The sequence below is a fragment of the Aeribacillus sp. FSL k6-2211 genome (assembly GCF_037966125.1).
GTDB lineage: Bacteria > Bacillota > Bacilli > Bacillales > Aeribacillaceae > Aeribacillus > Aeribacillus composti.
In genome coordinates, this window is the sequence record NZ_CP150190.1 from 1656779 (window position 1) to 1887464 (window position 230686).

Below are 230686 nucleotides of genomic sequence, written 5' to 3' on the forward strand. Positions count from 1 at the left end.
TGAAAAGAAAACTGCTTTACTATGGACTTATCACGCTAATTATTCTTTTATTGGCGGCTTGCGGCGGTAATAAGGAGCAAACCAGCAGCACAGGGGGAGATTCAAGCAGTAAAACGGAGCAGAAGAAGGAAGCTGAATCAAGTGAAACGAGAACGATCAATTATCTCGGCAAAGAATATACGGTTCCTAAAAACGTAGAAAAAATTGTAATCACCGGCAGTATGGAAACGATGGAGGATGCGCTCGTATTGGGCGTTGAGCCTGCTGGAGGCATCACGGTTGGGGGAAAGTTCCTAGAAATGTTCAAGGATATTACAGCTTCAACCGTTTCGATTGGAGAGAAGGCACAGCCAAACATTGAATCGATCCTGAAGCTGAAACCGGATGTCATTTTCGCTACCACAAAGTTTAAACCAGACGTTATTGAAAAATTAGAGAAAATTGCTGTCACGATCCCGGTTTCCCATATATCAACAAATTGGGAAGATAACCTGCGATTATTGGCTGAACTTACGGGGAAACAGGATCTAGCAGAAAAAGTTTTAAAGGAATATCAAGATGACCTCGAAAAGGCGAAAGCACAAATAGGCGAGAAGTTCAAAGATAAAAAAGTAGCTATCGTTCGTATTAGAAGCGGTAATATTATGATCTATTCGAAAGATATATTTTTCAACCCTTCATTATACGAAGATTTAGGATTTACCGTACCGGAAGAAATCCAAAATGCCAAAGCGCAGGAAGTGATTTCGTTAGAAAAATTTAGCGAAATGAATCCAGATTATCTCTTTGTCCAATTTTCAGAGGATGAGAACCAAGAGAATCCAAAAGCACTAGAGGAATTGCAAAAGAATCCGATCTGGAAAAGCATTAATGCGGTTAAAAACGACAAAGTATTCGTAAACGTTGTGGATCCGTTGGCACAAGGCGGTACAGCATGGAGTAAAATTCAATTCTTAAAAGCAGCGACTGAAAAATTGGCAAATGAATGATGCAGGGCGGGAATCATATTATGCGCTTAAAGATTCCTATATCCATTCTCATTTTATGTTCTTCACCTATTGCGTTTGTGCTCATAGTTCTATTATCTATACTTTATGGAGCGAAAGATATAAATTTCGAAACGGTTTGGGAGGCGTTCTTTCATTTTGATCCGGAAAATGTAAATCACCAAATTGTAATACATTCCCGTTTGCCAAGAGCGATTGGAGCACTTTTAATCGGAATTTTCTTGGCCATATCTGGATCGATCATGCAGGGAATGACGAGGAACTATCTTGCCTCCCCTTCGATTTTGGGAGTTTCTGACGGATCGGTTTTCGCTATTACACTCTGCATGATTTTCATGCCGGATGCATCATCTTTGAGCATGATAATATTTTCACTACTCGGTTCAGCCATTGCTGTTGGCTTCGTCTTCGGCGTGGCGTCGCTTATGCCAAACGGAATGTCACCCGTTCGAATGGCGATCATCGGAACTATTATTGGAACGTTTCTCAGCAGTATTTCCGCTGCCTCGTCAACGTATTTTCAAGTATCGCAAAACATCAGTTTTTGGTATAATGCCCGGCTGCATCAGATGGATCCCTTTCTAATAAAACTTGCGATTCCTTTTGCAATTGTCGGGATCATAATGGCTCTTTATATTTCCAAATCGCTCACAATTCTTTCTTTAGGTGAAGAAGTTTCTGTGAGTTTAGGACAGAAAACGGTGTTGGTCAAAGCGTTAGCAATGACCAGCACCGTCATTTTGACTGGTATTTCTGTTGCCTTGGCAGGAAATATTGGATTTGTTGGTTTAATCATTCCGCACATAACCCGATTTTTAATTGGAATCGATTATAGGTGGGTTATTCCTTGCGCCGGAGTACTTGGAGGTATTTTTTTAGCACTGTCCGATATTTTAAGCAGATTTTTGAATTACCCGTTTGAGACTCCTATTGGAGTTGTCACTTCCCTAATCGGAGTTCCTTTCTTCCTCTATTTAATTTACAAGAGAGGAGGAGGAACATATGCATAAACAAATGGCGAGACGATTTTGGACAGTGATGCTGATCAGTATAGTCTTTATTTTTGCTGCAATATATGTCAGCTTAACAAACGGTGAATTTGATATTAAAGTTATCGATATAGTAAAGACTTTGCTGCGGGTTGATCCTAATTCTGAGCATGATTTGGTCATATTTGAATTTCGCTTGCCCCGTATTTTAATAGCTTCATTGATTGGATTTGGTTTTGCAGTGGCGGGTGCAACCTTACAGGGGATTAGCAGAAATGGACTTGCAGACCCTGGCGTTTTAGGAATCAATTCAGGGGCAGGAGCCGCTATCGTTATTTTTATGCTCTTTTTTGAAGGGCAAATAACGGGAAGCGGATGGCTGTCAACTTTGGCAATGCCGCTGTTTGGTTGGATAGGCGGACTGGCTTCAGCACTATTGATTTATTTATTCTCATGGCGAAATGGAAAACTAGATTCCGAACGTGCGATTTTGGTTGGAATTGCAATAGGATTTGGGTTTGGGGCCTTGTCTATGTTTTTATCCTTGAAAATGAACCCTCAGGATTTTGAAATGGCGACAGTTTGGTTGAATGGAAGTATATGGAATGCTAATTGGAAATACATTGTCTCTATTTTGCCTTGGCTCGTCATATTAGTTCCTATTATTATAAAAAAATCGTATATACTCGACTTGCTTCAATTAGGAGAAGATAGAGCAATAGGACTGGGAATTCGTACGGAAAAAGAAAAAAATGTGTTCCTTTTATGCAGTATCGGAATTGTGAGCGCTTGTGTCTCTGTGGCTGGAAACATTGTATTTGTCGGTTTGATAGCACCGCACATCGCCAAGCGTTTGGTCGGAATCCATCATTTTTGGCTAATTCCCGTCAGCGGAACGGTCGGCATGCTTATGGTCATTGTCTCCGATTATATTGCCAGAACTGTTTTTTCTCCAGCTGAATTGCCAGTCGGGATTGTCATTTCCATCATCGGTGTTCCTTATTTCATTTATTTATTATTTAAAGATAGTAAAAAATGAAACGTGGAATTGTGTAAATGATTCATAAGTTCAAAGGTCATCCCGCATCATCTGACCTAATTATTTTCATATAGATGAGAATCATCGTTCGGCACCATTTTGGCATTACTAAGCGATGTCTTAAATACTAGGTAAAGTCTTATGAACCATAGAAGGTGATCCATTCAAAATATCGGCTACCCATCAGGTTGTTTTAATGAAGGAAGAGCCCGTTTTGCCCGTCAGAAAATAGAGTACCAGTTGCGAATACATATGTTTGTCGGCTTTGGAAAGGAGATTGAAATGTTCATTTGGAGGGTTGTAATTTTTGCCCCGATGATATCAATCAATGATATGGAGGCGTTTAACCATGCATAGGAAAAAAGATAAACAAGCTGATGTGATGGACAAAGATACTGCTGGCCGAGAAGTTAGCATTCCGAGTACTGAACAATTTTTAATACGTTCAAAAGAAAATCGGCAATACAAAATTTTGCTTGGTATACCTGATGTGCCTCCTCCTCCTTCAGGCTTTCCAGTTATTTATTTCTTGGATGCTAATGCTATATTCGGAACAATGTTTGAGGCAGTCCGTATCCAATCAAGGCGGCCCGAAAGGACAGGAATCGTTCCAGCACTAGTAGTCGGCATCGGTTACCATATCGAAAAACCGTTTTCTCCTGAACGCTATTATGATTTTACACTGACTCCGCCAGCTTCGGAATTGTATTCGAGACGAGAGGGGACAGACAGACCAGAATATGGCGGAGCGGAACAGTTTTTGCAATTTATTGATGGGGAGCTTAAACCGCTGATCGAAAGCAGGTTCAAAATTGATAAAGACAGACAAGCGATTTTTGGTCATTCACTCGGCGGCCTCTTCGTATTACAAACATTGTTTACAAAGCCGTACGCCTTCAATACGTATATCGCAGGCAGCCCGTCCATTCATTGGAATAAATCGCTTCTACTTGATGCAGAGCAAAAATTTATCTCTAGTCTAGAAAATGATAAGCATCATATACGATTATTAATCACTGTAGGAGAATTGGAAAAATTCCATAAAAGCGGCATGAATGCGAACGCTAAAGAGCTTGCAGAACGACTATTACGACTTGATCAAAACAATTTTCACGTGGAATTTAAAGAATTTGAGGATGAAGGCCATGTGTCCGTGCTGCCGGCGTTGATTAACCGTGCTGTGAGGTTTGCACTAAGCGAAAAGCAGGGCACATAATCTGTCAAGGCTCTTATCATGCTTAATAAAGAGAGCGAACTTTTTTCAAAAATTTGAACTGAACCCAAAAAGTTAGACACGGAAATTTAGGCAACTGTTTGGGCATGAATTCGGTATTACACCGGACTCATGCCTTTTAATTTTGCCTTATATGTGATTCAGCATGGAATTTTTGGAAGAAACTCATCAATTTTTTGAAGTGGGAATGTCGAGAAATAAATGGACATTTCAAAAATATGTGATTTTGAATTATTTTTGTTCGAAATAATATTTACAAAAATAGCGAATATATGTATGATAGGAAAATAAAAATATTAATCATTACGATTTAGGAAGGTGAGAAAATGTTTCGATATTTTAAAAGCATATTAATACTTTTAACAACAATTTTTTTGCTTGTCGGATGCTCACAGTCTTCCTCAAAAGAAAAGGAGAAGAGCAGCAAAGAATTAACATTGCTTTTTAACTTTCCAACCAACACACTCGATCCGCATTTAGACACGAACTATACGATAGTTCGTGCGGGAGTAGGAGAGACGCTTGTCAAAATTAGTGAACAGCAAAAAATTGAACCTTGGCTTGCAGAAGAATGGAAAAGTAAAGATGGGAAAAACTGGACGTTTAAAATTAGAGAAGGTGTTACATTCCATAATGGGAAAAAAGTTGATGCTCAAGCGGTGAAGGCCTCGTTAGAAAGAGCAATCAACGATAGTCCATCTGTTCAAGCGGCATTAAAAATCAGCAAAATGAAAGCCGATGGTCAATTGTTAACGATTCAAACGGAAGAAGTATTCCCGCAATTTCCTTCAGAACTCGTACATCCAAATACAGCGATCGTCGATGTTGATGAAAAAGATATTGATAAAAGGCCAATCGGTACGGGGCCATTTAAAATTTCTTCTTTTGAGCCTGGGGTAGAGCTGAAGGTCGAACGATTTGAAAAGTATTGGGATGGCAAAGCAAAGCTTGAAAAAGCAACATTTGCTTTCAATGAGGATGCCAATGCACGGAAAATGGCGCTTCAATCAGGAGATGCGGACATTATTTTTAGACCGCCGGTAGAAAATCTTGAAAAATTAAAAGAAGAAAATGTAAAAATAGAATCAGTTCCAAGTTTGCGTACACATCAGCTGTTTTATAATATGAAGAGCTCCTATATGAAAGATGAAAATGTGCGCAAGGCGATGGATGCTTTAATAGATCGGAAGGAAATTGTTGAACATATTTTAAATGGACATGCCGTTGAAGCGAAAGGTCCTTTTTTGGCTGGTTCTCCGTTTGCGCCATCCTATGAAGAAAAGGAAAGCGGAATAGAGGCGGCGAAACAGTATTTTAGTAACGCAGGCTTTCAAGTAGAAGACGGAAAAGTTACGAAAGACGGAAAGGCCGTTCGGCTTAAAGTGCTAACATACGCATCGCGTCCTGAACTTCCTTTAATTGTACAAATTCTCCAATCAAAGGCGAAGGAACTTGGCATAGAGATGTCGATTCAGCAAGTGGAAAATATTGATGAGTATTTAGCGGCCAATGATGATTGGGATTTTGCTACATACAGCAGTGTGACGGCTCCGCGAGGAGATGCGGCATACTTTTTGAATGCGACATACATGCCGAACGGAGCGCTGAACTACGCGAGTATTAACCATCCAGAATTAACAGCTAGCATTCAACAATTGAACCAAACGGTAGACGTGAACGAACGGAACAATTTGGCGAAGAAAGCATTAAAAATCATTGATCAGAAGACTCTCCATTCCTTTATCGTACATCCAAATATTATTGTTGCCTATCGTGACGGAGTAAAAAATTGGGTAACTAGTAAAAGCGAGTATTATATGTTAACAAAAGATTTGGATGTGGAAGGGTAAATGATTCAAGTAGCGAAACGATTCATAGAGTTCATCATATTTTTACTTCTGCTGTCTTTCATTAGTTTTATATTTATAAAACTAGCACCTGGCGATCCTGTCAAACAGATGCTTCAAGTAGATGAAGTGTCCGTTACGAAAGAACAAATTGAAGCGCTAAGAGAAGAACTGAAGTTACATGAACCTATATACGTTCAATATTGGTATTGGTTGAAACGATTTTTCGAGTTTGATTTAGGCCATTCCTATATAACAAAGCAGCCGGTAGTTTCTGAGTTGTTATCAAGGTTTCCTGCGACCATTACGCTCACATGCACTTCTTTAATCGTAATGATTCTGATTTCTATTCCTTTAGGCACTCTATCTGCACTCTATAAAAATAAATGGGTGGACCATATATGCCGTTTGTTTGCACTAGTCGGTTCATCCATCCCCAGCTTTTGGCTGGGGCTCCTTTTCATTGAATTATTTGCCGTTCAATTAGGGATATTGCCAAGCATGGGAAAGGGAACGATTCAACACGTCATCCTGCCATCCCTTACGTTAGGAATCGCGATGTCAGCTGTTTATGTCAGATTGCTGCGTTCCAGTTTACTAGAAAGCTTGAATGAGGACTATGTGAAAGCGGCAAGGGCAAGAGGGATTAGCGAAAAACGGATATTTTTATTCCACGTTTTCCGCCGTTCTTTAATTCCTGTCATAACGATTTTTGGTATGAGTCTTGGGAGTTTAATAAGCGGCACAGTTGTCATTGAAGTACTGTTTGCATACCCGGGAATTGGAAAAATGGTGGTAGATGCGATTATTCGCCGGGATTACCCGGTCATTCAAGGGTATGTATTGTTTATTACGATTTTGATTGTCTTGATTAATATATTCGTTGATATTTGCTGCCGTTATTTAAACCCTGAGATACGTTTAAAAGGAGTAGAGAGACGTTGAAAATGTTTAGACAAATGTATTGGACGCACTCGCGAACGCTTCTTTTTATACTATTTGCCTTTTTTCTTGTCATCTTGACAGCTCCGCTGCTTGCTCCATATGATCCGTTGCAAATCAATATGAATGAACGTCTGCTGAAACCAAGTGCGGAGCATTTTTTCGGAACGGATTATTTGGGGCGAGACTTATTTTCTCGCATCCTAGCGGGAGGGCAAGTAACGGTCGGAACGAGTATTCTCGTATTGGGCATTGTTTTGTTGATCGGCGTTCCGTTAGGCATGTTTTCAGGATTTGTCGGAGGCCGTTTCGATCGTTATTTGATGAGAATCATAGACGCTTTTCTAGCTTTCCCTGATTTTATTGTCGCAATTGTACTGAGCGGTATTTTAGGCCCCGGTATGTTAAATTTAATTTTTGCAATCGTTGTAGCGAAATGGGGAAGCTATGTGCGGCTTGTCCGCAGCACGGTGTTATCTGAGAAAGAAAAAGATTACATTTTAATGGCGGTTGTCAATGGCTTAAGCACATTTCAAATTATTCGTAAACATTTGCTGCCCCATGTCGTGGGAAATGTGTTCGTTTTAGCGACGTTGGATCTCGGAAAAATTATTTTGTTGATCGCTTCCTTATCTTACATCGGCTTAGGAGCGCAGCCGCCAACTCCTGAATGGGGGGCGATGCTGAACGAAAGTACACCATATTTTCACACCTCGCCATATTTAATGTTTATTCCTGGAATTGCCATTATGTTTACTGTTCTAGTTTCTAATTTAGCTGGTGATGTATTGCGAGACCGTTTTGATGTAAAAGGATAAAGGGGAGATGGTATGTCATTATTAACTATTGATCAAATGCAAATTAATTTTCGAAATAAGCCGATTGTTGAAAATGTGAATATAACTGCCAGAAAAGGAGAATGGTTTACATTAATTGGCGAAAGCGGCAGCGGCAAAAGCATCACAGCTTCTGCGATTGGAGGGCTTCTGCCGAAAGAAATGTGGATAGCCTCCGGGCATATTCAGTTTGACAACAAGGATATGACTCATTTATCGAATAAAGAATTTCAGAATTTACGGGGAAAAGAAATATCTTATGTTTTCCAAGACTATCAAAGCTCGTTTACTCCTTTTATAAAAATCGGTAAGCAAATGGATGAAATGATCCAAGCTCATTGTTCTTTAACTAAAAACGAAAGAAAAGAAATCGCTTTTCAAGCATTGGAAGACGTACAACTCCCTGCAAAACGCGTCTACAATAGTTACCCTTTTCAATTAAGTGGCGGACAGCTGCAGCGTGCATCCATTGCTATGGCCATTATGCTGAATCCGAAATTGCTTATTGCTGATGAGCCTACCACTGCGCTTGACAGTATGACAGCAGCACATGTGTTAGAGGTCATCGCGAATATCAAAGAGAAAATCAATTGTGCAATATTATTTATTACACATGATTTGAGGCTTGCTAGGAAATATTCCGATACTGTTGCAGTAATGAAGAAAGGGGAGATTGTCGAAACAGGGACGAAAACAAATGTTATTCACCATCCTCGTCATCCTTATACCAAGCAATTATTGAGTGCCGCTCCAACCTTGCCGAATAAAATGCATGAAGTGATCACGTGAAGGCCGAGCGGTCATTCAGCGTTGTATCAGCGATTAGGCGTATTGTCTCGCCTGTTAAACTGGATTTTGCAATGGAAAGGAATATGTCATAATGGCAGATCTATTATTGGCCAAAAATATCAAAAAAATTTATGCTTCAGGTCATCAAGCAGTCAACGGGGTGTCGATATCGATACAAAAAGGCGAATGCGTCGGGCTTGTCGGTGAAAGCGGCAGCGGGAAAAGTACATTGGCGCGCTGCTTGCTTATGTTAGAAAAAATAAGCGAAGGCGAAATTTTTTTACATGACCAACCATTGCATAAAATGACTAAAAGAGAAATTCGAAAAATTCGCCATTGTATGCAAGCGGTGTTTCAAAATCCGGCAGCGGCTTTAAATCCAAAACGAAAGATCATCGATTCTGTCATGGAGGCATTAGATACACATCGTAATATCTACCCCATTTATTTGCAAGATGTAAGAGAGCACCGTGAATTATGCGCAAAGCGGCTGCTAGAGATGGTTGGGATGGCGGACCGCTATCTTTATCGCTATCCCCACGAGTTAAGCGGAGGGCAAAAACAACGTGTTGCCATTGCTCGTGCGATTAGCATCCAGCCGTCTTTGATCATTTTAGATGAACCGACAGCAAGCTTAGATGTCTATACACAAGGGCAAATATTAACTCTTTTAAAGGAGCTGCAAAAACAATTGGAATTATCCTATCTATTTATTTCCCATGATCTCCCGTCGGTTCATTTTTTAAGCGAGCGCATTTTGGTAATGAAAGATGGGGCTTTTATTGACTGCTTTCAAAAGAATGATATATTCTCTCAAGCCCGCCACCCATATACAAAAATGCTCATTCACTTGTTTGAAGGTTAAGGGGGATAATAATGACTCACCGAACTTATCTATCTTTGGCGATTCCGCTTATCATTTCAACGATCACCACCCCGTTATTAGGAGCTGTCGATACGGCAGTAGTGGGACAGCTTCCTGATCCAGCGTATATTGGCGGCGTAGCTGTAGGGACGATGATTTTTAATACGATGTATTGGTTGTTTGGCTTTTTGCGGGTCAGTACGTCCGGCTTTGCCGCACAAGCTTATGGTGCGCAAGATGCCAAGCAATGTTTTTTATATTTCGTAAGACCGTTCCTCATTGCGTTAGCCGTCGGCATTCTATTTATCCTCGTTCAATGGCCGATGAAGCATATCGCATTAACGCTTATTCATCCGGATGAGAAAGTCATGACTTTCACGGACGAATATTTTTCGATCCGCATTTGGGGAGCCCCGTTTACGCTGGCGAATTACGTCATTCTAGGATGGCTCATGGGAATGTCTCGTGTTAAAATTTCGCTATTTTTACAAGTATTTATGAATCTATTAAATGTTGTACTTGATTTGTTGTTTGTGAACGTTTTTCATCAAGATGTGAATGGTGTAGCCGCCGCTACATTGATTTCAGAAGTGGCTGCATTTCTCATTGGAATGTATATCGTGTTAAAGTCTTCCGATCTTCGCCTTTTCTCCATTCCTAGCAGCGAGCTGTGGAATGCAGGAGAATTTAAGAAGATGATGGCGGTCAATCGGGATTTGCTTATTCGCACGATTTGTTTGTTAACCGTGTTTAATCTTTTTACAGCGAGAGGTGCCTCTTTTGGTACCGAAATACTGGCAGCCAATGCCGTTCTCATTCAAATTCATTACATCATGGCGTACTTTTTAGACGGATTTGCCAATGCCAGCAGTATTCTCGTCGGAAAAGCTGTCGGTGCAAAGGATGAAGCTTTGTATAAACGCACTTTATCGTTGACAGGGCAATGGGCGATAATTTCCCCCTTGTTTATGATGCTTATTTATATACTGTTTAAAGATTCGATCATTCCTGTTTTTACGAAAAATCAGAATGTGATCGAACTGGCCAGCTCCTACAGTATTTGGGTCACGATATTTCCACTTGCGGCAAGCTTCGGTTTAATTCTCTACGGTGTTTTTACAGGAGCGACCATGACCAATCCGATTCGCAATTCCATGCTGATTTCTCTTGCAGTATATATTGTTTGTCTTTTCATTTTGATTCCGATGTATTATAACCACGGTTTGTGGCTTGCTTTTATTGTTTTCAGCCTCGGTCGGTCTGTGTTTTTAGCTATGTATGTTCCAGCATTAAACAGAACTTTATTCAAAAAATGAGGTGCCGGTGATCTTAAGTGCTGAGTCTATCAAACGATTGGACACATAAAGATATGCCTTAACTTACAGATCACGATCACTGTATATGCGGAATTTTTCATTTAGCAAAGAAACATAGCAATTATTTTTGATCATCTCGTGCATCATGATACTAGCGGAAAATGAAGGATGTTATAATACTTCAGTCATTATCAATTTTTGAAAAGGGAGCATGAATGAGTTGGAAATAAATCATCGTTGTTGAAACAGTAGAATCCAACCAAAAAGTTACCGTGTAAAAATGTTGGAAAAGAATCATCATTGTTGGAACGGCAAGCAATGTCGGGAAATTGGCATCATGTGGGCGAGTTAAAAATGTGCGACAAAAAAGCAAGCAAGAGACCGACTTTCCTGTGGAATGTACGTGATGATTCGTCAAAGATCTGCTGCCAAAAATTTGCCTGAATTGATCGGCGTGATCAATGAAAAAAATAGCCACCGTGTTTTTTTTCGAAGATAAAGGATTTACATGCAGTCCTGATTTATTAGCCCGCCTTTTCATACGGCGGTGCTTCATACTCGGAATTTGCGAAACAATTGTGAATGGTTGTGAGAGGAGAAAAACAGATGAATAAAGCATTGCCCATCATGATTCAAGGTACGCATTCCGATGCGGGAAAAAGCGTGATTGCGACAGGTTTTTGCCGAATTTTTGCGCAGGACGGGTATCGGACGGCGCCGTTTAAATCACAAAATATGTCACTCAATTCGTATATTACCGTTGACGGCAAGGAAATCGGCCGCGCCCAAGGAGTGCAGGCGGAGGCGGCAAGAACGGTCGCAACGGCGGATATGAACCCGATTTTGATCAAGCCTGTGAGCGATCACACTTCACAAATTGTTGTGAACGGTAAGCCGTATCAAAATTATAAGGCAACAGCGTATCGGCAGGAATTTTTTGAACTTGGTTTGCAGGTGATTAAAGAAGCGTATCATCATTTGGCAAGTACATATGAGCGAATCGTTATAGAAGGAGCAGGGAGCCCTGCGGAAATTAACTTAAATGATCGCGAGCTTGCCAATATGCGCATTGCCCGGTTAACAAACGCTCCTGTCATTCTTGTCGGCGACATTGACAGAGGCGGTGTATTTGCGAGTTTAGTAGGAACATTGCAGCTGCTTGAGCCTGAAGATCGCGATCGCGTAATTGGGGTAGTGATTAACAAGTTTCGCGGGGATATTTCCTTGCTGGAGCCGGGACTTCGCTGGTTTGAAGAGTATACAGGCAAACCGGTTTTAGGGGTCGTACCATATATTTCTAATTTAAACATTGAGGCGGAAGACGCCGTCATATTAGATGCGTTTCCACGTACAAATGAGAAAACTAGCGAGATTGATATTGCTGTTATTCATGTTCCTCACATTTCGAACTTTACCGATGTTGACCCGTTTCTATATGAAAAGGATTGCCATGTTCGCTATGTAAAGGAGGCAAATGAACTCAGAGAACCGGATGTTGTCATTTTGCCGGGAACGAAAAATACAATTGAGGACTTATTGCTTTTGCGAAAATCCGGCTTTGCGGATGCGATAGAAAAGCTTTATCGTGCGAAAAAATCAGTCATTGTCGGCATATGCGGCGGTTATCAAATGCTCGGAAGGGAGATTTCAGACCCACATCACGTAGAAACAACGATAGGGAGCGCAAACGGATTCGGATTTTTCCCGATTCGCACCGCTATGATGAAAGAGAAAAGGACGACTCTTACAACAGGGATGGCCCACTTGGCTGATTGTAATGTGCCGGTGGAAGGCTATGAAATTCATATGGGAACAACTTCTTATGAAGGGGACGTATCGCCATTTATTACGACCGAAGAAGGAGTTGACGGCTGCATAAGCCAAGACAGCCTCCTAATTGGAACGTATTTTCATGGCATATTTCATAACGATGAGTTTCGAACGGCATTTTTGAATTTGATAAGGAAAAGAAAAGGTCTTCCGGCGATTTATGAGCGGCCATCAATGAAAAACATTCGTGAAGAAGCCTTTGACCGGCTTGCCGATTGTCTCCGGAAGCATGTGGACATCGAGTGTATTTATCGGGAAATGGAACGGTTTCAAAGCAAATCTTTTTTCTAAGAAAATAAACGGAAATCTGATATGTTTGTTCGCCTCTTTATATTCATATGGCAATCTTTTTTGCACTGTGATTTTAGCTGTCTGTTTTTTTATAAAAATCCGGGAGGAAACGGTCATGCGGTTAACAGATGAAGAAGTGCAATCTCTTTTACAAGAGATGGAAGATTGGAAGCTTCTTGAAGAGCGATGGATTGCAAGAAAGTACCTCTTTCAAGACGATTTGCAAGAAATCGAATTCGTGCGGCAAATTTCGGACATTTCTGAAGAAGTAAACCATCATCCCTTCATTTCTATTGACTATAAGTTCATCACGGTAAAAATTTCGTCTCAGAGAGCGAAAGGACTCACAAAGCTTGATTTCGAACTGGCGAAAAAATATGATGAAGCTTATGAAAAAATAAAAGCAGGGTAAGAACGGAAAAAAGTGGATTATATGTGAAGCGGATGACGTGAAGAAAGCCGCATTTTCCGCCGCACCATAAGTTACGATATAAGGGACTTCTTTCCTCTTGAGAAGGAGAGCGGTTTTCAAAAAAATGATGCGATTTAAAAGGCATCCTGTTTTTCTCGAATAGATGGGCAGCTGAAATGATGCGGAGCTGCAAGAAGCGTGTATATGGTCTTTTTGGGGAAAATCTGCATTTATGGATAAAAAAAATGACGAAATTTTGCACACACAAAGCAGGCAACAAGGATGTTAGTTGATGTTGTTGAAGGAAAACTTTTAAGTGATCGGATCATGTCATAGCACCATTCAAGATATCATTGACAATGTTGAAGGAAAACAACCTGCCGAATTTAATCGTATGACCATGACCGAAGCGCTGCAAAAATCCTTTTGATTTACCGCGAAGCTTCGAAAGAATTATTTATACACCGCAGCACACTTGAATATCGCATTGAACGTGTTGAAGAAATACTCAATGTTGATTTAAATCATGCAGATATGCGCTTTGAGCTCATGATGGCATACAAGCTGTATAATTTGTTTGATTTTGACCGAAGCGAGCTGGCAAAAAGGTGAATTCTATTGATCGAGCAAAGGATTTTGGAACGGGATAAAGTCCGGCGGAAAAAACGGTTAAGCTATCGGGCAAGCGTGTAAAAAACATCTCCTGCGAATTTATGAATGAATCATTTCTGACACGTATTGGAAAGCTTTAGCAAGCTTAAAGAATTTAAACTCTAAGCGAAAAAAGGCAAATGAAACTCCGGCAGATGAGCCAATCTCCCTTGCCGGAGTTTTCTTTTTTTATGTGTTTTGCAGCCCATACAATCATTTTTTACACGATATTTAAACGCCGTGCTCGGCTGCAACTTCTATGTGCTGAAACGTTGTGACGTCAAATAATCCTAAATCTGTAATTTTGAGCTCTGGAATGACAGGCAAACTTAAAAAAGAGAGCGTGAGGAAGAGATTGAAATGCCGATGTTTGCTCACTTTGTGCAAGCTGCTGTTCAATTCATCGAGTTGATGGGCGACGATTGGATATGCTTGATCTGACATCAATCCGCCGATCACAAGCGGCAAAGAGGCGAGCGTTTTTCCATCATTCACAACTACTAGCCCACCGCCGATTCTCTTTATCTCTTGAATGGAGCAGATCATATCCTCATCGTTTGTGCCGGCAACGATCACATTATGGGAATCGTGGGCGACGGTTGTGGCGACTGCACCGCCGATTAAGCCTAATCCTTTTACAATGGCAAGGCCAATGTTTCCAGTATTTTTATGGCGTTCGAGTACAGCCAGTTTTGCCAAATCTTTTTCAATGGAAGGGATGAAGCAAACACCGTCGCTCGGAACTTCCATCATTCTTTTAACCGTTTCAATTTGATTCGGAATAATTTCTATTACATGCGCTTTTTGGTTATTTTTCACGTGTATGGCCAACCGTTCTTTTGTAACCTCGTTTATGTTTAGATTGACAGAATTTCTTGATAAAACGGAAGGTTTTGGTTGATCTATAGATCCTATATATTGACCGTTTTCCGCTATCACTTTTCCGGCTTTCAAAACTTTTTCAATCGTAAAAGCTTTGAAGTTATCTACTATGACAAGATCTGCTCTATATCCAGGTGCGATCGCTCCTTTTTGCGATAGTCCGAAACATTGGGCGGCATTAATCGTCGCCATTTGAATCGCTATGAGAGGATCAAGTCCATGCTCGACGGCAAGACGAATATTGTAGTCAATGCTTCCCTCGGCAATTAAGTCGTCTAAATGCTTGTCATCCGTACAAAATAGACAGCGGTGGCTATTTTTTTCATTGACCACGCCGATTAGTTCTGGCAAATTTTTTGCAGCAGATCCTTGACGGATCATGACGTACATTCCGCGAGCAAGGCGGTCTTTTGCTTGCTCTTTTGTCACACATTCATGATCTGTTTGAATGCCGGCAGCTCTGTAAACATTGACTCCTTCAATGCCAAGACCTGCGCCGTGTCCGTCGATCTTATATGCTGATGCCGTTAAAAGCTTGTCAATGATGCGGTCATCTAAATTTTGAACACCTGGGAAATCCATCACTTCCGCAAGCCCGAGCACCCGAGGATGCTTGTAAAAAGGTGCAAGTTCATCATCATTTAACACAGCGCCGGCATTTTCAAACGAAGTCGCCGGAACGCAGGAAGGCAGCATGCAATACACATCTAAATCTAAGCCTTCTGAATCCTCCAGCATAAAAGATATACCTTTCGTCCCGGCGACATTCGCAATTTCATGCGGATCTATAATAACGGTTGTCACACCGTGGGGCAGAACTGCTTTGGAGAACTCCTTCGGTGTCACCATCGAAGATTCAATATGGACATGAGAGTCGATGAAACCTGGTACGATGAATTTATTCTCGGCATCAATGATGTTTACCCCATCATATTCTCCGATTCCAGCAATCACTCCGTCCGCAATGGCGATGTCTCCATGCAAAATTTCTAAATTGAAAACATCGGCAATTTTTCCGTTTTTAATCACAATGTCTGCCGGAATTTGTTTGCTAGCCACTTGGATTCTTTTCTTTAAAATGTTTTTGTCCATTCTCACTTTTCCCTTCTGTAGTAAACTCGCGCGTTGAGTTTGACAGGGAGAGTTGTGTATCGTCTCTCGTAGTCAAACTATTTACGGTAGTTTGGTAGAAACGTTTGGACCGTATTTCCAAACTTATACGAGAAAATCATTCGTATTTTTAAAAAGAGATTATACGACTCTAATTGAAACAAAGCAAGATAGTTGGCGCATTTCTTGACAGAAAAATTTTCTCAGGTATTGCGAAAAGCTGAGAATCACAGTTTCTCTGGTGCTCCAAACAGACCGGTTTTAAAAATTGGGCAGAACAACTCCTCCATAAACAAAGGAAATCATAATGAGAATGGCAGGGTGAACCTTCCATTTTTCTAAGGCAAAGAACGATACAGCAGCAATGATGAGCGATTGGATAATTCCGAGCGAATGGACAGAGTCTTCTATCATTTCCCAAGTTAAAAGCAGCATCATGACAGCAATAACAGGCTGTACAAGCAAGGTCATTCCTTTCACAACTAAAGATTCCCGGTGGCGTTGAATCAGTTTTAACAACAGAATCAAAGCGAAAGCTGACGGAAATACAGTCGCAAACAAGGCGATGAAGGCCCCCCACCATCCGTACACATCATAACCGACATAGGCGGCGATCTTCGTCGCAATAGGGCCCGGCAAAGAATTTCCCAGTGCGAGCATATTGGAAAATTCTGCATTTGTCAGCCATTTGTAATGATTGACAATCTCCTCATACATAAGCGGAATGGAAGCGGGTCCTCCTCCATAACCGAGTATGTTGGCCAAAAAGAAACCGATGAATAAGCTGATCCAGATTTTCATGCAGACATCTCCTTACTTCTGCTCTTCCGTTTTAAATGGAAAGCTCCATATGTTAAAAACATTAGAATTACAATAGCTGGATGAATCGAAATCACTTGCAGCAGGCAAAACGAAACAATCATCAGCAGGACGCCAAGCCATTTTCCCAATCCTTTCACGGCCTTTGCGGAAAATTCGTAAGCCAACTGCCCAAGCATGGCGGCGATCACCGGCATAACAGCAGAAATCATACCGTGGATAACAGGTGAATCGCTTAAAGCTGTGACCATTTTGAATAATAGAATCATGGCCAAACATGTAGGCAAAATATGAGCTGCTACGCAAATAAAAGCGCCTAATGCCCCTTTTTGTTTATATCCTAAGTAAGCGGCCATTTTTGTCGCGATCGGACCGGGCAGGGTATTGGCAATCGCCAATATTTCTGCAAATTCTTCATCTTTTACCCAACGGTATCTGGAAACTGCTTCATAACGGAACAGCGGTATGACGGAAGGACCGCCTCCGAATCCAAAAATTCCGGTTCTCAGCATAGCCATGATAAGACTTTTATAAGAAGTTTGCATATTTCTCCCCCTCATCCTTTATAATTTCATGCCCATGCGGCTCTTGTATCGTTTAATGAGAATTTGACAGTCAACGCTGACGACACCGCGCATCGGATACAATTTTTTTGTTAAAAAATTTTCCATTTCTTGATTATTTTTAAAGATTCCATGCATATGGAGCTTGCTTGGTCCAGTCATATGGTACAAGCTTGTAACGGCATGCTCCTCCGCCAATTGTTCTGCCACTTCCTCTAAATATTGCGGTTCCACTTCAACGTTGAAAAAGGCGGAAACATGAATGCCGATTTTCGTCGGATTGATAACCGTCGTAAATTTCTCGATAATTCCTTTTTCAATTAAGTTGTTTATTCTCGCCTGAACGGCAACTCGAGACAAACCGATTTCTTTTCCGAGATCGGTATACGATATCCGGCTGTTTTCATGCAGCTTCTCTAAAATTTGTTTATCAATATGGTCTATGTCTAAATTCGGAATGTTGTATTCGAATGCCATTCATACCACCCTTTATTTCGTTATGTAGTTAATTTTCTAATTATAATTTCCTTTAGTATACAAAATATGTTTTATGATTTCTATAAAAAAATGAAAATATTTATTTGTTTACGGAACGAAAAAAATCGTTAGAAAATGTGACAATATTAAAGCACCTTTTTATATGGATTTTTATAATGAAATCGAGTCAAAACGTACATCCTGGCTATCATGATTTTATGTGATGGAGGAAATTGAAGTCGGTGGCATTTCTATTGATTAACAGGAGGTTTAAATCTACCGTTTTTTATCACATAATGACTGATCAGTTTGGAAGAATTGTTATCCGTTTTTTGCTTTGTTTTGCCGATGTCCACTCAGGGGAACATAATATGGTTTGCAATAAGAAATTTTTTTCGGTTGGCATCAATAGTGGAAATACTTTTTCCATTTCATTTTGTTTTATAGAAGCAAGCTGTTTGGGCTCAAACTGTGCTGTTTCGCTTGTGCTCGATCCAGATATACAAAAAAAGATGTTCCGTAAAATTAAAATGGATAAATCGTTAAAGGTCTGATTACAAGAAACAATCTTTTTGTCTTCATATTCTGTAAGGTAGAAGGATCGACACAGGAAAATATCTTTTTGCGGCAGAGGCTGTTTTCTTCGGTTATGTTTCAAATAAATGAAAAAGCTGCTTATTATTTTTTAGCGTTAGCCAATTTGTCAAAATTATTCTTTGCTGCTAGCAGGATTAGTTTTTTACGGACTGCTAGGAAAATTGGCGCTCGATCCCGTATTAATATCTTATATGGCTGAAATTACGCCGTCATCCATGTACTCCAAAGTGTATGGTTTTTTCAATTTCAGCGGAATGCTTTCTTCAATTTTTGCACCTTATATTACGGGCTATTTTGCCGATATCACCGGCAAGCTTGAAATCGGCTTTTATTTGTCAGGTGTTTTGCTAATCATCGGCGCTGTTTTATTTCTATTTACGGAAGGTTCAAATCGCATGACCCATTTCGTTCAATACTACAAACCGGGGGAGGAACAAGTAAAATGAGCCAATCAATGATCGGAACGAAAAATATGGTTGTCAGTCCGCATTATTTAGCATCGGCAGCCGGTTGCCGCATACTGCAAAAAGGGGGCAACGCCTTCGATGCAGCGGTAGCGGTCAGCGCCTGCTTAGCGGTCGTTTATCCGCACATGACAGGGATCGGAGGAGACTCTTTTTGGCTGTTTTACAGTAAAAAGGATCAAGCAGTTCGTGCGTATAACGGCAGCGGCCGGTCAGGCTATAACGCCACGCCTGAAAAATACGAAGGTTTACCCGCCATTCCGTATCGAGGCATTCAAAGTGTTATCACCGTGCCGGGAATGGTTGACAGTTGGGATGCCATCATAAAAGAATACGGAAGACTTTCATTGGCGGAGGTTTTAGAGCCTGCTATCGAATATGCGGAAAATGGATTCCCTTTTTCAAAGGATCAATATGTCAACACGCAAAAAAATGTTCAAATTCTGCGAGAATTTCCGGAAACATCATCGATTTTCCTGCCTCATCATCGAATTCCGAGCATAAATGAAAAATTTATTCAGAAGCAATTGGCGGATACATTGAAAGAGTTAGCGAACAAAGGAAGAGATCATTTTTACAAAGGCAGTTTAACAAAACGCATTGTATCAAGCCTTCGAGAAAAAGGCGGGATTTTAATAGAGGATGATTTTGCGGATCATCACGGAGATTGGGTCGAACCGCTGAGCGGAACTTACCGCGGTTATACCATGTATCAGGTTCCGCCCAATTCACAAGGCTTTGCCGGGCTAATGGCGCTAAATATTTTAGAAAACTTTGATTTTAAAACGATTCCGCACGGTTCTTTTCAGTATTATCACCTTTTGACAGAATCATTGAAAAAAAGCTTTCAAGACCGAAACAAAGTATTGACAGATCCCGAATTCTACCAGATTCCGCTTGATAAATTGTTAAGCAAAACATATGCGAAAAAGCTGGCCGAATCGATCAGTCTGACAAAAGCAAGCGAAGTGAAGACTCAGCCTGTCGGAAACGACACTGCCCATGCGGCTGTCGTGGATGAAGAGGGGAATGCGGTTTCCTTTATACAAAGTCTTTATTTTGAATTCGGTTCATGTGTTGTTGCTGGTGACACAGGGATTTTAATGCAAAACAGAGGATCGTTCTTTTCTCTTGATCGTTCGCATGTCAATTGCTTGGCGCCGAGAAAAAGAACGTTCCACACGCTGATGCCTGCAATGGCTTTTAAAGATGGAAAGCCGTATATTTTATACGGAACACAAGGAGGAGAAGGACAGCCGCAAACACAAACAGCTATCATTACAAGAATGATTGATTATCGAATGAGCCCTGCAGAAGCAATATATGAGCCAAGGTTTGTGTGGGGAAGAACGTGGGGAGAAGAGACGGAAGAATTGAAGATGGAAGGCCGCATCTCAAAAGAAGTGATCGAATCGATGATCAAAGCTGGCCATCTTGTGAAAGTTGTTGAACCTATTGATAAAATAATGGGGCATGCCAACGCCATATTAATTGATGACCAAAGCTTTTTACATGGCGGGGTTGATCCAAGAGGAGACGGTGCGGCAATCGGTTGGTAACGGCGAATTCATAAAAAGCGGGGATTTATGCTATCCGTTGTTTCATATTTAAATATATAGGAGAAGGGTTTACGGAAAGTATCCAGCTAGGGCAAAGCCTGCAGAATTCATTATTGGAATTCTACAGGCTTTTATCATTTGAAGAGGTTCTCACATCGGTATATTCAACCCTGGAAATAAATTAGGAGAAGTTACAGCCAAAAAGAAAGGTTTTAGTAGAAATATATAGGGAAGCGAAAACACCAACGATTGCAACAAGCTGTTTCGCGGACTAAATCTTTCATCAAACCTCCTTAACAAAACTTACATTGATTTCCAGCTGCTGCTTTTCGTCAAAAACAAACAGCAAAATGAAATTTTATATTCCGCAATACTGGTCCATATAATTGCTACCAAATAGCCAAAAATGCCATGATGACCATTTTAATCTCCTTCACCATCTACACAGGCAATCATATTAGAACATTTTTTATGTATTTTTACTTATCAAATTTGTATTTGATTATTTACAAGTAATAATAAGGGGTATAACTAATATATAAAAAGAAAATTTTTAACAGCGCTCATTACGTTTGTTATTTCTACTTTTATCATAGCGATTTTATTTCGCCAGTAGCATTTCTTTTTGACCAACAAACAGGATCTTCTTTTCACGATCTTCTCATGATATCTTCATACGTAAGCGTTGGGCTGTTCTTTTATGGACTACCCACGATAGCAATTGCTTTCATTACCAAAAGGTTTTTCGCATTTGCTCTACATATAATCTTCGGAATATTGCCTGCTATCATATTATGGTTTTTTGCAGTTTTTTCTTTAGCTCAAGTTTGACACCATTTCACTACATGTGGATAACTAAAGGTGATTATACCAATAGTTATCCACTTTTTTTATCGAAAATATAATCATTATGTAGTGTTATGTGGATAACTTTTGTATATCCAATAATATGTAATATATGTTATACTATTAGTGCTATGTATATTCGAATTAATAAGCAAAAAAATAAAAATGGTTCTGTTCGTCAATATCTACAAATATGTCGTACATTTCGTGTAGACAATAAAGTTCGGCAACAAACGCTTTGTAATCTAGGGAGGTTAGAACATTTATTAGAGAATGGCTCTGTCGATAACATAATCGAGGGATTAGCCAAATTTTCAGAGCGTTACTTTGACCGAATTCACGGGCAAGGCTCTTCCTCTTCTGTCTCCGTGCTTTGGACAAAAGAGTTTGGGCCGGTTTATCTGTTCCGAAAGGTATGGGAAAAGTTAGGACTTGGTCGGCTATTACGTAAAATCATGGATGATTCCGAGGCTGCTTCTCAGTATGACGAAGCCATTTTTGCCATGGTGTTAAACCGTCTCATGGATCCCAATAGTAAGCATTATATCTTCAAACAATGGATCGACACGATTTATGCAGAAGGTCTTTCAGACATTCAACTCCATCACTACTATCGTGCATTAGACTTCTTAAGTGAACAAAAAGAAAAAATTGAGGAACAACTTTATGGACATTTAACCGATTTAACCTCATTAGAAGTAGATATCGTGTTTTACGACACGACAAGCACCTATTTCGAAGGAGAGGAAGCAGACGAACTGCTGGCTCACTATGGTTACTCCAAAGATCATCGTGGAGATCGAAAACAAGTCGTGATTGGCTTATTAATGACCAAAACAGGGATTCCGATTGGACATCAAGTCTTCCCTGGAAACATGCATGATACGAAGACATTTGGCATGGTGGTTGAAGACTTGAAGAAGCGCTATCCTATTCAGAAAGTCATTCTAGTGGGAGACCGCGGAATGGTTAGTGAAGCCAACTTAGATCAAATTCGTGAACTGGGCATGGAATATATTGTGGGTGTTAAATTACGAAAGTCGAAGAAAGCACAAGAGCTATTATCCATCCGTGGGCCATATAAGAAGGTTCTCCCGAATCTAAAAGTGAAGTCAAAGAAAATCGATGGCGAAACGTATGTACTCTGTTACAATCCGGACGCTGAAGAACGTGATCGAGCGAGTCGTCAAGTCGTGTTAGAAAACCTTCAATCGAAGCTTGATGAACTCGGTCCATCTGGACTCGTCAAAAACCGTGCGTATTCCAAGTTTTTAACGATAGAAAAAGCATCGGCCAAAATTGATGAAGAGAAGGTATCCAATGACGAAAAGTTTGACGGAAAGTACGCCATTCGGACCAACTCGTCATTAACGGATGAAGAGGCAGCACTTGCCTATAAAGAGTTGTGGAGAGTGGAACAAGCCTTTCGTAACCTGAAGTCGAATCTAGAACTTCGCCCGATGTACCATCGAGTGGAATCTCGTATTCGAGGCCATATCATGGTTTGTTTCCTTGCGCTTGTCATGGAATCCTTTTTGGCCTATAAGCTAAAAGAAATAGGATGCCAAACAAGTGTAAAGGATATTTTGCATGATGTAAGCCAGATGAAGGCCTCGAAAATACGCGTGAATGGTGAAGAGCAAATCGTTCGTACAGAATTACAAGGTCAAGCAAATCTAGCATTTGAAGCACTTGTCACACAAGCGCCTCCTAGAGTATTAGAAAAAAACACGTGCCACTAACAAGTGTAGTGGTACGTGTTGTGGGTAAAGTCCAAAACACCAGTATTTTCGGGCTTTTCTTTAGTGTACTCTGTCAAACTTGAGTTTAGCTATTTCCGTTATTTTTTTCTTCGTTGACGAAGTCATTAAATATGGAATAAATAGGGGCTTAATGGTTGAATCCTCATGAAACAGAATGAAACACCGGGAAAGTTATTCTTCGGTTTAGGACTGTAGCCAATTGAGCAACATACATCTGCAAGAGAGTGCTGAAAATGTTTCAAAATAACAAAAAAACCGGAGAGCTTTGGAGTGCATGATAAATACCTTGGCTGTAGGTTGGAAAACTTTGATTGGACGAGCAAACTGGACAGAGATCAAGAAGGAAATAACGTCCCCAGAGGATTATGCGGAGAAGGTCATAAGATAATCAGATAATCCGCACGAGATAACGCCCAAATACGAAAATTAAAATAAATAGGCAAGACAACAATCCACTGAAAGTCGCTGCGTTAAATGCTAGATACGAGCTAAATCGGTTGAGAATGTACGTTCTTCTATAGTATGATAAAATAGTTATCTCGTTTATTTTTAAAAGGGTGTTTGGATATGGACACAGAAACTGCATCTGTGAGAACGTTTAAATATGGAAACAATCTCGAAGTAAAAATTGAACTAAATGATTGCGTATCCTTTTTAAAGTCTTTAAAAGATGAAAGCATCGACTTGATTGTAACAGACCCTGCTTATTCTGGAATGAATAACAAGCTGAAGCTCGGGAAGGGCAGAATCGTTGGTGAATATAAGCAAAAGGGAACGGAAAATGGGAAATGGTTTGCGGAATTTGAAGACAGTGAAGAAAACTATCATCTCTTTTTACAAGAGTGCAAGAGGGTGCTGAAAAAAGATACAGGGCACATTTACATCATGTTTGATTCTTTTTCTTTATTAAGCTTAGGGCATTTAATGAGAGAGTACTTTGACGTAAAAAACATCATCACTTGGGATAAAATCAATATGGGAATGGGGCATTATTTTAGAAGAAGGCACGAATATATTATTTTTGCTACGAACGGAAACAACCGCAAAATTAGAAACCGGTCTTTTCCGGATGTATGGAGGTTTAAACGAATTCACCATTCGAAATATCCGACGCAAAAACCGGTTGAGCTGTTCCAAGCGATGATTTATGCAAGTGCCGAAGAGGGATTTACGGTTTGCGACCCGTTTTTAGGGAGCGGATCGTCAGCTATTGCAGCCATAAAAAACAACTGCCGCTTTTTAGGATGCGATATCGCAAGCAATGCTTTTACAGCCAATGAAGAAAGAATTCATCACTATCTTAAAACAAAAGAAGACATCTATCAGCCCAAGCCTTGCCATATCGAAGGCGAACCGGTATTTTGGGAATAAAGACCGATCATAACTACGCAGCTTGCAAATGTTATTCATCTTCACCAAACCATAAAAAAATCGGCGTTTAGCCGATTTTTTTATTTTGATCATTGTCTGATCCAAGACCATATTTCTTTTGGCGTGGCATTTTTTCCGTACATTAAGATGCCGACTTTAAATATTTTTCCAGCTAGTTTCATAAATATCCAAACACTTATTATTAAGATTGCAAGTGATATGACAATTTCCGCCCATGGCCATTCCTCTAATATCGACAAACGAAGAACGTAGGTAGAAGGACTGCAAAAAAATTGCAACTTCTGGAGCTCAGGATGTAAATAAAAAAATTCGAAGCAGCTGATGAAAAAAATGTACGGAGAAACACGCAGCAAAATGGAACTGTAAAAAAGGTCAACAGCAGATGAAAAATTTCTATGTATTTTGCGACAGTCTTTTTTTAAATACTTTTTCCAGCGCATATTTGCTGAATCTATGGACAGAAGTGAAAAACTCGGGAATATTCATCCTCTTGTTTAGGAAGTATAAGAAAAAACAAGAGGAGATGTTGTGATGAGAAAATTTGTCATTTTGCTCTGCCTTTCGCTCGCTCTTTCTGGATGCGGAAATGGAAATGATAAAAAGCAGGGCGCTTCTTATGATCAACAGCAAGGAACGACAACTCAGAATGAAGGAGATAGCTCGCTCATTAGGATGCAGCATAGCCAATCTCCAGCAAAACGAATCCAAAAGGTAAACCTTGATCAGACGGCCCGCGACAAAAGACCTATAAACTCAATTGGATTTCTTGAGCCGATCACTCCGCAGCAATCCGTTTCTGACTTAAAAGGTGTCAGCCAGCATTTATCATATGTAGCTTTTTTCAGTTACCGAGTGAACGCCGATGGAAGTCTTGTTCCAATTGAAGACAGTGAAGCACTCGCAGCTGCTAAAAAATCCGGTGCGATTCCGATGATGGTCATCACCAATTTTACAGAAGGAAATTTTTCACCGGATATTGCTCATCGGATCTTTACAGATAAAACAGCCTCTAAAAGTTTGATCAATGGCGTTATTCAGACGATGAAAGCAAAAGGATATAAAGCTTTAAATATCGACTTTGAACATATTCGGGAAAAGGATCGTGAGCTGTATAACGGCTTTCTCGAAACGATTTTGCCGCAGGTTCGCAAAGCCGGCTTTACGGTTTCAACTGCATTGGCCCCAAAAACGAGTGATGAACAAAGAGGACCATGGCACGGAGCCCATGATTATAAGAGACATGGAGAGTTAGCAGATTTTGTTATTTTGATGACGTATGAATGGGGATGGTCCGGCGGTCCGCCAATGGCGGTTTCACCGATTCCGCAAGTTCGCAAAGTACTGGATTATGCCGTTTCCGTCATTCCGCGAAACAAAATTATGATGGGCGCCCCTTTGTATGGGTACGATTGGACTTTACCATACAAAAAAGGCGGTAAATTTGCCAAACGAATCGCTCCGGCAGAAGCAGCAGACCTAGCGGCGAAAGAAGGAGTTGAAATTCAGTATGACAACGAGGCGCAGGCACCTTGGTTTCGCTACACCGATGATCAAAACAAAACACATGAGGTCTGGTTTGAAAATGAACAAAGCATGCAGGCAAAGTTTAATCTCGTAAAAGAATACGGACTGAATGGAGTGGCGTATTGGGTGCTTGGCGAGCCATTCCCTCAAAATTGGACTTTGCTTGAAGAGGAGTTTATCATTCAAAGACACTAAGCGGAGAAAAATGGCATTAGCCCGCAACATTCTGAAAGAAGAAGGCGTCAACTGTTTGCAGATCAAAATCGAAGGTATACTAGCATGGAATCGGCTGTTCTTCACTTCAATACTAGCTTATTATAGCTGGTAAAGTGTTAGGACAGCTTTTTATTTTAATACACCTCATCAAAATTTGTTTAGCTGAAAATTGTGCTGAATTGTGCAATATAAAAATAGATTTACCAACTTTTTTAAGTGAGGAAAGAGGAAAAACCCTTGTTACATCTATGTTAGATAGATGAACAGTTTACATTAAAACTACAGTGGTAAGAAATCATGCACAACATGTCAAAATCATGTAATAGTCAGACAGTTCAAATCTATAACCTCTTAGAGTTAAGTGAAAATGAAACAATGTCAGTTAAGGTAAGTTAAGGTTATTTAAATTTATTTAAATTATTATTATACCACTTAATTTTATTATAAGCAATAATTTTAACTTTACTTTTCTTAAAAATCTGCTATATTTATGTTTGAATTATATTGAATGGGGTATTAAAATTGAAAAATAAATATTATTTCGGTGCTGCTTTAAACGCCGCTGACTTAGAACTTTTTAATCACTGGCATAATTGGTTAATTAGAGAATCTTTATTCGTGAACTGAGTAAAGCAGAAACTATGAGAAGAAGTATAAGAAAATCAGCGAAAATTCCTGATATACTTAACCAAATTGATAACCATATACAACGTGTTGAATCAATTTATAGTAATTTAACTTATTTTACCAAGGAAATTAAACAAGTATTAGACGGTCTAGTAAGATTAAAAGAAGCTATTGCAAACAAAGAAAAAGAAATAAATATCATAAACCAAGATATATGACAGTATGCCAACAGCAACGCAAGGAAGCGGCTTCCGGTGCTATCACAAGTAACTGTCACAATACCACACACAGCAACAGCAGGGAAAGACAACGGACAGCAGGCAGGGCGACAGGCACAGAACAAGGAAGGACAGGGACAACGACAGCAGGGACAGCGAACCCATAGCAACAGACAGCAACGAATGATCCAATAAACGAACCAAAAATGACAGCGAATGATAACCGGCGATGATGTGCCAACTACAGCTTGCCACTAGCACCCAGCCGCATGTTATTTTACAGACAGGCAGGAAGGGTATATAGGGAGAGGCTGGGTGTGTATGGATTCGATCTCACCTGAATAGTTCATACACACCAGTCCAGAAACTTCGAAGGGATCAAAATTTATTTAAACAGGTTGAGAAAAAATGAGTTTGTCCAAGCTAAATTGTTAGACTGTGCTTCGTGATTTAAGTCTATTCTTAGGCTTTCCAATTTATATTCATATTCCTTAATCGAAATAGCTTGACCCATGAGTAGTTCTGTTTGGTGCTTAATATAGTCAATTATTTCTATATCTTTACTATTTAGCATATAAGTTTTGTCTTTTTTAGACTCTTTAAGTTCGTCACAACGTTCCAACACTTTTTCAGGTGATACACCATACTTACACATATTGAGGGCATGAGAGATTAGAGTGCTTATAGTAAGAATGGCGTCATCACGTGCTGACAGCTTTAACCTTACATAAGCAAAAATTAGTAGTTGGTGAAGGGCGAATATGATTGTTACTTTGTCCAAAAAGTCGAATGTCCCTACATCTTTAAACCAAGCAAATGCAGATCCTTTTTCAAGTTTTGAATAAATACTCAATATAACTGAAATAACACTTAATACTTCGAGTAGATAAATTATTAACTGTACACGTTTTTGGTGTTTATAGTGTTTATCTCTATCTTTTATTACTGTCAATGTAAGTTTCCTCCCTTTTGTTCTTTTATTTTATGGTATGTCAACACTAAACTAGACAATTTTTTTGAGGTGTTTCTCTTTGTACTCCACCGGGCTTAAATACCCAAGTGTTCCATGGATTCTAATATGATTAAACCAATGAACATAATCATCTAATTCCAGTTTCAATCGGTCTAAATTTTCGAAATATTTACCTTTAACAAATTCTGTTTTGATAATTTTAAAGGTTGCTTCAGCTACTGCGTTGTCATAGGGGCAGCCCTTCATGCTTAACGACCGATTAATCTGAAAAGTATCTAGAGCTTCATCAATTGTCTTGTTCTTGAATTCATTGCCTCTGTCTGTGTGGAATAATTGAATTTGCCGTAAATCTGCTTTCACGGTCGATAAAGCTTGGTAGACTAGCTGGGCATTTTTGTTTGGGTCTGCACTATGACCAATAATTTCTCGATTATAAAGATCGACAAATAAACAGATGTAATGCCAGCTTTTTTCTACTCTAACGTATGTTAGGTCACTAACCACAACTGTTCATTCTTTTTGTTGATCAAATTCTTGTTTTAACACATTTTCAACTTTTGATTCATTGCATTTATCTACATGAGGTTTAAACTGGGCAACCGTATAATTTGATACTAGCCCGTTTTCTTTCATGATTCTGCCAATTCTTCGTCTTGAGGCAATCATACCAAGCTTCTCTAATTCATGTTTGATTTTACGTGTACCATAGTTTTTGCGGCTTTTCTGGAAAATTTCCCGAATGGCAGCTGTCAGTTCATCTTCTGCATTACTTTTTTCTTTTGCTTCGTAATAATAGGTGCTTCTTGGAAGTTGTAGGACATCGCACATTGCTGATATCGAGTATTTGTGTCTGTTATTCTTGATCACATTTACTTTTGTCCTAGTATCAGCGCGGCTTGCTTTAAAATATCATTCTCCATCATTAAACGCTTGTTTTCTTTTCGAAGCTGGATCAATTCATTTTCTTCTGGAGAACGATTGTCTTTTTCCTTAAATGAACCGGATGTTTTGCTTTGTTTGATCCATTTGTCCAAGGCTGAAGGCGTTAAATCATATTCACGAATAATATCTTTTCTTGTTTCCCATTTTCATAAAGCTTGACCATTTGAGCCTTGAATTCTACAGTGAATGTTCGTCTGTTTCTCATTTTTAAACTCTCCTTAACTGTGGTAGTGTTGAAGTAGACCACCAAAACAGTGGGTTTGCGACGAAACTTGACATGGAGCCTCTGCGGGCATGCTTACCCAGCCAGGAAGTCAGATGATGTGTTCGTCTGTCTCGCCTACAAGGCTAGCATACCCGCCACTCCACGTAAAGTTTCTAGTACGGATCCTTTATGTTTAATAAGCACTATACCCAAATTTGGTGTTTAGTCTACTTGACCTTAATTTTATTGTCCAGTTAAGTGTAGCCGATTCAACCTTCCAAATAAAGGTGGTATTGTCTAATGAATATTTCGTTCGGTTATATTTGGGTTTCCTCTAAAGAGCAAAATTTAGACCGACAATATGATGCGTTAAAAAAGTATGTCACCGATGAAAAGTATATTTATAGTGACATGGCTAGTTATATGTAGTTAAATTACGGACTGCTAAGAGATTAGGTGCTTTTTATTGGATCACAATCTCAATTCCCAACACATAAACCATATCTACCAATTACTTAAATAAATAGAAAAAATTATATATAATTAACTCAACTTTCGCAGCTCAATTTTGGTAAATAAGCCTTGATATAATTAGGCAAAACTACAATCCATTTACGTAATTGACTTTCGATGAATTTTTTAATCTTTTGATTTACATTTTGAAGTGCATCTTCAAGAATTTCAATGAGTAGTTGAAGTGCAAAGGCCCAATCTAGTTCATCGATTTCATCACAAAGTTCATAAAAAATGCCGCCTAATGTTCGATAATCTGTACTTACTCGGTTTTGCCAAGACAAAACAATGTACCTTGTAAACACAATAGTGGTATGGCTGATCATGGAATCATAAGATCTTCCTTGGAACTCTTTTTGGAGTTTCAATAAGGATTTGACTGTTTTGAAGAATACTTCAATATCCCAACGTATCCCATAAATACGAATGATTTCTTGATCCGATAAAGTACAGTCTGTACTCAAAATAGCTAGCCACTGTCTCTTTTTATTACGATTACGGACAAATACCACTTTAACAGGTACGCCATTTGCCATCGTTGTGTGAATAGAGCGCAAAATACCCTTTTGATGTTGTGATGGTTTAGCTGTTTGGTATAGTTTTTTTAGGCTCACCCATTCACCGTTCACTTGATATCTTTGTTTTGTATCCTTCACCATTCCAATAACATCCAACCCTTGATCCACAATGGACTTGATCAAAGGCTGTTGGGTAAACCATGTATCCATTAAAACGTATGAGGCATCGATTCCTTGAGAAAGTGCCCGTTTAATCATATTGGGAATAACTTCCGGCGCTTTTTGTAAAGCTTCGACACGCCGCTTATAACCGGATGTACGCTTATCGATTCGGTTATCAATCCCATTGATTTGGGAATTCGTAGAGCTTAATAAAGCAAAATCAATAGGCAAAAATGTAGCACCATCTGACCAGCCGAGTGTAAGCATACGAAATCCTTTGTAATAACGCATTTTTTGAGAAGAATGATCGAAACAGCGAGCAAGCAGTTCAACCTTTTTACTGCGATTTCGTTCATAAGATGAGTCGTCCACGATCAGCACTTTCGGACGGTCGTGTCTCGTTAAACTACTTACCTTCATAATGGTGAAAGTACTCAAAACAAGTAAAAACCTGCGCCAATTGTATTGAGGGTTATTTAAGAAGCGATAAATAGCGTTTTTTTCCGGCAAATCTTTAGCTTTTTTACTTTGAAGAAGTCGAAACAAATTTTTGCCTTCAAAAACTAAACTAAAAACTAGCTGGAATAAATAGGCGCAGGAATAACCGAAACCCTTGTTAATTCCCACTTTCCTTAAATATTTTAAGATTTCAAGTTCATCAAATATAGCTTTTACTTCTTTTGGTAGTTGATTGTTCAGTCTGTTATTCGTTATCATAATAAGAGACACCTCACCTGCTTTTGGTAATGTTTTTTCTGGACAATTAAACTATACCAAAAGTTGAGGTGTTTTTTTTGCAAATTTTTATGTCAAGAAGTATTCGAAACAACCAACAAACCCATTAACCGTAAGGCTTAGAAATCCAATTTACTGTGAGAAAGTTGAGTAATTAAATAAAATATTAATCGGGAGCTGATTCAGATGAGAGCATCACAGGAATTTATAAAGAAAATTAGAAGAATTGTATCAAAACTATGAAAATGAAGTAAAAGAAAAAGCGAAAGAAGGTCTGTTAGCTGATAACACGGTAAGAACATACCTGCTCCATTCAGGAAACTTTGTGAAATGGTACCGAAATGAATTTGTCCCAGGTGGAAGAAACGAAAAGAAATAGTTTCAGCTTTAATTGTGGGAGGGGTAAAAGATGCCTGTAAGTTTAATATCCAAAAACCTACTATATCAGTTTCAAGAACTTTTAGAGAAAACGGAGAATGAATTAAATATTATTTCGCCCTTTATAGGAACGCAAACTGCAAACTTATTAGCTGATTGGCTAACTAAGAATCCTTCAGTAGTTTGTAATATCATTACACGATTTTATCGGGAAGACTTTGTTGAACGTGTCAGCAGTATATACGGACTAGAGCGCCTTTTACATACAAATGCAAATATATATGCATTTAGTTGATTTACACTCAAAACTCTATCTGTTTGATTCACATTCAACAATCATTGGTTCAGCCAATTTTACAAAAGGTGGTTTTGTATCTAATCATGAAATTTGCGTACTGATGGATGATGAACCAGAAATAGCAGAAAAAGCTCAAGAGTATTTCTATGACTTGTTAGAGCAAATTCAAGCAGCTGGGGACAAAGGAGTTGTTACACAAGAATGGGTTGACGAAGAAAAGAAGCATGTTCCTCAGCTAGCAGCAAATCAAAAGGATAAAACTGTTACATATTTCAAATGATAAGAAGAAAGGTGCAGAGTTAAAGAAAATTGTTCATCCTGATTTATTCGAGTCAATCCTAGAAAATACATATGAAGAAGACGAGGAAAGTACTGGTTATTGGTTAAAGTTTGAAGGAACCGGAGAGAACAGAATTCCTAATGATTTGAATTACCAACAAATGAAGGGTATACGTAATCGAGATTTGAAGACTACTTACTTTCCAAGCAGACAAAGCGGAATTTCCAAGGATGATACTTTATTTTTAACAATTGTTAGTTACGATGAACAAGGTCAACCTACCCCTATGATTGTGGGATATGCTAAGACAGAAGGATTCAATAAGGATAACATCGTTGACGATGCTGATATTAAAGATGCACCTTGGAAGCATCGTTTTCCATACTATGTTGAATTGACAAGTGGAAAAGTAATTAATGCGCCTATTAAGAATGGTATTCGTTTGGTAGATTTATATAATAGTATTGGGAAAGCAGCCTTCCCGTCTTTAAGAAAAAGGAATAAGGTAAGCCAGAAAACCCTACAAAGCATTGCACTTCAGAAGATCACACATTCGTATTACTCAAGAAGCGTATAACTTTCTAATGGATGAATTAAATAAGCGTTTTAGTAAATACGGTGAAATAAATTTATAGAGAACTAAAAAAATGTACCTATAATTTTAGAGACTGACTATTCATAGGTCTGCTGTAAATAACAGGTACCTCGGTTAAAGTGGGTATAATTCTGTCGTTTATGTCGGTAAAATTCTGTCACTCTACAACTACAAAAACTACAAAAAGGGAAGGTTTCTGTCTCTATGTATAATAAGTTTGCGTGAAATTCTAATTTAACGAAGATTGTAGAAGAAGATATTAAATGTTTGGTATAATTTACCTGCGATATATATTTTTTCCTATAAATTTAATATGTCAAAAGTTGTTGATTATTTATATAGTTTTGTTTAGGAAAGGTTGATATTAGTGTCAAGAATTTGTGCTTTTTGTAAATCTAGTTCTGTTAAGTTAACTGGTGAACACTTTTATCCATATGGATTAATATCAAAATTCCCTGAATTTGACCATGCTTATTTTGGAGAAAGCAAAGCGGTTCCATTATCACCAGAAAAACAGGTAATTAGAGATGTTTGCGAACAATGTAATAATGTTACGTTTTCAAAATTAGATGAATACGGTAATAAGTTTATCCTAGAGTATTTTGCAGAGGAGATTTCACCTCAATAACAATTATCATCGAATATGATTACAATATTTTACATAAGTAGGTTATGAAAATCATTTATAACAGTTTAAGAAAGAGTGAATATTGTGACTGGGTGAAAAGAAATTCTAAATATATGGTCAATAAGGAACAAAATACTACAAGTAAATTTAGTTTATTTCTAGGATCTTATGTTTATATGGCACTTATGGAGAATATGTTTCCTAACATCCCCTTTCAAGCAGTGGCGAATCCAAGAATTCTAACATCTTCAATCAATAAAGAAGCTGAATATTCTAATGAAAACATTGAAATTATATATGTTTTAAGACTCTGTAACGCAATATTTGTTTTGGTTTGCTGGAAGGAAGAATGCTTCAGTCCTTCGCTAGAAGCTTAACTTGCTGAGATACTCCCTCACACATTATTAACTGAGAGTGGTAGTTCCGCTGTAATAAACAGAGTAACAGATTGCTTTAACAGGTCATCTTTATTTAGTAAGTTCAAAGCAAGTTCAAAAACAACATGATTCATATGCACAATTCTTAAAAATAAAAAAGATGTTCTCATTGTAGATTGACATAATTATGTATGGATAAAATCGTTTAAAATATTGGATTTTCTAAGTTATCCATACAAAACCGTGTTAAATTAGGTGACCAAAAGAAGAGGTTTTATATTGGATTGATCGAATCATGACCTTGATTAAATACTTGTCTTGTATAATTGGAAAATAAAATTACAGAATGGTGGGAATTAGGTATGCTTATTCTTTCGGGGCTAAAGGATTTGTATAAGAGTATGAGAAAGAACAATATTGAAAGATATAAGTTTAGTTTTACATTTCGTGGAGTGAATTTTGACGTAATGTATTTCATTGATGATAACCCACATATACTTGCAATCGGTATTGTTGCAGAGAACTATTATTTTGAAGTAGAAGTTAAAAATGGATTCAAAATTATACCTTACATAGACAATATAAATAGATTTTGTAGAATACTTAACTTTGAATATAATCCCACGTCCCCTTTTAAACCAGCGATATTTTTTAAGGAATTAAACTCAAAAATTCCTAAAAACGCTAATAAACAAAATATTCCAAAACCACATGAAATAGGGCAATATAGAAGGAATGTTGAGGAAGCAGATAAGATTTATTTTTGTGGTTGGCGCGATAATAACGCTCGGGGACATCGAGTTAGTAAGGAAAACTTAGAAAAAACGCGGAAGTTATTATCATATAAAGCTTACGAAATGTGCAAAAAGAAAAATATTAGTAGTCTTTGGACTGACGATCCGAATAAAGCCAAGAACTTTTCTCTTCCATCATAAACCTGTTTATGGATTGAATTTTATTATAATAAATGCTTTTCCCATTACATTACGCAAGGAGGATTATATATGTTTAACAAACTTTTTACCCTGATAGATCGGTGTATAACTGAAAATTAGATAACAGATAATTTATATTTGGTACATCTTCCTGAAACGACCATTATTAAATATCTTGGTTCTGATGTTAGTCTAAAAATTGGACACGGAGAACAGGGAGATTATAATAAACTTAATTACAATAGGTTCGAGGTGTCCAATCATGAAAAAGAGAACATTTGATCAAGAATACAAGATTCAAGCTGTTGAGTTATGCTTGGAGGGGGACAAGTCCATCGCCCAAGTGGCAAAAGAGTTAGGTTTGGCTTACAACACTCTTCATCGTTGGGTCAAAGAATACAAAGAAAGCAACGGAAAGAGTTTTGTGGGTTCAGGCAACATCAAGCCACAAAATCAAGAAATCATCGAGTTACGCCGTCGCAATCAAGAGTTGGAGGAGGAATTAGCGATCCTAAAAAAGGCGTTAGGCATCTTCACCAGAAACCAGAAGTAATTTGCATTCATTTTTCAACACCGTAATGAATTTCGCATGGTGAAGATGTGCCAAGTTTTCGGTGTTTCAAGAAGTGGGTATTATCACTGGCTCAAGCGTGCGAAAAGTAAACAGAAAGAACGAAAAGAACAACTCACTCAACAAATTCGAAATGAGTATCTAAAGTCCCGTAAGATTTACGGCAGTCCGAAAATTACGCAAGAACTACGCAAACAAGGGATTCGTGTGTCTCAAAAGACGGTCGCTCGCATCATGAGCGAAGAAGGCTTGAGATCCATTACCGTCCGTAAATTCAAAGCCACTACGAACAGTAACCATCCTTACAACGTATATGCCAATCTATTGAAACAGAACTTCCAAGCAACGGCTCGGAATGAAATATGGATGGCAGATATTACGTACATTCCTACCGACGAAGGCTGGTTGTATTTAGCGAGTATCATGGATTTATATACTCGTAAGATTGTAGGATGGTATATTGATACACGAATGACGAAAGAGTTAGTCATCAAAGCGTTACAACGGGCTCTAAACAGCGAAAAACCAACGGGACGAGTGATTCATCATTCGGATCGTGGGAGCCAATATGCTTCGAATGACTATCAGCAACTTTTACAGGAACATCATTTTCAAGTGAGCATGTCGAGACGTGGGAACTGTTACGACAATGCTTGTATGGAGTCGTTTCATAGCCTCATCAAGAAAGAGTGTATTTATCTGAATCGATTCCGCACGCGAAAAGAAGCGAAACAAGCCGTTTTTGAGTACATCGAATGCTTTTACAATCGTAAAAGAAGTCATTCAGCCCTTGGCTATGTATCGCCATGTGAATTTGAAGCTGCATATTACGCTAACCAGAGAAAAGTAGCTGCCTAAATTCAGCTATTTCTCTCTGTTTAACGTGTCCGTTTTCTTCCATAACACCATAATGAACTGCCCCCTGTCAAGTAGACAGTAGAAATAATAAAAATATACCTAAGCGGCTTTAGCTCTATATTCCATGGGGCTAAAGCCGTTTAATCTTTTTTGATACCTTTCATAATTATAAAAGCGGTTGTACTCATCCATCGCAAGAGCTAATTCTTTAAATGTCTGATACTTATGTAAATAATACTTCTCGCATTTAAAGCGTTCCCCAAAAAGATTCCATTGGCCCATTATCAATACATCTGCCTACTCTTGACATATTTTGTGTCATCCCTGCTTGGTCTATCCTACGTTTAAAATCATGAGAGGTATATTGGAACCCACGGTCACTATGAATAAGTGGATGCTCTCCATTTAAAAGTGCGGTGGCTTGATCCAACGTTTTGAATACAAGATGATGATGATTGAAATGTCCTAAAACATAGCTCGCAATTGATCCATCATATAGATCAAGAATAGCACTTAAATAGGCTTTCTTTGATGAACCATATTTTAATTCAGTGACATCAGCTACCCATTTTTCATTTGGCTTTTCCGCTGTGAATTCACGATTCAATATATTTTCTGCAACATGCTGAGGGGTAGATTGCTTATAAGATTTCTTCTTTTTTCGAATAACAGATTGTATACCGGCAACTTTCATCAATCTATAAATTCGTTTGTGATTGAAGTTCTGACCAAGCTTTCGATTTATATTCAACGTCATTCGACGGTAACCTATAAGTGGTTAAAACGTTCGCCTTCCTCCCGAGAACTTCAGAATGAAGAAATCGTAAAAGAGATGAAAGTTCGTGAAATACCGAATCCAATAAAAGGAACTATATATATTAAAGCAGGTTATATGCAACAGGAGATCGAATAGTTAATAACTGTATCCTATTTTATTAAGCAGATCGCAGACTTCCATTTCAAAAATGACATGATCCTTTAAGCGAATTTTTTTACTTGAATTTAGGGCAAGGCTATTATGAAAATAAAAATTCATGAGAAAAGAAGGTGTCGTATGTCAACGAACAATAAACCTAACCGATTAATCACTGAAAAGTCTCCGTACTTGCTTCAGCATGCTTATAATCCTGTTGACTGGTATCCATGGGGATCAGAAGCTTTTGAAAAAGCAAAAAAAGAAAACAAACCTTTGCTTGTCAGCATCGGCTATTCAACTTGTCACTGGTGCCATGTCATGGCTCATGAAAGCTTTGAAGATGAAGAAGTTGCAAAGATATTAAATGAACGGTTTGTCGCTATAAAAGTAGATCGTGAGGAGCGACCAGATATTGATTCCATATATATGAGGGTATGCCAGATTCTCACGGGGCAAGGCGGATGGCCGCTCAATGTATTTATCACACCGGATCAAAAACCTTTTTATGCAGGCACTTATTTTCCTAAGCAAAGCCGTTTTGGCCGTCCGGGATTTATCGATGTGTTGCAGCAGCTTTCGGAAATTTATCAAAAAGAGCATGAAAAAATTGAAAAGACAGCAGCACGCATAACGGAAGTTTTAAATAAAAATGCCAGTCGAAATAAGAAAGGTGAGCTGAAGCAAAGCGTTCTTCATGAAACGTTTCATCAGCTTTCAAGCAATTTTGACACAATTTATGGAGGGTTTGGTCAGGCACCGAAGTTCCCCATTCCTCACATGCTCATGTTTTTAATGAAATATCACGAATGGACTAAACATGAAAATGCTCTTTATTTTGTGAATAAAACGCTTGTGCAAATGGCAAAGGGAGGGATTTGGGATCATATCGGCTTCGGATTTGCCAGATATTCGACAGATGCCATGTGGCTCGTTCCGCATTTTGAAAAAATGCTGTACGATAATGCCCTTTTGCTTTATACATTCTCCGAGGCCTATCAAGTGACCCAAAACCCTCAATTTAAAACAATTGCAGAACAAATTATTGAATTTGTCCGACGGGACATGCGGAATGAATCAGGGTCTTTTTATTCTGCCATTGATGCAGATTCTGAGGGGGAGGAAGGGAAATTTTACGTATGGACAAAACAGGAAGTGGTAGAGATTCTCGGGCAGGAACTAGGCGAACAGTTTTGTCATATTTACGATATAACTGAAGAAGGGAACTTTGAAGGAAAAAATATCCCGAATCTCATTCATACGAATGAAGAAAAAGCGGCAATTACCTATCAAATGGGGCTGGAAGAGCTGAAAGAGCAATTGGAGCAGGCGAGACAAAAGCTTTTTGAAAAACGAATTGAAAGACCGTTTCCCCATGTTGATGATAAAGTGCTGACCGCGTGGAATGCTCTCATGATTGCTGCACTAGCAAAAGCAGGAGCTGTTTTTGATCAGGAAGCATATATCGAAATGGCAAAAAAGGCGCTGGATTTTATTGAAAATCATTTAATTGTAGACGGAAGAGTTATGGTGCGCTATCGCGATGGCGAAGTAAAACAACAGGCGTTCATTGATGATTATGCATACCTTCTTTGGGCCTATATCGAAATGTATGAAGCAACATTTAATTTAACTTATTTGCATAAAGGTAAACAGCTTGCTGATAAAATGATTGATCTTTTTTGGGATCAAGAAAATGGCGGATTTTTCTTCACAGGTCATGACAGTGAAGCAATGCTTGTCAAGGAGAAGGAAATTTATGATGGTGCGCTCCCTTCAGGAAACAGCGTTGCGGCCTTCGCGCTTTTGAAATTGAGCAGGCTGACCGGCAATTTGGATTTACACGAAAGCGTTCAGCAAATGTATTCTATTTTTAAAGAGGAAGTGGAGAAATACCCAAGCGGTCATACGTTTTTCTTGCAAAGCCTTTTGATGGAACAGCTGCCGCAAAAAGAGGTTGTCATTATTGGTCCGAAAGATTGCAGCAAAAGGAAAAGATTATTGAATCGTATTCAACAGGCGTATACAATGGAACTTTCAGTGTTAGTTGCTGAAGATCCAAATCAATTTGCACAAATTGCGGAATTTGCGAAAAATTATCGCATGATCAATAATGAAACAACTATTTATATATGTGAAAACTTTGCCTGCCAACAGCCGACAACAGATGTAGAGGAAGTTATAAATACATTGAACTTATAATGAAAATGTACGATACTATTATCCCCGACAGGCAGACAGTAAAAAACGATGCATTTAATACGATGTTCTGAAAGTCTGCCTCGGACTGGGGTTTTTATGTGAAAGGACAATCCTGAAAACGGGGAGTCGTTCGTTTGCAGTTTAAAGAGCACTTTCTGATCGGTGACTTGATCCGATTGCTGACGATTCGGCTTCTGACAGCGCAGAAGAAACGCTGATCTTATCGGCGGTGCCGCAAACATATTGGAATAAAGAGCAATGCCCAGATAGCACAAGGGATTCAGAAAGTTCACATTGCTAGGTCATTGAAAGATCAGCGGGAAATGTGATTACAACATTTCAGTACATTAGACAGGGATATGTATGAGCATTATATGATAAAAAACGCCTGGAGACTATTCACCGGAAGCAATCGAAGCCAAGATATGTATGAATATTATTTGAGAAGACTGTCTCACGCTCAAATCGCCAGCTTGTTGCCATTTTGACGCAATGCTGGTGTTTGGCAATGAGGCAGTCTTTTTTGTGTATTTTCAACAACAATTGTTTAGTTTTCAATGATTTTTAAACAAACGCTGTCATTGTCTGAAAATTCAAATCAATTATATGATAGAACCGTAGAGGAAATACCAGTTCATTATATTTTCATTTAGGAAGGTGATAAAAGATGATGAATGGTAAGGAATATTTAGAAAGTTTAAGAGATAACAGGGTTGTTTATTTAAATGGAGAAAAGATTGATGATGTTACAACACATTCTGCCTACGAAAACTCTGCTCGCTCCATAGCAAGAATGTATGATGCTCTTCATGATGAACAGATGGGAAAAATTTTAACGACGACTACTGAAGAAGGCTATCAAACTCACAAATTTTTTAAAGAACCAAAAAATGCTCAAGATCTTTTAGAAGCAAGAGATGCGATTGCACAATGGGCCAAGCTGAGCTATGGCTTTATGGGGCGCACCCCTGATTATAAAGCTTCTTTCACAGCACATTTGAAAGCGTTTGCGGATTATTACGAAGGTTTTGAGGACAATGCGCGACATTGGTACAAAAAAACAACAAAAGAAGTTCCGTTTATTAACCATACGATTATTAATCCGCAGGTCGACCGTTCAAAACCTCTTCATGAAAATAAAGATGTTTATGTTCGCGCTGTAAAAGAGCGGGATGACGGTATTATTGTAAACGGTGCCAAAATGGTGGGAACGGCAGCTGCACTAACTCATTATAACTTCGTCTCAAACTATGGAGCTCAAGATTTAGGAGATGGTGATCAAAGCCATGCACTCGTCTTCTTTGTACCGATGAATGCGCCTGGCGTAAAAATGATCAGCCGTCAATCGTATGAACAAATCGCAAAAACATTAGGTTCTCCGTTTGATTATCCGCTTTCCAGCCGTTTTGATGAAAACGATGCAGTCATTGTATTAGATAATGTATTTATTCCTTGGGAGAACGTACTTGCCTACAAAAATGTAAACGTAGTAAACGGGTTTTTTGTTGAAACGGGATTTGTAAACCGCTTTACATTCCAAGGTTGTACGCGTTTTGCCGTCAAGCTTGACTTTATGGTCGGCTTATTAATGAAAGCGACAGAGGCGGCAGGTACGAAGCAGTTTCGTGGGGTTCAGGCAAATATCGGTGAGGTTATTGCCCTTCGCAATATGTTTTGGGCTCTTTCTACCGCAATGGCAGCCAATTGTGAAACGAAAAATGGCGTTGCACTTCCGAACCTTCAGTACGGCGCTGCTTACCGTGTGCTCGCTCCAATGGTATGGCCGCGCGTCAAACAAATTTTTGAACAAATCGTTGCGGGGGGCCTCATTCAATTGCCTTCCAGTGCCAGCGACTTTTTAAATCCGGAGCTGCGACCGTATCTCGATCGTTATTATCGCGGTTCAGGCATTGATGCAAAAGAGCGGGTGAAATTGATGAAAATGATTTGGGATGCGATCGGAACGGAATTTGGCGGACGTCATGAGCTTTATGAAATCAACTATGCGGGCAACCATGAGAACATTCGTCTAGAGACGTTAAAAATTGCTGATGCAACTGGAGATTCCGACCGATTTAAAGAGTTTGTCGATTCCGCTTTGGATGATTACGATCTAAACGGTTGGCTCAATGATACTTGGGTATCTCCACAAAAAGAACTTGTGCAGAAATAAAAGGAAAGGAGGTGTTGGATATGGACGATCGCTTGTTTCGCAATGCGATGGGGAAATTTGCTACAGGGGTGACGGTCATTTCAACGGAGCATAACGGAGATATTCATGGAATGACAGCAAATGCCTTTATGTCCATTTCCTTAAATCCGAAGCTTGTGTTAATTTCCATTGGAGAAAAAGCGAAAATGCTGGAAAAAATTCAACAATCAAAAAAATATGCCGTTAACATCTTGTCGCACGATCAACAAGTGCTTTCGATGAATTTTGCCGGGCAGTTGGAAAAACCAGTCGATGTACAATTTGAACAGCTGGGGGGGCTGCCGGTCATTAAAGATGCTCTTGCGCAAATTTCCTGCCAAGTTGTTAATGAGGTTCAAGCAGGTGATCATGTCCTTTTCATCGGGGAAGTGACGGATATAAACATGACAGAGCAAGATCCGCTTCTGTTTTTCAGCGGAAAATACCATCAGCTTGCTCAAAGCGAACAAGCGACGGCGTCGAGCTAAAAAAAGGGGGCATTTCATTGAAAACAATCATCATTGATCATCAAAATGATCTAGATCTTATTGCCTCTTGCCCTGTCGTTGCTGCACTAGGGTTTTTTGACGGCGTTCATCTCGGACATCAAAAAGTCATTCAGACCGCTAAAAACTTGGCGGAAAAAATGGGGGTAAAAACAGCGGTTATCAGCTTTTTTCCGCACCCTAAAGAAATAATCGGCAAAACGGGAAAACGTGTCCAATATTTGCTCCCGCCTGCCGAAAAAGCAAAAAAGTTTTCCCATTTAGACATTGATTACTTTTATTTAATACGATTTACATCGGAATTTGCAAGACTTGAGCCGAAGGAATTTGTCCAGAAATATTTAGTTCCGCTGCAAATCAAGCATGTAGCAGCTGGATATGACTTCACGTACGGCCGAAAAGGAAAAGGAAGTTTAGATACGATGGAGGAAGACAGCGGATACTCAATCACTGTCACGAAAGTAGAAAATGTCAAACGAAACGATGAAAAAATTAGTTCTACGTTGATTCGAAATAAGATTCAATCAGGATTGATGGAAGAACTTCCTGATTACTTGGGAGAATTTTACGAAACAAAAGGAAAAATGATCCATACTGATGCAAAAGATGAATTGATTTTGGATCGGTACTATATGCTTCCTCCAAAAGGATGCTACGACGTGGCAATTGATATAGGAAAAGGGTGGTTTGAGGGACGCGTGCTTGTTACTAAGCAGAAAAAAATCTATTGGCTTGGTCCATCCATATCTTCTGTGTGGAGTATTTCTCGAGTCAAAGTAAAATGGATTGCCAGAAGTTTCGATTTCACATTAGAGATCGAAGAAAAGGAAGAGAAAAATCTAGTATTTACAAAAGGATAGCGGTGTTGACTTTAGGAAAGGGGGAAGAAATGTTGGCGTTTTTACAGCAAAAAAGCATCAGCAGTGACTTGGCGAAAAAAATGATTGACAAAGCGGTACAAAAGGCTGAAGAACTTGGAGTGAAAGTGAACATTGCTATTGTGGATCAAGGCGGAAATTTGAAATCGTTTTTCCGGATGGACGAGGCGCCTCTTTTAAGCATACAAATTGCTCAAAATAAAGCCTATACAGCAGCGGCATTCGGGATTCCGACCCATCAATGGTATGACATGATCAAAGATGAGCCGAGTTTGCGCCTTGGGATTGTCCATACAGAAAAGCTTGTCGTTTTCGGAGGAGGGTACCCGATTTATGACGGAAACGATTTAGCTGGAGGAATCGGGGTCAGCGGCGGCTCAGAAGAAGAAGACAGATTGTGCTGCGAGGCTGCGTTATCTTTATTGGAAACGGTTTAATGGAAAGAGCTGATGATCAAATTCATTAAAATAAGATTTTTCAATGAAAGGGAGGATTCAAATGAGCGAAATTTTAAGATTAGGGCGATTGGAGCTTCGGGTGTTGGATTTAGAAGAATCTGTAAAATATTACACAAATGTCATTGGGCTTGAAGTGACGGGACGCGAGGAAAATCGAGTATATTTAAAAGCTTGGGACGAATATGACCATCACAGCATCATTTTGCAAAAATCCGATACAGCTGGAATGGATCATATGGCATTTAAGGTAAAAGATATTTACGAGCTGGAAAAATTAGAATATAAAATTGAGCAATTTGGCTGCAAACTTTCCCGAATTTCCAAAGGTACTAGATTAGCAGAAGGAGAAGCGGTTCGTTTTCAGCTTCTAACAGGCCATCATATGGAGCTGTATACGGAAATAGAACAAGTAGGGACAAAAACTGGGAATCTAAACCCAGATCCATGGCCGGATGGACTAAAAGGAATTGCTCCGCATCGATTGGATCACGCTCTTTTAACAGGCGATGATTTAAAAACAGCAACCCGCTTCTTTACAGAAGTGCTCGGTTTTAGACAAACCGAGAAAATCGTTACGGTAGATGGAGAAGATTTAGTCGGAAGCTTTATGTCAGTGACGAACAAAGGTCACGATCTTGCATTCGTGAAAGGACCGGATGCGAAATTTCATCATGCAGGATTTTATGTCGATAACTGGTATGAAGTATTAAAGGCAGCAGATATTTTAACCAAAAATAATGTTCAAGCAGAAGTGACGCCAACAAGACACGGCATTACACGAGGCCTTACCGTTTACTTTTTTGATCCATCCGGCAATAGAAATGAAGCATACACAAGCGGTTATATGAGCTATGCAGACTTTCCGACCATTACTTGGACGGAAGATAAAATTGGAACAGGTATTTTCTATCATCGAAGAGAACTCATTGAATCATTCTCTAGAGCACTAACATAAAAATACAAAGATCAAGAATATTCTTGTTAAAGGGGTTCGATCATCTCTTCTGATTCGGGAAACACGTAAGGAGATGTTTGCAGCCCCTTCGCTATTTATTTTGCATTCTTAAAAAAGAAATGCTTCAGATGGCTGACCGAAAATCGCTTGAAGTCGATGTTTGGGGTCAGCTTCTTTATATACGGACATGCGAATTCATAATTTACGGATTGTTCTTTTGATGCGGTTTCCATGCCCAATTTTAATTTCTTTAACAGTACGTTTCGCTTTGTTGCGATTTCATGCCCATTTTTTTCTGGAAATTTCTTTAACAGCACGTTCCACTTTGTTAGGTCTATTCAAGGATCTGTTTTAATGTATGAAAAAATTTGTTATTTTTTCCTTTTGTTTCTTATTATGAAACAATGGAGTTGTATAAACAATAATTACCGTTTACGATTGGGATAATTAGTATTTTCTAAAAATTGCGTCAATTAATTTCGTGTCAGGAGTACGTGTTGGAAAATGATTCGATAATAGAGTCGAGAGGGGAGGAATTGGTTTGCAAGAAGCGACAAGTGTCCGTGTCAAAACCGGAGACTATGAAACTTATTTTTACCGCACCGGCATCGGAAATAATGAAGCGATTCTTTTTATCCATGGGTCCGGTCCTGGAGCAACTGCTTGGTCTAATTGGCAATATGCGCTCCCTTTTTTCAAGGAAAAGGGATTTGATTGTATCGCGCCAGACTTAATCGGTTTTGGAATGTCGGAACATCCGTCTTCACCTCCGAAAGGCATCCGGTCATGGATGAGGTTATGGGTGGATCAGCTTAAAGACCTTTTGGATGAATTGGAAGTGAAAAACGTTCATTTAGTGGGAAATTCTTTAGGCGGGGCTGTTGCTCTTCATTTATTGGCCGAGGCGCCTGATCGAATTGATCGCGTTGTGTTGATGGGCTCGGCGGGTGCTCCGTTTCGATTGACTCCAGAACTTGACCGCGTTTGGGGGTTTTATGAGGATCCATCCGCAGAGGCAATGACGCAGATCATTCGCTGGTTTGCATATGATGAAAGCTTTATTAAAGACAATCTTGACAGCATTAGTAAAATGCGCTTTGAGGCGGCAATGAATCCTGCCGTGCGCCGTTCCTATGAAGCAATGTTTCCTCCGCTTCGCCAGCGGATAGTAGATGATCTTGTTTTGCCAAGCGCCACTTTGTGCCGCATACAACAACAAGTTTTACTCGTTCACGGGCTGAATGATCCGATCGTTCCTGTTGAGACAAGTTATTATTTTGCCAAACATCTTCCGTGGGTAAAAATGATGATTTACGGACAATGCAGCCATTGGACGCAAGTGGAATATCGAGACAGCTTTCATTCTTTGCTTTTGCATTTTTTTCACAATGAAATATAAGAATATTTTTATGTTTTTATCAAAAACAAGGTTATGATTCGCTTTTTTCAAAGCCAGACAGCATTGCGAATATGCCTAGTACAACACAACAGTTACGGTTGTTGTACATTTCAATCATTGACGCTTTATCTAGAAAGACAGCCTGCACTAAAAGCGATTTGAAATTTTTTGCAGCCGGCATCGCATTTTCTCACTTTAGCGGCTGTCTTCCCGCATCATGTTAAAAGAACGATTTACGAAAAATGTTGGATCATATGTATGCTTCATCTTTATAGTTTTTTAAAGGAATGGTGCCATTATTTCGACGGTTGCGGTGCTAGTGTGTCAGGGGCCATTATTTGAACAATAACAAACTTTCTCGTGACCAGGAATCAGTGCAATGGTAGAAATCGTTCTAAGCGGGAGTTAGCCGATGCAATAGCAAAACGTTTTCTCCATAAGCCTGAACTTCTTTCGTTCGGTTGAAGCCTTTTTATCTTTGGAAAGGAGAGTCAAAACGTATGCCTTTCATTCAAGTTCACTTGTTAGAAGGTCGTTCTCCGGAAAAAAAGGAGACACTTATCTATGAATTAACGGAGACGGTGTGCAAAGTATTGGATGCGCCGAAAGAAAATGTCCGCATCATGATTCAAGAAATGCCTCTAGAACATTGGGGAATTGCTGGAGAATCTGTGAAAAAACGAAGAGAGCATGAAAAAGAGGGATGAAATCGGTAGATACAAAAGTAGAAAGTTAATTGTTTATGAATGGGGAACATGTTGCGTGATTAAGAACTCCGTTCGACGCTTTCAAGAACTGCGGCATTGGTCGTGAAGAAGAAAACATACCTTAAGCAAAAATATTTATTATGCTTATAGGTGTCGGATAGCCATGATGATATGTTCATCAACGATGCGATCAATGCTATGCATTTTTGTTTCTTTTCGCCAGCGCTAGTAAAAGCAGGTGCAAAATGGCGCATAACGTTATGCTGTAGAGCATGCTTGAATAATAGAAAAAATTATCATGTTGGGAGGGAGATAATAATGGTATATCAAATTCATATAGGCGGAGAAATTTTTTCTTGCGGAGAGAGCGTTGATTTATTAAAAGCTGCGAGATCTCATCAAGTAAAAATTCCTTATGGATGTGCAAATGGAGGTTGCGGAATGTGCAAAGTCAAAATCCAAAAGGGAGAATACAAAATTGGATTGTGTTCGAAAGGAGCTCTTTCGGATGAGGAGCGGCAACAAGGTTATGTATTGGCTTGCAAAACGTATCCGCTCAGCCACTTGATTGGTGATCTTGTTGAATAAAGCTAAGGTGGTAACATATGAACAAAAAAAGATCGGCATTAGATCAGCTGGAATTAAATTTTGATAACGGTTACATTTATATGGGGAAGTCCCGCTCGATGATTGTGGCGACAAATGCGCTCGGATTATTGCGCAGAGATTTAATTCGCGACATGGGATTTGAACGGATGAAAGGTTTTTTGTTTCGGTATGGATGGAATCTAGGTAGACAAGACGCGAAAGAATTGATGAATCATGCAAACTGTACAGTAGAGGAGTACATTCAAGATGGCCCAAAGCTGCATACGATGAAAGGTCATGTGAAAGCGAGATGTACTTTTTTAGAAGTCAGAAGGGAAAATGGAAAATATCAAGTCAGAATGGAAGGATATTGGTGTCATTCCTATGAAGCAGAAGAACATGTGCGCCATTTTGAGACATCATCCATCCCAGTTTGCTTTACCCTTTCTGGTTATGCCAGCGGCTTCGTTTCAGAAATTGTCGGAGAAAAGACGATTTTCAAAGAAATTGCTTGTCAAGGTATGGGAAAAGAAGAATGCCATTGGATCGGCCAAACGGTGGATCGATAGGGAGAAGAAGCGGAACAAGAGCTGTGCTATCTTGAAGAGTCCCCAATCGTAGAAGAGCTGGCGGCAACATACGAAAAACTTTTAGAAGAACGGAATAATTTAAAATTTGTGACGGATGTTCATAAGAAGCTCACTGAGGAAATCATTAAAGGAAACAATTTAGACTCCGTAGTTCGTCAAGTGTTTCAATCGACGAATATCCCAGTTTTAATTGAGAACCTGCACCTTCATCCGATGGCCTATGCTGGGATTACTTCCAATGAATTAGAACAATATAAAAACGAACTTATTGACTATGTAGGAAAAAATCCTTTTTGCCAGCCTCAAGCCATCGTCACATCAACACAACTTCTTCATTTGCGCCATCATGATCGCCTGATGACACCAATATTTTTGCAAAACAAAATTGTAGGATATTGTTCGTTTGTTTATCGCGATTTGCATCAATATAACGCCTCAATTTCTCCTATGATTTTAGAGCGGCTGGCCTCTGTCAGCTCGGTATGCTTGCTCAATGAAAAAGCAAAGCTAGAATCGTATGAACGGATTAAAGGATTTTTTTTAGAGGAAATCATTAATGCGGGACAACAAAGCAATGATCACGACTTAATCATGAAAGCTAGTTTAATAGGAGTGGATTTATCCAAGCCTTTTTATATTTGTGTGCTGGATTGCCGGTTTCAAGAAGATGATTTATCGAAAGAGCTGGAAATGCAAAAAGAAGTTTTAAGTTTTCTTTCCGCTTACGACAAAGATCAAAAACAAAACATGTTGATTGGCCAGCGTGCAAAACATCTTATTTTGCTGGTAACAGAAGATCAAGTTGCCAAAACAGGTATACAAACATGGCTGTCAAAAATCGTTGATTTACTATCTTCACAATTCTCTACTATTAAATTTTACGGGGGAATCAGCTCCAAAGTAAACAATGTGTCAAATGCCGGGGAAGCATATAAAGAAGCACTTACAGCGGTCAGGGTATCATCGAAGCACCAACAAATCATTTCGTTTGAATCGTTAGGGGTTGTTGGTGTGCTGATTAATGAAAAGAATGAACAAGAGGTAAAAAAAAATGGCCAAAGCTTGCCTTGGAAACTTAAAACTGGATGATCCAAAAAATATCGAGTTCTTGCGAACATTGTACATCTTTCTAGTCAATGGAGGCAATTTGGAACAGACAGCGGCAGATTTGGCGTTATCCATCAGCGGATTGCGTTACAGGGTGAGCAAAATCGAAAGCATTATTCAGCAGGAACTGCGAAATCCTATGATTCATCATCAACTTCTTTTATCGATCCAGTCATTAATGATGATTGGAGAGATCGATATCGGCATTAAATAATGAAGGCACTAAAGGTACGGACATTTTCCTGCATGGGAATGGCACCGGTTGTGCTTTTGTATTCATAATAAAAGTTTCATATGGAAATTCTAAAATTTGCAGGAATCAAGTGCAAATTTTGAGTTAAATTCCATTTGGTATCCCCTACTAAGGTAGACAAAAAAAACAGATGCATTTCATATGATGTGTAAAGAGTCTGCCTGGGATGGGGGTTTTTAATGGCAAAGAAAAAACAAAACCTCAAATCAGGAACCTTTCATTTGAAGGAAAAGATTAAAGACACTTATATGAAGCACACCCCGAAACGATCGAACAGGTTCTCATTTTTTTAGCCTTAGCCGCTTTAAAAAATGCCTGTCCTGCGATCGAATCATTGTCCCGGCATAGTATTCCCTATTTTCATTGTTTTACTTGACAGAATATATGCACGACTAGATCTTTGTTAAATGAAAAATAAATAAAGAAAACTGGCGATTTGCCAGTTTAAAGTTCCGGATCCATCTCTGAAAGACAAGGCGCATATAAGATGTTTTTACAATTTAATCAATTCGGCAGTAGGAAACGGGGCAATTTTCACAATTGATTTCATCTTTTAAATATTGAAGATCATGAATGGTGATTTTTTTATTTTGAAAAGAAATTACGCCTTTTTTCCGCAAATTGCTCAACATTCGATTGATGCTTTCTCTAGTCGCTCCGCAAAAATTCGCAAGCTCCTGATTGGTCATGTCGATATTGATGAGAATGCCATTTTCAGTTTCTACTCCATAGGTGTTCGCCATTCGTATGAGTGTGGAGTATAAGGCACCTTTCTTCCCGTTTAAAATCAAATCGCGGAATTTTGTTTGAGTAATTTGATATTGCTCGCTCATCCATTTTAGGAACGAAAGGCTAAGATGCGGATTTTCAAACAGTTTGCATTCTAATCGTTCTTTTTTTATGAAATAAATAGAACTGTTTTCCAAAACTTTTGCGTTAAATATGTGCTTCGGGTCATTTGAAAAAATAGAAAATTCACCAATAAGGTCGCCTTTTTTGCAGATCTTTAGCGCCAATTCTCTTCCATCTGAAGTTGTTTTGCTTATTTGCACCAAGCCGGATTGGATGCAATATAATTCATGAACCTCCATGCCTTCTTGAAAAAGATATGTCCCTTCCCTCACGTTTATGATTCCGTCGAAATATTCATGCAAAGCACTCAATGGATCGGTTAAGAATGGATCCGCCACTTGTTTGACCATTATAAAACCTCCTTTCAAGAAGGAAACCATCTATATACCAATATTTTACCAGAACCTAGGAATCTTGATTGTGAAAAAATGGTGAATTGTGATGTAAAGCACATTTTTTTATGAATAAAAATTAGGTGATTACAAAAAAATAAAATGAATTTAAATGATAAGGAGGGAAAAAGAGTGCCGCAACGCATTCAATCGTATGTAAATCAAGCGCAGCAAGCATTGCAGCAGATTCAACAAATTGCCAAAGTACTGAAACAGCAAGAACAGCAAAACGCTAATCAAGCATTTAGCTCAAATCAATTTACAGCACAACAGACACAAGCATTTGGACAAAAGGAACAAAATGCGGTGCAAAATTTGCAGCAAATTGAAAATTTGGCTCAGTCGCTTCATAGTCAAGCACAGCAGCTGCAAAATTATCAACCGAAAAACCAGTATCAAGCAGTATACCAAGCTCAACAACCGCAAAATCAATATCAAAGTCAATCATCAGGCTTCAGCATCAATCCGTTAAGCGGACAAGCGAACCAAACAAACGTTAATGAAGTGCGTCAGCAAAATCAGCAATCAGCGCAGCAAATACCGAACCAGTATCAATCGCAGCAATCATCCGGCTTCAGCTTCAATCCGTTAAGCGGACAAGCGAGCCAAACAAACGTCAATGAAGTGCGTCAGCAAAATCAGCAATCAGCACAGCAAACCCAAGCTCCGTTTTAAAAAAACGCGGCAAGCAGGAGCAAATTAGAGCTAAACAACATGCGGACAAAATGATAACCAAAGAGTTAATAACCTGTAAAAGGGGCTGTCTAATAAGTCGATTTTCCGGCTTATAGACGCCCCTTTAATATTTTTGAAACGTTGATATATCAATGATTATGATGTTTCATTTTCAGTGGATTTTGACTTTCTGGACAGCCCATTTTCATCATGTTAAGGGAAGTTTTTCAAAATATTTGTAAGAAATTCAAAAAATGTGAAACTTCATTCTTATCAATCTCGTAAAATAAATTGAAAATAATCATTATAATGGAGGAGATGACTTTAATGAGTGAGCAACTGAACATTCAGCATTCAAATGAAAAAGTGGATAAACCGTCGTTGTTAGGGATTGTGACAAGTCCGATTGAGACGCTTGAGCGGATCAAACAACAGCCAAAAGTATTGCTTCCATTAATTATTGTCATTATTATTTCATCTTTGGCAGCTTACCTTTCAGTGTTATCAGTCGACTATAGCATCGTGGAAGAGGAATTAGGTGCAGAAGGAGCAGCTTACGTCGGCGCATTTACAACAGTCGGTGCACTTGTGTCTGGTATCATTGGCGGACTTATTACACTATTGATTTCGGCACTCATTCTTTTTGCCATTGTAAAAATTGCCGGAAAACAAATTCGTTTTAAACAAATGTTTTCAATGACCGTTTTTATTTCTCTTGTTACTTCAATAGGAACACTGTTAAATGCGATTATTTTATATTTTGTCGGTGGAGGAGACATCACTAATCAAGTATTTACTAGTTTAAACAGTATTGTAGGAGCTGAAGGGGCGCTTGGATCATTTTTGTCATCTATCGAAATTTTTGGAATTTGGGGAACAATATTGACCGCTTTTGGGCTTCATCATGTAGGTCAACTGTCAAAAGGTGCATCTTGGACTATTTCAATCGTTTTATTCATTCTTGGCAGTCTGCTATTGACATTATCTGGAGCAACACAATCATTAGTGGGGGCATAGTTATAGTATGAGAAAGAAAGTTTTGATCGGTGTAGGAGTAGCAGTTATCATCGCTTTATTTGTTGGGATCAGTATTTTTCGTGCTGCATCGAAGGAAAATCCGACTGTAGAAACAGTCAAATTGGAGCAAAAAGAAATTACCGGGAATGTTATGATTCCCGGTACTCTTCAATTAATGAATGAACAAAAAATTTATTATGATGCTGAAAGAGGAAAGATCAAAAAAATCCTTGTCAAAGAAGGGGACAAAATAAAAAAAGGAGCACCTCTCGTCATTTATGAAAACGAACAATTAGAGCTTGAAAAGGAACAGGCCAAGCTTTCGATTGAACAAAGCTATATCAAACTAGATCAAATCAATGAGCAGTTGGATGATCTGAAGAAAAAAGAAGAAGAATTGAAGAAACAAGTCGGTAAAGAAGAAGCAGAAAAGCAAATAGAAAATGAAAAAAATCAACTGCAAATGGATAAGAAAATGACGAATCTTGAGCTTAAACAACAGAAGATTCAACTGGAAACAGTGGAAAAGAAGATTTTAGAACTTGAAGTGAAAAGCGAAGTTGATGGAATTGTGATTACCGTAGATGAAGACGCAGCTGTAGCAATGGGCGAAAATGTGAAGCCGCTCATACATATTGGCAGTTTGAACAAAATGAAAGTGGAAGGGGTCATTTCTGAATACGATTCTTTAAAAATTAAAGAAGGTCAGCCTGTAGTTTTAAAATCTGATGTGGTGCCTGATGCAAAATGGAAAGGAAAAGTATTGAAAATTGGCATTTTGCCTCAACAAGGCAGTGAGATGGCGGCGGAAACAGGAAACGAGGCTGTCCAGTATCCAGTGGAAGTTCTTGTCCAAGATCAGAACATTCCGGTGAAGCCAGGCTTTAAATTGATTATGGAAATTGAAACGGAAAGAAAAAAAGCGAATGTTATTCCTCTTACTGCTGTTCAACAAGATGATGATCAACAATATGTTTATGTAGTGAAAAACGGAAAAATAACAAGAAAAGAAATTAAAACCGGTACTTCAACCGATGAATATATTGAGGTGACGAGCGGTTTAACAAAAGATGATGAAATTGTTCGTGAACCATCTGATGAAATCAAAGCAGGCGTGGAAGTGACAATCAAATGATCAAGCTGGAAGATGTGACGAAATCTTATAGAAACGGTAAAGAAACAATGGATGTGCTCAAAAAAATCAATTTAGAAATCCGGCAGGGGGATTTTGTGGCCATTATGGGGCCGTCCGGTTCCGGCAAATCAACTCTCATGAATATTATTGGCTGTTTGGACCGCCCGACATCAGGTGCTTACTATTTTGAAGGGAAGGATATATCGTCCCTTGATGATCAAGAATTGGCCAAAATACGCAACAAGAAAATCGGTTTTGTTTTTCAGCAGTTTCATCTTCTGCCGCGGTTGAGCGCCTTAAAAAATGTAGAGCTGCCAATGATTTACGCCGGCATTGGGAAAAAACAGCGGGATGAACTCGCTAAGCAGGCCTTAATAAAGGTTGGTCTCGGCGATAGAATTCAGCATATGCCAAACGAATTATCGGGAGGCCAAAAACAACGGGTGGCAATAGCTCGAGCCATTGTGAATAATCCAAAGCTCATTTTGGCAGATGAACCGACTGGTGCATTGGATACGAAAACAAGCGAAGCAATTATGGAACAATTTACAATGCTAAATAAAGAAGGGACAACCATCATTGTCGTAACGCATGAACATGAAGTAGCTCAATTTGCTAAGCGTACGATTGTAGTAAGAGATGGAGAAATTTTACAAGAAGATTTGGGACGGGGGAGCACATTATGAATTTGATGGAAAATTTTCGGATGGCGTTTTCCTCCATTCTTGCCCATAAGCTCCGTTCAATTCTGACAATGCTAGGAATAATTATCGGTGTCGGATCTGTTATTTTAGTTGTAGCAATCGGCCAAGGGGGCGAACAAGCCTTAAAAGCCCAAATTGCAGGCAGCAGCAATACGATAGAAGTGTATTATCAACCAAGTGAAGAAGAGTTGAAAGCAAATCCGAACGCAATGTTAGTGGATCCGTTTACCCAAGAAGATGTTGAAGCGTTGAAAGAGATCCCTGAAGTTAAACAGGTTGTTGCTTCCACGACAAGTTCTTATCAAATAAGGTTTAAAGAAGAAACAATCGATGCCACGGTCTATGGGATCAATGCTGCATATATGGATGTCAATCAATTAAACATTCATAAAGGCCGACTGTTTACGGAAGCGGATTTTTTAGGCGGCAGACGTGTTGCGATTATTAGCGACCAACTAGCAGAAGATTTATTTAAAAAACATAATCCGATTGGCGAGGTCGTTTGGGTATCGAATCAGCCGTTCGAAATTATCGGCATACTTGAAAAACCGACAGGAATTTTTGCCTTTGGCATGTCGGAAATTTACACTCCATGGACGGCTTATCGAAATGCTTTCGGTCAAACGAATTATACGCAAGTAACGCTTGAAGCAGTTAGTGCAGACGAAATCAAAGCTGCAGGGGAAAAAGCTGAGCAATTGCTAAACGACATGCATCAAACAGAAGATTCGTATCAAGTGGTGAATTTTGAAGAAATTGCAGAATCCATCGGCCAAATTACCCGTATTATGACCATGATTATCGGAAGCATAGCCGGAATTTCCCTCGTAGTTGGCGGCATCGGTGTCATGAACATCATGCTCGTCTCCGTCACCGAGAGAACGAGAGAAATCGGCATCCGCAAAGCTCTTGGTGCAACAAGGAGACAAATTTTGCTGCAATTTTTAATTGAATCGATGACATTAACATTAATTGGGGGAACTTTCGGGATTTTATTAGGTGCAGGAATTGCATCCATCATTTCCATTTTTGCCGGTTGGCCATCATTAGTATCATGGCAGGTTGTCGTCGGCGGACTTTTATTCTCAATGTTTATTGGGATTCTCTTTGGACTATTGCCGGCAAACAAGGCGGCAAGATTGGATCCAATCGAATCGTTAAGATATGAGTGATACAGAAAGCTGCTGGCTCTGCCTTCCATAGGCGAGAAAAATTCATGCTAATACAATCTATTTTTTAAACAAAACAAAAAAGGTGTCCAACTTTATTGGACACCTATTCTTTTGAAAACATAGATACACGATGGTGCCATCGGATACTGAAAATCAATCCGATCGCCATCATGCTGCCAATAAGGGAGCTTCCTCCATAGCTGATAAAAGGAAGCGGTATACCTGTGATCGGCAGAAGGCCAATCGTCATGCCGACATTTTGAAATACATGGAAGACAAACAAGCTGATGACGCCAGTACAAAGATAGCTGTTAAACGGTTCAGTTGTTTCAATTGACACTTTAATGATGTGATAGATTAATAAGAAAAATAAACTAATGACAATACTAGTGCCGATAAATCCAAATTGCTCCCCAATCACACTGAATATAAAGTCGGTGTGGTTTTCAGGGATATATACTTGTCCATGCCCAACCCCTTTTCCGAAAATTTGTCCAGATCCGATAGCTTTTAGAGAATTGAGCAAATGATAGCCTTCAGCGCTTTTATATCCTTCGGGATTTAACCATGCATAAATCCGGCCGAACTGATATTGCTTGACACCTAAATATTTGGCAAGAAATTCAGGCATTCGCAATACAAGATAAAAAATTGTTGCAGCAAAGAGGGTTACGATGAGAAACCCTAATGTAAGAATCCGCCAAGATATGCCTGAAACAAGAATAAGGCCGGCTAAAATGGCAAACATGACAAGCGCAGTCCCAAAGTCAGGCTGCAGTATAACGAACAATACCGGTACTGCTGTCGTCACACCCATTTTACATAACAAAATGAGATCGGTTTGAATGGTTCGATGCAAATACTTTTGATGATGCTTGCAAATAATATGGCTCAAAGCAATGATTAAGAAAACTTTCATGATTTCTGAAGGCTGAAACGAAAAACCGGGAAGAGTAAACCATGCTTTAGCGCCATTTATTTCTTTAGCAATTTTTGCCGGTGAAATCATTAACAAAAATAGAAGAAATATCCCAAAACCGTATAAATACCATGTCATTTTTTGAATTTGTTCTGAATCGAACAGCATGACAACTCCGGCAATAAGACAGCTGGCTGCATAGAAGGCAATTTGCTTAAAAATAAAGTTTACCGCATATTGCCCTGAAGTCATTTGCGCTCCGTAAATGGCCACGCAGCTCGCGCAAAATAGTAGAAATATAATAAATGCTAATTGATAATCAAACCGCGATTGCGCCTTTTTGTTAGAATCCATGAAGCCCACCAACTTTATGAAAATGATTTTTTTAGAAGAGTAGAATTTCCTTATGTTAGACGAATGGTAAAAGCGAAAGGTTTCAAGCGCAAGTACGTTTATTATAGTAGCACACTTTCATTTGTTTGCACACATTTTATTCATCTATTTAAGATACCTTTGCTTCATTATTTCGTCTAATCCATAAACTGTCATTAACTGGAGATGATGAAAATGAAGAAAGTCTTGATTGGTTTGTTGCTGCTCTTCTTGGCCGCCTGCAGCAATTCAGAACAAAAATCGTCCGTAGAAAGTGCTAAAATGGATCAGACAATGATAGAGAAAAAAATTGAAAAAAAAGGAGAAATGGAAACAGTTGAAGCGAAATCAGCTGCCAGCACATACTCAAACGAACGAAAAGTTATGTACACTGCGAATATAACGGCAGAAGTGGTAAGCTATGATGAAACGATTGCAAACTTAACAAAGAAGGCCGAAAGCAGAGGGGGCTATATCATTCAATCAAATGCAGTGGAACAGGATGGAAAGATCGAGGCATATGTAACGTTCCGCATTCCTCAAAATGAACTTCAACGATTTATAGAGGAAGTGAAAAAGGCAAGCAAATCAGTCAAATCGGAGCAAATGACTGGTGAAGATCAAACAGAAGAATATGTCGATTTAAACTCTCGATTGAAATCGAAGCAAGCGGTTGAAGCTCGGCTCCTTAAATTTATGGAGTCGGCTGAGAAAACAGAAGACTTGTTGAAAATTTCGGAAGATTTGGCAGCTGTCCAAGAAGAAATCGAACAATTAAAGGGCAGAATAAAATATATTGAAAATAGAACAGACTATGCAACAGTTGAACTGCAATTAACAGAAATAAAATCTCATGAAAATTTTTCAAAGGATTTTAATACGTGGGAAAAAACGAAAGAACAATTTTTGACAAGCATTCATTGGATTGTTCAGGCGGCATCTTGGATTGTTGTGCTCGTTGTAGGGAATTTACCAATTGTTTTATTGGCGCTTATTATATTTTTCTTCGTCTATCGAACATTTAAAAAGAAACAGGAGAAGACTGAGTAATCTTTTTTACTTATGGATCGAGCTGTTAAAATGATGAAGACCGCACAATTTATTAATGAAATTGTGCGGTCTTTTTCAATTTGAATTTTTTAACTCCGTCTTCAAAGAAGCTTGCGAGCCAAGGCATGTTTTTTTAGGGGTATCTTTAATTCGTTTTTTCGCATAATAGAAGCCCTCATTATTGTTTTAGAAACGTTGATATATTGAGGATTTCGCTTTCCGGAAAGCCCTGGAAATACCGATTGCAGCGCTTTTGCTTTCGTCATCGTTTGTTTATTATGGGCAGTTTCGGACTTCACGTACTAAAAATGTGAAGTCTCTTTGTTATGAATTCGCTGCGTTTATTCTGCATTTAATTAACTAAGTAGTATAAAATATATCCGCAAATGATCGATAAAAAAAGATGCTGAAGAAACCGCTGCAAACGATGTTCAAAAAATGTTTTTATTTGTAGAGCCGGCTTAGTTTTTTCTGCGTTCACCATGTTCACCTCTCATTTGTACAAATATATGCGAATTAGAAGGTTAAAATGAATAAACACCTTCAAATGATTGGAATGATAATTATTCAGCTTGACGATTTTGTTTTTTGGGAGAAGGATGATAGGAAGAATTCAGTTATTTAGGAGGACAAATGGATTAATAAACGTAGAATTACAGCAGACAAAAGAAGCTGTAAAAAGAATGAGTTGGAACGGCTTTAAAACATGTTGAAAAAATCGATCTTACTGCCTTAAGAAAAAATAGTGCGGGAAAGTAATGATGTTGATTCGGACATTCATCTTCTAAACAAATGAAGTAGGGGGCAGAGTAAAAAAACTGGAGCGAAAAAAATTTCGCTCCTGACGTTCCCCCTCATTGTATCTACTAAATTTTTGTAAAAAGCAGCTTTCCGCCAAGAACTGCAAATAAAATAGATTTGCCGTAATGAATAGCAGAAACTGTTTTTTTAGATTGAAACAGAATTTTTATTTTGCCAGCTAATGCTGAAAATAAGGAAAACAATACCAATGCCTGTACAATGAAAATAAGACCTAGCACAAACATGTCGAGCTGAACATGGACGCTGTTTGTTGATACAAACTGCGGCAAGAAAGCTAAAAAGAACAATGACACCTTCGGATTTAACAGGTTCATCAAGATGCCTCTTTTATATAAAGAAAAGAGTGAAAGACTTTTTACATTTGCTATTTTACCGGAAACTGCTGATTTCCCTTCCTTATAAGATTCCCATGCTAAATATAACAGATAGATCGCACCGACAGATTTAATAGCTGTAAAAATAACAGTAGATTGATAGAGTATGGCTGACAGTCCGAGTGATGCGATTAAAGTATGTCCGATAAGTCCGGTACAAAGTCCGAGAGTAGTGATGAACCCCGCTCGAAAGCCGTAAGACATGCTTTGTGCAATGACAAATAAATTATCGGGTCCTGGTGCAACGGTTAATAAAATAGAAGCTGCAAGAAAACTTAAAATGATGGACAATTCCATTTTTTACGTTCTCCTTTTCGCATAGTGGATCATTATAAAGTTTGGCTGTTTTTTTCTTTGAATAAGAATGAAAAGGGCAAAGTCAAATGACCGCCCATTAGCATGATAAAGTACGATTCGATTCAAAGAAGACAAATACTATGATGATGTTGATGCAGCAAATAAGCAAAACGAGAAATATAGAGCTTTTACTGACTTGCCTGAAACAAACGTTAAGGATGTACGATACAGTTTCAGCTAAGTGCTGTGCAATATTTAAGCAAGGCTTTCATGAGAAACGATCAGCCGGCCCTTTTTTAAAACGCCCAATTTCCTTTTCGGAAGATTGGTTCACGTGTGCCGTCCGGAAGAATGCCGTCGATGTCCATTTCTGCACTTCCGATCATAAAATCAACATGTGTAATGCTCGTGTTGAGACCATGCTGTTTCAATTCATCCTCTGTCATCGTTTTTCCGCCTTCTAAGCAAAATGCATAGGCGCTGCCGATCGCTAAATGGTTTGAAGCATTTTCGTCAAACAACGTGTTATAAAATAAAAGATTTGACTTTGAGATCGGTGAGTTATGAGGTACTAAAGCAATTTCACCTAAATAATGAGAGCCTTCATCTGTTTCGACTAATTGCTTCAAAATTTCTTCGCCTTTTTCGGCTGTTACATTTGTAATGCGTCCTCGTTCAAATGTGATTACAAAATTTTCGATTAAATTTCCGCCGTAGCTTAACGGTTTTGTGCTAGTCACATAACCATTTACCCCATCTTTTTTCGGAGCTGTGAACACTTCTTCTGTAGGCATGTTTGCCATGAAAGAAACGCCTTTTTCATTAACGCTTCCTGCACCCACCCATAGGTGCTTTTCAGGCAGTTCAATAGTTAAATCCGTTCCAGGAGCTTGATAATGGAGTTTTCTATATTTTTTCGCATTTAAATAATCGACTTTTTGATGAAGGTTTTCATTATGTTTTTTCCATGCAGAAACCGGATCTTCCTCATTAATACGTGTTGCTTGAAAAATAGCATTCCATAATTTTTCAACTCGAAGCGATTTTTCTTCATTTGGAAAAACTTTCTCCGCCCATTCTTCGCTTGCGGCAGCGATAACCGTCCAGCTGACTTTATCCGATTGTATGTATCTGCGAAACGTATTTAAAGCTGTTCCAGACGCTTTCTGGAAATTAGCGATTCTCTCAGGCTGAATGCCTTTTAATAAATCAGGGCTTTGGGACACAATAGAAATAAAAGCTGCATTTCTTTCTGCTAGGGCAGTTCTTTCGAGAGACTTCCATTCAGGATATTCTAAAAACACGTCATCAGGAGCCTTTTCATATTTTAATCTTGTTAAAACATCATCTTGCCAGTCGATATGAATATTCCTTGCACCAACCTCATAAGCTTTTTCCGCAATAAATCGGACGAGTTCTTTTGCATCTATGCTTGCAGAAATGAACAATTCTTGTCCTTTTTGAACATTGACTCCGACCTTGACGGCAAGTTCTGCATATTTTTCAAGCTGCTGTTTGAAAGTTGTCATCATCATTCTCCTTTATTTCCTACATATTTTTTTCTGTATTTTACCAAAAAAATTAAAATAAAACCAATTGGATTGCTTAACGAAAATGAATAATAGAGCTACAATAGAGATAGAAAAGAAAGAAAAAGAAACAGGTGTGTGAAGAATATGAATTTTTTAGATGAAATGGTTATTGTCAACAAATCGCATCGAGAATTAAGAGAAAAAGCCGAAAAACTTGCGGAGAAGTTCGCGGAGCGAGCCGCGAAAAATGATCAGGAATCTTCGTTTCCATTTGAAAACTTTTCAGATTTAAAAACGGAAGGATTTCTGAAATTAACTGTGCCAAAAAAATATGGAGGAAATGAAATTTCTTTATATGAATTTCTGCTTGTTCAAGAAAAAATTGCAGAAGGAGATGGAGCGACAGGTTTATCGTTAGGGTGGCATAATGGAATCGTAATGGATTTATCCGAATCAAAAAAATGGGATGAACGCACGTTTGAGCGCATTTGCGAAGAAATTGTCGCTGAAGGAAAATTAATCAATAGCTGTGCATCAGAACCGGCTGCCGGAAGTCCTGCAAGAGGCGGAAAACCAAAAACAACGGCAAGAAAAGAAGGAAGCAGCTGGATTATTAATGGCCATAAATCGTTCACATCACTGGCCCCGATTCTAGATTATTTTATTGTAACCGCAACAATTGAAGAAACAGGTGAGGTTGGCGAATATTTAGTCCCAAAAGGAGCAGAGGGGCTTTCCATAAAAGAAACATGGGATACAATCGGCATGCGCGCGACAAGAAGCGACGATTTATTACTGCACAACGTAAAGGTCGAAAAAGACGCTCTCGTTTCGATCAGACAAGCTACATTCAGTCCTTCCACTCCGAAAGGATGGCTTTTACATATTCCTGCCTGCTACCTCGGGATCGCTATCGCCGCAAGAAACTTTGCTGTCAAATATGCAAAAGAGTATCAACCTGCCAGTCTTTCTCATCCAATTTCAGAACTTTCGGAAGTGCGGCGAAAAACAGCTGAAATGGATCTGGAGCTTACAAGCGCACGGCATTTTATGTACAGTGTGGCGAAAAAATGGGATGAACAGCCGCATTTACACGAACAAATGGGGCATGAGCTGGCTGCCGTAAAATATGTTGCCACAAACAGTGCGATCAAAGTCGTTGACCTAGCCATGCGAATTGCAGGCGGACAAAGCTTAAGAAAAGAATACCCATTGGAGCGCTACTATCGGGATGTCAGATGCGGTCTTCATAATCCTCCAGCAGATGATATAACGTTAAAAATTTTCGGTGACCGTGCTTTTCAAGAATAAAAGAACACAAAAGGCGTTTTCTCAGGCTGAAAAGTTGATGGACAGCCGAAAAACGCCTTTTATTATTTCTGCGTTCATTCGTTCCTTAGTACAAATAAAAGCTTTCATTTATTACATTTGAACAAAAAATTGTTCATTGGTTTTAACTTCATTCAATCTTTTTTTATTGTCAAAACAACTTTGTCTTTTGTTTCACATCAATTGAAAAGTAGCTGCTGTCTTGTAAAAATGTTAAGATGTCCATTCTTTCAGCTTTTGATCGGAAGGTAAAAGCATGGAGAGCATGCCGATAAATGGAAGAAAGCCGCACGCGATCATAACTGGCTTTAAGCCGAATAAGTCCGCGAGAGCACCGAGCACGACTGATCCTAAAGCGCCTAAACCGAAGGCAAGACCGACCATTAAGCCTGATGCAGTTCCGATTTTTCCAGGCATTAGCTCTTGTGCGTATACGACAACTACAGAAAAGCTTGACAAAATAATAAAACCGTTAATGAGCATTATTGGAATTGCCCAAAATTCATTCACATAAGGCAAAATGACCGCCAGCGGAGCTGATCCGAGCATTGAGAAAGCAATGATATTCCGTCTTCCGAAACGATCTGAAAGCGGCCCTCCTAAAAATGTTCCGATTGCACCTGCTGCTAAAAATATAAAAATATATAGCTGTGTTTTGCTGATGGAAAGTCCATGTTCATGAATTAAATAAAAAGGGTAAAAATTAGTGATTGCTGCATGATACCATGAACGAGCAAAAACTAAGAAGATAAGCAGCATAAGTCCAATTTTCACTTGCTTTTTTCGAGCGGCAGGAACTTGCACAACGGCTTTTTTTGCGCTTGTTTTTTTTCGGCTGTCGAGCTTTTCCTTATACCAATTTGCAATGTATAGAAGGACGATGACGGCCATGCCGGCAATTAAAGTAAACCAAATCGCGCCAAATTGTCCCATAGGGACGAAAATAAGAGCTGTCATAATGGGAGCAAGAGATTGTCCGGCATTACCTCCAACTTGAAAAATGGATTGGGCGAGCCCTTTTCGTTCTCCCGCTGCTAAATGCACCACTCTTGAACCTTCCGGATGGAAAACGGCTGAACCGATTCCGACGAAAAATACCGAAACTAAAACAATCCAATAATTAGGTGCAAAAGCAAGTCCCAACATGCCGAAAAACGTACACGTAAGCCCGATGGGCAGCAAATAAGGCATCGGCTTTTTATCTGTATAAAACCCGACAGCAGGCTGAAGCAAAGATGCCGTTAGCTGAAGGCTGAATGTAATGAATCCAAGCTGCATATATGTAAGATTCATTGATTTTTCCAATATAGGGAAAACTGCTGGAATAACAGCTTGAATCGAATCGTTTAGAAGATGAACAAATCCGATAATAAATAATATTCTGTATAATGTAATTTGACCCATATTCTGTTTTTGAACAGCTGCTTCCATTTTGGTTTCTCCTCTCATATTTATTCGTATGTCTAAATATTTTACTTGATTTTACAAAAATATGAAATAAAAAAGTTTAACGATTTACAGTAGTTTTATTATGTCAACTTAGTATATATAAAGGTCTGTCTAGAAAGTCAAATTTCCATTTGAAAACAAAAAACTCATAAACATCGATATAGCAACGTTTTCTAAAGCATGAAAGGGGGCATCAATAAGCCAAAAAAGACTCATTGGACAGCCCCCTAAAAGCGTGCAAATAGTATTTAATTTAAAGCTTCAGATAACGTTTCAAGATTGCGTTTCATAATGCTGAAGTAGTCTTCGTTATTTTTTAAATCTGTTTCCGAAACACTTTCTAAATTATGTAGCGTTAATGATTTGGCACCAATTTCTTGTTGGATGATTTTTGCTACCTTTTCAGATACATTTTGTTCAAAGATCACATGTTTTAAATGATGTTTTTTCGATAGTTCAATGATTTTGACAAGCTGCTTTTGACTAGGCTCATCTGTTGGAGATAATCCCGATATTGGAATTTGTTCAATATCGTAGCGGTCTTCCCAATAACCATAAGCAGCATGAGCCACAAGAATATATTTTGTTTTCGATTTTTTAATTGTTTCTTGAAATGATTGATCCAGTTCTTCAAGATCTTGTTTAAGTTGAGCGAAATTTTGTTCAAAATATTCTTTTTGATCAGGAGCCGCTTCCGTTAAAGCGTTCTTGATGTTTTCCGCAAGAGTAATGGCCCTATTTGGATCAAGCCATACATGAGGGTCAACATCTCCATGTGCATGATCGTGTTCCTCTTCGTTTTGGTTCCCATGTTCTTCTTCATGATCTGAATCTTCTTCATGATGTGAATGCTCTTCTTCTCCACTTTCATGGTCATTTTCATCTTCGGACGCACTTAATAATGGGATTCCTTCAGCTGCTTTTACAATTTTGACATTGCCGTCTTTCAGCGTTTTTTCTGCCTTATCGGCAAATCCTTCTATACCAGCTCCAGTATAGATAAATAAATCCGCTTTCGCGATTGCTTCCAAAGTTTTTAATGTAGGTTCATACGTATGGGCTTCTACATTCGGCGGGTAAACACTTTCGACGTGAACGTATTTACCGCCGATTTTTTTAGTGAAATCTGTCAGTGGATAGATTGTTGTATAAATTTCAATTTCTTTTTGATTGTTTTTGTCCTCATTATGATTGTTCGTTTCGGAAGCATTGTTGTTATTTTGGCCGCAGCCGATAGGAAAGATTGCAAGCATTGCCATTAAAAATGCAAAAAAGACTTTTTTCATCGATTTGAACTCCTTTCAAAATATATGTATACCCCGCTGTATTAAATCGTAATGATTTCGATTTAATTATATATAACATTTTCTAAATGGGCAAGGCTAGAAGCACTAAAAACAAAAATATCACAAACTATAACATTTTGTTATACCCCATGTTGAATAAGCATTTCACACCAATCCTTCTCACTGGTACCCTTTAATTAGGATATTAACAGAGGTGAACTTGAATGGTGGAAATGGTTTTGCTGCTCGCTCTTGGACTTTTGTCAGGCGCTTATGGGGTAATGGTGGGAGCAGGGGGAGGATTTGTGTTTGTTCCTGCTCTCTTATTGCTGTTGAAATTGCCTCCTGAAATTGCAGCTGGTACGGGTCTTGTTGTGGTTTTTCTCAATTCCATATCAGGGTCGATGAATTATATACGGCAAAAGCGTGTTCATTTTTCTATCAGTTGGCCGATCATCTTCGGCTCCATCCCGGGAACGTTTATCGGCACTTGGCTGTTGGGAATTATTTCACCCGACTTTTTTTATTGGATATTTGCCGCTGCTTTATTCATGCTCGGGATGTTTTTGCTTTTAAAAAAAGCTCCGGAAGAGCCGGAACATAGTATGAAAGCAGGTTTTTTCAATGAGGGCAGAAACCGTTTAAAAGCTGTTTTTTTATTCATCATCGGACTTTTGTTGGGAACTTTATCGAATTTTTTTGGAATTGGCGGCGGATGGTTGCTCGTCCCCATTTTAATTTATTTATTGAAGATTCGTCCTCACGACGCAACTGCGATTTCTCTTTTTGCATTATCGATCTATTCACTTGTTGGTGCGCTGAATCAAATTGCATTAGGGAATGTTAATTGGACGGCCTGCTTGTGGGGCGGTATAGGAGTGATGATCGGCTCTCAACTGGGAGCTATCTTATCAACAAAAGTGCCTGGAAAATGGATTTTGCAAATGTTGTCTTTTTTGCTGATAGGTGTTAGCATGAAGTTGTTTTTAAGTGTTTAAATTGTAAGGAAGTGATTCCGAATTGGATTTGGAAAGTTTAAAAATGTTTTGTCTTGTTGTTGAGGAAGGGAGCATCAGCCGTGCTGCAAAGCTTGTCTATGTGTCCCAGCCGGCTGTTACGAGAAAAATCCATCAACTAGAGGATTATTATGGAACCCCATTGTTTGACCGTTCGAACGGAAAAATGACTTTGACAAAAGCCGGCAAAATGTTATATCCGATTGCCAAAAATATTGTGGAAGAAATTCAACAATCAAAAGAAGCAGTAAAGGAAATAACCGGACACAAAGATTTTACACTAAGTGTCGGAGCGACGTTGACAATTGGGGAATATCTTTTGCCTAGTCTGCTCGGAAAATTTAAAAAAGAAGTGCCAGATGTAAAGCTTTCATTAGCGATTTCTAATACTCCGGGCATTATTGATCGGCTTGTTGACCGCAAAATTGATATCGGATTTGTAGAAGGAGTTGTAGAAAACAGCATTTTTCATGTAAAAAAGCTTGTCGATGACGAGCTTATTTTAGTATGCGGAAGAGAGCATCCTTTGAAGGAGAAAAAACAAATTGACATTGAAGAGCTGGCAAAAGAAAAAATGATCTGGAGAGAAAAAAATTCAGGAACCCGTCTCATTATCGAAAATACTTTAAAAAAATATGGGGTGTTAGATAAAATAAATTATTATATGGAGCTAGGAAGCACGCAGGCTGTAAAAGCTGCTATAGAATCCGGGCTGGGAATCGGCTTTTTGCCGAGGATTACGGTGTCAAGAGAGTTGAAATACGGCTACTTACATGAATTGAAAATAAAAGATGTGGAAATTAAACGGCATTTATCGATATTGTCTCGGACTGAACGGTTCCGCAAAGAAATTGTTGACGAATTTATTGATTTCATTTATAAGAAAATGGTAAGTTCAGGTTAAAATAATTGTTTTCACAATTAATAAAAAAGGATGAAAAAAGATGGCTTTGATATCCGAAATCGCTGATATTTTGCAACAATCTGAACATGCTGTTGTATTTACTGGCGCAGGGATGTCCACTGCCAGCGGAATTCCGGATTATCGTTCAAAAACTGGTTTGTGGCGCAAAAAGGATCCGAGTAAATTGGCAAGCATTGAAGCGATGGAGACAAACCGTGATGAATTTATTCAATTTTATAAAGAACGCCTTCAATTATATAAAAGCAAATCTCCGAATGAAGGACACTACTTGCTGGCAAAATGGGAAAAGGAAGGGAAGATTCAATCGATTATTACTCAAAACATTGATGGGTTCCATCTCTTAGCAGGAAGCAAAAACGTAATTGAACTTCATGGAACACTTCAAACGTTTCACTGCCACAATTGCGGCCAACGCTTTCTAAATGATGTATACTTGAAAAATCAATATTATTGCGGCTGCGGAGGCTTTATACGTCCTTCCATTACACTGTTCGGAGAGCTGCTTTCGGAAGATGCTTTTAGAGATGCGGAGCTTGAATGTGAAAAAGCAGACGTTATGATCGTGCTTGGTTCATCTTTAACAGTTCGGCCAGCGAACGAAATACCGTTTTTGGCAAAAAGGATGGGAGCAGTATTAGTGATTGTCAACCAAGAACAAACAGACTTCGATGAATGGGCTGATTTTGTTTTTCATAACGATATTTTACAATTTTTGAATGAATTGAATAATCGATTGAACAGGTGAAATGTTAAATGAGAAGGATTTGTGTCATACCTTGCGGAACAAAAAAAGTATGGGATAAAGAGCCCAGTGCAGGTGCTGTTTCCGCAGAAAAAGCGTATATAGGAGTTTTTCACCGCCTTTGCCAGGTGTATGCTAAAAAATTTTTCGATGAATGGGTGATTTTGTCTGCCAAGCATGGCTTTTTGCGGCCAAATGATTTTGTGCCTGGTCCTTACAATGTTTCCTTTAGCATGAAAAAGCATCCTGAATTAATTACAATCAACCAATTGAAGGAACAAGCGGTTGAAAAAAATTTGTTAGATGTAGATGATATTGTTCTTTTGGGAGGAAAGAAATTCCGTCCATATATAGAACAAGTGTTTACAAATAAGACAGCTTTTCATTATCCTCTTTCCGATTGCAAAGGAATAGGGTTTATGCAGCAAAAGTTGAAACAAGCGATTGATTTTGGCCAAGAAATACAAGAATAATGTCATTCAAGTTGTAATGGGGGAGTATTGATGAAAAAGGAGTTTGCCGTAATCGGGTTGGGGCGGTTCGGCGGAAGCATTTGCCGAACGTTATCGGAAGAAGGAGCAGAGGTGCTTGCCATTGATGTGGATGAGGATCGAGTAAACGAATTTGCCAATATTGTTTCACATGCTGTTGTAGCGGATACAACGGATGAAGCCGTATTAAAAAGCTTGGGAATCAGAAATTTTGATCATGTGATCGTAGCCATCGGCGACAATATTCAAGCGAGCATTTTGACAACCATTATGTTGAAAGAACTAGGAGTTAAGCATATAACGGTGAAGGCTCAAAACGACTATCATGAAAAGGTTTTGTCAAAAATAGGAGCAGATACAGTTGTTCACCCTGAACGGGATATGGGGCGGCGGCTTGCCCATAATCTTCTTTCGAACAATGTGTTGGACTATCTTGAGCTGTCGGAAGAGCACAGCATTGTTGAAATTGCTGCTAACCGCAACATTGCCGGCCATTCTCTCATCGAGCTCGATATTCGTGCGAAATACGGAATCAATATTGTTGCGATTAAACGAAATAACGAAATTATCGTATCGCCGCAAGCTACAGAAGTAATCAAGGCAGGAGATATTTTAATTGTCATCGGAGCTGACGTCGATATTGATCGGTTTGAAAAGAAAGTGCTAGGAGAATAATGAAAATTTATATACATTCTTTCGGAGCTTTAAATGTTTCATCCGCATTGGGCAAAATCAAAATCTATTGAAGAATGAACTGAACTTATCCAGTCAAGTAAAAACAATCATTTGAAGCTTACATGGTAATTGAATGAGAAGCAGCTGTCTAGAATGCCTAAAGACAGTTCTTCTCATTCTTTTTTTGTTTGCTGGCTCAAAATCCTTCCTTATTGCAAGAATGTCGTTGTTTTTTCTGGCAATCGAATACATGTCTTCTTTAACTACAAATTGATTTCTTTATTATCTCCCTTTACTGCTGCCACTTGCAGCACCTGCTCCTGAAAAATTCTGATTATGACATTATCCAAGTCGAATTTTTTCATCAAATGTTTTTCAAATAATTGCGTATAAATTTATATGATGGCACAAACGTACATAAAATGTCTTTCTGCTCTTCTATTAAACACTTGTATATCGAAAAAATTAACCATAAAACTTTTCGGTATTTTTCATTTACATGTTTTGATCTCCGTCTTTCTTCTCTGCAAGCACTCACTTTTTCGTTTTTTTATAAGAACTTTTAGCTGACGGCTGCCCGTTTTAAAACCATCTACCTAAAAAAGCAAGAGCGGCCGGATGCTGCGTGTTATGAGCCGACAAAATAACAACTGGACATTTTTGCAAAATAAATCCCTCTTATGTTAAACAGTACGTTCCACTGTCAACACAAGAGGGATCGATCACAAGTTATTACTTAAATTTCCATTATAATTGGCAAGATCATCGGTCGGCGTTTCGTTTTTTCATATAAAAACGGAGCGAGTGTATCGGCGATTTCATTTTTGATTTCCGACCACTGCGTAGTTCTTCTTTCCAATACTTTATTTAAGTGCTTAGTAATCAGTTCTTGGGCATCTTTAATTAAATCTCCGGATTCTCTCATATAAACGAAGCCGCGCGATATAATGTCAGGTCCTGCAGCAATTTTGAACTCTTTCATATTGATGCTGACGACAACGATTACGAGTCCTTCTTCAGATAAAATTTTTCGGTCTCTTAACACAATGTTTCCAATGTCGCCAATTCCGCTTCCGTCAATATAAACGGATCCGGATGGAATTTTACCGGCAATGGATGCTTCGCGGTCGTTCATCGCCAGCACATCTCCGTTATCCATAATAAAACAGTTTTCCTTTGGAACTCCGCAATCGACAGCTAGTTTCATATGCATGATCTGCATTCTATATTCTCCATGAATCGGCATAAAATATTTTGGCTTCATTAGCCGCAGCATTAATTTTTGCTCTTCCTGTCCGCCGTGGCCAGACGTGTGGATGTCATTTAACGACCCGTGAATTACTTCCGCACCGGCGCGGAAAAGCAGATTGATCGTTCTTGAAACCGATAAAGTGTTCCCTGGGATGGGCGATGATGAGAAAACGACCGTATCGCCGGGAATAATTTGGATTTGCCGATGAGTTCCATTTGCAATTCGGGACAGAGCGGCCATTGGTTCGCCTTGGCTTCCTGTACATAAAATCACGACCCGATGAGCGGGCAGACGGTTTATTTCATTTGCATCAACAAACGTATCTTTCGGGCAGCGAATATACCCGAGTTCTTGACCAATTTGGATAGCTGCTTCCATACTTCTTCCAAAAACAGCTATTTTTCGATTGTTTTTAACAGCTGCTTCAGTTACTTGCTGAAGTCGATGAATATTGGATGCAAATGTTGCAAAAATGATGCGGCCGCTTACTTTTCGGAAAATGTCGTGAATGCTTTCGCCGACCCTTCTTTCAGACATTGTAAATTCAGGAATTTCACTGTTTGTGCTGTCCGATAAAAGACAGAGCACACCTTCTTTGCCGATTTCCGCCATTTTAGTTAAATTTGCAGGTTCCCCGACTGGAGTAAAATCAAACTTAAAATCTCCTGTATGAACGATATTTCCTGCGGGAGTTTTGACAACAATTCCATATGAATCTGGAATGCTGTGAGTTGTACGGAAAAAAGTTACGGCAGTTTTTCTGAACCGAATCACATCATCCTCCTGGATGATGTTTAGTTTAGCTTGTCTTAAAAGTCCATGCTCTTCAAGCTTATTGCGAATCAGTCCGATCGCCAGTTTACCGCCGTAGATTGGTACATTAATTTCCCGCAGCAAATAAGGTATACCGCCTATATGATCTTCATGGCCATGTGTGATGAACAAGCCTTTAATTTTTTCTTGGTTTTTTACTAAGTACGTATAGTCCGGAATCACATAGTCAATCCCTAGAAGTTCGTCTTCTGGAAACTTAATTCCAGCATCAATTAAAATGATTTCATCTTGAAATTGCACACCGTACGTATTTTTTCCGATTTCGCCCAATCCGCCGAGGGCGAATGCTGCTACTTGGTCTCTTTTTACAAATTTCATATACTATCATTTCTCCAATACAGAAAAATTTTCGCTTTGTTTTTCAAATTCATAAAACGGACCGCTAATCGGTTGAATATATTCTATGTTTATGGAGCGGCCTTTTAATTTTTCACGAACTTCTCTTTCTGATTCCGCTTCAACGAAAAATGTTTTCGTTCTTTCCCGAACAGGCGGTTCATTCGGGTTTTCCTGATAAAAAACTTTAAACATCATTTGCGTAATCTCTCCTTACTTTCCATGTTAAACTAGCTTTTATTATTATAGTCGATTCTGATGGCAAATCCAACCTTCATTGAAAATAACGAAAACCGGGCTAAAGCCGCCCGGTTTCTTTAAGCAATCGATTTTCTGCGAAGCAATTGCTTCCACTGTTTTTTAATTTTTTTCTTTAAACGTTTTAACATATCAACTCCTCCTCCATTAAGATGTCAAAGTCGAGTCCGATTGTATTTACTTATATTATATGCTATTTTTTTATTTTTTTTATGGCTAAACGTGGAAAAGCTCTATTGACATAAAGCGTTTGCATACTATACCGTTTTGTTTAGTGTAAATAAGGTTTCACGAAAGAGAAAAGGAGATTGAACATGGGGAAAAAATTTATTTTTTTTGATATAGACGGTACTTTATTGGATCATGATAAACATTTGCCGGAATCTACTCTTGACACGGTCTCCCGTTTGAAAAAAGCCGGACATCACGTCGCCATCTCAACCGGCCGCGGCCCTTTTATGTTTAAAAAGCTAAGAGAAGAGCTAGGAATCCATTCTTATGTCAGCTATAACGGACAGTATGTTGTGCATGAAGGAGAAGTCATTTATGAAAATCCTTTGAAGGTCGATGCGTTGGAGCAATTAATCGAAGCGACTGAAAATACTGATTACCCGCTTGTATTTTTGAGTGAAGAAGATATGAAAGCAAATGTGGAAGATCATCCGTTTATTCATGAAAGTTTGAAATCTTTGCACCTCTCGCATCCTGAGTGCAGACCTGATTATTTTCAAGAAAAACCTATTTACCAAGCGCTTTTGTTTTGCAAAGAAGGAGAAGAAGAACAGTTCAATATTTCTGAAGAGATAAAATTTGTCCGCTGGCACCAGCTTTCAACTGATGTTGTTCCAAAAAAAGGATCGAAAGCAGAAGGGATCAAAAAGATAATGGATATGCTTGGCGTTAGCCGTCAAGATGTGGTTGCTTTTGGAGACGGTTTGAATGATATAGAAATGATCTCGTTTGCTGGAACAGGCGTTGCTATGGGTAATGCTGTTTCGCATGTGAAAAAAGTAGCTGATTTTGTTACAAAGCCTGTTGATGAAGATGGAATATTTTATGCTGCAAAGCAATTGCAGTTGATATAAATCAGAAGTCAAAATCAAAAAAAGCCTTGCAAAGGCGATTTCAAATGGTAGTGTGCACAAAAAATTTCTCTTTATGAACAAAAAATCCCGAAAGAACTATTCGGGATTTTTTGCATGGATTTTCGTTTTGCTTCAAAATATTCCGCGGCTTGGATGCCGGGCGCTAACTTCTGGCTTCATCTGTCAATTGGAGTTGCATTTTCCGGTTCTTTAAAAGGATTCTCTTTATTGATCCGATCATAAAACATAATGCCGTTTAAATGATCTATTTCATGCTGAAACACAATAGCGACAAGACCTTTTAAACGAAGGTCGACTTCATTGCCTTCAAGGTCAACCCCTTTGACGCGGATGCGTGCATAACGCGGAACATATCCTAGAACCTCTCTGTCAACGGAAAGGCATCCTTCACCGCTTGTTAAATAACTTTGTTCCACTGAATGGCTTACAATTTTTGGATTGAACAGGCCGTACGAATATAATTTTCCTTTTTCATCCGTCACATGAACGGCAATCATTCGTTTTGATACATTAATTTGTGGGGCGGCAAGACCGATCCCAGGCCGCAATCCATATTTTTCTGCAATCTCTGGATCTTGACTGTTTTTTAAGTATTGAAGCATCTCCGCTAAAATTTTTTTCTCCTCTTCAGAAGCGGGCAATTCCACTTCCTTGGCAACTTGACGAAGAGTTGGATGTCCTTCCTTAATAATATCTTCCATTGTAATCATGGCTAATCACTCCTGAACCTATATCAACAAATTTCATTATACATAAATCTTTTAAAAGAAACAAAAAAGAATTGCCCGAAAATCGGACAATCATCAATTAATAGTTTAAGCAGGCAGCGCCAACAATAATGAGCAAAATAAAAAGCACAGCGATCAATACAAATGTCCAGTTTGAAACTGGAAAATATCCGTATGATGGGTAATGATAAGACGGATTGGAATAATAATGCATCTCTTTCACCTCCACATAAGGACTCCATATCGCCTTATTTAGGGCAAATGTCTATATCATCGTATGATGAAGCAAAATAAAGGTATAGACGTTTGCCTAGAAGACTTCCTTATTTATATAAATTCTTCTGTAATTTATATAGAGAAGCAACACGCTCTCCAGATAAATGATTCGCTTCCGTCTGTATCTGTAATAGTGATACAGAATTATCTGTTGTATTAGTACAGATTTAAAAGTAAAAATATTTCCAATTATCTTGAAAGCGTTTTATATATTGTTTTAAAAATAAACAAATTAATTGACGCATGTGAAAAAAGGGTGTACACTATGAAGTGAAATCGATGTGTATTACTATTTTAAATAAAAAAATTAATACAGTTTGTAAAGCGATCTTGCAATGTACTTGACGATTTTGGCAATTAAAGATCCGCAATGTGTGTCTCCATGAACAATTTGGGGTAATCTAGTTTTATGGATGAATTTAAAGGCTGAGAAAATGAAACGAAGAGGTGTGTTGAATGGCAAAAAAGGCGAAAAATGTTGTCGTTGACAGCGAAAAGCAATTTGATGCGATTCGCAAGGAATTCCAAACGTTCCAAATTTTAAACGAAAAAGGCGAAGTCGTGAATGAAGATGCGATGCCTTCCCTTTCTGATGAAGAATTAAAGGAATTAATGAGACGAATGGTATTTACCAGAGTGTTGGATCAGCGTTCAATTTCTTTAAATCGTCAAGGTCGTTTAGGTTTTTACGCACCGACTGCCGGACAAGAAGCATCACAAATTGCTTCTCATTTTGCCTTGGAAAAAGAGGACTTCATTCTCCCGGGCTATCGTGATATACCGCAGTTAGTTTGGCATGGATTGCCTTTGTATCAAGCATTTTTATATTCCCGCGGGCATTTTCATGGAAACCAAATGCCTGAAGACGTAAACGCTTTTTCACCGCAAATTATTATCGGCGCCCAATATGTGCAAGCTGCAGGGGTAGCATTAGGCTTGAAAAAACGCGGCAAAAAAGCAGTTGCTGTTACGTATACAGGTGATGGAGGAACGTCTCAAGGCGACTTTTACGAAGGAATAAACTTTGCTGGGGCATTTAAAGCACCTGCTATTTTCATCGTTCAAAACAACCGGTTTGCAATTTCAACACCTGTAGAAGTGCAAACTTCAGCTGAAACACTTGCACAAAAAGCTGTTGCAGCTGGAATCCCTGGCATACAAGTAGATGGAATGGATCCGCTTGCTGTTTATGCAGCTGTGAAGGAAGCGCGTGAACGGGCAATAAACGGTGAAGGTCCGACATTAATTGAAACATTATGCTACCGCTACGGTCCGCATACAATGGCAGGAGACGATCCAACGAGATATCGGGCAAAAGAGCTTGATGACGAGTGGGAGGCAAAAGATCCGCTTGTTCGTTTCAGAAACTTCCTTCAAGCAAAAGGATTGTGGAGCGAGGAAGAAGAAAACGAAGTTATCGAAAAGGCGAAAGAAGATATAAAAGAAGCAATCAAAAAAGCGGATGAAACTCCAAAACAAAAAGTGACAGACTTAATCAACATTATGTTTGAAGAAGGAAGCTGGCCTTATAACCTAAAAGAACAATATGAAATTTATAAAGAGAAGGAGTCGAAGTGAGCATGGCGCAAATGACAATGATTCAAGCAATCACTGATGCGTTGCGTACGGAACTGAAAAACGACGAAAATGTGTTAGTATTTGGGGAAGATGTTGGTGTAAACGGCGGTGTGTTCCGTGCAACAGAAGGACTTCAAAAAGAATTCGGCCCAGACCGAGTTTTTGATACACCTCTGGCAGAATCAGGAATTGGCGGCTTGGCAATCGGTTTAAGCACACAAGGCTTTCGTCCGGTAGCTGAAATTCAATTCTTCGGTTTTGTTTATGAGGTTATGGATTCCATTTCTGGACAAATGGCGCGTTTGCGTTATCGCTCCGGGGGCCGCTGGCATGCTCCGATCACCATTCGTTCTCCTTTCGGCGGCGGCGTTCATACCCCTGAGCTTCACGGGGACAGCTTGGAAGGCTTGATGGCGCAGCAGCCTGGTTTAAAAGTCGTTATTCCTTCCACCCCTTATGATGCAAAAGGGTTGCTTATTTCAGCAATTCGGGATAATGATCCGGTCATTTTCTTGGAGCATATGAAGCTTTATCGTTCCTTCCGTGATGAAGTTCCGGAAGAAGAATATACAATTCCGATCGGCAAAGCGGATATAAAACGTGAAGGGAAAGATATTTCGATCATCACTTACGGGGCAATGGTGCATGAATCTTTAAAAGCTGCTGACGAACTTGAAAAAGAGGGCTTTTCAGCAGAAGTGATCGATTTACGTACAGTAAGTCCGCTGGATATAGAAACGATTATTGCTTCAGTAGAGAAAACAAACCGCGCGATTGTCGTGCAGGAAGCCCAAAAACAAGCAGGAATTGCTGCTAATGTTGTTGCAGAAATTAATGAAAGAGCGATTCTTAGCTTGGAAGCTCCTGTTTTCCGCGTAGCAGCTCCGGACACTGTCTATCCATTCTCACAAGCGGAAGATGTATGGCTTCCAAACTACAAAGATATCGTTGAAACGGCTAAAAAAGCATTGAATTTCTAATTGGCTAAAAAGAGGAGCATCATCTTTTCTTCTTTTCGGCCATCAACTGAAAATTATTTAGGAGGTTGAAATCTGTGGCTTTTGAATTTATAATGCCGGATATCGGTGAAGGCATTCATGAAGGTGAAATAGTAAAATGGTTTATCAAACCTGGTGATGAAATCAATGAAGATGATGTTCTTTGTGAAGTGCAAAATGACAAAGCAGTTGTTGAAATCCCTTCCCCTGTAAAAGGAAAAGTATTAGAATTAAAAGTGAATGAAGGGGAAGTTGCAACTGTCGGTCAAGTATTAGTCACAATTGATGCTCCAGGTTATGAAAATCAATCAAAAGGCGATGAAAGCGGTGAAGCAGCAAAAGAAGAAAAGCCTTCCACAGAAGAGCAAAAAGTGGAAAGCAACGCTTCACAGTCTGCTTCAGAAGACGTAGATGTTAACCGACGCGTTATTGCAATGCCATCCGTCCGAAAATATGCGCGTGAAAAAGGCGTTGATATTCGATTGGTACAAGGCTCAGGAAACGGCGGGCGCATATTGAAGGAAGATATTGATGCTTATCTGAAAGGTGGACAAGAAGAAGCAAAACCTGTTGAAAACGTGGAAAAAGAAGCTGCAACAGGCGTATCGGCAGGAGAAAAAGCAGCGCCGGCTCCGGTTGTCCTTGAAGGAGAATTCCCAGAAACCCGCGAGAAAATCAGCGGTATTCGAAAAGCAATTGCAAAAGCGATGGTTAAATCGAAGCAAACTGCGCCACATGTAACATTAATGGATGAAGTCGATGTAACAGAGCTTGTTGCACATCGGAAGAAATTTAAAGCTATTGCGGCAGAACAAGGCATTAAGCTTACATATTTGCCTTATGTTGTCAAAGCTTTAACATCAGCACTGAAAAAATATCCAGTATTAAACACGTCATTTGATGATGAAACAGAAGAAGTTATTCATAAGCACTATTACAATATCGGAATTGCAGCTGATACGGAAAAAGGACTTTTAGTTCCTGTTGTCAAACACGCAGATCGAAAATCGATTTTTGAAATCTCTGCAGAAATTAATGAATTGGCAACAAAAGCGCGTGAGGGCAAACTTACTCCAAATGAAATGAAAGGCGCATCATGCACGATAACCAATATCGGTTCCGCTGGCGGCCAATGGTTTACTCCTGTCATTAATCATCCAGAAGTAGCCATTCTAGGTCTCGGACGTATTTCTGAAAAACCGGTTGTGAAAAACGGAGAAATCGTTGTAGCCCCTGTTTTAGCGCTGTCTTTAAGCTTTGACCATCGAATGATCGACGGTGCAACTGCACAAAATGCGCTTAACCATATTAAGCGTTTATTGCATGATCCCCAATTATTACTAATGGAGGCGTAATAAATGGTAGTAGGAGATTTCCCGATTGAAACTGACACTCTCGTCATAGGAGCTGGTCCCGGCGGCTATGTGGCTGCAATAAGAGCTGCGCAATTAGGGCAAAAAGTTACGATCGTTGAAAAAGGATCTCTTGGCGGCGTCTGCCTCAATGTTGGATGTATTCCTTCTAAAGCATTAATTAGTGCAGGACACCGTTATGTAGAGGCTAAAGAATCAGAAGATATAGGAATAAAAGCTGAAAATGTAACACTAGACTTTTCTAAAGTGCAAGCTTGGAAAGAAAGTGTCGTCAAAAAACTTACAGGCGGTGTTGAAGGCCTTTTAAAAGGAAATAAAGTTGAAATTGTAAAAGGCGAAGCATATTTTGTTGATCGCAACACCGTCAGAATCATAAACGAGAATTCAGCTCAAACGTATAAATTTAAAAATGCAATCATTGCAACTGGCTCCCGTCCAATTGAAATTCCAAGCATTAAATTTTCTGAGCGAGTCATTGACTCAACAGGAGCGTTGTCCCTGCAAGAAGTTCCGAAAAAAATGGTTATCATTGGCGGGGGAGTCATTGGCATAGAGCTTGGAACTGCTTATGCGAATTTCGGCACTGAAATTGTGATTATTGAAGGAGACAAAGAAATTCTTCCAGGATTTGAAAAACAAATGACAGCTCTTGTAAAAAGAGCGTTGAAGAAAAAAGGAAATGTCGAAATTCATACTAGCGCACTTGCAAAAGGTGTTGAAGAAACAAAAGACGGAGTAAAAGTGACATTTGAAGCGAAAGGAAAAGAGCAAGTAGTGGAAGCGGACTATTGTTTAGTTACAGTAGGACGCAAACCAAACACTGATGAACTTGGTCTCGAACAAGTCGGAGTAGAAATCGATGAAAAAGGCTACATTAAAATTGACAAACAGTGCCGGACAAATATTTCAAATATTTATGCTATCGGCGACATCGTTCCAGGACCTTCTCTTGCTCATAAAGCTTCATATGAAGGGAAAATTGCTGCAGAAGCGATTTCTGGAAAACCTTCTGAAATCGATTATAACGGAATTCCTGTCATTGTCTTCTCAGAACCTGAGTTGGCTTCTGTCGGATATACGGAACAACAGGCTAAAGACGAAGGAATTGACATTGTGGCAGCTAAGTTTCCATTTGCAGCAAACGGCCGCGCATTGTCATTAAATGCAACCGATGGATTTGTAAAATTGATTACACGAAAAGAAGACGGCCTTGTTATTGGGGCTCAAATCGCAGGTGTCAGCGCATCAGATATGATTGCTGAACTTGGACTTGCGATCGAAGCAGGCATGACGGCAGAAGATATTGCCTTGACGATTCATGGCCACCCGACATTAGGAGAAATTGCAATGGAAGCTGCCGAACTTGCACTTGGAACACCGATTCATATTATAAATAAGTAATGCAGCCCAAAGGGGCAGTCTAATAAGTCGTTTTTTCGGCTTATTGACTGCCCCTTTTAATGTTTAATAACGTTGATATATCGGTGTTTATGATTATTTGTTTTCAATGGGGATTTGACTTTTTGGACAACCCCTTTTTATGATGAAAAATAAATGATGGAACAATTCTCTCACTGTTGTGAAAGTTTTTTTCACAAAAATATGTTGTGCAGAGATTTTGAGCACAAATCCTATTTAACTAAAGAATCTTCTCAGCGCTTAATTACCTCAAACCGACATTCTCATTATTCGGAAAGCACTTCTGAGACCGGCTCTACAATTTCATCTTTTGTTGAAACTGATCCTTTAATATGCAAAATGATGCCGTCATGATCCATCACGATAATGGAAGGATATGTTTTAATATTAAACCGTTTAGATTCAGGGTTATCAGCTTGGTAGATCATCATATTGTCCATTTCCTCTGGAAATTGTTTTTTTAAATCTAATAAAGCATCGTAGTAAATTGATTCTTTTTCCATCATTTTTTGGTCGGTAAAAAAAAGAATTTGTTTTTTGTCGAAGCTTGAAATCGAGTGATCGTCTTTCGGATCAGCAATACAAGAAGACAATAGAAGCAGTACGGCAACGGTATAGGTATATGCAATAAATTTCACCATTGTCCTACCTCTTTCGTTTAAAGAAAACTGGTAAAATGTGTTCATTTTTTCTTAACGTCATTTTAACATATTTAATTCCGTCACTTTTGAATGTTATGCAAATGTTACAAAAATAAAATATTATTTAAACAAATTAAAAAATTCAAATCGTGTACGAGAAGTATGATATATAGAGCGAATGTTTGAGTTGTTGGGTTGTAGACTTTAGATGCACGTAATGGATCATACTCAGCATCATGTAATGCTAATGATCAGAAAGATAAAGGTCATTTGAAAGCTACTTTGAACCAAAAAAATGTCCCCATCCCCATATAAAATGTACAAAACTTTAATTGTAACGGATAAAATCAATTTACATATTTTTTAATGCATAAAAAAATAAATGTGTTATACAATTTTCTGCTTGACGAATATAATGTGACATATTAATATATAACTATCAGGTCATTTTGTCTCCACTTTATTCTTTATGACGCTATATGGAAAAGGGGAATACAGGATGGGAACAATTGTCTGTCAAGACTGCAATTCAACAATTCATTTCTTTGATGATGAAAAAGTTACGGTATTGTATGGTAAATGCAACAATTGCTGTACAGAAAAGAATCGTAAAAAAAGCAATCATCAATAACATATTGAATAACACGTGTAACAAAGGGGTTTAAGATAAATGGGCTGTCTTTAAGGCAGCTTTTTTTTTATGTAAAGCAAATGCTGGTGATCTTAATGAAATGGATGCTTGCAGGATTGTGATTGAGAGAGCTAAGACAGAAAAACATCGTTTGAATTCATTTTTTATCAATTCACCTTTGTCTTTTTCAGTAAGTACGGTCATTGCGGTTTTTAAGTGTTAAAACGACAGCGATGCGGTTTGTAAAGATTGATGAAACATATACCAAATGTCACTTGTGCATAAAAGGTTGGATGAAAAATTTATTGGAGTTACGACAAATTTCGCAGCCAATATTGGAACTGGCAGCAATTCGATATAGCGAAGTTTGTTATCGATGTCTTTTCAATAAAAGTATAAAAAGTGGTGTCTATTCCATTCATTAGGCGGTAAAATGTAGCTAAAGGACTTTTGTGAAAGGAGCTTTACAATGGAGGTAATGGCAGCAAGCGTCTTTTCGGCAATTATTATATTTATTACTGTCTTTTCTATGATAAGGGTATTCATCATCGCTTTTAAGAGGAAAGAAATATCGCTTCGGAAGTTCATCATCTTCACCATATCTTCAATTGTTACAGGTTTAATTATTGCTTCCGTTTTACCGTTTGTTTATCAAAAAATATTTCATTACATCTATTAACTGTTTTTTTAATGAAAGACCTTCCCTACGAAGCAGGAAGGCCGTCGTCCATATTTTAGTTATGTATTAGCACTTTTTACAGAAGCATTCGTAGTCAATTCCTTATTTGAAAGTCCTTTATTTTTCAAAAACATACTGACTCCAATTAAAGATAGCGCTCCGCCAATCATTTGGGAAATAGATGTAGCTTCTCCTAAAAATAAGTATGCTAATATAATTGCCCCTATTGGTTCACCTAAAATACTCATTGAAATCGTCGTAGCATCCAAATATTTTAAAAGCCAATTAAATAATGCGTGACCAAAAATATTGGGGACTAGTGCTAGAAGTACAAATATGCCCCAATCATGAACTGAATAATGAATCAGCGGGATCTCGTAACTAAGATTGTAAATCAATAATACAAATCCACCTATAAAGAACACACAAAAACTATATATTGATGTTGGAATTTTTTTGCATAATACTTGTCCAAAAAGCATATGAATGGCTACTGCTAACGTTCCTGCTAATGAAAGGAAATCTCCAAATAATGCTTTTGTAGAAAGATTAATATCTCCCCATGCAATAATGATTGAACCGCTAACAGCTATAATAATACTCACAATCCCAATAAGGTTTGTTCTCTCTTTAAAAATAAAATAAGCTCCGATCATAACAAATACAGGCTCTAATGTAGTTATAATCATTGAACTTGCTACTGTTGTATATCTAAGGGAATCCATCCAAAATAAGAAATGAAAACCTAGGAAGATTCCAGATAAAAATAGTTGAATCCAATCCTTCCATTGAATGTTAATAGCTCCTGTTTTGATTTTCTTCCAAGGGAGAAACGGCAGCATAACGATCACTGTAAAAAGCAGTCTATACATTCCTAATATAGATGCAGGTGCATCAGACCATTTAACAAAAATAGAAGAAAATGAAATAGAAATAACACCAATTAGTAAAATAAAAATAGGCGGAACGGGAAATTGATATTCTTTCATTGTTGTCGCTCCTTTTAAAAGAATTGAATATTATTATAAATTAAATAGGGCTTGTCTAAAAAGTCCATAAAAACAGAGCGAATGGAGAAAACAATGAGTTTTTCCATTCGCTCTGTTTCCTTATTTTTGAAATTGGTTTGGGAATTTGCGGCCCATTTCAGTATGTTGTGGGCCATTGCCACAATCCCGAATTCTGTTCGGACTTTATGAAGCCCCCGTAACAGAAATCGAGTGAAACGCAAATTGCCCTTGATGTTACCGAACACACTTTCGACATCCACTTTACGCTTCGCATAAAGAGCTGCCTTTTGTTCGTCACCAAGAGCTGCTTTGGCTTTCGCTTTCATTTCTTCATAAATCGTGTTCCAATATACTCGACGATTTCCTTTGGCTTTCGTACACCCATTCTTCAACGGGCAATCCGTACAATCTTCACACTCGTACACTTTCAAATCTTGTATGTATCCAGATGCATTTTTTCTTTTTTGATAATACTTGAATACGACTTTCCGATTGTTCGGACAGATAAAGCAATCGTCTTCTTCGATGTATTTCCAGTTTTGTACTTTTGATAAATCCTTTTTAAACTTTTTACTTTGTTCCTTCAAATAGGTTTGGTATGGGGCTAATAATTCAAAACGAGGTTCTTTTTCTTCGCCAATCGCATATAAATAGTTTTCTTCACTCGCATATCCTGCATCGGCAATGACATACTTGAGTTTCTTTTCCTTCGGCATCGATTCCAATAACTTTTCCATAAATGGTTGGAAACAGCGAGTATCTCCTGGATTTTGATAAATTTCAAATCCCACGATAAATTGATGTTGTGTGGCGAGTTGAACATTATAACCCGCCTTGAGTTGGCCGTTTTTCATATGGTCCTCTTTCATTCGCATAAAAGTGGCCTCATGGTCGGTTTTCGAGTAGCTATTTCGTTCACCTAGAATCTGTTTTTGTACTTTGTATTTTCGTAATCGTGGAAGATAATCCGTTTGAATCGTTTTCAGTTGTTTGGTGAGTTGGGATTTTTTAGAGCGAAGTTCTTTTTTTCTTTCTTTGTCTTCTTCCTGTTTATAATCTTTTTCCAAAGCTTCTATTCTCTCAGAAAGTTGTGCCGATGATTTTTCTAATTCTTCTTCTAATTGTTCTTCTTTTAATTCCTCCAAGGCGATTTGGTGCGCTTCTTGTAGAAACGATTGAATTTTGGCTCGTAGTTTCTGATCATATTTTTCTACGGATTTTCGCCATACAAACGTATATTTGTTGGCATTCGCTTCTATTTTCGTACCATCCACAAAAATATGGTCGAGGTCGATAAGTCCTTGTTCTACTAGTTGAAGGACAAATTGTTCAAATACAGAATCCATCATGTTTGACATACGAACACTACGAAAATCATTTATTGTGCGATGGTCAGGGGTTTGCAATCCCGCCAACCACATCATCGGAAGATTTTCTTTCACCATTTGCGCTATTTTCCGACTTGAATAAACATTTTGAGTGTACGCATATAAAATCACTTTCAATAACATTTTAGGGTGATAGGGTGCACGACCCCCACCAACATAATGAGTATACAACACTTCATCCGGAATCGATTCCACCATTTCATCCACTAAACGGGCGACATGATTTTCAGGAATATACATTTCGATATCTAAAATGCTCATGACTTGACGATTGCAATAAGGTTGGAAAACTAGTTTTTTGCGTTTCTTATTCTTTTGAACCTCTATTTTTTGAATACCCTCTAGAGTCATTTCTAATTGCGTGTTATAATTTTCTTGAATAGTCATTTGATTATTCATAAGAAATCGTCCTTTCTGTAGAATGTTTTTTGGTCAATTTCATTCTATAAAAAAGGACGATTTTTTTGTACCCTAAAAACAGAAAAAAGGGCTGAGCCCAAGGTCGATTCAATCGACTTTTCGGACAGCCCCCAGCAAAATTATTTTATGATCGATCTTCAGCAAAATTTGGTTTCATCAGTTTTTCGACTTGTCCTCGAATGTATGGATTTATAAAGCTTCTTCAGCGATTTCTCATTTAATCGGTTTATGCTCTTTAATAACGCGAATGTAGGAAAGAGTTGGATCTTCTGTACCTTGAACAGGCAGGCCGGCATCTAAATTTTTTCGGATGTAATGTAAATTTTCTTTAGTGATGATTTCTCCTGGTATGAAAATCGGTATGCCCGGTGGGTACACCATGACAAATTCTGCAATAATGCGTCCGACAGATTGTTCAAAAGGCACCATTTCCGTCTCTGCATAAAAAGCATCTCTAGGTGTCAGCGCCAAAACAGGAATATCGGGCAGAAGGACAGAGACTTCCGCTTGCTTGTTTGCCTGATGGGAAAATTCTTTTGACAAAGCACGAAGCGCTTTTATTAAAAGTGATGTTTCATATTCTGTATCACCGGGCGTGATCAGACAGAGCAGATTGTACAGATCGGAAAGCTCCACTTCAATGTTGTAATGTTCTCTTAACCACAGCTCTGCATCATATCCCGTTATGCCTAGTTCCTTCACAGAAATAATTAATTTTGTCGGATCATAATCATACGTTGCATTCGTTCCCAAAATTTCTTCTCCTACACAATATAGATGATCAATTTTGTTAATTTCGTATCTTGTCTGATTCGCCAATTGAATCGTTTGCTCTAATAATTCATAGCCCTTCGTTGCCAGCTGCTTTCGAGCTGCATCCAGTGATGCAAGAAGCAAATAGGATGTCGATGTCGTAGTCAGCATGCTTAAAATCGATTGAACACGGTCAGGAGACACAAGACCTTCCCGAACATTTAAAATAGAGCTTTGCGTCATCGATCCTCCCAGCTTATGAACGCTAGTTGCCGCCATATCTGCCCCTGCCTGCATGGCGGATAATGGCAGCTTGTCATGAAAATGAATGTGGACGCCGTGCGCTTCATCTACAAGAACAGGGACATTATATGAATGAGCAATATTTACGATTTGTTTTAAATCAGCTGAGATTCCGAAATACGTTGGATTAATGACTAAAAGCCCTTTTGCATCAGGATATTGCTGAAGAGCTTTTTCAACTGATTCTGTCGTTATTCCGTGAGAAATGCCGAGGTTTTTATCCACTTCAGGATGTATAAAAACGGGGGAAGCCCCTGAAAAAATGATTGCTGACATGACCGATTTATGAACATTTCTTGGAACAATAATTTTATCTCCAGGTCCGCAAACCGACAGGACCATTGTCATAATGGCTCCGCTCGTACCTTGTACCGAGAAAAAGGTGTGATCGGCACCGAAAGCTTCAGCAGCCAATTTTTGTGCTTCTTTAATAATTCCTTTTGGCGAATGAAGATCATCCAAAGGACCGATATTAATTAAGTCCATCGCCAGAGCATTATGTCCGATAAATTCTCGGAATTTTGGCTCCATTCCGGCTCCTTTTTTATGGCCGGGAATGTGAAATTGAATTGGATTTTTTTGAATATGTTCTAAAAGACCTGTAAACAATGGTGTATCATGCTGTGACAATTTTCCTTTTCACCTACTTTTTAAAGGTTCCCCAAAATTAAAAACAAATGAAATTATAGCACTTTCCTTTAAAACCTGCAAAAGGCATTAAATAGGGTTTTTAATATCTTTGTGCTTCTCTTTGTTTGAGCTACGTTTTTATAAAGAAGGAATTTAATGCGTGGAAAAAGAATAATACGAAATGGGGAGGGGTAAACATGGTATTTTCAACAAAAATTACCGAATTGCTAGGGATTAAATATCCGATCATTCAAGGGGGACTTGCTTATTTAGCGTATTCAGAATTAGCAAGTGCAGTAAGCAATGCAGGAGGGCTCGGTCAAATCACGGCTATGTCTCTTCCGAATCCAGCTGCGCTTCGAGAGGAAATACGGAAGGTGAAACAAAAAACGGATAAGCCGTTTGGAGTGAACTTCGCCATCGGTCAGCATGGCCGTCCATTTTCCGATATGCTTGATGTGGCGATTGAAGAAAAAGTGCCGGTCATTTCCATCACTGGCGGGAACCCGGCTCCGCTTTTTGACCAATTAAAAGGTGTCGATGTAAAAAAACTAGTTCTCGTTGCGGCAAGAAGACAAGCGGAGAAAGCGGAAGAGCTTGGAGCAGATGCAGTGATGGTCGTCGGACAGGAAGGCGGCGGTCATTTAGGAAAAGACGATATCGGCAATTTCGTATTAATTCCACAAGTAGTGGAAGCTGTCTCCATTCCGGTGATTGCTTCTGGAGGCATTGCGGACGGGAGGGGACTAATGGCAGCATTGGCTCTTGGAGCTGAAGGGATTGAAATGGGAACTCGTTTTATTGCAACGAAGGAATGCGTACATGCACACCCGTTATATAAAGAAGCAATTGTCAACGGTACTGAACTTGATACCGTCATTATTAAAAGGTCGTTAGGGGCACCAGGTCGGGCGCTTCGAAATAATTGGACCGAAAAAATTTTGGAAATTGAAAGAGAAAGAGGAGATTATGAGTCGCTAAAAGATTTCATTAGTGGAGAAGCGAACAAAAAATATATTTATGAAGGCAAAATCGAGGAAGGATACGCATGGGCCGGTCAATCTATAGGGCTGGTAAAAAATATTCCGTCCGTTGCGGAACTGTTTGACGAAATCATTGAACAGGCGAAAGAGATAAGGCGGAAATGGTCCAGCATTGCTTAATTGTTTTCAAAAGAAATAATGGTCAGCGATGCAGCGCATCCTGACCATTTTTAAACAGTGCTTTTTTGTGTGATTTGATAAAGCGGCATTAACGTTTTAAACGTCTCGTCAACCTTTTCCAAAAATTGCTCCCTGCTCATGGAGAGAACTTCATTTTTTGGAAGGTTGATGCCGCATAACATTTCTGCTTTTTTCACCGATTGCAGACGTTGAAAAATTCGTTGAAAATCTTCGTCAGATAAATTTTTTTGTTTTTCCGCATCTGGTTTTGTATGATCGGCTGACCAGAAATAATCTTCAGGAATTTGCTTTCGAATTTGCTGCCAATTCTGTAAAAATTGTTTTCCGATTTCTTCTTTCACAGGGGATTCATAAATAATGGCAAACCAAACAAAGACGTGTGTGCTCCATAATCCGATTTGAAAATGAGGGAGCTTCTTATAACCCCGTTTACTGTTTGCAAATGCAACCCATGTGTCATTGGGAGGATGAACGGTACGGCGGGCATGTTTTGCTACATGATAAAATATTTCATCTCCCGTCAAAGCAGACAAAGTAGGTGCAAAATGCTGTCCCAGCGCTTCAAGTTTTGGGCGCACCCGTTTTTTTAGCTCATCCATTCTCGCTTCTAAACCGTCTATTTGAAAAACTTCAAAATCTTCCTTCACAAATGGCACAAAATCCATAAAAATCCTCCTTGTGTTGTTTGTCCACATTGTAGCACAAACCGACAGAGAAAGAAAAATAATGTGGGTGAAATATTGCAATGATAAAGGTGAAAAACTTGATTTTCTCCATTTCTTTACAGTATGCTAAAAAAGGTGATTGAATAGAAAGTGGGTAAGATAGATGAACTGGCATGAAATAGATCAAAAAGCAAAGCAATGGATTTATGAGGCTGGTGAAAGAATTCGCCAATCATTTCAACAAAAGCTGGTCGTTGAAGCGAAATCAGGTCCAAACGATTTAGTGACGAATATTGACCGGGAAGTAGAGCATTTCTTTTGGGAAAATATTCGCAAAACGTTTCCGGAACACAGCATTTTAGGAGAAGAAGGTTCCGGTCATGAATTGAAATCATTGGACGGTATCGTTTGGATAATTGATCCGATTGACGGCACAATGAATTTTGTACATCAAAAGCGGAATTTCTGCATTTCGGTTGCTGTTTTTGCGGATGGTGTCGGTCAAATAGGACTGATTTATGATGTCGTCAGAGATGAAATGTACCATGCGATAAGGGGGAATGGCGCCTATTTAAACAAAACGGAGCTTCCGCCGTTACAAAAGAAAACAATAGAAGAATCCATCATCGGCTTGAATGCATCATGGCTGGTGGAAAACAGACGAATTGATCCAGCAATATTAAGTCCGCTTGTCAAACGTTTAAGAGGAACGAGATCATTTGGTTCAGCCGCTCTTGAATTTGCCTATGTAGCTGCAGGCAAGCTGGACGGCTATATTACAATGAGACTTGCTCCTTGGGATTTTGCGGCAGGTTTAATCCTTGTCGACGAAGTAGGCGGGGTTACGACAACGCTTGACGGAAAACCAGTCGATTTGCTTAAAAAGCAAAGCATTTTCACCGCTAACCAAACCATTCATCAACAAATTATCGAGGAGTATATTAAAGGGAAAATATAAAGCTGCAAATGCTGTTGACAGCTTATAGATCATCATAGCTTGCTAAAAAACAAGCATGAAGAAAGCAGTATAAAAAGTCTCTTATAAAAATATGAAAGAATTGGTATCGTTCGGCAAACTTCACATCGTGATGGCAGGCGAGAAAAATGGAACAAGTGTGGAGCAATGAAATGTTGTAGCAATCAACGTTTTGTAAATAGGGCTAAAAATCGGGTTGTTTAAAAATTTACATAAAATGGAGCTTCTTTGTATCCATTCCATTTCAGGCTGGTCTTTTGAAAAAGGCTATTGTAAATGAGTTTTAGCTGAACCGAACATATTGTGAAACAAAAGATGGGTCTTTGTAGGTTTGAAAGAAACTAATGCCATGTAATAAAGCCCCTCTATCAGTAGAGGGGACGATCTATGTATCATAAACCGTTTGAAAGTATAAAATGGCCGATGCCGAGATGTAAATCCTTTATAATAATCCTTTCTCTCGCATTTTCTTTTTCTGGGTAAAGCCGAGTCCAAATACAATAATAATTCCAATGATGCTAACAACTACTCCCAACAGGCTGCCAGCCCCTATTGCAAAGCCGACCGACACAATAAGCAGCGCCGCAATGGTAGCGAGAACCCAAAATATCCATTTTCCGTTGCCCATTCCCATCCTCCTTTCATCAATCCAAGACGAAAACTATTAATAGCCTTTAAGCCTCTTTCCATCTTTAGTTTATCGAAAAACGTTCAACGTTTCCACAGTATTTATGGTATAATAGCCTAGGTTCAGTTTAGCAAATAGGAGATGACAGTGTGAAAGTTAGAAACGACTTACGCAATATTGCTATTATCGCGCACGTAGACCATGGGAAAACAACATTGGTTGACCAATTGCTTCGCCAATCAGGAACGTTCAGGGAAAATGAACAAGTGGCGGAGCGCGCATTAGATTCCAATGACTTGGAGCGCGAGCGCGGAATCACCATCTTTGCCAAAAATACGGCGATTGAATATAAAGGAACGACCATTAATATTTTAGATACGCCTGGTCATGCCGACTTTGGCGGAGAAGTAGAACGAATTATGAAAATGGTCGATGGCGTGCTGCTAGTTGTCGACGCCTATGAAGGCTGCATGCCGCAGACAAGATTTGTTTTGAAAAAAGCGTTGGAACAAAACTTAACACCGATTGTCGTCGTGAACAAAATTGACAGAGAGTTTGCCCGGCCTGAAGAAGTTGTCGATGAAGTGCTTGAGCTGTTTATTGAGCTTGATGCAAACGATGATCAATTAGAATTTCCGGTTATTTATGCTTCGGCCATCAACGGAACGGCAAGCACTGATCCAACTAAACAGGATGAAAATATGGAAGCTCTATTTGATGCGATTATCGAACATATTCCTGCACCTGTTGATAACAGCTCAGAACCTCTTCAATTCCAGGTGGCGCTGCTGGATTACAACGACTATGTTGGGCGGATCGGCATCGGCCGCATTTTTCGCGGAGAGATGAAAGTCGGACAACAAGTCGCATTAATGAAGCTTGACGGAAGTGTGAAGCATTTCCGTGTTACGAAAATGTTTGGATTTAAAGGATTAAAACGATTGGAAATTGAACAGGCAAAAGCTGGTGATCTTGTCGCTGTTTCTGGAATGGAAGACATTAATGTCGGGGAAACGGTTTGTCCGGTTGATCATCAAGAGGCGCTACCTGTTCTTCGGATTGATGAACCGACGCTGCAAATGACGTTTTTAGTTAACAACAGTCCTTTCGCAGGCAGAGAAGGAAAATATGTGACGGCGAGAAAAATCGAAGAAAGGCTGCATGAACAACTGCAAACAGATGTTTCGCTAAGAGTGGAGCCGACGGATTCCCCGGATAAATGGATAGTATCAGGGCGAGGCGAGCTTCATTTATCCATATTAATTGAAAACATGCGCAGGGAAGGGTATGAGCTGCAAGTTTCGAAGCCTGAAGTAATTGTAAAAGAAATCGATGGAGTACTTTGCGAACCGGTTGAACGGGTGCAGGTGGACGTTCCAGAGGAATACACAGGTCCTGTCATGGAATCATTGGGCGCGCGCAAAGGGGAGATGGTCGACATGATCAATAACGGAAATGGACAAGTCCGCTTGATTTTTATGGTGCCATCGCGCGGATTAATCGGCTACACGACCGAATTTATGTCTTTAACAAGAGGATACGGCATCATAAACCATTCGTTTGACTCGTATCAGCCTATGCAAAAAGGGCAAGTTGGCGGAAGGCGTCAAGGGGTTCTTGTTTCAATGGAAACTGGAAAAGCTACCTCTTATGGGATTCAACAGGTCGAAGATCGCGGAACGATTTTCGTTGAACCCGGAACAGACGTGTACGCTGGGATGATTGTCGGTGAACATAATCGTGAAAATGACCTTGTTGTAAATATATGTAAAGTAAAACAACAAACAAATATCCGTTCTTCGACGAAAGAACAAACGGTTGGAATGAAAAAAGCTCGGATCATGTCGTTGGAAGAAGCACTTGAATATTTAAATGATGATGAATATTGTGAAGTCACGCCTCAATCGATTCGTTTAAGAAAGAAAATCTTGGATAAAAACGAGAGGGAAAAAGCAGCGAAAAAGAAAAAACTGTCAAGTCAAAGCTAATGAGTGAAAGGGGGAGGGACGTAGTGACAGAAGAACAAGTAATTGAAAGGCTGTCTTTTTTTGCGCGTCTTTTCCGTGTTCATGAGCAGCATGATGTCGGAATGTGGTATTTGTATATTACCATTCTGATTTTATCAATTATTGTATATAAACTAGGATTTGCTAAGAAGCTCCCGATTTTAAAGTCTGCTATAATCTATTTATTTCTCGCTTTCGGCTGTACGGTGCTGACGTTTTTGGCAATTTTTCTGCCGATTGCAGAAGGATTGGTAGTCGCTGTTCTTATTTTAAGCATATATAAAATTCGGCTTTACTATTCGAAAAAAAATGAAAACAACACATAGCTTTAAAGAAAATCAAAACAGATGTCGGTATGTGCCAGCGCGCACCACCTTCATCTGTTTAACTTTTTTCTGAGTATTTTTCTGTTCTCAAAAAAGCTCATTCCTTTTTCTTTCGCGGTACAAACGGAACTTTCCGGTTGATAGTCTTTTGTTTGTTTTTTCCGTAATTCGATTATAGCAAGTATTGCACATATATGTATGAATCGGTCTATTCCTCAGCTGTTTTGCCTTCAATGATTCGTCATCAATTGTTTCGATTTTATCGCATAAAACACATTTGACTTTCATCTTGCTTCTCACACTTTCTAATCAAATTTTTAAGCTTTGTACAACGTTGTTCGTCTCAGCATCAAAAGGCTTCGATGATAGTTTGGATTGCTTCCAGACAACACGCCTCTATACTCACTCGCCTCTCGCATAGTATATCACGTTTTGCTTCCGCTCACACAATTTCTTTTGCAACTTTGCAAAAGAATCAAGCCAGCAGCGGCTTTATACGACTTACACACAATACAATTTCTATAAGAAAAGACAGAAAAATAAGCTATTGAGCCACTTTCGAGCATTGCAAAAAACATTGTGAGACAGGTCAATACTCTTTATCCAAACCAGAGCCATTTGCATTTCCGTTCCGACTTGGGATCGTGAATCATCCGGCGATAGTCAAGCTATTAAAATGAATAGACATACTGATCTTCAGCCGCGCAGGTCGATAGTGAAACAATGTTTTATGAGTTGTTATTTTATTAAATATGACAAAATATCATCGGATTTTGACTAAAAGGTGTTGAAAGCAATGAAAAACGCTTAAGCTTCGGACTTAAGCGTTTTAATGTCTTTATTGTTGTTTTTGGTTTGATTGATCACGCTGTTCTTTATTCAGCTCTTGATTTTTTGACTTCGGAAGCTGATCTTTTTCATTCATCGGCTGCTTTTGTTGATTGTCTGTCGCGTCACCAGGAAGATCAGGCATCAATCTTCCGACAATTTGAGCGAGCTCATCTAGAATGCCGCCAATGGGCCGGCCGTTTTGAATTTCCTCTCCAATTTGGCGGATTCGTTCATTTGTGTCTGGATCGGCAATAACTACAGCATAAGCCCCGTAAGGATCGTTTTTTAATGATTCTGCAACGGAATACTTAATCGATTCAACTTTTGAACGATCCAGCTTTTTGTCGACATCAATTCCGACGACTGCATAATTTCCAAGAACAACTGCAGTTGCATCATTTACATCTGGAACATTTTCGGCTATTTTTGCCAAGCGGCGGGCGATTTCCTGGCCGGATTTGCGATCAACATTTTCCCGCACGGAATCTTTGACAGTAATTGTTCTTGAATAGTTTTCACCACGATTTTCCTCTCGTGCATTTTCGTTTGTGGAACAACCGTTTAAAATAAAGCCGACAAGCAAAATAAACATCAAAAAGCTGCGCATGCTATCACTCCTTTTCTTACAAGTATGGTGTAAAGTAATCCATTACTTATTTCGTGCTTCCGTCTTTGACGAATAACATTGGTTCTAGTTACAAAACTTATAAAGAAGCCTGAATCTTTCGGAGTTTACTCCCGACTGGATTGTAGAAGACATCGGCTTAGGCAGCATCTTTCTTTATTTATTGTTTAATAAACCTTCTATCTTTATTCATAAAGACATATATTTTAGCTAAGGAAGCCTCCAATAATTTCGGATGAGGGAGGAAGAAAGATTGGGCAAGATATATGTGCTGGATACGAATGTTTTGTTGCAGGATCCGAATTCCATTTTTTCCTTTGATGAGCACGAAGTTGTAATACCTGCCGTTGTTCTTGAAGAGGTGGATTCCAAAAAAAGATATATGGATGAAGTTGGACGAAATGCGCGCCAAGTTTCAAAAATCATTGATCAGTTGAGGGAACAAGGGAAATTGCACGAAAAAATTCCTCTGCCAAACGGCGGATCTTTAAGAATTGAATTAAATCATCGTTCGTTTCATGATCTGCAGGAGATTTTCGTGGAAAAAACAAATGATAACCGAATTTTGGCAGTAGCCAAAAATTTATCATTGGAAGAGCAATCAAAGAAAGATGGAAAATCGGTAATTTTAGTCAGCAAAGATGCTTTAGTGAGAGTGAAGGCAGATGCGATTGGACTTCATACTGAAGATTTTCTGAGCGATCGTGTAGTAGAAATTGACCATATCTATACAGGGTTTCTTGACCTTTACATAAGTATGGAAAACTTAAACCGATTTTATGAGAAAAATGAGCTGCTGCTGTCGGAAATAACCAATCATCCTTTTTATCCGAATCAATTTATTTTGCTGAAGGATGCTTTAGGAGGCAAATCATCTGCCATTGGGATTGTCGATAAAACAGGGAAAAGATTGAAAAAGATTGTTTTTCAGCATGACCATGTTTGGGGAATTCAGCCGAGAAATGTTCAACAAACGATGGCATTCGAACTATTAATGAGACACGATATTCAGCTCGTGACTTTGATCGGCAAAGCAGGTACAGGAAAAACGCTTTTGGCTTTAGCGGCCGGGCTGATGCAAACAGAAGACATGGAATCATATAAAAAGCTTCTTGTCGCCAGACCAATTGTTCCAATGGGAAAAGATATCGGTTTTTTGCCGGGAGAAAAAGAAGAAAAACTGAGGCCTTGGATGCAGCCGATATGGGATAATTTAGAATATTTATTTAATACGAAAAAAGCTGGCGAGCTTGATGCGATTTTAGCAGGTATGAATTCGATTGAGGTGGAGGCGCTGACTTATATTCGCGGCAGGAGCATCCCGGAACAATTTATCATCATCGATGAAGCGCAAAATTTGACGAAACATGAAGTGAAGACAATTTTAACAAGAGTTGGTGAAAAAAGCAAAATTGTGTTGATGGGGGATCCAGGACAAATTGATCATCCTTATTTAGATGAATATAACAATGGGTTGACCTATGTAGTGGAAAAATTTAAAGATCAAGCAATTGCCGGGCATGTAAAATTACTGAAAGGCGAACGATCCCAATTGGCGCAAATAGCAGCAGATTTGTTATGAAAAAGTGAGATGCTGTAGTTTCAAAAGCCTCAGGGGTCAGAGATAAAAGTGTGAGCTTTGCAGAAGCTGATTTATCTTAAGCTCTTTGCAGCATCCAAAAAGATTTTTTGCGCTAACATTTGCGATTCTACTCAAATTGTGAGCAATGGAAAAAAAGGGTACTTTCCAGAAAGTCAAATCGCCATTGGTAATAAACACCGATATATCAACGTTTCTAAAACATTAATGGGGGCGTCAATAAGCCATAAAAACGACTTATTAGACACCCCCAAAAATTATTTTACGATTATTGCTCTCACCTTTTTAATTGGATCATTGCGGTTCGAGCCATCTCCGTAAATGATGTGGACAGGGCCGTCTTCTTTTAACGGTTTTCCTTCCATGCTAAATGCCAAAATGCATTCTTCTGCTTTTTCAATCGGCATTTCGACTTCGCCGTTTTCGGTTTCAAAAACGACTGTTTTGGCGTTCGTTAACGGTTCAGCATTTGATAAAAACGGTTTAAGCGGCATGCCGAAAGTCCCGGTAAGCACCTTTTCTTTTTCAAATTTTTGTTCCGTTTTTAAAGTAGGCGGAAATACAGCTCCCTCCTGAATCTCCCGTTGCCATTGATTTGCTGTTTTTTGCACATAGTCCTCTTCTATGTTTTCCTCTTTGCGGCCTTGATCAAAATATGTATTTAAATCAATGCGGCGGTCATCAAAGATCCAAACACCTGGGTCCAAAGTAATTGGAAATTTTACATTCCCTTTTATTTGAATAATATCGCTCATGAGCATCCCTCCACGTTAAAGTATAAGCGCTTTTATGGATTTTGTCACATTCCGTTGCCCATTTCAGTTCAAAAAGGCGACAGTCAGGGGGCTGAGTCCAGAGCGGCAAATCAATCAGACAAATTCTTCTAGCATTTTTTTGGAAGGTTCATACATATATATGAACAACTTTAAAATTATTAGGGAAGGAGGGTGCGTGTTTCCTTGCAATTTTCCTTTATAACATTTAATATTAATAGATAGAATAGGGATTCCTTAATGGGGAACGGAGGGATTCAGATGGCATCATTTGAAATGGTTCTTAGTCACCGGGAAAAGGCTCTTTCGCTTTTAAAGGCGGATGCAGATAAAATCATGAAATTGATTAAAGTACAAATGGACAATTTGACAATGCCTCAATGTCCTCTTTATGAAGAGGTTTTAGATACGCAAATGTTCGGATTATCTCGGGAAATTGACTTTGCTGTCAGACTAGGCCTGATTGAAGAACGCGAGGGAAAAGCTCTGCTTGATGAGCTTGAGCGTGAGCTGTCAGCTCTGCACGAGGCATTTGTACGAAAATAAAAAGCTTGCTCAAACCGGTAAAAAAAAGGTTTGGGCTTTTATTTTATCTTTTCCATTTCTCATATTGACCTTCCACTAGGTGTTCCTTCGCAATTTTTATTTTGCCATTGAGAAAATGAATTGTTCAAAGTATAATAGAAAATAAATTTTCTTTACACTTATGAAAACAATGACTGTGTATTTATTTTGCAACAAGAAGAGCAGCAAGTCGTAAGGAAGATGAACATGTTGAAACGAATTTTAAAATCATATGATTATTCGCTTATTTTAGCAGTTTTCTTATTATGCGGTTTCGGCTTGGTCATGGTGTACAGTTCAAGTATGATCATGGCAGTCACGAGGTATTATACGGAAAGCGATTATTTTTTTCGCAAGCAATTGTCCTCGCTCCTGCTTGCAACGATAGCTTTTCTAGTTATGATGTTTTTTCCGTACCGCGCTCTGCTGAACGGAAAATTTATAAGAATTTTGTTTTTTGGATCGATTGCTGTTCTCGGACTGTTATTTATTTTTGGACATGTTGCCGGCGGTTCGCAAAGCTGGTTTAAAGTTGCCGGAAGAGCCATTCAGCCGGGAGAATTTGTCAAGCTTTCAGCCATTATTTATTTATCAGCTGTATACGAAAAAAAGCAATCGTACATATGGCACTTTGGAAAGGGTGCATTGCCTCCGGTAATCTTTACCGTATTGATTTGCGTTTTTGTTATGCTTCAGCCTGACATTGGGACATCATTCATTATTGGAATGATTGCCTTGTCTATTATTTTATGTTCAGGTATGGGCATCAAAAACATGTTAAAGTTAGTATTGCTTGCTTTATTTTTCTTATTGCTGCTAAGTCCGCTCATTTTATTTAAGGCCGATGATATTTTTAGTAAAGAACGTCTTTCCCGCTTTACAGGGTATACGGATCCATTTGAACATGAAGACGGAGCAGGTTATCAGCTCGTCAATTCATATATTGCGATCGGATCCGGAGGTCTTACTGGACTGGGGCTGGGGGAAAGCGTGCAAAAATACGGATATTTGCCGGAAGCGCACACTGATTTTATTATGGCCATTGTAGCGGAAGAGCTAGGTATTTTCGGTGTATTATTTGTTCTTGCGCTTTTGGCGTTTATCGTTTTAAAAGGCCTCTATATTGCAAGAAAATGCACCGACCCGTTTGGTACATTGATTGCCGTAGGAGTTTCAAGTATGATCGCCATTCAAACGGCCGTCAACTTGGGAGGAGTGACAGGGCTGATCCCGATCACTGGTGTTACATTGCCGTTTGTCAGTTATGGAGGCTCATCGTTATTAGTACTATTAATATCGATGGGATTGTTAGTGAATGTTTCAATGTTTGTCAATTACCGGGAGCAATATAAAAAAGAAAAAGAAATTGCAAGCATGTAATCGTTCCGCCATATGCTGCTCTAGTTTTATTTTCTTGAAAATCTAATATACACTGCAAGGGGGATTTATATGACGAACAGAAAAATTGAAAAAATCTTAGTAGCAAACCGTGGAGAAATCGCGATTCGGGTATTTCGAGCTTGCAATGAATTGAATATCCGAACCGTTGCAATTTATTCCAGGGAAGATTCAGGTTCTTATCATCGATATAAAGCAGATGAAGCTTATTTAGTTGGCGAAGGAAAAAAACCGATCGAAGCATATCTCGATATTGACGGTATCATTGAAATTGCAAAAGCTCATGACGTGGATGCTATTCATCCCGGATACGGTTTTTTATCTGAAAATATCGAATTTGCTAGAAAATGCGAAGAAGCCGGAATCATTTTTATCGGCCCTAGAACAGAGCACTTAGATATGTTTGGCGATAAAGTGAAAGCTAGACATCAGGCGGAAAAGGCCGGAATTCCAGTCATTCCAGGCAGCAACGGTCCAGTCAAAAGCTTGGATGAAGTGATTCAGTTTGGTGAAGAATACGGGTATCCGTTTATCATTAAAGCTGCTCTTGGCGGCGGAGGCCGGGGTATGCGCATAGTCCGTTCAAAGGCTGGAGTAAAGGATTCTTATGAACGAGCTAAATCGGAAGCAAAAGCTGCATTCGGCAGCGACGAAGTGTATGTAGAAAAGCTGATCGAAAATCCGAAGCATATTGAAGTGCAAATCATTGGTGACCACGATGGAAACATTGTTCATCTTTATGAGAGGGACTGTTCTGTCCAACGTCGTCATCAAAAAGTCGTGGAAGTTGCTCCAAGCGTTTCTTTAAAGCAGGAATTAAGGGATAAAATTTGCGAAGCGGCTGTACGGTTAATGAAAAATGTCAACTATGTCAATGCAGGTACGGTGGAATTTTTAGTTTCCGGAGATGACTTTTATTTCATCGAAGTAAATCCGCGTGTTCAAGTAGAACATACGATTACTGAAATGATTACAGGGATAGATATCGTTCAAACACAAATTCTTGTGGCAGAAGGCCACTCAATTCACAGCCCGGAAGTTGGAATTCCAAGACAGGAAGACATTAAAACATGGGGATATGCTATTCAAGCAAGGGTGACGACGGAAGATCCGCTGAACAATTTCATGCCGGACACTGGAAAAATTATGGCGTATCGTTCCGGAGGCGGCTTTGGCGTTCGATTGGATACCGGAAACAGCTTCCAAGGCGCTGTTATTACACCTTATTATGATTCATTGCTTGTAAAAGTATCGACATGGGCGCTATCGTTTGAGCAAGCTGCCAGAAAAATGATTCGAAATTTAAGAGAATTTCGAGTTCGCGGAATAAAAACAAATATTCCTTTTTTGGAAAATGTCATTAAACATGAGAAATTTTTATCTGGAGAATATGATACGTCCTTTATTGATTCATCACCTGAGCTGTTCGTTTTCCCGAAACAACGAGATCGGGGAACAAAAATGCTCACATATATTGGGAATGTGACGGTGAACGGTTTTCCAGGCATCGGGAAAAAGAAAAAACCAGTATTTGATGAGCCACCAATTCCGCACGTAAAATTATCGGAGCCTATTCCAGAAGGAACGAAACAAATTTTAGAGAAAGAAGGAGTCGACGGCCTTGTTAAATGGGTAAAAGAACAAAAACAAGTGCTGTTGACGGATACGACTTTCCGAGATGCTCATCAATCATTGTTGGCAACTCGCGTGCGTACAAATGATATTAAAAAGATTGCTGAACCTACTGCGAGATTGCTTCCAAACCTGTTTTCGCTTGAGATGTGGGGAGGAGCAACGTTTGATGTTGCCTATCGCTTTTTAAAAGAAGATCCGTGGGAAAGACTTCAAATTGTCAGAAAGCATGTGCCAAACTTGCTTCTGCAAATGCTTTTGCGCGCATCGAATGCTGTCGGATATAAAAACTATCCAGATAATGTAATTAAAGAATTTGTCGAAAGATCAGCGGAAGCAGGCATTGATGTGTTCAGAATCTTTGACAGCTTAAACTGGGTAAAAGGGATGACCCTTGCCATCGATGCCGTCCGAAAAACCGGAAAAATTGCCGAAGCAGCCATCTGTTATACAGGGGATATTCTCGATCCAACAAGAAGAAAATATGATTTGAATTATTACAAACAGATGGCAAAAGAATTGGAAGCATCAGGCGCACAAATTTTAGGCATTAAAGATATGGCAGGATTGTTGAAGCCACAGGCGGCATATGAGCTTATTTCAGTGTTAAAAGAAACGGTCGATCTGCCAATTCATTTGCATACACATGATACGAGCGGAAACGGCATTTACACATATGCCAAAGCGATCGAAGCAGGGGTCGATATTATAGATACGGCGTTGAGCTCAATGGCCGGTTTAACTTCTCAGCCAAGTGCCAATTCTTTATATTATGCGCTTGAAGGTTCGGAAAGAAGACCGAATGTTAACATTCAATCATTGGAAAAGCTGTCTCAATATTGGGAAGAAGTGCGCAAATATTATCAAGACTTTGAGAGCGGCATGAAAGCTCCTCATTCAGAAGTTTATGTACATGAAATGCCTGGCGGACAATACAGCAATTTACAGCAGCAGGCGAAGGCTGTAGGTTTGGGTGACCGCTGGGAGGAAGTGAAAGAAATGTACAGCCGCGTCAACCAAATGTTTGGCGATATTGTCAAAGTAACTCCGTCATCAAAAGTTGTTGGTGACATGGCGCTCTTTATGGTTCAGAACAATTTAACGGAAGAAGACGTATATGAGCGTGGAGAATCGCTTGACTTCCCAGATTCAGTCATTGAATTTTTTGCCGGATATCTCGGCCAGCCGTACGGAGGCTTTCCGAAAGAGCTCCAGCGCGTGATTTTAAAAGGCCGTGAGCCGATTACAGTTAGACCTGGGGAGCTATTGGAGCCGGTTAATTTCCAAGCATTAAAAGAAGAGCTGGAGCAGCTGCTCCATCGTGAGCCGACGCCTTACGAGACGATTGCTTATGCACTGTATCCAAAAGTGTTCACGGAATATTTGAAAACATATGAACAATATGGAAACATTTCTGTTTTAGATACACCGACATTCTTCTACGGAATGCGTTTAGGCGAAGAAATTGAAGTGGAAATAGAAAAAGGAAAAACGCTGATTGTGAAGCTAGTTTCCATTGGCCAACCGCAGCCTGATGGAACGCGGATCGTGTACTTTGAATTAAACGGCCAGCCGCGTGAGGTTGTCATTAAAGACGAGAGCATCAAATCAACTGTTCAGCAAAGAGTCAAAGCAGATCCGCAAAACCCTGAACATATTGGAGCGTCTATGCCTGGAACAGTAATTAAAGTCTTGGTAGAAAAAGGCGAAAAAGTAAATAAGGGCGATCATTTAATGATCACTGAATCAATGAAAATGGAAACGACTGTTCAAGCTCCATTTGCAGGTGTTATTAAAGATATTTATGTGAAGAGCGGAGAAGCTATTCAAACAGGTGATTTGTTAATCGAAATCACTAAATAATAAATTTTGTGCCAGCCATTTTTGGCTGGTTTTTTTTATGTAAAATTTTAAAATTTAAAACTTCGTTTCGAAAAAACTATTGAAAATGATTTTCACTCATGTTATTCTTTAATTAATGATGAAAATCATTCTCAAGAAAGGCTGTGACGACATGACAATGCTTTTTGTCGGTAGTACGGTTTTGATTTATAGCATTTTAATCGGATATGTTTTGAAGCGAGTCGATTCAAATTCATAAATAAATTTTTCATATATTACATAGCGGGGATTGGCAAAAAACCGTCAATCTCTTTTTTATGGGAAAACTGAGCTTTTTAACAGTCGCTTGGGAGGAAGCGAAGCGGGTTTTTTCTTGATCCAGGCTCCTGAAAATAATTTTTTTGCCTTCATTTACGGGCAATATGGTAAAATCAACATGAGGAATTGACGAAAAGGAGCCTGAGGTATGGGAAATGTAGTTGAGCAAGAACAAATCAGCAGCTTGATTCAAATATTTGAAAAGCTTCCTAAAGAAGTCAAAGCTTCCTATAAACAAAAATGGAAAGAATTAATTGAAAAAGAGATGCAGGATCAAATCCAAATTGCATTTATGGGCCATTTTTCGGCAGGAAAATCATCGCTGTTAAACAAGCTTGCAAACGGAACCATTTTGCCTTCGAGTCCGCTTCCGACCAGCTCCAATATCGTCATGCTGGCGAAAGGCGAACGTTTGACCCGTGTGCATCTGTTTAATGGCAAAATGTATGAATCGAAAGACGATTTGGATAATGAGCTGATCAGCAAGCTGTGCAAACAAGAAAATGAAATTGAAAAAGTATTTATTCAACGGCCTTATTTTACGATTCGTGAACATCTGATTTTAACAGATTCGCCGGGAATTGATTCGACGGATGACGATCATCGCAAAAGAACAGAATCGGCGCTCCATTTAGCGGATTACATCGTATATGTGACGGATTATCATCACGTTCAGTCGGAGCTGAATTTTTCTTTCTTGTCAAAGCTGAGGGGGATGAATAAACCGATCATCGTCATCATCAACCAAATTGATAAGCATCAAGAAGATGAAATACCTTTTTCAACGTTTAAAACAAACATTGAAGCCTCGCTGACAGCTATCGGAATTGAAAAGGAAAATATTTATTATACGACAACGAAATCGCCTGAGCATCCTTTAAACGAATTTAAGCAGTTAGAGGAGCGGTTAAATGGGCTAGTCGATAATAAAAAGCATTTAGTGCGAAAAAATGTATTGGAGCAGGCAAAAATTTTGCTTCAACAAATGAAGGAGGATTTGTCTAAAGAGAAAGCGGAGAGCCTTCATCTCTCATTGGATGAATGGAATCAACTTGATCAGCTGTTTCAAAACAGCCAGCAAAAATTGTCGGAAATAGAACAGAAGCTCAAACTGATAGATGAAGACATTAAACAGTTTGAAGCAGCATTTGATCAAGAACTTGATGGTTTGTTGAGAAACGCCAATCTTATGCCTTATGATACAAGGGAAAAAGCGGCAAAATTAATTGAAACCCAGAAAAAAGATTTTAAAGTTGGTTTGTTTTTCTCAAAAAAGAAAACAGAAGAGGCAAAACGAAATGCACTTATTCAATTTTATGAAGAGCTGGCCAAAAATGTGGAATCGCAAATTGTGTGGCACATCATCAATATGGCGAAAAAATATTATGAAAAGCATCATATCGACCAACCTTCTCTTTTACAGCAAATACTAAGCTTTTCGATCGAATTTGATGAAAATATGCTGCTTGACGTGATCAAACCAGGGGCTGAATTAAATGGTCAATATGTGCTCCAGTATGGGAAAGATGTTTCAAATGCTGTACAGCAATTGTGCAAACGAGAAGCTCAAAGCTTGCGCGATCACATGATCAAAGCGTTACACAAGATGAATCAAACAGAAAGAGAACGGATGAAACAGGAGCGGGAACAGCTTACAGTCAAACTGATGCAAATGTCTAAAGCGATTGATGAGAAAGAACAATTTATGAATGAGTTTAAACAGCTTTCCGACATATTAAATGGTCAAGGAACTGTTGACAATATCGATATCGAGCGATGGAAAGCCGAACATCTGCAAAAACAAATCATGGAATGGAATTCTCTTCAATTCCTTATTTCGAATGAAAAGCAAAGAAAAGATAAAAAAATAGAGAAAAAAGAAACCGAACGAAAACATGAAGCGGCGAAGAAAGATCAAATGATAAATAAGCTGCAAAAAGGGATTGAAATTTTAAATGAGACTGGGCTGGAGCATTCAGCCAACCGCTTAAAAGAAAAACTTTCTCAAATTGAGAACCGCTCCTTTCAAATTGCAATTTTTGGCGCGTTTAGTGCAGGAAAATCGAGCTTTTTAAATGCCTTGATTGGTGAAAAAATTTTCCCTTCCTCGCCAACTCCAACAACCGCTGTTATCAATAAATTAACCGGTGTTAAAGATGGCAAAAAACACGGGGATGTGGAAGTAGTCTTTAAAAATGAGCAGCAAATTTTAGAAGAAATTAATGAATTGCTAGCACCGCTTTCTCTTAAGGCGGAGAGATTTTCCGGTTTGCGCGAAGCGATGCTTCAAGCAATGAAACGAACGGAAGATGAAATGGTTCAACGAAGGCTGAACACCTTTTTAGAAGGAATCTCATTTTATGAAAAAGAAGATCAAAAAGTGAAATGGATCAAGGCAGATGAGCTTGAGTCATTTGTTGCAAAAGAAGAACGGTCATGTATGATTCAGGATGTAACGATTTATTATGATTGTGATCTGACTAGAAAAGGGATTACTCTTGTTGATACTCCAGGTGCGAGTTCATTTCACGGCCGGCATACAGAACTTGCTTTCCAATATATAAAACATGCGGATGCCATTATCTTTTTAACTTACTACAACCATCCATTTTCAAAAGGAGATCAGCAGTTTTTGGATCAGCTTGGTCTTGTAAAGGACGCCTTTACGTTAGATAAAATGTTTTTTATCATCAATGCAATTGATTTGGCGGAACATGATCAAGATGCAGAAGATGTTCGAAATTATGTCGAGCAAATGCTATTGTCCCATTCAATCCGACAGCCGAAGCTTTTTCAAGTTTCAAGCTTACAGGCATTGGAAAAGAAAAAGATTTCGAAGGTTCGAGACGAGTTTCCGCATTTTCTCAAGTCGTTTGAACATTTTATCCATCATGAATTGATGACCGTTTTAATTCAAGCGGCTGAACATGAATTTCAACAGGCGGTCTCAGAACTTTCAGATATGATCAAGCTTTTGGAGCTTGATGAAAGCGAACGCGATCAGAAAATTCGCGAATTGAAGGATCAGCTCAATCGCATGCAGGAATTAATTCGTACGCAATCAGTTGACGAATACGTTATAACATTCCAGCAGGAAACGGAAGAATTGAACTATTACGTAAAACAGCGGCTTCTTCATAAACTTCCGGAGCTGTTTAAAGAGGCGTATCATCCTGGCAAATTTACAAACAGCACAAAGGGAGAAGCAGCCATTTTAATGGATTGTTTTAACGAAATGATAGAAGGACTGAATATTCAGCTCCAGCAGGAAATGAACGCTACAACACTTCGTATTGAAAATTATTTAAACGGAATATTGCAAAAAATCAATCAGAACCTTTCCGACATGGTTGCTAAACAATGTGTAGCAGTTCCGTTTTCAAATATAGAAGAGATTCAATGGGAAGAAATCCGGATCCAAGTTTCCGTTTTCCCTTACATTCAATTTGATGTTTCAAAAGCACATAAAGTGTTCCGAAATACGAAATCATTTTTCGAGCAGAACGAAAAGCAAAAGCTGTTTGAAATTCTAGAACAGAATTTGAAAGATACGATTGACATGTCGGTGAGAGCTTTTGAAGAGCATCTGGCTCGCCATTACGAAGCATTATTGAAAAAGGAAATCAAACAGCTGAAGGAAAAAATGATTCAGGAAGGGGAACAATTTATTCAAGCTAGATTAAAAACGTTGACAGCACCAAATGATGTACAATGGATGAAAGAAAAATTCAATGAATTAACATCGCTTTCATAAAGAGGGGCAGAAGCTCCTCTCTTCCTATGAAAGTGCTCGAACTTAAAAATTAGGGGGAAAAAAGATGGCAGAAGTACATAAAGAGATAACAAAGCATTCAAACCGCCAGCACGAGATCGTGAAAAAGTTTTTGCATCTCGAAGAAAAACGGGAGCAGGCAATCGATGAAGCTGTAAAGCTTTGCGAAAAGGGGCTTCATTTTTCCGTGCAAACGATTAACGAAATTACAAAAGAAATGAATGAGCTGGCCAGAGCAACCGGAATCGTTCCGCAACGAAAATACGTAACGGAAGAAATGGTAAAAGAATATGTAAGTCGGAAGCAAAGCTGAAAGGAACTGGATGACCCAGTTCCTCATAAAATTTATGGAAGAGTCTTTATTTTCTGGATGCTAACAGAACGTGCAAAATGGTTTGTGGAAATGTTTTTTGCGGGATGCCGGGAGGGAGGAGAAGCCGCAAAAACCAAGCTCATCCCTCTGATCAAAAAGCGGATCTCATGGGGCCACGCCCTTGATGGAACGCTCATAAACGTTGTTAGTTTATCGTGTTCTAATACATTAAAGGTCCCGGTGAATGTTCATAAACGTTGTTAGTTTATTGTGTTCTAATACATTAAAGGTCCCGGTGAATGTTCACAAACGTTGTTAGTTTATCGCGCTAATACATTAAGGTCCCGCTAAATGTTCACGAATGTTGTTAGTTTATTGCGTGCTAATACAATAAAGGGTTCCAATGAAAGACCAGAACGTTGTTAGTTCTTCTTCAATAAAATGAGTTAACACATAAAGCCCTCCGAACGATAAAAAATGCTGTTTCCAAATATAAGCAACACGAAAAAACTTAAAATCAGCCGCTTGTTGTTCCTTCATGATCAATCCCTTTTTGAAGCTGCAATGCTTTTTTGGCTAATTCATCAGCCGTTTTGTTTTGCTTTTCGGGAATCCATTTAATAAAAAACAAATCCAATTGATCGATGAGCTTTAATGCTTCTTGAAGATGGCTGTTATAGCGTTGATTTTTTGCATAACGTTTAAGCACTGCTTGCTCCACTGCCTGTGAATCGGTTCTGAAAGAGACGATCTTATATCCTTTTTCAAGGCAGATCATAAGTCCTTTGACTAATGCAGCAAATTCAGCTTCATGATTATCCATGACGCCAAGGGGGAAAAAATATTTTTCTTGAATGTTCGTTCCTTTTATATAAATACCGGCGCCGGAAAGTCCGGGATTTCCTTTTGCCGCACCATCTATGTAGACTTCTACCAATCAATTTCACTCCCTTAGAGGAATTTTTTTAAAAATGAAGAATATAACATGTCATCAAGATCATGATAAGGATGAAAAAAGCTTAAAATAGATGTGAGGAGCTTTTGATCTTATTAAGTAAAACATCTATTTGACTGCCTTTTTCTTTTCAAAAAAATCGATGTGATTATACCATACAATTCGATCAATGTCTGTAAAAACCCTTTTGAGTGAATCGGTTGCAAGGTTGAACAGAATATGGTATAAAAAATTAGTCTCTTCAATTGAGAATGCGAAAGATACATTTTCGAGAAAGTACAATCTCTTTTTGTGAAACAGCATAATGATAAATAAAAAACAGTGGAGATGGAATGATGAAAGATCGTGCGGCTATATTTGAAAAAGTGACTGAATTAATGGATGAATATTGCGTAAATTGTTTTTTAAAAGCTCATTTTCGAAAAGAATACGGAAAAACATATGCCCATTCATTTTGTATTAATAAATGTACGGTGGGACAGCAAATTAAAGAGCTGGGGAAAAATTTGAGGGGGACACGCAAGCGCGGCGATCGAAAATTCAGTAATAAATAAAAATTCCGAAAATAAAAAATAAAAAGAGGCAAAAGCCTCTTTTTATATTTGAAGATCAAATGATCATCGATTATAATTTTACAACGTTCGCTGCTTGTGGTCCACGATTTCCTTGGACAATTTCAAAAGATACCGCTTGACCTTCTTCTAAGGTTTTGAAACCTTCGCCTTGAATTGCAGTGAAGTGGACAAAAACATCGTCTCCGCCTTCAACTTCAATAAAACCATAACCTTTTTCATTGTTAAACCATTTTACTTTACCATTTTGTTGCATATTTCGATTTCCTCCTAATACTTTCCGCACAAAGCCGTGCTTAAAAAATTTTTTATCATTTAACAGGAATATAATGCAACAAGCAAGGTCTCAAAACCTTAGGCTGCCTATATTCAGCTAAATGATATATCTACTATACACTAACCAATTATTGAAAGTCAAGTTTATTCCAATGATTCGAATTTTTGTCAAAACGCTAAGGTGGAAATTGATTGGGAATAAATCAGCTTAATTGCCGGCTACATGACAAGGATGCTTTCACCGTGAAAATCGGTGCTGTTTTCTCGCAAAAAAAAGCATTTTCCAGGTAATACGAGGAAGTTAATATGATAAAGCGACATCATTTTATAAAAAAACGAATGTCTTATTGACACTCGTTTATGAAATATGTTCATGAATATATTTAGACATTCGTTCACTTTCTAACTTTATGTCGTCTAAAATGGTGTCCACAGCGTTTGGATGGTACAGTTGAAAAATATTTTTACGCATCCGTTTTAATTTATCAGGTGAATGCAATAATTTGTTCACCTCATCAATCATATCAGATACATTGTTGACGATGACCGCAGCGCCGTGTTTTGCAAAGAATTCCGCGTTTTCTTTTTCCTGCCCAGGAACCGGGTTGTATAAAACGAGAGGAACCGAAAGGGAAGAAGCTTCTGTTAACGTAATTCCTCCGGGTTTTGTAATCAACAAGGAAGCAATTCGAAACAGCTCGTCCACTCTTTCGACGTAACCCAAAACTTTCAATTGATCTCTGCTTGCTTTAGCAAGAGGGGCTAAGCGGTCTTTGAGCGCATGATTGTTTCCGCATACAACAACGGTTTGGACGTTTTCTGAATAGCGCATCGCTTCGCAAATTTCTTTCACATTTTTTAAGACGCCGTGAGCACCTGCCATAATAAGCAAAATATGTTTGTTCTCACTTAATCCATATTTACGGTACAACGGTTCTATCTCAATATTTTCTTCAAATCGGCTGCGTATAGGAATTCCGGTAACTTTTACGTCTTTTTCGTCGATCCCTAAGCTGAGAAGTTTTTCTTTTACATCTTCACATGCAACATAATATTTATCTATGTTTTGATGCACCCAAATTTTATGTAAACAAAAATCTGTCATGACATTAAAGGTCGGAATCACGTGACCGGTGCGTCTCCGGTATTCGGGTACGACGATCATTGGAAACGTATTGATGATGATATCGGGTTTTTCAGCAGCAATCACTTGTTCGAGTTTTTTTCTGCCCATTGTGTAATAAACATTCATGACTCGTTTATTGTACATTTTATCTACACCATAATAAAACAAACGGTAAAACTGTTTTCCAAACGAAAAGCTCTTTAAATACAGGTATTTTGTGAATTCAGTAATGAGTGGATGAGACTCTTGATATAGATCGCAAACGATGACGTCCATACCCCGTTCCATACATCGCTTTTCCAGCGTCTTTGCCACTTGAATATGCCCGTTTCCGTACTTTGCTGTCAAGATCAAAATTTTCTGCTTATTCATAAACGATTTCATCACCTCAATTTCAGAACGTCGTATTTTAATCCGACCAGGTTGCTATTATTATTCCCAAATATAAGGAGTTTCTTGATATACATAATAGTTAAGCCAGTTGACAAACAGCAAATTCGCATGTGACCGCCAGCGATTGTAAGGCGATTTCGTCGGGTCGTCATTAGGGAAATAATTTTTTGGGATTTCGATGTCAAGTCCTCTCGCCAAATCTCGTTCATATTCATCTCTTAATGTTGTTGCATCATATTCAGGATGTCCGGTTAAAAAAATAAATCTCCCGTCTTTCGAAGAAATAAGACATACACCCGCTTCATCCGAATAAGACAAAATCTCTAAATCTTTTTGTTTTTTCACTTCTTCCACATCGATGTCCGTATGGCGAGAATGAGGAACGTAATAGATTTCATCGAAACCTCTTAACAGCTTGACGGAAGGATCTGATATTTTATGTTCAAAAACGCCGAAGCATTTTTTCGGCAGCATATATTTATCGATGCCGTAATGATAGAATAGGCCTGCTTGAGCACCCCAACAAATATGCAAAGTAGATGTCACATTTTCTTTCGTCCATTCAAAAATGTTTGTCAACTCTTCCCAATAATTAACAGCATTAAAAGGCATTTTTTCAACAGGAGCCCCTGTTACAATCAACCCGTCGAATTTTCGATGCTTGACTTGATCAAACGTTGTATAAAATTGTTCTAAATGCTGCTTTGCCGTTGTTTTTGGCGTATGGGTTTTCGGACGCAAAAACGTGATATTAACTTGAAGCGGAGAATTTCCTAAAAGTCTGAGAAGCTGGGTCTCCGTTTTTTCTTTTTCTGGCATTAAATTTAAAATGGCAATATTTAATGGGCGGATATCCTGAGTGTAAGCCCTTTTTTCATCCATCACGAAAATGTTTTCCTTCTCCAATATTTCTTTTGCCGGCAAATTTGCTGGTATATTAATTGGCATGTATGTGCACCTCCGGAATGTAATCGAAAAACAAAAAAATGAATCATGTGCAGAGCGAAACAGAACATGATCAGACTAAGTTTTGCTAATATTATAGATAGTTTAAAATGATATTTCAATTTTAGATTTGTTATTATTATGACTGTAATGTAAAATCAACGTAAATGGAGGGGGAGGCGTGATGACTGTTTATGACTTTGATGTAAAAACCGCAGATGGGCAAACAATATCACTATTACAGTATAAAGGAAATGTCATGCTCATTGTCAATACTGCAAGTTATTGCGGCTTTACGGAGCAATACAAAGATTTGCAAAATTTATATGAAACATACAAAGAAAAAGGATTTGTCGTACTGGCGTTTCCGTGTAATCAGTTTGGCAATCAGGAGCCGGGAACGGACGAAGAAATCCAAACATTTTGTGAAAATTATGGTGTGACATTTCCCGTCTTTTCAAAAATTGATGTGAGAGGCCCGAATGCCCATCCTTTATTTGTGTACTTGACCGAACAAATTCCAGGCGTGTTTGGAACAAAGATGATTAAATGGAATTTTACAAAATTTTTGATCGACCGCGACGGCAATCCGGTAGAGCGATTTGTTCCGCAAACAAATCCGAAAGACATCGCTCCTTATATCGAAAAGCTTTTGTAAATTCTCCATTATTTCACTGCAAGTGCTTTTGGAAAGAATTTTGCAGACTGGCATGTTAAAATGGAACTAGCTAAGAGGAAGTAGGGAGTGACATCTTGTGAACATTAAGTCGATTGAACCTACCCCAAGCCCTAATACGATGAAAGTAATTCTCGACCAAGAGCTTCCGGCAGGTAAAAGGAACAATTATAAAAAAGAAAATGCTCATGAAGCACCAAAGGAAATCCAATCCATTTTAGCAATTGAAGGGGTGAAAGGGGTTTATCATGTTGCAGATTTTATGGCCATTGAACGAAACAGCAAATATCATTGGCAGGATATTTTATCAGAAGTAAGAAGCATTTTCGGCGAGCAGGTTGAAGATAACAGCCAGGACGCCTATTCTCCTGAAGAAGGATATGGCGAAGTAAAAGTGTTTATTCAAATGTTTCACGGTCTGCCGATGCAAGTAAAGCTGACAGACGGACATGAGGAGCGCCGCTACGGGCTGCCTGAACGCTTCCGAAACATGATCATGGAAGTTCAAAAGCATGCGAACAACGTTGTTTTAGAAAGGGAATGGAAGGAGCATGGCGTCCGCTACGGAGATTTGGATGCAATCGGCCAGGAGGTTGTCGATGAAATATCAGCAGCCTATCCGGATGACAGGCTGGAACGCATAAAAAATAGAATCATTCATCAAAAGGATGAAAAGGAAACGTTTAAGCGATTCAGCTACAAAGTAACGGTTGACATGCTTGATGATCCTGATTGGCAAAAGCGGTTTGCCCATTTGGAGCAAATGGATCCAACGCTTGAAGATTTAGATGTGCTGGAAAAAGCGTTGAATGATGAGAAAGCATCGATACGAAGACTTGCAACGGTCTATTTAGGAATGCTCGAAGATCCGGCTGTCCTTCCTTTGCTCTATAAAGCGTTAAAAGATAAAAGCGTTACTGTTAGAAGAACAGCAGGTGATGCGCTATCTGACATCGGGGACAAAGCGGCTATTCCTGAAATGGCGAAAGCATTGAAGGACAAAAGTAAACTTGTTCGTTGGCGAGCAGCCATGTTTTTGTACGAAGTAGGAGATGAATCTGTTTTAAAGGAACTGAAGGAAGCGGAAGACGATCCAGAATTTGAAGTGAAAATGCAAATAAAAATGGCAATAGAAAGGATCGAAAAAGGAGAAGAAGCAAAAGGATCCGTTTGGAAGCAAATGACCGAAAGCCGGCAAAAGTAGCATATTTCTGTTTCATAAACGAATAATGTTAAATATAGTAAAAATTAGGGGGATTGAAAATGTCAATGGCTTATGAAGAGTATATGCGTCAGCTCGTTCAACCGATGAGAGATGAGTTGACAAATGCCGGATTCCGCGAATTAGTTACACCTGAAGAGGTGGATCAATTTATGGAATCAGCGGAAGGGACAACGCTCGTCTTTGTGAATTCCGTTTGCGGCTGCGCAGCGGGACTTGCAAGACCAGCGGCAACACAAGCTTTAGTAAGAAGCGAAAAAACTCCTGACCATCTCGTAACAGTTTTTGCGGGTCAAGATCGGGAAGCGACGGCAAAAATGAGGGAGTATTTTATCGGTTATGAACCGTCGTCGCCGTCAATGGCTCTTTTAAAAGGAAAAGAAGTTGTCCATTTTATCCCAAGACATGACATTGAAGGCAATACGCTGGAAGGAGTTATGGAAAATCTTCTTCAAGCATTTGAAAAGCATTGCTAATAATATTCAGCTTCTTAAAAGTAAAAGAGCTCATGGTCTTCCATGAGCTTTTAGTCTGTAAGTTCCATTACAATTAAATATGCAAGTGTAATAAAGCTACCTATTATGAACATTGCATCATACATATGTACTTTCCTCCAATCAACTAGAAAAAATTTTGCAGGATGAGTTGAACGGTCATTTTCTGCCGGTTTCCCAAATTGTCGGCTTCCGATCTGCTGCCTCCAACTTCTGATTTTTATTTTACCCTTTTTTCTCGTTTTTTTGAACCCATTTCTTTTCAGTCAAAAAACTCTATCAAATATCTATTTTGATTAAAATATGATAGAATGATAGTATCGTTTGTTCATTTGGCGGAAAGGATGTTGGGAACTTGAAAAATTGGATTCGAAAATCGCTTGTCGTTTTATTTACACTCGCAACATTCGGGCTTGTAGCGCCTCCGTCCGCCTTAACCGTCAATAAACAGGCTCCTGATGCAAACTATGCACCGGAGGCCGAAGAGAAAAAACTATTACTGCATCGTGATTCACAAGATCAGTCAGCAATAGAACAGCCAAACATTGTCGATCAATTTTTGTTTGAAGCGGAAAAACAATCATTTGAAAAATTCGGCAAAAAAATCAGCGGTGTGATAGAAGATGAGTTTCGCAACTTAGTTTTGCCGCAAATGGAAGAAGTGATCAAAACCTTCTTGGCAACGGAGAAGGAAAAATTTGCAGATTTGGCTATATCCCAAAAACCTGCGAATGGAAAAGGAGAAAAAATTTTTCACATTTATGATCGTACGAGCGGAAAAGACTTGATACGATTTCATGTTCGCGTCGATCATCCGCCAAAACAGGGCTATTGGTTTGATTTTCATTACCATACATACCATGACCACTTTCAAACCCATTATGCATTGGGGAAAATTTATTGGGACACAAACACACCTCCAAATTGGATGCAGTAAAGTCCTGCGGTAATATGTCAAGGTGAAAAATCATAGAAATTGGAAATTCCCTTGTCCGATGATCCGAAAAAAGGCAATACTGAAGAAACCCAGTATTGGTACATGTAATAAACTGGGTCTAAAGGTTGATATTGGTATACCAGATCGATCCTCTTATCGATCTTCCCCCTTTCTTGGCGTGTAGATTTGACCGTTGCGTAGCAGCGCATCGATCACACGCACGAGTTTTCTAGCGGTGAGGACGAGGGCTCGTTTATGTTGGTGTTTGGGCACTTCCTCATACTTCTTCCGGTAGTACGCACGAAACGTCGCATCATGCCGTTGCACCGAGTTGGCAGCCTCCACTAGGTAGTAACGGAGATAGCGATTGCCGGAACGAATGAGGGAGGTGTCCTCGGCTTGAAAACGGCCCGATTGGTGCTTGGACCATGTCAAGCCGGCATATTTTGCCAAGGCGGCCTGGTTGTGAAACCGCTCGATTTGCCCGATTTCGGCCAGGATGCCTGCGGTATAAACCGGTCCGATGCCTGGGATGGTTTGCAGTGTGTTCGGAATGCCTTCAAGATGGCGGGTAATGGCTTTATCGAGCTCTTTGAGCTGCGATTGCAGGCTGCGGATTGATTGAATCGACAGCCCTAACAGCAAGTCGATGGAATCCTCGACACACTTGGACAACCGATACGACGAACGGGCCGCCTTTTGAATCGACTTGGCGATGCATTCCGGATCGGCAAAGCGATTGCGCCCTTTTTGGCGCAGGAAGTCGGCCAACTGCTTGACATCCATTTGGCAGATGTCATCGAGGCTCCACGACTCAAGCAGCAGTTCGAGAATGGCATGTCCGAAGATCGAACTGTCCACCTCTTGGGTAAAGGAACTGCATTTGTAAAACAAGTGCTGGAGAAAATACTGTTTCTCACGGGTTAACTGGTGGACGAGATGATATCGCATGCGTGTCAGTCGCTGAAGCGCGAGAAACTGCTCCTTGAGGACAGCCGTCATCTTCAGACGGCCGAAGCGAAGCCGATCCGCAATGATCCAAGCATCGATGTCATCCGTTTTCTCCAAGTCGACATAGGCTTCTTTAAACTTGCGAATGAGCTTTGGATTGATCGTAAACACCTTGACGTTCCAAGCCTGCAAGGCCTCCTGCTGGTGGAAAAACATAGCTGGATGCCAACTGTAGACCGAGGTGGCTTCCATCCCGATCAGAATTTCGGTTGGCTTTCGCTTGTTAGCCCACAGGAGGAGGATTTGATCCCGAAGGAAGGTGGCGCCCAGAAGATGATTATCCACTTTGAAGCGTGCGCACGTATTTCCTTCATGATCCATAATGCAGGTGGCTAAGTCGCGTGAGCTCACGTCGATCCCGACGTAGAGTTTCATGAGATCACCTCCTATTGTTGTAGGATCGAGGGGTCGGACTCTTCGGGATGCCCCGGATCGCGCCTGTTGACCAGTCACCCTCGCATATGAGAACTCACGTTGGACCATGGGCTGCCCTGGAAGCTGCTCCTTCCAGCATGGGGAAAACCAACGGGAACAGCCTGCGGGTTAGACGTCCAAACAGGGGCCGAGGAGACAGACTTTACAAGTAGTCAAAGCTACAGGAGTGAGAAGAGTATCCCCGATGATCCTAAGACCATTATCCAGGAACATTGCGAAAAGTCCAACCCCGGTACGCTGAACCCTTTGTGGGAGGGGCGCGCCCCTCCCACAAAGGTAACCACCCAAGATATGCGATTGTCAAGGAGCGTATCGGACTGGAAATTCGATAAAAAAACTTTCTGAAACTTAGTATACGAGGAAGTGATTGAATATGGCGTATTCACTTGAAAAGCTCCAAAAAAAAGCGATTGAATTGTTGGAAGATCGGGGAGTAACATTAAAAGACATTGGACAAATCGTGTTGGAGCTGCAAAAAAAATACATTCCCGATCTGTCTCTTGAAGAATGCACATACCATGTTGAAAAGATTTTAAGAAAACGAGAAATCATTCATGCTGTCTTGACAGGAATTGCTTTAGACAAGCTTGCGGAACAAAAATTGCTTCCTGAACCGCTTCAGCAAATTATCGAATCAGATGAACCGCTATATGGAATTGATGAAATTTTATCGTTATCGATTGTAAATGTTTATGGGTCAATTGGATTTACGAATTATGGCTATTTAGACAAAGAAAAATTTGGAATCATCAAAGAGCTGAACAATAGCCATGACGGGAAAGTCAATACATTTTTAGACGATATCGTGGCAGCCATTGCTGCAAGTGCAGCTAGCCGCATTGCTCATAATAACGAAGATGTAAATGATAAGCTGGAAGAGATAAAATAATTTCAGAAAGTGTGCAGCGGGAAATAATTGGCGATTCGCCAATTTTTCCATTTTTAAAGATGGAGATTGCAAAAATAAGCTGCATGAGACGGCTTTTTCGATCCGGATTTTGAAAAAATTTTTTCGTTTGACAAACGGTTTAATAGCAATGGGAGAACGAGCCGATTGTAAATTAAAGTAACATTTCAACTAAAGGATGTGTCATCAATGGAACAATACTTAAATTTATGCAGACATGTGCTTGAGCACGGGGTTAAAAAACAGGATCGGACGGGGACAGGAACCATCAGCACATTTGGATATCAAATGCGTTTTGATTTGGCTAAAGGGTTTCCTCTTGTTACGACGAAAAAAATTCATCTAAAATCGGTCATTTATGAGCTGTTATGGTTTTTAAAAGGTGATACAAACGTAAAATATTTACAAGAACACGGCGTCCGAATTTGGAACGAATGGGCAGATGAGAACGGCGACTTGGGCCCCATTTACGGCTACCAATGGCGTTCGTGGACAGGTGCAGACGGAAATACCATCGACCAAATCTCAAATGTAATTGAACAAATTAAAACGAATCCACATTCACGGCGATTGATTGTAAGTGCTTGGAACGTCGCTGATTTAGATAAAATGGCCCTCCCGCCGTGCCATGCGTTTTTCCAATTTTATGTTGCGGAAGGAAAGCTTTCGTGTCAGCTTTATCAACGATCCGCAGACCTTTTTTTAGGTGTGCCGTTCAATATTGCTTCCTATGCGCTTTTAACGATGATGATTGCTCAAGTTTGCGACTTGGAGCCCGGGGAGTTTATCCATACATTCGGCGATGTTCATATTTATAACAACCATATTGAGCAAGTAAAATTGCAGCTGACGAGGGAGCCGCGGCCTCTTCCGACAATGAAATTGAATAAAGAGGTAAAATCCATTTTTGATTTTACTTATGAAGATTTCACGCTGGAAGGGTATGATCCTCATCCTCACATTAAAGGTGAGGTGAGTGTATGATTTCCTTTTTGTTTGCGATGGATGAAAACCGGCTGATCGGAAAGGACAATAAGCTTCCTTGGCATCTTCCGAATGATTTAAAATATTTTAAAGAAACAACGATGAACAAAAAGATCGTCATGGGCCGTAAAACCTTTGAATCGATTGGACGGCCCCTTCCCGGAAGAGAAACGATTGTGTTAACAAAGAATGAAAAGTTTTCTTGCGAAGGCTGTCTCGTTTTTCATTCGATAAATGAATTTTTGCAATTTGCCCAAAACAATAAGGAAGAAGAAATGTTTGTAATTGGCGGAGCGAAGATTTTTGAAGCGCTGCTTCCGTTTGCCGATCGGCTCTATGTAACAGAAATTGAGGAGGAGTTTGAAGGCGACACATATTTTCCAAAAATTGATTTTTCTGAATGGAAGCTTATTTCCCAAAAAGATGGAGTAGTTGATGAAAAAAATGTTTATCCGCACCGCTTCCTTGTGTACGAGCGAAATAAATAAGAACGGTCTGAGTCAATTTGAAGTCAAGGAAGCATTGCTTCTTTCGCAGGCTTCTATAGGACATTAAAAAAGGCGCTCAAGCGTCTTTTTTAGTTGTGCCATATCTTGCAAGTAATACATATAAGAATCATATAATTTCACATGTAAAATTGGATTCAATCGGTCAAAAAAGCCGATTTCTAAATAAAAACAATAGATGTAATTTTATTTTTATTTGAATCGTGTTATAATTTAAAAATTAAGAAATTGTTTAAGGGCAGGGATGTACGATGACGAATTTGACAAAAGTTGAAGCATTCGTCCAAGTAGAAGATATATTAAAAGCGCATCAATCATTAAAGGATGTTGTGACACATACTCCATTGGAATTTAACCAAAGATTATCTGAAAAATATGGTTGCCGGGTATACTTGAAAAGGGAAGATTTGCAAGTTGTACGCTCTTTTAAAATAAGAGGAGCTTACAACAAAATGAAACATTTGACTCCTGAGGAAACGAAAAATGGAGTTGTCTGTGCAAGTGCTGGAAATCATGCGCAAGGAGTCGCATTTTCGTGCAGAGCGTTAAAAGTGCATGGAAAAATTTTTATGCCTTCCACAACTCCTAAACAAAAAATATCTCAGGTGGAATTGCACGGAAGAGAGTACATTGAAATTGTGTTGACAGGCGATACATTTGATGATGCGTATAAAAAAGCGCTTGAATGCGCCGAAAAAGAAAACCGTACGTTCATCCATCCGTTTGACGATAAAGATGTCATTGCGGGCCAAGGCACCATTGCTGTTGAAATTTTAAATGACAGCGATGAGCCAATTGATTTTTTGTTTGCTGCTATCGGCGGCGGAGGGTTAATGTCTGGCATCGGCACATACTTTCAAAGCGTATCGCCGGAAACAAAATTAATCGGCACGGAACCTTCCGGAGCACCAGCTATGGCGAAATCACTCGAAAAAGGCGAAGTAGTCGAACTGGATGAAATTGAAAAATTTGTGGATGGAGCGGCGGTCCAGCGGGTAGGAAATCAGACATTTTCCATTTGCCGGACAATTTTGGACGATCTTTTACTTGTGCCGGAAGGAAAAATTTGTACAACGATCTTGAACTTATATAATGAAAATGCAATTGTAGCAGAACCAGCAGGTGCGCTTCCAATCGCAGCGCTTGATTTTTACAAAGATCAAATAAAAGGAAAAAATGTCGTTTGCATTCTTAGCGGAGGCAATAACGATATTGAGCGCATGCAGGAAATTAAGGAGAGATCCTTAATTTATGAAGGCTTGCAGCATTATTTTATCGTTAATTTTCCGCAGCGTGCGGGTGCTTTACGTGAATTTTTAGATGAGGTATTAGGTCCGACGGATGATATCACTCGCTTTGAATATACGAAGAAAAATAATAAAGACAGCGGTCCTGCGCTTGTCGGCATCGAAGTCAAGCATCGGGAAGATTACCGCGGATTAGTCGAAAGAATGAAAAAGAAAGGTTTTCCTTTTACAGAGGTTAACAAGGACAGCAACTTATTCAATTTGTTAATTTAAAATATTTTTGTATATGACAAATTTTTGCAAAATTCGCTCCTATTTTGTTGTATAATAGAAGAAACGGGTAAAAAGAGGATTGATACTTTGCTATTTAAAAGCCTAGAGTTCAAACTTGAAAATGGACAGAAGGTGAAGATTGTTGAAATCCCAGTATTGGAGGAGGATAACTCTTACCGTTTCATGTTAAATATTCATTTGCAGCTTTTTATAGCGAACATTTGCAAAGAATCAAAGCCAAAAAGCCTTTATAATTTTCGAAGCTATTTGAAGCATGCTTTAAAGTGGAAAGATTATGAATCAATTTTTCAAGACAACCGATTAAAACATAACGCTTAAAGAAATATCCCTTGCAGATATTTGATTATCGGCAAGGGCTTTTTATTTTTTTAAGCGTTTTGGAGAAGAAGGAGAGATCTGCGAAATTAACCGTTTTTGAATTTTTAAGTTTCAAAATATGTTAGGACGGGTAAAGATTAGAGACTGTTTCTTTTCTTTTGATCAGAAACGTGATAAGGTTGAAATATTATTGTTTGATAGGAAGTGAATATATTGACACAAAAGGTAAGGATCGTTACCGATTCAACAGCAGATTTAGATAAAAATATTTTGGAGGAATACAATATTGAAGTTGTTCCGTTAACCTATACATTGAATGGTGTATCTTATACGGACGGCATTGATTTTGAACCAGCGGAATTTATTGAAAAAATGATGGAATCAGCAGAAATACCGAAAAGTTCTCAGCCTTCTCCGATCCATTTTAAGGAAGTGTATGATCGCCTTCATGCAGAAGGTTTTCAAGTGCTATCCATTCATATGTCTGGTAAACTGAGCGGAACAGTGCGCGCCGCACAGCAGGGGGCAAGCCTGACCGAGGGAGAAGTTACGGTCATAGATTCCAACTATATATCTAGCGCTTTAGGTTTTCAAGTGATTGAAGCGGCAAAAATGGCAAAAAAGGGAGCAATGTTAGACAAAATAATCTCTCATATAGAACAAGTACGAAAAAACACTTTTCTTTATGTATCAGTAGACACTCTCGAGCATTTGGAAAAAGGGGGACGGATTGGAAAGGGAAAGGCTCTATTAGGATCGTTATTGAATATTAAACCGATCGCTTCTTTACAAGATGGGATCTTTACGCCAATCACAAAAGTTAGAAGCCATTCGCAAGTTGTTAAATTTTTTATGAAGCAATTGATTCAAGATATAAAAGATCGCGATTTGCTGAGGATTGGGGTGGCGCATGCCAATGCATTAGATTTGGCGCTGCGCTTAAAAGAGGAATTGTTGAAGATCACAACCGCCGATAAAATTGATATTTGCACAACGACACCAATCATTTCCATTCATACCGGCAAAGGAGCTTTAGGAGTTTCTTACTATGTGAAGCCATAAGTAAAAGCTAGTTTTTTGAATCTTTTATGAATCATTTTGGAATTTGTTTTCACTTGAATGAAAATTTGATACACTTTCGATGAGAATAGGTGAAAGGTGAATGATCGATGAAGAAGAAAATGTTCATTTCCTGTTTTCTGTTATTGATCTTTTTAACGGCTTGCAGCGGAAATAAAATAAAAGATCCGTTGAATTATAAAGTGGAAAATTTTGAATTTACGGATCAAAACGGACAGCCCTTTGCTTTAGCAGATTTAAAAGGGAAGGTTTGGGTAGCTGATTTTGTTTTTACAAGCTGTGAAACCGTTTGTCCGCCGATGACAGCCCATATGGCTCAATTGCAGGAAAAAGCGGAAAAAGAAGGTGTTGAAGTCGAGTTTGTATCATTCAGCGTTGATCCGGAAGTAGATACACCAGAGAAACTGAAACAATTTGCAAATCAATTTTCCGATTCTCTTGACAACTGGCATTTTTTAACCGGATACAGCCAAGAGACAATTGAAAACTTTGCAAAAAACAGTTTTAAAACGATCGTTCAAAAACCGGAAAGCGATGATCAGGTCATTCATGGAACGAGCTTTTATTTAGTGGATCAAAACGGAGTTGTTTTAAAAAGCTACAACGGTGTTGAAAATACGCCGTATGACGAAATCATCAACGATATAAAAGCTGTTCAATAAAGTTTAAAGTTGGCCTAAAGCGTCTGACAGCAGGGGGAAAGGACCCTCTGTACATGATGCCTTTGGGTCAATTTTAAACTTTTTTTCGTATGATATAATAAAAAGAAAGAGATCGTCACAAGGTGATAGGAATGCTGTCGAAAAAATTTTCTCTTCTTATTATGACTTTTTTCTTATTAACCGGATGTGTCCAAAAATCCACTGCTTCTCCTTCAAATCAAGCGAAGGCGGAAGAGGAAGAGAGCAAACCGATTGAAACTGAAATCGCTGTCGCGGGGAATGAAAGTAGGTCCAGCTCTTTTCAATTGCAAGGAGATATCAAAATTGTTGCACTTGGCGACTCCCTGACAAAAGGAGTGGGCGACCGAACAAAAGAAGGCTATGTTGGTCTCGTTTCAGATGAATTAGAAAAAAAGGAAGACATTTCATCTGTTTCAACAGTCAATTTTGCAGCGATGGGGCATTCAACGGAAAATTTGTTAAAAAAGCTTGATGAAGATCAAGTAAAAAAGGAATTGGAAGATGCCGATCTCATTTTCATGACGATTGGTGCAAATGATTTAATGAAAGTCGTGCGGGAAAATATTTTTGAATTAACAGTTGAACTTTTTCAAGAAGAACGCCTTCTTTATGAACAACGTTTAAGAGACATTATGAACAAGATCCGGTCGACAAATGAACAGGCAGTCATTGCGTTTATTGGGCTTTATAATCCGTTTGCGTGGAAATTGGCAGAATTTCCGGAAATTGATATGATTATTTCGGAATGGAACGAGCGGACGAAACAAATTTTGCTCGGAGATGGACGTGCGGTATTCGTTTCAATTCAGGATATTTTTCAAGAAGGAGAGGACAAAAACCTCTTATATACAGATGAATTCCATCCGAACGAGAACGGATATGTATTGATTGCGGCAAGGGTTATGGAAACATTGGAAAATGGAACAAAAAAGGATTGAAGTAAATGAATAAATGGAAGCTTGCATTTTTTATCTTGTTGTTTTCCAATTTTTTGATTATTCTCATCTCCTCTGGTCTTCTGCTTATGCCTGGGGAAAAGCCGCCTCTGAAAAAGGAAGCGGAAGGTAGTAAAGATTTTGCTGTCTTTAAAGTGGAAACAGATAAACAGACAGTAACTAAGGTCATCAATGATTATTTAAAAAAGGAAGCCGTTCATCAGCCTCTCACATACTGGGTTGAAATTACGGATGATATTAAACTGTACGGCAGCCTTCTCGCTTTCGGCCGGGATTTGGACATGGTCATGTCTTTTGAACCGAGTGTACAGCAGGGAAACGTCATTTTAAAGGTGAAAAGCTTATCGGTTGGGAGACTTTCCGTTCCGGTTTCTTATGTGTTGAAATATATTGATTCCCAATACCACTTTCCAAAAGAAGTGCAGATTGATGCAAAAAATCGCCAGATTGTAGTCTTTCTTGATCAGCTGTCATTGGAAAACGGGTCTAAAATTCAAGCTGAAAAAATTGATTTGGAGGAAGGTGTAATTTCAGCAAATTTGTATGTTCCGCTCCCTCTCAAATAAGTAAGCGGGTATCAAAACCCGCTTTTGTTTTGTCAAAATTGAACACGAAGACCTTTTGGATAAAAGTTTTTAATGGTTCCTTTCGTTTCTTTTCCCCAACCGATCGATTCGCCGTCTATTGTCATTAATATCCATCCCCTGTCTACACCCAATGGAGATGAAATCGTTTCTCCCGTTAAATAAGCCTGCCAATCTTTTTCGTTCGTTGAGAAGGAATAACTGTATTTCACATCATTTGGTGTGAGTGACAGGGCAAGATGATGATTCGGTTCAAATCGTTTCTTTTTGATTTCTCCAAGATGGAGACCCGCCCGCAAAACGTTCAACGAAGTAATATCTGGGCATTTTTCAGGTAATACATACAGCTGTTGTTTTTTCAAGAAAAATGCCCCGGTTATTCTTTTCTTTAAAAAAGAATGTTCGAATTGCTGAAACTCAGCTAATTGCTGTTTTTTGACATTTGATTTTAAATATGAAACGCTGCTTCTCGTATTGTTTTCGCCATTTTTGATTAATTTCGCAACGAAATGCCCTTCACCTTTGATTTTATGCGGCCAAAGGCGGATGCATTTTGAAATTTCTTCAAAATTCGTTTTTGTCCATTCCACTCTTCCTCGATCAAAACCTTCACGTTTAGGAATTTCAACAAGAGACATTTCTGGATGCATGCTTACAAATGCCTCAATAACCTGTTCATTTTCTTCAGGAGAAAACGTGCAGGTGGAATAGACGAGAGTTCCGCCGGGTTTTAACATTTGAAACGCTAAAGATAACAGCTTTCTTTGCGTGTACGAGCATTTTTCAACAAGATCCTCGCTCCAAAATTCGATGGCGTTATCATCTTTTCGAAACATTCCCTCTCCAGAGCACGGGGCATCAACTAAAATTTTGTCGAAATAATTCGGAAAGTGTTGAACCAGTTTTTCGGGCCGTTCATTTATCACAATAGCGTTTTGAATTCCGAAACGTTCAATATTTTCCGATAGTGCTTTCGCTCGTTTGAAATGAGTTTCATTTGAGATAAGAATTCCTTCATTTTCCATCGCCGCGGCAATTTGCGTCGATTTTCCTCCTGGCGCAGCGCACAAATCTAATATTTTTTCTCCGGGTTTTGCCTGAAGCACTTCAGCAGGAACCATAGCACTCGGTTCTTGTATATAATAGAGCCCAGCTGCATGAAAAGGGTGTTTTCCGGGCTCGTCTTGTTTTTCATCGTAATAAAATCCGTCTTCACAAAAGGGAACTGAAGAAAGAGAAAAAGGTATTTTCCGAATGAACGTTTCTTTTTCTATTTTTAGACGATTGAAGCGCAGTCCCTTGATCGGTTCATCTCGCAAAGCAGAAAAAAAATCATCTGCTTCATTTTTTAACAATTGTTTCATTTTCCGGCAAAAATCATCAGGTAATGCCATATTTCAGATCTCCTTTCCTAAAATATTATAGCGGAATATGAAACATAATGGCGAAAATTCTTTCTGGCGAATTCTTGACGGAGAGGTGAAGATAAGAGAAAATAAATTGTTAGAGATGAAACATTTTTATAGAAAAAGAAAAGCAAGGGAATTTGGTGTAGGGGTGATGTATTTGAAAAAAATATATTTAATTGCTAGCATCGTCATGTTCCTCCTTGCTGTTTATTTTGGCGGTATGGCATATAAACAATACCTTGCTGGAAACTTAGATTACAATTTAGACAAAGTTTACATAAATGTCGGTTACTGCGCCTTGTTTTTAAGCATTGCTGTATATGTACTTCATTTGCGCGAGCATAAAAGTTAAAGAAAAGCGAGATAGAAAGGGGATCCAGAAGGATGAAAAACGTCCTTTGATGGATCGCCTTCTTTCTTTCCTGTAAAAGTAAAAATTTTACATCGTAGTTGATTCTTGATACATAAAAATTTAAAGTCAAAGATATGCAGGTGAAGTTATCATGTTACGTTCAAATAAACAAAATATCTCCCTCATATTACTGCTTTGCAATGTTTTTATCGCTTTTTTAGGAATCGGACTCGTTGTTCCGGTTTTGCCTGCTTATATGAATGAACTAAATTTATCGGGCGTTTATATGGGATATCTCATAGCAGCATTTTCAACTGCCCAGTTGTTTTCCTCGCCGGTCACGGGGATTTTTACTGACCGTTTTGGCAGAAAGATTATGATTGTCATCGGTTTAGTTTTGTTTGCTGTATCCGAATTTTTATTTGCAATAGGTTCTGCGTTCTTCTTGCTTTTGATTTCAAGAATAATTGGCGGAATCAGCGAGGCATGTATTATGCCCGCTGTTACTGCGTTTATTACAGATATCACCACTTTAGAGGACAGGCCGAAAGCGCTTGGATATTTGTCTGCCAGCATTAACGCAGGTTTTATGATCGGGCCCGGCATCGGAGGATTTGCAGCAGAATTCGGCATTCGGGTGCCGTTTTTTCTTGCGGCATTTATTGCGCTTGTCGCAGCCGTTTTTTCCATTCTCCTTTTAAAAGAACCGCTTCCAAATGATAGCATTCAACAATTAGATGAAAAACAAACTCGTCTTCAATTTTTCAGCGAATTAAGCAAATCGATCAAACCTCCGTATGTTGTACCGCTATTGATCGTGTTTGTTTTAGCATTTGGCCTTTCCGCATATGAAACGATGTTCGGTTTGTTTGTCGATAAAAAATTCGGTTTTTCACCGAAAGATATTTCCATCGTCATAACAACAGGAACGATTTTTGGACTCATCGCCCAAATCGTTTTCTTTGACAAGCTAGTGAAGTATCTTGGCGAGAAAAGGTTGATTGAAATTTGTTTATTAGGCGCTTCCGTCTTTATTTTTCTGTCAACCTTAGTTGACGGCTACTTTTTCATTATGGCTGTAACGTTTGCTGTATTTTTAGCATGCGATCTTCTTCGACCAGCTGTCACCACTCTATTATCCAATATGGCAGGAGATGAACAAGGGTTTATTGCCGGCATGAACTCTACTTATACAAGTTTAGGAAACATTGTCGGTCCTGCGATTGCAGGAATTTTGTTTGATATCGACGTCGATTTTCCATACGTTTTAGCTTCCATCGTTTTGCTTTTAGCCTTCATGATGGCAGCGTTATGGCCATTTCGTGATAACATGGAGCAAAAAAGGAAAAATTCTTAATGGAACGAATATACTAGTTTTTGCACTTCGCTATGCTTGAGTTGCAAATCAATTGTTTTGTTCTTTTTAATCGTTTTATAATGTATTGTAGGAAGGACAAGTTGATCTTTACTTTTGCGATGAGAATGAGCAGGCAGGAAAATTAGCTAAAGGGAGGGAAAAATGATGAGCAATGAAAAATATGAATTGGCTACTTTTGCGGGTGGCTGCTTCTGGTGCATGGTCCAGCCTTTTGATGAGCTTCCGGGAATTATTAAGGTTGTTTCCGGATATACGGGAGGACATAAGGAAAATCCGACATATGAAGAAGTGTGCTCGCACACGACGGGTCATGTGGAAGCTGTGCAAATTACCTTTGATCCGAACGTGTTTCCATATAAAAAGCTTCTGGATATATTTTGGCAGCAAATTGATCCGACTGATCCGGGCGGACAATTTTATGACAGGGGAGAATCTTACAAAACGGCTATTTTTTATCATTCGGAGGAACAGCGCGAGCTCGCGGAACAATCGAAAGAGCTTTTAGAAAAAAGCGGACGTTTTGAAAAACCGATTGCGACCGAAATATTGCCGGCAAAACCTTTTTACCCAGCCGAAGACTATCATCAAGATTACTACAAAAAAAATCCTTTTCACTACAAACGGTATCGTCAAGCGTCTGGACGGGATGAATTTATACGCAAGCATTGGAGCGACTGGGATAAAGAAGAGCTGAAGAAACGATTGACTCCGATGCAATATGAGGTGACGCAAAACAACGGGACGGAGCCTCCATTTCAAAATGAATATTGGGATCATAAAGAAGAAGGGATTTATGTCGACATCGTCTCGGGAAAACCGCTTTTCAGCTCGCTCGATAAATTTGATTCAGGCTGCGGATGGCCAAGTTTTACAAAACCGCTTCATCAGCATGAGATCGTCGAAAAATTAGATACATCTTACGGCATGATCCGAACAGAGGTTAGAAGCAAAACGGCGGATTCGCACCTTGGACATGTTTTCCCTGACGGTCCAGAACCGACAGGCCTTCGCTACTGCATTAACTCGGCTGCGCTTCGCTTTATCCCGAAAGATCAGCTCGAACAAGAAGGCTATGGTGAATATAAAAAACTGTTTGAAGACGATCAAACAGAGTAAAGATTATATGTAAACGAATGGGCACAAAAACATGTGCCCTTTTTTTATTAAATGTTCAAATTTATGTAAAATTCCGTTAAAACCTATATACATCGTAAAACAAAATTAGTATCATATATTAGGTTGAATTTTTATGGATGAAGGAGGGTGAAAATCGTTTATGAATAGCGGTTCTTTTTTAGATCCGGACGGACCCGAGATAGGTAAGGCAGTATGTATGCGGAAAGAGGCGCTGTTCGTAAGCGATGACACTCTTGCGCGTGCAGACTGCCTCTAGCAAAGGAGGTTAAAGCATGCTGAACATTTATATGTCAAGCGCGAACGGCCAATTGAAGGAAATTGAAGATATTCAAAACGGTTGTTGGATCAACATGGTGGCACCGACTGAGGAAGAAGTTCATTTCGTGTCAGAACGGCTGCAAATTCCAATAGACTTTTTTAAAGATGCACTGGATGATGAGGAAAGATCCCGGATTGAAAAAGAGGACCACAATGTGTTGATTATTGTTGACATTCCAGTTATCACGGTAGATGACATCGGGCAAACGTTTTATGAAACGATCCCGATCGGAATGATCATTACTGACAGTTGTTTTATTACAGTATGTTTGCAAGGAAACCCAATCTTTGAACAGTTTGCCAGAAACAAAGTTAAAGGTTTTTATACGTTTATGAAAACGCGTTTTGCTTTTCAAATTTTATATTTAACTTCAACATATTATTTGCGATATCTGAAACAAATTAATCGCAAAACGAGCGAAGTAGAAAAAGAGCTTCATCAATCGATGAAAAATAAAGAATTTTTTTCATTGCTCAGTCTGGAAAAAAGCTTAGTTTATTTTACGACATCGCTGAAATCCAATAATATTGTCATGGAAAGGCTGCTGCGATTAAATTACTTGAAAATGTATGAGGAAGATCAAGATCTTTTGCAAGATGTCATTATCGAAAACAAACAAGCAATTGAAATGACAGAGGTATATTTAAGTATTTTAAGCGGAATGATGGACGCATTTGCATCAGTCATTTCCAACAATGTCAATATTGTCATGAAATTTTTGACGGCAATTACGATCGTCATCTCTATTCCGACATTAGTAGCGAGCTTGTATGGAATGAATGTGCCGATACCGTTTCAAAATCATCATTTTGCGTTTTTTATTCCCATTTCCATTTCATTGCTCATGTCAAGCTTAACAGCTTATATTTTTTGGAAAAAAAGATATTTTTAAACTTGTACAACCATAACTGGTCAGATGACTCTGAACTAATAGTAGCAGCTTATGTCGGAAAAAGACGAATTTGCCCACTCCTTTTCTTTCGTTGACCGCTGCCATGTCTATAGTAATCTCAAATAATCTAAAATTTGTAAAATTGATTTTTTAAGACAATCACAATGCGGTCGCAGATGAAGTTCCTCCTCATGTTTCTTATAGGACGATATCATCTGCCCGCTTGCACAACTGGTGTTTCCAATTTCCAACTGCAGGGCGTTTGTTCCAAAGAATTTGGAAAAATAGGCATGTGCACATACCTGAAAGTCCAAAAAAACATAATGTAAACTGAAACCTAGATTAAAAAATGAGGAGTGGGGCAAATGCATTTTCACCATCACGATTTTCACCATTGTGGACATGGATACGGTTATCCGGTACATGGTGCCGGATATGGCTGCGGATCTTCATTCGTTTTGATCGTAGTATTATTTATACTTTTGATCATTGTCGGCTGCGCTTATGTAAAATAAAAAAATCCTGCCTGTTCGGGCAGGATTTTTATCTGTATTTTATGTAAACTTAATTTAAAAAATAGTTGACATATATCTTTTCTTTTTTTACCATTTAAGTATTACAGAAAAGGGGGATTACGAAATGAGAATCGATTGGGTTGAATTAGCCGAAAACGTACTATTTGGACATAAAATAACTTATGAGGAAGCTGCTGCAATTTTGGACTGTCCTGATGAAGAATTGCTGCTTCTTCTGCATGGTGCTTACAAGATTCGAAAAGCATTTTACGGGAATAAAGTGAAGTTAAATATGATCATGAATGTAAAATCAGGATATTGTCCTGAAAACTGTTCCTACTGTTCCCAATCTTCCGTATCAACGGCTCCGATCGACAAATACCCGCTGCTTTCAAAAGAAGCCATTTTAGAGGGGGCCAAACGGGCACAAGAGTTGAAAGCTGGAACTTTCTGCATCGTTGCAAGCGGAAGAGGGCCTACAAACCATGAGGTAGAAAAAATATGCGAATCTGTACGCGAAATAAAAGATACATACAACTTGACGGTTTGCGCATGTTTAGGAATTTTAAAAGGCGAACAGGCGGAACGATTGAAGGAAGCTGGTGTCAATCGATACAATCATAACTTGAACACATCAGAAAGATATCATGAACATATAGTCACTAGTCATACATATGAAGATCGCGTAAACACAGTTGACAAAGTCAAACGTGCAGGGATTTCTCCTTGCTCCGGTGTGATTATCGGGATGGGTGAATCGAAACAAGATGTTATTGAAATGGCTGCTGCTTTAAAGAAGATCGACGCAGATTCTATTCCGGTTAATTTTCTTCATCCTATTGAAGGAACTCCGTTGCAAGGAGAAAATAATCTTAATCCTCGATATTGTTTAAAGGTGCTTGCCTTATTCCGCTACATGCTGCCGACAAAAGAAATACGCATTTCCGGAGGAAGGGAAGTAAACTTGCGCTCGCTGCAGCCTTTTGGGTTATATGCGGCTAATTCTATTTTTATCGGAGACTATTTAACAACTGAAGGACAGGAAATGTCAAAAGATCACGAAATGTTAAAAGATTTAGGCTTTGAGATTGACTTAAATCCGCTTCCAGAAACCGTTCAATAAGGAAACGGTGTCTTGGCATAATGGATCGTTGTTTTTTAATCAGTGTAGAATAAATATGGTCCATTCTATAAAACAATAAAAAATCTTTTTCCAGCTGCAGCTGAAGAAAGAGCATGTTTTCTCTTTAAAACCGCTCCATAATAAGGCGGTTTTTTTATTTTCGAAAATTTATCAAAACGTTATAATGAAACAAGCAAATTTTTTAGGAAGGTGGAAATATGAGTTCTTTTTATCATTATTTGATGACGTTCAGACATCCTAAACCGAAGGACAAAATCAGCAAGTTTGCAAACGATGCTTATCTTGACCACAGCTTTCCGAAAAATTCAACTGATTATGATGAACTCAGCACTTACTTGGAATTAAATGGATCATATTTGGAAAACATGTCTGTTTTTGATGAAGCTTGGGAAAAATATGTTCAATTGATTGAACAAAAACATTGACTGAGCCTTCAAGATAGTCCGCCCAACTCAAACAAGTTGATGATGCATATAATGTGATAATCGAAAGAGTGATGGCATTAAAGGGGGTGCCTTCATACTGAAAAGAAAAAAACCGAAGTTCAATATTGGCGATCAAGTCGTTATTACTTTGTACGGTACTTTGGGGACGATTACAAACATCCATACGATGGACGAAGAGTTTTTATATGAAATCAATTACAGTGAAATTTTATATTTTGAACATTCATTACAGTTTTTATCAGAATATGATGGGACTGTGTTTGAGTCAGAAACGGTTGAAGTGGAACTGATGTTTGGAATTGGAGATCTTGTTTATGTGAAAGGCTATGGTGATGAAATTTTCAAAATTGTCGGGTACCGGACGGAATTGTGGAGATATAAAGACGATGCGTGGGAGGAAGTGATTTATGAATTAGTGCGGGTGCGCGACGGGGAATGGATGGAATCATCTGCGGATGAATTAAAGCTGGCCGTTTCGAAAAAAGAAGCAGATCAACATTTGCAAAATATTCATATTATCCAACATATTGCTGGGATGGACGCACAGAAAAATGCTTCTGCTCCGATGAACAGCCAAAAAAACGAAAAGAAAACAAAGCCTATGCAGCAGGAAATCATTGATTCCCTCCTTGATCTGTATAATGATTACAAAGGTCTTTACGATTTATTTGGGGATAAAAAATATAAGGAAATGATGGACGTTGTCATTCAATATTTGAAAAAAATGAGCCGCTTACCATGATCTTTTTTTGAAAAATTTTCTAATGAAAAAACTGCAATGGATGACAAGTAATAGAAATAGAGGAATGGAAGATTACCAGGTCTTCCAATCTTTTTATTCAAAAAATTTTTTAAACTGAAACCAATACAGATTTTTTTCGTAAAAACAAGTAATACAAGAAGGAGGGAAAAGGTGTATGTTGAAAAAATTCATCAAATCGTTTTTAGGCCATCGCCCTTACCATTATTCCAGCAGCAGCCACTACCACAAAAAGCATTATCCTAAGTCAAAATACAAACATGATCCAACTTCTTACGGCCATCATTATTATAAAAGAAAACATCGCTCTGGGTTTGGATTCTTTTCCGGTTCGTATAGCAGCTGATGATGGAAGTTTGGAAAAAGTTTTGGAAGCCGTTTCCGCTTTGGGGTGAGCGGCTGCATAAACCAGGATCTGTTATTGATCGATACGTAGTCCAAAAATTTTTAGGAGTAGGGAGCTACGGAATCACGTATCTTGCAGAAGATTTGTCCACACATCAAAAAGTCGTTTTGAAGCAGCTCCGAAAGCGAAGAAAAACAACGGGTGAACGGCCTTTTCAAAAAGAAAGGGAAATATTGCAAAAATTAAGTCATCCTGCCGTTCCAGCTTTATATGCTGAAATCAATGATGGTAGCCATCAATATCTTGTCATGGAATACAAAGAAGGGCTAACATTTGAGCAATTAATCTTTCAATTTGGAAAAAAATATTCCGAAAAAGATGCTTTTCATTATTTAACAAAAATTCTCGAAGTTGTCCAGTATATACATGATCAAAACGTTGTCCACCGTGATTTAAGAATACCGAACATTCTTCTTTACAACGACAGTATTTCCATCATTGATTTTGGCTTGTCCCGTTTGATTACAGATGAAGAAGAGGAGAGTTTTCATAAATGGGAGCCGGAAAAGCAAAGGATGCGTAAAATTAGCTTTCAGACGGATTTTTATGCGCTGGGGCATTTCGTATTGTTTTTGCTTTATTCATCATTTGATCAAAAGGGAAAAAAAGAAAAAAGTTGGGAAGAGGAGCTAGATATTTCCGTAGAATCAAAGAATATTATAAAAAAGCTGTTTGGAATGGATGGTTCATACAGATCAGCAGAGGAGATTCTAGAGGATATTCAGAAAAATTCCGAAATAGGGGGAGAATAAATGTCTCTATTTAATAAAATTTTCGCGGGCATTGGGATTGGAGCGGCAAAAGTAGATACGAAGCTTACCTCCTCAACGTTCTATCCCGGCGAAGAGGTGAAAGGCATTGTTGTCATTAATGGAGGAAACGTTGAACAAAAAATTGACGAAATTTACTTGTCCGTTCTTACGCATTATATAAAAGAAGTAGATGATCGTAGAGAGAAGAGGCAAGCAGAAATCGCTAAAATACAAATCAATAAACCTTTCGTCATACTGCCGAATGAAACGAAAGAAATTCCGTTTTCATTTCAGCTTCCGCTTGATACTCCAATTACTATCGGAGCATCCAAAGTATGGATTCATACCGGATTGGATATTAAAGGAGCGATCGATCCGAAAGATACGGACTATATCGACGTTGTTCCCGGCGGCTTAATGAAGGAAGTATTAAACAGTATAAACCGAATCGGATTTAAGCTCCTTCAAGTTGAAAATGAAGCAGCGCCATATCGTTTAAGAAAAAGGCTACCGTTCATTCAAGAGTTTGAATTTTATCCGACTTCCGGTCCATTTAGAGGCCGTTTAAAGGAGCTTGAAATTGTTTTCTATTCGATAGGCGAACACGATATTGAAATGATTATGGAAATTGATCGAAGAGCAAGAGGACTTTCCGGGTTTCTCGCCGAAGCGCTAGATTTGGATGAAAGCTACGTTCGAGTTCGTGTAAGCAGGCAGGACGTGCCGAATCTTGATAGCAAGCTTATCAATATCATTCGCCAATATAGCTGATAAACAAGGAGAGCCTAGTTTTTTTGTATGAAAATTTTTCAATCATGTCCAATTTAAAAGGCTGTTGTCATAAAATCCGACGGGGAATAGAATCAGTCGGTTATGGCGTAAGTAGGTGTATAACAAAGCTCTCATATTAGCGACAACGGAGAAGACTATTCCGTTTAGAAAAGCTGTCAAAGTAGCTGTGCAGTCAAATTACGCGGCATTTTTAACTAGCTAAATTTATTGTGGCCGCGATAAAATCGGACCAACCCAAAATGGGAGGAAGAGGGCGCATTAAGGCTGCGAAAATGGAAGGGGTGTTGGGCAGCACATATCGTCACCCCTCTGCTTTTGCTGCTCAGAAATAGAAGCCAGCTATCAAAAATTTATGGCGATGAAGGACTTAAAAATCAAAGCTCTCTATGTATATAAAGACGGAAGGAAATGTATCCAGTTCACACACTCTCTTGAAAAGATGAATGAACGGATTTATCAATGCGCGGCAACAGTAAACTTCTTAACTTGAATAAGAAAATACCAGCAGCACGCAAAGGAAATTCTCCTCCACCTTATTAAAAGGCGGCCATCACTACTATTTAACATCAAAAAGAAGCATCATTCTTTTATTGCTTTGCTCGGTTAATTTTACTATTGTTCATGAACCCATAAATAGTTAAGAAAACAAAAAATATACATAAGACTGTAAAAGTGATGCTATAACCTATATTATGTTCGCTGTAATTGTCATAAGCAAACATCCTCAACACGATCGAATTGATCAACAAATTTAATAGTATGAATGGATGTATTTTTTATCCACTGTTTTCCACCACCTCCCCAACTATCATTCTATCATAGGTTTCAGCAAAAATTGTTTCGAATATCAGCGATAATAAGAATAAGACGTTTTAAATGATTTGCGTTTTTCCTATTTTTTACTATACTAAGAAATACAACGAAACGAAGGGAGGAAAAAGCGATTACCTTTCCCACTTTCGCTAAAAAGTGGCATATCTTCGCTGCCTTAGATGAATAAAACATATATATTTTTCATCCTGCTTTTTTATTTGATAACGAGTTCCTTTGCGATTAAAAATGAGACAATTCGCCATGTTGACGATACAATTGTTCAATCAATCGAAGGGGTTCGAAATGATCCATTTACTTCCATTATGTTCTTTTTTACAGAAATTGGTTCATATCATATTCTTCTCCCTGCCACTATTTTCATAAGTATTTATTATATATTTCGAAAAAAATGGATCACGTTCATTATTCTTTACATAAATTTATACGGAGTTCGTTGGATGAATGAAATGATAAAAGAAATAGTGAAAAGAGAGCGCCCTGATTTTGATCGACTGACCGATATTTCCGGCTACAGTTTTCCAAGCGGTCATACGATGAATTCAACAGCTGTCTACGGTTTGATCGCTTATTTAATCAGCACCCGCATAAAAAAAGGAAAGCGGGTCGTTTTTGCTGTTTCCAGTATTTTATGTCTGTTGATTGGATTAAGCAGAATTTATTTGGGAGTTCACTATTTAACAGATGTTTTGGCGGGATTTGCGGTTGGATTGTGCTGGCTTATGTTTATCTTGACAATATCAGAAAAGGTTCGACAAAAGTAGTTGACATTCGCAGCAGGAATTCCCTCCATTGACAGCAAATAAGTTTGGAAAATTGTATTTGGAGGGGACAAGGTTGGCACTGAATCTTCTTAAATTGTCTAATCCATCGACCGATTATGATGTGACCATCTTTCAAACACCAAACATCGGGGAGAAAAAAGGGTATCGACCCGTATACCGCTTAACTGTCCGTGCAAAAAATCATCAGGAAGTGCTCAAAAAAATTTTTCGGAAATTTAATATTTCGGAAGCGATCCCTCCGGATTATAACGGACGTTATATTTGGACAGGAGACATTGTTTTTATTGATGAAGGAAAAAATGGAACAAAGTATTATAAATTAGTGACCGGCGGGTGGAAAAAAATTCACCGCATTCACGTCCGGTGATTGGAGGATGCAAAATATGCTGCACGGATTCTCATGAAAAATCTGCTATGTTATGATAATATTACTGTAGATGAGCAATTTTCATAACAATAATTACCATACCAAAAGAGACAAACAGGGTACCCCTTATGCCACATGGAGCTGTTTTTTGACAACATCAATGGGAATATCTTGCTTCGCTGCATGGTAAATGAACTCGACGAGACTATGCCCTTTCTTCGTTCGGAGAAGATCAAGCCCAGTAGAGAAATCCCGGTTGGACTCGACCATACTGTACACATAAGCGAGTTGCACCAAGATCCAATACCGTTTCACCGCCCGACGATGACGAACACGGTACCCATCGAGCTTCAGCTGGTCTTTCGCTTGTCGAAAAAAGCATTCGATCGACCAACGTTGGGCATAGTAGCGCAAGATCTCTTCATCGCTTAGCTCCCGGTCGGTGCTCAAGACGCAGTGAAGATGTTCGGGTGTCATCGGCTGATCGGCTTTCCAAGCCAACAACACAACGGCATCATCGAGACCTTTCAGCGATCCCTCGTAGCGATACACGCGATAACGCTCTTCTCCCACCGTGACGAGATGGGTGTCGTTCGGTTCGATATAGCGGGCAAACTGTTTGGCTTGGATGGCGATGCCTTTCGGATAGAGAATCCGGTTCGTTTTGAGCATCGCGATGACGTGAAATCCTTTTTTCAGACAGGCTTCCACGAGCGCTTGCGATGGATACCACGAATCCATCAGCACATAAACGGGACGGCGTACATCCAAAGAAGAAAGCATCTCGATCGCGAGTTCCCCCTTGCTTTTCCCAGCCGCCTTGTCGTAGAGGCGGAACGCAAAGGGAAAAGCCTGGGTCATCGTATGAACCATGAGCCAAACAAGAGAATGTCCCCAGATCGACTTTTTCTCTGTGTGAGAATAGTGCCAATCACACCCTTGAATGGCGTGCGTTGCCCGTGACGAAGGCTTGATTTTTTGGCAAATCGTATCATCGATCGAAACAAAAAGGGGTTGATTTTTCTGTTTGGCGATCCGTTCGACACGATGAAGCATCCATTGCTGGAGTTTGCCAAGCAGCGTCTCTTCATCCCAAGGGCTTTTCGTGAAAAAATGGCTGAGTGTCGTTCGATGATTGGGGTGAAAGCTCCAATGATGAAGATCGGTCAACGTTCCAGAAAAGCCTTTCGTGATCATCGCATCCACGATATGAACGAGATGCTTCATGACAGGTTTTGAAAAATAAAGTGCCAACCCCAACATCGTGAAAAACTTGTGGATTCCTTGATGATGTGCTAATCTATTCATGAGACATGAACCTCCTTGTGTGAATGGTTTGTTGGCACATCTATTCTAACCAAGGAATCGGGTTCATGTCTCCTTTTTTGTTTCGATGTAAATTTATGTTAGTGATTTTGCTCATCTACTGAATATTACTTCAATTATTTTTAAATGAAGGGGCTTGATAACATGAGCATTCATATTGGTGCGAAAAAAGACGAGATTGCTGACAAAATATTGCTTCCCGGTGATCCCCTTCGGGCCAAATATATTGCGGAAACTTTTTTAGAAAATGCTGTATGCTACAACAAAGTTCGAGGAATGTACGGTTTTACCGGAACTTACAAAGGAAAGCGCATCTCTGTCCAAGGAACAGGAATGGGGGTTCCATCGATTTCGATTTACATTCATGAACTCATGCAAGAGTACGATGTGCAAACGCTTATTCGCGTTGGCTCCTGCGGTTCCATTCAAAAAGACGTCCACATCAGAGACTGCATTTTAGCTATGAGCGCATCAACGAATTCCCAAATGAACCGCATAACGTTTGGCTCTGTTGATTATGCGCCTACCGCTAATTTTGATTTGTTGAAAAAAGCTTATGATGCTGCAGTATCAAAAGGAATCGACGTCAAAGTCGGAAGCGTGTTCACGACGGATTTATTCTATAATGATCAAGCGGAGCACGAAAAATGGGCTGAATACGGAATTTTGGCACTTGAAATGGAAACGGCTGCTCTTTATACACTTGCTGCGAAATTCGGCAGAAGAGCATTATCTGTTTTAACGGTCAGCGACCATGTCCTGACTGGGGAAGAAACATCTGCTGCCGAAAGGGAATCGACCTTTAACGAAATGGTTGAAATCGCTCTTGAAGCTGCTATACAGGAATAATACGGCATGTGCGGCGTCATGCCGCTTTTTATTTTTTAAAACATGTTCACAAAAATTGAAGGAAACGGCTTAGCTCCATTTATTACATCCACTCTCTTGTTTTAGTTTTTGAAAGATCGTCATCTGCTCCTTTCTTTTATTGAACGTTATGATAAGTTATAATGTAAGAACCGTTTTTCTTCTGTTTGGACAAGTGTTAAAATAGGAGTGAGAGATTATACAAGGTGGGAATTTTTATGCATAAAATCATCGCAGTCACGATTCTTGCAGCTTTGATGCTTGCCGGATGCTCAATGCCATTTGATAAGCTTCCCTTTTTTCATGGAAGCGACTATGTTGAAGAGAATGAACCGCAAGCAAAAACAGTAGAAAACAAAGAACTAGTCCAAACAACGGAAAAAACCGTCCAAACAGAACAAATTGATCCGGAATTTTTGCTTGAGGAGCAATATTTTAATGTCGTACAAACGGTTAACGGTCAACCCGTTATTCAAAATCCTGACAATATTTTAGTTCTTGTCAATAAAGATTTTTTCCTTCCTGTCGACTATAAACCAAATGATTTGACAGTGCCAAACATACAGTTTTCATTCGGGGACGCGGATGTTCCGAAGCGTTATTTGCGCAAGGAAGCAGCTGCGGCACTTGAACAGCTTTTTCTAGCTGCGAAAAAAGACGGCGTGATTCTTTTCGGAGCCTCAGGCTTTCGTTCGTATGATCGGCAGGTTGAGCTGTTTGAAGCAGAAAAAAAACAAAAAGGGGAGCAAAAAGCAGTTCAAGCAGTAGCAAAACCTGGTCAAAGTGAGCATCAGACAGGGTTATCTATTGATGTGACGAGTGAAAGTGTAGATTTTCAAATTACTGAAAAATTTGGGGAAACGAAGGAAGGAAAATGGCTTCAACAAAACGCCCATAAATTTGGCTATATTATCCGCTATCCGAAAGGGAAAGAAGCGATCACAAAATATAAGTATGAGCCTTGGCATATTCGCTACGTCGGAAAGAAAGCTGCAAAAGTCATATATGAAAATAATTTAACACTTGAAGAATATTTCCAAAAAGTAAAGAAAATTTAACCGAAGCTCTCCCGCTGAAGCGGGATTGATTTTTTCATAAACAAGAGATGAAGGATGAAAGAGCGTTGATTTAACGTTTTGACTTGCCATTTCTTTGCCGACAGAAACACATAGATCGTTTGACGATATTGTAATTGTCGGACATAATGAAATGGATGGATTAAAGGGGGAGTTGTGTTGTATATTAAAAAACGAAATTTTTTCATCACAATTGTACTGACGGTCATAATAACTTGCGGTTTTACGCTCACATTACTCAACTTTACGTCAGCATCTGAAAAAGAAAATGATAGTTTTGAGAAGCTTTATTCAGCATATGATACGTTAAAGCAAGAATATTATAAAAAAATAGATGATGAAAAATTGGTAGAAGGTGCTGTCAAAGGGATGGTAGAATCTCTCGACGACCCGTATACGTCATATATGGATTTGAAAGAATCAGAAGGATTTGAAGAAAATATATCTTCAAGCTTTGAAGGAATCGGTGCAGAAGTAACAGAGACGAACGGCTATATCATGATCGTCTCACCGATAAAAGGCTCGCCTGCCGAGAAAGCAGGGTTGAAGCCGAGAGATAAAATTTTAAAAGTTGACAATAAAAGTGTTGAAGGAATGTCTGTGAATGAAGCGGTATCTCTTATTCGTGGCGAAAAAGGAACGAAAGTAAGCCTTGAAATTGAACGGGATGGCGTCGGCACGCTGACCTTTACGATTACAAGAGATACGATTCCGATTGAAACAGTTTATAGTGAAGTAGTAGAAAATAAAATTGGAAAAATACAAATCACAAAATTTTCCGAGAACACTGGAAAAGAATTGGCAGATGCATTGACAGAGCTGAAGGAGAAAAAAGTAAAAGGAATTGTCCTCGATTTAAGACAAAATCCTGGGGGACTGATGGACCAAGCCATAACGATGTCAAATATGTTTGTAGACAAAGGCAAAAAGATTTTGCAAGTTGAAGCAAAAGACGGATCAAAGGATATTTATAAAGCGGAAAATCAACCAATCGTTGATGTTCCGGTCGTAGTCATCACAGATAATGGAACAGCCAGCGCAGCCGAAATTATGGCCGCGGCTTTGAACGAATCGGAGGGAATTCCGATTGTAGGAGAAAAAACGTTCGGAAAAGGAACCGTTCAAAGCGCTAAAACGTTTGAAGACGGTTCGTCGATGAAATATACGATTGCCAAATGGCTGACACCTTCAGGCAAATGGATTCACGAAAAAGGAATAGAACCTCAATATAAAGTGACTTTGCCTGAATATGCTCATTTACCATATTTAAATCCGGAAAAAACGTTGCAGGAAGGCGACGTTTCAACAGAAGTGAAAACAGCTGAGAAAATGCTTCAAGCTTTAGGCTATAAAACAGATGTGGACGGATATTTTGATAAAGCATTAAAAAATACTGTTGTTGCTTTCCAAAGAGACCATCAATTAAAACAAACGGGGAAAATCTCACAAGATACGACAATCAAACTGATGGATTTAGTAAGAGAAAAAATTGAAAAAAATGATACCCAAATGAAAAAAGCAATTGAAGTATTGAAATCGAAGATGGAATAAAATTGACAGCAGCGGCTTGGTCTTCCGGCCGCCTTCTTTATTTTCAGATTTGTTCAAGCATATTGTTGACATTGAAAGGACTTTATTTAGGGAAAGTCCTGTTGCAAAAGCTTTACTTAACTGATTTTTTCTATACGATGAAGCAAGAGGGAATGATTGCTAATACAACTAAGGCATCCAAATATATGTAAAGTGATCGCAAATAAAAAAGGGCAAGTGACAAATATTTTGCTTTTAAATTCTTGCCTACCTTCTCCACTTTTCATTTCATTTTAGAAAATTTAATAATCATAGACCTCCCTATCGTTCTGACATTTTCATTTCATTTTTGTTGAGCTTTCATATAATGCGGCGAACGTTCGCTTCGATATTTTTGAATTGGTGTTATGAAAAGGGATTAAAGTAAAATGCGGAATCGGATTTGTCTGCATTTCATCTTCAGTTTCAGGAATATGTTGAAGATCCCTTTTGGCAGTGCGGAGTTTATCCATACGAAAATTGGATGAGTGGAGGCTGGTTAACAAAACCGGCCTCATTTTACTCAGATGGGAAAAGATCAATTTCCGTATAATGATGATCTTTTAATTTCACGAATTTAATTTCAAGAATTCCGTCAGAAAATACGGCTTTTGTCCCTTTTCTTTTCACAGGTGCAGGAAATACAAATTTTTTTTGTTGATTTTTTTCCGGATAATTCATAAGATGCAAATGATGTTGGTTATGCTGGATTTTTATCATTTTTTTTAAATCATCATTCATCGGAAGTTTAATATAGATAAATTCATCTGTCTCATAAAATTCAGGTGAAGGAGGAGCTTCTTTATGATTCATAATAGGAAAAGGACTGGTGAATGGGAATTGCTCCGTATAGTGTGAACCAAACGCTTGCTTCATTACTTCCTGAATATATTGTTCAACATGTCCGGCATTCATGTTTTTCCAAAGATTCATTGCTCACACATCCCTCTTCGACCCTAATTGTTACATTGTAATATATGACTGCTGCGGAAAGATCGTTCAAAACAATTTCTTGGAAAAAGCGATCGAAACAGAATATAATGTGTGATATGGGAAGGAAGATGATCTAGCATGAGATCAGGAATCATGTATATTAGTCTATCTTATATTTTATGGGGGATATTCCCTATTTATTGGAAAGTATTAGACCATGTGTCATCTGAGGAAATTTTGGCTCATCGAATCATATGGTCTTTTGTTTTTGTGTTGCTGTTGCTTTTGTTCCAAAAACGATTTGCTGATTTTTTATATGAGTGCACAAAAATCGTTAAATCACCCAAGATTTTGTTAACGTTGGCTCTTTCATCCTTCTTAATCAGCGCCAATTGGTTTGTTTATATTTGGGCGGTGAATCATGACCGTGTACTTGAGACAAGTCTTGGTTATTACATAAATCCATTGGTGAGCGTACTATTAGGAATGATCTTTTTGCATGAAAAATTAAACAAAGGGCAGCAGACCGCGTTTTTGTTTGCGGCTTTCGGAGTGCTCATATCAACTGTCCATTATGGCCATGTCCCGTGGACATCGCTTATTCTTGCGAGTACATTCGGGTTTTATGGACTGGCTAAAAAAGTGATAAAATTAGATTCTGCTTTTGGTCTGGCGCTTGAAACGTTTGTTGTGTTTCCAATTGGAATCATTTATGTGCTATACTTAGAATCGTTAGGAAGCAGTGTTTTTTTTGAATGGGATGCATCGACCAACTTTCTTCTAATGGGAACAGGCGTCATTACGGCGATCCCTTTATTGCTGTTTGCGAAAGGTACGCCTAAAATTCCGATGTATTTTCTCGGAGTCTTGCAATATATTGCGCCAACGATCACTTTTTTTCTCGGCGTTTTTCTTTACCACGAGCCGTTTACTGTTGTAGAATTGATCACCTTTGTTTGCATTTGGACAGGCATCATCATTTTTACAATGAGTGAACCTTCTTTCAAAACGATATGGAAGACTAGAATCTCAAAGTAACCTCATGCAAGCAGGTTCCTCGAGGTGAATAAATGTGAATGATAACGAACTTCTTCATGCATACAGAAAACTTTGGTCAAACCGAACTCTTTCAGTAGGGTCAGATGAGAAAAAAACGTTGGAAGAGGCGATTAAAAAAGAACTCCTCGATGAAATGACTCACCCTAGAGTAAGAAAAAGTCCAGATAAAAAATTACTAGATGCGCTGAAACGCATTATAGCAGCCGACATTTCACCGGAAGAGAAGCTTGAATTAATCAGCAAGCATATGGAGATGTATGAGAAAATCTTAACAAAATAAAGAAGGTGGAAGCTTTGAAACCGATTGATCCGATAAGGGTTCAAAAAATCATTGATTCTTTTTTACATAAAGAGGTGTATATTCATCTTGAAACGACAACCGGTGCTTATACTTCACACCACAATCAAAACAGCATGACTATTGTCGCGTTTGTCCGAAATGCAAAAATTACATTTTCACAAGGTAAAATAAAAGGAACAGGACCATACCGTGTCGGATTAAAAACAGAGGAAGGCTGGGTGTATGCTGAAGGTCTTACCGATTATACCGTTGATGAACAAAATCGCCTTCTCATGGCCGGCCACGATCGAGATGGAAAGCTTGCCATTGCATTACAAATTAGTGAAACTCCATTTTCTTAAAAAGGAGAGAGGAATAAATGGAAGAGAGGTTATTAGTGATCCTGCCTCATCCCGACGATGAATCGTTCGGAGCAGCAGGACTGATCGCTTTAAAACGGAAAGCAAACGTACCTGTCACGTATGCTTGCTGCACTTTAGGCGAAATGGGCCGCAGCATGGGAAAGCCTTTAATCGCCAATAGGGAGACATTAAAAGATATTCGAAAAAAAGAATTGGAGCAGGTCGCAAAAATTTTAAATATAAACGATTTACGAATGCTCGGCTATCGGGATAAAACATTGGAATTTGAAGATGAAGAAAAATTGGCAGACCACTTTGAACAGATCATCCGGGAAGTCAAACCGACCCTTCTTGTCACGTTTTATCCTGGTTATGCTGTTCATCCAGATCACAACGCTTGCGGCGAGGCGGTTATTCGTGCGGTGAAACGCTTGAAAAGGGAGGAGCGTCCAACCGTTTATTGCATAGCTTTTTCAAACGATCGATTTGAACATATAGGCGAGCCGGATGTAGAAATCGATATATCTGAAGTTGCAGATATAAAAATACAGGCATTGAAGGCTCATCGATCGCAAACTTATTCCATCGTAGAAAAAATAGAAGAAGGAGGAAAAGACCTCCCTCAATTTCAACAATTTTTTCATAAAGAAACGTTCTGGATTTACCCATTTGATGATGAAAAATAAACGATCGAATAGGCTGCTTTGAAAATATTTACAATACAGGTCTATCATCCTCTTTTTTGAAAAAATGATGAATTTTATCTTATAATATAGTAAAATATGAAGAAAGTTGTCGATATAATAAGTAAGAAATATTATTGTACGATAAACGAACATAGGATGTCTCATATGAGGAGGAAAGGCTGTATGAAGAAAAAAGTGTTGGGATTAACGACATCCGCGGTTCTTGGATCTTCGGTTTTCGCAGGAGTCGCTTCCGCTGAAACGATTCGAGTAGAAGCCGGGGATACTCTTTGGGGAATCTCGCAAAGATATAATACTACTGTTGTAAAGTTAAAAGAAGCAAATAGACTTACAAGCGATACAATATACATAGGTCAGGTTTTAAATATTCCTTCAGAAGCATCGTCTTCTCCGAAAGCGAAAGTAACTACTAATAATCAAACAGAGGCGGCTCCTAAACAAACTGGTTCGACATACACAGTGAAAAAAGGTGATACGTTATGGGGCATTGCCAAAAACAACGGAACGTCTGTCAGCGAATTAAAAAGGCTGAACGGATTAACCAGCGATTTAATTTATCCTGGCCAAGTGTTAAAACTATCTGGATCCAGCCAAGCTGTATCTAGCGAAAAGGTTAGCGCCAAAGAACAGGTGCAGGCGCCCAAACAAACCTCACAAACTTCAAATAAAGCAAGTTCACAAAATACATATACCGTCCAAAAAGGCGACTCTCTATGGAAAATTGCTGTAAAATTTAAATTAACCGTCAATCAATTAAAAGCTGCGAATAACCTTTCATCTGACGTTATTTACCCCGGCCAAGTATTGAAGCTGTCAGGCTCTTCAGCCGATAGTGCACGTCAAGTGAATTCCGGTACAAAAACGAATTCTGATTCATCTACTCAAAACGGCAAAGTTTTAGTAATGATTCGAGAAGCCAAAAAATTAGTTGGAGTTCCGTACAGATGGGGCGGAAATACGCCATCTGGTTTTGACTGCAGCGGATTTGTTTACTATGTATTAAACAAAGTGACATCCGTTTCTCGGTTAAGTACAGCCGGTTATTGGAACATGATGAAACCAGTAAGTTCACCAGATGTCGGAGACTTTGTATATTTTTCAACATATAAAGAAGGTCCTTCCCACATGGGAATCTATCTAGGAAATGGGGATTTCATTCATGCCGGATCAAGTGGCGTGCAAATATCGAATTTAAACCAAAAATATTGGAATGATCGATATTTAGGAGCCAGATCTTATTTTTAAAATTATATTTTGCGAGAATGAGAAACATGAAGCAATCAGCCGTTTGTTGGCTGATTGCTTTTTTAATCGGAAGAATGATAGAATCGTCTAATTTGCCGATACATCCATCTTCCTTATAATAGGGATTTTGCATGAGTATGAAATTTGAACAAAAAATATAAGTTTTTTCTAGTAAAAGATTATTAATAATAACGTACTTTTCGGTACTATTTTTAAGAAATTAGTAAAATTAAAAGGTTTTAGTGATATTTTGAAAAATTTATTTAATGTCTATTTAACGACACTCAACAGATGTTTCAATAGATGTAAATTCAATCAATGAAGTACTAGAGTTTATGAAAGCATACTATAATATAATGTAAATGATGATATGGTTTGGATGGATGAGTTATTGTTAACAAACATGAATGGTAGAGTGATTGGATGTACATAATATTGTGTGATTGGGTTAGATTTTTTGGTGAAAATGAAGAAATTAGTAGAGTTTATTTTTAGCTAGATCTGCTATGGTCTGATCAGCTCTAGTTAAGTGTTTTGCCACTCTTTCCGCAACGTCTACCTAGTTTTAATATATACATGAATAAAAATAATATCATTTCAATATGTAGATATGATATAATTTAGCTAAAACTTGCATATACTGCATCTGAGGAGGTGTAGTATATGTGTCGAGAGGATGATAAAAAAATGTTAGCAGCTACTAATAAGAATAAACTTAAAAAGCCTATTATCACAAAAAATAAATTTTTAAATTTATCTAAAAAAGATTGGAAAGAAGCAAATGAAGTAAGTAAAAACACAAGAGGAATTTCAAAAATAACTTATAGGGATTTATTTGGAGGTAAATAAATTGACTGGTTTTTTAAATAAAGAAAACTGGAAACAAATTGAAAGAGGTTATGAATTTGAAGCTGCCATCCTTTATCCGTCAGATACAAAAAGACCTCTTTCGTTTTTTATTCCTGAGCATTTTGCATATTTTTTGACCCAAGAGCCATAAGGATTTCAAAGACATAAAAAAGGACTTCACCCCTAAAATGTAGAATTTTTGAAGTGACGAAACCACAAAAATTCAAAAGGAGGAAGTCACTTTGTATATTCTACAAGAAAGCCTATTTTCCTTTGAAGAACTGCAAAAATTAGAGTCAAAAGAGAAATTACCTATCTTTTTTAGCTCGCTTGATTTACGCCCTTATGCTAAACAGTTGAGAAGTTCTTCACCCCGAGGGGCTGACGGTCATTCCAGAGAAGGGATTCTAAGGGCTCTCATCGCTGCCCCACTCGAAGGCATCGACACCTTTACCGCCCTTCATCATCGATTGGATAAAGACCTTCGTTTCCGTTATCAATGCGGTTTATCGATTGATCGCCCCGCACCGTCTATCTCCACTCTCAGCCGGGTTTTTGCGGCACTTACCAAAAAAAAGCTGGCTGAAAAGATCTTCCTTGACTTGGTACAGTTAGCTCAGGAGGAAGGAATAATTGACGGCAGCCACCAGGCCATCGACAGTGCCGCCATTGATGCCTATGAAAAGAAACAGCCCAAAAAGCGTAGTGAACAAACGGGTAATGCCAATTGGGGCGCAAAATATGATTCCTTCGGCAATAAAATTACCTGGTTTGGCTATAAGATGCATCTTTCAGTCGATACCGCAAGCGAACTGCCAATAGCCATAAAAGTAACCCCTGCCCATGTGAACGATGGAGAAGTCGCACCAGAATTAATAGAGCAAGTGGCAGAGCGTACCAAATCCAAAATTGAATTTCTGATCATGGATGGCGGATATGACCAACTAAAAAACTATGAATCAGCCAAAAACATTGGAGCGCAAGCCATTATCCCGCTCAATTTGCGCAACGAAAAAGAGCCTCCTGAAGGGATTTCTTCCAATGGAACTCCGCGTTGTTCCATGGGTTATGAAATGACTTATTGGGGAGCTGATAAGGACCAGCTCAAGTTCAGATGTCCTCACGCAACCGGCAAAGTGGATTGCCCATTAGGAATGGCAGCCTGTTCATCTTCCAACTATGGAATGGTGGTAAAAGTCGACATCAAAAAGGATGTGCGCCGATATTCCAATCCGCACCGTGATACAAAACGTTGGAAAGAGCTTTACAACGAGAGGACAAGTGTAGAACGCTGTAATTCAAGAATGAAAAGCTACCTTACGGCGAACTCCCTACATGTATGGGGAATTGAAAAAGTAAAGACCCATATTTACCTGAACGCTATTGTATTACTTGTTTCAGCGCTAGCGATGGCAAAGGAAAATAAAGGGAAGAAAGCCGCTTAAAAAAATTCAATGTGAAAAATTCTGTAGGTATGCCCGAAAACAAGATTATTGTAATATTTTGTAAAATAACATGCTGGTAGCTATTTGTCGAGTGCTTTATTTTTTATACTTTTATCCAAAAAATCTAATTTTGCAAAATGCTCATTCCTAATAAAAACAATCCATTAGAAGGAAAAATAGTTGATCAAATAGGTAATTTTTCTCCAGAAATAATTGAAGGAAGACCTAGAGCCAGAGAACAACAAGTTGTTGTTACTATTAAGCCAAGAAAAGTAATTATTGTAACTAATAATATAATAAATCAAAATGAAGAATTTGAATATATTTTAATTGCTCCAATAAATACTATTAAATTATCAGAAAAATCTAAAGATTGGTATGAAAAGTTAATTTATGATGAACATCCAATTTTCACATATATTCCCAAAGGAAATATAGAAAGATATGTAGATTTAAGTCAGATTATGACAATACATAAAAGTTTATTGCTGACAAAATATGATAAAATTCCAGATGAAAGAATGGAATTAATTGATGAAAATTTATTGCAGTGTTTATCTCTTGGAATTATAAAAGAAGAAGCTGAAAATATAATAAAAAATCAAAATATTGAAATTTAACAAAAAGTCATCATTAATAAAATAACATGATGGCTTTTTGTTTTGGTTACAGTACTTCTACCACCTTACATAGGATTTGTGAACAATTAACCAGCAAAAAACACCATTATATTATTATGCTTTTAGGCTGAGAAGTGATATCCAAGCTGTAAAGAATGCTTTACTTCCCCCTAAAACATCGGTCTGCTTGAGGGTCAAATCAATCGCTTGCAAATAATAAAACGAGTGACTTGCGGACGAGCTGGATTATTTTTGTTAGAGAAACAGGTGCTTTATCGATTGTGATAACTATTGCGAAATAACAAATATAAACTTGTTTTCAACCCTTACTCGTTTTTATAAAAAAATTCGTAAGAACCATATTTAAAATCATTTTTAAACAAAAGATCGAAGTCATCACGAGAAACCATGTCTTCTATCTACAACAATCATCTGGTAGACCGATTGATCATCCCTTGAAAGCAATGGTTGGATTTAAAAAAAATCTATACGAAAAAATCTTGTCTCAATCGAGGTGCAAATAGATATTGTTTTTGCACAAAAATTGTTTTATAATCATTATGGAATTAAATAAATAGCATCCTCATTCACCCGATGAGGTAGAGGTTGCGGCTTTTATGAGTACTGCGAACGAGATGCAGAGAACATTGAAGACTTCGCTGGAAAGGGAAAGCCGCCGAAGTTCGCACATTTCTCTGGATGTGCGGACTGGGGTTGCCACCGAACAGGGGCAGCACTGTCACGGTTTGCCTGAAGAAAAGCAGCCGTGGAGCGCTATCTTCACGGAAGGGTTGATACGGGTAATGTTTGTATTGCCGCCGAATCACCTTCGGCGGCTTTTTTGGTGCGCCCAGCATGGGTGTAATCTCTAGGGTGAAAGTCCCGAGCTGCAAAGGCAGAAGAGCAGTTAGCTTAACAGAAGGGGATGGTGCGGCTATTTTACCTTGGCAGATACACCAAGTAAGTTCAAAGAATTTGGCGAATGGATCAGACGAAGACTTCGAATGTGTTTATGGAAAGAGTGGAAAACGCCGAAAACAAAAATTCGGAAACTCAGAGGATTAAGTGTTCCAACGCATAAGCCATTCGAGTGGGGTAATACGCAAGAAATACTGTCGGATTGCCTGCAGTCCCATTCTACACAAAACCCTCGACAACTCCTACTGGAGTCGACAAGGGTTAAGAAGTCTATTCGAAAGATATCAATTTCTGCGTCATCTTAATTGAACCGCCGTATACTGAACGGTACGTACGGTGGTGTGAGAGGTCGGGGGTTAGTCACCCACTCCTACTCGATTATCACCCGGCTCCTTTCCATGACAAAGAAAAAAGGAGCGATGAAAACAATGGAAAGCGTTATTAAAAAGAAGGAAACAGCTACGACCGACCATTCTTCGCCTAACCAGCTTCGACGCAAGCTAAAAACAAGGCATTTAACGATGATTTCTCTTGGTGGGACGATTGGCACTGGATTGTTTTTAGCCAGCGGTGGAGCAATTCATACTGCTGGGCCGGGCGGAGCGCTGGTAGCGTATATTGCAATTGGTATAATGGTGTATTTTTTGATGACCAGTCTTGCAGAAATGGCAGCTTATATGCCAGTTACTGGAACGTTTAGTACGTATGCAACTAAGTTTGTCGATCCTGCGCTCGGATTTGCTCTAGGATGGAATTACTGGTACAACTGGGCCATTACGATTGCCGCAGAGCTCTCTGCTGTGACTATCATTATGAAATTTTGGTTTCCTGATAGTCCTTCACTTTTATGGAGCGCTTTATGCTTAGTAATTATGTTTCTGCTTAATTATTTATCCGTAAAAGGATTTGGCGAAGCAGAATATTGGTTTTCGCTCATTAAAGTAATAACAGTCATTATTTTTCTTATTGTCAGCTTTTTAATAATTGTAGGTATTATGGGTGGTGAAGCGGTTGGATTTAAAAACTTCACCATCGGCGACGCTCCATTCCATGGTGGTTTCATGGCGACTCTCGGCATTTTTATGGCGGCGGGTTTTTCTTTCCAAGGAACAGAGCTGCTTGGAGTTGCAGCAGGTGAAAGCGAGGATCCGAAGCGTAACATTCCTCGCGCCATTCGGCAAGTATTTTGGCGCATTTTGCTATTTTATATATTGACTATTTTAGCAATCGGACTTCTTATTCCATATACGAATGAAAATCTAGCGAATAGCGATGTTACGGTCAGCCCGTTTACTCTCGTTTTTGACAAAGCTGGCATTGCGTTCGCTGCATCCGTTATGAATGCTGTCATTTTAACAGCGGTTTTATCAGCCGGAAACTCTGGTATGTATGCGTCTACTCGGATGCTTTGGGGGCTAGCAAAAGAGGGGAAAGCGCCAAAATTTTTGGCTAAGTTGAATCGCCGGGGAGTCCCTGTTAATGCATTACTGGTTACTGCTTCATTAGGAACGCTTGCTTTCTTGGCTTCGTTTTTTGGGGATGGGATCGTCTATGTATGGTTATTAAATGCTTCTGGTTTGTCGGGGTTCATTGCATGGCTTGGCATTGCAATCAGTCACTATCGTTTCCGCAAAGCGTATGTTGCGCAAGGGAGAGATCTCCGTGATCTTCCTTACAAAGCAAAATGGTTTCCATTCGGACCGCTGTTCGCTCTGGTACTTTGCGCGGTCGTCATTTTGGGACAGAACTACAGGGCCTTTATGGGAGAATCAATCGACTGGTACGGTATTCTCGTTTCTTACATTGGATTGCCATTGTTTTTAGCAGTTTGGTTTGGCTATAAAATCGTGAAAAAGACAAAGGTCGTTCCTCTCGATGAATGTGAATTAGACTAAAAAGCCGCTTGAAAAGACGCATTAGTATCCAAAATCTGCACGCTCGGTGTTCAACGGATTTTGTATGCCATCACAACGACGAAAATGCTCGTATGGTGCAGGACAAGTGTAAACGAATGATGGTCCAATCAGAAAAGCCGCTCTTTCTTGATACGGAGCGGCATTCATCAGTTAAAGGGAAAGCTTCATCTTTTCCATCAAATGATTTGTTCTTTTTATTCCGATAATTAAGATTGTCTGTTCAGAGCTCCCAACATCCAGAGATGGGGGAATGGCGGAAAGGCGTCTTTCATTTGGTAAGATAGAAAACGATTGGATTAATCCATTCCTCCCTATATATAACTTGACATGTTAACATCTGCATGGATATGTAGCTTGGACCGTTTTTCGACGGTCTGAAAATAGGTGTCTTTCTTAATGTTGCCAAAATGTTAAATGATACATTTGAATTACAAGATCTATATATATATAAAATTTTAACTAAGCTACTGGTATGCGAAAGTTGAGTTCAATATAAATAAATTTCTATATAATTTACTGTAGATGAGCAATTTTCATAACAATAATTACCATACCAAAAGAGACAAACAGGGTACCCCTTATGCCACATGGAGCTGTTTTTTGACAACATCAATGGGAATATCTTGCTTCGCTGCATGGTAAATGAACTCGACGAGACTATGCCCTTTCTTCGTTCGGAGAAGATCAAGCCCAGTAGAGAAATCCCGGTTGGACTCGACCATACTGTACACATAAGCGAGTTGCACCAAGATCCAATACCGTTTCACCGCCCGACGATGACGAACACGGTACCCATCGAGCTTCAGCTGGTCTTTCGCTTGTCGAAAAAAGCATTCGATCGACCAACGTTGGGCATAGTAGCGCAAGATCTCTTCATCGCTTAGCTCCCGGTCGGTGCTCAAGACGCAGTGAAGATGTTCGGGTGTCATCGGCTGATCGGCTTTCCAAGCCAACAACACAACGGCATCATCGAGACCTTTCAGCGATCCCTCGTAGCGATACACGCGATAACGCTCTTCTCCCACCGTGACGAGATGGGTGTCGTTCGGTTCGATATAGCGGGCAAACTGTTTGGCTTGGATGGCGATGCCTTTCGGATAGAGAATCCGGTTCGTTTTGAGCATCGCGATGACGTGAAATCCTTTTTTCAGACAGGCTTCCACGAGCGCTTGCGATGGATACCACGAATCCATCAGCACATAAACGGGACGGCGTACATCCAAAGAAGAAAGCATCTCGATCGCGAGTTCCCCCTTGCTTTTCCCAGCCGCCTTGTCGTAGAGGCGGAACGCAAAGGGAAAAGCCTGGGTCATCGTATGAACCATGAGCCAAACAAGAGAATGTCCCCAGATCGACTTTTTCTCTGTGTGAGAATAGTGCCAATCACACCCTTGAATGGCGTGCGTTGCCCGTGACGAAGGCTTGATTTTTTGGCAAATCGTATCATCGATCGAAACAAAAAGGGGTTGATTTTTCTGTTTGGCGATCCGTTCGACACGATGAAGCATCCATTGCTGGAGTTTGCCAAGCAGCGTCTCTTCATCCCAAGGGCTTTTCGTGAAAAAATGGCTGAGTGTCGTTCGATGATTGGGGTGAAAGCTCCAATGATGAAGATCGGTCAACGTTCCAGAAAAGCCTTTCGTGATCATCGCATCCACGATATGAACGAGATGCTTCATGACAGGTTTTGAAAAATAAAGTGCCAACCCCAACATCGTGAAAAACTTGTGGATTCCTTGATGATGTGCTAATCTATTCATGAGACATGAACCTCCTTGTGTGAATGGTTTGTTGGCACATCTATTCTAACCAAGGAATCGGGTTCATGTCTCCTTTTTTGTTTCGATGTAAATTTATGTTAGTGATTTTGCTCATCTACTGTAATTTATTGATTTATAGGGGGCTGTCTAATAAGTCGATTTTTGGGCTTATAGACGCCCCTTTAACTTTTTTTAAAACGTTGATATATTCATGCTTATGATTTGATGGATTTTGACTTTCTGGACAATCCCAGTAGTACAAACCACGTCTATGGTTTGTGCTGTCTGTAAAAATTATAATATTTTAAATTCAAAAGAATCTTAAAAATTAATGTGTTAAAAAAGGATATGATATAGTTATGTAGTGAAACAATATAAAAAAGAACGTGATGATTAGAAAGGAAATTTTTATGATGTCTTTAGAGCTTCATTTGCCAAAAGAAATAATAAATGTAATTGAATCTCGCAAAAAGCGGGTGCATTCTGATCAAGATCAAAGATTAATTGGACAAGGCGGTTTTTTGTCTGACGATCCAGTCATTTTGTATGATGCGCTGGTGGCATTGGCCCTTGGAAAAAATGTTTTGTTAAAAGGACCGACCGGTGCTGGGAAAACGAAACTTGCTGAAACGCTGTCATCATTTTTTTCTCAGCCGATGCACAGCATTAACTGTTCAGTTGATCTTGATGCCGAAGCATTGCTTGGATATAAAACGATTGTCAATTCCAGCAATCAAACAGCCATTGAGTTTGTCGAAGGACCTGTTATTCAGGCGATGAAAAAAGGGCATTTTTTATATATAGATGAAATCAATATGGCGAAACCTGAGACATTGCCAATTTTAAATGGGGTGCTAGATTACCGGAGGCGGATCACGAATCCATTTACACAAGAGGTTGTGGCGGCGAAAGAGGGATTTGGTGTCATCGCAGCTATTAACGAAGGGTATGTAGGGACGGTTCCGTTAAACGAAGCGTTGAAAAACCGATTCGTCGTGATTGATGTTCCATATGTACAAAATGAAAAGTTAAAACAAGTGCTCACTGAGCAGTCTTCTTTAAAAGATGAAAAGCTGATAGAAAAGTTTCTCACATTATCCAGCGACATTATTACACAAGTAAAAATCGGGAAGGTTTCGGAAGAAGCAGCTTCCATCCGGGCTTTGATCGATGCCTGCGATTTGTCGGTTTATTTGCCCCCTTTAAGAGCGATTGAACGGGCCATTGCAGCAAAATTGGATGATGAGCTGGAAAAAAGAGCGATCATGAACATTGCAGAAACCGTTTTTGAGTGAGGGAAATCCGATGCATTATATAAAATTTAATGATGAAATCATAGATTCAATGTTAATGATGGAGCTGTCCGATTTAGCGCAAACATTGACAAAACGAAGAGATATCGATATCGCTTTTGCCGTTCAGTCTTACTTTCATCCAGCAGAACAAAAAATTTATATCAGCCATTTTTGGAACGATCGTGCGGAAGAAGACAAGCTTGCAGGATTTAAATCAGACATTTATTTGCGCGCAATTGGCAGCTATTATTATACGGATTTTCATCAAATTGCTGCATTTCATGATCTCGTTCGGATATTACATCATCAAAAATTTGCAAAACAGCTGTTGATGCTGCTTGAAGATGTCCGGATTGAAGAACTGGTTAAACGCGATCGTCCCGGGACAAAGCGCTATTTCCGCAAGCGGCTGAATATTTATAAAAAATATTACCGTGATCAGCTGAAAGCAAGCCTTGATCGGGGATTTGCAACCGATGCGCTCTTTGCGGCCCTGTATGAAATGGCTACGGCCACATCACCTGTTTTGAATGTACCAGAAATAAGCGTCCAAATAGATGAACTGCTGCCTTTCGTGAAGGAACAAGTGATGAACGTATACGATGCAAATAGCACGAAAGAAGTTTCCGATATTGTCCTGAAGACGATGGGGCTGTTGGATGAAGTGTTGAAAAAAGATTTGATCCATACTTATTTCATTTTGCCTGATTTATCGGAAAAAGATCTCCATACCTTGACTTTTGACGACATGAAACGAAAAGACCGGCTTCAAAATCAGGATGCACTGGATAATGTAAAAAAGGGCGATGAAGATCTTCATGATGAAAAAATGGCCATATGGCATCGTGAAACATCCACACCGACGAAAAGCTTTTTGCAATTTGATTTAGAACAAGGAACGCAAACGAATTTAATAGATGAACATGCAAGGCAAACTGAGACGGGAGATCAGGCGCTTGTGATTGTGGAAGGTTCAGCTAGACAGACTCAAAACAATTATTATGACGAAGTAAATGCTGATGAAAAGCTGCAAAAAGAAGCAGAGCAAGAAATACAACAACAACTCGGGAAGGAAAACAAGCATGCAAAAGCATATTTCCTGACGGCAAACATGCCAAAGAAAGCAGAAAAATCTGCGTATGAAAAGGAATTGCAGCAATTGATCGTGTACAAAAAACGTTTGCAGCGAATCATTCAAAAAACGCTTGAACATAAAAAGACATATCCAAAACAAGATGAACATTTCGGCAGATTGAATAAAAAGCTGTTGCGTCTATGGACGGATGAAAACCCGAAGCTTTTTTTCAAAAAAAGGAATCCTGCGAATGATCTTGACGGGGTGTTTACACTGCTCGTCGACTGCTCTGCATCCATGCACGACAAAATGGAAGAAACAAAACGAGGCATCATTTTGTTTCATGAAACGTTAAAGTCCGTTCGGGTTCCACATCAAATTGTCGGTTTTTGGGAAGACTCGGCAAACAGTACAGAAAACAACCAGCCGAACTATTTCAAAAAAGTAATCAACTTCGAAACTTCACTTAGCTCCAGCTCAGGACCAGAAATCATGCAGCTTTTGCCTGAAGAAGATAACCGCGACGGTTTTGCGATCCGGCATATGACAAACGAACTGCTTGCAAGAAAAGAGAAGCAAAAATTTCTTCTTGTTTTTTCAGACGGTGAGCCTGCTGCCTACGGATATGATCAAAACGGAATTGTCGATACACATGAAGCCGTAATGAATGCTCGAAAGCACGGTATAGAGGTGCTGAACATATTTTTATCCGCCGGAGCAGTTGAAGAAAGCAAAAGAAAGGTAATGAAAACGATTTATGGAAAACACAGCATCATGGTGCAAAATATCACAGAACTCCCGGACGTCTTGTTCCCGCTTTTGAAAAAATTGCTGCAAAAAACAATCGAATAAACCGCCAAAACATGGCAGAATACAACATGTATTCAAAAAATCAAGAAAATTATTATATAAAGATGCTAATTTTTAAGTAAATACTATTGGTCAATCTGATGAATAGTGTTAAAATAGCGGTGGAAGCGGTTATTTAAAAAAATATAGCTTGCTTCTTGTGGGATGGTGATGAGAATTTAAAAAAATTTTTTGTGGGGAAACAAAGCAGAAGAATTCTAATGATTAGTGATCATTGGGGGTTTTTAAGAAAATGGAAGAAACTTCGTCAAATTTAAAAATCGCATGGCGTGATTTTCACGGACCTAATTTAGGGTATGTCATGGACTTATATGAACAATATTTAGAAGATCCGAATTCTGTTGATGAAGAATTAAGAAACATGTTTGATGCTTGGGGGGCTCCTGAGGCTCTAACTGAACAATCTTATGTAAACTCCTCATCCACTGTAAGCAGAAATTTGTCTTATACGTTTGAAAAGCTGCAAAAAGTAGCAGCTGCTGTAAGGTTTGCAGAGGATATTCGGACATTTGGACATTTGGATGCTTCTATTTATCCTATGGGGATAAAACATAACGAAGAAGATGTTTTGAATGAATCAAGATACGGTCTGACGAAAGAGGACTTAATTGAAATACCGGCCAAATTGTTGAGTCCGTATACTCCTGATCATGTACACAACGGGTACGAAGCGATCCAATATTTAAAAGATGTTTATTCAAAATCGATTGCATTTGAATTTCAGCATGTCCACAATTTTGAAGAGCATGAATGGCTAAACGAAATGGTGGAATCTGGGAAAATTTTCAAAACACTTTCAAAAGAGAAACGCATTTCTCTTTTGAAGCGATTAACAGAAGTTGAAGGATTTGAATCTTTTCTCCATAAAACATTTGTCGGCCAAAAGAGATTCTCCATTGAAGGTGTTGATATGCTCGTTCCGATGCTTGATGAGCTGATTTCTGAAGCTGTGAAAAGCGGAACGACAAATATAAACATCGGAATGGCGCATCGGGGCCGACTAAGCGTGTTGGCTCATGTGTTAGGAAAGCCATTTGAGCTTATTTTCTCTGAGTTCCAGCATGCACCGAACAAAGAATTGGTTCCGTCTGAAGGTTCAATCGGAATCAACTACGGCTGGACCGGAGATGTGAAATATCATTTAGGTGCGGACAGAAAAATTAAAGATCATAATGTTGTTCGTGCACGGCTCACGCTAGCGAACAACCCTAGCCATCTAGAGTTTGTGGATCCGATTGTGGAAGGGTATACACGTGCAGCCCAAGATAATCGTAATGTGCGCGGATATCCTGAACAAGATATTCACAAATCCATGGCTGTGCTGATTCACGGCGATGCAGCATTCCCTGGCGAGGGAGTCGTGGCAGAGACTCTTAACCTTAGTCAGTTAAACGGTTACAAAACCGGAGGAACAATCCACATTATCGCCAATAATATGATTGGATTTACGACGGAAAGCCATGATTCTCGATCAACAAAATATGCCAGCGACCTAGCCAAGGGCTTCGAAATTCCGATCGTTCATGTGAATGCGGATGATCCAGAAGCATGTTTGGCAGCTGTTTATATTGCCATTTTGTATCGCAATAAATTCCATAAAGATTTCTTAATTGATTTAATCGGATACCGCCGTTACGGGCATAACGAAATGGATGAGCCGATGGCGACAAATCCGTTGCTTTATGAAAAAATTAAGAAACATGAAACAATTTGCAAATTATATGCTAAACAGCTTGAAAGCGATGGAATTATTTCTTTAGAAGACGCAAGAAAGTTTGAACAAGAAGTGCAGGATCGGCTGAAAAAAGCATACGATAAAGTTCCAAAAAACGAACACCAAGAAGAGGAAATTCATATTCCAGAAACGGTCAGCCATGGTCTGCCCAAAATCGACACGACTGTGCCGGTGGATGTCCTTGACAAAATTAACAAGGAATTAATTACTTTCCCAGAAGGATTCACCGTTTTTAATAAATTGCAAAAAATTCTAGAACGCAGGGCAAAAGTATATGAAGAAGAAAGAAAAGTAGATTGGTCGCTTGCAGAAGCGTTCGCTTTTGCGACAATCTTGAGAGATGGAACTCCGCTTAGAATTACTGGACAAGATTCGGAACGCGGGACTTTTGCTCATAGACATTTAGTCTTGCACGATGTGAAAACAGGCAAAACCTTCTCGCCGCTGCATCGTTTGTCGGATGTTCAAGCATCGTTTGCGATTCATAACAGCCCGTTGTCTGAAGTTTCTGTATTGGGATTTGAATACGGATATAACGTATTTTCTCCGGAAACGCTTGTCATTTGGGAAGCACAATTCGGTGATTTTGCAAACGTTGCACAAGTCATATTCGATCAATTTATTTCAGCCGGCAGGGCAAAATGGGGACAAAAATCTGGACTCGTCATGTTGCTGCCGCATGGATATGAAGGCCAGGGACCGGAACATTCCAGCGGGCGTTTGGAACGGTACTTGACCCTTGCTGCAGAAAACAATTGGACGGTGGCAAATGTAACGACTGCTGCTCAATATTTTCATTTGTTAAGAAGACAAGCAGCGATTTTAACAAAAGAAGAAGTGCGTCCGCTCATCATTATGACGCCAAAAAGCTTGCTGCGTAATCCAAATACGGTTTCCGACGTTACAGAGCTGACTGAAGGTCAATTTCAACCGGTTATTGAACAGCCTGGTTTAGGTCAAAATAAAGAAAAAGTAAAACGTTTAATTTTGTGCACTGGCAAAATATCGATAGAATTGGCGAATGGTCTGCAAAAATTAGATCAAAAAGATTTTCTTCATATTGTACGGGTGGAGGAAATTTATCCGTTCCCTGAAGAAGAAATTAAAGAGATTATAGAAAGATACCCTAACTTGCAGGAAATCGTCTGGGTGCAAGAAGAGCCGAAGAATATGGGATCGTGGATTTTCACATATCCGCAATTAAAATCTATTGTGGGTGATAAGCTCGCTGTTAAATATATTGGACGTCCAAGACGGTCAAGCCCTGCAGAAGGAGACCCGACAATTCACAAAAAAGAGCAGAGCCGAATCATAACAGAAGCGCTTACATGGAATGAATGAGGAGGAAATTTAAAAAATGGCTGAAATTAAAGTTCCAGAACTAGCAGAATCCATTTTAGAAGGTACAATTTCTCAATGGTTGAAAAAACCTGGCGATAAAATTGAAAAAGGCGAATACATTCTTGAGCTGGAAACCGATAAGGTCAATGTTGAAATTACTGCTGAACATGCTGGTGTTTTAAAAGAAGTATTTAAAAATGAGGGCGATGTTGTCGAAGTTGGCGAAGTCATCGGAATCATCGATGAAGGCGCAAGTGAAGCTCCACAGGCAAGCAGCCCTCAGCCAGAACAAAAAGTAGAAGCCGCTCCAGAGCAAAATCTAGAGGAGCAAACAGTTCAAGTGGAATCGGAAGAACAGTCTGCAGGCAAACCGCGCCCAATCGCAACACCTGCAGCAAGAAAGCTTGCACGTGAAAAAGGAATCGACTTATCGGCCGTGCCGACGGCTGATCCGCTCGGTCGTGTTCGCAAACAAGATATTGCATATTATGAAGCGCCAAAAGCGGAAGAAAAAGCCCCTAATAAACCAAAACCAGAACCGCAAGAAACACAAAAGGCAACGGTTGCAGATCAGAAGCCTGTGGAACGGATCAGAATGTCCCGCAGAAGACAAACCATTGCCAAACGTCTAAAAGAAGTTCAAAATACAGCAGCTATGCTGACAACCTTTAATGAAGTGGATATGACAGCAGTTATGAACATCCGCAAACGGAGAAAAGATCAATTTTTTGAGGAGCATGATGTTCGTTTAGGCTTTATGTCCTTCTTTACAAAAGCAGTTGTCGCAGCCTTGAAAAAATTCCCTCTACTGAATGCGGAAATTCAAGGCGATGAAATTGTGTTGAAAAAATATTATGATATTGGAGTAGCTGTTTCTACAGATGAAGGTTTGGTTGTTCCTGTTGTAAGAGATGCAGATCGCTTAACATTTGCTCAAATCGAGCAAGAAATTGCCGATCTTGCAGCAAAAGCGAGAGCAAATAAACTTGCGCTTTCGGATCTGCAAGGAGGAACATTTACGATAACTAACGGCGGTATTTTCGGATCTTTATTGTCAACACCGATTTTAAATGGACCTCAAGTCGGTATTTTAGGGATGCATAAAATCCAGCTTCGGCCAGTTGCGATTGACGAAGAGCGCATTGAAAACCGTCCGATGATGTATATTGCTTTATCATATGACCACCGTATTATTGACGGAAAAGAAGCTGTCAGCTTCTTGGCAACTGTCAAAAAGCTGTTGGAGGATCCAGAGCAGCTCTTGCTGGAAGGGTAAATCACTAATGAAGGAAGAACGCATTCCGCGTTCTTCTTTTCATATGAAAACGAACGAATGAAGGAGTGGCAAACATGAATCATCTATCATGGAAAAACAAAAAAGCGAATAAAAAAGTTGTATGTTTACATACAAATGCAAAAAAGTATATGGTAAATAATGTATTGACACCTGGACAAACTTATGATGTCTTGAACGAAACGGAAGAGTATTATTTTATTATCGACAATTCCGGAAAAGTAGGCGGATTTTACAAGGAATATTTTGAAGAGGCAAAATAGCTAATCATCCCTTTATTTTTTCTTTCCTTTTTGAGAGGAGGTGTTGTTCGTGTTCGTTTATACTGAAGAGGATATTCGCAACATTGACAATCTGGCAGAAAAAAATGGCCTTTCTTCTATTGTGTTGATGGAAAACGCCGGGCGCTCTTTATTTCAAAAGCTTGTTTCGTACGTAAAAAAAGATGATCGCATTTTAATATTGTCCGGTAAAGGCAACAACGGCGGAGATGGAATTGTTTTGGCCAGATATTTAAAACAAAACGGCTACCATGCCGATCTTTCTTTTCCGCTTGGGGCACCGAAAAGTGAAGCAGCGAAGCATCATTTCGCTTTTTATAAAAACAGCGGTTTTCTCGAAACAGCCGAATATGAACAAAATCATTACCAAGTCATCGTTGACGCTTTGCTGGGGGTCGGTGCAAGGCATCCGCTAAGAGATGATGTGAAAAACATCATTGAATGGATTAATGGACAAAACGCTTTTGTCGTTTCCGTTGATGTTCCTTCAGGAGTTTTATCCGACTCCGGAGAAGCGCCGATAGCGGTTAAAGCAAACGTCACCATCAGCATCCACGGATATAAGCGATCAGCCTTTTTGCTGCCTTCTTCATCTTTTTACGGAAAAAAGGAAGTTGTGTCCATCGGCCTGAAGGAAGAAGGGAAATGGAAGGTCTGGACAGAAAAAGATGTGAAGCAAACATGGCCGAACCATCCGTCTTTTTCCCATAAAGGCACTTTTGGAACAGGCTATTTAATTGCTGGCTCCGACGAAATGCCGGGAAGTGTGCTTCTTGCTGCGAAGGGAGCTATGAGGGCAGGAATTGGCAAGCTTGTGATCGGCACAACACCATTTGTAGCCGGTGCCATCGCCGGGCAAATTCCTGAAGCAACTTATTTTTTTGAAGGTCTTATAAAAGCAGGAGATGGTGAATTCCCGGAAAAGCTGTCAGTATGTGCAATTGGACCAGGTATCGTTCCTGGAGAAGAGACCGAAACAGCCATTCAATCCATCTTACAAAACGATTGGCCTGTTGTGCTGGATGCCGGTGCGTTACATAAACGCACATATCCGAAAAATAGACAACATCCTATTGTGTTAACACCGCATCCGGGTGAATTTAGCCGTTTAATCGATCAGCCGATCAGCTATATACAAAAGAACAGAATCGAAGCTGCTTCTAAATTTGCCGTTGAAGAAAATGTCATTGTGGTTTTAAAAGGCCAATATACAGTGATTGCATTTCCGGATGGAACAGGAATGATCAATCCAACTGGAAACATTGCTTTGGGCAAAGGCGGGAGCGGAGATGCATTAACGGGAATCATCGCTGCTTTTTTGTCCTATTATGAGAACAAAAAAGCAGCTGTGGCAAATGCAGTCTATTTACACGGTTTATGTGCAGATCTGTTTGTAAAAACGAAAGGTGTAAGATCAATGCTTGCGGGCGATATTCCAGACATTTTGCCGGAAGTGATGAAACGATTCGAATAGCCTTATCAATATGGCTTCCAAATGACTTTTTTTGCAGTTTGAAATCTTTGTTCCACTTCTGGCCAGTTGACGATTTTCCAAAAATTATCGATATATTTTTGCCGATCGTTTTTATATTGCAAGTAGTATGCATGCTCCCAAACATCTAATACAAGAAGAGGAATGACATCCCATTGGCTTAAGTTTTGATGCTTTTCCGCCTGCAATATTTCCAATCTTCTTGAACGGGGGGACCATACTAATATCGCCCAGCCTCCGCCTTCGACTGCTTTTGCAGCTTCGCTGAAATGCTTTTTAAATGCTTGAAAGCTTCCAAATGAATTTTTGATCGCTTCCTTTAATTCACCTTTTGGCTTGCCCCCGCCTTTTGGATTCATGACATTCCAAAAAATTGTATGCAAATAGTGGCCTGCCCCATTGAAAGCTGCTTCCCGTTCCCAATGTTTAATCAATGAAAAATCTCCTGTTCTCCGTGCTTTTTCCATTTCGATTTCCGCCTTGTTTAAACCGTCTACATAGCTTTGATGGTGTTTCAAATGGTGAAGCCTCATGATTTCTTCTGAAATATACGGCTCAAGCGCATTGTATCGATAGGGAAGAGGAGGGAGCTTATGTTGTCCTATCGGCACAGCCAAAGACCGGTCATCTTCACCTTCAATAAATAATCTGAATTCATCATACAATTGATTCGCCTGTTCATAAAGTTCGCTTTCTGAAACGGACTCGGCTTTGTCCAGCTCTGTTTTGAAACGGATTATTTTTTCCTCGAATTCGCTTGCAAAAAGGTGTTCTGAAATGATGTTTCCATAAAGATCATCACACCATTTTTTTAATTCATTAATATACGATTCACTCAAGACAACAAAATCCTCCTTTTCATTCAATCGTCCAGAATACTATATGAAGCAATTTGAAAAAGGGTGAACTAAAAGAAGCGCGTCTTTTAGATGGAAGAGGGGAGCTCCTTAAAGCGGTTTTTCACCAATTAAAAACGGATGATTTTTTGAAGAAATGCATTTTTTATGTGAGAGGAGAGGCTGGATGGGAAGAAATATGTTTGTCAATACTCGGTCTTGTTATGAAAAAAGAGCAGCTGCCTGAATTATGTATGAAAAATGCCATACATATCAATGCAAAATAAAATCAGGGGATTGCCCCAAAAGGATACATCCATTGGAATTCAATAATCAAGAAATGCTGATATATCAGCATTACTGAACATGAAAAGGGGATCCAATACCGTGAAATCAACTATTGGACAGCCCCTTAAGTCAATCTGCCCAAACATCGTTCATTTAACAGTATACTTTTCATCTTTTCAAATAAGCACGTCAGCTTCTTTAGCTTTTTTGGGAACTAATAGACAAACTCTACTTTAATGGCAGAAGTAAGTACATTCAAATTTCATTTTAACAACAAAATACTACTTCTTGATTAGATCTGCCATCATAACAAAAATTTTTATCATCATACGCATTTTCATCCTGCTTTAAAATGTCGTCTATATATTTTTGGTATTCCTTTACAAAAGGCTATAACAAAGTCCGTGAAATGACAATCCAGTACTTTTTGTTTGCTTGAATCATAATACAACAATCAATAAACAGACGATTTTGGGATTTTTTTAATGTGATATTTTAAAGCATTCTCAAAGCTTCTACGGTCCCTTGAACTATTTTTCATTACTGAATTTTGATCAAGTAATCTCCGATATCTAATAAAACACCATCACGGAATGTTGTGTTGTCCCTTTTCAACAATATACATATATAATCTTTTGTAGAAATAAAAGGATAGCTCAAAAGGAGCATCTTTTGTATCCTCATATTCTTCAATCTCAAATAATAGCTTCATCTGTCTATACACCATTTAAATTCATTTTGTTTACTATTTTTACAGATTTCATATATTAAATTACTTGATTTATCCCGTTACTTGGTTTTCCTTTAAAGATTTCATAATCCTCTTCATTTCTGTTTTTGAAAGATTTTTAGAAACAATGTTCATTTTATATCGCGATTTTCCCTGTAATTCCTTTTTGATGCTGTGCGTCCTTTCATTTATGTAAAAAGCAGAGAAGACAACGCTTTTTTCAATTTAAAGCCGAACAGGGAAGGGGTGTTCTGCTGTATTATGGACAATTACTGTTTCTGTTGTTTTTCACAGAGGAAATGCCCGAGCTTTTCTCAATGCAGAAAGTACTAAAGCAGGCGGAACTCAACCTTTTAGGAGAAGTTCTCGACAACTGGAAAGCCCCACAGAAATCATTTTCTGTGGGGCATAGATATTGTTTTTTAGACAGGCGCTATTCTGAATTATATATTTTAATTTAAGCTAATCCACACGCTTTTTACTTCTGTATAGTTGTTCAAAGCATATGAACCCATTTCGCGACCGATACCTGATTGTTTGTATCCGCCAAACGGAGAAGCTGCGTCAAATACATTATAACAGTTGACCCAAACAGTTCCTGCTCTCAAGCGATTGGCGACATAGTGAGCGTTGGCCACATCTCTCGTCCATAAACCGGCAGCTAAGCCGTATTCGCTGTTGTTTGCCCGATCAATAACTTCATCTAAATCTTCAAAAGGCAATGCAGCAATGACCGGACCGAATATTTCCTCTTTGGCAATTGTCATTTTATCTTCAACATCAGCAAAAATTGTAGGAGTGACAAAATACCCTTTTTCAGATGGCGTAGATCCGCCGGTCACAACTTCTGCGCCTTCTTCAATTCCTTTTTCAATATAATTCAACACTCTTGACTGCTGCTCTTCAGATACGAGCGGCCCCATTTCCGTTTCCGGATTCAGGCCAAAGCCTTGGCGGATATTTTTGGCATGGGAGGCCATATCTGCTAATACATTATCGTAATGTTTTTTCTGAATAAACACACGAGAACCTGCACAGCATACTTGACCTTGATTAAACATTACACCGTTTAATGCACCTGGAATCGCTTTTGACAGATCAGCATCCGGCAAAATAATATTCGGCGATTTGCCTCCTAATTCCAGCGTAACTCGCTTCAGTGAACGTGCGGCATTTTTCATTATCAGCTTGCCGACTTCCGTCGATCCGGTAAAAGCAATTTTATCTATCAGAGGATGATCAACAATCGCTTGCCCAGCTGTTTCCCCAAAGCCCGGTACTATGTTGATAACCCCAGGTGGGAAACCTGCTTCTTCAATAAGCTCTGCTAAATAAAGGGCTGAAAGTGGAGTTTGTTCTGCAGGCTTCAAAACGACTGTACAACCAGTTGCAAGAGCGGCACCAAGTTTCCACATTGCCATTAGAAGCGGGAAGTTCCATGGAATAATCTGGCCGACAACACCAACAGGTTCATGTCTTGTATAATTGAAAAATGGTCCGTTGACAGGAATGGTCTGCCCGACTATTTTTGTAGACCATCCGGCATAGTAACGCAAGTGTTCAATGGCTAATGGAATATCTGCATTTCTAGTTTCCCGGATCGGTTTTCCGTTATCCAGCGTTTCCAGCTGAGCTAGTTCTTCTTTGTTTTCTTCCAGCAAATCCGCCAGTTTGTACAATAATCGGCTTCGTTCAGCAGCTGATATTTTGGACCATGGCCCGCTGTCAAAAGCAGCTCTTGCCGCACGGACAGCACGGTCAATATCTTCTTTGTCCGCTTCATAAACCGTTGCAAGAGTTTCTCCAGTTGCTGGATTAGGAGTGTCGAACGTTTTGCCGGAAACGCTTTCGACAAATTCACCATTAATGTACAACTTTTTTTTCCCTTTTAGAAACTCCGCTACTTTCCCTTCAACATTAGCGATTAATTGACTCATCGATCATCCTCCTAATTTTTTTTTCGTTGTGTAAACTCTGGATGAACGAAATACAGTTTTATAATAAAGGAAAATTCAGAATATTTCAACCCATTTTTTAAAAATTACCAAAAATCTCCTGACCAACAACTGCTGGATGGCCGCAGAAAACTTAAGAAAACAACTTTATTTCAGTCATCAAGACAAACTATTTAAGAATAATCGTATAAAGAGAAATGAACTTCAAAGAGGTGATGACTATGAATGAGAAGCATCAAAAATCTTTTACGACCGTAAAATCATATCGTCCTTTTCATAGCAGATATGATCCATGTAAACCAATCGGTGTCAAATACTATTCCACACCGCCAAACCTTTTCCTCGGTTTTCAGCCGCCGAACTTGCAGCAATTTTCCGCAAAAGAAGCATTAAAAAAAGGGACTCTTTGGCGATTTTTTTATGACTATTACGAAAATCCGTATGAGAAAAAAGGGAGGTAGCCAAAATGAAGGAGCTTCCTCAAGAGTACTATCAGCTCCTTGAAGAAATTCAAGCGGCTGATTTCGTGCTTGTTGAATTATCGCTTTATCTAGACACTCATCCAAATGATATGGAAGCAATCCAGCAATTTAACCAATATGCCCAATACTCAAAACAATTGAAGCAAATGTTTGAATCAAAATTCGGTGCGCTGCAGCAATTTGGAAACAGCTTTTCAGACGCGAACTGGAGCTGGGGAACGATGCCGTGGCCATGGCAAGTATAGCTTTAATCCGTTTAACTATACTCATACGATGAAAGGAGAAAGAACATGTGGTTTTATGAAAAAAAACTACAATATCCTGTCAGGGTGAGTACGTGCAACCCAAAACTTGCAAAATATTTAATTGAACAATACGGCGGAGCAGATGGAGAACTTGCTGCCGCCCTTCGCTATTTGAATCAAAGATACACGATCCCCGACAAAGTAGTAGGACTTTTAACGGATATTGGAACAGAAGAATTTGCTCATTTGGAGATGATCGCAACAATGGTGTATAAATTGACGAAAGATGCGACACCGGAACAATTAAAGGAAGCAGGACTAGGCGAGCATTATGTCAATCATGACAGCGCCTTGTTTTATAACAACGCTGCTGGAACTCCGTGGACTGCGACTTATATTCAAGCAAAAGGGGATCCGATAGCTGATTTGTATGAGGATATAGCTGCCGAGGAAAAAGCAAGAGCTACTTATCAATGGATTATCGATATGTCAGATGATCCAGACTTAAATGACGGATTAAGATTTTTGCGCCAAAGAGAAATTGTTCATTCGCAACGTTTTCGGGAGGCGGTGGAAATTTTAAAAGAAGAACGTGATCGTAAAAAGTTTTTTTAAGAAGTTCAAGGAGCATCCAATCAGACGTACTTTCATCTATTGGATGCTCCTTTTATGTTTCAGGCAGAACATTGTTGGTAATATCCAAGATTGACAGCATTGATCGAATTTTTTTACTCTCTTTCTTTTAAAATAATACAAACAGCTGTACAATCGATCAATTGAAGCTGTTCACGTACAAAAATAGTGTATTTTGCATTACTTAATCCATTTTCTTTAGCCCATGAATAAAATTCAAAATCATATCCTCCTCCCTCTATAAATGTTGATATATCAACATTTATAGAGGGAACATTCCTGTTAGAAGTTTTTTCGGGGACTTGAATAAAAAAGCCCTCTTGGTATGATTCGGGGGTGTCAATCGGATTAATTGCCCCCTAATTTGGATACCAAGGAGGACTATACATGAGTTCTATCTCAAACAAGAAGATTAATCAAGTCACCGATCAAACGCTCATCGTTGGCATGGATATCGCGAAAAAGAAGCATTATGCCTGCTTTGTGGATGAGCGAGGGAGGGTGTTAAAAAAGCCGTTTCCCGTTCTGCAATCGAAAGAAGGATTGGAATGGTTGTACCAGTGCATCGTGAAAGCGATGGAGGAAGTTGAAAAAACGGAAGTGATCGTTGGCATCGAGCCAACGGGACATTATTGGCTCAATCTCGCTTACTTTCTTGACGAGAAGGGCATTCCTCTCGTGATGACAAACCCGATGCACGTGAAGCGCTCCAAAGAGCTAGACAACAATCTTCCAACCAAGGCTTTATAAGTCCAAGACACTGCCCCTTGAGTTTGAAAATCTCCATTAACATTAGCGACTGTTCTAGCAGGGTCAATTTTTATAGAGATTGATTGGTTTTGAATAGCTTTTGGACTCCTTTATGAACTGTTTCATCAGGCTTTGACTACTATTTACTCGAGCTATCCTCGTAAATGCTGTTTTTTTTTAGGAATTTTTTTGTTTTTCATTCTGCTATATGAAAGAATGATTCAAACAGTATTTGTATGTTAGTAAAATCGCGGAAAAAGAAGGCTGGAAATCAAGGTGAAACTGTTCCTTAGAAAGCCCAAAAAGAAAAATGAACTTCCTATAACCGAGCATACAAAATTTATGCTTCACGGCTGCCGCACTCTAAAACTACTGTATTCAGTTGTTCATTCCTTTTTAAAATGATCTTTTGATTTGAAAAATCAGTTAAATCAGCATCCGTTGAATGAGTGGCATAAATTAAAATTGCCTTGTTTTGCATGACGTAATTTTTCAAATAATCGAGAATAACTTTTCTTGACCTAATATCGAAATTGACAAAAGGTTCATCAAGGAGAATCAAATTAGGCGAAGATAGAAGTGCTAAAATTAAAGATAGTTTTTGTTTCGTTCCTAAAGACAGTTCGCGTGTAAGGGTATTTTTATATTTGTAGAGTCCAATTTTTTCTATAAGACCTTCTAGAGACGAATCTAATCTTTCCCCATTCAGGAAGGATAAGATCATATCAATTGTTTCAGCCGTTGTTAAATAATCGTATAAAAATGGTGTATTGCCAATTAAGGAGACTCCTTTTATATACTTTTGAAAATCGTCCTTTAATGAAATATTGTTTAACTTGATGTCCCCATCGAATGTTGTCATTCCACCGATGATATTCAACAACGTTGATTTGCCAATTCCATTTTCACCAAGTAATTCAACAATGCTCATGTTATCTATTTTTAAGTTAATACCGTCAAAAATGTAGGCTGATTCACCATATCTTTTTTTTATATTGATCAATTCAAGCATGTTTTACCTCTCTTTTGTCAGAAAATTATATAATAATAAAAAATGTGAATAAACAATAAAGAAAAAGAGTATAGGATATATACTGCCGAATTTCATTGAATAAAAAGCTACAACGCTGCATGTAATAGAAGGCAACCCTAAAACGAATAAATCTTCTAAAGGATTAAAAAAATATACAAAAAAATTGTTTTTAATATCTTCTATTGATAATTTTTGAAAGCGATAGACTCTTTTTGAAATGATTTTTATTGTGTAGAAGTAAATGATTGTTGAACATAAAACAGTGACAGCTGAAAATAATGAAAATCCATAAAGGAGGAATACACCAGCATAATAACTGATTAGGATTACGATGAGCCTTCTTGACAGAAATTTAGAAAGCGAATTCTCATAATAAGTTTTTTGATCAAACTTCTTTATATAATAAAAATCGCTTAAATTACAGTCGTTTAACAGTTTTGAGCTATTTATGATTCCTTGAGATATCATACTAATCATTGCGCTTTCAATTCCTAAATAAACCGAAATGATAATCAATTTATGAATATTAAAATAAAAATGAATCATACATATCAGAACTAAAGAAGCAGCTGCAAACAAATAAGTATACAATATATATAAGTAGTAAGTTCTATTTTGACAAGATCGGGATAAAGCCGCTTGATACTGATCTAAATGCAGGTCATTTTTATACCGGATGAAATGTTCTTTCTTTTTCGTAGCGTTCGGCCCGTGAATAAATAAAAAGACAATCTGAGGATTGCTCCATAAAAATTTTACAATAATAGTAAAAAAAACAGCTATTAAGAAGAAAATCTCGTATAAAAGAATGGTTATGTAACTAAAATGAAATTCTCTCATAAAAATCAACATAAAAAAACAATAAGACAAAATGTTTGTTCCAAATGTTAACAGCAATTTTTTAATAATCAGTAATTGAAATTTAATTTTGTGAGCTTTATACATCCATTGAGAAATATTCTCCAGTTCCACATGATCGTAATCATCATTATTAATATCAGTGAACAAAAGCGTTATAAAAAAATAGATAGTGGCGATATAAAAAGGATTTATATTTATAAAGGAATGAAAAAAATAAATGAGCAAATAGACAAAAATCGGTGCTAACATCGAAGCGAAAGTAATGACTGCATTTACGTTATAGAGAAAGACCAGCAGCAATTTTTTATCGCCGCCAGCAAACTTATTTAGAAAATTCCCAAATAAAATCTCGAAATTTGCTAATGCTTTTCTTTTTTTCATTAACCGCTTGTATTTAAAGTATTTCATCTTCTTCAATTCCCCAACATTTTCGTAACAATTTTTACCAGATTAAAAATTCCTACTAAAAAAACGATTATCGAGATTACGAACAATATTCTCATTTTAGCCTTAAATTTTTTTTCCATATTATGCACCTTCCTAAGATCATTGAAATTGCACAACAGTCATGAACGTTTGAATGATAAGCGTCAAACCATAAGTGGTCGAAAATATTATTGTACACAGTCTTATTTTTAGGCTGATGGAAGTGGAACTGTCTAAATATGATAAATATAAGTAGAAAAAAACAACCAATAGGATTTGCGAACCTGGAAACCAGCCCAGCCATTGAATATCTTGCAGTTGATTAAAGCCAGCCAGTGAAATGATCGTCATATTTAATAAAATGGAAACAAGATTCGCAAAAATGATGGCTGATAAAAAGTTACTAAATGTAAACTTTTTATTCGTCATGACATTTGTAATATAAGTAACAAATATTGTTTCGATTATGATCACGGTAATTCCCGCAATCAATTGTATTAAAATTAACAAAGCAGCAACAAACGAATGTGCAAACAATGGAAAGCTCGCTTGCAGTTTATCAAATTGCTCAATCACTTGAAACTGTTTAATGGAAAAAAATGAATTCGCCACAACTGCTAGCACTAACAGGCAAAAAGAAAGTAAATTTATTATTCTTTCATTTTTTAATTTGAGCATATTTATCCCCTTTATAAGAAAAGGTGTTCCGCCTTATTACAAAAATTAAAACAGCAGGAGGCTAAAGGCTATTACAGTTAGAGTCAATCACCATGAAACATAAGAAATTTCATTGAGAGAGACCATCAAGAATAATTCCGGCAGCAGTCAGATTAAATTCATAACTTATCCTCTCAAAATTGCTTTAATTTCACACAAATAATATTCTTTCCTCGTTTAAAATTGCAACTGAATGGGCTGTACTTAGTTGGTCAAAAATTTTTAGTTCAAGTAGACTATAAACAACAAATCATGCAATTGTACTAAAGCGGGAAGCCAAATTGTAATCAACCGAACTTGCATAGCTAAGCAGCCCGTGAATTCTTATGTGATGAAACCCGAAAACAAAGTCATGTAATTTCTTTTAAACTAGTATTTCCGAATGAGGATTTTGGCAATTTATAGAAATATTATAATGAAGGTTGGATCCCTTGGTCAAGCTGCTCCTAAATTTTTCTAATGGTTTTCAAAAGGTGGCATGTTAGGAATAATGATTTTAAGTAATCCATCCCATTAATCTACGTTTTTTCAGACAGAATCATCTTGTTTGTAACACTCATTATTGCGTGAATAAAAAATGTTCATGCCCGATGCTTCCGAGATGCAATCTAAATTTTAAAAAGGTCAAGATTCGGTGGTAGAGGAAAAGACTTTCGAATTAACCAACAGCCGAATGCCATTTCACTTTATGCTAAAACAAATATTTTAACAAATAGCATGGAGGTCTTGTCATATTGTGTGACAATTCATTTTGCAAACAATGTTCTAAATGAAAAAAAAGATATATTTTTATATGAACTTATATTATGATTAAAATAAAAGGATCGGAAAACTATAAGTTTACATAATTATATTATTGTAAAAAGGAGATGGATGGAGAGATGACGGAAAAAAGAAAACCTAGCGGCTTTTTATTGAAGCAGCGCGCTTTTTTAAAATTATATTTAATCACGATGACGGAAAAGAAGCGGCTGTATGGTTTTAAAATATTGGATGAACTGCGGGAAGAGTTTCGCCCGTATGGCTACCGTCCGAATCATTCTGAGCTGTACAAAGCGCTTCATGATTTAATAAAAGACGGCATTTTAAAACAAATTAAACGAAAAAAAGAAGGAGCCGAGTTTCAAGAGGTTGTCTATTATCAGTTTGTCGATTATGAAAAAGCAAAACAATATAAAAGACAACTAAAAGCAGAGCTGGACCGCTCAAAAGCAATTATTGAAAAAGCTATACGAGACAATTTTGCATAAATATGGAGGAGTATTATGATCAATCTTGCAAAAAAGCTGGAACAAATCGATGGCAAAGGATATAAAGCGTACAAACAGATTCAAGGCTCGTACAAGTTTCCTGATTTTGAATTGTTGATCGATTATGTACAGGGCGATCCGTTTGCGAGTCCTTCGAAAATCAGAATATTGATCGCTAGAAGCAAAACGGCTTTTTTACAAAAATGGACAAACAGCCGGCAAAGAAAGATAAGATGTGAAGATATGATTGTCCGCGAAGTATTTCAAGCTATTTCTAATTTGAAAAATAACGTACGCGGCTCTGGAAAAAGCGGGCTGATCATGATTGACAAACCGGGGCAGAAGGTGTTAGAACGGACAGCTGTTCAGATAGGAGAAAACGATATTACAGTTTGTCTTTCAATCGGTCTTCCGGCTCAAGGGAGAACAATATTAGGCAAGGAAGCCAAAAAAATATTTTTTCAACTACTTCCCGAAATTTTGCGGCATTCTGTCTTTTCTGTGAAGGGGAAAGATATTGAGAGCGCGATTCAGCTTTGCGATCAGCAAATGGCGATCCGCTCCTATATGAAAGAGAGAGGAATAATAGCGTTTATTGCAAATAATTCAATTTTGCCGCGTGCAAGCGGCGTAAGTGATCAGCCGTTGAAGGGCGCTGTTCCTTTTCAAAGTCCAAAGGAAATGGAAGTCTCAATTCCTGTTCCGCATCGGCAAGAACCGTTGAAGGGCATGGCTATATACAAAGGCATCACCTTGATCGTTGGAGGAGGTTATCATGGAAAAAGCACTTTATTAAAGGCGCTCGAGCATGGTGTTTATGACCATATTGAAGGGGACGGCCGTGAATTTGTTTTGACGGACCGTTCAGCATGCAAAATACGTGCCGAAGATGGCCGCAGTATAAAGAAGGTGGATATTTCCGCTTTTATTAACAATCTGCCGTTTCAAAAAAGCACAAAATCCTTCTCTACGGAAAATGCAAGCGGCAGTACATCGCAGGCAGCCAATATAATGGAAATGCTAGAAGCAGGAGCAAAAACATTATTGATCGACGAGGATACAAGTGCAACAAACTTTATGATTCGGGACGCCAGAATGCAAGCATTAATTCATAAAGAGCATGAGCCCATTACTCCATTTATCGATAAAGTTTTACAATTGAAGCAGGATTTTGATGTCTCAACAATTTTAGTTATGGGCGGATCAGGAGATTACTTTTCCGTTGCGGATCGCGTAATTAAAATGGATCATTATAAGCCTTATGACGTCACACATGAAGCAAAACAGATTGCCTGTCAAATTAAAACCGGAAGAAAGCATGAAGGAGGGGAGAAATTTGGAGAATGGAAGCTTCGTATTCCGGAATCAGGCAGCTTGAACAGCAGAAAAGGGAAAAAATCTAAAATTGCTTGCCGGCTTTCTGAAATTCAATATGGACTAGAAAAAATTGATTTATCTTATGTAGAACAGCTGGTCGACGAAAGCCAGACAAGAATGATTGGAGAAATATTATCGTATATCGAACGGACAAACCTTTTTGACAGACGCTTAACAGTATCACAATTGCTTGATTTCGTAGAAAATAAGATCAATCAGGATGGTCTCCAAAGTTTTTCGGCCCATCATGGTCATCAAGGTGAATTGGCGTATGTAAGAAGATTTGAATTAGCGGCAGCCTTGAATCGGATTAGGGCGTTAAAAATTCGGGAATGAAGAAAAGACTTTCTTCCATAAAAAATTTTTCTATCATCATCAACGAACTGACGGGTGCCCCAATTTTGACAGCGCAAAGAAAGCGAGAGACTCCGAGAATTTCTTTTGCTTAGACGGCCTCGACCGCAAGCTTGCCGGCGCGAAACGGGCGCGGGAGTCGCAAGCTTTGAATCTGTCAATGCTCGTTACGAAAACGATTTGGCATGAACTTGCTGGTTTTCCCGCTTTTCCGTTTTCTTTTTCTCTTTTAAATAATCAATTAAAACTAGCAGAATAACAATGAAAAAACAAATGCTTGATAATTGAAAAATCGTTCCTAAATCAACATAGGATGATAAGAAGCCTAGAAAAACCGCACTTATTCCTATTCCTCCATCCAATGCTGAATAATACATTCCGTTTGCGACTCCTCTCCGATCGGCAGGTGTTTTAGAAAGCACCCATGATTGCAAAACAGGAAGCAGTGACCCAAAACCGGCGCCAAATAAAATACCAGCTAAAACAAGCATTCCGACTGAGTATGTGAAAGATAAAACCCAAAAGGCGATAAATGTTAAGAATGAGCAAACAATGGCAAGAAGCCAAGGACCGCTTCGATCAAACCACCTTCCTGAAATTGGTCGTACAGCAGTTGCCGCCAACGCATTACATAAGTAGTATAAGAAGATTTGATCGATCCCTCTTTCTTGGCCGAATATGACGATAAACGTGACAATTCCCCCATAACCGAAAGCTGATAATAATGTAATCAGTGCAGGAAACGCCCCATGTTTATCAATGAGTGAGCGAAAAAAAGAAAAATCCTTTACATGCATTGATTTTTCTAAAACAGACTTTGGCGTTTTGTATTGAACTAATGAAAGGGCGATAATCGATATGACACCGAAAATGGCGGAACCGATGATGAGCGGCTGGAATCCTAAATGTTGAAAAAGCAAAATGCCAAAACTAGGAGCGATGATCATCCCAATGGTGATAGATAAACCATAATAGCCCATTCCTTCTCCGAGGCGTTTCGTTGGAACCAATTCAACAGCTGCCGTTCCATTTGCTGTTGTTGACCATCCCCAGGCAAAACCGTGAAGGAGGCGGACAATTAAAAATAAAAAAACAATCGATGTAAGCGAGTATGAAAGGGTTAAAAAGAGTAAGCCTACAGCTCCAGTTATAACGAGCCATTTTCGTTTCGCTGATTCAAGAAGAAAACCAATGAGCGGTCGAATGACAACAGCAGCGATGGAAAAAAGGGTTGTAACAAGCCCGATTTCAATGTCCGATGCTCCAATTGCTTTCGCTTGCGGCGGCAAAGTAGGCAAAAGCATTTGAAAGCTCATAAAAATAAATAAATTTCCGATAATTAACAAAATGAATGATTTTGTCCAAAGCGGCGGCTTGGCGGTATGAACGGCAGAATCCTTCATGGATTTGGTGGCACCTCCTGCATCGTAAAAACAAAAATATTTAGATACTCGAACAATTACCAACTACTCTATTATACAAATTTTTCAAAGGAACTCAATGGATTGGTTGCCTTTTCTTTTTAATAGAAGCTGGAGAAGAAAATTCACAAATCGATGGAAAATCTAGAACAGTGATGGGTTGAAAAAATTGCAACTGACACATATTACAAAAAAAGCCGATTTTCTTTCAAACAAGAGAAAGAAAATCGGCCGTTTTCTTTTATCGGTTTGGCATGATTTGTTGAATTTGACTGTTTGCAAATTTTTGTTGCAGCGGTTTGATGATGTTAGCGAATAAGTTTTGTCGTCTGCCAAATCCGTATAATGCTGCAGCCCCCAAACCGACTAAAGAAATCCACATCATGCTGTTTCTTTGCCGGTTCTTAGGAAACATGGAGCGTTTTTTTCCCATTTTGAAGAGGGACCCCATTTTTCTCATTATAAAAGCACCTCTTCCTAAGTTGTGTTTGGAAGAACATCTTCCAACAGTTATAGTATTGTTTTTTCACGATTCTTTATTAGTTACAGTTGATTCCAATTTTATTTTAGCTTCTAATCAGCTTTCTTTTCTACATATATTGGTACAAAGGGAGGGAAATTCTTTTGTACCGAAAATTCAGAAGACGACGAAGACGCGGCCCTCTGCCGGCTAAATATGTTTTTTTAATTACATTTGTCATTTTCAATGTTTTGACAGCATACAGCTTATGGCTGATCAATGCCATTATTGAACCGACATTGGTCAGAATAGCGGAAACAAAGACGAGGCAAATTGCCGAACATGCAATTCATGATGCTGTTTCGAAAAAAATAGCAGAAAAACTTGATATGAAGGAATTGATCATTATTCATGAAAAGAAATCAGACGAAACGGCGACTTACAGCTTTAATTCCCAAATTTATAACCGTCTTATTTCAGATGCGACCGTTTATATTCAGCAATATTTGGATGGGAATGTGGAGGTTGAATCGGAAGACGGCATCCCCGTCAATCAAAACCCAGATGGAAAAGGCCTGGTTTATCATATTCCACTCGGATTAATAACAAACAATGCGCTCATCTCCCATTTAGGTCCTGAAGTTCCCGTACGCTTTGAACTTATTGGTTCAGTTAATTCAGAAATTAGCACAAAATATAAGGAAATTGGCATTAATAACGCTTATTTAGAAATTTATATGGACATTTTAGTTAAAATTAACGTCATTATTCCTTCGATTTCAAAAGATATGGAAATAGAAAATTCAGTGAAAATTGGTGATTTATTTATTGAAGGAAAAGTTCCGCAGTTTTACAACAGCGGCGGGACTGGTTCGGCACCTGCTGTCATTATGCCTGAAAAATCAAAATAATAATACGGAATAAAATGGATATAAGGGAAGAACATCCCTTTTTTACTTTTGGGCATTTAGGAAATATTAAACTTGTAACAACAAAAAGGAGGAATTGACATTGACAGTTTCAACTCAAGTTCAACAAACATTAGCAGGATTAAAAAGTGCTCAAGCAAGCTTTGAAACGTTTGCACTGCAAACGGAAAACAAGCAAGCAAAACAGATTTATCAACAGGCTGCGCAGCAAACACAGTCAATTGTTGATTTGATTAATACCCGCTTGCAGCAAATCCAGAATGAAGAGCCTCAATATAAACAACAGTAAAGGTTGGTATTTACCAACCTTTTCAACACATCACAAATAAGAGTGAGCTGGTCAGGATGAAACATTTTATATTCTTTTTCACTTTCCTTTTTGTTTTCTCAGCATGTCAACAGAACGATATGGTCGATCCGACTTTAGAACAACCGACAAAAATCAATTATTCGACGAAGAACGCTCCTTTTAATCAAAAGGTCGCGAAAAAGGCGGAGGAAATAGCGGAAAGCTATGATGGAGTTCCCAAAGCCATAAGCGTCAATACAGACCGCAAGCTATTGCTTGCTTTTCAATTAGATCATATGAAACGGTTTCAATTAAAACAAAAGGAAAAAACAATTGAAAAAAAATTAAAAAAATCTTTCCGAGATTATGATGTCACCGTTTCAAGCGACATGAAAATTTATTGGGAAACAGAAAAATTAATTAACAAACTGGAAAATCTGGACAAGCGTGAAATGAACAAGAAAGTGGAAAACATTATTCAATTGAGCAGAGAAGAAACATAAGAAGGTGTTTTCGATGGCGAATGAGCAAAGAAAACTTCAAACGAAAATCATGCAGGAATACTATCAATTGGAGAAAAAAAATGAAACGAAAAGACCTGTTGTCCAAAACTGTTTACGAGCCTTTTTAGTCGGTGGAATTATTTGCTCCATCGGACAAGCGATACAGTTTTTTTACATGTACTTTTTTCATTTTACTCAACAAACCGCTGGAAATCCGACTGTTGCCACGATGATTTTTTTATCTATGCTTTTGACCGGATTTGGTGTTTACGACCGGATTGCTCAATTTGGCGGTGCCGGAAGCGCTGTACCAGTCACAGGGTTCGGAAATGCTGTTATTTCTGCAGCGATTGAGCACCGAACAGAAGGATTTGTCCTCGGTGTAGGCGGGAACATGTTTAAATTGGCCGGATCTGTTATTTTATTTGGAACATTTTCTGCATTTGTAGTTGCTTTAATCAAAACGATTTTAATTAAATGGGGTGGTTTTTGAAATGCTGAAAGGACATCGCACTTGGGTATTTCATAATCAACCCGTGATCATTTCAACCGCTACCGTTGGCGGGCCGTTTGAAGCAAATGGCAGACTAGCCGACGATTTTGATCTTCTTCACGAAGATTTGTGGTTGGGTGAGGACTCTTATGAAAAAGCTCATAAAGTGCTTTTTGAAGAAGCGTTTTACAAAGCAATAGAAAAAGGAAACATTGAAAAAGAACAGGTGGAATTTATTATTTCCGGAGATTTAGTGAATCAAATCACCCCTTCCAGCTTTGCAGCAAGAACGTTCGGCGTTCCTTATCTCGGCATTTTCGGCGCTTGTTCTACGTCGATGGAAGGGCTGGCATTAAGCGCATTTATCGTCAATTACGGCGGAGCAAAATATTTACTGACTGGTGCGGCCAGCCATAATACGGCAATCGAAAAACAATTTCGCTATCCGACCGAGTACGGTGGGCAAAAGCCACCGACTGCACAGTGGACAGTCACGGGTGCAGGAGCTGCTTTGTTAAGCAATGAAGGGAAAGGACCTGCCGTGACCTCGGCAACGATTGGCAGAGTGGTCGATTTAGGCATGTCTGATCCGTTTAATATGGGCGGTGCGATGGCGCCGGCAGCAGTTGATACGATAGAAGCGCATTTCCGCGATTTAAATATTGATGCGGACTACTATGATTTAATTGTAACAGGCGACTTAGGAAAAATCGGACGCAACGTCGCTCTTGAATTATTTGAAAAAAATGGAGTTCAAATGGATGAGGAAAAATTTCAGGATTGCGGTTTAATGATTTATCGGGAAGGACAACCAGTTTTATCCGGTGCAAGCGGGGCGGGCTGCTCGGCAATTGTCGTATACGGCCATTTATTAAATCGGATGAAAAAAGGCGAGCTGAAGCGAATTCTCGCTGTCGCAACTGGGGCGCTGCTTTCTCCGCTAACGTTCCAGCAAAATGAAACCATTCCGTGCATTGCACACGCTGTGTCCATTGAATTCAGGGGGTGAAACATTTGGTTGCGTCATTTTTTTGGGCGTTTGTCATAGGCGGATTAATTTGTGTAATTGGACAGATCATGTTTGATGTGTTTCATTTAACACCTGCTCATACATTAAGTACGTTTGTCGTGATTGGAGCCATCTTGGACGGTTTCGGGCTTTATGAACCATTTATCGATTTTGCGGGTGCAGGTGCAACCATTCCGATTACAAGCTTCGGAAATTCTCTCGTTCATGGAGCGTTGCAAGAAGCAGAAAAACATGGATTGATCGGAGTTTTAACAGGTATGTTTGAAGTGACTAGCTCCGGTATTTCAGCAGCTATTATTTTTGGTTTTATCGGAGCGCTTTTATTTAAACCGAAGGGGTGATTGGATTGACAGTAGCATCACAGGTCAAGCAAACGCTGGCCAGTTTAAAAAGCATTCATGCGGGATTGCAAAACTTGGCCATTACGTCAACTGATGAAGAAACGAAACGAGTTTTTCACGAAAACATGTTAATATCTGAAGAAATTATCAATGATGTAAAGTCTCGAATTGGAGAGCTGGAGTTTGAGGAACCTGAGTATAAAGGCTTTTGAAAAGAGGGATGAACATGCCAGAGTGGGTTGAAGTCATTATTCGTTCACTTGCCATAATAGCTGGATTATTTTTCATTTCCAAACTATTGGGAAAAAAACAGCTTTCCAAGCTTTCCTTTTTTGAATACGTCGTCGGCATTACCATTGGTGACATTGCCGGGACACTGTCAATGGATACGAATTTAAATTTAACAAACGGTATTATCAGCATTGCCATATGGGTGATGATTCCGGTTATTATTTCATTCATTTCCATGAAAAGTCCGTCGTTTCAGCAATTTATTGAAGGAAAACCGACCGTTTTTATTAAAAACGGAAAAATCATGGAGGAAAATTTAAAGAAAGAAAAATATCCTTTGGCCGCTTTGTTGGAACAATTGAGGAAAAATAATGTCCATCATGCCAGTGATGTGGAATTTGCTATTTTGGAAACTACTGGTGAACTGAGTATTTTGCTAAAAAAAGAAAAACAGCCTATAACGGTAGGAGATATCAAAACGAACGTTGCCCCTGTTAAAGAACCGCAAACCGTCATAATGGACGGAAAAATTATGGACGAAGCTCTTTCAACGACCGGTTTGAATCGAAGATGGCTGAAAGAAAAACTCGATCAATTAGGAGTCGCCGTCGAGAATGTTTTTTTAGCCCAAGTCGATTCATATGGACAACTCACTGTTGATTTATATGATGATAAAGTAAAAGTGCCTGAACCTGTTGAAAAACAGCTTCTTCTTTCATCCCTTAAAAAAGTGGAGGCAGATTTTGAATTATACGCTCTGCAAACTGAAAATACGGAAGCGAAAAACATGTATATAAAAAATAGAAAAAAAATAGCTGAAATGATCAAAACATTAACGCCTTTTTTGCAAGGTTGACTGAAAGGGTGGAAAAGTGAAAACATACGATTGCATCATTGTTGGCGGCGGGATCGCCGGTTTATCTGCGGCCATTATGCTTGGAAGGTATAAACATAATGTTTTAGTCATCGACAAGATGAACGGAAGATCGACGCTATGCAGAAGCTATCATAATTTGTTAGGGTGGCCTGACGGGGTAAGCGGACAGACACTGCGTACTCTTGGAAGAGAACATGCAGAAAAATACGGAGTAAAATTTTTGAAAAAGCTGGCAGCAAAAGTCGAAAAGCAAGGAAAAGATTTCCTTATCGAAACGGACGATCGCAGCATATACAAAACAAAAAAATTGCTGATTGCAACAGGGGTTACCGACCGCATACCAGAAGTGCTGTCAGAAATAAAGCATTGTTTAGGCATTTCGGTATATGTTTGCCCTGATTGCGATGGATATGAAGTAGATGGGAAATCGGTCATTGTAATGGGGGCAGGAAAAGCAGGAGCGAAGCTGGCTCTCTCACTAACGTACTGGACGAAAGACATTCAGTACGTGAATCATGATGGAGAAGAAATTAATGCTGCATTAAAAAATGAACTTTCTAATAAAAATATCGAATACATAAAAGAACGGTTAACGAAAGTGATGAGAGACGGTGAATGGTTTAAGGGAGTTGAATTGGAAAGCGGAAGACGCCTTTTCGCGGATAGAGGCTTCCTCGGATTTGGCGGCAATCGCGTTCATTCAGATCTTGCCGCTCAGCTCGGCGCCGAGCGATTAGAAAATAAGCATCTAGTCATCCATGCACGGACGAAAGAAACGAGCGTCCAAAATGTTTGGGCAGCCGGAGACGTTGCGGCTCACTCGGAACAAGCTGCAATCGCAATGGGGGATGGAATCCAAGCAGCGATTTGGATTCATAAACGGCTTTTAGAGGAACAACGGACTTGATGTTGATTGATAGATCTGAAAATTCCGAGCTGTTCAGGGCTCCATTATATTGCCGATTTTACGACCGTAAAAGTTATCGACAAAGAATGACGAGCAATTTAGGAGCGAATGCTCGGATTTGTCTTGAATTAGTATTGGAAAAAGTTGACTGAACATAAAGCTAGGAGGGGGAGGACATCAATTGTTTTGAGCGCTGGAAGTTTCGATGCCCTCCTTTGTGTTGACATGAAGATATTTATGATTACAGCCTTTCACGGCTGCAGAGAAAGTAAATGTGATCAAATAAGTGAGAATCCGAAAATGGAAGTTCTGCACATGATAGGGATTGAGCATTTGTTTTTGGCGAAAAAGCTCTCTTCAATCTTTAATTTTTTTACGATGAAGGCTCAGATGTTTTCAACTAAAGCCCCGAATTGTTGAAGTGTATGTTTCACATACTATTCTCCAGCTTTACATAGGAATTTTTATCAAAGACAAGAAATCATTCTATATTATTTGCACGATAAGATTCATTTGCAGCTGCTTTCCTTTGTTGAAGTAAAAATAAAAATACACCTAATAAAACAAAGAAGCCGCCTGCAATCTGCAAACCGACAACAGTTTCACCTAATAGGATTGCCGCTAAAATTGTAGCTCCTTTAGGTTCAAATAAAACACTCATCGAGATAGTGGCTGAGTTTACATACTTTAATAAAAAATTATATATTACATGGGCGATTGTAGGGACTATTGCCAGCAACAAAAAAAATTCCCCATTCCTTTGAATCATAACCGCTGATGGGTACATTCGCAAAAAGGTTTAAATCGTTAAAGTAACTGCAAAAAAACTGTAAATCCAATGAGAAATCAGCTTTACCGTATTTTGTCCGATTAATAAATAACAAACAATTGCCAAAACACTTAAAAATATCACCAATAATGACTGATTGGCGATTAAGCCCAAAATCACCCCATCCAACCATAACTACTCCTATAATTGAAATCACGATAGCGATTAAAGTTGAAATAGTTGTTCTTTCTTTGCAAATTAAAAATCCTCCTAACAAAGCGACTATAGAACTGCAAAGAAAGTATTATCGTCGAACTGGCCACTGTTGTCAGTTTCAAAGATTCAAACCACAAAGCAAAATGTAAGGCTAGAAAAACACCTGCAGCTAATAAAATCAGCCATTCCTTTTTGGAAATCTTACTAAACTCTTTCCTATTTACATAGATTATTTGGCAACAATAATATAGAGGCTAAATACATGGGATACATACTTAGTATAGTTGCCGATGCTACCGACCACCTGGCGAAGATTGCTGCAAAGGAAATGGCAATTACAGAAATGATCAGCAGAAATCCAACCGTTTTTTCATTTTTCCTCATTTGGGTTCAATGCACATTCTCATACGATTACGATACTGTAGAAACCCGCTTAATACTAATAAAATCACGGGCAACAGTATACCTATGAAGTAGAAACTGTTTATCGGTATTATCTAAAATTTCTCAAATTGCTTCTGCGAAATTATTTCAGCAGCGATCCAGAACGAATATTCCATATCCAGTGATGTTAGTTTATTCGAAAATCTATTACTCAGATAATTTCATCAATTAACTTTTTATATTATCTTTATAAACTGGTCAGCCCTGTATTAACTGTTCGAGCTGTACCAATACCTCATTAGTTTTTTCGGATTTAGAGGCTGATTTTCTCGCTCCTAAATCGATTAAATTCGATCAAATTCTGTTTTGCTTTTTTAAAGGATAAATTCTAAATAAACAGGATTTTTGATCAAACTTTCAATTTTATATAAGACGATTATTTATCAAACTTTATGTTACATCTGCATTTTGCAAATGAAGTAGATATATCGTTTAACTGAGCAGCCGTTAATCCTTTGGCTTTTTTGCTGCAAGCAATTCTTTTTCCTTGCCTAGGACAAAACATTCATATTGCACCGAAGCCCGATTGAAAAAAGAAATCGAACGGATTGCTCAAAGTGGTATTATGCACTGGTTCTATGGTCATAGAGATTCTTAAAAAAATTATGGCAATATGGATGAAAAAGAGCTATGATGAGTATATTACATATTCAAAAAATTACAATTATTGGGGTGAAACTATGGTCGCTCATGAAATTGAATACAAACTTCATGGAGACGATATGCAATTTGTCGAAATTGAACTTGATCCTGGCGAAAGCGCCATAGCAGAAGCCGGCGCCATGATGATGATGGACGATGGTATTGAAATGGAAACAGTTTTTGGTGACGGAAGTAATCAATCAAAAGGTTTATTAGGTAAACTGGTTGGCGCAGGGAAGCGTTTGATTACTGGAGAAAGCTTATTTATGACAGTGTTTACAAATCATCAGATGGAAAAAAAACATGTTTCCTTTGCCGCTCCGTATCCCGGAAAAATTATTCCGCTTGATTTAAAGGAATTCGGCGGGAAGGTCATTTGTCAAAAGGATTCATTTCTTTGCGCTGCAAAAGGGGTTTCCGTCGGAGTTGAATTTCAACGGAAATTAGGGACAGGATTTTTCGGCGGTGAAGGGTTTATTATGCAGAAGCTTGAGGGAGATGGATTAGCTTTTCTTCATGCAGGCGGAACGATTATCCAGAAGGATTTGCTCCCAGGAGAAAAACTTAAAATTGATACAGGCTGTTTAGTAGCAATGACAAAAGATGTTGATTACAATATCGAATTTGTCGGCAAAGTGAAAACGGCATTCTTTGGCGGCGAAGGTCTGTTTTTCGCAACCGTACGTGGACCGGGTTCTGTTTGGGTGCAATCATTGCCCTTCAGCCGTTTAGCTGACAGAGTTTTGGCCGCGCAAAGTGGAGGCAAAGATGAAGGCAGCATTTTAGGCGGAATTGGGGATTTGTTTGATGGAGATTGATTATTTGCAATGACAAGAGGAAGCGGCGCATACGATTCCTCTTTTTTTCTGTGAAAATCAATTAACCATGGCTGAAGCGGTATACCCCACAATCAAATTGGATACCCTATTAACGACCAAAAAAAGGAAATAGGAAAGCAGAGCTACCTTATTTTTAGGTATCTCGTATATTTCTGAACCTTTTTGGTTATACTAATTTATTTACTGCTCTCGAAACGGTTCTTTTCGAGAAATGATGCAGTAAATGATGGTAAGCATTCGGTGCGCGATCGCAACGAGTGCTTTTTTCTTTCCCCTGCGTGCCGCCAATGACCAATATTTCGCTGCCAAACGTTGATTCCTACATCGAGACAAAGCCCAAGCCGCCTCACATAACGCCGATTTGATATGCGGATTCCCCTTCGTCGTTCGGGTACTTTTTCGTTTTCCAGCACTTTCATGATTTCCCGGCGCGACTCCCGCCCATGAAGCGAGGTGTTGAGACGTTGGAAATTGTCCCATATCGACTCCGATTTCAGCGATAATCACGGCAGCGGTTTCCTTCTTGATCCCCGGTATGGTCACAAGAAGCTCCATCTCTTGTTTGTATACTTGTAAGAGTTGGTCGATTCGTTCTTCGATGTCTCGAAGTAAACTTTCCAACGATTCGATGTGCTTCCACGATTGGCGAATCATGAACAGTTGATGGTTGGTCAATGTACCAAAGAGAGAATCCTGAATTTGTTGTTTTTTCCTCTTCATACTCCTGTGAATGCAAGCATCGACTTCGGTTTCTTCGATGTATCCCTGTTTCATTAAACGTTCCAGTAGCTTTCGCCCAGATACACCAAATACATCCGAAATCACGGAACTTAACTTGATATTGGAACATTCCAACACTTTTTGAATGCGGTTTTTCTCCGCGGTTAACTGCCCGATCCATTTTTTGCGCAAGCGAGTTAAATCCCGTAATTCTCGAATGTTCTCAGGAGGTACGAAACTCTTCTCGATCAATCCGTAACGCAACAATTTGGCGATCCATTCTGCATCGGAAACATCGGTTTTTCTCCCCGGTACATTTTTGATTCGCTGAGCGTTGGCAAGTGTAATGTCAAAGTAATCTTCCAAAATATTGAACACAGGTTTCCAGTAAACGCCCGTACTCTCCATCGCAATATGAGTGACACCACGATCTTCTAACCATTTCAGAAGACGAAACAAGTCTTTCGTGAAAGTAGGAAATGTTTCAACTTCCTTTTGAACGTGTTCTTCCTCTCCAAGAAGAGCACAAACGACAATTGTTTCGGCATGGACATCTAATCCTGCACAACGATGATAAAGAACATCCATGATTCTTACTCCTTCCATCGATAAATTCGCAAACAGGGAGTCCATTTGCACGTTAGGCATTTTTCTGTTCGTAGTCACCTTTTCACACGAAAAGGGCTGACAATGGGTGGAACACCAAATGGACTCAAACAGTTTTTATTACAGGGTCGAACCACCATTAAAGAGAACGTCTTTCAAAACTGTTTGCGTTCATATCCATTATGGGAAGGAATGATGGATTTTCATGCATGGGTGGGGAGTAAAATTACTCATGGATGTTTTTAATGAAAAAGGCCATAATAAAAACCTTTGTGAAAAAAATAAAATAGTAGTATAATATTTAAATATTAAAATTAATTGAAAATTAAAAAAGGAATTAAAAGCGGGGGGATTTATTTTGGCGCAATTACGCAGCAACATGATCAAGAAAGGGTTTGACCGTGCACCGCATCGAAGCTTGTTGCGCGCAGCTGGTGTAAAAGAAGAAGATTTTGATAAACCGTTTATTGCGGTTGTTAATTCATATGTGGACATTATTCCAGGCCATGTTCACTTACAAGAATTTGGAAAGCTTGTAAAAGAAGCGATTCGCGAAGCTGGCGGCGTGCCATTTGAATTTAATACGATCGGTGTCGATGACGGAATTGCAATGGGGCATATCGGCATGCGCTATTCACTGCCAAGCCGAGAAATTATTGCTGATTCTGTTGAAACAGTCGTCAATGCACACTGGTTTGACGGCATGGTCTGCATTCCGAACTGCGACAAAATTACGCCTGGTATGTTGATGGCAGCTATGAGGATTAACATTCCGACGATTTTTGTCAGCGGAGGACCGATGGCTGCCGGAAGAACAAGCGACGGCCGGAAAATTTCCCTATCTTCAGTTTTTGAAGGAGTAGGAGCTTATCAATCAGGAAAAATAGATGAAAACGGATTAAAAGAACTTGAAATGTACGGCTGTCCGACTTGCGGATCTTGTTCAGGCATGTTTACAGCAAACTCAATGAACTGTTTGTCTGAAGCATTAGGTTTGGCCCTGCCAGGGAACGGAACGATTTTAGCTGTTTCGCCTGAACGGAAAGAACTTGTTAAACAAACGGCAAAACAATTAATGAAATTGATCGAAATGGATTTAAAACCTCGTGATATTGTGACGGAAAAAGCAATTGATAACGCATTTGCTTTAGATATGGCGTTAGGTGGTTCGACCAACACGGTCTTGCATACTTTAGCCCTTGCCAATGAAGCAGGCGTTGATTATCCGCTTGAACGGATCAATGAAGTGGCGGAAAGAGTGCCTCATTTAGCAAAGCTTGCGCCGGCATCTGATGTTCATATTGAAGATTTACATGCAGCTGGGGGAGTTTCCGCCGTATTAAATGAGTTGACGAAAAAAGAAGGAACTCTTCATTTAGACTGCATGACGGTAACAGGAAAAACGCTCGGTGAAAATATTGCCGGATGCGAAGTAAAAGATTACAACGTTATTCGCCCAATTGATAATCCGTTTTCTGAAAAAGGCGGACTTGCTGTATTATTTGGAAGCCTAGCTCCAGATGGCGCTATCATTAAAACAGGCGGCGTTCAAGGAGGAATCACTCATTTTGACGGCCCTGCCGTAATTTTTGATTCTCAAGAGGAAGCGCTTGAAGGAATTGCGAAAGGAAAAGTAAAAGAAGGGGATGTTGTCATCATTCGCTACGAAGGTCCTAAAGGAGGCCCGGGAATGCCTGAAATGCTTGCGCCGACATCACAAATTGTTGGGATGGGTCTTGGACCGAAAGTTGCTCTCATCACGGATGGACGTTTCTCCGGTGCATCCCGCGGTTTATCGATTGGCCACGTATCACCTGAAGCTGCGGAAGGCGGACCGATTGCCTTTGTAAAAGAAGGAGACCGTATTGTGATCGATATTGAAAAACGGACGATTGATGTGCATGTTAAAGAAGAGGAATGGAACAAACGAAAAGCGGAATGGAAAGGCTTTGAGCCAAAAGTGAAAACCGGTTACTTAGCTCGCTATTCCAAACTGGTTACATCTGCTAGCACAGGCGGCATTATGAAAATTTGACGTCACTAACCGCCCCCTTTTTCAAAAAATTAAAAATTGGACAGATTTTCCTATATTATTCATAGCTGCACATATTTCTAGAAAGACGCGACTGCCGCGTCTTTCTAGCATTTTTCAGATGATCTCACTTGATTTGGCGAATTTTTCTGATCCAATACTGCTGGAAAGATGAGGGGAAGCAACATACAGAAAGTGTGAAACAAAGATCTGCTCATCTCGTTTTGACGCATATAAAACAGAGAAAGGATTCAGAAGAAGCACGAGAACGGATTGTTTTTTTCATTATGAAATTATGAAAGGGGCTGTCCGAAAAGTCGATTGAATCGACCTTGGGCTCAGCCCTTTTTTCTGTTTTTAGGGTACAAAAAAATCGTCCTTTTTTATAGAATGAAATTGACCAAAAAACATTCTACAGAAAGGACGATTTCTTATGAATAATCAAATGACTATTCAAGAAAATTATAACACGCAATTAGAAATGACTCTAGAGGGTATTCAAAAAATAGAGGTTCAAAAGAATAAGAAACGCAAAAAACTAGTTTTCCAACCTTATTGCAATCGTCAAGTCATGAGCATTTTAGATATCGAAATGTATATTCCTGAAAATCATGTCGCCCGTTTAGTGGATGAAATGGTGGAATCGATTCCGGATGAAGTGTTGTATACTCATTATGTTGGTGGGGGTCGTGCACCCTATCACCCTAAAATGTTATTGAAAGTGATTTTATATGCGTACACTCAAAATGTTTATTCAAGTCGGAAAATAGCGCAAATGGTGAAAGAAAATCTTCCGATGATGTGGTTGGCGGGATTGCAAACCCCTGACCATCGCACAATAAATGATTTTCGTAGTGTTCGTATGTCAAACATGATGGATTCTGTATTTGAACAATTTGTCCTTCAACTAGTAGAACAAGGACTTATCGACCTCGACCATATTTTTGTGGATGGTACGAAAATAGAAGCGAATGCCAACAAATATACGTTTGTATGGCGAAAATCCGTAGAAAAATATGATCAGAAACTACGAGCCAAAATTCAATCGTTTCTACAAGAAGCGCACCAAATCGCCTTGGAGGAATTAAAAGAAGAACAATTAGAAGAAGAATTAGAAAAATCATCGGCACAACTTTCTGAGAGAATAGAAGCTTTGGAAAAAGATTATAAACAGGAAGAAGACAAAGAAAGAAAAAAAGAACTTCGCTCTAAAAAATCCCAACTCACCAAACAACTGAAAACGATTCAAACGGATTATCTTCCACGATTACGAAAATACAAAGTACAAAAACAGATTCTAGGTGAACGAAATAGCTACTCGAAAACCGACCATGAGGCCACTTTTATGCGAATGAAAGAGGACCATATGAAAAACGGCCAACTCAAGGCGGGTTATAATGTTCAACTCGCCACACAACATCAATTTATCGTGGGATTTGAAATTTATCAAAATCCAGGAGATACTCGCTGTTTCCAACCATTTATGGAAAAGTTATTGGAATCGATGCCGAAGGAAAAGAAACTCAAGTATGTCATTGCCGATGCAGGATATGCGAGTGAAGAAAACTATTTATATGCGATTGGCGAAGAAAAAGAACCTCGTTTTGAATTATTAGCCCCATACCAAACCTATTTGAAGGAACAAAGTAAAAAGTTTAAAAAGGATTTATCAAAAGTACAAAACTGGAAATACATCGAAGAAGACGATTGCTTTATCTGTCCGAACAATCGGAAAGTCGTATTCAAGTATTATCAAAAAAGAAAAAATGCATCTGGATACATACAAGATTTGAAAGTGTACGAGTGTGAAGATTGTACGGATTGCCCGTTGAAGAATGGGTGTACGAAAGCCAAAGGAAATCGTCGAGTATATTGGAACACGATTTATGAAGAAATGAAAGCGAAAGCCAAAGCAGCTCTTGGTGACGAACAAAAGGCAGCTCTTTATGCGAAGCGTAAAGTGGATGTCGAAAGTGTGTTCGGTAACATCAAGGGCAATTTGCGTTTCACTCGATTTCTGTTACGGGGGCTTCATAAAGTCCGAACAGAATTCGGGATTGTGGCAATGGCCCACAACATACTGAAATGGGCCGCAAATTCCCAAACCAATTTCAAAAATAAGGAAACAGAGCGAATGGAAAAACTCATTGTTTTCTCCATTCGCTCTGTTTTTATGGACTTTTTAGACAAGCCCTTTTTCATGTTTTAAAGTTGAAGGGGGCTGTCCAGAAAGTCAAATCGCCATTGAAAACAACACCGATATATCAACGTTTCTAAAACATTAATGGGGGCGTCAATAAGCCGTAAAAACGACTTATCAGACACCCCCTTCACCTATTTTTCAAGCGCTTACATTTCGGCTTCTTTATATCCAGTATTGGCTTTAAACGTCACTTCAGCATATTTTTTCTCATCCCGCTTGGCGGAAACAAGCGTACCAATCAAACCACCGATAAAACCTGCTGGTACTGATATGAGCGCTGGGTTTGTCAGCGGGAAAATAGGATCGCCGACAAAAAAGGCTTTTCCAGCTTCAGGATGAATGACATTTGGGCTGATTGACACTAATACAATCGCTGTAATTAAACCAGCCAGCATGGCAGTGACCGCTCCGGCAGTGTTAAATTTTTTCCAATAAATCGTATAAACAATGACGGGCAAATTAGCGCTTGCCGCTACACAAAACGCAAGAGACACAAGAAATGCAACATTTAATGATTGAGCGCCAAGGGCTAGCAGGATTGAAAATGCGGCAACGCCTACAGAAGCCCATCTTGCAGCTAACACTTGCTGTCTTTCCGTAGCTTTTCCTTTTTTAATGATCTGTCCATAAATGTCGTGCGCGAATGCGGACGCACCAGACAAAACTAAACCTGCAACAACAGCTAATATTGTTGCAAAAGCTACTGCAGAAACAAAGGACATTAAGAAATCTCCTCCAAGTGCTTTCGCAAGCAGCGGCGCCGCCATATTTCCAGCAGGATTTTCGGCTATAATCGTTTCTGAACCGACAAATTTGGCTGCACCGAATCCTAAGAAGATTGTCATGACATAAAAGATTCCGACAACCCAAGTTGCATTAACGACTGACGCACGTGCAGTTTGTGCATCTTTAACGGTAAAAAAGCGCATTAATATGTGAGGAAGCCCTGCCGTTCCCAACACTAAGGCCAGCATCATGGAAAGTAAATCGAGCGGATTTTTATATACAATTCCTGAATGCAAATAATTTTCGCCGTGTGGAGTCGCTTGTGACATCTCGTTAAACATGCCAACGATATTAAAGTTAAATTTCAATAAAACAAGGAATGAAATAATGACCGTTCCTGCCATAAGCAATAAAGCCTTTATGATTTGCACCCAGCTAGTTGCTGTCATTCCTCCAAATAATACGTAAATGGTCATCATGACTCCAACGATCAATACGGCGATCCAATACTCAATCCCCAATAACAATTTAATGAGTGCACCTGCACCAACAAGCTGTGCGATCATATAAAATATAACAATTGTGATGGAACTAAGAGCAGCTGTTGCACGGACTTTTCTCTCACTGAATCTTGAGTTGATCATATCTGCGAGTGTATATTTTCCTAAATTTCTGAGAGGCTCTGCAACGATGAATAGAACGAAGAGATATGCGGTTAAATAGCCGATGCTGTAGTAGAAACCATCAAATCCATTCAATGCGATGGCGCCTGCGATACCAAGAAATGATGCGGCTGATAAATAGTCTCCAGCTATCGCAAGTCCATTTTGCCACCCGGTCAAGCCTCCGCCGGCTGTATAAAATTCGTTTGCGGTTTTTGTTCTTTTTGCAGCCCAATACGTGATATATAACGTGACTAAAAGGATGATTAAAAACAGAATAAATGCTGGTACACTCATGAAAGTGCAGCCCCCTTATTTTATTTTATATTTTCTTCAATAATTTCTTCCGCCAATTGGTCAAATGTTTCCGCTTTTTTTACATACATCGTAGCGAACACCCAAACCATGACAAAAAGACCAAGCGAATAGAGCCATGTCCATGTAATCCATCCGATTGCTTTATGCTCCAAGATGGATGTATAACCCGTGAGAATCGGCAATAAAAAGTAAGTGATGAGAAAAACGATTATAATGGGTACAATAAAATTCCGCTTTTTTTGAATCAACTGTTGAAATTTGCTCGTTGCAACAATTTTCTCATAATCGAGAATGCGCTCCCCCTGTTCTTTTTCCTTTCCGAATGTTTCCATTGTACCATCCCCTTTCTTTGGTAATATTCGTAATTTTTTGTCAATTACAATAATAAGTTATGCTAAAAAAATAGTCAATCATTTTTGTAAAACGTTTTCAAAATTTCGTTTGTAACATTTTGGAAGTGAGAGGCTGCATTGACACACAAAATGGAATCGTTTACACAAATGCGTTTGGATGTCCGGAAATCAGGAAGCTGAATGAATGCATAATCAGTGATGGCCATTCAAAAAAACAGTAAAATCTATTGTAAGATTTTACTGTTTCGATCATTTTTATTTCCAATGCTTTCGCAAAAATTCATCCCGTCCGGAAATTTCCCGATCTTTTTTGTATGCTTCTGGATTTTTTTGATAAAAATTTTGATGATATTCTTCTGCTGGGTAAAATGGCGCAGCCGGTAAAATTTTGGTTACGATCGGTTTATTGAATTTTCCGCTTTTGGCTAAGGCGAGTTTAGATTGTTCTGCCAGCGTTTTTTGCTCATTTGAATGATAGAAAATGGCTGTCCTGTACTGACTGCCTCTGTCGTGGAATTGTCCGCCGTCATCGGTCGGATCGATTTGCTGCCAATAAATTTCAAGGAGCTTCTCATATGGAAACACCGTTGGGTCAAATTCGATTTGTACCGCTTCATAATGCCCAGTTGTCCCTGTTTTGACCTGTTCATAAGTAGGATTTTCAACATGCCCGCCCGTATAACCGGAGATGACTTTCACAATGCCGTCCCACTGGTCAAAAGGTTTTACCATGCACCAAAAACAGCCTCCGGCGAATGTTGCTTTCTCTAGCTTCTTCTCCAATTTCTTCACTCCTGGTCCAGTTAGAATGAGTTAAAGTTTAATAATATCATAAAGTTAATGGCAAATCCCGAGATTAAACAGTAAAATTTTAAATTGCCCAGCGATAATAGCTATCCATAAAATGGAGGCTATAGAATAGATCGCAGTTCGTTTTCTAAAATTTTTATATTTCAAGATAAAAAATGCTGCTACTGATAAGATGGAAAAGAAAACAGTTAAACCTAACATTCCGACAAATGGAGTAGACCAATAATAATTGTTAAAAATCGGGATGATGATTGTTGGTGTGTAAAACTTTGACAGCGAATAGATGCCAAACAGCCATGAGATAATCATGAAAACAAAGATGGAAACAGTTGTCAATTTAATTGCCAAAGGTATCTCCTTTCTGACTTTTATTCCGATCTGTTTAATTGTATTTTATGTATGCTGCACGTTGTTGTCAATTGATTAAGTTTATAAATGATATAATAAATGAGTGAGCTATCTAAAAGCGACTAAATAGAAGAAATGTAAAAATCTGCAACCGAAAAAAGGCAATACAAAAAACTTAATTCGCTTCCGTTTAGGCGAGTAGAGTTGATCTTTTTATATCAGGCTGCGTGTCTTCTGAGCTAACAGTCAATCTGTTTCAAGGGGGACTCTTTTTTCGATTTAGGGGAGGGGAAGGTTGCAAGCTTCCAGATTTGCAGCCAGATTGAACTAGTAGCTCGAACACAAGATGGTGAAACCAACCTTTTAAGTAGCCGAAGCTAAAAGGAGGGAAAAAGCTTGCATAAAAGATCTTTAGACGGTTTCTGCGTTCAACGAAAAAAGTCTATCTTTAAATGAAAATTTTCAATATTGTGGGGCTGACCCTGTTATTTCCAACGGAAGTAATCGAAAACAAGAGCAGGATTTAAAAAAACGATAAGAGGAGGAATCGACATGGTCTTTGCAGGAAAAACAGTCATTATAACCGGCGGTGCACAAGGGATCGGGAAAGCGATCGTTTCCGCCTATGCAAAAGAAGGAGCAACAGTTGTGATAGCGGATGTGAATGAACAAAAAGGAAAGGAAACAGCTGAGGAATATGGAGCGATGTTTATCAAAACGGATGTCAAAAATCATAAGGACGTCATCAAATTAATAGAAACGGTCAAACATACAACGGGAAGAATCGATATTGTGATTAACAATGCAGGTGTTTCAAGATTTAAATCTCTTTATGAGCTAACGGTTGAAGAATGGGATGACATATTACAAACAAATCTTCGCAGCGTATTTTTATTTGCAAAGGAATCGGCAAAATATATGCGAGAAAATGAAAGGGGAGGTTCGATCATTAATATTGCTTCAACAAGAGCGTTCATGTCTGAAAAAGATTCGGAAGCGTACGCTGCATCTAAAGGCGGCATCGTTGCTTTAACACACGCTTTAGCTATTTCATTGGGGGAAGACAAAATCAGAGTCAATTGTATAAGCCCCGGCTGGATTGAAACGAACAACTATGAACTGCTTACTGAGCGCGATCATCTACAGCATCCTGCAAAGCGAGTCGGAAAACCGGATGATATTGCCAGAGCGTGTTTGTTTTTAACTCATCCCGACAACGATTTTATTACGGGAGAAAATATTATTATTGACGGCGGCATGACGAAAAAAATGATATATGAAGAATAAATCTTGATAAAAGGTAAGGAAGCAAGAGAGCCCCATTCGTTCAAAAAAAGCTCTCAGCAGGACGTGGTCGTAAATCCTTCAACGAGGGGCACTTTGCTTATTCGAAGGCTGCGTCAATGTAAGATGAAAGAAAAAGGTGATTCTTGGATGAAACAGACGGATTACTCAGAAGGAAATATTTTAAAGCAGCTCATCACTTTTTCCTCGCCTATTTTATTAACGAACTTGCTTCAAGTTTCGTATCAAATAATTGACAGTTTATGGGTTGGAAACTTGCTGGGGGCTCGTGCATTAGGGGTAGTGTCTCTCTCTGGAACTGTCATTTTCACAATTCTTTCTTTCATTATCGGGATCAACCAAGCAACATTAACGATTTTGTCCCAATTAAAAGGAAAACGCGATGAACAAGGGTTGAAACGGTATGTGAATGCCTTTGTTGTCACGCTGTTTATATTATCGATTTTGCTTGGAGTTTTTGGATTTATTTTTGCTGAACGGATTTTATTTTTGCTTGGAACACCTGACAGTTTAATTGCAGATGCATCCTTATACTTGCGAATTAATTTTCTTGGAATTATTTTCTTATTCGGCTACAATTTTGTGGCGACATTGATGCGTGCACTTGGAGAAAGCAAAGCCCCGGTTTATTTTGTTGTTTTGGCTGTTCTTTTAAATGCCGCTTTAGATCCATTATTTATTTCTGGATTTCAATTCGGCATAGCCGGAGCGGCTTATGCAACAGTGATTTCCCAAGGGATCGCCTTTTTATTCGGAATATATTTGGCGATTCATTACAAATTAGTTCCTTTTACATGGCCGCGTATGCCGAAAAAAGAAGAAGTTTCTCTTATTTTAAAAATCGGGGTTCCGTCCGGCATGCAAATGATGGTCATTTCCGCTGGAGTGACGGCGATCATGAGCGTTGTAGCTAGTTTTGGCGAAGACGCGCTGGCCGGATTCGGCGCTGCTCAGAGGCTCGATAATATTATCTTGCTTCCCGCAATGGCCCTCGGAACTGCTGTCAACAGCTTGGCAGGCATAAACATTGGTGCAAATCGATGGGATCGAGTTTATAAAATTGCTCAATATGGATTGATGTATAATTTAGCTATTATGGTTTTGATATCATTGCTAATTCTCTTTTTCGCCCGTTTTGGTGTGGAATTATTTATCCAGGAGGAAGAAGCGGTGCAATTTGGTGTGAATTATTTAAAAATCGTCGCTTTCTTCTATCCGTTTCTTGGCATCAATTTTGTGTTAAACGGTGTTGTTCGTGGATCTGGTGCGATGATGCAAGTCTTAATTTTAAACATCATCTCGTTTTGGGTGCTGCGTTACCCGCTCACATACCTTTTTTCCAATTGGATCGGCGAAGACGGCATCGGTGTCGGAATGGGCGTCAGCTTTGTTATTTCCAGCTTATTCGCCTTTTTATATTTTAGGCTCGGCGGGTGGAGGAAAAAAGAATTGTTTCACGGTACAGCTTAAATAAACAGCCATCCCATAAAACTATTTTAGGGATGGCTCGCTCTTGTGCGCCCGGCATGGGTGTAATCTATAGGGTGAAAGTCCCGAGCTGCGAAGGCAGAAGTAGCAGTTAGCTTAACGCAAGGGTGTCCGTGGTGACGCGGAATCTGAAGGAAGCGAGCGGCAAACTTCCGGTCTGAGGAACACGAACTTCATATGAGGCTAGGTATCACTGGGTGAGTTTGCAAGACAAAACAAAGCCCTTTCTGCCGAAGGTGATACAGAGTAAATGAAGCAGATGGATGGAAGGAAAGATTACACTCTTACCCGGGGAGGTCTGGCTGGCACGCCAAGTAACCTTGGTAACCTATCTAGTGATAGATAGCTGAACCGTCAGAAGTCAGCAGAGGTCATAGTATTAGTTGGTCTAGAACAACTAAGAAGGACCGAACAATTAAGAGAGAATAGCCCTTGGCATTCAGTGAGTCATGATGAACACAGAAAACGTAGTACCTCACTTGAGGGAGGAAGCGGTGAATCCCGTGGGAGATCTCTTGGAGGGTGGAGTGACCACTGGCATAAAGAGAACAGCTATTCACGGAAGTTATAAAGACTTGCGTCAATTATCTTAATTGAACCGCCGTATACGGAACCGTACGTACGGTGGTGTGAGAGGACGGGAGTTAATCGCTCCCTCCTACTCGATTAGCATATCGATAAAATAGTAGATCATCCGGGCTGTCAGCCCCCAAATCACTTTATCTTTATAATAATAAAAATGTTCTTCTATTTTCGGTGAATTCCATTTATATTTTTTTCCCCCGATGATGCTTTCATAAGGAAAATTTTCTTCAGGTTCTGCCCGAAAATGAACTTCATAAATTTCTGGCTTCGTTTCTAAAAAGAATTGAAAAGGAACTGTAAATACTTCGCCGACTTCGTCTTTGTTTGGCTCTAACGAAGCGTCAGGATCGATCATGCCAACAAAAGGATAAACAACCGTTCCGTAGGCAGTCATCACATAATCAAGCGGATATACATGCTGAATCATATCGGCTGAAATACCTAGCTCTTCTGATGTTTCGCGAATAGCTGTATGTTTTGCATCGTGATCGGTCGGCTCAACTTTCCCACCTGGAAAACAAATCTCGCCGGGCTGCCTTTTTAATTTTTTGGCGCGTTCTTCAAACAACAAATGAACTTCATCATTTATTCGCATAAACGGAAGCAATACCGCAAATTTTACTAAACGATCCATCCCAATTATCGTCGGAGTATGATTTTTAACCTTCTTTATAATATCTTCGATCTCCATACTGTCACCTTCAATCTAACATAATCGATTAATTTCATTATAAATGAAAAAAGAACTGGTTGGCGAATGGCATGCATATTTTCGAATAAACGTAAAAAATTTCGCAACAATAAATAAGAAGATGATGATATATATGAGAGGTGAGCAAAAATGAAGTGGTTTAAAAACAAAAAACGTACACATGAACAAACGGAACTCGAAAGAAGAACGGATGTACATGACTTATATGAACCGTCCCGTGAAGCATATGGTCAAGCCTATAACGTAGAAGATGGGACAAAAAACAAAAAATAAAAATTTTATAGACAAAATGCTGTCTCCTATTCCTTTTTAAATGGCGAAGATCTACAGAATATATAAATGATTTCTGTGGATCTTTTTTAGTTGTTAAGGATTTTTCTGAAAGTAGAAATTTCAAGGAATTGTACCTTTTGCAATAAATGAAACGCTGCAAAGATGGTCTGAAATTGCGATTATAGGATTCATATGCCGATGGCACAATATTATGTTTCGTTTATAAAACAAAAAACATGACAATTATGTAAAATATGATATAGTTTACATATAACAAAACATATGTAAAGACATCAGAAAGAGGTGAAGTTGACAAGATGAAAGAGATGTCAACAAAAAAGCTATTAGGCATTGCGGGACTCGCATGGCTTTTTGATGCAATGGATGTCGGCATTTTATCTTTTATCATTGCCGCGTTAAAAGAAGATTGGAATTTGACGGCAGAACAAATGAGCTGGATCGGGAGCATCAACTCGATCGGCATGGCTGTAGGGGCATTTTTCTTCGGTCTCTTGTCAGACAAAATTGGCAGAAAAACTGTCTTTATTATCACATTATTGTTATTTTCGATCGGCAGCGGCCTGTCGGCTTTTACAACCACATTAGCAGTATTTTTGCTGTTAAGATTTTTTATCGGCATGGGGCTGGGGGGTGAATTGCCAGTAGCATCAACGCTAGTATCAGAAAGCTCGCCGACAAAGGATCGGGGAAGAATGGTCGTGCTGCTTGAAAGTTTTTGGGCTGCAGGATGGTTGATCGCGGCAATTATATCTTATTTTGTTATCCCTCAATTTGGCTGGCGTCTCGCCCTTATTTTAACAGCTCTTCCGGCTTTTTATGCGATTTATTTGCGCATGAAGCTTCCGGATTCAAAAAAATTCAAATCGATACAAACAAAATCAAATGTATGGAAAAATATCGCAGCTGTCTGGTCAAAAAAATATGTGAAACAAACAGCTGTACTTTGGGTGTTGTGGTTTTCTGTTGTTTTTTCTTATTACGGGATGTTTTTATGGCTTCCAAGCGTTGTGATGATGAAAGGCTACAGTTTAGTGCAAAGCTTTGAGTATGTTCTTATTATGACGATTGCACAGCTTCCGGGATACTTTAGTGCGGCGTGGCTCATTGAACGAATCGGTAGAAAATTTGTTCTTTCTCTTTATTTATTTGGCACTGCACTGAGCGCATTCTTTTTCGGATTTTCCGATACAACGTCAGAGCTTTTAATATCTGGAATCTTTTTATCATTTTTTAACTTAGGGGCTTGGGGAGCGCTTTATGCTTATACACCTGAGCTTTATCCAACAGAAATTCGCGGGACAGGTGCTGGAATGGCCGCATCGTTCGGAAGAATTGGTGGCATTTTCGGACCTTTATTAGTTGGTTATTTAGCCGCTCTCAAAGTTTCCATGGTAGCCATTTTTTCAATTTTTTGCGCTGCCATTATTATTGGAGCACTAGCTGTTCTATTGTTTGGACAAGAAACAAAAGCGTTGGAGCTGGAGTAAAAATACAGCCTCTAAAGGAATTAACCCTTTAGAGGCTCATTTAATTTGAAAATAATCAGCTAGTTGATTGGCCAAGTAGCGTAGTTCAGGATATTCATGGAGATTTGACAACATTCCTTTAATGACCGGAATTCTTGGCTTTTCAGCCGTTATTTCAGCTTCTAACACTTCAATCGTAATGTTTAACTGTCCATCATCGATTATAGAACGGCTCATTTCTTTTATCTCATTTAAAATGTTCAACGGATGGCTGGGGGATTGAGAATGATTGAACATTTTGGTCATGATCTCAGCTGGAATGATGGGGTCATTTTGTTTTGCCAGCATTCCTTTAACTAAATCATCTGCTGTTTGCAAAATGTATTTTGCCAATTTTTCCTCATCTACTCTCACCCTATTTTCAAATATGAGGAACTGAATGAATGAAAAAAAGATTCCTTGAACGATAATGTTTACATCTGCTATATACTTATCAATTGACTTGCCGTAAATGTTTTTCAGATTGTTTGTTAAAAAATGAAAAAAGTCGTTTCTTAGGTTTTGTAACAACGAATCAATTTTTTCATTATTTTCTTTTAAATTTTCATGCATCTGCGTAATAAATATTTCTTTATGCGCCAAAAATTCTTTTAATTGAACAGACAATTGTTTAATAAACCGCTCTTTTGGATCTTCGTAATTTGCCCCGATTTGCTCCGTTTTTTTCTTTAACTGACTAAAAAACTGCTCCAAAATTTTAATTAACAGTTCATCTTTTGACTTGAAATAAAAATAAAACGAACCTTTCGGAATGCCACATGCATTGGTAATTTCTTGGATGGAGGTGGAAGAAACGCCTTTTCGAGCAAACAGCTTCATCGCAGCTTCAATGATTAAACGTTCTTTTTCTTTCACATGAACATCCCCTTATTGTCGGAAAAAATTTTATTAGTTTAGTTGACTACTAGTTAACCGGTCAATTATAATGACTATATAGTCAACTCACTATAAGTATGTATAAAAAAAGGAGAATTGTCAAATCTTCATGAAAGGAATGGGACTTGGTGGAGAACATTATTAAATTTTCGCTCCGTAATAAACTGGCTATTTGGATTTTAACTGTCATTGCAATTTTTGCGGGACTATTTTCTGGATTTAATATGAAGCTGGAGACGATCCCGGACATAAACACTCCCATCATAAGTGTTACGACTACATATCCAGGTGCAACCCCTGAAGAAGTACAAGAGAAAGTGACGGTTCCTATTGAAGAAGCAGTTCGCAATTTGAACGGGGTGGAAATCGTCAGCTCTAATTCGTTTGAAAATGCATCTTCTATTCAAATTGAATACAAATTTGAAAAAGATATGGAACGAGCAGAAGAGGAAGCTGAAAAGGCAATCGAACAAGTCGAACTTCCGGATGGAGCAGGAGAGCCTAAAATTGCAAGATTTAGCATGAACGCTTTCCCTGTTTATACAGTGAGCTTTTTTGATGAAGGAAAAACACTTCCTGAATTAACTGAACTGGTTGAAGACATCATTGTTCCTGAATTGAAAGGAATCGATGGAGTAGAAAGCATTGTAACTTCTGGACAGCAGGTAGAAGAGGGGCGGCTTGTTTTTCATCAAGACAAATTAAAAGAGCTCGGGCTAAATGAGGAAACAATAAAAGATTATATTCAAGGTGCGGATCTCCGTGCGCCATTAGGTCTTTATACATTTAAAGACACGGAAAAGTCTGTTGTCGTTGACGGAAATATTACGACAATTGACGATTTGAAAAAGCTTAAAATCCCAGTCACTGGATCAGCACAAGGGCAGCAAGCTGGAGAGGCGCAAATGAGCCAAGTGCCAAACGGTTTGTCTGGAGCAAATGGTGCAGCGCCAAATCAGGCGATCCAGCAGCAAAGCATTGAATTGCCAACAGTCGAATTAGGAGAAATTGCCGATATCGAAATCGTCGGAAAAGCTGAATCCGTATCAAGAACGAACGGAAAAGAAGCAATCGGACTGCAAATTGTAAAAGCTACTGATGCGAATACAGTTGAAGTTGTGAATGAAGTAAAAGAAAAATTGGATGAATTAAAAGACGAATATAAAGGCCTCGGAGTCGTTTCAACGCTGGACCAAGCGGAACCGATTGAAAAATCTGTTGAAACAATGCTGAATAAAGCGCTGTTCGGTTCGATTTTTGCAGTTATTGTCATTTTGCTGTTTTTGCGAAACATTCGTTCAACGTTGATTTCCGTGGTGTCAATTCCGCTTTCCATATTAATTGCATTAATCATTTTGCGTGAAATGGACATCACGTTGAACATGATGACGCTTGGAGCTATCACAATGGCGATCGGCCGCGTCATTGACGATTCGATTGTCGTCATTGAAAATATTTACAGACGGATGACATTAAAAGGGGAGCCGTTAAAAGGGAAAGAGCTGATTATTGCAGCGACAAAAGAAATGTTTATTCCTATTATGTCCTCAACCATTGTGACGATTGCGGTTTTCTTGCCGCTCGCATTTGTCGAAGGGATGGTCGGACAGCTATTTATGCCGTTTGCCCTTACGATTGTATTCTCGCTTTTAGCGTCCCTTTTAGTGGCGATTACTATTGTGCCGGCACTTGCTCACGTTTTATTTAAAAAAGGAGTAAAACGGAAAGGCGAAAAAGAAAAGGAAGCTGGCTTTTTGGTTACTAACTATAAAAAAATATTAAATTGGTCTTTGAACCATAAATGGATAACATCATTGATTGCGATCCTGCTTCTTGTCTCCAGTCTGTTTTTAATTCCTGTCATCGGTGTAAGCTTTTTGCCGAATGAACAAGAAAAGCAAGTTATCGTAACGTATGATCCGGATCCAGGGCAAACGCTGGAAGAAGTAGAAGATATCGCATTGAAGGCAGAAGATTTCCTTGTCGACCGTGATCATGTAAAAACGATTCAATTGTCTGTCGGAAGCGAAAATCCGATGAATCCTGGAAATCGAAATCAGGCCATTTTCTTTATTATGTATGAAGATGACACACCGAATTTTGAAAAAGAAAAGGAGAAAATTGTTAAAGTCTTAAATGAATTAACGAACGAAAAAGGCGATTGGGGCACCATTGACATGATGATGGCAAGCAATGAGTACACATTGCATGTGTTTGGCGATTCGATGGAAGATATTGAGCCTGTCGCCCAAAAAGTGCAAAAAATCTTGGAAGATGAAAAAAACTTGAAAAATGTCGAATCAGGTTTATCGAAAACTTATGATGAGTTCACGTTTGTTGTTGATCAAGAAAAGATGAGCAAGCTAGGATTGACCGCTGGGCAAATTGCGATGGCATTAAGCCAACAGCATGAACGGCCGGTTTTAACAACAATCCAAAAAGAAGGTCAAGACATTGAAGTTTATATTGAAGGGGAAGAGCAAACATTTGATTCGATTGATGAGATGAAAAAGAAAACCATTCAGTCCCCTCTTGGCATGAATGTGAAAATTGGAGATGTAGCGAAAGTAAAAGAAGGCGAAACATCCAATACGATTACTAGACGCGACGGAAAATTTGCAGTATCAGTCAGCGGAGAGATTACTACTAATGACGTTAGCCAAGTAAATGCAAACATTCAAAAGAAAATAGATGGTTTAGAATTGCCGCCTGGTGTGAACATTGAAACAGGTGGAGTGTCCGAACAGATCAATGAGTCGTTTTCACAATTAGGATTGGCTATGCTCGCTGCCATCGCTGTTGTCTACTTTGTGCTGGTGGTTACGTTTAGTCAAGGACTTGCGCCTTTTGCCATTCTATTTTCACTTCCATTTACCGTCATCGGCGGATTTGTAGCGCTATGGCTTGGAGGAGAAACATTGAGCGTTTCAGCTCTGATCGGCGCGCTCATGTTAATCGGTATTGTTGTGACGAATGCGATTGTGTTAATTGACCGTGTCATTCATAAAGAGCGTGAAGGACTTTCTACAAGAGATGCGCTCATTGAAGCAGGGGCAACTCGTCTAAGACCGATTTTAATGACTGCGCTGGCAACAGTTGGAGCATTGCTTCCTCTCGCATTAGGTTATGAAGGAGATGGAGGCATGATCTCGAGAGGACTTGGTTTAACCGTCATCGGCGGATTGACCAGCTCGACTTTGCTGACTCTCATCATTGTTCCGATCGTCTATGAAGTATTAAGCAAATTTAGAAGAAAAGCTCCAATCGAGGAATGATAAGAAAAAACCTGAAAAGCACTGAATAGGCTTTTCAGGTTTTTTTGCATAACTTGCTGAAACAGTTTTATGAAAATAAGAATATCAATTGTTTTGAAAAATTTTCAAAAGGGTCAATTATTCAAATTCCGGCAATAAAAAAACGCGCTTTTTAGCGCGTTTTTTAAACGGAGAAGGTGAGATTCGAACTCACGCGGCGGTTGCCCGCCCTAACGCATTTCGAGTGCGTCCCCTTCAACCACTTGGGTACTTCTCCATGGTCGGGAAGACAGGATTTGAACCTGCGACCCCCACGTCCCGAACGTGGTGCTCTGCCAAGCTGAGCTACTTCCCGAAAAACGTCAGCATTGATATTATATATTAAAATAAAAAATTTGTCATTAAAAAATTTTAACCAATCAACAAAAAGTTTAGAAAAGGAAATTAATCTTTTTTTGTTGAATTATGTAGTAGGCAAATAAAAGAAAGGAGTCACATAACATTGAAGGTACAAAACATTGGCGATGACATCACATTAATTGATCTTTTTGACTTAGGATTAGAAAACAGAACAGGGGCTTACGTTCTTCACGAAAAAGAGCTGACCATCATCGAAACAAGCGCGAGCCCGTCTGTCCCATATTTATTAAAAGGTCTTGAAAGTTTAGGAATTGATCCGAAGGATGTTAAAAACATCATTGTTACGCACATTCATTTAGATCATTCGGGAGGTGTCGGGCTTTTCCTTGAACATTGCCCAAAAGCAAAAGTGTTCGTTCATCCCCGCGGGAAACGTCATTTGCAAGATCCATCGAGATTAATTGCCAGCGCCAAAACGGTGTATGGAGAGGAGCAATTTCAAAAATTGTTTGACCCGATTTTGCCCGTGCCAGAAGACCAGCTAGTTGTAAAAGAAGATTTGGAAACGCTTCAAGTAGGCGATGATCGCGTGCTGACGTTTTATCACACACCAGGTCATGCGAATCACCATTTTTGTATACATGATTCCAAAAGTAACGGCATCTTTACCGGCGACACGATCGGGGTTTTTTATTCAATGCTCTTAGATTCAGACTTAGAGTTTTATTTGCCGTCTACTTCTCCTAACCAGTTCGATCCGGATAAAATGCTTGAATCATGCGAAAGAATCGAAGCATTAAACGTTTCGAAAATATTTTTCGGTCATTTTGGCATGAGCGAGCATCCAGAGGAAGTTTATAAACAGCTAAAATATTGGCTGGACATTTTTGTAGATCAAGGCAAAGCGGTTGTAAAAGAGCATGGAAGCTTGCCGTTTGAAGAAAAATCAAAGCTTCTATCTGATAGATTGTACAGCACGTTGCAAGATTACTTAAAGAAAAAACATATTTCCGAAGATCATCAAGTGCACGAGTATATAAAAATCGATATGGGCATTTGTGCGCAAGGGATTATTGATTACTTGCAAAAAGCAGAAAATAGATAAGGCTTGTATGGAAAGAGATATACGCAAAATTAAAAATGTTGCGTTACAATCGAATCATCCGATGGGTTTGTGTTAGAACCTGGCTTGCGGAGGATATTTTTCAGCAAGGGACGTTTGACCTTCATCCCCATCGGGGAATCGAAACTGTCACATATGTAATTGACGGGATTTTAGAGCATTTTGATAACAAAAATGGATATGGCAAGCAAAGCCGGGGATGTTCAATGGATGACTGCTGGAAGAGGAGTAATCCATCAAGAAGATCCTGCACCTGGATCTACCGTTCACAGTCTGCAGCTGTGGGTTAATTTGCCGAGTTCAAAAAAACTGACCGCTCCCCGCTATCAAAATTTGAAAAGTGCTGACATGCCAGTTAGAAAAGAAAAAGGAGCGTTGATTCGGATTTTTTCTGGATCGTCAAAAGGTATTCAAGCGCCGACTAAAAAATTACGTTCCAGTCACGATGGTGGAAATGATTCTGGAACCTGATGCGTTCGTTCATCAAGATCTTCCGGGAAGCTATAATGGTTTTCTTTATATATTGGAAGGAAAAGGCTTGTTTGGTGCGTCCAAAACAAAAGGGGAAAAAGGGCAAGTGCTGTTTTTAACAAAGGGTGCTGAGGGAGAGGAAAGCTTCATAACCGTCACAACGACAGACAAACTCCGGCTGCTTCTATATGCGGGAGAACCTCTCCATGAACCTGTCACAGCTTACGGTCCGTTTGTTATGAACACGAAAGAAGAAATACGGCAAGCAATCGTCGACTATCAAACAGGAAAGTTTGAATGAAAGAGAATAACAGCTTGATAAACTCTCCGCCTTTTATGCACGGAAGGAGAGTTTTTTTTGTAAATAAAAATTATTTCTCGGGAAAGCGCAAAATTCAACAATGATAAAGAAAAAACGAGAAAAAAGGTAGCATCTGTCGAATGGTTGTATATTGAAATGTTTTGTGTCAGATTATGTGACATAAATTATGTTTCGTTCTTGTTCGGCTTGTTACAATAAAGAGTAAATTAGTGGAGACAGTAGGTGATAAATATGCTGTTTTTAAAAAAATGGAATCGAGCAGCGGATCATGAAGAAGATAGACAAAAAAAACAGATGGAGGATTCGTTTGCGGCACAGGTGGAAGTTGCTGCGGATCAATTAAAAGGCGTCATTGAGCAAATGAAATTAACCGCTGTTTCCCTTGATGAACGATCTTCCTCGAGTAAAAAAAGCACGTTTCAGCTATTAGAGCATATTGAGCAGACCGCGCAAGACACAAATAACGTTTCAGAAAAGATGCGTAAAATTGAAGAGGCAGCTGTGAAAATCACAGCATCTTCCCAAGAGATACATTCCTCAAGTATATTATTTTATGAACAGCTCGTAAAATCGAAAACGCAGCTGCAAAAAATACAAGAAGAAACGGAACAGCTGCGGCAAAATCATTTGAAAATTCTTGATCAAATGGATCGGCTCGTTTCTTTTTCCAAACAAATGGATCACATTCTTTCTTCGATTGGAGCGATTTCCCAAAAAACAAAAATACTTGCATTAAATGCAAATATCGAATCGGCAAGAGCCGGAATACATGGGAAAAGCTTCTCGGTCGTTGCAAATGAAATTGGAAATTTGGCAAATCAAACGCATGATGCGGTTGAAGAAACACATCAAATTCTTTCTTCGATTCAATCAGAAATTGAGTTTTCGACCAAAATGGTAAAATCGGAAAACGATCAGATGAAAAAGAATGTGGCTGAATTACTATCTTTAATTGATGTTATCCATTCCTTTCAAACATCGTTGGGCAAAATCACATCAATGGTATCGGATTCGAAAGACGCTGTCGAATTGCAGTGTGATCATGTACAGGAAATTACTACGGTGCTCAAGCAAATATCAGATATGGCTCATGAAAATAAAATATATGCACTGAGAGTTTCAGAAGATATGGATAAGCAGCACCAGCATATTGAAGAGATGATTGCCATCAGCGAGACATTGGATCAAACCTCTAAAGAGCTGCAAACGTTAGTCAAAAGGGATCAGCTTCAACAAATTACAGAAATAGATTTGGCAAAAATCAACGAAATGAAAGAAAAAGTGATGAATCTTTTATCACAATTTCCATTGTATGAACTAGATGCGGATGTTCATAAAAAAGCATTGGATCAATTTTTTGAGGAGAACGAGCATATCGAAGCTATTTGGTCGAATCGACTGGACGGTACATTCGTTTATTCCAACCCTCCTGCAGGCTTAATAAATGCAAAAGCCCGTCCTTGGTTTATCGAAGCTAGTAAAAATAAAATCTTTATATCAAGCATCTATACATCTGCTGTTACAAAAAAACCGTGCATCACCATTTCCTTCCCCATTCATAAGAACGGAGACATCGTCGGGGTTATCGGTGTCGATTTAATAGTAAAATAAGCAGATGGTTTCAATCCTTTTTGAAACGATATAATTTTCGCCCTTTTATTTAAAAATGCGGTTTCACAACCGCGTTTTTCTTTTCTCTCAAACAAGAAAATTAAAAAAAAAGAGAATGAATACTCAAAAAATTTTCAGAAAGATTAGCCTGTTTTTCTGCTCGATCCATCCGCTTCTCTTTAACTCCGCAACACAATGCTTAAAGCATTTTTTTAATGATGGATAAGAACATGTCTTTTTCCTCGCTTCCATTACGAGCCGCAAAATTTCCCCTTCGCTAAAGCCGTTTCTCTTGTTTATATGGAGCAAATAAAAACAAGTCAATAAAATCCAGACACACACTTCAGACAAATTTCCTTTGGCAAATTCTTTAAAAACGAATTCCGGGACTTGAAAATACCTATTTTTTACATTTTTATGTAGATGCTGTTCAATAATTGATTCATGATGGTCTTTTTTATACTCATTATTAAATATGTAGAGAGGCAGTGAAAAATATTTACGATGTTCATAGAAAGAAGGATTTAATTCATTTGTCAACATCTTGACCCCCAAAAACCCTTTTGATCAGCATGAACGGGAAATATTTTCGTAGAATTGTTTATTTTTGGCCGGTGCCCGCTTTTGTTTCTTCCAGTTTGATAAGAAAGGAAATGACATCTGCAAGTGCTTGCCTATAAACTAGCAAATTTTGAGTATCCATCAAACAATAGATGGTTCCTTTTAAATCATCGCAATCGTTTTTGGCTATGCCCAGCTTTTTAAGCTTTTCTTCAAGCTCGTTGTATAGAGCTTTGAGCTCACGGTTTTGTCGATTTAACAAAGCTTGCTCAATTCGATTATAAGCGAATTCATTGAAAGCTTGCTCAAAGTTCATCTATGCTCACCCAACCCTTTGAAGATAAAAATGAATAAAAAATATTCATTTTTATAGTAATACAAAACGAATTGAAAGTAAAATAGGAAAACGTTAAACTATATTATAGATGAAGTAGCAAAGAAGGAATGTAACAGATGGAAATCAATAAAAAAATCGGAGAACAAATAAGAGAAGTGCGAAAAAAGTATAATATATCGATGGTTCAACTGGCCGAGGATTTGGAAATTTCTCAGCCAAGGCTTTCTAGAATCGAAAATGGTGAACAAGAAATTCCTATTAGCCTCATTCAAAAATTTTGCCAAAGATTTAATATACCGATGGGAAGCTTTTTTAAAATGATCGATAACGAGGACATATCTCTTGTTGATGATCAAGTAGAACATATTCTTTCTACTTTAAATGATGAGCAAAAGAAAGCATTGTATGTTTTTTTATCTTCTTTTCAAAAATAACCCTCCATCCCTTGATCCCTTCATGAATTCGTGACGAAAGGCAGACCGAAAATAAACGAACAAATGTTCCTTTTTATTTTACCATGTTTTGATAGTTTTTGGAAGCGGTGAGAATTCTCTTTATTATTTTATTTTTATGGAGAGTTGAATCACCGCTTTTTAGATCCAGGCAAGTAACTGCCGTATTATATGCACAGTAAAAATGGAACATGCTGATGCATCGGCTTAAAATATTTTGCTAGAATGTAAGAAGCCAAAAAGTATGTTTGAACAAAACTATATACAGTTGATCTACTTTTCAAAAGCACAATCAAATGGAACTTCTGAACCATTTCAATAAAAATGACTCGAAAATCATTTAAACATTGTCGAAATATAGCGAGAAATATTTGGGATTTGAGTTGGAATGGAAGTCGGCAGCGAAACATATTTATCTATAAAACGGAGCATAGCTGCTATGTTGATGCAGCTTCCTGAAAATCTTACAGTTCTCAATGAAAGGTTTTTTAGAAGCTTGCCAATTTCATGGCGGACCAAGCAAATTGATACAATGACAGCAGGACGAAAAATATGAAATGATGTTTAATGATTGACAGCCGCTCCATAAACTAATAAAATTGGATTGAAAATTCGGAATTTTTAGGAGGGGACCAAATGGAGAAATTTGAGAACTACAATAAAAGCTATATTAACGGACAATGGGTTGAAGGAAAAAGCGAAAGCATATTTGAAGATGTTAATCCTTACGATAATTCCCTCATCACAAAAGTGCGTTTAGCAACGAGAGAACAAGTGCAAGAAGCATTTGAAATCGCTCAACAGGCACAAAAAAAATGGGCGAAATCGTCTGTTGAAGAAAGAAAGGAAGTTATTCGAAAAGCAGCAGAATATTTAAAGTCTCATCAGGATGAAATTGTAAGCGTTATCACTCGTGAGACAGGCGGAACTGTTTTAAAGGCGAATGTAGAATTGCACTTGACGCTGGAGGTTCTCGAAGAAGCCTTGAACTATGCAGGAGCCATACATGAAGTCAGGGAAGTCCCAAGTGCAATTGAAGGGAAAGTGAACAAAATTTACCGTCTTCCGCTCGGAGTGATTTCATCAATATCACCGTTCAATTTCCCGATGAATTTATCGATGAGAACAATCGCTCCTGCGATTGCATTAGGAAACAGCGTTGTCCATAAACCGGATATACAGGTAGGTCTTGTTGGAGGCTCGATCATTGCGAAAGCATTTGAATATGCCGGACTTCCAAAAGGAGTCTTCAACATGATTTTAACCGATATTCCTGAAATCGGTGATGAAATGTTGACAAATCCGATTCCGCGCTTAATTAGTTTTACCGGCTCCACCGCCGTTGGCAGACATATCGGTGAAATTGCTGGCCGCAATTTGAAACGGGTTGCGCTGGAGCTTGGAGGCAACAGTCCGTTTGTCGTGCTGTCGGATGCCGACGTAGACCAGGCAGTGAACGCCGCTGTTTTCGGCAAGTTTATCCACCAAGGACAAATTTGTATGATCGTCAATCGCTTTATCGTTCATAAAGATCATTACGATGAATTTGTGGAAAAATTTGTTTCCAGAGCAAAATCTCTTCCTTATGGGAACCCTTCCGATCCCAATACGGTCATTGGACCATTAATCAATGAAACGCAGCTGAAAAAAGCTTTAAGCTACATTGAAGAAGCTAAGAAGGAAGGCGCAACACTTGTCTTAGAAGGGAAAAGAGAAGGAAACGTCCTCACTCCATTTGTCTTTACGAATGTCAAAAATTCAAGCAAGCTCGCGCAAACAGAAGTTTTTGCGCCCATCGCGACAATCATTAAGGCTGAATCAGATGAAGAAGCGATTGAAATGGCAAATGACACCGAATATGGTTTAAGTTCTTCTATTTTCACCAGCGATTTGAATAGAGGGGAACAGCTTGCGTTGTCCATTGATTCAGGCATGACCCATATCAATGACCAAACAGTCAATGATGCTCCAAATATTCCATTCGGCGGAAACAAAGGAAGCGGTTTAGGACGTTTCGGAAATCCATGGGTTGTCGACGAATTTACCGTGACAAAATGGGTTTCAGTTCAAGAAAAAGAGCGTCAATTTCCGTTTTAATGATGACAGGGGCTGTCCAGAAAGTCAAAATCCACTGAAAACGAAACATCATCATAAGCATTGATATATCAGTGTTTCTAAAACATTAAAGGGGCGTCTATAAGCCGGAAAATCGACTTATTAGACAGCCCCGATTTATTGTAAGAGGAATTTTGGACGAGGAAATACCTTTTGGGGAATAAGCGATAGTTCTAGAGAAAAATATAAAAATACATCCTCCCTCTATAAATGTTGATATATCAACGGTTGTAGCCGTTTCAGGGGTGTCAAAAAAATATTTTTCGACAAAGTTCCTAACATTATTTCTTAAATATGTGTATATCTTACATTGACTGGGTACGCTTCGCGGCCACTACTGGTTAAATTTGGTTGTAGTGGGGGAAGCGTATGGGATGCACCGTGGATCTCTGCATCGCTGATGATGACGAACCCTCCCATGTCTCTTGGCATCCTTGCGCCTACATTCCTTCGTTCGGTCTAGTCATCAGGCAGAGGCCGGCTAAGCTCCTTTAGGGACTCAAGGTCGAATGGATGATATCGCGCCAGCTTCTCCGTGTCATCCTTGTTGTCTAGAGAATCGAGACTATAGGCATCAAGCAGCCGTTTCGAGGCCAAAGATGTCCTGCATCATTCGCTTCGCATCGAACGCTTGGTGCTTCGTACATACAGCGTGCAATACCTTCAATAATTTTCCGCATAACACCACAATCGATTGCTTCTTCCGCAACGGATTATCAGGACGTGTCGTGTAATAGTCGTGCAGCTGCCGAAACGCTTCGTTGTGGCGGATCATCGGCATCATCACGCGGAAGAGGAGGGCGCGCAACCGCCTTCTTCCACGCTTGGAGATCCGTTTTTGCCCTTTGTGTTGGCCGGAGGAGTTTTCCCGTAAGGTCAGTCCCGCAAGTTTCAATAATTGGCGCGGATCCTGATAGTGGGAAAAACTCCCGATTTCCGATAACAGTTCCACGATCGTCGCATCCCCTAAGCCCGGAACAGTTTTGAGCCATTCGTATTCCACGGATGTTTGCACAAGTTCTGTCAGTTGCTCATTCAGTGCCTCGATTTCTTTCTCCAATTGGCGGTACCGGCGGACAAGTGTGGCGATTTCGATACGGGCCATCTGTTGTCCTTCCGTTACGCCAATGGAGTGTTGGGCCAGTTCCATCAGCTTCTTCGCTTTCGGCTTTTGTGGCGATTGTAATCCCTCACTTTGCTGGTAAAGGGCCAGCACCTCTTCCAGCTCTTTTCCTGCCAGATCACTCGGAAATGGCGTATATTCCAGCACCGCGAGCGCCATTTTCCCAAATGACGGGAAGACTTGGGAAAACTCCGGAAAATATCGATCAAGCCAGCGAATCATTTGATTTCGAATCGCTCCCCGTTCTTCCACCAATTTGGAGCGAAATGTCGCTCCAACGCGCAGTTCGGCCTCCATCCCTTTCAGAATGCGCGGATAGCTGAATCGGCCGTCTTTCACTAACCGGGCAATGACGAGCGCGTCTTTCGCATCATGCTTGGTTGGAAGGTTATCGTCCAGCTCTTTGGAGCGCTTCACGTGCATCGGGTTTGTCATGACGAGAGGAATGCCCTTCTCGTCAAGAAAGTAAGCGAGATTGAGCCAATAATGTCCCGTTGGCTCGATGCCAACGATCACCTCGGTTTTTCCAAATTCCTTCATGGCTTCCACGATGCACTGGTACAACCATTCCAATCCTTCTCTCGATTGCAGAACGGGAAACGGCTTTTTTAACACCCTTCCTCGCTCATCCACAAAGCAGGCATAATGTTTTTTCTTTGCGATATCCATCCCAACAACCAGCGTTTGATCGGTGACTTGATTAATCTTCTTGTTTGAGATAGAATTCATGTATAGTCCTCCTTGGTATCCAAATTAGGGGTCAATTCGTGCGATTGACACCCCCGAATCATACCAAGAGGGCTTTTTTTATTCAAGTCCCCGAAAAAACTTCTAACAGGAATGCTCTTTATAAACGAAAACAATTTCATGAAGGCACCTCTCATGCTATCTGATTTTTTATTAAAACGAATCTTACCAATTTTTGAATTTTATTGTCCACTCTTAAGTATGCGGTCAGCTTTTGCAGAAAATTGTGTTTCACGACTTGATAGAGTTGAATCTTTGTAAAAAAACTAGAAAGATGAATCATTTGCTTTTTATACCTGTAACGGGTATAATGTATACAAACGAAAGAGGGGAGGGGTGTCAGTGACAGAAAATGAAAAACATGATCACGAGAAAATAATGGTTCCTAGAACTTCTGATGAAATAGACAAGCTTTTAAAGAGGCTGAAACGGATTGAAGGGCAGGTTCGTGGGGTACAAAAAATGATTGAGGACAATCGTTATTGCATTGATATTTTAGTCCAAATTTCAGCCATTCAAGCTGCGCTGCAAAAAGTAGGTTTCAACCTGTTGGAGCGGCATGCCAGCCATTGTGTTGCGAAAGCGATCAAAGAAGGAAGCGGTGATGAGTCGATTCGCGAGCTGATGGATGTGATCAAACAGTTTTCTAAATAAGAGGTGGAACAAATGAGCGAACAGAAGCTTGTCACATTAAACATTACCGGCATGACATGTGCTGCATGTTCCGCGCGCATTGAGAAAGTGCTGAATAAAATGGACGGGGTAGAGGCAACTGTCAATTTAGCGATGGAAAAAGCAACTATTCATTATAACCCTTCGAAACAAAATCTTTTAGACATCCAGCGGAAAATTGAACAGTTAGGTTACGGCGTCGAATCGGAAAAAGTAACATTGGATATTGAAGGCATGACGTGTGCCGCATGCAGCGCACGTATTGAAAAAGGGCTGAAAAGAACGGAAGGCGTTGTAAATGCGACTGTCAATTTAGCGACAAACAGCGCTGTTGTGGAATATAGGGAAGGCGTTGTTTCGGTTGAAGATCTTTTAGAGAAAATAAAAAAGCTTGGTTATAAAGGACAAGTTCGGGACGAGACTACCCATCAATCGGATCGAAAAAAAGAACAATTGCATCATAAAAGAAGAAAGCTTATTGTTTCTATTTTATTATCGCTTCCTTTATTGTATACAATGATCGCCCATTTACCGTTTGAAACGGGGCTTGCGGTGCCGGATCTGTTTATGAATCCGTGGTTTCAGCTGTTGCTGGCAACACCTGTTCAATTTTATATCGGCGGCTCATTTTACACAGGAGCTTACCGGGCTTTAAGAAACAAAAGCGCAAACATGGACGTGCTCGTGGCGCTCGGCACATCAGCAGCCTACTTTTATAGTTTGTACGAAGCGATCAAATCAATCGGCCGTTCCGATCATATGCCGCATCTATATTTTGAAACGAGCGCAATCTTGATCACCCTAGTGCTCGTTGGAAAATATTTTGAAGCGATTGCAAAAGGTAGAACGACAGAAGCTATTTCCAAGCTATTAAGCCTGCAAGCGAAGGACGCGCTGGTCATCCGCGACGGGAAGGAAGAATGGATCCCGCTGGAGCAAGTAAAAGTAGGGGATGAGATAATCGTAAAGCCCGGAGAAAAAATTCCAGTCGATGGAACGGTCATTTCTGGAATGTCTTCTGTCGATGAATCGATGATCACAGGTGAATCTATCCCGGTTGAGAAAAAAGTAGGGGATGCAGTAATTGGCTCCACAATCAATACAAACGGCCTTTTAACAATACGGGCAGAAAAGATTGGGAAGGATACCGCTCTTGCCAACATCATTAAAATTGTTGAAGAAGCGCAAGGATCGAAAGCGCCGATACAGCGAATGGCCGATGTCATATCCGGTATATTCGTTCCTATTGTTGTAGGCGTTGCGATCGTGATGTTTGCTGTTTGGTATTTGTTCATAACGCCATATGATATGGCAAGAGCGTTAGAAGTAGCGATTTCTATTCTTGTCATCGCCTGTCCTTGTGCACTCGGATTGGCGACGCCGACATCCATCATGGTCGGATCAGGAAAAGGGGCAGAAAACGGGATTTTATTTAAAGGGGGAGAGCATCTAGAAGAAACACATAAAATCAATGCGGTCCTCCTTGACAAAACGGGAACGGTAACAAAAGGAAAACCGGAAGTGACCGATTGTATTGAATTAAAAACAGGCATGCTTTATTATGCCGCTTCTGCTGAGAGCGCTTCTGAACATCCGCTTGCCCAAGCAATTGTGGAATTCGGTAAAGCACGTTCCATCAACATACAAAAGCCGGAGCATTTTAAAGCCGTGACTGGACATGGCATCGAAGCCAAAGTAGATGGAAAACATATACTTGTTGGCACAAGAAAGCTGATGAAAGAACGGTCGATTGCAACTTCAGCCCATGAGGAGAAAATGGTGAAGCTTGAATCAGAAGGAAAAACAGCTATGCTAGTTGCAATTGATGGGGAGCTTTCCGGCATCATCGCTGTCGCTGATACTATTAAAGAAAGCTCAAAAAAAGCCATTCAAACATTGAAGGAAATGGGAATCAACATATTTATGGCAACGGGAGACAATAAAAGAACAGCGGAAACAGTAGCGAAGGAAGCGGGGATCGGGCAAGTATATGCTGAAGTGCTTCCGGAGGAAAAAGCGAAAATCGTGGAGGATCTACAAAAGCAAGGATATCGTGTAGCGATGGTTGGAGACGGAATGAATGACGCACCCGCTCTAGCAGTTGCCGACATCGGCATGGCGATCGGAACCGGGACAGATGTCGCCATCGAAACGGCTGACGTCACCTTGGTCGGAGGCGATTTAACACACATTCCAAAAGCGATTTCCTTGAGCCAAAAAACGATGAAAAACATTCGGCAAAACTTATTTTGGGCTCTTTTCTACAATTCAATCGGCATACCAGTTGCCGCCCTTGGCCTCTTGGAGCCTTGGATCGCCGGAGCAGCGATGGCACTCAGTTCAGTTTCCGTTGTCACAAACGCGCTGCGTTTAAAACGAATAAAATTGTAAAGTATTTGCAACGATTTAATCTGAATATCTTAAAATCATACTAAGGAGGAAATGAAAATGAATCTTACATTTCAAGTAGAAGGAATGTCTTGCAATCACTGCAAAATGGCTGTTACAAACGCTCTAAAAGAGCTGGACGGAGTCGAAAAGGTCGAAGTATCACTTGAAAAAGGGACTGTTGAGGTAGAATATGACGACAAAAAAGTAACAGTTGAAAAAATGAAAAACGCCATTGAAGATCAAGGCTACGATGTCAAGTAACCATCCTCTCCTAAAAGGGGATGGTTTTCCTTTTGCTAGTTCTATATGAAGAGCTTCAATGCCTCAAAAGGTTGAAAAGAAGAGTCAGGCTATTACAACCTCTTTCCTTCTATAGATATAAATATTAACTATTTGTCGTTTGATGTCACCCCTTTCCTTCTTCTATTATTAAATACTAACTGATAGCAAGTAAACTATTGATTGCTTGATCTGTCCAGCAAGCATATGATCTATCCGACTTTTAAAGTTTGCGAAATGATTGAACGAATCAATGAGAAAATCGGCTGTCAAGCAGGTAAATTGAATATGTAATTTTGCAGGCTCTTCACCACACAGCCCTGAAGAGTAAAAATTCTTCGAGATAATTCCACCCAAACTTTGCCAAATATGTGATAATAAGGGTATGTAAAAAACCTAATATATTGGCATTTGGGGGGGATTTTTTTATGGTAACGAGGAAGGAAAAGCGTGAAAAGGAAAAAGAGGTAAATTATTTATTCGAGTTGCTAAAAACACAAAATCACTTTTTTAAAAATTTAAACAAATTGCTCAAAACTATTGATGATCCAAGGCACCAAAGCTATATTACCTATGACACGGAAGTCCTTTTGATGATGGTTATTTTGAAAAATGCATGCAACTTAAAAAGTATGCGCGAAATGACAAACGAATTTAATAAGGAAGAGTGCATTAAAAATTTGGGGAAATTGTTGGGGAATGAAGATTTGGAAGAACTGCCCCATTATGACACAATCAATGATTTTTTGGCACGAGTGAACCCGGCAGAACTTGAAAGGATCCGAATCGATATGATCAAGAAATTATTCAAAAAGAGGTGTTTTGAATCCTATCGTATCAATGGGAAATACTGGGGTATTGCCATAGATGGGACCGGTATTTTTACTTTTGACAAAAAACATTGTGAACACTGCCTGAAACGGGAGCGCAAATACATAGACAAGGAAACGGGTGAAGAAAAAATAAAGACCATCTACATGCATCATGTCTTGGAAGCCAAGTTAATTGTGGGAAATATGGTACTAAGTGTGGCCTCCGAGTTTATTGAAAATGAATCAGAGGACGTGGAAAAGCAAGATTGTGAGTTGAATGCTTTTTATCGACTGACTGCTAGACTGAAAGACACCTTTAAAAAACTGCCTATCTGTCTGATTGCCGATAGTCTTTATGCCTGCGAAAATGTATTTAAACAATGCAAGGCGAATAATTGGAACTACTTATTCCGTTTTAAGGAAGATCGTATTAAAAGCATCACCGATGAGTTTCAAGCGTTAAAAAATATGGAAGAGGAGGAAGGCAAGAAAGCCAATGTGGTAAAGATACGTGAAAGCGAACAGCGAGGGGAAATCACCTGGGTGAACGATATTGATTACAGAGGCTTTGGGGTGAATGTTTTCGAATGCGAATTAGAAGATGAAAAAAGAAAACAAAAATTTACCTTTATCACAGATATAAAAATCACAAAAAACAATGCAAAGAAACTGATGAACGCTGGCAGAAGCCGCTGGAGAATAGAGAATGAGGGGTTTAACAGACAAAAAAACCTGCGCTACCACATTGAACACGCAAGCAGCCAAGATTACAATGCCATGAAAAATCACTACCTATTAACCCAAATTACAGAGATTATCATGGTGTTACATGAGCATGGGTCAAAAATATTGAGAAGCATGAAGAAAACGATAAAAGAAATATCCTCGCGATTGTTAGAAGCCTTCCGTGGGCAAACACTAACAGACGAGGATATCGCACAACTGGGAAAACCTATGCAAATTAGGTTTACCTAGCGAATTAATTGTACCAAAGGATGTGATGTTTGGCAAAGAAAAAAAGTTATCCACAACAAACAAAAATAAGTTATCCACATTTTTTAAAAAAATAAGCAAAATTGGTTCTTTTTGACCCTTTTTGTAAATAAATTTAACTGGAAAATTTTACCAACTGTGGATAAGTCGTAATTGCATAATACTACCGAAAATTGATAAATTTACTCCTCATAGCTGTTCACCACAAAATGTACTTGACAATCAGGTTGTTTTCTGATCAAGGGTACAAAAAATGCGAAATTTCCTGTATGGTAAAGGTGACCAAACCATCAACCATGGAGGAAATTTCGCATGCAATCTCAGTTTATCAAAGATTTGATCACTTTACCAGGCTTTCTTATTCATGGAGAACGAAAAGAGGGAGAACGATGGATTTTTGAACTTTCCCTCCCTCCTCATTGTCCGATCTGCCCGACTTGCTTCGGACGGACAACCAAAATATCATCGAAACGAAAACAATGGATTCATGGCTATACAAATACGGTCGGTTTATTTTGGATTGAACTTCCCATAGAAAGACGGCGTTGCCAAGCCTGTTTTCTGACGTTCACCGTTTCTTATCCGGGACTTCCGTCTCACAGTATCGCGACGGAATCGTTTCAACATTGGGTCGCCCAGTTATGCATCGGAAAAACGATTCAAGAAGTCGCTCGCTTGTTACAACTCGCCTATACGACAGTAGAACGCTGGTTTTATCAATATGCCCCGGCTCTTTTACCAACATCGAATCCTACAGTAGTATGTGTGGATGAATTCGCTTTCCGAAAGGGACATGATTACGGAGTAGCGGTGATGGACACACAGACTCGGAATGTCCTTTCCATTGCTTCTGGAAAAAATGAAGAAGCCATTGTGGAGGCGCTTCAACCCGTCGCCTCCAAAGTGAAGTATGTTGTCAGCGACTTGGCTCCTGCCATGAGAAAAGCCATTGAAAAGGTATGTCCAAAAGCCATCCATGTTCTTGACCACTTCCATGTGATTCAGTTATTCACCGATGCACTGGAACGTTGTCGCAAATACCTTGCCAAAGGCGGAACCAAACATGGAAGCGTTCGCCGCGTGTGCCGATTGTTAAGCCAACGTCCAGAAAAATTAACAGAAGAAGAGAGACAGGAAGTTCGACAATGGTGCCAAGAAAGTGCTTATTTACGTGATGTCTATCAAGCACTTCAACATTTCCGTTACGTATCCAAAAGCCAAACAAGAAAGCAAGCCGAAACTCGTTTGACCCAATGGTTTGACCGGTACCTTTTTAGCGACTGTGCCGCCGTACGCAGTATTGCCAAGGCACTCATCACCCGAAGAGACGCAGTGCTTTCTTGCATCGTTTTTTCTTACTCAAATGGTCCAATGGAAGGAATCAACAACAAAATAAAATTGATCAAAAGGCGAGGATATGGGTATCGAAATATCCAGCGTTTTACTTTGCGTGTCCGTCTAGAGACCTCTATCACATTTTAACGTAAAAATCAAGTACATCTTTTGGTGATGAACCATTTTGCATAATATTTTACAGAAGTTGGATTAATAATAGAGAGCTTAATTATGCTCGCAGACTGAAAAAATGTTTAAATTTTTAAGCGAACTCATGTTATAATTGTTTCAACACTTGTCATTTTGCGAGGCAGAATGCAAAACTCTGAACAATCTTTGGAGTTTCTTTCCTAAAAAGTTTTAAAAGGTTGGATATCTCCCAATTTGATAAAACAGTCAAAAACAGGAATTCATAATCAGCTTGCTAACAATAAATTATTAGAATATTCAGAAAATATACCGTGTATTTGACGAACTTTTATACGATAAAACCTAATCATTGTCAGTTAACTCAAAGGAACAGCATTTGCTGCATACATAGTAAAGTAAAGAAGGAGGATTTTTATTGGAAACGATTCAAAAGATGTTTGAGCACTTGCATTGGGCGAACGAGCGTATATTAGACACTTTGCAAAAGATTGAAGGGGAAAATAATGGGGCGCTGCGCTTGTTTTCGCATATTCTTTTAACTGAAAAACTATGGTTTACAAGATTACAAGGATTGGACAGCTCACACATTGCGATTTGGGAGGATGTACATATAGATGCCTGTGCAGAACTTGCAAAACAAAATGAACAGAGCATTACATCGTTTTTGAAAAATTTGACGAATCGTGATTTAGACAACATTGTCACTTACAAAAACAGTAAAGGAATCGAGTTTCAAAATACATTAAGGGAAATTTTAACTCATGTCGCTTTGCACGGACATTACCATCGAGGACAGATCAACTTGAGACTGCGATCTGAACGGCATGAACCAGTGAACGTTGATTTTATCACATTTGTAAGATAAGCTCCAAGACAGTTTGCCAAAATTATGTTTATTGTTCATAAATGAAGCAAATTGGGGAGGAAAATAGGTATGGCAAATGTAGGTTCTATTATGACTTGGACGTTTTATGAAGAGACAGATGTTCCAAAAGAAGTGGAGGAAATTTTAATTGAAGGGGAAACTGCGGAAGCTGCGTATAAAACGGTTCGAGATGTTGCGGTCGTGACGAACAAAAGAATAATCATTGCCGATCGTCAAGGAATTACAGGTAAAAAAGTGGAAATCTACACCATTCCATTTAAATCGATTGTCATGTATTCTTCTGAAAATGGAGGAAAGATTGATCTTAATGCAGAACTCGAACTATGGACTAGGGCAGGGAAATTCAAATTATTATTAAATAAAAAAGTGAATATTCGGAAGCTTGATCGAATCATTGCAAGTCATATTCTGTAGTTGTACTCTTTAAATCAAAAGAATTTTTATATTTTACAAAAATAAATAAATATAACATTTACAATGCTGCACTAAGAGATTTTTGAATCAATAGGTGCAATAAAATGCAAAGATTGTTAAGAACATTTAAAATTGCTTCTATGAAATTTTTCATATAGAATGATTGTTTGAGAGCAATAGCACCTATAAAATTTCTTAAATCTCGGTGCTTTTTTTGTTTTTTCAATACTAGGATGACGCTTTAAATTCCGCTTTTTAATAAAAGTATCCCGCTTATCTGCAAAGTTCTTTGGCATATTACTCCACCGTCTTCAAAAAACAGTTTTAATATTTTACTAAAAAAACTGTTCCGTTCTGTTCAAAATGGTTCCACAGAGTAAAAATAATTGTCTAACCTTCTTTATTTGTTTATGATGTAAGCAAATAAGATAAGGTGTGTGAAACATGGAAGCTTTGTTTAATTGGGAGTTAGTGATTTCATCTGTCGTCATGGCAATCATTGCTTCTTTTTTTTCTGTTCACATGATTCAGAACATACAGGTGTCTACTGAAAAGGATAAGTGGTTATACATAATGTTAGGAACGATATGGGTAGGGTTAGGAATTTGGTCGATGCAATTTATTGACATGCTCGGTGATGATTTATATTTGATTGCAACGTATTACACCGTCTATACGTTATTATCTTTTTTGCTAGGGATCATTGCATCATTCGCTGCTTTTTCCATGAAAGATAAACAAAAAAATGTTTCTAATGCAGCGGCGATTTCGATTGTAGTGGGTTTAAGTATTTTTGTAATATATTATATTGGTATAAAATCATTGAAAGGGAATGAATATGACGGATTTTATTCCGTTCTTTCTAACTTAATCGCTTTTGTTTTAGCGGGAGCAGTGATTGCCTTTTTCCATCACAATAAGCGATCTCAAAAGCTTCAAATGAAAGCGATCATAATACCTTCAATTGTTTTGGGATTGGGTATTTTCATTTTTCAATACACGGTAATGAATGAAATAAAAAAAGCTGGATTATTCATATATGAGCAGATTTATTCGGTTTCTACATTGCTGGCAAATCAACTTCTCCTTTCAATCATCATGATTTTTATGATTTTTGCATTTGTTCAAAAAGAAAAAAACAAGCTAGAAAGAAAGTTTGAAACAACAAATCTATATTACGAGTCATTGATTTCGTATAATCCGTATATCGTTTTCATCATTAATATCGACGGAATGATTACGAATATAAATCCTAAAGGATTAGAAATCTTAAAAGCAAAAAAAGAACAAATGATTCATCAATCGATTTTTTCGTTTTTGCCTCAAGACGATGCCGAAAGGGTAAAACAGAAAATGAATCGTTTGTTGGAGCATAACGAAAATGAAATGGAAGTTTCGTTTAAAAATAGTAAAGGTGAATGGATTCCTTTACTTTTAACGTTCGTCCCTATGATCGTTGAAGGAAAAAATGAAGGTTTTTTCGTCATCGCCAAAGATATGAAAGAATTAAAACAATATCAAAAACGACTTCGAAAAATGCAGAAAGATTTAATGAATACATTAGAACGCCAGCAAGGAATGACATTTAAGTTCGTCAAAATAAACGATCAGTTTATCCATACGTTATGTGCAGGGGAATTGCTCTATAAACTTGGCTATTCTCCCCATGAGATTATTGGAAAGGATTTGCGGGATTTTTTGCCGAAAGAAGTCGCTGAAGGGCAGCTTCGAGCTTATCAGAAAGCCTGGAATGGCGAGATTGTCCATTTTGAGGGAAAGCTGAACGGATATGATTACTTGGCTGTGTTAAGTCCGGTTATAGAAAATGGAAAAGTTGTTGAAGTCATCGGTTCTTGTGTAGACATAACCGTCAGAAAAGAGCAGGAAATGAAATTAAATGAGTCGAATGCACTAAGACGGACGATTATTGACAATCTGCCAATCGGAATTGTTGTGATTGATCATGAAATGAAGATTATCGCCTTAAATAAGACGATATTGAAAATTTTTCAAATCAATGAGCCAATAAAACAGCTGATTGGGAAAAACATCACAAATTATTTTCCAGCCGTTGGCCGAAAGGTTGAAGAGAACACAGGGGAAGTATCAAAGATTTTCACGCCCTATAAGCATTTCTCTGATGAAGTGAACACCAAAAATGGTAAAATCTTGAAAAGAAGTTATTTTCCCTTTTATATGGACGGGAAACTGAAAGGCCATTTATGGACGTTTGAAGACATAACAGAACAAAAGAAGATGGAAAACAGCATTATTCAGGCGAAAGAAGAAGCCGTCAAAGCCAATATGGCGAAATCGGAATTTTTATCGAAAATGAGTCATGAATTAAGAACGCCGTTAAATGGAATCCTTGGTTTTTCTCATTTGTTGGAACTAGATAAATCGCTAACGGAGCAGCAGCAAGCATTTGTGGAAGAAATTTTAAAAGGAGGCCGCCATTTATTAAATTTGATTAATGAAATTTTAGATCTTTCCAGAATTGAAACAGGAAAAATAAAAATTTCAAATGACGAAGTACAAATTGATTCGGTCATATGTGAATGTATAGCATTGATGAAGCCTGCGGCAAACAAAAAAAGGATCAAAATCATCAAAAGCATTGATCAGTGTGTGGATCAAATGATCCACATTGACTCGTTAAGATTAAAACAAGTCATTTTAAATTTGTTAGATAACGCGATTAAATATAATGTTGAAGGTGGACAGATCCATATAACCTGTAAATGTCAAAACGGATTTCTAGTTATTCACATAATTGATACCGGAATCGGGATATGCGAAGAAGAATTGAAAAAAATATATGAACCTTTTTATCGTATTCAACATGTGCAAGTTGAAGGAACCGGTCTCGGACTTTCACTTGTAAAACAACTGATAGAGCTGATGAACGGGGAATTTGGGGTTGTTAGCAAAATAGGAGAAGGAAGTGACTTTTGGATTAAACTGCCTATGTTGAATCGAGAAACGAATCAGGCTGTTAAGAAAGATCTAGAACACAGGCAGCACCATTAATATATATATAAACTGTTTTCTATGTTTACGGAAAATGCCGCATGAGTTATGGGAAAAATGTTATTTTGTTCAAATAGGTTAAAAGAGTTCCGTTTAATGTTGGAATTTAATGACTGACCGTTCAGTTGCCTTGTTACAATGTGTTTTGCAATATTCAATATGCAAAAGTAAAAGGTTTGATGAAAATCAAAGCTTTTTTCATTCCAGTGATAATGAAAACCTTTTCTTAAGCAAAAGATACCATCTTGTGGAAATACAGGAAATGAGAATTATAAAAAACTTTATTAGACGAACACGTCAAACTTGCCGGCAATGTCGATAAAAGCAGAAGAATTTCATACTTGAACAGGAGGCTTGCTAATCATAGCAGCTTCTTTTTTTTCATAAATACAATTTCCTAGTTACAAAATCATGAATACAAGACAATGACGATTCTGAAGCTTTTCCTTCTGGATTCAAACTTCTGCTAAAAAAAATGAAATAATTTTAGTATGATTATTTAGTCATAGGTCTTTTTTGCTATTATTTTTAGTCAAAAAGAACTATTAAGGCAATATTTGTAAGTTTGAATAAAAAAGTCGTAAAATGTCGGATTTTTGACATATTCTGTCCTCTATCATTTTTCTTAAGTCAAAATACGTTCCTCTCATGCTGGAGGCTGGTTAGACAATAAGTTGGAATACAGTTACATTGAACATAGAACAAAAATATCATAAAACATGGCAAGGGAGGGAAAAGATGAGAAACAGTGCAGCCAATAAAATGGAATCAGTTTATCAACCGATTTGGGATTTAAATAATTGGAATGTATTTGGATATGAGGCATTTTTAACCTTTCCAGATGGCCAAATGGACATAGAAAAAATATATGAACTGGCACGGGGAAAAGGATGTCTTTATGAACTGAACATAAAGGCGATATTAAATGCGATTACGTGTTTTCCGATTGAACGTTTGGATGATTCATTAATATTCGTCAATCTTTTCCCTTCCACACTCATTCATCATCAATTCGAAAAATTTGTCGAGCGGTTATTGAAACAATATCCTCAAATACAAGAAAAAGTTGTATTTCAAATAAATCATACACCAAGTGAAAAGCATATATGGGACTTGCCAGATTTAAAAGATAAAATAAACATGTTAAAGAAAAACGGTTTTGATGTAGCATTATATGGCGTTGGAAATGGAACGGCTGTTTTACAACAAATTGTTGATTTTTCAGCAAGCTATATTAAACTTGATCGGCATTTTACTAAAGAATTATATCGTTCTAAAGAAAAACAGCACATTGTCTCGCTTTTAGTGCAATATGCAAAACAACAAATCACTATTATCTTGGAAGGAATCGAAAAGGAGATGGACTTAGCTAAGGCAAAATTGTTAAAAGTTCCTGTTGGCCAAGGAAATTTATTAGGAAAACCAGAAAAATCAGCCGTCCACACCATTGAAGATATTTTTCGATAAGCACTCCGACAGATGAATGAACATGTTTCTCCTGAATTTTATATGGAGAGGTAGATGCAAATGAATCAGTCAGTTTTAGCGAAAGGAAAAAACATACAGGAAGCGATCGAACTAGGTTTGAGTATTTTAGGGACTGATAAGGAGAAAGTTTCGATTGAAATCATCGAAAAAGGCGGCAAAGGATTTTGGAAAATTGGTTCTAAACAGGCGATCGTCAGACTAACAAAGCTGGATGATCAGGAAACATCTTCTAAGCAAAGCTCTATAAAACAGGATCCCTTAGAACAGATCATTGATTCGTTAGAAATCGAATCATTTGCAAGTTCTGAACCAATAAAAGAAAATTCATTAGAAGGTAAAGTGTGGATAAAAGATGGAAAATTATATTGCCAGCCAGCTTCAAATAAATACCCGACCGTTACTGTTGGAAAAGGAATAAAGTTGTATAAAAATGGTCAACTCATTACCGGAACAACCATCGTAACAGAAATGGATGAGTATAAAATTCAAACGGATGAAGTTGTAACGGAAGGTAAATGGGATATTACGATCGACTCTGACAAGCTGCATGTTTTTTTACAAATAGAACCAGGGTATCGAAAAACGTATAAAGTGAAAGATATCGAACCTAGTGAGCATATTGTATTAGAAGGAGAAGAAATTGTTGAAACGATTCCAGCAGTTGATTACAATCAAATTTTAAAAAAACTAGAAGAGCTGCGAGTTATTCATGGATTTAACCATAACGAGATTATTAAAGCAATTCATACGGACCGGCCAGGAAAATTTACAATTGCATCTGGCATGAAACCGAAAGAAGGGGAAAATGGAAAAATCGAGCTTCTCGTTGATTTAAATAAAGGAGCAAAAGTGAAAGAAAAAGAAGACGGAACCGTCGATTTTCGTGAAAAACAGGAGTTCCCTTCAGTTGAAAAAGGACAGGTCATTGCTATTGTACATCCTCCTGTCCCTGGAATACCTGGAATTACGGTTACGAACGAACCTTTACCACCTAAACCGACATATCCGCTTACGATTCAGCCGGGAAAGGGAATCGCTCTTATCGAGCAAGGTAAAAAAATTTTAGCTACAGAAACGGGCCGTCCTTTGATTGAACAAAAGGGATTAATCGTCAGAATATCTATATTGCCAAAACTTGTACATTCTCATGATGTGAATTTATTATCAGGAAACATTCGTTTTAAAGGTGATCTAGACATTCTTGGAAATGTGGAAGAGGGAATGGTTGTAGAGGCGGATGGAAACATTTTGATTCAAAAAAATGTATATGGAGCTACAATTTCATCGAAACATTCCATTGCCGTTCATGGAAGCTTCATTAAAAGCACAATCTCAGCGGGAAAACAAAATATTTATTCATCTGAGCTCATTCGATTATTAACAAGCATTCAGGAACAAATGGATCAATTGATCAAATCCATTTATCAAGTCATTAAGCTCCCTGCATATAAAATGTCAGACTATTCATCAAAAGGATTACAGCCGTTAATAAAAATTTTGCTTGAAAAAAAGTTCAATAATTTGCTTACCCTTGTGAAGCAATATATTGCGACCTGCAATAATGGGAGTCATATTTTAGAATTGGAATGGCTAACAATTAGCGAACAGTTAAGACTATGTTTTCTTTCACCTGCTGTAAATGAATACCATACGATCGAAAAAATCAATCAGCTCATGCAAAAAATAACTGAACTGTTAGAGCGGCAAAAAAATGAACAGGATGATCACTGTTTTGTCAAACTAAAGTATGCTCAAAATAGCACCATTTATTCTCGAGGGGACATTTTTATAACTGGACAAGGCTGTTTTAACAGCAAAGTGTATGCTGGTGGAACGATCGCCATAAAAAATGTCCTCAGAGGTGGGGAAATATTTTCCGAAAAAGAGGTCATGGTGAGAGAGAGCGGTTCAGAAAGCGGGGTTATGACAAAAATCAGCGTGCCAAGCAATGGGAAAATTATCATTGATCATGCCAATGAAGGGACAATCATCGAAATAGGAAAAATAAAGCATGTGTTTCATGAAGGGAAAAGAAACATAATAGCGAAATTGGATAAAAATGGAAATCTTGTATTTTAGCGACATAAAAACAATTGACGTTTGAAAAGGACGTACCGTTTATTAAAAGATTTTTCAGCAAAACGAACAGGCATGATTTAGAAAGGAAGAATTTTTGTATGTTTTCTTATAGCCTCGATCAATTGAACGAAAAAGCATACGTCCGGTTTGTCGGAGATTTAGATATTGAAGTCGCGGAATTAATGGAAACAGAAATTATTCCGGCTCTGCAAACCTATACAAATATTGAGTTTGATTTTCAAGAAGTTCCTTTCGTTGATTCCACCGGGATTGGACTGTTATTAAATTTAATCGAGACAGTCAAAAAGAATGGGTTGGATGTTCAAGTGAAAATAAAAAACGTTCAACCTTTAGTGAAAGATGTATTTGATATGCTCCAATTAGATAAAATTTTAGGAGAAAATGTATTTGTATAGGTATTACGATAATGAAGTGGGATGAGAGCTATTTTAGAAGCAGAAAACATCATGTAGACGATGCAGTATTGGTAGAAATCAGCAGCCGATTTCTACCTTTTGGTATGTAAAAAAATACTAATATTGGCATTTTATGTATTTTACAGATTGTTGAAGACTGAGTTGTGAGCCCGGGGAAAAATCAAATTTTTTCTATAATGTTTCTGTTAAAATAATTTTTATTTCAAATTGGCATCCAGGCGGTTTTATATCGGGAAAAGATTTGAATTGCAGAACGATCCTTGCAAGAAATCGACGCATTTCAACTTTTTCGCAGCTTGCAAGCATCTTTTCGGCGACAAAATTTGATTATAATGAAAAACTTATTTTATGAAAATATTTATGTGAAATTCATAAAGCAAAACGGCTTTTCAGCATTTTATGTACTTGGATAAACATCGAAGACGCTGTCTGCATCATGGAGACATCCAACAAGGAAAGATGCCGGTTTCATCCGCAATTCATGCTTTCCTTTTGAAAAGGAACATCATCATCCATGCAGAATACACAATAAACTCAAAAAGACGGCACGCAAACTAGAGCAACGAGGTGGAGATTTATGGAGAAATACAAACTGATTATTGCAGATGATGATCACCCTTCAAGACTGATTTTATCCCATTTTATTCAATTGTTCCCCCAATATGAAATCGTCTGTGAGGCAGCTGACGGAGAAGAATTAATTCAACGATTTATGAAGAAAATTCCTGATATTGTTTTAGTTGATGTCGATATGCCGAAAATTAACGGAATGGAAGCTATGAAAATATGTAAAGAAATACATCCGTCCTTGCAAGTCATCTTTACAACTGGGTATGATGAATTTGCTGTTGAGGCATTTAATCTGTCTGCTACAGATTATATCGTAAAGCCAATTGAACGGACTCGATTATTTACGGCGCTTGAAAAGGCGAAAAAAGCGATTGAAATAGAGAAAAAATTATTAAACAAGCATCCATTTAAAGAGATTAAAAAGCTTTCGATTAAATCGAATCAAACCTTTCATTACATCTCATCGGACGACATCCTTTTTATTGAGAAGAACGGAAGAAAAACGGTGTTTCATACTGCAGAACATCAACACGAAACAAACGAATCCCTGCAAGAAATAGAAGGGAAATTGCCTTGTAATTTCTATAAAACTCATCGTTCCTATATTGTTAATTTGAAAAAGATCATAAAAATTGAACCACAAGGCGAAACGTATGCCGCCCATTTTTCTGGAAGCGATAAAGTTGCCTACATTTCGAAATTGAAAATACAAGAGGTGCACGGATTGTTAAGGGCATGATATTTGCGAGGGAGAAGTTCTAAAATGGATTTTTTCTTTTTTATATTGAAAAAGCTTTAAAAATTATTCGGGGATTTTTCATTCAATTCGTAAAATATGTCTGACCCGAGTTTTTAAAAGAAAGGTGTATCATACATGCCGATCTTGTTGAAAGAGAAAGGGTTCATGCTTATTGTCATCGGCTTTGGCCTGCCCATTATTCTAATACAATTATGGAGTTTAGAGAAAACACATATACCATTTGCCATTTTAATAGCGATTCTTGCAGGGATATTAGAAATATTTCCTATCGAACTCCGCAATGGTAAGAAGCTTTCTTGTTCAAGCATTTTTAACATTGTGGTTCTTGTTCAAATGGGAATTCCGGAAGCTGTGATTGTTGTTCTCATCGCTTCTTTATTCTTATTATACAATAGCAAATTAAGCTTTATTTCTTGGTTATTTCAGGCTAGTCAATGTGCGGTTGCTGTTTTTTTGTCAGGATTTGTATTTGAGTATTTTTTTGGCAAACTCGGCGTTTTTACATATATAACCTCCGTTTTCGCATTTGCATGCACAACGTTTATATATTTTTTCATCTTTTTTACCATTACAGTGATCTATAAGAGTCTCGTTTTCTCTCAAAATTTTTCGGATGTTTTGAAAACAGAGATGAATGATACATTGTTAGCATTTGCTGTGACATTTATTTTAGGATTTCGGCTTGCTGCTATTGATTACGATCAACAGCCTTTTCCATTTTGGTTTGAAACGATCTTTGCTGTCGCTGTTTTTTTATTCGCTCGATCCATTGCTCAAGTACTAGTTCGTCATAGAAAAAACCATTTGGCCACCTTAGAAAATATTACACAGTATATGGAACAAAAAGTTCATTTGCCGAAGGGGCATTCTAAAAGGGTAGGAGATTTAGCACGCCGCATCGCAGAAGAGTTAAAGTTAAGCCCCAAACATGTTGATGCTGTTCATTACGCTGCCTTGTTGCATGATATTGGAAAAATACAAATGGAGCATGAAATTTTTCAGAAGCACGGGGCTCTTACGCTTGAAGAAGAAAAGCTTTATAAACAACATTCCGAGTTAGGGGCAAAGATGGTTTCAGCAATAATGGGAATCGAAAAAGCTGCCCAGTATGTCCGTTTTCATCACGAACAATGGGATGGAAACGGCTATCCGGATGGAAAAAAAGGAGAAGAAATTCCATTGGGAGCCCGCATTATTGCTGCGGCAAATGAGTATGACAAATTGATGCATTCTTCTGGAATTATCAATCAAAAGAAAGCTTTTCAAAATTTAAAGAATACAAAACTTGATCCAAAATTAGTAGAAATTGTTTTAAAAATAGCTGATTTCAAAAAGGCAGGCAAAGATCATCATCCGGGATTGATTCAGGCTCAAAATCAGCAGCACTTTCACGATATAAAATATAAAGGCTCGAAGCTTCTGAAAGATTTTGCTGTTGTACAAGCTGTATTTTATCAAAATGGCAGCTTCTATCATATAAATGGCGAAAAAGTTCAGATTCCTTGTGAACAACAAATCAAAAGCCTGATTACGAATCATCCTATTCAAAATGGATATGCACATGAATTTATTGAAGATGTTCCAAGTCGGAAAATGTATAACGTTCATTGGATCTGTTTGGAAAAGAAAATATTATGTCTATTGTTTGATGTAAGTCATTTACGAGAATATGAGAGAAAACAAGAATTGAGGATACGTACAATTTACCGTGATTGTTTATACGCCGTCACACAAGGAAAATTGACTCTGATTGAACGGGAAGAATTAAAAAGCTTTAATCAAGGTGAGAAAATTGCAGAATTTCCTGTTTCTGAAAAAAATGATGTTGCGGCATGTAGAACATTTATTGACCAGTTGTTAAAAGATCGGCATATTTCAGAAAAGAAAAGATATAATGTGCTCTTATCTATTTCTGAAGCTGTAACAAATGTATTAAAGCATGCGGTTGAAGGAAAAATGAAGGTTTATTTGAACCATGATTGGTTAAAAGTGATTGTAGAAGATAAAGGAAATGGCATCAAATTAAGCGAACTGCCGAAATCAATATTGTTAGAAGGTTATTCCAGCAAACGGTCATTTGGGCACGGTTTCAGCATTATGTTAAAAATGATGGATAAAATTTCAATATATACAAGTACAGAAGGAACGACGATTATTTTAGAAGTAGATTTAAAGGATCGACTCATAGAGAGAAGAAAAAACATTCCATTATGATAAAGATCATTTTGCAATCAAGTACTTGATCCTTTCGTTCGGAGTGAATGCGGATGAATTTCTTAAAGAATAAAACGATCATTGGTCAAATTATTACAATGATTGCGCTTATTCCGATTATTATTTGTTCTATTTTCATCTTTATTTTTGTCAGGCAGATGGAGAAAGAATTTGATCATTTTCATAGAAATGATGTGTTACGAACAGCAAACATTTTAAAAAGCGCGATTGAAATCAGCGAAAATTCCAAAAAAACGGTTGAACGTTTAATTGACGAAAAGCTGCATTTAATTTCAAAAGAGATTGCAAAAGAATTGCGCGGGAAAACGATCGAGGAAGTGACTCAGCAAGATTTAATTGCATTGCGCAATAAATATGATGTGTACAATATTTCTTTATTGGTAAGAAGAAATGATGATATAATCATTGCCCAATCTTCAGACCCAAATGAAATTGGTTTAAGCACAAAAGAGTGGGGGTATTGGTATGATGCTTTTCAACAACTGATGTCAGGTAAGCCTGTAACAGTAGGGAAAGGTTATTATCAAGAACATTATTGGGTTGGTCCGATCTCCAAATCAGACTGGGAAAACAAATATTTTAAATATGCCTATTATTATGACGGAACAACTGAATTTATGATTAATCCGTATATTCTTGATTCTGAAATTTATCATGCAACGAAGCATTCGGATCCTGAAGCGCTTATTCATTCCATTTTAAAATTTAAAGAAAGTGAAATCGAAGAAATTGCGGTTATAAATGCCAATGTACTGCTTCGGAGCGAAAATCGAGATATTATTGAACCGGAAAGAGATGCGCCGATATTATATGGAAAAAATTCATATAAGCATGAAAAAGATCATTTTTATATTCAAAAAGTTCTGAAAGAAAATCAAATGGAGTCAGTGAAACTGGGGGAAAACTATCGGAAATATTATCTGCCAATTCCAAATGACAGGGTTATTACGATTGTCACCGACTTAAGCGCTGGCACAAAGTTTTTTCATAATATCATTTTTTTGTTTGTCCTGTCATTTGTTGCTGCCTTTGTCATTATATTTTTCGTTTTGCAGGTCATTACGAAAAAATATTTAACTCCGATCCCTACTATTCACCGTTATATTAATAAAATTGCAGCAGGCGATTTGACCGAAGAAATTCATGTCGATCAGAAAAATGAATTCGGTGATATTGCTGCCCATTTAAATGAAATGACTAACCGCATCAGCCAATTAATTGTCGATATTAAAAACGATATTGAAACATTAAGGCTCGTTTCAAACGTTTTATCAGAGACAGTGCACTCTTACTTTCATGTCATGGACGAAGTTTCAACAACCATGACAAAGGAATCGCGGGAAATTTTTCACGAAATAGAATTAGAGGTGAAAGAAATGCGACAAAACTATGAAAATATCAATCAACAATTTGAAAAACTAAAAGAAGCGAATCATCTTGAATTCCATCATGTCTCTAATTTTATTATTCAATCAAGTCATCAACTCATAAAACTGAATGATTTGATGAAACAAAATGTCAAAAAAGTTACGGAAATGAATTTATCTTCTTTTGATGCGATACAGCAATTGAATGAAATTATTATTCAATTAGACAACCTTTCAAAGGATTTAGAAAATAAAATAAATAAATTTAAAGTTCAAGAATCATGAAACACATAAAGGTGAAAATGAATTGCTCAGTTTTTCTGCTAAGGAGGGTATGTATGGGTCTTACGGTTCAAAAGGAAATTCAAGATCAAAGCCTCACATTATACATTAAAGGAGTTTTAGATATTTCAACGGCTCATGTGTTTCATGCACATTTTAATGAAATCGGCAATTTTCAAGTATTGACGATTGATTTTAGCTATTTGGAATTCATTGATTCATCCGGAATTGGTGAAATCATCGATTTAATTTATTTATCTCAAGAAAAAAACATAAAATTAGTTTTTAAAGGTATGAATGATTTCACAAACCATTTATTTGAAACAGTTGGATTATACGAAATTTTAAAATCGATTCAAGGGGAGGTTGTTTGATGCAAAGAGACTTTTTAACGTATCAGCAATCTTCCTATACGATAGAAGATGTTAAGAGAAAGGAACAAATGCTGCAAAGGGAAATAAACTTGGCACGGACGATACAAACAACGTTGTTGAACGGGCATGCTCCATCGATCGAAGGGGGAGAGGTATTTGGCTATTCTATACCTGCCCGATTAATTGGCGGGGATTATTACGACTTTTATCCGCTTGTCAACGGAAAAGTGCGCATCGTTATTGGGGATGTGATGGGAAAAGGGATTCCTGCTGCGATGCTCATGATCTTAACGCGCGGCGCCTTTCGGACAGCCGCTGAAAGCACGCAAAGCCCCGGAAAGACGCTGACTTCAATGAACAAAGCGTTATACAATGATTTGAGAAAGTTAAAATCTTTTGTTACCGTTTTCTGTGCCGATTGGGATCCGCTGTCGGGAACGTTTACATATGC

General features: G+C 38.8%; 205 protein-coding genes, 2 tRNA genes, 10 pseudogenes and 2 riboswitches (2 of these 219 cut by a window edge). Of the genes and pseudogenes, 159 read left to right on the forward strand and 58 right to left on the reverse strand.

Features of this window, described 5'->3' with window-relative positions; translation table 11 throughout:
- From NSU19_RS08070 to NSU19_RS08125, 12 genes are all read left to right on the forward strand, one after another.
- A protein-coding gene (locus NSU19_RS08070; RefSeq protein ID WP_339199703.1) for an ABC transporter substrate-binding protein crosses the window boundary here: on the forward strand, positions 1-989 show its 3' portion. 1 nt of this gene lie to the left of the window's left edge; 989 of the gene's 990 nt are visible here — the last part of the coding sequence; the start codon is cut by the window's left edge — 2 of its three bases fall inside, at positions 1-2; it ends in the stop codon at positions 987-989.
- Positions 990-1009: 20 nt separating this feature from the next.
- Positions 1010-2017: an iron ABC transporter permease gene (locus NSU19_RS08075; RefSeq protein ID WP_339199705.1), complete on the forward strand. Its 1008-nt coding sequence runs from the start codon at positions 1010-1012 to the stop codon at positions 2015-2017.
- Positions 2010-3035 carry an iron ABC transporter permease gene (locus tag NSU19_RS08080; protein WP_063388261.1) on the forward strand — a complete coding sequence of 342 codons (1026 nt, stop codon included), beginning with the start codon at positions 2010-2012 and terminating at the stop codon, positions 3033-3035. The genes NSU19_RS08075 and NSU19_RS08080 overlap by 8 nt, the downstream gene beginning before the upstream one ends.
- A 349-nt stretch (positions 3036-3384) precedes the next feature.
- Positions 3385-4251 (forward strand): alpha/beta hydrolase-fold protein, encoded by an 867-nt coding sequence (locus tag NSU19_RS08085; RefSeq protein WP_066248444.1) that lies wholly within the window; start codon positions 3385-3387, stop codon positions 4249-4251.
- Positions 4252-4595: 344 nt separating this feature from the next.
- Positions 4596-6119 carry a nickel ABC transporter substrate-binding protein gene (gene nikA / locus NSU19_RS08090; RefSeq protein WP_063388259.1) on the forward strand — a complete coding sequence of 508 codons (1524 nt, stop codon included), beginning with the start codon at positions 4596-4598 and terminating at the stop codon, positions 6117-6119.
- Positions 6120-7061: a nickel ABC transporter permease gene (gene nikB, locus NSU19_RS08095; RefSeq protein WP_066248451.1), complete on the forward strand. Its 942-nt coding sequence runs from the start codon at positions 6120-6122 to the stop codon at positions 7059-7061.
- 2 nt (positions 7062-7063) lie between these two features.
- Positions 7064-7876, forward strand: a complete 813-nt coding sequence (nikC, locus tag NSU19_RS08100; protein WP_133309130.1) for a nickel transporter permease — start codon at positions 7064-7066, stop codon at positions 7874-7876.
- Positions 7877-7888: 12 nt separating this feature from the next.
- The gene (locus NSU19_RS08105) at positions 7889-8683 is read left to right on the forward strand and encodes an ABC transporter ATP-binding protein (protein ID WP_339199708.1); all 795 of its coding nucleotides are present in this window, start codon (positions 7889-7891) and stop codon (positions 8681-8683) included.
- Positions 8684-8774: 91 nt separating this feature from the next.
- Positions 8775-9548: a dipeptide/oligopeptide/nickel ABC transporter ATP-binding protein gene (locus NSU19_RS08110; RefSeq protein WP_339199711.1), complete on the forward strand. Its 774-nt coding sequence runs from the start codon at positions 8775-8777 to the stop codon at positions 9546-9548.
- Between the two features lie 11 nt (positions 9549-9559).
- Positions 9560-10864, forward strand: a complete 1305-nt coding sequence (locus NSU19_RS08115) for an MATE family efflux transporter (RefSeq protein ID WP_327856200.1) — start codon at positions 9560-9562, stop codon at positions 10862-10864.
- 606 nt (positions 10865-11470) lie between these two features.
- Positions 11471-12985 carry a cobyric acid synthase gene (locus tag NSU19_RS08120; protein ID WP_339199713.1) on the forward strand — a complete coding sequence of 505 codons (1515 nt, stop codon included), beginning with the start codon at positions 11471-11473 and terminating at the stop codon, positions 12983-12985.
- Between the two features lie 115 nt (positions 12986-13100).
- On the forward strand, positions 13101-13397 hold the full coding sequence (locus NSU19_RS08125) for a 4a-hydroxytetrahydrobiopterin dehydratase (RefSeq protein WP_063388252.1): 297 nt from the start codon (positions 13101-13103) through the stop codon (positions 13395-13397).
- An 882-nt stretch (positions 13398-14279) separates the two neighbouring features.
- Here the strand turns inward: NSU19_RS08125 and ade are convergent.
- The 4 genes from ade to NSU19_RS08145 form a co-directional block, all read right to left on the reverse strand.
- Positions 14280-16022 (reverse strand): adenine deaminase, encoded by a 1743-nt coding sequence (gene ade, locus NSU19_RS08130; RefSeq protein WP_003352561.1) that lies wholly within the window; start codon positions 16020-16022, stop codon positions 14280-14282.
- Positions 16023-16071: 49 nt separating this feature from the next.
- Positions 16072-16173, reverse strand: a riboswitch (purine riboswitch).
- A gap of 128 nt (positions 16174-16301) precedes the next feature.
- Entirely contained in the window at positions 16302-16841 is a 540-nt protein-coding gene (locus NSU19_RS08135) for a chromate transporter (RefSeq protein ID WP_094245607.1), read from the reverse strand.
- The gene (locus tag NSU19_RS08140; RefSeq protein WP_063388248.1) at positions 16838-17404 is read right to left on the reverse strand and encodes a chromate transporter; all 567 of its coding nucleotides are present in this window, start codon (positions 17402-17404) and stop codon (positions 16838-16840) included. The genes NSU19_RS08135 and NSU19_RS08140 overlap by 4 nt, the downstream gene beginning before the upstream one ends.
- A gap of 18 nt (positions 17405-17422) precedes the next feature.
- The gene (locus NSU19_RS08145) at positions 17423-17899 is read right to left on the reverse strand and encodes an Lrp/AsnC family transcriptional regulator (RefSeq protein ID WP_063388247.1); all 477 of its coding nucleotides are present in this window, start codon (positions 17897-17899) and stop codon (positions 17423-17425) included.
- A gap of 704 nt (positions 17900-18603) precedes the next feature.
- Between NSU19_RS08145 and NSU19_RS08150 the strand changes: the two are divergent.
- From NSU19_RS08150 to NSU19_RS08165, 4 genes and pseudogenes are all read left to right on the forward strand, one after another.
- Positions 18604-18942 (forward strand): annotated as a pseudogene (locus NSU19_RS08150) (MFS transporter); the annotation flags it as partial.
- Between the two features lie 8 nt (positions 18943-18950).
- Positions 18951-20519 (forward strand): gamma-glutamyltransferase, encoded by a 1569-nt coding sequence (gene ggt, locus NSU19_RS08155; RefSeq protein ID WP_339199992.1) that lies wholly within the window; start codon positions 18951-18953, stop codon positions 20517-20519.
- 977 nt (positions 20520-21496) lie between these two features.
- The gene (locus tag NSU19_RS08160; RefSeq protein ID WP_339199715.1) at positions 21497-23107 is read left to right on the forward strand and encodes an IS1634 family transposase; all 1611 of its coding nucleotides are present in this window, start codon (positions 21497-21499) and stop codon (positions 23105-23107) included.
- Between the two features lie 588 nt (positions 23108-23695).
- Positions 23696-24499 carry a site-specific DNA-methyltransferase gene (locus NSU19_RS08165; protein ID WP_339199717.1) on the forward strand — a complete coding sequence of 268 codons (804 nt, stop codon included), beginning with the start codon at positions 23696-23698 and terminating at the stop codon, positions 24497-24499.
- A gap of 89 nt (positions 24500-24588) precedes the next feature.
- Here NSU19_RS08165 and NSU19_RS08170 read toward each other — a convergent pair.
- Positions 24589-24768, reverse strand: a pseudogene (locus NSU19_RS08170) (ABC transporter permease); the annotation flags it as partial.
- A 283-nt stretch (positions 24769-25051) separates the two neighbouring features.
- Between NSU19_RS08170 and NSU19_RS08175 the strand changes: the two are divergent.
- Together NSU19_RS08175 and NSU19_RS08180 are read left to right on the forward strand one after the other, a co-directional pair.
- Complete coding sequence (locus NSU19_RS08175; protein WP_339199719.1) at positions 25052-26239, forward strand: glycosyl hydrolase family 18 protein; 1188 nt, start codon at positions 25052-25054, stop codon at positions 26237-26239.
- A 662-nt stretch (positions 26240-26901) separates the two neighbouring features.
- Positions 26902-27105: a hypothetical protein gene (locus NSU19_RS08180; protein WP_339199721.1), complete on the forward strand. Its 204-nt coding sequence runs from the start codon at positions 26902-26904 to the stop codon at positions 27103-27105.
- A gap of 385 nt (positions 27106-27490) precedes the next feature.
- Here NSU19_RS08180 and NSU19_RS08185 read toward each other — a convergent pair whose 3' ends face one another.
- Together NSU19_RS08185 and NSU19_RS08190 are read right to left on the reverse strand one after the other, a co-directional pair.
- Complete coding sequence (locus NSU19_RS08185; protein WP_339199723.1) at positions 27491-28057, reverse strand: hypothetical protein; 567 nt, start codon at positions 28055-28057, stop codon at positions 27491-27493.
- 51 nt (positions 28058-28108) lie between these two features.
- Positions 28109-29225, reverse strand: a pseudogene (locus NSU19_RS08190) (IS3 family transposase).
- Positions 29226-29525: 300 nt separating this feature from the next.
- On the opposite strand from NSU19_RS08190, the pseudogene NSU19_RS08195 reads away from it, so the two are divergent.
- A pseudogene (locus NSU19_RS08195) lies at positions 29526-29645 on the forward strand (recombinase family protein); the annotation flags it as partial.
- A gap of 128 nt (positions 29646-29773) precedes the next feature.
- Here the strand turns inward: NSU19_RS08195 and NSU19_RS08200 are convergent.
- Positions 29774-31135 carry a transposase gene (locus NSU19_RS08200; RefSeq protein WP_094245809.1) on the reverse strand — a complete coding sequence of 454 codons (1362 nt, stop codon included), beginning with the start codon at positions 31133-31135 and terminating at the stop codon, positions 29774-29776.
- A gap of 244 nt (positions 31136-31379) precedes the next feature.
- On the opposite strand from NSU19_RS08200, the gene NSU19_RS08205 reads away from it, so the two are divergent.
- From NSU19_RS08205 to NSU19_RS08235, 7 genes and pseudogenes are all read left to right on the forward strand, one after another.
- The gene (locus NSU19_RS08205) at positions 31380-31532 is read left to right on the forward strand and encodes a hypothetical protein (protein ID WP_339199724.1); all 153 of its coding nucleotides are present in this window, start codon (positions 31380-31382) and stop codon (positions 31530-31532) included.
- A 30-nt stretch (positions 31533-31562) separates the two neighbouring features.
- Positions 31563-31826 carry a hypothetical protein gene (locus NSU19_RS08210; RefSeq protein WP_339199726.1) on the forward strand — a complete coding sequence of 88 codons (264 nt, stop codon included), beginning with the start codon at positions 31563-31565 and terminating at the stop codon, positions 31824-31826.
- The gene (locus NSU19_RS08215; protein WP_339199728.1) at positions 31813-32109 is read left to right on the forward strand and encodes a phospholipase D family protein; all 297 of its coding nucleotides are present in this window, start codon (positions 31813-31815) and stop codon (positions 32107-32109) included. The genes NSU19_RS08210 and NSU19_RS08215 overlap by 14 nt, the downstream gene beginning before the upstream one ends.
- Positions 32110-32254: 145 nt before the next feature.
- The gene (locus tag NSU19_RS08220) at positions 32255-32686 is read left to right on the forward strand and encodes a hypothetical protein (protein ID WP_339199731.1); all 432 of its coding nucleotides are present in this window, start codon (positions 32255-32257) and stop codon (positions 32684-32686) included.
- Positions 32687-33071: 385 nt separating this feature from the next.
- Complete coding sequence (locus NSU19_RS08225) at positions 33072-33332, forward strand: hypothetical protein (protein ID WP_339199733.1); 261 nt, start codon at positions 33072-33074, stop codon at positions 33330-33332.
- A 739-nt stretch (positions 33333-34071) separates the two neighbouring features.
- A complete protein-coding gene (locus tag NSU19_RS08230; RefSeq protein ID WP_339199735.1) occupies positions 34072-34644 on the forward strand; it encodes a DUF6037 family protein in 573 nt (190 codons plus the stop codon).
- A 262-nt stretch (positions 34645-34906) separates the two neighbouring features.
- Positions 34907-36073: pseudogene (locus tag NSU19_RS08235) on the forward strand (IS3 family transposase).
- 99 nt (positions 36074-36172) lie between these two features.
- On the opposite strand, the pseudogene NSU19_RS08240 reads toward NSU19_RS08235, so the two are convergent.
- Positions 36173-36842 (reverse strand): annotated as a pseudogene (locus tag NSU19_RS08240) (IS3 family transposase); the annotation flags it as partial.
- Positions 36843-37127: 285 nt separating this feature from the next.
- Here NSU19_RS08240 and NSU19_RS08245 point away from each other — a divergent pair.
- The 12 genes from NSU19_RS08245 (at position 37128) to NSU19_RS08300 (ending at position 48781) form a co-directional block, all read left to right on the forward strand.
- Positions 37128-39188, forward strand: coding sequence for a thioredoxin domain-containing protein (locus tag NSU19_RS08245; RefSeq protein WP_339199737.1), 2061 nt, complete (start codon positions 37128-37130; stop codon positions 39186-39188).
- A gap of 667 nt (positions 39189-39855) precedes the next feature.
- Complete coding sequence (locus NSU19_RS08250; RefSeq protein WP_144598358.1) at positions 39856-41361, forward strand: 4-hydroxyphenylacetate 3-hydroxylase N-terminal domain-containing protein; 1506 nt, start codon at positions 39856-39858, stop codon at positions 41359-41361.
- Between the two features lie 20 nt (positions 41362-41381).
- Positions 41382-41867 carry a flavin reductase family protein gene (locus NSU19_RS08255; RefSeq protein WP_063389616.1) on the forward strand — a complete coding sequence of 162 codons (486 nt, stop codon included), beginning with the start codon at positions 41382-41384 and terminating at the stop codon, positions 41865-41867.
- 17 nt (positions 41868-41884) lie between these two features.
- Positions 41885-42745, forward strand: coding sequence for an FAD synthetase family protein (locus NSU19_RS08260; RefSeq protein ID WP_339199741.1), 861 nt, complete (start codon positions 41885-41887; stop codon positions 42743-42745).
- A 29-nt stretch (positions 42746-42774) separates the two neighbouring features.
- The gene (locus NSU19_RS08265; protein WP_199757352.1) at positions 42775-43200 is read left to right on the forward strand and encodes a heme-binding protein; all 426 of its coding nucleotides are present in this window, start codon (positions 42775-42777) and stop codon (positions 43198-43200) included.
- 61 nt (positions 43201-43261) lie between these two features.
- Positions 43262-44176, forward strand: a complete 915-nt coding sequence (locus NSU19_RS08270; RefSeq protein ID WP_339199745.1) for a catechol 2,3-dioxygenase — start codon at positions 43262-43264, stop codon at positions 44174-44176.
- Between the two features lie 541 nt (positions 44177-44717).
- Positions 44718-45575, forward strand: coding sequence for an alpha/beta hydrolase (locus NSU19_RS08275; RefSeq protein WP_339195349.1), 858 nt, complete (start codon positions 44718-44720; stop codon positions 45573-45575).
- 500 nt (positions 45576-46075) lie between these two features.
- Positions 46076-46282: a 4-oxalocrotonate tautomerase gene (locus NSU19_RS08280; protein WP_130158872.1), complete on the forward strand. Its 207-nt coding sequence runs from the start codon at positions 46076-46078 to the stop codon at positions 46280-46282.
- 318 nt (positions 46283-46600) lie between these two features.
- Complete coding sequence (locus NSU19_RS08285) at positions 46601-46870, forward strand: 2Fe-2S iron-sulfur cluster-binding protein (RefSeq protein ID WP_063389622.1); 270 nt, start codon at positions 46601-46603, stop codon at positions 46868-46870.
- Positions 46871-46887: 17 nt separating this feature from the next.
- Positions 46888-47439 carry a XylR N-terminal domain-containing protein gene (locus NSU19_RS08290; protein ID WP_339199748.1) on the forward strand — a complete coding sequence of 184 codons (552 nt, stop codon included), beginning with the start codon at positions 46888-46890 and terminating at the stop codon, positions 47437-47439.
- Between the two features lie 108 nt (positions 47440-47547).
- Entirely contained in the window at positions 47548-48549 is a 1002-nt protein-coding gene (locus tag NSU19_RS08295; RefSeq protein WP_339199751.1) for a hypothetical protein, read from the forward strand.
- Positions 48512-48781, forward strand: coding sequence for a helix-turn-helix domain-containing protein (locus NSU19_RS08300; RefSeq protein WP_339199753.1), 270 nt, complete (start codon positions 48512-48514; stop codon positions 48779-48781). Before NSU19_RS08295 ends, NSU19_RS08300 begins: the two co-directional genes overlap by 38 nt.
- Positions 48782-49320: 539 nt before the next feature.
- On the opposite strand, the gene NSU19_RS08305 is transcribed toward NSU19_RS08300, so the two are convergent.
- Positions 49321-50022 carry a Crp/Fnr family transcriptional regulator gene (locus NSU19_RS08305; RefSeq protein ID WP_082829469.1) on the reverse strand — a complete coding sequence of 234 codons (702 nt, stop codon included), beginning with the start codon at positions 50020-50022 and terminating at the stop codon, positions 49321-49323.
- Positions 50023-50196: 174 nt separating this feature from the next.
- Between NSU19_RS08305 and NSU19_RS08310 the strand changes: the two genes are divergently transcribed.
- From NSU19_RS08310 to NSU19_RS08330, 5 genes are all read left to right on the forward strand, one after another.
- Complete coding sequence (locus NSU19_RS08310) at positions 50197-50739, forward strand: hypothetical protein (RefSeq protein WP_339199756.1); 543 nt, start codon at positions 50197-50199, stop codon at positions 50737-50739.
- Positions 50740-51066: 327 nt separating this feature from the next.
- On the forward strand, positions 51067-51756 hold the full coding sequence (locus NSU19_RS08315) for a Yip1 family protein (protein WP_066248517.1): 690 nt from the start codon (positions 51067-51069) through the stop codon (positions 51754-51756).
- A gap of 7 nt (positions 51757-51763) precedes the next feature.
- Positions 51764-52891, forward strand: a complete 1128-nt coding sequence (locus NSU19_RS08320; protein ID WP_063389625.1) for an efflux RND transporter periplasmic adaptor subunit — start codon at positions 51764-51766, stop codon at positions 52889-52891.
- Positions 52888-53577: an ABC transporter ATP-binding protein gene (locus tag NSU19_RS08325; RefSeq protein WP_063389626.1), complete on the forward strand. Its 690-nt coding sequence runs from the start codon at positions 52888-52890 to the stop codon at positions 53575-53577. The genes NSU19_RS08320 and NSU19_RS08325 overlap by 4 nt, the downstream gene beginning before the upstream one ends.
- Complete coding sequence (locus NSU19_RS08330; RefSeq protein WP_339195356.1) at positions 53574-54767, forward strand: ABC transporter permease; 1194 nt, start codon at positions 53574-53576, stop codon at positions 54765-54767. Before NSU19_RS08325 ends, NSU19_RS08330 begins: the two co-directional genes overlap by 4 nt.
- Before the next feature lie 103 nt (positions 54768-54870).
- On the opposite strand, the gene NSU19_RS08335 is transcribed toward NSU19_RS08330, so the two are convergent.
- Complete coding sequence (locus tag NSU19_RS08335; RefSeq protein ID WP_339195358.1) at positions 54871-56040, reverse strand: FtsW/RodA/SpoVE family cell cycle protein; 1170 nt, start codon at positions 56038-56040, stop codon at positions 54871-54873.
- 213 nt (positions 56041-56253) lie between these two features.
- Here NSU19_RS08335 and NSU19_RS08340 point away from each other — a divergent pair, with 213 nt between their 5' ends.
- Entirely contained in the window at positions 56254-57108 is an 855-nt protein-coding gene (locus NSU19_RS08340; RefSeq protein ID WP_327855903.1) for a DUF4349 domain-containing protein, read from the forward strand.
- A gap of 352 nt (positions 57109-57460) precedes the next feature.
- Here the strand turns inward: NSU19_RS08340 and NSU19_RS08345 are convergent, their stop codons facing one another.
- The 3 genes from NSU19_RS08345 to NSU19_RS08355 all read right to left on the reverse strand — a co-directional run bounded on the left by NSU19_RS08345 (position 57461) and on the right by NSU19_RS08355 (position 60130).
- The gene (locus NSU19_RS08345) at positions 57461-57592 is read right to left on the reverse strand and encodes a hypothetical protein (protein ID WP_339199760.1); all 132 of its coding nucleotides are present in this window, start codon (positions 57590-57592) and stop codon (positions 57461-57463) included.
- Positions 57593-57974: 382 nt separating this feature from the next.
- Positions 57975-58601 carry a LysE family translocator gene (locus tag NSU19_RS08350; protein WP_130157976.1) on the reverse strand — a complete coding sequence of 209 codons (627 nt, stop codon included), beginning with the start codon at positions 58599-58601 and terminating at the stop codon, positions 57975-57977.
- Between the two features lie 296 nt (positions 58602-58897).
- On the reverse strand, positions 58898-60130 hold the full coding sequence (locus NSU19_RS08355; protein WP_094245626.1) for an aminopeptidase: 1233 nt from the start codon (positions 60128-60130) through the stop codon (positions 58898-58900).
- A 147-nt stretch (positions 60131-60277) separates the two neighbouring features.
- On the opposite strand from NSU19_RS08355, the gene NSU19_RS08360 reads away from it, so the two are divergent.
- Positions 60278-61444 (forward strand): acyl-CoA dehydrogenase family protein, encoded by a 1167-nt coding sequence (locus NSU19_RS08360; protein WP_094245627.1) that lies wholly within the window; start codon positions 60278-60280, stop codon positions 61442-61444.
- A gap of 231 nt (positions 61445-61675) precedes the next feature.
- Here NSU19_RS08360 and NSU19_RS08365 read toward each other — a convergent pair whose 3' ends face one another.
- Together NSU19_RS08365 and NSU19_RS08370 are read right to left on the reverse strand one after the other, a co-directional pair.
- Entirely contained in the window at positions 61676-62893 is a 1218-nt protein-coding gene (locus NSU19_RS08365) for an MFS transporter (RefSeq protein WP_066251268.1), read from the reverse strand.
- A gap of 266 nt (positions 62894-63159) precedes the next feature.
- Positions 63160-64197 carry a metal ABC transporter substrate-binding protein gene (locus NSU19_RS08370; RefSeq protein ID WP_339199764.1) on the reverse strand — a complete coding sequence of 346 codons (1038 nt, stop codon included), beginning with the start codon at positions 64195-64197 and terminating at the stop codon, positions 63160-63162.
- Between the two features lie 224 nt (positions 64198-64421).
- Between NSU19_RS08370 and NSU19_RS08375 the strand changes: the two genes are divergently transcribed.
- Genes NSU19_RS08375 through NSU19_RS08395 form a run of 5 tightly spaced genes read left to right on the forward strand, consistent with a single transcriptional unit; the run spans position 64422 to position 68046 of the window.
- Entirely contained in the window at positions 64422-65195 is a 774-nt protein-coding gene (locus NSU19_RS08375; RefSeq protein WP_094245630.1) for a sulfite exporter TauE/SafE family protein, read from the forward strand.
- Between the two features lie 22 nt (positions 65196-65217).
- Positions 65218-66117 carry a LysR family transcriptional regulator gene (locus NSU19_RS08380; RefSeq protein WP_063389634.1) on the forward strand — a complete coding sequence of 300 codons (900 nt, stop codon included), beginning with the start codon at positions 65218-65220 and terminating at the stop codon, positions 66115-66117.
- Positions 66118-66157: 40 nt separating this feature from the next.
- Positions 66158-66883: an NAD-dependent protein deacylase gene (locus NSU19_RS08385; protein ID WP_339195368.1), complete on the forward strand. Its 726-nt coding sequence runs from the start codon at positions 66158-66160 to the stop codon at positions 66881-66883.
- Positions 66884-66891: 8 nt separating this feature from the next.
- Positions 66892-67353 (forward strand): DUF6884 domain-containing protein, encoded by a 462-nt coding sequence (locus NSU19_RS08390; protein WP_339195371.1) that lies wholly within the window; start codon positions 66892-66894, stop codon positions 67351-67353.
- A 27-nt stretch (positions 67354-67380) separates the two neighbouring features.
- On the forward strand, positions 67381-68046 hold the full coding sequence (locus NSU19_RS08395) for a TrkA family potassium uptake protein (RefSeq protein ID WP_269467019.1): 666 nt from the start codon (positions 67381-67383) through the stop codon (positions 68044-68046).
- A 736-nt stretch (positions 68047-68782) separates the two neighbouring features.
- Here the strand turns inward: NSU19_RS08395 and rnjA are convergent.
- Entirely contained in the window at positions 68783-70450 is a 1668-nt protein-coding gene (rnjA, locus tag NSU19_RS08400; RefSeq protein WP_063389638.1) for a ribonuclease J1, read from the reverse strand.
- A 6-nt stretch (positions 70451-70456) separates the two neighbouring features.
- Entirely contained in the window at positions 70457-70666 is a 210-nt protein-coding gene (locus NSU19_RS08405; RefSeq protein WP_063389639.1) for an RNA polymerase epsilon subunit, read from the reverse strand.
- 374 nt (positions 70667-71040) lie between these two features.
- Here NSU19_RS08405 and NSU19_RS08410 point away from each other — a divergent pair, with 374 nt between their 5' ends.
- The gene (locus tag NSU19_RS08410) at positions 71041-71811 is read left to right on the forward strand and encodes a Cof-type HAD-IIB family hydrolase (protein WP_339195374.1); all 771 of its coding nucleotides are present in this window, start codon (positions 71041-71043) and stop codon (positions 71809-71811) included.
- Between the two features lie 176 nt (positions 71812-71987).
- On the opposite strand, the gene def is transcribed toward NSU19_RS08410, so the two are convergent.
- Positions 71988-72542 carry a peptide deformylase gene (gene def, locus NSU19_RS08415; protein WP_339199767.1) on the reverse strand — a complete coding sequence of 185 codons (555 nt, stop codon included), beginning with the start codon at positions 72540-72542 and terminating at the stop codon, positions 71988-71990.
- Between the two features lie 97 nt (positions 72543-72639).
- Complete coding sequence (locus tag NSU19_RS08420) at positions 72640-72774, reverse strand: YjcZ family sporulation protein (protein ID WP_082829604.1); 135 nt, start codon at positions 72772-72774, stop codon at positions 72640-72642.
- A gap of 518 nt (positions 72775-73292) precedes the next feature.
- On the opposite strand from NSU19_RS08420, the gene pdhA reads away from it, so the two are divergent.
- The 4 genes from pdhA (at position 73293) to lpdA (ending at position 78186) form a co-directional block, all read left to right on the forward strand.
- The gene (gene pdhA, locus NSU19_RS08425; protein WP_063389642.1) at positions 73293-74414 is read left to right on the forward strand and encodes a pyruvate dehydrogenase (acetyl-transferring) E1 component subunit alpha; all 1122 of its coding nucleotides are present in this window, start codon (positions 73293-73295) and stop codon (positions 74412-74414) included.
- A 2-nt stretch (positions 74415-74416) separates the two neighbouring features.
- The gene (locus NSU19_RS08430) at positions 74417-75394 is read left to right on the forward strand and encodes an alpha-ketoacid dehydrogenase subunit beta (protein ID WP_063389643.1); all 978 of its coding nucleotides are present in this window, start codon (positions 74417-74419) and stop codon (positions 75392-75394) included.
- 74 nt (positions 75395-75468) lie between these two features.
- Positions 75469-76767 (forward strand): dihydrolipoamide acetyltransferase family protein, encoded by a 1299-nt coding sequence (locus NSU19_RS08435; protein WP_339199770.1) that lies wholly within the window; start codon positions 75469-75471, stop codon positions 76765-76767.
- A gap of 3 nt (positions 76768-76770) precedes the next feature.
- Positions 76771-78186 carry a dihydrolipoyl dehydrogenase gene (lpdA, locus tag NSU19_RS08440; RefSeq protein ID WP_066251282.1) on the forward strand — a complete coding sequence of 472 codons (1416 nt, stop codon included), beginning with the start codon at positions 76771-76773 and terminating at the stop codon, positions 78184-78186.
- 284 nt (positions 78187-78470) lie between these two features.
- Here lpdA and NSU19_RS08445 read toward each other — a convergent pair whose 3' ends face one another.
- Positions 78471-78845 carry a hypothetical protein gene (locus tag NSU19_RS08445; RefSeq protein ID WP_339195389.1) on the reverse strand — a complete coding sequence of 125 codons (375 nt, stop codon included), beginning with the start codon at positions 78843-78845 and terminating at the stop codon, positions 78471-78473.
- Between the two features lie 499 nt (positions 78846-79344).
- Here NSU19_RS08445 and NSU19_RS08450 point away from each other — a divergent pair, with 499 nt between their 5' ends.
- Positions 79345-79476 carry a GapA-binding peptide SR1P gene (locus NSU19_RS08450; RefSeq protein ID WP_082830423.1) on the forward strand — a complete coding sequence of 44 codons (132 nt, stop codon included), beginning with the start codon at positions 79345-79347 and terminating at the stop codon, positions 79474-79476.
- Positions 79477-80214: 738 nt separating this feature from the next.
- Here the strand turns inward: NSU19_RS08450 and NSU19_RS08455 are convergent.
- The 3 genes from NSU19_RS08455 to NSU19_RS08465 form a co-directional block, all read right to left on the reverse strand.
- Positions 80215-81144: a DMT family transporter gene (locus NSU19_RS08455; protein ID WP_066250235.1), complete on the reverse strand. Its 930-nt coding sequence runs from the start codon at positions 81142-81144 to the stop codon at positions 80215-80217.
- Between the two features lie 14 nt (positions 81145-81158).
- A complete protein-coding gene (locus NSU19_RS08460) occupies positions 81159-82952 on the reverse strand; it encodes an IS1182 family transposase (protein ID WP_339199774.1) in 1794 nt (597 codons plus the stop codon).
- Between the two features lie 234 nt (positions 82953-83186).
- Positions 83187-84659, reverse strand: a complete 1473-nt coding sequence (locus NSU19_RS08465; RefSeq protein WP_066250238.1) for an aminotransferase class I/II-fold pyridoxal phosphate-dependent enzyme — start codon at positions 84657-84659, stop codon at positions 83187-83189.
- A gap of 197 nt (positions 84660-84856) precedes the next feature.
- On the opposite strand from NSU19_RS08465, the gene NSU19_RS08470 reads away from it, so the two are divergent.
- Positions 84857-85822, forward strand: a complete 966-nt coding sequence (locus NSU19_RS08470; RefSeq protein WP_063389650.1) for a nitronate monooxygenase family protein — start codon at positions 84857-84859, stop codon at positions 85820-85822.
- 50 nt (positions 85823-85872) lie between these two features.
- Here the strand turns inward: NSU19_RS08470 and NSU19_RS08475 are convergent, their stop codons facing one another.
- Positions 85873-86508, reverse strand: a complete 636-nt coding sequence (locus NSU19_RS08475; protein WP_063389651.1) for a DUF1054 domain-containing protein — start codon at positions 86506-86508, stop codon at positions 85873-85875.
- Positions 86509-86671: 163 nt separating this feature from the next.
- On the opposite strand from NSU19_RS08475, the gene NSU19_RS08480 reads away from it, so the two are divergent.
- Positions 86672-87466 carry an inositol monophosphatase family protein gene (locus tag NSU19_RS08480; protein ID WP_311067229.1) on the forward strand — a complete coding sequence of 265 codons (795 nt, stop codon included), beginning with the start codon at positions 86672-86674 and terminating at the stop codon, positions 87464-87466.
- 460 nt (positions 87467-87926) lie between these two features.
- Here the strand turns inward: NSU19_RS08480 and NSU19_RS08485 are convergent, their stop codons facing one another.
- Positions 87927-88112, reverse strand: coding sequence for a DUF5325 family protein (locus NSU19_RS08485; RefSeq protein WP_094245651.1), 186 nt, complete (start codon positions 88110-88112; stop codon positions 87927-87929).
- Positions 88113-88261: 149 nt separating this feature from the next.
- Here NSU19_RS08485 and typA point away from each other — a divergent pair, with 149 nt between their 5' ends.
- Together typA and NSU19_RS08495 are read left to right on the forward strand one after the other, a co-directional pair.
- Positions 88262-90100 carry a translational GTPase TypA gene (gene typA, locus NSU19_RS08490; RefSeq protein WP_339199778.1) on the forward strand — a complete coding sequence of 613 codons (1839 nt, stop codon included), beginning with the start codon at positions 88262-88264 and terminating at the stop codon, positions 90098-90100.
- 23 nt (positions 90101-90123) lie between these two features.
- On the forward strand, positions 90124-90444 hold the full coding sequence (locus NSU19_RS08495) for a YlaH-like family protein (protein WP_242009277.1): 321 nt from the start codon (positions 90124-90126) through the stop codon (positions 90442-90444).
- A gap of 87 nt (positions 90445-90531) precedes the next feature.
- Here the strand turns inward: NSU19_RS08495 and NSU19_RS08500 are convergent, their stop codons facing one another.
- Positions 90532-90732: a YlaI family protein gene (locus NSU19_RS08500; protein ID WP_063389656.1), complete on the reverse strand. Its 201-nt coding sequence runs from the start codon at positions 90730-90732 to the stop codon at positions 90532-90534.
- 550 nt (positions 90733-91282) lie between these two features.
- On the reverse strand, positions 91283-91882 hold the full coding sequence (locus NSU19_RS08505; RefSeq protein WP_063389657.1) for a YhcN/YlaJ family sporulation lipoprotein: 600 nt from the start codon (positions 91880-91882) through the stop codon (positions 91283-91285).
- A gap of 271 nt (positions 91883-92153) precedes the next feature.
- On the opposite strand from NSU19_RS08505, the gene NSU19_RS08510 reads away from it, so the two are divergent.
- Positions 92154-93482: a PhoH family protein gene (locus tag NSU19_RS08510; protein WP_339195400.1), complete on the forward strand. Its 1329-nt coding sequence runs from the start codon at positions 92154-92156 to the stop codon at positions 93480-93482.
- A 275-nt stretch (positions 93483-93757) separates the two neighbouring features.
- Here NSU19_RS08510 and NSU19_RS08515 read toward each other — a convergent pair whose 3' ends face one another.
- Entirely contained in the window at positions 93758-94255 is a 498-nt protein-coding gene (locus tag NSU19_RS08515; RefSeq protein WP_066250247.1) for a molybdopterin-dependent oxidoreductase, read from the reverse strand.
- Between the two features lie 279 nt (positions 94256-94534).
- Between NSU19_RS08515 and NSU19_RS08520 the strand changes: the two genes are divergently transcribed.
- The 5 genes from NSU19_RS08520 to NSU19_RS08540 all read left to right on the forward strand — a co-directional run bounded on the left by NSU19_RS08520 (position 94535) and on the right by NSU19_RS08540 (position 104112).
- Positions 94535-94819, forward strand: a complete 285-nt coding sequence (locus NSU19_RS08520; RefSeq protein WP_063389660.1) for a YlaN family protein — start codon at positions 94535-94537, stop codon at positions 94817-94819.
- Positions 94820-95044: 225 nt separating this feature from the next.
- Positions 95045-96217 carry an FtsW/RodA/SpoVE family cell cycle protein gene (locus NSU19_RS08525; RefSeq protein ID WP_339199780.1) on the forward strand — a complete coding sequence of 391 codons (1173 nt, stop codon included), beginning with the start codon at positions 95045-95047 and terminating at the stop codon, positions 96215-96217.
- 69 nt (positions 96218-96286) lie between these two features.
- Positions 96287-99730 (forward strand): pyruvate carboxylase, encoded by a 3444-nt coding sequence (gene pyc / locus NSU19_RS08530; RefSeq protein ID WP_063389662.1) that lies wholly within the window; start codon positions 96287-96289, stop codon positions 99728-99730.
- 445 nt (positions 99731-100175) lie between these two features.
- Entirely contained in the window at positions 100176-103781 is a 3606-nt protein-coding gene (locus NSU19_RS08535; RefSeq protein ID WP_339199782.1) for a dynamin family protein, read from the forward strand.
- Between the two features lie 64 nt (positions 103782-103845).
- Entirely contained in the window at positions 103846-104112 is a 267-nt protein-coding gene (locus tag NSU19_RS08540) for a DUF2533 family protein (protein WP_130158285.1), read from the forward strand.
- Between the two features lie 372 nt (positions 104113-104484).
- On the opposite strand, the gene NSU19_RS08545 is transcribed toward NSU19_RS08540, so the two are convergent.
- The gene (locus NSU19_RS08545; protein WP_161939842.1) at positions 104485-104652 is read right to left on the reverse strand and encodes a hypothetical protein; all 168 of its coding nucleotides are present in this window, start codon (positions 104650-104652) and stop codon (positions 104485-104487) included.
- Positions 104630-105049: a reverse transcriptase-like protein gene (locus NSU19_RS08550; RefSeq protein ID WP_063389665.1), complete on the reverse strand. Its 420-nt coding sequence runs from the start codon at positions 105047-105049 to the stop codon at positions 104630-104632. Before NSU19_RS08550 ends, NSU19_RS08545 begins: the two co-directional genes overlap by 23 nt.
- Before the next feature lie 353 nt (positions 105050-105402).
- Here NSU19_RS08550 and NSU19_RS08555 point away from each other — a divergent pair, with 353 nt between their 5' ends.
- Entirely contained in the window at positions 105403-105621 is a 219-nt protein-coding gene (locus NSU19_RS08555) for a zinc-finger domain-containing protein (RefSeq protein WP_157728045.1), read from the forward strand.
- A gap of 70 nt (positions 105622-105691) precedes the next feature.
- Here NSU19_RS08555 and cspD read toward each other — a convergent pair whose 3' ends face one another.
- From cspD to metA, 3 genes are all read right to left on the reverse strand, one after another.
- A complete protein-coding gene (gene cspD, locus NSU19_RS08560) occupies positions 105692-105895 on the reverse strand; it encodes a cold-shock protein CspD (RefSeq protein WP_063389667.1) in 204 nt (67 codons plus the stop codon).
- A gap of 378 nt (positions 105896-106273) precedes the next feature.
- Entirely contained in the window at positions 106274-107413 is a 1140-nt protein-coding gene (locus NSU19_RS08565; protein ID WP_063389668.1) for a diglucosyl diacylglycerol synthase, read from the reverse strand.
- A gap of 60 nt (positions 107414-107473) precedes the next feature.
- Positions 107474-108382, reverse strand: a complete 909-nt coding sequence (gene metA, locus NSU19_RS08570) for a homoserine O-succinyltransferase (protein WP_063389669.1) — start codon at positions 108380-108382, stop codon at positions 107474-107476.
- A gap of 181 nt (positions 108383-108563) precedes the next feature.
- Between metA and NSU19_RS08575 the strand changes: the two genes are divergently transcribed.
- The 4 genes from NSU19_RS08575 to NSU19_RS08590 all read left to right on the forward strand — a co-directional run bounded on the left by NSU19_RS08575 (position 108564) and on the right by NSU19_RS08590 (position 111708).
- Positions 108564-109037, forward strand: a complete 474-nt coding sequence (locus NSU19_RS08575) for a glutathione peroxidase (RefSeq protein ID WP_063389670.1) — start codon at positions 108564-108566, stop codon at positions 109035-109037.
- 97 nt (positions 109038-109134) lie between these two features.
- The gene (locus NSU19_RS08580; RefSeq protein ID WP_066250259.1) at positions 109135-110259 is read left to right on the forward strand and encodes a conserved virulence factor C family protein; all 1125 of its coding nucleotides are present in this window, start codon (positions 109135-109137) and stop codon (positions 110257-110259) included.
- Positions 110260-110318: 59 nt separating this feature from the next.
- Positions 110319-110753 carry a BrxA/BrxB family bacilliredoxin gene (locus NSU19_RS08585; RefSeq protein WP_063389672.1) on the forward strand — a complete coding sequence of 145 codons (435 nt, stop codon included), beginning with the start codon at positions 110319-110321 and terminating at the stop codon, positions 110751-110753.
- Between the two features lie 373 nt (positions 110754-111126).
- A complete protein-coding gene (locus NSU19_RS08590; protein ID WP_066250261.1) occupies positions 111127-111708 on the forward strand; it encodes a YpjP family protein in 582 nt (193 codons plus the stop codon).
- Positions 111709-111861: 153 nt separating this feature from the next.
- Here the strand turns inward: NSU19_RS08590 and NSU19_RS08595 are convergent, their stop codons facing one another.
- Positions 111862-113094, reverse strand: a complete 1233-nt coding sequence (locus NSU19_RS08595; RefSeq protein WP_339199785.1) for an IS110 family transposase — start codon at positions 113092-113094, stop codon at positions 111862-111864.
- A gap of 433 nt (positions 113095-113527) precedes the next feature.
- On the opposite strand from NSU19_RS08595, the gene NSU19_RS08600 reads away from it, so the two are divergent.
- The 9 genes from NSU19_RS08600 (at position 113528) to NSU19_RS08640 (ending at position 120695) form a co-directional block, all read left to right on the forward strand.
- Positions 113528-114043, forward strand: coding sequence for a phosphatidylglycerophosphatase A (locus tag NSU19_RS08600; protein ID WP_063389674.1), 516 nt, complete (start codon positions 113528-113530; stop codon positions 114041-114043).
- A 207-nt stretch (positions 114044-114250) separates the two neighbouring features.
- Positions 114251-115045 carry a thymidylate synthase gene (locus NSU19_RS08605; protein ID WP_063389675.1) on the forward strand — a complete coding sequence of 265 codons (795 nt, stop codon included), beginning with the start codon at positions 114251-114253 and terminating at the stop codon, positions 115043-115045.
- Positions 115042-115533: a dihydrofolate reductase gene (locus tag NSU19_RS08610; protein WP_094245658.1), complete on the forward strand. Its 492-nt coding sequence runs from the start codon at positions 115042-115044 to the stop codon at positions 115531-115533. Before NSU19_RS08605 ends, NSU19_RS08610 begins: the two co-directional genes overlap by 4 nt.
- Positions 115534-115802: 269 nt before the next feature.
- A complete protein-coding gene (ilvA, locus tag NSU19_RS08615; protein ID WP_063389677.1) occupies positions 115803-117071 on the forward strand; it encodes a threonine ammonia-lyase IlvA in 1269 nt (422 codons plus the stop codon).
- An 87-nt stretch (positions 117072-117158) separates the two neighbouring features.
- Positions 117159-117410, forward strand: coding sequence for a DUF2535 family protein (locus tag NSU19_RS08620; protein WP_063389678.1), 252 nt, complete (start codon positions 117159-117161; stop codon positions 117408-117410).
- A gap of 213 nt (positions 117411-117623) precedes the next feature.
- Entirely contained in the window at positions 117624-118472 is an 849-nt protein-coding gene (locus tag NSU19_RS08625; protein ID WP_063389679.1) for a DegV family protein, read from the forward strand.
- A 107-nt stretch (positions 118473-118579) separates the two neighbouring features.
- Positions 118580-119152 carry an SCO family protein gene (locus NSU19_RS08630; RefSeq protein ID WP_094245660.1) on the forward strand — a complete coding sequence of 191 codons (573 nt, stop codon included), beginning with the start codon at positions 118580-118582 and terminating at the stop codon, positions 119150-119152.
- A 131-nt stretch (positions 119153-119283) separates the two neighbouring features.
- Entirely contained in the window at positions 119284-120111 is an 828-nt protein-coding gene (locus NSU19_RS08635) for an SGNH/GDSL hydrolase family protein (protein ID WP_339199787.1), read from the forward strand.
- A 5-nt stretch (positions 120112-120116) separates the two neighbouring features.
- Positions 120117-120695, forward strand: a complete 579-nt coding sequence (locus tag NSU19_RS08640) for a YpmS family protein (protein ID WP_327855922.1) — start codon at positions 120117-120119, stop codon at positions 120693-120695.
- A 32-nt stretch (positions 120696-120727) separates the two neighbouring features.
- On the opposite strand, the gene NSU19_RS08645 is transcribed toward NSU19_RS08640, so the two are convergent.
- Complete coding sequence (locus tag NSU19_RS08645) at positions 120728-122107, reverse strand: RsmF rRNA methyltransferase first C-terminal domain-containing protein (RefSeq protein ID WP_339199789.1); 1380 nt, start codon at positions 122105-122107, stop codon at positions 120728-120730.
- A gap of 172 nt (positions 122108-122279) precedes the next feature.
- Between NSU19_RS08645 and ypmT the strand changes: the two genes are divergently transcribed.
- The 13 genes from ypmT to NSU19_RS08710 all read left to right on the forward strand — a co-directional run bounded on the left by ypmT (position 122280) and on the right by NSU19_RS08710 (position 132998).
- Positions 122280-122474: a protein YpmT gene (gene ypmT / locus NSU19_RS08650; RefSeq protein WP_063389739.1), complete on the forward strand. Its 195-nt coding sequence runs from the start codon at positions 122280-122282 to the stop codon at positions 122472-122474.
- A 151-nt stretch (positions 122475-122625) separates the two neighbouring features.
- The gene (locus tag NSU19_RS08655) at positions 122626-123831 is read left to right on the forward strand and encodes an MFS transporter (protein ID WP_339199791.1); all 1206 of its coding nucleotides are present in this window, start codon (positions 122626-122628) and stop codon (positions 123829-123831) included.
- Positions 123832-123996: 165 nt separating this feature from the next.
- Positions 123997-124968: a peptide-methionine (R)-S-oxide reductase MsrB gene (gene msrB, locus NSU19_RS08660; protein ID WP_063389685.1), complete on the forward strand. Its 972-nt coding sequence runs from the start codon at positions 123997-123999 to the stop codon at positions 124966-124968.
- A gap of 293 nt (positions 124969-125261) precedes the next feature.
- On the forward strand, positions 125262-126200 hold the full coding sequence (locus NSU19_RS08665; protein ID WP_063389686.1) for a magnesium transporter CorA family protein: 939 nt from the start codon (positions 125262-125264) through the stop codon (positions 126198-126200).
- Positions 126201-126565: 365 nt separating this feature from the next.
- Positions 126566-126715 carry a YjcZ family sporulation protein gene (locus NSU19_RS08670; protein ID WP_082829556.1) on the forward strand — a complete coding sequence of 50 codons (150 nt, stop codon included), beginning with the start codon at positions 126566-126568 and terminating at the stop codon, positions 126713-126715.
- A gap of 124 nt (positions 126716-126839) precedes the next feature.
- Complete coding sequence (bioB, locus tag NSU19_RS08675) at positions 126840-127838, forward strand: biotin synthase BioB (protein WP_339199794.1); 999 nt, start codon at positions 126840-126842, stop codon at positions 127836-127838.
- Positions 127839-128056: 218 nt separating this feature from the next.
- A complete protein-coding gene (locus NSU19_RS08680) occupies positions 128057-128284 on the forward strand; it encodes a YozE family protein (protein ID WP_066250287.1) in 228 nt (75 codons plus the stop codon).
- A gap of 148 nt (positions 128285-128432) precedes the next feature.
- On the forward strand, positions 128433-129047 hold the full coding sequence (locus tag NSU19_RS08685; RefSeq protein ID WP_261308781.1) for a hypothetical protein: 615 nt from the start codon (positions 128433-128435) through the stop codon (positions 129045-129047).
- Between the two features lie 175 nt (positions 129048-129222).
- The gene (locus NSU19_RS08690; RefSeq protein WP_327855925.1) at positions 129223-129411 is read left to right on the forward strand and encodes a hypothetical protein; all 189 of its coding nucleotides are present in this window, start codon (positions 129223-129225) and stop codon (positions 129409-129411) included.
- 2 nt (positions 129412-129413) lie between these two features.
- Positions 129414-130223, forward strand: a complete 810-nt coding sequence (locus NSU19_RS08695) for a protein kinase (RefSeq protein WP_327855926.1) — start codon at positions 129414-129416, stop codon at positions 130221-130223.
- A complete protein-coding gene (locus tag NSU19_RS08700; protein WP_063389692.1) occupies positions 130224-130994 on the forward strand; it encodes a sporulation protein in 771 nt (256 codons plus the stop codon).
- 1013 nt (positions 130995-132007) lie between these two features.
- Positions 132008-132610, forward strand: a complete 603-nt coding sequence (locus NSU19_RS08705) for a phosphatase PAP2 family protein (protein WP_339199797.1) — start codon at positions 132008-132010, stop codon at positions 132608-132610.
- Between the two features lie 79 nt (positions 132611-132689).
- Positions 132690-132998 (forward strand): YodL domain-containing protein, encoded by a 309-nt coding sequence (locus NSU19_RS08710; protein ID WP_063389740.1) that lies wholly within the window; start codon positions 132690-132692, stop codon positions 132996-132998.
- A gap of 126 nt (positions 132999-133124) precedes the next feature.
- On the opposite strand, the gene NSU19_RS08715 is transcribed toward NSU19_RS08710, so the two are convergent.
- Positions 133125-134306, reverse strand: coding sequence for an IS701 family transposase (locus NSU19_RS08715; RefSeq protein WP_339197155.1), 1182 nt, complete (start codon positions 134304-134306; stop codon positions 133125-133127).
- 162 nt (positions 134307-134468) lie between these two features.
- Between NSU19_RS08715 and deoD the strand changes: the two genes are divergently transcribed.
- From deoD to NSU19_RS08730, 3 genes are all read left to right on the forward strand, one after another.
- Positions 134469-135173 carry a purine-nucleoside phosphorylase gene (deoD, locus tag NSU19_RS08720; RefSeq protein WP_066250301.1) on the forward strand — a complete coding sequence of 235 codons (705 nt, stop codon included), beginning with the start codon at positions 134469-134471 and terminating at the stop codon, positions 135171-135173.
- 236 nt (positions 135174-135409) lie between these two features.
- Entirely contained in the window at positions 135410-136249 is an 840-nt protein-coding gene (locus tag NSU19_RS08725; protein ID WP_063389695.1) for a M15 family metallopeptidase, read from the forward strand.
- Between the two features lie 225 nt (positions 136250-136474).
- Positions 136475-137818, forward strand: coding sequence for a S41 family peptidase (locus NSU19_RS08730; protein WP_232515754.1), 1344 nt, complete (start codon positions 136475-136477; stop codon positions 137816-137818).
- 537 nt (positions 137819-138355) lie between these two features.
- Here the strand turns inward: NSU19_RS08730 and NSU19_RS08735 are convergent.
- Entirely contained in the window at positions 138356-138769 is a 414-nt protein-coding gene (locus NSU19_RS08735) for an Hsp20/alpha crystallin family protein (protein ID WP_063389698.1), read from the reverse strand.
- 138 nt (positions 138770-138907) lie between these two features.
- Here NSU19_RS08735 and rarD point away from each other — a divergent pair, with 138 nt between their 5' ends.
- The 11 genes and pseudogenes from rarD (at position 138908) to NSU19_RS08790 (ending at position 148149) form a co-directional block, all read left to right on the forward strand.
- Positions 138908-139807 (forward strand): EamA family transporter RarD, encoded by a 900-nt coding sequence (gene rarD, locus NSU19_RS08740; protein ID WP_339199799.1) that lies wholly within the window; start codon positions 138908-138910, stop codon positions 139805-139807.
- 34 nt (positions 139808-139841) lie between these two features.
- Positions 139842-140108 carry a hypothetical protein gene (locus tag NSU19_RS08745; protein WP_063389700.1) on the forward strand — a complete coding sequence of 89 codons (267 nt, stop codon included), beginning with the start codon at positions 139842-139844 and terminating at the stop codon, positions 140106-140108.
- Between the two features lie 14 nt (positions 140109-140122).
- Positions 140123-140470, forward strand: coding sequence for a YojF family protein (locus tag NSU19_RS08750; RefSeq protein ID WP_063389701.1), 348 nt, complete (start codon positions 140123-140125; stop codon positions 140468-140470).
- A gap of 17 nt (positions 140471-140487) precedes the next feature.
- On the forward strand, positions 140488-141156 hold the full coding sequence (gene bshB2, locus NSU19_RS08755) for a bacillithiol biosynthesis deacetylase BshB2 (RefSeq protein WP_063389702.1): 669 nt from the start codon (positions 140488-140490) through the stop codon (positions 141154-141156).
- A gap of 183 nt (positions 141157-141339) precedes the next feature.
- The gene (locus NSU19_RS08760; protein WP_311067245.1) at positions 141340-142422 is read left to right on the forward strand and encodes a LysM peptidoglycan-binding domain-containing protein; all 1083 of its coding nucleotides are present in this window, start codon (positions 141340-141342) and stop codon (positions 142420-142422) included.
- Between the two features lie 663 nt (positions 142423-143085).
- On the forward strand, positions 143086-143271 hold the full coding sequence (locus tag NSU19_RS08765; protein WP_094245675.1) for a hypothetical protein: 186 nt from the start codon (positions 143086-143088) through the stop codon (positions 143269-143271).
- Position 143272: 1 nt separating this feature from the next.
- Positions 143273-143422, forward strand: a complete 150-nt coding sequence (locus NSU19_RS08770) for a hypothetical protein (protein ID WP_339199801.1) — start codon at positions 143273-143275, stop codon at positions 143420-143422.
- Between the two features lie 91 nt (positions 143423-143513).
- Complete coding sequence (locus NSU19_RS08775) at positions 143514-144716, forward strand: transposase (RefSeq protein WP_339192838.1); 1203 nt, start codon at positions 143514-143516, stop codon at positions 144714-144716.
- Between the two features lie 137 nt (positions 144717-144853).
- Positions 144854-145336, forward strand: coding sequence for a type II toxin-antitoxin system PemK/MazF family toxin (locus NSU19_RS08780; protein WP_339199802.1), 483 nt, complete (start codon positions 144854-144856; stop codon positions 145334-145336).
- A 592-nt stretch (positions 145337-145928) separates the two neighbouring features.
- Positions 145929-146121, forward strand: a riboswitch (Lysine riboswitch).
- 126 nt (positions 146122-146247) lie between these two features.
- Positions 146248-146563, forward strand: a pseudogene (locus tag NSU19_RS08785) (group II intron maturase-specific domain-containing protein); the annotation flags it as partial.
- Positions 146564-146682: 119 nt separating this feature from the next.
- Positions 146683-148149, forward strand: a complete 1467-nt coding sequence (locus NSU19_RS08790) for an amino acid permease (RefSeq protein WP_339199804.1) — start codon at positions 146683-146685, stop codon at positions 148147-148149.
- Positions 148150-148748: 599 nt separating this feature from the next.
- On the opposite strand, the gene NSU19_RS08795 is transcribed toward NSU19_RS08790, so the two are convergent.
- A complete protein-coding gene (locus NSU19_RS08795; protein WP_339197155.1) occupies positions 148749-149930 on the reverse strand; it encodes an IS701 family transposase in 1182 nt (393 codons plus the stop codon).
- A gap of 413 nt (positions 149931-150343) precedes the next feature.
- Between NSU19_RS08795 and NSU19_RS08800 the strand changes: the two genes are divergently transcribed.
- From NSU19_RS08800 to NSU19_RS08825, 6 genes are all read left to right on the forward strand, one after another.
- The gene (locus NSU19_RS08800) at positions 150344-151225 is read left to right on the forward strand and encodes a MoxR family ATPase (RefSeq protein WP_066250323.1); all 882 of its coding nucleotides are present in this window, start codon (positions 150344-150346) and stop codon (positions 151223-151225) included.
- Positions 151226-151235: 10 nt separating this feature from the next.
- Positions 151236-153152 carry a hypothetical protein gene (locus NSU19_RS08805; protein WP_339199805.1) on the forward strand — a complete coding sequence of 639 codons (1917 nt, stop codon included), beginning with the start codon at positions 151236-151238 and terminating at the stop codon, positions 153150-153152.
- A gap of 250 nt (positions 153153-153402) precedes the next feature.
- Positions 153403-156246: a 2-oxoglutarate dehydrogenase E1 component gene (gene sucA / locus NSU19_RS08810; RefSeq protein WP_063389707.1), complete on the forward strand. Its 2844-nt coding sequence runs from the start codon at positions 153403-153405 to the stop codon at positions 156244-156246.
- 16 nt (positions 156247-156262) lie between these two features.
- Positions 156263-157522, forward strand: a complete 1260-nt coding sequence (gene odhB, locus NSU19_RS08815; RefSeq protein WP_130157576.1) for a 2-oxoglutarate dehydrogenase complex dihydrolipoyllysine-residue succinyltransferase — start codon at positions 156263-156265, stop codon at positions 157520-157522.
- A gap of 74 nt (positions 157523-157596) precedes the next feature.
- Positions 157597-157803 carry a DUF6501 family protein gene (locus tag NSU19_RS08820; protein WP_063389709.1) on the forward strand — a complete coding sequence of 69 codons (207 nt, stop codon included), beginning with the start codon at positions 157597-157599 and terminating at the stop codon, positions 157801-157803.
- A 49-nt stretch (positions 157804-157852) separates the two neighbouring features.
- Positions 157853-159295 (forward strand): NAD(P)H-hydrate dehydratase, encoded by a 1443-nt coding sequence (locus NSU19_RS08825; RefSeq protein WP_339199806.1) that lies wholly within the window; start codon positions 157853-157855, stop codon positions 159293-159295.
- 5 nt (positions 159296-159300) lie between these two features.
- Here NSU19_RS08825 and NSU19_RS08830 read toward each other — a convergent pair whose 3' ends face one another.
- A complete protein-coding gene (locus NSU19_RS08830) occupies positions 159301-160152 on the reverse strand; it encodes a superoxide dismutase (RefSeq protein WP_339199808.1) in 852 nt (283 codons plus the stop codon).
- A 53-nt stretch (positions 160153-160205) separates the two neighbouring features.
- On the opposite strand from NSU19_RS08830, the gene NSU19_RS08835 reads away from it, so the two are divergent.
- Complete coding sequence (locus tag NSU19_RS08835; protein WP_339199810.1) at positions 160206-160436, forward strand: hypothetical protein; 231 nt, start codon at positions 160206-160208, stop codon at positions 160434-160436.
- Positions 160437-161619: 1183 nt separating this feature from the next.
- Here NSU19_RS08835 and NSU19_RS08840 read toward each other — a convergent pair.
- Entirely contained in the window at positions 161620-163104 is a 1485-nt protein-coding gene (locus NSU19_RS08840) for an aldehyde dehydrogenase family protein (protein ID WP_339195464.1), read from the reverse strand.
- 239 nt (positions 163105-163343) lie between these two features.
- Between NSU19_RS08840 and NSU19_RS08845 the strand changes: the two genes are divergently transcribed.
- The 4 genes and pseudogenes from NSU19_RS08845 to NSU19_RS08860 all read left to right on the forward strand — a co-directional run.
- Entirely contained in the window at positions 163344-163583 is a 240-nt protein-coding gene (locus NSU19_RS08845; protein ID WP_063389713.1) for a spore coat associated protein CotJA, read from the forward strand.
- 5 nt (positions 163584-163588) lie between these two features.
- Entirely contained in the window at positions 163589-163849 is a 261-nt protein-coding gene (locus tag NSU19_RS08850) for a spore coat protein CotJB (protein WP_339199812.1), read from the forward strand.
- Between the two features lie 45 nt (positions 163850-163894).
- Complete coding sequence (gene cotJC, locus NSU19_RS08855) at positions 163895-164464, forward strand: spore coat protein CotJC (RefSeq protein WP_063389715.1); 570 nt, start codon at positions 163895-163897, stop codon at positions 164462-164464.
- A gap of 405 nt (positions 164465-164869) precedes the next feature.
- A pseudogene (locus tag NSU19_RS08860) lies at positions 164870-165223 on the forward strand (transposase); the annotation flags it as partial.
- A gap of 349 nt (positions 165224-165572) precedes the next feature.
- On the opposite strand, the gene NSU19_RS08865 reads toward NSU19_RS08860, so the two are convergent.
- The 3 genes from NSU19_RS08865 to NSU19_RS08875 form a co-directional block, all read right to left on the reverse strand.
- Complete coding sequence (locus NSU19_RS08865) at positions 165573-166244, reverse strand: ATP-binding cassette domain-containing protein (protein WP_144597000.1); 672 nt, start codon at positions 166242-166244, stop codon at positions 165573-165575.
- Between the two features lie 3 nt (positions 166245-166247).
- The gene (locus NSU19_RS08870; protein WP_144597002.1) at positions 166248-167534 is read right to left on the reverse strand and encodes a sugar transporter; all 1287 of its coding nucleotides are present in this window, start codon (positions 167532-167534) and stop codon (positions 166248-166250) included.
- Positions 167535-167672: 138 nt separating this feature from the next.
- On the reverse strand, positions 167673-168230 hold the full coding sequence (locus tag NSU19_RS08875) for a hypothetical protein (RefSeq protein WP_063389719.1): 558 nt from the start codon (positions 168228-168230) through the stop codon (positions 167673-167675).
- Between the two features lie 920 nt (positions 168231-169150).
- On the opposite strand from NSU19_RS08875, the gene NSU19_RS08880 reads away from it, so the two are divergent.
- Together NSU19_RS08880 and NSU19_RS08885 are read left to right on the forward strand one after the other, a co-directional pair.
- A complete protein-coding gene (locus NSU19_RS08880; protein WP_063389720.1) occupies positions 169151-169519 on the forward strand; it encodes a helix-turn-helix transcriptional regulator in 369 nt (122 codons plus the stop codon).
- A gap of 15 nt (positions 169520-169534) precedes the next feature.
- Complete coding sequence (locus tag NSU19_RS08885; protein WP_063389721.1) at positions 169535-171232, forward strand: ABC-ATPase domain-containing protein; 1698 nt, start codon at positions 169535-169537, stop codon at positions 171230-171232.
- A gap of 185 nt (positions 171233-171417) precedes the next feature.
- Here the strand turns inward: NSU19_RS08885 and NSU19_RS08890 are convergent, their stop codons facing one another.
- Entirely contained in the window at positions 171418-172653 is a 1236-nt protein-coding gene (locus NSU19_RS08890; protein WP_144597004.1) for an MFS transporter, read from the reverse strand.
- A 259-nt stretch (positions 172654-172912) separates the two neighbouring features.
- Entirely contained in the window at positions 172913-173104 is a 192-nt protein-coding gene (locus tag NSU19_RS08895; protein ID WP_130158005.1) for a hypothetical protein, read from the reverse strand.
- A gap of 191 nt (positions 173105-173295) precedes the next feature.
- Between NSU19_RS08895 and yunB the strand changes: the two genes are divergently transcribed.
- The 9 genes from yunB to NSU19_RS08940 all read left to right on the forward strand — a co-directional run bounded on the left by yunB (position 173296) and on the right by NSU19_RS08940 (position 178731).
- Positions 173296-174042: a sporulation protein YunB gene (gene yunB / locus NSU19_RS08900; protein WP_063389724.1), complete on the forward strand. Its 747-nt coding sequence runs from the start codon at positions 173296-173298 to the stop codon at positions 174040-174042.
- Positions 174043-174142: 100 nt separating this feature from the next.
- Positions 174143-174349, forward strand: a complete 207-nt coding sequence (locus tag NSU19_RS08905) for a DUF1657 domain-containing protein (RefSeq protein ID WP_066246606.1) — start codon at positions 174143-174145, stop codon at positions 174347-174349.
- Between the two features lie 56 nt (positions 174350-174405).
- Complete coding sequence (locus tag NSU19_RS08910) at positions 174406-174852, forward strand: YhcN/YlaJ family sporulation lipoprotein (RefSeq protein ID WP_063389726.1); 447 nt, start codon at positions 174406-174408, stop codon at positions 174850-174852.
- A 13-nt stretch (positions 174853-174865) separates the two neighbouring features.
- The gene (gene spoVAC / locus NSU19_RS08915; protein WP_063389727.1) at positions 174866-175345 is read left to right on the forward strand and encodes a stage V sporulation protein AC; all 480 of its coding nucleotides are present in this window, start codon (positions 174866-174868) and stop codon (positions 175343-175345) included.
- A gap of 1 nt (position 175346) precedes the next feature.
- Positions 175347-176354 carry a stage V sporulation protein AD gene (spoVAD, locus tag NSU19_RS08920; protein WP_063389728.1) on the forward strand — a complete coding sequence of 336 codons (1008 nt, stop codon included), beginning with the start codon at positions 175347-175349 and terminating at the stop codon, positions 176352-176354.
- Between the two features lie 5 nt (positions 176355-176359).
- The gene (spoVAE, locus tag NSU19_RS08925; protein WP_063389729.1) at positions 176360-176716 is read left to right on the forward strand and encodes a stage V sporulation protein AE; all 357 of its coding nucleotides are present in this window, start codon (positions 176360-176362) and stop codon (positions 176714-176716) included.
- A 5-nt stretch (positions 176717-176721) separates the two neighbouring features.
- A complete protein-coding gene (locus tag NSU19_RS08930; protein ID WP_063389730.1) occupies positions 176722-176928 on the forward strand; it encodes a DUF1657 domain-containing protein in 207 nt (68 codons plus the stop codon).
- 14 nt (positions 176929-176942) lie between these two features.
- Positions 176943-177803: a DUF421 domain-containing protein gene (locus NSU19_RS08935; protein ID WP_066246610.1), complete on the forward strand. Its 861-nt coding sequence runs from the start codon at positions 176943-176945 to the stop codon at positions 177801-177803.
- A gap of 76 nt (positions 177804-177879) precedes the next feature.
- The gene (locus tag NSU19_RS08940) at positions 177880-178731 is read left to right on the forward strand and encodes an NAD(P)/FAD-dependent oxidoreductase (RefSeq protein ID WP_242009279.1); all 852 of its coding nucleotides are present in this window, start codon (positions 177880-177882) and stop codon (positions 178729-178731) included.
- Positions 178732-179212: 481 nt separating this feature from the next.
- Here the strand turns inward: NSU19_RS08940 and NSU19_RS08945 are convergent.
- Positions 179213-179989: pseudogene (locus NSU19_RS08945) on the reverse strand (DMT family transporter).
- Between NSU19_RS08945 and NSU19_RS08950 the strand changes: the two are divergent.
- Positions 179979-180188, forward strand: a complete 210-nt coding sequence (locus NSU19_RS08950) for a hypothetical protein (RefSeq protein WP_339200070.1) — start codon at positions 179979-179981, stop codon at positions 180186-180188. The pseudogene NSU19_RS08945 and the gene NSU19_RS08950 overlap by 11 nt on opposite strands.
- 652 nt (positions 180189-180840) lie before the next feature.
- A complete protein-coding gene (locus NSU19_RS08955) occupies positions 180841-181620 on the forward strand; it encodes a TIGR00266 family protein (protein ID WP_063389744.1) in 780 nt (259 codons plus the stop codon).
- A gap of 201 nt (positions 181621-181821) precedes the next feature.
- On the opposite strand, the gene NSU19_RS08960 is transcribed toward NSU19_RS08955, so the two are convergent.
- Positions 181822-182949: an IS110 family transposase gene (locus tag NSU19_RS08960; protein WP_339199994.1), complete on the reverse strand. Its 1128-nt coding sequence runs from the start codon at positions 182947-182949 to the stop codon at positions 181822-181824.
- 376 nt (positions 182950-183325) lie between these two features.
- Between NSU19_RS08960 and ilvD the strand changes: the two genes are divergently transcribed.
- Positions 183326-185002: a dihydroxy-acid dehydratase gene (gene ilvD / locus NSU19_RS08965; RefSeq protein ID WP_063389594.1), complete on the forward strand. Its 1677-nt coding sequence runs from the start codon at positions 183326-183328 to the stop codon at positions 185000-185002.
- Positions 185003-185432: 430 nt separating this feature from the next.
- On the forward strand, positions 185433-187208 hold the full coding sequence (locus tag NSU19_RS08970; protein ID WP_339195483.1) for an IS1182 family transposase: 1776 nt from the start codon (positions 185433-185435) through the stop codon (positions 187206-187208).
- Positions 187209-187348: 140 nt separating this feature from the next.
- Here the strand turns inward: NSU19_RS08970 and NSU19_RS08975 are convergent, their stop codons facing one another.
- The 4 genes from NSU19_RS08975 to NSU19_RS08990 all read right to left on the reverse strand — a co-directional run bounded on the left by NSU19_RS08975 (position 187349) and on the right by NSU19_RS08990 (position 190419).
- On the reverse strand, positions 187349-188887 hold the full coding sequence (locus NSU19_RS08975) for a cation acetate symporter (RefSeq protein ID WP_066246614.1): 1539 nt from the start codon (positions 188885-188887) through the stop codon (positions 187349-187351).
- A 20-nt stretch (positions 188888-188907) separates the two neighbouring features.
- Positions 188908-189240 carry a DUF485 domain-containing protein gene (locus NSU19_RS08980; RefSeq protein ID WP_063389591.1) on the reverse strand — a complete coding sequence of 111 codons (333 nt, stop codon included), beginning with the start codon at positions 189238-189240 and terminating at the stop codon, positions 188908-188910.
- A gap of 276 nt (positions 189241-189516) precedes the next feature.
- On the reverse strand, positions 189517-189993 hold the full coding sequence (gene msrA / locus NSU19_RS08985) for a peptide-methionine (S)-S-oxide reductase MsrA (protein ID WP_339195737.1): 477 nt from the start codon (positions 189991-189993) through the stop codon (positions 189517-189519).
- Between the two features lie 105 nt (positions 189994-190098).
- Complete coding sequence (locus NSU19_RS08990) at positions 190099-190419, reverse strand: hypothetical protein (protein WP_339195486.1); 321 nt, start codon at positions 190417-190419, stop codon at positions 190099-190101.
- Positions 190420-190971: 552 nt separating this feature from the next.
- Between NSU19_RS08990 and NSU19_RS08995 the strand changes: the two genes are divergently transcribed.
- Both NSU19_RS08995 and NSU19_RS09000 read left to right on the forward strand, forming a co-directional pair.
- Entirely contained in the window at positions 190972-191706 is a 735-nt protein-coding gene (locus tag NSU19_RS08995; protein WP_339195488.1) for a glucose 1-dehydrogenase, read from the forward strand.
- A gap of 147 nt (positions 191707-191853) precedes the next feature.
- Positions 191854-193194 (forward strand): MATE family efflux transporter, encoded by a 1341-nt coding sequence (locus NSU19_RS09000; RefSeq protein WP_311067339.1) that lies wholly within the window; start codon positions 191854-191856, stop codon positions 193192-193194.
- 676 nt (positions 193195-193870) lie between these two features.
- On the opposite strand, the gene NSU19_RS09005 is transcribed toward NSU19_RS09000, so the two are convergent.
- On the reverse strand, positions 193871-194488 hold the full coding sequence (locus NSU19_RS09005) for a CoA pyrophosphatase (protein ID WP_339199816.1): 618 nt from the start codon (positions 194486-194488) through the stop codon (positions 193871-193873).
- Positions 194489-194638: 150 nt separating this feature from the next.
- On the opposite strand from NSU19_RS09005, the gene NSU19_RS09010 reads away from it, so the two are divergent.
- On the forward strand, positions 194639-194782 hold the full coding sequence (locus NSU19_RS09010; protein ID WP_158640157.1) for a hypothetical protein: 144 nt from the start codon (positions 194639-194641) through the stop codon (positions 194780-194782).
- Positions 194783-195099: 317 nt separating this feature from the next.
- The gene (locus NSU19_RS09015) at positions 195100-196290 is read left to right on the forward strand and encodes an MFS transporter (protein ID WP_339199818.1); all 1191 of its coding nucleotides are present in this window, start codon (positions 195100-195102) and stop codon (positions 196288-196290) included.
- 36 nt (positions 196291-196326) lie between these two features.
- Here NSU19_RS09015 and NSU19_RS09020 read toward each other — a convergent pair whose 3' ends face one another.
- Positions 196327-197184, reverse strand: a complete 858-nt coding sequence (locus NSU19_RS09020; protein ID WP_339199820.1) for a TetR/AcrR family transcriptional regulator — start codon at positions 197182-197184, stop codon at positions 196327-196329.
- Positions 197185-197333: 149 nt separating this feature from the next.
- On the opposite strand from NSU19_RS09020, the gene NSU19_RS09025 reads away from it, so the two are divergent.
- Entirely contained in the window at positions 197334-200480 is a 3147-nt protein-coding gene (locus NSU19_RS09025; RefSeq protein ID WP_339199821.1) for an efflux RND transporter permease subunit, read from the forward strand.
- A gap of 168 nt (positions 200481-200648) precedes the next feature.
- On the opposite strand, the gene NSU19_RS09030 is transcribed toward NSU19_RS09025, so the two are convergent.
- A tRNA-Ser gene (locus tag NSU19_RS09030) sits at positions 200649-200736 on the reverse strand.
- A gap of 1 nt (position 200737) precedes the next feature.
- A tRNA-Pro gene (locus NSU19_RS09035) sits at positions 200738-200814 on the reverse strand.
- Between the two features lie 147 nt (positions 200815-200961).
- On the opposite strand from NSU19_RS09035, the gene NSU19_RS09040 reads away from it, so the two are divergent.
- From NSU19_RS09040 to NSU19_RS09050, 3 genes and pseudogenes are all read left to right on the forward strand, one after another.
- Positions 200962-201924, forward strand: coding sequence for an MBL fold metallo-hydrolase (locus NSU19_RS09040; protein WP_311067257.1), 963 nt, complete (start codon positions 200962-200964; stop codon positions 201922-201924).
- A 61-nt stretch (positions 201925-201985) separates the two neighbouring features.
- Positions 201986-202714 (forward strand): annotated as a pseudogene (locus tag NSU19_RS09045) (pirin family protein).
- Positions 202715-202966: 252 nt separating this feature from the next.
- Positions 202967-204346, forward strand: a complete 1380-nt coding sequence (locus NSU19_RS09050; protein ID WP_339199823.1) for a methyl-accepting chemotaxis protein — start codon at positions 202967-202969, stop codon at positions 204344-204346.
- A gap of 601 nt (positions 204347-204947) precedes the next feature.
- Here NSU19_RS09050 and NSU19_RS09055 read toward each other — a convergent pair.
- Positions 204948-205223, reverse strand: a complete 276-nt coding sequence (locus NSU19_RS09055) for a hypothetical protein (protein ID WP_063389581.1) — start codon at positions 205221-205223, stop codon at positions 204948-204950.
- A 137-nt stretch (positions 205224-205360) separates the two neighbouring features.
- Here NSU19_RS09055 and NSU19_RS09060 point away from each other — a divergent pair, with 137 nt between their 5' ends.
- Together NSU19_RS09060 and NSU19_RS09065 are read left to right on the forward strand one after the other, a co-directional pair.
- Positions 205361-205678 (forward strand): helix-turn-helix transcriptional regulator, encoded by a 318-nt coding sequence (locus tag NSU19_RS09060; RefSeq protein ID WP_063389580.1) that lies wholly within the window; start codon positions 205361-205363, stop codon positions 205676-205678.
- A 654-nt stretch (positions 205679-206332) separates the two neighbouring features.
- Positions 206333-207793, forward strand: a complete 1461-nt coding sequence (locus tag NSU19_RS09065; protein WP_063389579.1) for an aldehyde dehydrogenase family protein — start codon at positions 206333-206335, stop codon at positions 207791-207793.
- Between the two features lie 592 nt (positions 207794-208385).
- On the opposite strand, the gene NSU19_RS09070 is transcribed toward NSU19_RS09065, so the two are convergent.
- The gene (locus tag NSU19_RS09070) at positions 208386-209663 is read right to left on the reverse strand and encodes an IS110 family transposase (protein ID WP_339197673.1); all 1278 of its coding nucleotides are present in this window, start codon (positions 209661-209663) and stop codon (positions 208386-208388) included.
- 396 nt (positions 209664-210059) lie between these two features.
- Here NSU19_RS09070 and NSU19_RS09075 point away from each other — a divergent pair, with 396 nt between their 5' ends.
- The 16 genes from NSU19_RS09075 to NSU19_RS09150 all read left to right on the forward strand — a co-directional run.
- On the forward strand, positions 210060-210335 hold the full coding sequence (locus NSU19_RS09075) for a metal-sensing transcriptional repressor (RefSeq protein ID WP_063389602.1): 276 nt from the start codon (positions 210060-210062) through the stop codon (positions 210333-210335).
- Between the two features lie 12 nt (positions 210336-210347).
- The gene (locus tag NSU19_RS09080; protein ID WP_339199825.1) at positions 210348-212744 is read left to right on the forward strand and encodes a heavy metal translocating P-type ATPase; all 2397 of its coding nucleotides are present in this window, start codon (positions 210348-210350) and stop codon (positions 212742-212744) included.
- A 57-nt stretch (positions 212745-212801) separates the two neighbouring features.
- A complete protein-coding gene (gene copZ, locus NSU19_RS09085; protein WP_066246633.1) occupies positions 212802-213005 on the forward strand; it encodes a copper chaperone CopZ in 204 nt (67 codons plus the stop codon).
- 422 nt (positions 213006-213427) lie between these two features.
- A complete protein-coding gene (locus NSU19_RS09090; RefSeq protein ID WP_339198302.1) occupies positions 213428-214810 on the forward strand; it encodes a transposase family protein in 1383 nt (460 codons plus the stop codon).
- Positions 214811-215140: 330 nt separating this feature from the next.
- Positions 215141-216310 (forward strand): ISL3 family transposase, encoded by a 1170-nt coding sequence (locus tag NSU19_RS09095; protein WP_021292746.1) that lies wholly within the window; start codon positions 215141-215143, stop codon positions 216308-216310.
- A 418-nt stretch (positions 216311-216728) separates the two neighbouring features.
- Complete coding sequence (locus NSU19_RS09100) at positions 216729-217178, forward strand: DinB family protein (protein WP_063389576.1); 450 nt, start codon at positions 216729-216731, stop codon at positions 217176-217178.
- 69 nt (positions 217179-217247) lie between these two features.
- Complete coding sequence (locus tag NSU19_RS09105; RefSeq protein ID WP_063389575.1) at positions 217248-217613, forward strand: PH domain-containing protein; 366 nt, start codon at positions 217248-217250, stop codon at positions 217611-217613.
- A gap of 444 nt (positions 217614-218057) precedes the next feature.
- Positions 218058-220643, forward strand: a complete 2586-nt coding sequence (locus NSU19_RS09110) for a PAS domain S-box protein (protein ID WP_339199827.1) — start codon at positions 218058-218060, stop codon at positions 220641-220643.
- A gap of 738 nt (positions 220644-221381) precedes the next feature.
- A complete protein-coding gene (locus NSU19_RS09115) occupies positions 221382-222110 on the forward strand; it encodes an EAL domain-containing protein (RefSeq protein ID WP_066246638.1) in 729 nt (242 codons plus the stop codon).
- 60 nt (positions 222111-222170) lie between these two features.
- A complete protein-coding gene (locus NSU19_RS09120) occupies positions 222171-224210 on the forward strand; it encodes a FapA family protein (protein WP_339199829.1) in 2040 nt (679 codons plus the stop codon).
- A gap of 98 nt (positions 224211-224308) precedes the next feature.
- Positions 224309-224626: an STAS domain-containing protein gene (locus NSU19_RS09125; RefSeq protein ID WP_063389572.1), complete on the forward strand. Its 318-nt coding sequence runs from the start codon at positions 224309-224311 to the stop codon at positions 224624-224626.
- Between the two features lie 598 nt (positions 224627-225224).
- Complete coding sequence (locus NSU19_RS09130) at positions 225225-225956, forward strand: LytTR family DNA-binding domain-containing protein (protein ID WP_063389570.1); 732 nt, start codon at positions 225225-225227, stop codon at positions 225954-225956.
- A 135-nt stretch (positions 225957-226091) separates the two neighbouring features.
- Positions 226092-228191 carry an HD domain-containing phosphohydrolase gene (locus NSU19_RS09135; protein ID WP_339199831.1) on the forward strand — a complete coding sequence of 700 codons (2100 nt, stop codon included), beginning with the start codon at positions 226092-226094 and terminating at the stop codon, positions 228189-228191.
- Positions 228192-228244: 53 nt separating this feature from the next.
- Positions 228245-229864 carry a methyl-accepting chemotaxis protein gene (locus NSU19_RS09140; RefSeq protein ID WP_339199833.1) on the forward strand — a complete coding sequence of 540 codons (1620 nt, stop codon included), beginning with the start codon at positions 228245-228247 and terminating at the stop codon, positions 229862-229864.
- A gap of 53 nt (positions 229865-229917) precedes the next feature.
- Positions 229918-230235, forward strand: coding sequence for an STAS domain-containing protein (locus NSU19_RS09145; protein ID WP_063389567.1), 318 nt, complete (start codon positions 229918-229920; stop codon positions 230233-230235).
- 68 nt (positions 230236-230303) lie between these two features.
- On the forward strand, positions 230304-230686 hold the beginning of the coding sequence (locus tag NSU19_RS09150; protein WP_339199996.1) for a PP2C family protein-serine/threonine phosphatase. It continues 388 nt past the right edge of the window; 383 of the gene's 771 nt are visible here — the first part of the coding sequence; it begins with the start codon at positions 230304-230306; its stop codon lies off the right edge, out of view.

Bases quoted from the DNA above. Each gene is read 5' to 3' on its own strand.
- NSU19_RS08075 (WP_339199705.1), top strand. From the start codon at position 1,010: ATGCGCTTAAAGATTCCTATATCCATTCTCATTTTATGTTCTTCACCT.
- NSU19_RS08080 (WP_063388261.1), top strand. From the start codon at position 2,010: ATGCATAAACAAATGGCGAGACGATTTTGGACAGTGATGCTGATCAGT.
- NSU19_RS08085 (WP_066248444.1), top strand. From the start codon at position 3,385: ATGCATAGGAAAAAAGATAAACAAGCTGATGTGATGGACAAAGATACT.
- nikA (WP_063388259.1), top strand. From the start codon at position 4,596: ATGTTTCGATATTTTAAAAGCATATTAATACTTTTAACAACAATTTTT.
- nikB (WP_066248451.1), top strand. From the start codon at position 6,120: ATGATTCAAGTAGCGAAACGATTCATAGAGTTCATCATATTTTTACTT.
- nikC (WP_133309130.1), top strand. From the start codon at position 7,064: ATGTTTAGACAAATGTATTGGACGCACTCGCGAACGCTTCTTTTTATA.
- NSU19_RS08105 (WP_339199708.1), top strand. From the start codon at position 7,889: ATGTCATTATTAACTATTGATCAAATGCAAATTAATTTTCGAAATAAG.
- NSU19_RS08110 (WP_339199711.1), top strand. From the start codon at position 8,775: ATGGCAGATCTATTATTGGCCAAAAATATCAAAAAAATTTATGCTTCA.
- NSU19_RS08115 (WP_327856200.1), top strand. From the start codon at position 9,560: ATGACTCACCGAACTTATCTATCTTTGGCGATTCCGCTTATCATTTCA.
- NSU19_RS08120 (WP_339199713.1), top strand. From the start codon at position 11,471: ATGAATAAAGCATTGCCCATCATGATTCAAGGTACGCATTCCGATGCG.
- NSU19_RS08125 (WP_063388252.1), top strand. From the start codon at position 13,101: ATGCGGTTAACAGATGAAGAAGTGCAATCTCTTTTACAAGAGATGGAA.
- ade (WP_003352561.1), bottom strand. From the start codon at position 16,022: ATGGACAAAAACATTTTAAAGAAAAGAATCCAAGTGGCTAGCAAACAA.
- NSU19_RS08135 (WP_094245607.1), bottom strand. From the start codon at position 16,841: ATGAAAATCTGGATCAGCTTATTCATCGGTTTCTTTTTGGCCAACATA.
- NSU19_RS08140 (WP_063388248.1), bottom strand. From the start codon at position 17,404: ATGCAAACTTCTTATAAAAGTCTTATCATGGCTATGCTGAGAACCGGA.
- NSU19_RS08145 (WP_063388247.1), bottom strand. From the start codon at position 17,899: ATGGCATTCGAATACAACATTCCGAATTTAGACATAGACCATATTGAT.
- ggt (WP_339199992.1), top strand. From the start codon at position 18,951: ATGATCGGAACGAAAAATATGGTTGTCAGTCCGCATTATTTAGCATCG.
- NSU19_RS08160 (WP_339199715.1), top strand. From the start codon at position 21,497: ATGTATATTCGAATTAATAAGCAAAAAAATAAAAATGGTTCTGTTCGT.
- NSU19_RS08165 (WP_339199717.1), top strand. From the start codon at position 23,696: ATGGACACAGAAACTGCATCTGTGAGAACGTTTAAATATGGAAACAAT.
- NSU19_RS08175 (WP_339199719.1), top strand. From the start codon at position 25,052: ATGAGAAAATTTGTCATTTTGCTCTGCCTTTCGCTCGCTCTTTCTGGA.
- NSU19_RS08180 (WP_339199721.1), top strand. From the start codon at position 26,902: ATGAGAAGAAGTATAAGAAAATCAGCGAAAATTCCTGATATACTTAAC.
- NSU19_RS08200 (WP_094245809.1), bottom strand. From the start codon at position 31,135: ATGATAACGAATAACAGACTGAACAATCAACTACCAAAAGAAGTAAAA.
- NSU19_RS08210 (WP_339199726.1), top strand. From the start codon at position 31,563: ATGCCTGTAAGTTTAATATCCAAAAACCTACTATATCAGTTTCAAGAA.
- NSU19_RS08215 (WP_339199728.1), top strand. From the start codon at position 31,813: ATGCATTTAGTTGATTTACACTCAAAACTCTATCTGTTTGATTCACAT.
- NSU19_RS08230 (WP_339199735.1), top strand. From the start codon at position 34,072: ATGCTTATTCTTTCGGGGCTAAAGGATTTGTATAAGAGTATGAGAAAG.
- NSU19_RS08245 (WP_339199737.1), top strand. From the start codon at position 37,128: ATGTCAACGAACAATAAACCTAACCGATTAATCACTGAAAAGTCTCCG.
- NSU19_RS08250 (WP_144598358.1), top strand. From the start codon at position 39,856: ATGATGAATGGTAAGGAATATTTAGAAAGTTTAAGAGATAACAGGGTT.
- NSU19_RS08255 (WP_063389616.1), top strand. From the start codon at position 41,382: ATGGACGATCGCTTGTTTCGCAATGCGATGGGGAAATTTGCTACAGGG.
- NSU19_RS08265 (WP_199757352.1), top strand. From the start codon at position 42,775: ATGTTGGCGTTTTTACAGCAAAAAAGCATCAGCAGTGACTTGGCGAAA.
- NSU19_RS08270 (WP_339199745.1), top strand. From the start codon at position 43,262: ATGAGCGAAATTTTAAGATTAGGGCGATTGGAGCTTCGGGTGTTGGAT.
- NSU19_RS08280 (WP_130158872.1), top strand. From the start codon at position 46,076: ATGCCTTTCATTCAAGTTCACTTGTTAGAAGGTCGTTCTCCGGAAAAA.
- NSU19_RS08285 (WP_063389622.1), top strand. From the start codon at position 46,601: ATGGTATATCAAATTCATATAGGCGGAGAAATTTTTTCTTGCGGAGAG.
- NSU19_RS08290 (WP_339199748.1), top strand. From the start codon at position 46,888: ATGAACAAAAAAAGATCGGCATTAGATCAGCTGGAATTAAATTTTGAT.
- NSU19_RS08300 (WP_339199753.1), top strand. From the start codon at position 48,512: ATGGCCAAAGCTTGCCTTGGAAACTTAAAACTGGATGATCCAAAAAAT.
- NSU19_RS08305 (WP_082829469.1), bottom strand. From the start codon at position 50,022: ATGGTCAAACAAGTGGCGGATCCATTCTTAACCGATCCATTGAGTGCT.
- NSU19_RS08315 (WP_066248517.1), top strand. From the start codon at position 51,067: ATGAGTGAGCAACTGAACATTCAGCATTCAAATGAAAAAGTGGATAAA.
- NSU19_RS08320 (WP_063389625.1), top strand. From the start codon at position 51,764: ATGAGAAAGAAAGTTTTGATCGGTGTAGGAGTAGCAGTTATCATCGCT.
- NSU19_RS08325 (WP_063389626.1), top strand. From the start codon at position 52,888: ATGATCAAGCTGGAAGATGTGACGAAATCTTATAGAAACGGTAAAGAA.
- NSU19_RS08330 (WP_339195356.1), top strand. From the start codon at position 53,574: ATGAATTTGATGGAAAATTTTCGGATGGCGTTTTCCTCCATTCTTGCC.
- NSU19_RS08335 (WP_339195358.1), bottom strand. From the start codon at position 56,040: ATGGATTCTAACAAAAAGGCGCAATCGCGGTTTGATTATCAATTAGCA.
- NSU19_RS08340 (WP_327855903.1), top strand. From the start codon at position 56,254: ATGAAGAAAGTCTTGATTGGTTTGTTGCTGCTCTTCTTGGCCGCCTGC.
- NSU19_RS08345 (WP_339199760.1), bottom strand. From the start codon at position 57,592: ATGGTGAACGCAGAAAAAACTAAGCCGGCTCTACAAATAAAAACATTT.
- NSU19_RS08350 (WP_130157976.1), bottom strand. From the start codon at position 58,601: ATGGAATTGTCCATCATTTTAAGTTTTCTTGCAGCTTCTATTTTATTA.
- NSU19_RS08355 (WP_094245626.1), bottom strand. From the start codon at position 60,130: ATGACAACTTTCAAACAGCAGCTTGAAAAATATGCAGAACTTGCCGTC.
- NSU19_RS08360 (WP_094245627.1), top strand. From the start codon at position 60,278: ATGAATTTTTTAGATGAAATGGTTATTGTCAACAAATCGCATCGAGAA.
- NSU19_RS08365 (WP_066251268.1), bottom strand. From the start codon at position 62,893: ATGGAAGCAGCTGTTCAAAAACAGAATATGGGTCAAATTACATTATAC.
- NSU19_RS08370 (WP_339199764.1), bottom strand. From the start codon at position 64,197: ATGAAAAAAGTCTTTTTTGCATTTTTAATGGCAATGCTTGCAATCTTT.
- NSU19_RS08375 (WP_094245630.1), top strand. From the start codon at position 64,422: ATGGTGGAAATGGTTTTGCTGCTCGCTCTTGGACTTTTGTCAGGCGCT.
- NSU19_RS08385 (WP_339195368.1), top strand. From the start codon at position 66,158: ATGGCTTTGATATCCGAAATCGCTGATATTTTGCAACAATCTGAACAT.
- NSU19_RS08390 (WP_339195371.1), top strand. From the start codon at position 66,892: ATGAGAAGGATTTGTGTCATACCTTGCGGAACAAAAAAAGTATGGGAT.
- rnjA (WP_063389638.1), bottom strand. From the start codon at position 70,450: ATGAAATTTGTAAAAAGAGACCAAGTAGCAGCATTCGCCCTCGGCGGA.
- NSU19_RS08405 (WP_063389639.1), bottom strand. From the start codon at position 70,666: ATGATGTTTAAAGTTTTTTATCAGGAAAACCCGAATGAACCGCCTGTT.
- NSU19_RS08410 (WP_339195374.1), top strand. From the start codon at position 71,041: ATGGGGAAAAAATTTATTTTTTTTGATATAGACGGTACTTTATTGGAT.
- def (WP_339199767.1), bottom strand. From the start codon at position 72,542: ATGATTACAATGGAAGATATTATTAAGGAAGGACATCCAACTCTTCGT.
- NSU19_RS08420 (WP_082829604.1), bottom strand. From the start codon at position 72,774: ATGCATTATTATTCCAATCCGTCTTATCATTACCCATCATACGGATAT.
- pdhA (WP_063389642.1), top strand. From the start codon at position 73,293: ATGGCAAAAAAGGCGAAAAATGTTGTCGTTGACAGCGAAAAGCAATTT.
- NSU19_RS08430 (WP_063389643.1), top strand. From the start codon at position 74,417: ATGGCGCAAATGACAATGATTCAAGCAATCACTGATGCGTTGCGTACG.
- lpdA (WP_066251282.1), top strand. From the start codon at position 76,771: ATGGTAGTAGGAGATTTCCCGATTGAAACTGACACTCTCGTCATAGGA.
- NSU19_RS08445 (WP_339195389.1), bottom strand. From the start codon at position 78,845: ATGGTGAAATTTATTGCATATACCTATACCGTTGCCGTACTGCTTCTA.
- NSU19_RS08450 (WP_082830423.1), top strand. From the start codon at position 79,345: ATGGGAACAATTGTCTGTCAAGACTGCAATTCAACAATTCATTTCTTT.
- NSU19_RS08455 (WP_066250235.1), bottom strand. From the start codon at position 81,144: ATGAAAGAATATCAATTTCCCGTTCCGCCTATTTTTATTTTACTAATT.
- NSU19_RS08460 (WP_339199774.1), bottom strand. From the start codon at position 82,952: ATGAATAATCAAATGACTATTCAAGAAAATTATAACACGCAATTAGAA.
- NSU19_RS08470 (WP_063389650.1), top strand. From the start codon at position 84,857: ATGGTATTTTCAACAAAAATTACCGAATTGCTAGGGATTAAATATCCG.
- NSU19_RS08475 (WP_063389651.1), bottom strand. From the start codon at position 86,508: ATGGATTTTGTGCCATTTGTGAAGGAAGATTTTGAAGTTTTTCAAATA.
- NSU19_RS08480 (WP_311067229.1), top strand. From the start codon at position 86,672: ATGAACTGGCATGAAATAGATCAAAAAGCAAAGCAATGGATTTATGAG.
- NSU19_RS08485 (WP_094245651.1), bottom strand. From the start codon at position 88,112: ATGGGCAACGGAAAATGGATATTTTGGGTTCTCGCTACCATTGCGGCG.
- NSU19_RS08500 (WP_063389656.1), bottom strand. From the start codon at position 90,732: ATGAAAGTCAAATGTGTTTTATGCGATAAAATCGAAACAATTGATGAC.
- NSU19_RS08505 (WP_063389657.1), bottom strand. From the start codon at position 91,882: ATGCGCAGCTTTTTGATGTTTATTTTGCTTGTCGGCTTTATTTTAAAC.
- NSU19_RS08515 (WP_066250247.1), bottom strand. From the start codon at position 94,255: ATGAGCGATATTATTCAAATAAAAGGGAATGTAAAATTTCCAATTACT.
- NSU19_RS08520 (WP_063389660.1), top strand. From the start codon at position 94,535: ATGGCATCATTTGAAATGGTTCTTAGTCACCGGGAAAAGGCTCTTTCG.
- NSU19_RS08525 (WP_339199780.1), top strand. From the start codon at position 95,045: ATGTTGAAACGAATTTTAAAATCATATGATTATTCGCTTATTTTAGCA.
- pyc (WP_063389662.1), top strand. From the start codon at position 96,287: ATGACGAACAGAAAAATTGAAAAAATCTTAGTAGCAAACCGTGGAGAA.
- NSU19_RS08535 (WP_339199782.1), top strand. From the start codon at position 100,176: ATGGGAAATGTAGTTGAGCAAGAACAAATCAGCAGCTTGATTCAAATA.
- NSU19_RS08540 (WP_130158285.1), top strand. From the start codon at position 103,846: ATGGCAGAAGTACATAAAGAGATAACAAAGCATTCAAACCGCCAGCAC.
- NSU19_RS08545 (WP_161939842.1), bottom strand. From the start codon at position 104,652: ATGAAGGAACAACAAGCGGCTGATTTTAAGTTTTTTCGTGTTGCTTAT.
- NSU19_RS08555 (WP_157728045.1), top strand. From the start codon at position 105,403: ATGAAAGATCGTGCGGCTATATTTGAAAAAGTGACTGAATTAATGGAT.
- cspD (WP_063389667.1), bottom strand. From the start codon at position 105,895: ATGCAACAAAATGGTAAAGTAAAATGGTTTAACAATGAAAAAGGTTAT.
- NSU19_RS08565 (WP_063389668.1), bottom strand. From the start codon at position 107,413: ATGAATAAGCAGAAAATTTTGATCTTGACAGCAAAGTACGGAAACGGG.
- metA (WP_063389669.1), bottom strand. From the start codon at position 108,382: ATGCCAATTAATATACCAGCAAATTTGCCGGCAAAAGAAATATTGGAG.
- NSU19_RS08575 (WP_063389670.1), top strand. From the start codon at position 108,564: ATGACTGTTTATGACTTTGATGTAAAAACCGCAGATGGGCAAACAATA.
- NSU19_RS08585 (WP_063389672.1), top strand. From the start codon at position 110,319: ATGTCAATGGCTTATGAAGAGTATATGCGTCAGCTCGTTCAACCGATG.
- NSU19_RS08595 (WP_339199785.1), bottom strand. From the start codon at position 113,094: ATGAAACTCTACGTCGGGATCGACGTGAGCTCACGCGACTTAGCCACC.
- NSU19_RS08600 (WP_063389674.1), top strand. From the start codon at position 113,528: ATGGCGTATTCACTTGAAAAGCTCCAAAAAAAAGCGATTGAATTGTTG.
- NSU19_RS08605 (WP_063389675.1), top strand. From the start codon at position 114,251: ATGGAACAATACTTAAATTTATGCAGACATGTGCTTGAGCACGGGGTT.
- NSU19_RS08610 (WP_094245658.1), top strand. From the start codon at position 115,042: ATGATTTCCTTTTTGTTTGCGATGGATGAAAACCGGCTGATCGGAAAG.
- ilvA (WP_063389677.1), top strand. From the start codon at position 115,803: ATGACGAATTTGACAAAAGTTGAAGCATTCGTCCAAGTAGAAGATATA.
- NSU19_RS08630 (WP_094245660.1), top strand. From the start codon at position 118,580: ATGAAGAAGAAAATGTTCATTTCCTGTTTTCTGTTATTGATCTTTTTA.
- NSU19_RS08635 (WP_339199787.1), top strand. From the start codon at position 119,284: ATGCTGTCGAAAAAATTTTCTCTTCTTATTATGACTTTTTTCTTATTA.
- NSU19_RS08640 (WP_327855922.1), top strand. From the start codon at position 120,117: ATGAATAAATGGAAGCTTGCATTTTTTATCTTGTTGTTTTCCAATTTT.
- NSU19_RS08645 (WP_339199789.1), bottom strand. From the start codon at position 122,107: ATGGCATTACCTGATGATTTTTGCCGGAAAATGAAACAATTGTTAAAA.
- NSU19_RS08655 (WP_339199791.1), top strand. From the start codon at position 122,626: ATGTTACGTTCAAATAAACAAAATATCTCCCTCATATTACTGCTTTGC.
- msrB (WP_063389685.1), top strand. From the start codon at position 123,997: ATGAGCAATGAAAAATATGAATTGGCTACTTTTGCGGGTGGCTGCTTC.
- NSU19_RS08665 (WP_063389686.1), top strand. From the start codon at position 125,262: ATGCTGAACATTTATATGTCAAGCGCGAACGGCCAATTGAAGGAAATT.
- NSU19_RS08670 (WP_082829556.1), top strand. From the start codon at position 126,566: ATGCATTTTCACCATCACGATTTTCACCATTGTGGACATGGATACGGT.
- bioB (WP_339199794.1), top strand. From the start codon at position 126,840: ATGAGAATCGATTGGGTTGAATTAGCCGAAAACGTACTATTTGGACAT.
- NSU19_RS08680 (WP_066250287.1), top strand. From the start codon at position 128,057: ATGAGTTCTTTTTATCATTATTTGATGACGTTCAGACATCCTAAACCG.
- NSU19_RS08690 (WP_327855925.1), top strand. From the start codon at position 129,223: ATGTTGAAAAAATTCATCAAATCGTTTTTAGGCCATCGCCCTTACCAT.
- NSU19_RS08695 (WP_327855926.1), top strand. From the start codon at position 129,414: ATGGAAGTTTGGAAAAAGTTTTGGAAGCCGTTTCCGCTTTGGGGTGAG.
- NSU19_RS08700 (WP_063389692.1), top strand. From the start codon at position 130,224: ATGTCTCTATTTAATAAAATTTTCGCGGGCATTGGGATTGGAGCGGCA.
- NSU19_RS08705 (WP_339199797.1), top strand. From the start codon at position 132,008: ATGAATAAAACATATATATTTTTCATCCTGCTTTTTTATTTGATAACG.
- NSU19_RS08715 (WP_339197155.1), bottom strand. From the start codon at position 134,306: ATGAATAGATTAGCACATCATCAAGGAATCCACAAGTTTTTCACGATG.
- deoD (WP_066250301.1), top strand. From the start codon at position 134,469: ATGAGCATTCATATTGGTGCGAAAAAAGACGAGATTGCTGACAAAATA.
- NSU19_RS08725 (WP_063389695.1), top strand. From the start codon at position 135,410: ATGCATAAAATCATCGCAGTCACGATTCTTGCAGCTTTGATGCTTGCC.
- NSU19_RS08735 (WP_063389698.1), bottom strand. From the start codon at position 138,769: ATGAATCTTTGGAAAAACATGAATGCCGGACATGTTGAACAATATATT.
- rarD (WP_339199799.1), top strand. From the start codon at position 138,908: ATGAGATCAGGAATCATGTATATTAGTCTATCTTATATTTTATGGGGG.
- bshB2 (WP_063389702.1), top strand. From the start codon at position 140,488: ATGGAAGAGAGGTTATTAGTGATCCTGCCTCATCCCGACGATGAATCG.
- NSU19_RS08760 (WP_311067245.1), top strand. From the start codon at position 141,340: ATGAAGAAAAAAGTGTTGGGATTAACGACATCCGCGGTTCTTGGATCT.
- NSU19_RS08765 (WP_094245675.1), top strand. From the start codon at position 143,086: ATGTGTCGAGAGGATGATAAAAAAATGTTAGCAGCTACTAATAAGAAT.
- NSU19_RS08780 (WP_339199802.1), top strand. From the start codon at position 144,854: ATGCTCATTCCTAATAAAAACAATCCATTAGAAGGAAAAATAGTTGAT.
- NSU19_RS08790 (WP_339199804.1), top strand. From the start codon at position 146,683: ATGGAAAGCGTTATTAAAAAGAAGGAAACAGCTACGACCGACCATTCT.
- NSU19_RS08795 (WP_339197155.1), bottom strand. From the start codon at position 149,930: ATGAATAGATTAGCACATCATCAAGGAATCCACAAGTTTTTCACGATG.
- NSU19_RS08800 (WP_066250323.1), top strand. From the start codon at position 150,344: ATGTCTTTAGAGCTTCATTTGCCAAAAGAAATAATAAATGTAATTGAA.
- NSU19_RS08805 (WP_339199805.1), top strand. From the start codon at position 151,236: ATGCATTATATAAAATTTAATGATGAAATCATAGATTCAATGTTAATG.
- sucA (WP_063389707.1), top strand. From the start codon at position 153,403: ATGGAAGAAACTTCGTCAAATTTAAAAATCGCATGGCGTGATTTTCAC.
- odhB (WP_130157576.1), top strand. From the start codon at position 156,263: ATGGCTGAAATTAAAGTTCCAGAACTAGCAGAATCCATTTTAGAAGGT.
- NSU19_RS08820 (WP_063389709.1), top strand. From the start codon at position 157,597: ATGAATCATCTATCATGGAAAAACAAAAAAGCGAATAAAAAAGTTGTA.
- NSU19_RS08840 (WP_339195464.1), bottom strand. From the start codon at position 163,104: ATGAGTCAATTAATCGCTAATGTTGAAGGGAAAGTAGCGGAGTTTCTA.
- NSU19_RS08845 (WP_063389713.1), top strand. From the start codon at position 163,344: ATGAATGAGAAGCATCAAAAATCTTTTACGACCGTAAAATCATATCGT.
- NSU19_RS08850 (WP_339199812.1), top strand. From the start codon at position 163,589: ATGAAGGAGCTTCCTCAAGAGTACTATCAGCTCCTTGAAGAAATTCAA.
- cotJC (WP_063389715.1), top strand. From the start codon at position 163,895: ATGTGGTTTTATGAAAAAAAACTACAATATCCTGTCAGGGTGAGTACG.
- NSU19_RS08865 (WP_144597000.1), bottom strand. From the start codon at position 166,244: ATGCTTGAATTGATCAATATAAAAAAAAGATATGGTGAATCAGCCTAC.
- NSU19_RS08870 (WP_144597002.1), bottom strand. From the start codon at position 167,534: ATGAAATACTTTAAATACAAGCGGTTAATGAAAAAAAGAAAAGCATTA.
- NSU19_RS08875 (WP_063389719.1), bottom strand. From the start codon at position 168,230: ATGCTCAAATTAAAAAATGAAAGAATAATAAATTTACTTTCTTTTTGC.
- NSU19_RS08880 (WP_063389720.1), top strand. From the start codon at position 169,151: ATGACGGAAAAAAGAAAACCTAGCGGCTTTTTATTGAAGCAGCGCGCT.
- NSU19_RS08885 (WP_063389721.1), top strand. From the start codon at position 169,535: ATGATCAATCTTGCAAAAAAGCTGGAACAAATCGATGGCAAAGGATAT.
- NSU19_RS08890 (WP_144597004.1), bottom strand. From the start codon at position 172,653: ATGAAGGATTCTGCCGTTCATACCGCCAAGCCGCCGCTTTGGACAAAA.
- NSU19_RS08895 (WP_130158005.1), bottom strand. From the start codon at position 173,104: ATGGGAAAAAAACGCTCCATGTTTCCTAAGAACCGGCAAAGAAACAGC.
- NSU19_RS08910 (WP_063389726.1), top strand. From the start codon at position 174,406: ATGAAACATTTTATATTCTTTTTCACTTTCCTTTTTGTTTTCTCAGCA.
- spoVAC (WP_063389727.1), top strand. From the start codon at position 174,866: ATGGCGAATGAGCAAAGAAAACTTCAAACGAAAATCATGCAGGAATAC.
- spoVAD (WP_063389728.1), top strand. From the start codon at position 175,347: ATGCTGAAAGGACATCGCACTTGGGTATTTCATAATCAACCCGTGATC.
- NSU19_RS08935 (WP_066246610.1), top strand. From the start codon at position 176,943: ATGCCAGAGTGGGTTGAAGTCATTATTCGTTCACTTGCCATAATAGCT.
- NSU19_RS08940 (WP_242009279.1), top strand. From the start codon at position 177,880: ATGCTTGGAAGGTATAAACATAATGTTTTAGTCATCGACAAGATGAAC.
- NSU19_RS08950 (WP_339200070.1), top strand. From the start codon at position 179,979: ATGGGATACATACTTAGTATAGTTGCCGATGCTACCGACCACCTGGCG.
- NSU19_RS08955 (WP_063389744.1), top strand. From the start codon at position 180,841: ATGGTCGCTCATGAAATTGAATACAAACTTCATGGAGACGATATGCAA.
- NSU19_RS08960 (WP_339199994.1), bottom strand. From the start codon at position 182,949: ATGGATGTTCTTTATCATCGTTGTGCAGGATTAGATGTCCATGCCGAA.
- NSU19_RS08970 (WP_339195483.1), top strand. From the start codon at position 185,433: ATGAATAATCAAATGACTATTCAAGAAAATTATAACACGCAATTAGAA.
- NSU19_RS08975 (WP_066246614.1), bottom strand. From the start codon at position 188,887: ATGAGTGTACCAGCATTTATTCTGTTTTTAATCATCCTTTTAGTCACG.
- NSU19_RS08980 (WP_063389591.1), bottom strand. From the start codon at position 189,240: ATGGAAACATTCGGAAAGGAAAAAGAACAGGGGGAGCGCATTCTCGAT.
- msrA (WP_339195737.1), bottom strand. From the start codon at position 189,993: ATGGTAAAACCTTTTGACCAGTGGGACGGCATTGTGAAAGTCATCTCC.
- NSU19_RS08995 (WP_339195488.1), top strand. From the start codon at position 190,972: ATGGTCTTTGCAGGAAAAACAGTCATTATAACCGGCGGTGCACAAGGG.
- NSU19_RS09000 (WP_311067339.1), top strand. From the start codon at position 191,854: ATGAAACAGACGGATTACTCAGAAGGAAATATTTTAAAGCAGCTCATC.
- NSU19_RS09005 (WP_339199816.1), bottom strand. From the start codon at position 194,488: ATGGAGATCGAAGATATTATAAAGAAGGTTAAAAATCATACTCCGACG.
- NSU19_RS09010 (WP_158640157.1), top strand. From the start codon at position 194,639: ATGAAGTGGTTTAAAAACAAAAAACGTACACATGAACAAACGGAACTC.
- NSU19_RS09015 (WP_339199818.1), top strand. From the start codon at position 195,100: ATGAAAGAGATGTCAACAAAAAAGCTATTAGGCATTGCGGGACTCGCA.
- NSU19_RS09050 (WP_339199823.1), top strand. From the start codon at position 202,967: ATGCTGTTTTTAAAAAAATGGAATCGAGCAGCGGATCATGAAGAAGAT.
- NSU19_RS09055 (WP_063389581.1), bottom strand. From the start codon at position 205,223: ATGAACTTTGAGCAAGCTTTCAATGAATTCGCTTATAATCGAATTGAG.
- NSU19_RS09060 (WP_063389580.1), top strand. From the start codon at position 205,361: ATGGAAATCAATAAAAAAATCGGAGAACAAATAAGAGAAGTGCGAAAA.
- NSU19_RS09065 (WP_063389579.1), top strand. From the start codon at position 206,333: ATGGAGAAATTTGAGAACTACAATAAAAGCTATATTAACGGACAATGG.
- NSU19_RS09070 (WP_339197673.1), bottom strand. From the start codon at position 209,663: ATGAATTCTATCTCAAACAAGAAGATTAATCAAGTCACCGATCAAACG.
- NSU19_RS09075 (WP_063389602.1), top strand. From the start codon at position 210,060: ATGGTTCCTAGAACTTCTGATGAAATAGACAAGCTTTTAAAGAGGCTG.
- NSU19_RS09080 (WP_339199825.1), top strand. From the start codon at position 210,348: ATGAGCGAACAGAAGCTTGTCACATTAAACATTACCGGCATGACATGT.
- copZ (WP_066246633.1), top strand. From the start codon at position 212,802: ATGAATCTTACATTTCAAGTAGAAGGAATGTCTTGCAATCACTGCAAA.
- NSU19_RS09095 (WP_021292746.1), top strand. From the start codon at position 215,141: ATGCAATCTCAGTTTATCAAAGATTTGATCACTTTACCAGGCTTTCTT.
- NSU19_RS09105 (WP_063389575.1), top strand. From the start codon at position 217,248: ATGGCAAATGTAGGTTCTATTATGACTTGGACGTTTTATGAAGAGACA.
- NSU19_RS09110 (WP_339199827.1), top strand. From the start codon at position 218,058: ATGGAAGCTTTGTTTAATTGGGAGTTAGTGATTTCATCTGTCGTCATG.
- NSU19_RS09115 (WP_066246638.1), top strand. From the start codon at position 221,382: ATGAGAAACAGTGCAGCCAATAAAATGGAATCAGTTTATCAACCGATT.
- NSU19_RS09120 (WP_339199829.1), top strand. From the start codon at position 222,171: ATGAATCAGTCAGTTTTAGCGAAAGGAAAAAACATACAGGAAGCGATC.
- NSU19_RS09125 (WP_063389572.1), top strand. From the start codon at position 224,309: ATGTTTTCTTATAGCCTCGATCAATTGAACGAAAAAGCATACGTCCGG.
- NSU19_RS09130 (WP_063389570.1), top strand. From the start codon at position 225,225: ATGGAGAAATACAAACTGATTATTGCAGATGATGATCACCCTTCAAGA.
- NSU19_RS09135 (WP_339199831.1), top strand. From the start codon at position 226,092: ATGCCGATCTTGTTGAAAGAGAAAGGGTTCATGCTTATTGTCATCGGC.
- NSU19_RS09140 (WP_339199833.1), top strand. From the start codon at position 228,245: ATGAATTTCTTAAAGAATAAAACGATCATTGGTCAAATTATTACAATG.
- NSU19_RS09145 (WP_063389567.1), top strand. From the start codon at position 229,918: ATGGGTCTTACGGTTCAAAAGGAAATTCAAGATCAAAGCCTCACATTA.